Origin of the sequence: Peptostreptococcus faecalis, from assembly GCF_900240845.1 — a bacterium.
Lineage (GTDB): Bacteria > Bacillota > Clostridia > Peptostreptococcales > Peptostreptococcaceae > Peptostreptococcus > Peptostreptococcus faecalis.
In genome coordinates this window covers 1-230686 of record NZ_OERU01000002.1, presented here as the reverse complement: position 1 = coordinate 230686, position 230686 = coordinate 1, and the positions used below count along the sequence as shown (strand labels likewise).

Sequence of the window (230686 nt, the reverse complement as noted above, 5' to 3'; positions counted from 1 at the left end):
ACATCATGATCAAAGAACAATAAATTATGTATAAATAACTTAACTATAATCTAAAAAAGTATGAGGTATAATGAAATTATTTAGTTTAACTAAATAAAAAGTTGAAAAATAAAATTATAAAACTCTCTATAATATATATGTATATTTATGAAAATAAATAATAAATCACTGTTTAGAACGCATATGAACGGGGGCATATATACATATGTAATACAATTTTCATTTGAAAATATACTAATACAAAAAAATAAAGTTTTGCTTATCAAAATTTCGTATTAAATGAGACTATATACTTTTTAATACAAAAAATATAAGTATACACAGTCATATCATATTTTTATGACAAGGTATTAAAAAATGAAAATGTAATTTAAAATATAGGGGGTAGAAAAGTGATAAAAGAATCAAAAAAAATATCAGGTATATTAGCAATTTTTTGTATAGCGGTTTTTTTAGTTATATTTGGAAATAGTCGTTCATTTGCTAGTGAAAAATTGCCAGAAATTAAATCATTTGAATTTAATGAAAATAATGAAGGAGTTATTTTTAAACAGTGGGATGATGGAATTGAGACGGGAGCATCTTCTTCGTTACCAATAGTAGATGTGGAAAACGCTTATTTCTCAAAAGGCGTTATTTTTGATTTCTCACATTATGGAAAAATTGGTGATAGTGATGAAATATCTTATAATGGTGTGGATAAAGCATCTCCCGAGAGAACTACTGCTATAACTCAAAAGCTTAAGTACAATAATAATTTAGTATATTCTCTTTTTTATGACAAAGCAAGGTTAGATGAGTATTATACTTTTTATATGAAGTATTTAAAACACAGTGAATCATTTTATTATAATATTTTAGACAGTCAGTTAGAAAGAGATTATAAAAAAATAAGTTTATCTGATCAGGATAATAATATAATTAATAATATATTAAAATTAGGATATTCTGAAATAGATAATAGCGTTAAAAATTCTGGAACTGCAACTCACATGATGTCAAATATAGATTCATTTTTGACAACTCAGAGAGTGCTTATAAAATACTTAAATGAGAGCTTAGGAAAAGAGATAGAAATGCCCGCTATTTCTAAGATAAGAGAAGAAGATGGTCCAAGAACTTCTATTTATTTAGAATCAAGTATGAAAAACTTAGAAAATTTATATAAAGATGACTTGAAAATTAAGTTGGTATCTAGTGGAGAAGTGAATGTTATTGATGGAAATTATACAAAAGAATACAAACTTTCAGTCCCATTAGAAAAAGATATGGAAATATGGAATGTTAGAGCTAATACTGGTGGAGAGCACATGGTCTACGCAAAGGCTGATATAAAGTTGGATAAAAAAATAGACGGAGCTAAGGTTATTGTAACACCTGTGAAGTATGCAGGTGAAAAGAGAGATATATGGGAATATGAAGAACCATATGAAAAGGAAATATCCAACGAAAAATCTGTTTCTGTAAAGCAAGGCGATAAAATTAAATTAATACTTCCTAAGACATCAATAGACAATAGCAATATTGAAGAAGTAGATTTAATAGCTAATGGTGGATCAGATAAATTTAATTTTGATATCAATTACATAAAAGTGAATAAATATACTTTATCGAATGGAGATAAGGTAGACATTGATTTTATAATTAATGAGATTAATGAAAAAGGTAACTATGAAGATTTATATAAGAGAGATTTAGAAAAATTAGAAAACATAAGAGATGGAGCATATTTTCTGTATATAAATGATATTGAAACTAGTAAAGAAAGTGATGTAGATAAAATAAAATTTGTAAAAGAGGGTAACAACGGAAATGGAGGAGGAACAGTTAATCCTCCAGCTAAAAAAGCAATAGCAGTGTTAGCAAATGGATCAAAATATACTGATGTATTGACAGCAACAGTACTTGCAAATGAAAGAAACTGCCCAATTCTACTAACTGGAACAGATAGTATATCTACGGAAACACTAAACGAATTAAAAAGACGTGGAACAGGAGATATAATAATATCTGGTGGTGTGGATTCANTGACAGCAACAGTACTTGCAAATGAAAGAAACTGCCCAATTCTACTAACTGGAACAGATAGTATATCTACGGAAACACTAAACGAATTAAAAAGACGTGGAACAGGAGATATAATAATATCTGGTGGTGTGGATTCAGTGTCTAAAAAAGTAGAAGAACAATTAAAAGACTTCAATATTATTAGATATGCAGGAAATGATAGATACGAAACTGCAAAAGAAATTGGAAAAGCAATAAGATCTTTGACTGGAAAGACTGAGGGAGCATTTTTGGTGGATGGTACTAACTTCCCTGATGTAATTACAATATCATCATTAGCAGCAAACAAGAGACTTCCAATACTTCTTACTAATCCTGAAAAACTAACAGCAACTACTGAAAAGACGATAAAAGACTGGAATATAAAAAATATAACAATAGGTGGTCAAGATAATTCAGTAGGAAATAATATTGAAACAAAATTAAAAAATGAAATAAAAATATCTACTTCAAGAATAGGTGGATCAGATAGATATGAGACAGCTTCACTAATAGGAAAAGAAGTAAGAAAATCTACAGGAAATACTAAAGATATGATATTAGTAGATGGAACAAACTTCCCTGATGGAATCACAATCAACTCTCTAGCAGCGAAGTTCAAAGCTCCAATACATTTAACAAGACCAGCTAGTCTAACTGATATTACAGCAAATGATATATCAGACTGGAAAATAGAAAATATAATTGTAGGTGGAGGAGAAAACTCAGTTTCTAAATCAATCTATGATGGACTGAAAGTCGCTAACAAGGAAAGAATATCAGGTGCTGATAGATATTCTACAGCAGTTAAGATATCTCAAAAACTTGATAGTGTGAATTTTATAAAATAATATTGATTATGTTGTAAAACTTAAAATAGAACTAGTTTATAGATATTATTTGGCAAGATAAAAAAGGAGATGTTTCTACATCTCCTTTTTTAGTTCTTGTTCATGTTTTTTAATAAGTTTATCAAGTGTTGGTCTTGATATTTTATATAGTATAGCAAATTCTTTTTTTGTAATCTTTCTATTCATATATTGATTATACAAATCTACAAAATAATCATTTATCTTTATACTTTCTTTTTTAAATTTACCCTTTGCCTTGGCTATTTTTATTCCTTCTGCTTGCCTTTCCTTAATATTTACACGTTCAAATTCATTGATTGCACCAATCATTGTAAGCATAAGCTTTCCTGTAGGAGTGCTAGTGTCTATATTTTCTTTTATACTTACTAAATTTACTTTTTTTGAGTTTAGTTCATCTGTTATATCTAGCAAATCTTTTAAGCTTCTAGCAAGTCTACTAAAATCTAAGACTACTAAAATCTAAGACTACAACTGTATCGCCTTCTCTAACGAAGTTTAGCATGTCTTTTAATTCTACTCTATTTTTATCCTTAGCAGATACTTTTTCAGTATAAATTTTATCTAAATCAAATTTTTCTTTCAGAGCATCTATTTGTCTATCTAAATTTTGATCTATGCTAGATACTCTAGCATAACCTATTAACTGACCCTTCAAAGAATCTCCTCCTAGTAATATATTTATCCTTTATATATTTATAACTATATCATAAAAGTAAAATAAAGTACATATTCACTTTACTAGATGTAAATATAATTTGATTTATATAGGATATATATGTTGATTTAACAATAAAATAATAGAAAATACGATATGAAGTATATAACTTTGATTTACACATGAGAAAACGATATCTTAAAAAGTTAAATATAGTATACTTTGATTTACATATATTACCTTGCTAATGAGTGATATATGTAACACAACCATTTTTTATTTATCAATATATTATTTCTTCATATTATTTCTTCATTTCCATTTCTAATATTTTATCTTGATAAATCTGATAAAGTTCTTTTGAAGTTATTTCTGAACTTTTTTTATCTAAAACTATTTGACCACTATCGAGCATTATTATTCTATCTGAAAATTCTACTGCATCTTTCATATTATGAGTTATCATTATCGTTGTAAGATTTTTATTTTTTATTAAGTCTACAGTTTTGTTCATTACAACCTTTGATGTTTTGGGATCCAGAGCAGCTGTGTGTTCATCTAGTAAAAGTATTTTGGGGTGCTTCATTGATGCCATCAACAGAGACAAAGATTGTCTTTGTCCGCCAGAGAGCAAATTCACCCTACTATCTAGTTTATTTTCAAGTCCTAAATCTAGTGTTTTTAATTGTTCTTTATAATATTCTATTCTTTTTTTCTAATAAGTTTTCTCAGGCTGAAGTTTTCATTCTTTTTATCGGCTAGAGCCATATTTTCCAATATAGTTAATGAAGGAGATACTCCCATAGATGGATTTTGATGCACTCTACCTATATATTTTGCTCTTGTTTCTTCTTTGAATTTGCTAACATCAGTTCCTTCGATTTTTATACTGCCTTCATCTGGTATTAATGAACCGGCGATTATATTCATTAATGTAGACTTTCCACAGCCATTTGATCCAATTATAGCTGTGGAAGTATTATCTTCAAATTCTATTTCAAAGTTACGAAAAATGTTATTTTCAAAATCAGTGCCGATATTAAAGCTTTTATATAATTTTTTTATTTGTAACATTATGCTCGCTCCTTACTACGTTTCTTTATTTGCCAATTTGCATAGCTATTATTGTATGCAATAAATAAAACGACTATTATACCTGTAATCATTTTAAAATCTGACGGTTGAAGTCCTGCTTCTAAAGCAAGTGCATTAATAGCTTTATAAATAATTGCACCTATTAGAACTCTAGTAGTTCCTTTTAGATTTCTATGTCTAAATACCGTATCTCCAATAATTATTAATGCTAGAGCAATAACTATTGTACCTGGGCCCATTTGCATATCAGCATACCTTTGAGATTGTGCTAGTAAGGCTCCTGATAATGCAACTAGTCCATTTGATAACATTAGCCCAATAACACTATATTTATTTGACGATTCACCCAATGATTTTACAAGTGATTTATTATCGCCAGTTGCAACTAACATATATCCTGTTTCTGTTATTAAAAATTTATCTACTAAAAACTTTATAATTGCAACAATAATTATCATTACTATTATTCTATCTATATATTTATTCCCAACTGTGAAATAATCAAATATGACTTTTGAGCCTGATAAAGGAACATTAGCCTTACCGTTTATCCTTAGGTTTATAGAGTAAAGAATAGTCATGTTCAAAATACCAGCTAATAGAGGTTTTATTTTTAATTTAATACTTAAAAAAGCTGCTAAAAACCCTGTAAAAGTACCTATGACAAATGAAATAACGATACTCAGCATTGGATTTAATCCTAATGTTGCTAATCTAGCAAATAATAATGCGCCAAAAGGAAATGTACTATCTACAGATAAATCTGCAATATCTAAAACTTTATAAGTTAAATATACTCCTATTCCTAATATTGTATAAATTAATCCCTGTTCTATTGTTGTAAACATTAAATTCATAAAAGAAACCTCCTAAAATTTATTTTTCAGTTAATATTTCTTTTGAATTTTTAAAGACGTTATTATCCTTATCTATTCCTAAAGAATCTAATGTATTACTATTATATGTTTTGATAAAATTCTTTGATTTTTCTACAGGGATGTCTTTTGGATTCTCACCATCAATCAGAATTTTTTTTGCCATAGAAGCCGTTTGTTTTCCTAGATCATAGTAGCTAATTCCATTTGAAATTAAAATTCCTCCTTTTACATGGGCTTCTTCTGCACCAACAGTTATAATTTTATTTTCAATGGCAATATCTGAAATAATTGAAATACTTGAAGCAATCATATTATCTGTTATAGTGTAAATTCCATCTATTTCTTTAACCTTTGATTGTAGAGTTTGGGCGACATCATTTATGCTGCTTACCCCGATATCAATAATTTTTATTCCTAATTCTTTTTCTAGTGATTTTGCTTGCTTAATTTGTATTTCACTATTTCTTTCACTAGTGTTATAAATAATTCCTATGTTTTTTATCGAACTATCGATTTCCTTAAATAAACTTAATTGTTCTTTAATAGGAGCCGCATCCAAAGTTCCGGTTATATTTTCACCAGGATTTTCATTTGAATTTACAAGTTTAGCATCTACAGCATCTGTAACTGCTGAGAATAATACAGGTATTCTGTTTTCTTTTTCTAAATCTAATGTTGCCTGTTGAGCTGACTGTGCTACGGGTGTCGCGATTGTAAAGATCAAATCTACATCATCAGAAATTTGTTTTTGTACTATTTGACTTGCGACTCCAGGATCTCCTTGAGCATTATTATAATCTTCTTTAAAATTAATACCTTGCTCTTCTAACCCATCAATAAAACCTTTTCTAGCTTCATCCAAAGCAGGATGTTCTGCCAGTTGAGCAATACCGATGACAAAGTCATCGCCTTTCTTATTGCAACCTACTAAAACGAAAGTTAACAATCCTAACATCAAAAAAATCTTACTAATATTTTTCATATTTTCCCTCCCTATTTAGTAATGTAGTTAATGGGAATAGCTAAATTTAATAAAAAATTTTAACAAAAAAAGGCCCCTTGCGCAATATGAACAAGAGGTTGAAATTCTACTTATTCCTACTTTGCTACTATTCTACATAATTTTAAATATCTAAATCCTACCATTCTACCATTCTACAATTCTACTATAATGTTATCTATCTTACTCAAAAAAAATAGTATTGTCAACTACTTTTTATTTTTTCTATTTATTTTATTTTTCCTATATAATTTGTTTATATATTAATAAATTATATAGGAAATAAAGGCTTAAACTTTAGATTAATATATACAAAAATCCGTCCAAATTTGGACGGATTAAAAATTTATTTTGTAATATAATATTTATATATTAGTTTATTGGAATAACTCTGTGACCTAGCCCAATTGACAAATCGTTGAGATGAAGCAACCCAACAGAAATAAAAATACAAACTGAAATATGTTCATCTCCTCTAGCTATTCCGATTTTGCCACCGACATTAAAGCCAGAAGTCTTGTCAGTTACTTGTTCTAAAGCTTCTCTTGTTGCACCTAATATTGCACCGTCACACACGTGGTTATCTTTTATCAAATTATTTCTTTTAGCACTTACTAAAGCGGATTCTAATAGCTTTGGGATAGAATTTAAAATATTTCCACCAATATTTACTCCACAAGATTTTATTCCTAGTTTTTCCATTTCTGCTTTGAAACTTTTTTCTTCTTCAATACTTTCTGTTAGAGCAATCTTTATAGCCGCCTTTGCAACCTCTTTACTGTTTTTCATTTTATTCACCTCGAAATATAAGTAGCTTAATTAATTTTAAAACTTTTAATATAATATTACCATATAATACTTATCACTGCATGATGAAATAAAATTATTGAAATATATATTACTTTTTCCAAATATTTCATAATATTTTTATAAAAATATTATGAAACAATACAAAGTCATGATTGAAACAATTTAGCTAATGTAATATATTTTTAAAGAAAAACAAACTACTTACTTTTATTCAGGCAACTTTATTTTTTTTACATTATCATAATCAAATGTATAGGTAGCTATAGAATGTATTGGAGGATTATTTTCATCCTTTTTATCAAGGAAATTTTGTATGTAATAGCTAGCTGTTTGTAATGCACTAGTATTAATTTCAGTTTTCATTACTTTATATGTATTCTTATCAATCCAATAATACACATACATGTCATTTTTTTCTATGCTTTCAATAGCATTGTTGAAATCTTTATTCTTTTTTAAATTATCCGCATCATTTTGACTCAACATTCCATCTGATATATATCCATCTAAAAAATTTTCCATTGTAGCATTATATTTTATTTTCACGGTATCTACTCCATTTATTTTTTCATCTTTGATAACAGTAAATTTTTCTTTTTTTGGGTCAGATATTAAATACTGCTTAAAGAAATTTTTCATTGATTCATATGGAATATTTTTACTAACCTGAAGAGAATAATTGTTTTTTGCAGACGAGTCGTATCCAAAGCTATACATGTTTATTGTTTCATCTTTATTATAATTAATGTACATATCACCTTCGCTATTTTTATCCACTGAAGATCCCATTTTTAATAAAGTTCCTTTATTATTTAATATAGCGATTGAATTTTTTGATTTTGAAGTTCCGTCTTTGAATTTAGTTGTTTCTTTAATAGTTACGTACTTATCTAATTTTGCGTTTACCCCATCAAGCGTATTGTATTCCAACGCATTATCTAAGAAAGCGCTGTTGTCTAATTTTTGTTCATTTTTTGAACAACCTACTATTAAAAAAATTACAAATAAAATGCTTATCACTATTTTTTTCAATTAGAAAACCTCCTTTAATTACAAATATAAAACAAAAGAATTAATTAGTATACATTAATGTTATCATGAATTAAAATTAAAATAAAGAAAATTCTGTCAATTAAACAAAAAGCAATTAAATAATATAAATATAGGTAATTTAATAAAAAAATAAAATGAAATTGATTAACTCTAAATCTATTATTAACAAGATGTAAAATATCTTAATCATATATCATATTTTATAAAATAAAAAATAAAGCCAATCTATATAATTTAAGTTAGATTGGCTTTATTTTGATAATATTTTTTATAAGATTCAATAGATTTGACTTTTTATATGTTAAATAAACATAGTTGAATATTTATTTTTGTAATAATTTTAAGCTAGCTATTTCTTAAATGCTCTTTTTTTAGAGTAAACATTTTTTATTGTTTCAAATTCCTTTTTTTGATCTCCACTTAGTCCAGTTCTCAATTCTTCAATTGCATGTGTCAATAATTCGTTTACAGTTTCGTAATTAAGTATTACCGTCATAGCGTTTATTTTATCAGCAACGTCTTTATCACATCTTATAGTAGTTGTTTCTTTTTTTACTTTAGTTTCTTTCTTCGCTTCATCTATTGTAAATAAGCTATCTCTAGAAAATGTATTTTTTGGTTGAGGAACAGGTACTCTCTCAAGTGGATCTTTTTTATTATTCTTTTTTATAAGTCCGCTCAAATTACTCACCTACCCTATTTACTTTTTCAACGAATTCATTCGCTAAATCAGTGTATAGTTTATGAACTTTTTTGTCATGCATGTCAAAATCTTCATTGATATTAGGGTCAACTATTCCAGTTATATCATATCTTTTTAGTCTTTCCATATTTTTTACTACATTTTTAAATACGTTATCTTCACCAAATTCATCTTTTATAGATGCCAATATTCTCTTATCTACAGGAGCTGTATTTTTAAGTAATACTGGTAAAACTCCGGCAACGTCAAAATTAATGTCATATAGATCATATAGTTCTTGTAGATATCCTACAAATGCTTGTGCTCCTATAAAAGATCTTTCCTGAGTTTGTGTAACTATAACAACTGCATCGCTAGCTACGACTGCTGAATCTGTAAAAATTGATAAAGTAGGTGGTGTATCTAATATTAGGTAGTCATAATCATCTTTAATGTTATCTAGCAATGATTTCATAAAAAAGATTCTATCTTTTTGTGAATTAGGGAATTTTTTTTCTAAAAATAATGGATAGCTAGAAAAATCTGCAAAACTTGGTATTAGATATAAATTTTCCTTAATATCTGTAATGATCTCTTTTAAATTATTGTCAGTAATAGCTTTCATTAAAGTAGAATCATATGCCTTAACTTCGTCTTTTTGACTTTGTCTCGTCTGTAAAAATAAAGCTGTAGCATTAGCTTGAGGATCTAGATCAACAAGTAATGTTTTGTATCCCATATTACTTAGTGTGTAAGCTATCATGCAAGAGTTTGTTGTTTTTCCTGTTCCACCTTTAAAATTTCCTATAGTTATAACTTTCATAATCCGACTCCTTTTTCATAAATTGTTGTTAATCTACAAAAAACTTTTTCTGTATGTCTACATTATATATCTAACTAAATATCATTGCAACTCAAAAAACGTTATTGAGTCCAATATAAAAGTCGTCTACAATCTACAATCTACAATCTACAGTAGACTGGTCTACAATCTACAATCTACAATCTACAATCTACAAAAATGTGTAAGTTATAAAATGATAGAAGTATTGGAAAATAGATATTGTGATTTTTGTAGATTAATCTACAATCTACAATCTACAATCTACAATCTACAATCTACAGTAGATTAATCTACAATCTACAATCTACAATCTACAGCATTTTCAAAAGCATTGAAATAAGATGCTTTCAGAGATATACTCAACATGAATTTAATACAGAGAATAAAACTGCAAGCCGACAGCAGTATAAATAACGATAGGTTAATTAGAGCCAACGCAAAAAGTCTAATCGGTTAATGAGTGCCATACACGTAGACACAAATTAATACGTCAGTCGGGTTGATATGACCGATGAATAAATTATATCGGTGGTGCAGTAAGCAGAAATGCTGGCAAAGTGAAAAGGTGATTGATTATATTAGGGGACTGCTTAATTAGATTGCTGAACGTGTAGCGACGAGTGAACGACAGATTTACTTATTTTGACTCTATATAAGGGTCAAAATAATGCTCAAAGCTCTCAGCCAGATTAACAGGGTATAATAGTTAATTACAAGATTATTTGCTTTAATTAATAAACAAAAAACATTAAGAACGAATCATTTTAATATGAAATAAGTCATATATAAAAAATACTTGTTTAATATATTTATATGTGTTACAATTAAAGGAGTGATTTTTATGAAATTTAATAATGTGTGTGTATAAATACTCCCTTTATAAATTTTTATTAGTTACAACATATTAAAGGAGGTATTTATTATGAATACAGGTACAGTTAAGTGGTTTAATTCTGACAAAGGATTTGGGTTTATTTCTCAAGATAATGGAGATGATGTTTTTGCACATTTCTCACAAATACAGGGAGAAGGATTCAAGACACTAGAAGAAGGACAAAAGGTTTCTTTTGATACAGAACAGTCTTCTCGTGGACTACAAGCTACAAATATTCGTGCAATATAATAATTAACGATAATTCTAAAAGGGTTGGATTCTATTCTAGCCCTTTTTTTGTGCTTGAATTTATATTAGCTTGTATTTGTCTCTTTATTTTTATTATCAAAAATACTTTTTTAACTCCCTAAATATGTTAAAATGTAAGTAAAATTATATCTATATTTATAAAAAATATAATCAAAAAAAATTTAGACTTAATATTTAGAGATAAATAAAAAAATTTTGTGATATTGGAAGGGGGATTTTACAACTTTTATACATATTAAGTTTAAGGTTGTATATTATTTAGAGAAAGAGGTGGATTATGAAAACGATTGCATTTAAAAAGAAGATAATAGTATTTACGATAACTTTTTCGATGATTTCATCAAGCTTTGCGGAGATAACAATCTCAGAGGCAGGCATCACTGAAGAAAATTCTTTGAAGAATACATCAATTGAAAAAGTAGAAGTTAAAAATACTATTAAATCTATTAAAAAATCTAATACACAAAGTGTGGCTGCTACAAGCTTTTCTTCTTGGGAAGATGTTCCAAGTACATTACCTGAAGGAGAATATGATTTTTCGAATTTAGCAGAAGAAGCTGGTTCATATGATAATTTTAAAGTTTCTCCTAAGGAAATAACTATTGATGGATCTAAAGTTAAAATTACAAATGCAAATGATGCAACTACTAAATATATTCAATTTAATTTAAAAAATAGTGCAGAACTTACAATTAATAATGTTAAGATAGATAATTACCGTCCTAGTACAGTTACGGGAAGTAATAGTAGTAATAAGGTTTCAGTTATAAAAATACTTGATAATACTGATAATAAAATAATTGTAGAAGGTACTGAAAATTATTTAGCAGGAAGTGAAAGTGGAGCAGTGATTAGCGTAAATCACGGAAAAAAAGTAACAATTACTGGGAATAATGAATCAAAGTTAAATGTAGTGGCTGGAACACCAAGACCACCAAATTCCACATATGGTGGAGCTGGAATTGGTGGAGATTTTAACCTTGTAAATGGCGATATTATATTTACAGGCCAATTAACAATTGACTTAGAACAAAAGGATAACGGAGCTGGAATAGGAACAGGATATATGCACACATCTGGAATGGGATTTGATAAGACTCAAGTAACTGGAAGTATATTATTTACCGATGATGTGAAAATAAAAGTACTTTCTATGGAAGGTTCAGCGATAGGAGCGGGTCAAACGTATCATTCTAATGACGGAATTTTTTCACCAAAGATAGATATTGAAAAAAATGCTAACATTCACGCTACAACAAGAGGTGCTAACACTTCTGCAATAGGAAATGCTTATGGAATTCAATTAGGTCAAATTAATATTAGAGATAATTCAATTGTAACTGCTCTTAATAATGCAGATTATGATACTTCAAAATATCAAGAAAATATGGGGTTTGGAAATTTTGCATGGGTTAGCGCAGGTACTGGAATTGGATTTGAATTACAAAATACGAAAGATCATGATAATGATTTCGATTATATAAATATTTCTGGAAATCCAACTATTATAGCAGGAGGGAATTCAGGTGGAATTACTATACCAAATGGACGACTTAATATTTCAGGAGGAAATATTAAGATATTTACAAAAGCAGGAGCAGGAATAGGTACAAGTATACCAGTACATCCACTAGATGGTGTAAATAATTTAAAGAGTGAAATAAATATATCAGGTAAAAATACAAAAATAGAAATACTTGGTCGCCATACTGTTACTCAAGAAGATATAGATAGTGGATTCCCTAATGGAGAAGTTGGCAAAATTTCAGATAACTACCATCCTGGAATTGGATTAAATGTTTCTAATACAGTTGATAAAATTGGAAGTGTGAAACTGAATATAAAAGACGCTACTGTAGATGTTTATGCAGGGAATGGAGCTGGAATTGGTGGAGCTGGAACTAATACACGTAAAACTGATGCTACTAAGTCTTATTCTAAGATAACAATTGATAACGCAATAGTAAATTCGAAATCTTATAGAGGTGCAGGAATTGGTAGTGGATTTAGATCTAATGATAAATGGGATGTTGAAATAAAAAACAATGCAAAGGTTGAAGCAAAATCTCTATATGGTGGTGCAGGAATTGGAGCCGGTATGGGTCAAAAGTATTATAGCGGAACAACTCTTGTAGATCAGACTGCATTTGCCGGAAATATTGTAATAGATAACAGTGAAGTATTGGCAGGAAGTCTATATGGAGCAGGAATCGGTGGAGGTATGCTAAACGAATATAATATTGCAGGTCAAGCTTCTGGAAATCAAACTCCTCGAAGTATAGATACAGAAGGAACTTTAAAAATTCTTAACGATGCAAATGTAAAGGCTTATTCAAGTGCATTTTTTAAAGATTTAGGAGTAAAATCATACTCTTATAGAGATGCAATTACCGCAAAATTATTACCAGATTCTATGAAAGTAATGGCAAGCCATACTTTTGCACCAGAAGCTGATATAAATGATGAAATAACTATTAAAGCTTATGATAAAGATAGTAACAAATTAGTATCTGAAATGAAGTTAGAAAAGAATATGAAAAGTTATGCTTATTCTATTCCTGGAGCAAATGGGGATACATATATTGAAAATGCAGTAGATAAAAATGGAAATAGCTTTAGAATTGGACAATATGAAAATAAAGACCTAGGTATTTATTATAGAGAAGAAGGAAGACATCCTTCATTGGATAGCTTTAGCTCCGTAACGCAGTACAAGGGAGCTTCAGAAGACGTTTTAAATGATAATACTTACGTGTTAATGACTGTAGTTTATAAAGTTACTTACGATGGAAATGGAAATACATCAGGAACAGTACCAGAAGATAAAAATGAATATAAAAAGGGAGAAAAAGTAACTCTAAAAGGTAATGAAGGAAAATTAGAGAAAAATGGAAGTAAATTTTTAGGATGGTCACTTGATAAAAATAATGACAAATCCAAAATAATCACAGAAATAGAAAATATAGAGTCTAATACAACATTATATGCTGTATGGGAAAAAGAAGATACTCCAGGTGGCGGAGGTGGAGGAGGAACAGTTACACCTCCAACAAAGAAGACTACAGCAGTACTTGCAAACGGAACAAAATATACTGATGTTCTAACAGCTACAGTACTTGCTAATGAGAGAAATTGTCCAATACTTCTAACTGGAACAGACCGCATCTCTACTGAAACATTAAACGAGCTAAAAAGACGTGGAACAGGAGATGTAATAATATCTGGTGGATTGGATTCAGTATCTAAGAAAGTTGAAGAACAATTAAAAGACTTTAATATAGTTAGATACGCGGGAACTGACAGATACGAAACTGCAAAAGAAATTGGAAAACAAGTTAGAGCTTTGACAGGTAAAACTGATGGTGCGATGTTAGTCGATGGAACTAACTTCCCTGACGTAATTACAATATCAGCTCTTGCAACTCAAAAGAGAGTACCAATTTTAATTACAAATCCTAACAAGCTTACAACTACAACTGAAAATGTAATAAAGGACTGGAATNCAGCTCTTGCAACTCAAAAGAGAGTACCAATTTTAATTACAAATCCTAACAAGCTTACAACTACAACTGAAAATGTAATAAAGGACTGGAATCTAAATAATATAGTAATCGGTGGAAGTACAAATTCAGTTGCAAAGAGCATACAAGATAGATTAGACGCTGATTTAAAGATATCTTCAGTATCTAGAATAGGTGGAGCAGACAGATATGAAACAGCTTCACTAATAGGAAAAGAAGTAAGAACGCTTACTGGAAACAAAACAGACATGATACTAGTGGATGGAACTGACTTCCCAGATGGAATCACAATCAACTCACTAGCAGCTAAATTTAAGGCTCCAATACACTTAACAAGACCAAATAACCTAGTAGATATAACAGCAAAAGATATAGCTGATTGGAAGGTAGATAGCATACTTGTAGGTGGAGGAGAAAATTCAGTGTCTAAGTCAATCTATGACGGACTAAAAGTTACTAATAAAGAAAGAATATCAGGAGCTGATAGATACTCTACAGCAGTAAAGATATCTCAAAGATTGGATGATTCTTCTCAAATAGGTAGGAAATAATAGACTGTTAAATTAATTATTTCTTAACTTATAAAATTCTTGTATTTTAATATAACATAACCAATATTTTGATTATATTGGTTATGTTATAAGATACATCATTAAAAAACTACAAATATAAATATGAATTTAAACATTAAAATAGTATTATTATTTTTATTTAAGTTTTTATGATTATTAAAATTGATTTATAAATTTAGTATTTGCATTGAATAAGAAAATATTTTAAAATGCTTGTTTATCTAAAAAACAAATTGTATTTTTTTAGATAAACAAGCAAATAACATTTAATATAATATTATTAAAAAAAGAACTAGGTAATGTATTTAAAACCATATTACCTAGTTCTTTTTTTGTGTTTTTTTTTTATCTAGTTTAGTTAAAATTCGTGTAATAAACACTACTCTGAAAGCATTCCATGTTTTTCATAATCACTTATTTTTATTATATGATTTTCATCATTAACAAAAACAACTTTAGGTTTATGATCCTCAGCTTCATCATTATCAATATCACAATAACACATTATTATAATTTTATCTCCGACTTGTACACATCTAGCAGCAGCTCCATTTAAGCATATAATTCCAGTTCCCCTTTCACCTGCAATCGTATAAGTTTCAAATCTTTCTCCATTGTTAATATCAACTATACTGACTTTTTCATACTCTCTTATCCCCGATGCATCTAAAATATCTTCATCAACAGTTATACTTCCTACGTAATTTAATTCGGCCTGCATTACTGTTGCTCTATGAATCTTTGCTTTTAACATACTTATTCTCATACTAAACTCCTATTATAACTACGTTTATACTTTTACCTAAAATCATATAAAAAATATAACACAGTTTTTATGTGTGTTCAAATAAATCTCTTATACAATAAAATCACACTATCCATTTATTTTTGATTATATATATTTATTTTCTAAATTTTAAAAGCAATTATATGTATTTAATGCATTATAAATTATCTATAATTTCACACTTATCTAATTAAATAAATAACTAATCTAAATAATTATCTAACAACTTTATTTTTAATATAAATATTTAGCAACTAAATTGCAATATCAAATTGAACACTTTTATAAAACTGAATACACTTTGTTCATGGATGTTCCTTTTGGTAGAAACTTTCTTAAAAGCCCGTTATGTCTTTCATTTGTACCACGTTCATATGATGAAAAAGGGTAAGCAAAGTAAATATCTGATAGATACTCAAAAGTATGCATCTCCGAAAATTCGGAGCCATTATCGCATGTAATACTTTTAAACACCTCAGATACATTGCTCTTAAAACTGTAAACTAGTGATTGGAATGCCTCCTTTATAGACTTGCTATCTTTTGATTCTACTTTAATAGGCAGATAATACCTTGTTTTTCTTTCAACAAGTGAAAAAACGCAGTTTTGATCTTTGGTTTTACCACCTAAAACGGTGTCAATTTCCCAGTGACCAAATTCTAGTCTGGATTCTATTTCAGAGGGTCTTTCACTGATTGATTTGCCAAGTTTACGCTTATGCTCTTTAGAAAATTTCTTATTTTCAGCACGGCGAAGTTTAAATGGTAAATCATAGTTTTTGATTACTATGATTTCTTTATCAACGTAGTTGTAAAGAGTTTTCATACAAACTGTTTCAGTAAACATAGAATTAGCTATGGCGTATCCAATGCATGCATCTAGAGACCATTTAAGGTTAACATATTTATCTATAACAAAATCTATAAAGTCTCTGCATTTTTCTAGATTAAGTGGCTTACAGCAACTTAATCTGTTGCTTTCATATATCGCCTGACCTGNGTATCCAATGCATGCATCTAGAGACCATTTAAGGTTAACATATTTATCTATAACAAAATCTATAAAGTCTCTGCATTTTTCTAGATTAAGTGGCTTACAGCAACTTAATCTGTTGCTTTCATATATCGCCTGACCTGTTTCAGAAATATATTTATCAGAAGCTTTGCCTTGAACTATTTGAGTCACAGTTCCACGTTTAATTTCATTATATATAGTGGTACGAGATCGATGCAGCATTTTTGAAATATAGGTAATACTTTTTCCTGAGTTTAATAGAGCTGCAATAGCTCCTCTTTCACTAGCGGATAAGTGTTTAAAAGTTCTGTTTTTTGTGTTAGAATTAAGTTGATTCATCATGGGTCTCCTTTAGATTATTTGTTTAGGCACTTATATTCTAGCACAGGATTCATGGTGAATCTTTTTTTATTGAGTTGTTCAATTTCATTTTACAATTATCCATTTACTTATTTTTTAAAATATATGATATATTAAAAAAACTTAGAATATATGTAAATCCATATATAAGAGCATACATACCTATCAGTATAGACGATAAAGCAGGATCTCCTATTAACATAAATCCTAAACTAATACCTATTAATCCTGATATTATTCCTAGCCACCAACCTTTAAACTCATTTTTCTTTAAATCAAAAGAGTTTGCTATTTCTGAAGTTCCAGAGAATATTTCCCAAAATCCTAGAAACATTGCTAAGGTAATAACTGTAATTCCTTGTGTATAAAGCATTAATATACCAAGTATTATTTCTAATATACCTTGAACTAGAAATGCCCCTGTTCTAAAAGTAGTATGAGTAAAATATCTAACTATTCTGACTGCACCAACTACAATAAAGATACACGCTATCATATATGCCATAGAAACTAATGACGTAATTGGATACATATAAAATATAATGCCTGAGCAAATTAATAAAATACCCATTAATAACGACATCCACCTTGCGTAATTTAAATTATCTTTCATAAATCGTACCTCCTTATGAGTTTATTTAACCATTTACATTATAATTTTATTTTAACAGAATTAAAAGTCTTTTTTTTTAAACTTTTACAAATAAACTATACACTAATACCTTTATATGTCATTAGTAGATAACAAACCTCAGATTTTTAGTCTCATTCATAGAATTAATCACCATCTGAATTTAACAATTCTTTTAAATTACTATTTACTATATCCTGAAAGTTTTCGACTAGTAAGTGAAAATTCTCTTCATCTGTTTTATTATAAGGATTTGTTTTAGTTATATATAACAACCTTTCTTTTTTTAGCCTAATTAAAATATCAGCTGTGATATGCTTTCTATCGTCATAATCTAAAAAAGAAATAGAACTTTGTATAATGGTTATAATTGCTGAAGAAATTGACACATAAAATAGAATGCTTGTGTTTTCTTCTGCTCTAGTAATCATTATTGGTATACTGGCAGACAGTACTATTTTAATTATATTTCCAATTTTAACTATAGTACCATATCTTTTATTTTTATTTTCAATTTCAGTAATATAATAATCCATTGTTTTTAATAATTCTGCTTCATTCAAACTATCATCCTCCTATTTACAGTTTTATTTAATTCTATAATAATATTTTTTTCAATCAATTATTCTGAAATTATTGTGTTACAAAGTTTATTTTCCTATGGAAATTAATATTTTATCAAGTCTTTGAGATATCTTCACTGCTGTAGAATATCTATCCTCTCCTGATATTCTTTCTTTATTAGTTACCTTTAGTCCATCATAGATTGACTTAGATACTGAATTTTCTCCACCACCTACAAGTATGCTATCTATATTCCAGTCAGCTATATCTTTAGCTGTAATATCTGTTAGATAATTTGGCTTAGTAAGGTGAATTGGGCATTTAAACTTAGCTGCTAGTGAGTTGATTGTGATTCCATCTGGGAAGTCAGTTCCATCAACAAGTATCATATCTGTCTTTTTTCCAGTAAGTGCTCTCACTTCTTTACCTATTAGTGAAGCTGTTTCGTATCTGTCAACTCCACCTATCCTAGATACTGAAGATATTTTTAAATCAGTGTTTAATCTATCTTGTATAGTTTTTGCAACTGAATTTGTACTTCCACCTATTACTATATTGTTTAGCTTCCAGTCTTTTATTACATTTTCAGTAGTAGAATTAAGCTTGTTAGGATTTGTAATTAAAATTGGTACTCTTTTCTGAGTCGCAAGAGCCGATATTGTAATTACGTCAGGGAAGTTAGTTCCATCAACTAACATTGCTCCATCAGTTTTTCCAGTAAGTGCTCTTACTTCTTTACCTATTTCTCTTGCAGTTCCATATCTATCTGATCCAGCATATCTTATCACGTTGAAGTCTTTTAGCTGATCTACAACTTTTTGAGATACAGAATCAGGACCTCCTGATATAATTACATCACCTATTCCACGTCTTTTTAGTTCGTTAAAAGTCTCTGTAGTGATGTCGTTTTTATCTGTTAGAAGTATTGGACAATCTCTTTCGTTTGCTAATACTGTGGCTGTTAACACATCTGTATACTTCTTGCCGTTTGCAAGTACTGCAGTTGCTCTCTTTGTTGGAGGAGTTGTTCCACCTCCGCCTCCACCGCCTGGAGTAGAATCTTTTTCCCACATAGCATAAAGAATAGTATTTTCAACTATATTGAATTTGCTATTTACATCATATTTTATACCACTTCCATCAAATTTTAAATTCCAACCAATGAATTTATATCCATCTTTTTTCAATGTATTCTTACCTAAAATTGTAACTTCATTACCTTTTATATATTTGTTAGAATCTACTGGTACTACCCCGGAGGTTTCTCCATTACCCTTATAGGTTACAGATATATTATCTGATATTATATTTTCTTTATTATAAATAAATTTAACTTCTTTTTCATCAATTAATTTAAATGTAATTTGTTTTTTCTGTGGCGTGTATCCTTCAATATGTATATAATTTTCTGTATCAATTGCTTTTGTTGTTTTTTTGTTGACTTCTGGCAATAAATCTTTTCCATTAACATCTAAATACTTTACTTTATATTCACTTGTTGTTAAAGGAACATAATAGAAAATTATTTCATTTTTTCCTTTTTTAATTCTAATATTTTTCGTAGGCTTATCCGGGAAATATGAGTCAATCACCTTTGCATCTAATAACTGGACAATGCCTTCTTTCAAATCTTTTATTTCTAAATCTTCAGATAATTTTTCATTATTGTTTCTATTCAGATATCTAATCAAAAGAGTATTCTCCTGAATTGGTTCCCATACGGCTTCTAAAGTAATTGAATCTATTATTGGCATTATATTAAAATTAAAATTATATTTTTTATCAACTTGTCTCCATCCCTTAAAAATATAATTTTCACGTTTTGGAATAGTAGGTTCAACAATTTTTTCTAAGTATTTTGCTTCTATAGAAAAGTTTTTTTCTCCATTATTTGGCTTAAATCTCACAATACAATTAGGTGCTTCCCACTTGGCATATAGTTTTAATATTTTATCATCCATTTTTTCTTCATTTCCCGGTTCAACTTTAGTTTCAGGCAGTAATTCTTTACTTGAGTACCAACCTTTAAATTGATAGTTCTTTTTTCCTATTGGTGTGGTATTCGGAATGAAATTTAAATAATTATCTAAACTTTCTTCATACCAAAGATTTTCTTTTTTAACATCATCATTGTCTGATCTAAAGATTAATTCATTTTTATTTCGATTATACCAAAAGTTCACTATTTGATCTTTGTTAGTCACCCTTACACCATTTCCATCATCTTTACTTATATCAACTGTAAAACCTTTTATATCTTTTGGCTTTAACAGGTTATTAGTAATTACCATAGCTTTTGATTGTTTAGAAATATATTCTTTTCCTCCAATATTTTGCATATGATTTATTACAGTTGGTTCAATAACTCTATCATCAAAAAATATTTCCATATTAATATCTTTGCTTGATTTATATCCTAACTGAAAGGCTGAAATAATTTGACCATTCATATTTAATGGAGAGATAACAGCAGATTTTCCTCCTGTTTTATTTCTATATCCTACTATAACAGAGGAACTTCCTTCTCCTTCATACCTAATTTCAGGCCATGAATCAGTCATATCTTGAAACAATTTCACATCATAAATAATATAATCTCCAATTATTTTTTCGCCATTTTTATAATAATAATACCCTTTATCATTTAAATTTTTAAAATGCAAATTATATTTTTTAAAATCCCAATAAACTTTTAAAGAAGTAGAACCATCTGATTTAATAACTTCTTTTTCATTTTCAGTTTTTTCTTTATTTAATTCGACATAATCCTGTAGTAAATAATATAGATTATTCATATTTCCCAAACTCTCCCATGGATACGATTTTGGAATATAAGGCATTTCTCCTACAATACCTCTTTGAGTAGTGATACGCTTCAGCTGATACCCTTCTCTATTAGAATTTTCCAATCTATATTCAACAGAATAGTTAGATTTATTATTTTCTTCCCACATTGCTTTAAATACAGTGTTTTCTGCAGGCATAGTACTTGGTATTACTTTATCCCACTTTTTAAATTCATATCCTTTTTTTTCTGGAATATCGCTAGGTGGAATTAAATTTTGTTCATAAAAACCAGTTATTGGCTCAATATAAGAGCCTCCTTCAGTATCAAAATATAATGTATATAAATTACGGCTATAGTACACATCTATTTCAGTGCTTCCATCAACATTAATGACAGTTGTTGGAATTTCTTTTGGTGGAGAAAAACCTTTAAATTCTTTAATTGGAGCTACGATATTACTACCAACTGGGCCGGATAATTCAATGGTTTCAGTTTTATATTTGGAAGGATCTTCTAATGAAGGAAGTCTATAGTTTATTTTATATTTTCCTTCATTAGAAGGCGAATATTTAACAGTATATTCTTTATCTTTATCCACAGAAGAAATATTTAAATTAATAGTATCCTTGTCAGGAATATATCCTTCAATATAAGGAGATTTAATATTTTCTACCAGCTTATATCCTTTATGAACAGTTGCTAGATATGGTTGAGCTATTTCATCTCCATTCTTTAAAATATATTTTACTTTAATAGTATAGGTTTTTAAATCTTCTCCTTGATTAATTTTTTGACTTTGACTGTCTTCTATTGAATAAATCGCATTAATATTTACTATAGAATTTAATAACAGAGAAATTATTAACAGTAATATGTATATTTTTTTCATCTTATAACCTCCATGTAAACAAATATAAAATTTTTTTATTTTCTTTCTCCTCGAATTTTTGAAAACGTTATTAATGAGATTGTTGCTGATTTTTTTTTTAAAAAAAATAGATGTATAAAATTTGTTTTATTAAGTTAATTTCATTATATCATAGTAAAATTAATGTCGTCAATAAAAAACAGAAAATAGAAAAAAATATAAAAATTCCGAAAAAAATAAGTGATAAAACAGTATTTAAATCTCTAGAAAATACGAAAACATTTGCATAAATAATCTACATTAGATACGGGGTTATGTTGCAAAGTTTAAAACAATGACATACCTCACCAATTTCTTGAATTTCTAGCAAGCAGTTTTAAATAATCTTTCAATTTCTGTCTATAGGAAAAAGCCGAAGAGAGTAACTTCTCTTCGGCTAATTTTATGCATAGCAGATACAAATTCAATCCCTTTAATAGTAGAAGCTGCAGTGTAAGTCGACTGAAAACTGTTACTATAGGTAATCTTAGACTTAACCTTACAGTGATTCTGTTCTAAAATATTATTAAGATATTTAGAATGCCAATGATTTACTGATTTATCTAAGAAACCTTCTGATTTTAACTCATTTATATCTTTAATAGAAGGTGCTTATTTATCTGTTGCAATTGAACGAGGTTGTCCATAATCTCTAATTAAGCGTTTGATAAAAGTCTTCGTAGAGACTGTATCTCTATGGTTTCTTAAGCACATATCTAACGTTAAACCATTGGAATCAATTGCTCTGTAAAGGTAGCAATACTTTCCTTTAACTTTAATATAGGTTTCATCAATTCTCCATGATTTTGACAACAATCTATGTTTATTTCTCTTTTTCCATAAATAGTATAGAGTTTTTCCATATTGCTTGACCCAACGATAAATAGTAGTATGATCTACTCTAATACTAAATTTTCGCATTATTTTTTCACAATCAAGATAACTTAAAGAATATTCAAAGTAAAGTCCTACTACTTCAATTATTATTCTAGAATCATATTGTTTCCCCTTAAATAATTTTCTCATGATTATCCTCCTCTATTTTCATAAATTATATCTCAAAATCCGAGAATTTTAAACTTCGCAACACAACCTAAAATAGTTACGGAAAAAATACATTTTTACATTCAGATCAAGGATGGCAATATCAACATAAATACTATCAAAAGTTATTAAAAGATAGAGGTTGGAAGCAAAGTATGTCAAGAAAAGGAAATTGTCTTAATAATAGTGTTAGGGAGAATTTTTTTGGATTATTGAAGTCAAAATTAAATTATCTACAACGCTTTCAGTCTGTATATAATTTTAAAGATCAATTAATTGAATATATAGAATGATATAATAATAAAAGAATTAAGAGTAAATTAAAAGGAATGAGTCCGGTTAATTACCGAACTCACTCCAGTCAAATAGCTTAATTATTGTCCAACATTTTGGGTGCATTGCATAATTTGCTAGCCATTCTCTTTTTGCATTTTACAACATAATCAATATTATTTTATAAAATTCACACTATCAAGTTTTTGAGATATCTTAACTGCTGTAGAATATCTATCAGCACCTGATATTCTTTCCTTGTTAGCGACTTTCAGTCCATCATAGNCTTTTTTTATTTTACAACATAATCAATATTATTTTATAAAATTCACACTATCAAGTTTTTGAGATATCTTAACTGCTGTAGAATATCTATCAGCACCTGATATTCTTTCCTTGTTAGCGACTTTCAGTCCATCATAGATTGATTTAGAAACTGAGTTTTCTCCTCCACCTACAATTATATTTTCTATTTTCCAGTCTGATATATCATTTGCTGTAATATCAGTTAGACTAGCTGGTCTTGTTAAATGTATTGGAGCTTTGAACTTCGCTGCTAGAGAGTTGATTGTGATTCCATCAGGGAAGTTTGTTCCATCTACTAATATCATATCTTTAGTATTTCCTGTAGATTTTCTTACTTCTTTTCCTATTAGTGAAGCTGTCTCATATCTATCTGATCCACCTATTCTTGAAGTAGATATTTTTATTTCATTTTTTAATTTTGTTTCAATATTATTTCCTACTGAATTATCTTGACCACCTATTGTTATATTTTTTATATTCCAGTCTTTTATCGTCTTTTCAGTAGTTGCTGTTAGTTTTTCAGGATTAGTAAGAAGTATTGGAAGTCTCTTGTTTGCTGCTAATGATGATATTGTAATTACATCAGGGAAGTTAGTACCATCCACCAAAAATGCTCCCTCAGTCTTTCCAGTCAAAGATCTTATTGCTTTTCCAATTTCTTTTGCAGTTTCGTATCTATCATTTCCTGCATATCTAATAATATTGAAGTCTTTTAATTGTTCTTCTACTTTTTTAGACACTGAATCCACACCACCAGATATTATTATATCTCCTGTTCCACGTCTTTTTAATTCGTTTAGTGTTTCCGTAGATATACTATCTGTTCCAGTTAGTAGAATTGGGCAGTTTCTTTCATTTGCAAGTACTGTTGCTGTCAATACATCAGTATATTTTGATCCATTTGCTAACACTGCTGTTGCTTTTTTAGCTGGAGGATTAACTGTTCCTACTCCACCTCCGCCACCTGGAGTATCTTCTTTTTCCCACATAGCATAAAGTGTTGTGTCTTCCAGAATCTTAAATTCACTACCTACATTGTATTTTGTTCCACTTCCATCTGCTTCTGTATTCCAACCAATGAACTTATGTCCATCTTTTTCTAAAGTGTTTTTATCTAATATAGTCACATCCGATTCTTCAATATATTTATTAGGATCAACTGGTACTGTTCCTGAAGTATTTCCATTTCCATTATAAATCACTGAATATTCATCCGCATGTTCTTTTATTGGTACAACTATACTCGTATAGTCAATATTTTTTCCATTTAATGTTGTCTTTAATCCAAAGCTCAAACCTATTACTTCTTTATCAGAGTTTCCAGTAAGATAGTTATACAATTTCAGTGTAGGAGGCTCATCATTTAAATAAAATTCTATATCTAGTGCTCCATTCGTTATGTCTAATGATTTTGGTGCGAAATATTTTGCCATTTCTGATGACATTCTAATTTCTGGTTTTGTTTCACTTCCCAAAAATATTTCTCCGCTAAATTTAACATACTTTCTACCATTTTCATCAACTTTTACTACTTTTGGTTTTGAAACATATTTCAATCCAGAAGTAGCCCAAACACTTTTTTCTGCAACTGGTCTTAAATCGTTAACATAATCATCTGTAAAAATAAACGTTTTTAACTTATCTAATTTTGAAACAGATTTCAAATCATCAAAATCCGTGCTGCTAATTGTTAAATATGTTAAATTAGTTAAATTTTCTAGCCAAGAATAACTCGGGTCATAACTCTCTCCAAAGTTTCCAAGATCCAATCTATTTAATTTTTTAAAATTTCCTATTGCAGCTAAATCTATTTTTGTTCTATTAGAAAAAGAATATGATCCATTTTGCTGAGTATTTACATAGTCAAATTTAAAAGTAGTTAAATTAGTTAAATTTTTTAATGGTTCTAAACTTATATCGTTATCTATATTTATCTCTTGACGTTCTTTGTAATTTTCTCCATTTATTTTCATTTTCCATCTAACTGTAGTCGCATCATTTCCGGTAATATAACTTCCATTAATAGTAAGTGTATTTAACTCTGTTAATTCTCCTAGGTACTTAAATGACTCTTCTGGGAACATCACATATCCAATCTGAAGTGTTGTCACATTTTTTAAGTATTGAATCCCATCCAATGTTTCAAACTTTATAAAATCCTCACTTTTTCCTTGTAGATTAAAAATACCTTTTATACTAGCTAATTCTTCAGCCGTTGCATTATAATTAATTGGCTGCTTTAATTTTGTATTAATTATTTTTCTTAATTGTTCATCTTTAATTAAAAACTCCGACTTTATAGAATTGCTATTATTTTTAACTTCAATATCAGAATTTGCTAGCGTAGTATTATTTGATGCTAGCACAAAAATCAACATAGAAAAAATAATTCCAAAAAATAATTTCTTTATTTTATTATTCATAACTCTCTCCTTTTTTATAATGTTAGTTAATATTTTTTGCTTTTATATAATATCGTAATCAATATTTGAAGTCATAGTTAATTTAACAAGAGAATTAATTTGTAATAGCCCCCTTTTTGATAAACTTTTTTGTGATATCGTTTTCTATTTCAATTTACTTAATTCTTTTCTCCAGTTATATTACTTGTTATTTCAAACATAAGTATTGTACTTTATTTTTTGTAAAGTTTAATTTACGATATAATACGTCTTGTCATTAGTATTATAATATACAAATAATAATTTAATAGACTATTTTACAATAAATATTAAACTAAAATATTATTTACCGTAAACTTATATACCCAATTGTAAAAATTAAAAATATTATTTTTTATGTGTTTTTTACAATTAATGTTTATTAAATAAATATCTAAATAAAAAACAAGACTGATACAATCTTACAGCCTTGTTTTTTTATATTTTTATCATAAAATTTTATTTCAAGTATTTTAAATATGTATTATTAAATATTACTAGTCTTGCAAAAAATATTTTAAAGGCCCCTTCCAGCTCCTCCGCCTCCGAAGCTTCCGCCTCCACCAGAGAATCCACCTCCAGAGCTACCACCACCAAATCCGCCTCCAAAGAATCCGCCTCCGAAAAAGTCATCATAATTTTTTCTTCTACGATTATTAGGTGGTCTACGATTGTTTTTATTGGAAAATGAAATTATAATAATCAATATGATAACTAAAAGAATAAATATGTCTCCTACTGATCCTTCATCGTTATAGAGTTCTTCATCATATTTTGAATAGTCGCCCTCAATGGAAACACCGTATTCATTTGCAACTTGAGATACTACAGCATTAAATGTTTCATTTAGTGCTAAATTGAGAGTTTTTATATCATTTTTATCATAATTTTTCACTAAATAATCATCTATTATTCTTCCGGCTTTTGCATCATTTATAGCTCCTTCCAAGCCATAACCAACTTGAATAGCTGTACTGTATTTTTTTGTGCTCGGTTCATATCCTACGATAATTACTATTCCGTTGTTTTCGTCTTTATCTCCAACCTCCCACTTTCTACCCAAGTTTAGCCCGTACTCTTCAGCACTTTTTCCATCTAAATTTTTAATTGTAACAACAACTATTTGAGCTTTTGTTTTCTCTTCAAGCTCTTTATTTACAGAATTAATATGCTCTTTTGTATCCTCTTTTAATACATCTAGTTGATCTAAATAGAAATTTGATGTATGTTCAGGATAAGTATCCGCAAATATTGATCCTGAAAAAATTGATAAAATCATAATCAATGAAAAAGCTATTAAACTTATCTTTTTTTTCATAAAAAACACCTACTCAAAGTTTATAACAGGCACATCATTCGCGTTCTCATCTGCTTTGAAATATTCTTTTTTTTCAAATCCTGTAAATTTAGCAACTATAGATGTTGGAAAAGATCTAACCTCTGTATTATAAATTTTAACTATATCATTATAATCTTTCCTTGCAACAGCTATTCTGTTTTCAGTACCTGCAAGTTCATCTTGAAGTCCTATGAAGTTTTTATTTGCTTTTAAATCAGGATAAGCTTCAACTATGACGTTTATGCCATTAAGCGCTTTAGTAAGATCACTATCGGCCTTTGCCAGTTCTTCTGGTGTTTTTGCATTAGATACACCAGCTCTAGCATTTGTTATATTTGTAAAAGTCTGTTCTTCATGTTTTGCATAACCCTTAACTGTATTTACTAAGTTAGGAATCAAATCAGCTCTTCTTTGAATAGTTGAACTAATATTTCCATATTTATCGTTGACTTGTTCTTCTAAAGAAACAAGAGTATTATATGGCGATACAAACATCCCTATAACGATAACTGCTACAAGCAGTGCTGAGCCCACTATGGTAATAATCTTTTTATTTTTCATATTCAATTCTCTCCTTTTTTATTTAAATATAAATATTTATATGATAATTATAACATACCTCTTAACTCCTTATCTTTTTGCAGCTCTAAAACCTGCTTCAATTGCTTCTTTTTCAGTTTTAAAAGTCTGCTCTGGAATTGTTCTATCATAATTTGCACTTCCTGGAAGATGATAAATCTTTTCTCCCTTGCTATTTATGTTTCCTTTTATAAGTTTTTCGTTATTATTATCATTATTATCTGTTTTATCATTGTAGTCATTATTATCTGTTTTATTTTTATAAGATTTACTACTATTAAAATCGTTGCTAGATATGCTATCATAATTATCTTCAACTTCTATAGCTTTATTTAGTTTACTATCACCATTTTTATAATTAATTTCAATTCCCGGCTGTACATTATGAACAAATACATTAAAATCTAATCCTTTACCATTATCTTCTATAGATTTTGCCTGCATATATACTCCTCTTGCTACTAGATCATCTCCCTTATATACCGGTTTTACTCTATATCTAACATGATTATTTGTATTATCAATATAATTTCGTATTTCATTTTCAAAAGCTAACATTCCTTCTGCGTTGAAATATCTTGTACCTGTTATTAAATTTAATTCATTGGCATTTTGACCAGTTAGCTGGTATCCAATTAAGTGACTTCTGTTATACAAATACTTCCCATCTACAGAATTATACTTTACCAACTTCCATCCACTCGGTCTTACCATACCTATTCTACCTCTTTTTTCAGTAGGCATTATGCTCTTGCCAACCATTGCATTTGCTTCTCCACATCTGTTTAAAGAATCTAATTTTGAAAAATCATCCCAAGTATCATTTTTTTTATTCATTTTCAACTCATTTTTTGTAAATGTTGATTTATTAGAATTTACAACAGTATACAATTGACCTTTAAATTCGATTACGCCTTCATTTTCTTCTCTATATGATATAATTTCATCATCTGACATTGACCCAACATCACTACTTTTACTTTGCTCTATATTTGAGGGTGCTTGTTTATCTGAGTTATTGCTACAACCTGATAGTAGAGTAATCATTGGAATTATAGATATTATTACTAGAAGCGTTTTTAGTTTTTTTATAAAATCTTTGTAACTATTCATTTTCTACTCCTTTTCGATAGATTTATTTTATTTATATGAATTATTTTTCATTATTATAACACAAAAAACAAAAGACCGATATTTATATCAGCCTTTTGTTTTTTTATTGTTTTTTATTGTTTTTTTATTAATTTTTCATATCATTCTATAAATTTTTATATAATAAACATTTTATAGTTTCTTATTGTCTTTCAAGTTTATGAACTTCATCAGCTCCAGTTCTATTTTCTTTTTTAAGTTTAAATGATTTATATCCTATTAACATTAAAACAAATATTCCCAACCATCCAGTGAATGGATAAACGGTGCTTACTAGCTTATCAAATGGCAAGAATCCTCCAATTAAAGCAAGTGCTGCTATTCCAAGAGATATAATTTTAAATTTTGGATGGTCATCGTTTACAAATCTATTTGTACACTGCCATAGTAGAGGCACTGCAGTAGAGAATATACCTAAAAGCAATATTATAGAAAATAAAATTGCTAATGTTGGACTTATCTGATCGGCTAAAAATAACGTAGGTATAGTTTTTCCTTGAAGAATATTAAACTGACAAAGTATAGCAAAATACATTAATATCGCTGCAATCATTAGTGATATACCACCTAAAATACCACCTGCTTTAGATACCCTAGTGTCATCTGTTGTTGATCCTAATCCAGCTAAAAATGCAACCACCATAATTACATTATATGAAGCATATAAAATTCCTGATATAAATGCATTTGGTGCAGGTTTGCCTACATCAGCAGCATTTAATGCTTCTAATGCCACTTGTAAATTATCAATATTTCTAAGTATACTAAATATAGATAGCAGTATTGTAAATACTATTATTACAGGTCCAATATATCCTATGATATCTGCCAATCTTTTAAGACCTAATGATACCGTAAAATAAGCAAGTATAGCTAATCCAACACGTCCCACATAATTTGGCATACCATAATATTCAGTAAGCGTAGAACCAGCTCCTGATATCATTATTACAAGCACTGCAAACAAGAAAAGTGGTACAAAATAATCTAAAAAAGTACCTATTAATTTTCCAGTGTAAAATGTAAAAATCTTCATTGAATCTTTAGGCTTTGTTACTGTCCCTCTATACAAAACTTCTGCTCCTAATACTGAAAATAATACCATCGAAACAGTCCCTGCCAAAAATCCAGATAATCCATATACAGAAAAAAACTGTAAAATTTCTTGACCAGTCGCATACCCAGATCCTATTACCGTAGCTACATACGAGCCCGCAAAAATCATCATTGTCTTAAAACTAAATTTTTTACTCATAATAACATATTCCTCCATTATTTTTTTGCCTACCAGCCCTGTATTTCTTCTAACACATCATCTCCAATCTCTCCATTTTTATATTCTTGCATTACTTTATCTATAATATCCATCGCTATATCTATTTCTTTTTCTGATATAACTATAGGAGGTTGAACTCTAAGTGTAGATTTATTTAAAAATATTAATACTACTCCTTCTCTCAATGCCTTATAGCATATTTTAGCTGTAGCTATAGGATCTTTTTCTCCAGTTTCAGGATTGATTATGTCTACTCCTATACTTAGACCTAAGCCTCTTATATCTCCTATAAAATCATACTTTTTTCTCAAATTTTTGAATTTTGATTTTACATATTCCCCTTTTTCCTTAGATACTGTATTTGCATCCATTCTCTCTAAAATTTCTATATTTTTTAGTGCTGCTGCACAAACTGTTGTATTAGCTGCTAAAGTGAAAATATGCGCTGGTGGATTTAGAGAATCTAGTATTTCTCTTCTTCCTACTACCGCTCCAAGTGGTAGACCTCCACCTAAAGATTTACCCATAACATATAAATCAGCATCCACACCAAAATGCTCTATAGAAAACCATTTTCCAGTTCTGCACAAAGCCATTTGTATTTCATCACAAATCAATAGTACATTATTTTCTTCACATATATTTTTTATTGCCTGAACCCATTCAATAGGTGGTATTATTATTCCCATATCTCCAGCAATTGGCTCTATTAGTATAGCTGCTACATCTTCTATTGGAAGATAATGTTCAAAGGCATCTTTCATTTCATTTATACAAAATTCCCAATCATAAATATCATTTGGATAATGAAAATAATAAATTTCAGGAAGAAGTGGACCTATTTTTCTTTTCATATTTAAACTTAATGCTGAAACTGAAACAGCTCCATAAGTACTTCCATGGTATGATTCACTCATTGATATAATTTTGCTTCTACCAGTGTACGCTCTTGCTAGTTTTATAGCTGCATCAATACTCTCAGATCCTGTAGTGCTATATAACACCTTGTTATCTTTGCCTGGAGTCACACTACATATTTTTTCTGCAAGTTGAATTGGTGAACTAGTATTAAAATATGCATATGTGTACTGTGTCAAATTTTCTAATTGATTGCTTATAGCTTCAGCTATTTCTTTATTTCCATGACCCAAATTTGCAGAACAAGCACTAGATAAAAAATCTATATATTCTTTTCCTTCAATATCATAAAGAATTGAACCCTCACCTCTCTCAAATGTGATGGGTGCATAAGAAATCTGTTGAGTTTTTGCTATAAACTCTGAAGCTTTTTCTTCAATTTTTTTACTATCTGTACCAAACATATAAATTCACCATCCTTCCTTAAAAAAGCTATTTTCTGAATTTTGCTAATTTATAGAAATTTTAGCATAAATTAAGTTTTTTTGCAATAAAAGTTATTTTTTAAATTATTTTTTTGTTTTTTTTTACTTTGTAATGTTTTCTTTTTTTATATAATATAAAGAATAACTATTCTGCTATATATAAATAATCTAAACACTTATATTTTCTTTAAAAAAATAATATTTTTTGTTAATATAATAGCATCTCTTATGAAAGTATAAAGTTATTAAGATATTTTATTTAACAACATAAAAATAGAAGGATTTATATTAACAAATATATCTCCTTCTATTTTTTATTACTATTGTATTTTTATATTATCATTATAATTCTTCTTTAACCACTTTTGTGAACTTCAAAAAATCGTCTATTTTTTTATCAAGTTTTGCAATAGTTCTTTCATTAGTCAACTTACCTTTTTCGTCAATATTTTTCTGTATGCTTGCATACAAAAATTCATTTTCTGATATACTATACATCTTAAATGAAGGCGAATTTAAAACTTGACGTAGATGTCCTTGCATTCTTGCTGTTCCAATACTTCCCATTGAGGCTCCCATTATCATATATGGTTTTCTCATCATTACGTATTCTCCTCTTGAAAACCAGTCCAATGCATTTTTTAATACCCCTGGTATAGAATGGTTATACTCAGGAGAAACTATAATTATACCATCCTTATCTTTTATAATTGATTTAGCTCGTAGTACAGATTCTGGAACATCTTCTTCCAAATCGCTGTTAAATAGTGGAAAATCCCTTATTTCAACAATCTCAAAATTTGCTTTTTCTGGATACTTATCAACTATATACTTTGCAATTTTCATATTATACGATTCTTTTCTTAAACTACCTACTAAGATACCTATGTTTAACATACTATACCCCTCCTATGTTTTAATTTATGCAACAGTTTATCTCTTTTAATTATTGTATCATGAATTTCAAAGAATATAATTACTTTTTAGAAATGTTTGACTTTTCTTTTAATACATGATATTATGTGTAAAATCAGAAAATTAAAAATAAATAACTTTATAGGAAGAAGAGTAATTTCTTGAAGCTTTTCCAGAGAATCTTCGTTTGGTGAAAGAAGATAAAGATAATAGAAATGAACATGGCCTTTCTCTAGGATTAGTCGAGGTATGATACTAAGATTAATATGGGGGCGCCCATTACAGCGCTAGGGTATAATTACAATTTGTAACGTACTTGAAAAGGTCATTATTGTGAAATAATGGTGAATTAAGGTGGTAACACGGAAACTATAGCTTTCGTCCTTTTATAGGACGAAGGCTTTTTTTATTTTATTTAATTTAAGGGGGATTACAATGAAAAATTTATCAGTAGAAACTTTATGTGTACAAGGTGGTTATGAACCAAAAAATGGAGAACCTAGAGTAGCTCCTCTATATCAATCAACAACTTATAAATACGATACTGCAAATGAGGTTGGAGATTTATTCGATTTAGTGAAAGAGGGTCATATGTATTCTAGAATATCGAATCCTACTCTCGATATATTCGAAAAAAAGATCGCTCAAATGGAAGGTGGAATTGCTGCAGTTTCTACTTCTTCAGGACAATCTGCAAATTTATTGGCTATTTTGACTCTATGTAAAAATGGAGATCATATAATCGCTTTTAATAATTTATATGGAGGAAGCTTTGTACTTATACAATCTAGATTAAAAGATTTTGGAATTGATACGACTTTTGTAGATTTAGGTGATAGTGATGAAGAAATTGAAAATCATATAAAAAGTAATACTAAGTTAATCTTTGGTGAAACCTTAGGAAATCCTGGAGTAAAAGTATTTGATATTGAAAGATATTCAAATTTAGCACATAAAAATGGACTTCCTTTGATAATAGATAATACTTTTCCAACACCTTACCTTTGTAGACCTATTGACTTTGGTGCTGACATAGTTACACACTCATCAACTAAATATTTAGATGGTCATGCTACTTGTGTTGGAGGTGTAATAGTAGATTCTGGTAAATTTGATTGGACAAATGGAAGATTTAATTGCTTAACTGATCCAGATCCAAACTACCATGGTTTATCATATACAGATACTTTTAAGGAAGCTGCGTATATTACAAAAACAAGAGTTGTATTTTTAAGAGATCTTGGAACAACAATGAGTCCATTTAATGCTTTTTTAACTAATATTGGAACTGAAACACTTGCCCTTAGAATGGAAAAACACTCTTCAAATGCACTAACTGTAGCTAAATTTCTAGAGACAAACCCTTATGTTGATTGGGTAAACTATCCTTTATTGGAATCTAGCTCAGACTATGATTTAGCCAAAAAATATTTAGATAAGGGCGCTAGTGGAATAATCGCTTTTGGAGTAAAAGGTGGCGTTGAAGAAGGTAAAAAATTTATTGATAGCTTAAAGCTTGCATCTTTAGTTGTTCATGTTGGAGATGTAAGAACACACGTACTACATCCTGCTAGTATGACTCATAGACAGTTGTCAAAAGAGGCTCAATTAGACGCAGGAATAGAAGAAAATATGATTAGATTATCTGTTGGAATAGAAAATGTAGATGAAATAATTTCAGATTTACAACAAGCTTTGGAAAGGAGTTCTTTATAATGCCATTGATAGTAGAAGACAATTTACCAGCACATAAAGTATTACAAGAGGAAGATGTTTTTATAATGACAAAAAATAGAGCTGAAACCCAGGATATTAGACCAGTTGATATAGCAATTTTAAACTTAATGCCTAATAAAGAAGAAACAGAAATTCAAATATTAAGATCAATATCTAACACGCCGTTGCAGATTAATATTGATTTAATAAAAACAGAGTCATATACATCTAAAAATACAGAAGAAAAATATTTAAATACATTCTACAAAAATTTCAAAGATATAAAGAATAAAAAGTACGATGGTATGATAATAACTGGAGCACCTGTAGAAAAAATGGACTTTGAAGAAGTTGCTTACTGGGAAGAGCTTAAGGAGATATTTGAATATGCTAAAGAAAATGTATATTCAACAATGTTTATATGCTGGGCTTCTCAAGCGGCACTTTACTATTATTATGATGTTCCTAAGCATTTTTCTGATAAAAAAATATTTGGTATCTATGAGTACGAAGTGAAAAATAAAAATCTTCTTACAAAGGGATTTGATGATATATTTTTATCTCCTCAATCAAGACATACATACACAAAAGAAGAAGACATCAAGAAAATTAAAGATTTGAATATAATATGTTCTAGAGAAGATACCGGCGTTTGCTTATCAACTAGTAATGACAATAGATTTATATTTGTTTCTGGACATAATGAATACGATAAAAATTCGCTTTTCAAAGAATATAAAAGAGATTTAGACAGTGGATTAGAAATAGAAAAGCCAATAAATTATTTTGATGATAATGGAAATATAAAGATAACTTGGAGATCCCACGGAAATGCTCTATTCAGTAATTGGATTAATTATTGTGTATATCAGGATACACCTTACTGTATAGATAAAATAACAGGGAAAAGCATTAAATCTTAAATACACAATAGAACACTATAAAAAAATAGGGATGATAAAATATTTATCATCCCTTTAAATTCTTATATTAAAAATTTATACTAGAGTAATTCCTCCATCAACATACAAAACTTGTCCTGTAACATAGCTAGATGCGTCACTAGCAAAAAACAATAATGCTCCGTTTAGTTCTCCTCTTTTAGCAGGTCTTCCTACTGGGTTCACAAAATTGTATTTAGTTAAAAATTCATCTGATTTAAATAATGTACCTTCTGTCATTTCAGACTCAAATAATCCTGGTCCTACTGCATTACACGTAATTCCAAATTGACTATGGCTTGCCGCAATACCCCTCGTAAGTCCTATAACTGCTGATTTTGAAGCATTATATGCATGTCTTATAAATGGTGGATTTTTATCTGCTATCAATGCATTTACTGAAGCAGTATTTATTATCTTTCCATAATTCTGTTTTTTCATATGAGGAACTGCATACTTACAAGCTAAATAGATTCCATTTACATTGACTTCCATCATTTTATTCCAGTCTTCTGTAGACATGTCATCTACTCCACCTCTAAGAGCTATACCAGCATTATTTAGAAGTATATCAACTTTCCCAAACTCTTTGATAATTGTATCAAAAGCATTTTTGACATCATCTTCATTTGAAATATCACACTTTACTGTTAAAGCTATTTTATTATACTTTTCATTTATTTCCTTCGCTACTTCGAAAAGCTTTTCCTCACGTCTAGCCAATAGTGCCACGTTTGCACCTGCTTCAGCAAAAGCTCTTGCTGCATCTGCTCCTAATCCACTTGATGCACCTGTGATTACTGCAACTTTTCCTTCTAAACTAAATAAATTCATATAACTATTCCTCCCTCATGTTAATATTTACAACATATTAAATAACCATTTTATAAAGGTAAAAATTATGTATAAATTACATATTTTATACCCTCTTAAAGGCTACTTCTAACATTTATATATCATATGCATCTTTATTTTAAAACTATATTAAGATTTTATAAATAAATTATAATATTTTATAAAAAAAATATACTAAAAATTGCTTTTCTGCTATAATTTTTGATGATTAAATTAAAAAGGAGTTATTTATATGAAAAATAATAATATTACTAGCAATAAATTTGCTGGAATCAATGCGTTCCAACTTAAAATACTAGGACTTATTCTGATGGTATTTGATCATATACATCAAATGTTTTATATGTTTGGTGTTCCGCAGTGGTTTAATATGTTAGGGAGACCTGTTGCACCTATATTTTTATTTCTATCAGCGGAAGGATTCTATCATACAAGGAATAAATTCAAGTATATGCTTAGATTGTGGGTTGCTTCAATAATCATGGGACTGCTTTCCATAGTTATTCAAGATACTTTCAAGTCAGAGATCGTACTGCTTAATAATATTTTTTCTACTATATTTTTATCTATATTTTTTATGTGGGTGATAGACAATATTATTAGCGGTGTGAAAAATAAGAAAATATCACAGTTACTTATGGGAATTGGTTTATTTGTACTACAAATATCCATATCTTTTATAACATTAATGATTCTACCTACTAATCCTGATGTTGGGAGAATATTATTTATAATATTCCCTAATATTTTATCAACTGAAGGTGGATATATGTTTATTTTACTAGCGCTATCTTTTTACTTTTTAAGAAAATATGGCAAATTTATAAGAATAGTTATTCCTATGGCTATTGTTTCAATACTTTCATTCATGTCAGGACAATTAATCCAGCCTCTTATGATATTGGCTATTATACCTCTTTTAATGTACAACGGACAGCCTGGTAGAAAAGGATTCAAATATCTATTCTATGTATTTTATCCAGCTCATATATATGCATTCTATATTATCTCTTATTTTATGCAAGCTAAATAAAGATACTATAGAAGATATTAATTTTATTAAATGAAATAATAAAAACCCTGCAAATTGTTATAACAAAACAATTTGCAGGGTTTTTATAGTAACTGTAATTTATTGATTTTTACTACATATTTCCTCTATTTTTAATTTTTTATTTATTATATTAGTGATATAAAAGTCATATATATTATCATAAAAAATACACTATGAAATGTTATAAAGAGTAAATAATTTTTTATCTTTCCTTTTATTATGAAATGATTTTTCAACTTACTAAAAAATGATTTTATATGAATAACATCCCATGAATTAAACCTTATTTCTCTTCCCATGTATATTCCTGTTGATATAAGCAGCATTAAAACCAACGCGCTTAAAAATAAATAATCTTTATGTATTGTCCTTTGATACATAATGATTAAAAAAAGACTTTGTACTGCTACTATATTTAAAATTGTATTTAATATTCCAGATAAGGAAAATGATAAAATCGATACTATATCATACCAAATAGGTACTTCCTTTTCATCCATTTCTCTATGTGTTAAATTAAGCTCTGTTATTAAATATCCTGAATTAGGTAAAAGCAACAACCAAAATAAAAGTCCTATAAAATATATATAATTTCCTACATAGTACATAAAATTCAGATTACCATAAGCGACCATAATCCTTGTTAAAAATGTAATTACAATAGTTATTAACAAAACTATTAACGGTAATACTGAAAGTTTAAAATTCCAAATCATTGGTCGAAACAGTTTAACTCCAAATATTTTTGGTCTAACTAGTATAGTAATTAAAGAATAAATATTTAATAAAAACGTTATAGTTACTAGCGAGACGAACATTTCTTTCAATATAATTTCCTCCTTTATTTTTATCTGCAATTTCTGCATTTCAAATTTCTATTTATGCCTTGTTCTATATTTTCAATACCCCAATTAACTAATTTTTCCAATATCGGAACAAGGCTTTTCCCCCTATCTGTGAGAGAATACTCTACTCTAGGTGGAATCTCGTTATATTGGATTCTGCTAACTAAAAGATCTTTTTCTAACTCTTTCAACGACTGAGATAACATTGTATTTGTTATTTTTTCCAACTTTCTTTTTAAAACTCCATATCTCTGCGACTCATTTGCTGCGAGTATACATAATATGGGAAGTTTCCATTTTCCACCAATAGCCCCAACTACATTCAATATAGGACAAAACATAGATTCTTCGTCATATAGTTTATGTGTCTCTTCTTTAGATTCCATAATAAAATCTCCCTAAAAATACTCCTTTACTCAGTTTTTTAATATCAAGTATTAAAAAACTGCTTACTTGCATTTTATCTACCTTGTATTATAATTATATCAACAGATTTATGTTTTTACAAACAATTAAAAGTATATTTTAATATGGAGGTGTTAGAATGAAAGTATTGGATTTTTTAAATAGTGCAAAAATTTATTATTTATCAACGGTAGAAGGTGATCAACCTCATGTAAGGGCACTTGGCTTTGTAATGGATTATAATGGTAAGATTTCTTTTTGTACAGACAACAGGAAAAAAATGTATGCTCAAATGCAAAAAAATCCTAAGGTAGAAGTTTGCGCAGTAGACAAAAACCTTAACACGCTAAGAATTACTGGTACTGTAGAGTTTATTACTACTGAAGATTCACAAAAAAAAGCACTAGAAGTTATGCCTGATTTAGCAAACCTTTACAGTGTTGGAGATGGTAAATTTGAAATATTCTGCATTAATAACCCTGTATTAAAATGCTATGAAATGAGTGGCAAAAAAGTAGATGTAGAATTATTATAGAGACATATAAATAACCCCACCTCATATGCGGTGGGGTTATTTATTGTATTCTTCCTATAACGTATCAAAAAAATTTTAAGGTTTAAAAAATATTTTCATAGCTCCATAAGACCCTATTGCCATAAGAGCAAAAATCAAGCTTACTAAAATTGGCGTTAGTATCTTATAAGAATACAATTTCAATTTATTATTTTCGCTGTTAATTTCTCCTACACTTTTATTTTCTAAAAGAGCTATTAACTCTTTGTATTCATCAATATTATTTAATGTTTTTAATTTTTCTACTTTTCGTGACGCGTAAAAAGCAATTGCCCATAGAAATCCCATCGGAATAAAACTCCAGTATCCTTCTAAATAATATATAGAAGGTCCAACAGAAATCATCGCTAATAACATGAAAATAATCATAATTTTTATATACTTATTAATTTCTGAATCAGAAATACTTTTTTTCATTTCTTTCAAATCTCCTTTCACTAATTCGTCTAAAGATATTCCATAAAGAATACTTAATGCTATTAAATTTTGAACATCAGGAAAACTTCTTCCATTTTCCCAATTTGATACTGTTTGACGGGAAACAAACAATTTTTCGGCCAATTCTTCTTGCGATAAATTTAATTCTTTTCTTTTAAATTTTATCTGTTCGTTAGGATTCACTTGTTAACCTCCTCAAAAATATAATAGCTAACTTTATATATCTTGCGTTAGCAAAAGTACTTATATTTTAATGTTTTTTAATGATAAATTCACTTTACATAGTATACATTAACATCTTTTTATATTAAATTGATCATATTACCTTTATTCTTTATAAATTATTAAGTACAAAATAAATTATTAAGTACAAAAAAGTGCGCCCAAAATTTTGTTTACATTTTACTTTTAGCGCGCACTTCAATTTATAGTATAATATTTTATTTACAGCTATATCCCTATATTAAAATATTTGTATATTTTAATTTTCTAAATACTTTTTTGAATATTTTTTTTGATAAATAGCAAATATAATAAATAAAAAACTTTTTATCTCGTCTAGAAAGTATACTCCAACAAAGTTGTTTATTTTTACTATAAAAATAATATTCTTTCAAGAAATTAACTTTTTCTTGTCTACAAGCTCTAATATCATATGAAGCATTTACCCATGCTATCTCATGTTTCATTTCATTTTCTACTTGCTCTTCATTTAAAAAACTAATATTTTCATTAGTCGTATAATATTTATAAACGTTATATAGAAATTCCTTATTAACAACATTGTTTAATTGCATTTCAATAGGTAGTCTACAATTTATTTCAATTAGATAATATTTATTTTCTAAAGATGAATATTTAAATTCCATCATAGATATTCCTTCATATTTTGAGTTTTTAAGAATTTTATACGCAATATCTAAGATATCTTTATTATAACAAATAATATGACAACTACCCATTCCAAACAAACTTGGATACTGTCTTTTTTTTCTTACAATATTGGCAATATGTACATTCATATTTTTATCTGTAAATGTAGTTACACAGTACTGATTTTCTATTGTTCCTTTAATATATTCTTGAATTACTAGAGTCTCTACATATTTATTATATTTTAGAAAGGCATCCTCAAGCTCTTGAAAAGTATCGCAAAGTATAACTTTTTCATTTATTTCACTCACTTGTTTCGAAGGTTTAACAAGTACAGGAAACGCTAGTTTTTCAACTACTCGAGTAAGTTCATTAATATCTGATATTGAATAAGTCTTAGGAATATCAATAGATAGCTCATTTGCTACCTTATAGAGTAGTGATTTATTCATTAGAGATTCTGTAATACTCGCATCACTTGAATATGGTATCAAACAATATTCACTCAATGTTTTTTTATTATTTAATAAATATTCTACATATTCATCACTATCTGTAAACACAATAATTTTAGAGTGATTTCTTTCGCTAATTTCTTTTAAAATTTTTGTTATTTCATTATTATTTTTTATCAATATAGAATTATTCATTTTTGTCTTTAATAGGTAGTTTCTCTTAGATACACCTGTTACATTCATATTGTGTTCTACTAAATTTCTAACAGTTGCTAAAGCCCCTAAACTTCCCATTAGGACAACACATGAATAATTTTCTTCTACTTCTCTCATATTCAATACCGCTTTCTATTCATCTAAATATACTCTCAATTTTTTCTCTATAAGATAAATTATATTCCATATTTTTTTTAAGTCTAATAGAAGATGTTGTTGTTTTCATATTTTCAAACTCTTTACATTTTTTTTCTTTTTCTATTATACTTCGCATATTTTCAAAATCCAACTTATGAAATATTTCAACAGCATAGCAATTATTTCTAAACATTTTTCTTTTTTCTCTATCATTTATGCAAATTATAGAGAAATCTATATATTTTTGACTCCTATAAATATCTAGTAATTTTCTTTTACTCATTATATCATTTATATTTAATGATGATATACAATTAATTGAACCTGCCTGTAAGCTATTATTTATTTCATAAAAATATAATTCTAAATAATCACCTTTATTAGATTTTAATACATTTAATAATGCAAAACTTGTTTCTCTATGATCACTCGTACAATCTGTTACTGACGGAGTAAAAATAATATCAAATTTATTATCTTTTAGCATAGACTCTATACTATTTTCTAATTTTTTTCTTTCGATATCTAATGTTGTATTTGTAAAATTCAATGTTGAAGTATTTGTTCCTAAAATGCTTGAGACTTCATCAGACTCTTTCTTTCTTATAGCAGATATCTTTTTAGGAAAATTTTCATAGCTAATAAGTGAACCATCCGTTAAAAACAGAACTGTTATATTATTATTTTCAGAAAGTCTAGCTAAAGTTCCACCAAGACCTATTATTTCATCATCTTGATGAGGAGACATAACTAATATATTTTTATTTTTCATATTCAAATCTAACAACTCATAGTTATGATTTATTTTATTTTTTTTATAATAAGAATTTAAATATATTTTATTGTATACATTTGCTACAGGAATAATAATTTTTTTTATTTTATTTTTGTTCATAAGTACTCTCCACTTTTATAAAGTATATTTTAAAATAACACTATATTAATAATACACTATTCTTAATATTAATCAAATATTTATACATATATTTTACTACAATATAAATGTTTTTTAATATTTATAATTACTTATGTTTTATCCATTTTATATTGAATTGCTTTCTACACCATAGTTTTCAGTAATCTTTTTCAAGCTAAATCCTCTACCACTTACTTCACTAGCATTGAGAGCTACAATGAATGCCATCTCATCTATATCCAATATAGATTCTTTTATCTTGTGGAAATCTTTATCATATATAACTGCCATTATCATTTTGCTCTTGTTATTAGCATATCCACCTTGCATTGGAATAAGAGTAGTACCTTTATTCTGATCTCTAATCAGCATTTCGTTAATGACCATATATTTTTCTGAAATTATAAGTATCGTTTTTGACCTTATAAATCCTACTTGAACCATATCTATTACACGTCCAATTATAAATAGACAAATCAGCGAATATAATACTAAGTTTGTATTAAATACCAACATTGCAGTCATAATTATTACACTGTCTAATATAAATATAGCTAGCCCTAAGGAAATATGAAAATATTTATTCAATATTTGTGCTAAAATAGCCGTTCCTCCAGTAGATGCATTTCCCCAGAATACTAGACCCAATCCCACTCCAGTAGTAACTCCTCCATAAATAGCACCCAGTAATAGGTTATTAGTCAAAATTGGCACACTTGCTGTAATACCTACAAAAAATGGATATATCATACTACCATATACCGTTTTTAAAAAAACTTCTTTTCCTAATAAGAAATAACAAATTATCAAAAGAGGAATATTTATTGAGTATAAAATAATTGCTACATTCCATTCAAATAAATTATTTAATATTATGCTGACTCCATTTGCGCCACCTGCTACAATCTTATTTTGCAACAATATTGAGTTAATGGATATTCCAAGTAACAAAGCTCCTATTGTAACATAAAGCAATTCTTTTAATCTTTGAGTATTTTTTACTTTATTCAATTTACCACATCCTTTTCTTTGTATTTAAATATATTACTTATTTAACTAATTAAAAATTAATATTAACTAAATATAAGCATTTTAGTATTATAACACAAAATAAAATAGCGATACACATATATCGCTATTTTTTACTTCAATTTTATTATATTATATTTAGTTTTATTTCACTTAATACTATTGAGTTTACTATTCTTCTGATTCATCTGATTCTTCATCTTCTTTAGGAAGTAAATGCATCTTAACCTTTTGAATTCTATGATTAGATACCCTTAACACATAAAACTCTGCATTATCAGTCTTTATAAATGGTTTTTCTCCATCTTTAGGTATATATCCTAATTCATTTATTAAAAATCCACTGATTGTTTCATGTTCTTCTTCTGATAATTCTAATTCAAACTCTTCATTTAGATCAGTTATTTCATATGATCCAGATAATATATAGTTTAAGTCATCTATTTTTTGAAAATCTATTTCTTCTTCATCAAATTCATCTTGTATATTACCCATTATTTCTTCTACCAGGTCTTCCATAGTTACAATACCGCTAAATCCGCCATATTCATCTACAAGTATAGCTATATGCTTGCGATTAGATTGTAATTCTTTGAATAAAATATCTATATTTTTACTCTCAGGTATAAAGAAGGCATCTCTTAAAACAGATCTAACGTTAACATTGTTAAATCCAACTTTATAAGCTTCTTTTATGAAGTCTTTTATATACAATATACCGATTATATTGTCTATACTATCTTCATACACTGGTATACGCGAGTGTTTCATCTCCATTATTTCTTTTAAACTCTCTTCTAATGGTTCATCAATATCAATTGCACACACATCTGTACGCGGAGTCATTATTTCATGTGCTAATATATCATTAAATTCGAATACACCTTCTAACATTTCATGTTCTGTTTCATTAAAAGTACCGCTTTTCTTTGCAGAAGCTAACATAGATCTAATTTCTTCTTCTGATACGTCTTCTTCTAAGTTCTCACTATTGATTCCAAATAATCTTAAGACTAGTGATGTAGAAAATGACAGTAATTTTACGAATGGAAACGAAATTTTTCCTATAAATCTTATAGGTCTTACTACAAATAAAGACATTGCTTCCGCTTTAACCAACGCAATACGTTTAGGAACTAACTCCCCAAATACTAAGTTAAAAAATGCTAGTATTATAGTAATCGAAACAAAAGACACTGTATCACTAAATGGAGTACCTATACTTTCAAGTATTTTTGCAAAAGGTGCAGAAAGCTCTTTAGCAGCTATGGCTGATGAGAATAATCCTGCAAGTGTTATTGCTACCTGTATTGTAGAAAGAAAATTAGTAGGTTCTGAAATTAATTTTTCAACTAATTTAGCTCTTTTATCTCCATCCTCTGAAAGTTTTTGAATTTTGTTTTTGTTTACTGATACTATTGCAATTTCACTGGCAGCGAAAAAAGCATTTATCAATGTCAACACTAATAATAATAAAATTTTAGGTAAAATTTGGGCGCTCGGATCTGAATCCATAATTTATATTTACTCCTTTCAAACTATAAGTTTTCACACTATTTTAACATTAATATTCAATTCTGTAAAGACCTCGCAATACTACAGAGTCTATCTATCAAATTTTATGTATTTATTAATATATTTATATAATAATTCAATGTAAAAAAGCAGTAAAATATTTAATTTAATCCTAATTATTCATTACTTCATTATTTCTGACATCATACATACACCCTTTGCACCGTTTAATATTGCTAATTTTGATTTTTCTTCATCTATTCCACCTATAGCATATACTGGAATTTCAATACTTTCACAAACATCATTTAAAAAACTTAATCCTCTTGGCTCTAATCCCTTTTTGCACTCTGTATTAAATATATGGCCAGCTACTACAGACGTTGCTCCTAAGCTATAAGCGATTTTTGCTTCATTTACACTATGTACAGAGACAGATATATCTTTATAATATTTAAAAAATACTTCTTTGTTATATTCATTACAACAAATACTCTTAATATCATTAAGAGGTAATTGTATTTTATTTATACCAAAATCAATTCCTTCTTTCCAGTTCCTATGCAGTATTATATCTACGCCATAATACTTACATACTTTCATAACTTCTCTTAGTAAAGATGCATATTCTTCTCTCGAAAGATCTTTTTCTCTAAGTACAACTCCTTCTATTGTAAAACTTGATAAATAATCACCTTTTTTATATAAATATAAGACTTCTTCTAACCTTTTTGGTAGATTTTTACATAATTTTCGATTTGTAATAATTCTTAGATTTGTCATTTTAACACCTTATAAATTCGTCGTGTCAGTTAAATTTATATAATCACTCATAACAGGTTGTAGTCCTGATGATTTAATTGATTCAAAAACTTCTTTTACAGTTCTTGAGTCAGATATTTCAAATTGCTCGTCTCCTGTACAATCATCATTTTCCATAGAATGAGCACCTATTCCTGTACTAACACCTGCCGAAACTTTCGTAGCCGCTATTTTAATTATATTATCTCTAAAATTTGCATTTTCTCTTGTTGAAACAGTTATATTAGAAAATGGTAGAAAAAGCCTATATGCACAAATTACTTGTAATAACTCTCTTTCATGTACATCTTTTGGATTTATTTTATCATTATTTATTATAGGTCGAAGCCTAGGACAAGAAATTGATATTTCGGCATGAGGATATTTCTTTTGTATTAGATAAGCATGATATCCTGTAGCAAAAGCATCTTTTCTAAAATCATCTAACCCCAATAAAGCAGCAAAACCAACTCCTCTCATTCCACCTCTTAAAGCTCTTTCTTGAGCATTAATTCTATATGGAAATATCCTTTTGTGCCCTGCAAGGTGTAATTTTTCATATTTATCTGAGTTGTATGTTTCTTGAAATACAGTTACAAAATCTGCACCACATGAATTTAAATATGAGTATTCGTCTGTATTCAAAGGATATATCTCCACCCCTACTACATTAAAGTATTTAGTAGCTATCTTGCATGCATTTCCTATATATTCTAAATTAGAATTTTTTCTACTTTCTCCGGTTAAAATTAAAATTTCTTCTAGCCCTGTTTCTGAAATAGCAATCATTTCTTTTTCTATACTATCTAAATCTAACTTAAGCCTCTTTATTTTGTTGTGTATATTAAAGCCACAGTATATACAATAATTCTCACAATAATTAGCGATATATAACGGTGTAAACATGCTTATTGATGTTCCAAAGTGATTTCTTGTTTCTATTTGAGCTTTGCGAGCTATATCTTCTAAATATGGAGTTGCAGCTGGAGATAGTAAGCTTTGAAAGTCTTTTATTGATATATATTCTTTTGAAAGTGCTTCTTTTACATCATCTTCTGAAAAATTATAATAGTTGTATCCGTTCATTTCATATATAACTTTGTCCATAACATCTGATTCTATCTTTTCCATACCTTTCATATATTTCATATGATCACTTCTATTTGTCATTTTTTATCACCTCCTAAATACTATCCTAATCTTTTAAAAATGATGTCAATGGAGAAGATGCTGCCCCACCTTTTTCCAATACTCTTCCTACTTTTGACTTATATGCCAATCTTCCGGAATCTATTGCTAATTTGAATGCTTTTGCCATCATAGGTATATCACCTGCCGTTGCTATTGCTGTATTTGCCATAATTGCAGATGCTCCCATTTCCATAGCTTCGCATGCTTGAGATGGTTTTCCTATTCCTGCGTCTACGATTATTGGAAGTTCTATTTCATCTATTAATATCTGTATAAATTCTTTTGTAAGCAATCCCCTATTAGATCCTATAGGTGATCCAAGAGGCATAATACTTGCTGCACCTGCATTTTTTAAATCCCTTGCTATGTTTAAATCTGGATACATATAAGGCATTACTATAAATCCTTCATTAGCTAAAATATCAACTGCCTTTATAGTTTCCACGTTATCAGGGAATAAGTATTTTGAATCTCTTATTATTTCTATCTTAACAAAATCACCGCAACCACATTCTCTTGAAAGCCTTGATATTCTAACGGCTTCTTCCGCATTTCTAGCACCAGCAGTATTAGGAAGTAGAGTTACATTTTTAGGTATATGATCCAGTATATTTTCTACATTTCCTCCCATAGCTCTTTTAAGAGAAACCGTCACCATTTCAGCACCTGCATACTCCACTGCATTATTAATCAAATCTATAGAGTATTTCCCTGTCCCCAATATAAATCTAGAATCGAATTCTTTATTTCCAATTATTAGCTTGTCCTTCATAACATCCTCCTTATTAAATTTTTTATTCATCTTTTATTAATTTTAAAACTACATTAGCTTGATGCCCTGCACATATACATACCTTTGGTGCCATCATTCCTTCTACTTTTTTAAAATCTGATTCTTCATCTCCACACACGTATAAATTTTTAAATTTTTTATGTGTTAAAATGTTATTTGCATTTTCTATTCCTGCCATTCCAGATCCTGAAATAATTATTTTATCATTGTATTTAGAAAGTATTTCTCCAACTATCATAGCTTTAGTATCTGCATCGTCTAATGCTTCACACACATATTTTTCATTTTTTATAATTTCATTAATATTATTTTTGTCGATTTTTAAGTTTTTTACTTCAACTTCAACAAATGGATTAATTTCATTTATAATATTTTTAAGTGCTTCCGTCTTTTTCATTCCTATATGTGATGTATTATAGTACTGCCTATTGATATTACTTGGCTCCACTATATCATAGTCAACTAATATCAACTTTCCTAGTCCACTTCTAGCTAAATAAACTGATATATTAGATCCTAGTCCTCCAAGTCCTAATATACATACTCTAGCACTTTTAAATTTTTTGTAATATTTTTCTCCAACTCTTTCAGTTATCATCTTTTCATCTAATTTAAATCCATTTAAGGTAGTTATCATTATCCGCCTCCTACAAAACATACAATTTCTACTCTATCTCCATCAGATAAATAAGTAAATTCATATAATTCTTTTTTTATAACATTTTCATTTAACTCTACTGCAATTCTTTTGGTATCATATTTTTTTTCTTTTAAATACTCTAGCAGATTACTATGCTCTATTTCCTCTTTTTTCCCATTGATAAATACCAATATTATCACCTCCTTATTCTTATCAAAAACAAAAAAACGCACGAAGAGAATTGACACCCTTGGTGGTGTCCCCCTTCGTGCGTTTTACTTTACACACTATACTTATATATTAACAATATGTTCGTATCTTTTCAATATATAATACTGTATTTTATTATTTATTTTTTATATTTGTTTTTTTAATATATTAATACTATCTATACTCTTTAAAAAACCAAATCTTGTAACTCTTTATTTTGTTTAAATAGCCCTGCTGCAAATGGGCAAAGAGGCATTATCTTTAAATCATTTTTTCTAGCATATTCTACGGCAGACATAACTAGAGCTTTTCCTACTCCCTGGCCTTTGAATTCATCATTAACGCCTGTATGGTCGATTATGAACTTGCTCTTTCCTACCCAAGTATAAGTCATTTCTCCCATCTCTTTCTCACCTTCTAGTGCTATAAACGCACCTTTTTGTTCGCCATTATTATGTACTATTTTCATATTCGAAGTCTCCTTTTTGAGTTTATATTTAATCTTCTCTAAAACTTAATGCCCCTGATGGACAGAGATTAATTTGATTTTTCAACTCTTCTACAGTAGCATTTTCAGGTCTTATCCAAGGTCTTTCTTTTGGAAAATAAACATTTGGCAATGTTGCTGAGCAAACACCTGCATGAGTACATTTTTCTGGTTGCCAAATAATTGTTAAATTGTCCACTTTGTATTCTTTCATTCCACTTCACCACCTGCACTTAAATTTAATCACTTAAGCCGATTATATCATATATTTCATAACATTAAAAATATATAATATAATTCAATTTATTTGTTTTTATAATCTATCTTTAGTAAATCCAATATGAAAGTGAATATTGGAATCCCAAGTATAAAGCCCCAATTTCCCATAAATAGACTACTTACAAATAAAACTATAAATATAAAAAATATTGGTAAATTAGTTTTGCTTGACATAAACTTAGGATTTAAGAAATATGCCTCTATAAAATGTACAACTATAACCGTAATAAGCACGACCAATACACCATTAATTCCATTTTGATAAAATGCAATTATACATAATGGAATAGTTGACATTACTGCTCCTGCAACTGGTATAAGGCTAAATACAAATATCATAACTACAATTGTGAGAGTTTGATGAAATCCAAATATCATTAGAGATATGGTTGTAAGTACTGTATTACAAATTGCAATAAAAATTTGTGCTTCTATTACAACTCCAAATGTATTTATAAACTTTTTAGCAAAAAATACTATATCTTCAAAAAACCATGAAATTTCACCTTCAAGAAATACTTTTGAAAAATTGCTTATTTTCTTTTTCTCAATCATAAATAGAAAACTAAGGAAAAATGCAGCTACTAAAGACATTGCTATTCTACTAAAAGAAGAAATATATTTCAATAAAAGACCTGCTCCATTTTTAAGTTCTTCAAAAATATTTGAATCATTTAAATAACCAATTAAAATTTCTATTACTTCATTATCTGAGGAAAAATTATTTTCATAAAATTCTATCATGGATGTCAGCGTATTGCTAAGTTGATTAACGGCATCTGGAACATACATTGTTATAGCAATATAAATAAATAACAGTATACCTACATATGATACTAATACGATCACAAAAGAAGGTACTTTTACATATTTAAGTGCAAATTTTTCAAACGATACAGACAAGTATATAAATATAAATGTTAGTAATATTGTTGTTATTATACTTTTAGATAGATACAATAACAAAATAATAAAAGAAAAAACGATAATTCTTCTTAATTTAATATTATTTATAAATTTTTCATATAAACTAATTAAAATCTCCTCCTTAAAATTCTTTGTAATTTGAGATTACAAATTTTTTAAACGCTAATATCTTTGAATATAAATAATATTATATCATGAAAATATAACACTAAATCATAAGTTAATATTAAGATTACTAAATTTTTATTTAAATCCACCCTTTATTATGTTTTGAAATATGTATTATATTAGAATAAAAAAAACAAGATAGATAAAATAAATTATCCATCTTGTTTTTTAGTGTATATTTCTTTAATATTTTAAGCTTAATGTACTATTAACATAAATACAAAGTGAGCTACTATTCCTGCTACTAACCCACCTATTGTGTGTGATATTATTGCTTTACTTGCAAGAGGTCTTGAATCTAAAGCATCCATCATACCTATATGTGTACTTAAATATCCAGACCAACACATACCCATAGCTGTAAATACTGCTATTTCATTCGGTCCTGCAACACCTGTTTTTATAAATTCAGGTACTAATGACATCGCTGCACCCACTGCTCCCAGTGAAGTTACAGGGAAAGCTATTGCTTCTGGAGATTTAAATCCAAATAAAGGTTCCATTATAAAGCTTATTTTTTGCCCTAGGTATGGTAGTAATTTTACACCTTCATAAGCAGCACCTGTATATGTACCATCAGAAGATGGTCCGAAAGTCAACATCATAACTAATGTACAAACTATTAGTACGCCTGGTATTATTGCCATTCCCATTTCAACACCATTTTTCCCACCTTCTAATAGTGCATCTAGTATTCTTTGGAATAAATTACCATCTCTTACAAGTCTAAATTCTCCCATATCATTATCTTCTTCATCTGAAGTTAACACTATATAAGGGTCATTTTTACTTTCACCGTAATATTTTTTAGTTTGCATAGTCATTAATCTTACACTAACTATACTACCTACTATCGCTCCCAAGTTACCTATTAGAGCTGGTGCTATAAATTGCTTACCTTGAGCTATCATGAAAGTTGTTACTATTAATCCCATTCCGAAAGCTGTACCAAGATTACATAATGCTGGTACTTGATATTTCTTAAAGTACTGTGTAAACGTGTCATCCTTTGCAAAAGATATAATTGCCGGATTATCTGATAGATATGTTGCTATTACTCCTGTTATACTTGCTCCTGGCAGACCGTAAAGCGGTTTCATAAGCGGTGCAAATATCTTGTTTATAAGAGCAATCGCTCCAAACTCTGACAACAGACCACTTATTGCTCCTGCTAATACTGCCATTGCCATTATTAAGAATACTGTTTGAAGTAGTAAATCATGTGCTGTAGCCATCATTGTTTTAAACATTAAACCAGCGCCCATTATTGAACCTACCCAAGCAAATCCTCCTATAAAAATAAATAAAAACACAAAAGTTTCGAGCGATATCGCTTTTACCTTTTTCCGTCCATTCATACGTTGTTACCTTCCTTTCAAGTTTTTTTCTAATTTTGGACTAAAGAATTATACAACTTTTCAAATATAATTATAACATTATTTAACAATCATTTCAATCAAAAAGCATATTACCTTACTGATATTAAATATAATATTAACTATATATAAAATCAATAAGATTTTCAGTTAAATTAATTTATATTAATTGTATTAATTCTTATTTATATTTAAATTATTTTCTGACAATTTTATACAATATTGTCTAATAAAAAACAATATTTTTTATAAAAACGAGTAAGCTCTATATATTATAGGGCTTACTCATTAATAAATATAAATTTTTATCCAACACTTCTATTTGTAATCACACAGAATCTATTATTTATAAAATTACTAATCTTTATTACTTTATTTGAGAGAAAACATCTTGATATATTGTATTCTCTCCTCCTACAAAATATATTGTATTAATATTTTTAACCATATCCTTAACACTACTTGGTAATTCATTTTTCTTAATTAATAACATTGGTGCATTAAGAGTCTTTGTAAGTGAAGAAGCAGCTAGTGCATCTACTGAATTTTCTCCACTAGCAACAATAAATGCTTTTGAATCAGGATTGGATATCTTCGATATTTTAGATGCGGTTTCATATCTATCTTTTCCTGCAATTCTTTCACTTTTTATGCTAATATCAGATACCTTTTGTTCTAAATTCGATGATATAGAATTTTCTCCACCAACAATTACTAATTTCTTCATATTATTTACTTTTAAATAACTTCTTACAGAGTTATGTAAAGAGTCTTTTTTAGACATAAATATAGGTAATCCATTTTTTGTAGCTAATGATGATATCGATAGTGCATCCACATTATTAATTCCATTTACAATAATTGCAGTATCTGCAGATTTATTCATTCCGTATACAGCATTTGCAATTTTTGAAGACGTCTCATATCTATCTTTTCCTGCAATTCTTTCTACTTCTAACCCATTCTTTTTTAATGATTCAACAACCGCATCCGAGACAGAATGTTCTCCTCCTACAATAGTTATATATTTTGCATTAAGTCTCTTTATTTCATTTAGAGTTTTCGAAGAAATACTATCAACATTTGTAAGGAGTATCGGTGCAGATTTTAAGCTAGCATATGAAGATGAAGTCAATGCATCAGAAGTATTGTAGGCATTTACTATTACTACGTGATCAGAAGTATTGTAGGCTTCTTTACTAATATTTATAGCTGTTTCAAATCTATCTCTACCTGATATCCTTTTCTTAGAGATTTTTAAATCTTCCACTTTACTAAATATTGAATTAGATGTAGATCCTTGTTGTGTTGATTTATTTTTTTCAGCAGAATTTGTTCCATTAGTATCTTCTTTTTTCGTATCAGTAACGTCTATTTCTGCTACTGTTACAAGTTCTATTCTTTTCTTGTATTCTTTCTCTTTTTCTTCATCATTTACAAATCTATTTACAAGTTCTTTTGCTCTATAATAAGCATTAGTCAAATCATTTTGAGTTGCACTCTTGTCAAGTTTTAAACTCTCATAATACTTAACAGCAGTATCTACTATTCTCTTTTTGAAGTCTTCTTTTTCTTTGTCGCCTTCTACAAATATAATTCCATCTATAGCTTTATCTTTTGCATTTTCTTTTTCATATTCTGATGTACTTTTATCAGAACCTATTTTTTCATATTCAGAAACAGCATTTTCTGTCTTAACATTAGGATTTATACCTATATTTATATCTACTGTATTTTTTGATTCATTTTTACTTATAGTTATTTCTATATCTCTAGAATCAATTTCTCCACTATCAATGACTCTGTATTCTATATGTAAACCATTCTTTATAAAAGGATTTGCAAGCTCTTTAATTCTATTTAAAGCAGACTCATCAGTTACTGGTCCACTCTGAAGAGACCTTGCAGATCTACCAATATTTTCGATTCCAAGAAGAGCAGTATTTACAAGATACAAATCATCTGAATTTAATATTTCATTATTTAGTTTAGTCTTAATATTTTCATCGTAGACTCTATTTACAGCTTCTATTGCTCTATCTTTAAATCTGTTAAAAGTTGTTTCATCTGGTAAATCTTCTAGCTCTATATCTGATATACCATTTAATCTATTAACCTCTGAAGTTGCAAAATCTTTATATAACGAATCATATTTTTTATCAATTGGCAATTTTCCTAGTGTCCTAATTACATAATCTCTTTCAGTCTCAGAGTATCTAGAACTATCTCTATAACGCTCTACAGCAATTTTAGCTTCATTTTCTAGAGTTTCAATATCTTTAGATTCTACATCTACATCCATTGCTTGCGATATATTTCCCCCTATAGCAGAGAATCCTATCGCTGTTGATAATACAATTGAATATGCTTTTTTGTTCATTTGTAACTGCTCCTTTTGCTAATTATTAATTGATTTTTATTGTTTTAGAATACCGATAATCTTTATTAATTGTAACACAATATAAAACAAAATGAAACTTTTTTTATTTTTATTCATCAATATCAAAAATAGTATTATTTTTATATGTTATTTCTTATATTTTTCTTTTTATAATAAAATATATAAAAGTGAAAACGATATATTTTTTATTATATAATCTTTTGTAAAAAAACAAAATAACAGTTCTTTCAATAGTACATTTATATATAAATATCATAATATAAAATATATATAAATATCGCTTTATATTTACAACAAAATTCCTATACGTGTTTATAATCCATATTTTGTGATATAAATATACTATTATAACATCTTGTTGTATGGACTATTTATATATAACATTTATTATCAAAAAATATATACTTAATTCTATAAGTTTTCACCGTATATATTCAATGCAAATACTAAATTTATAAATTGATTTTTATCGTGATAACTTAAATAGAAATAATAATAATGTTCTAATGCTTAAATACTTCATAAATATTTATTTTTAAAAATTAAAGGAGGTTAAAATATGAGTATACGAAGAATGAAAACATTTGCCTTGACATTGATGTGTACTACGCTTATATTTTCCATTAATAACAAAATTTTTGCTCAAGAAACAGATAAAAATAATAATACAGAAATAAATGAATCTATTACAAAAACAGAAGATGGTTCTATAAATGGAATTTCTTCTGAAGAAGTAGATAGAATACTGAGTGAGATTAATAAAAGTCATTACCTAAAAGCGCTATTAAACATGCTTGCTGAGACTGGTTACTCGGAGCATTTTGATATTTCCAATATTGAGTATCTTGAAGAGTCGGAAATAGATTTTTCAAAAGAAGTCACTCATGAAACTATAAAATCTATAAATGAAAAGGAATATATCAACATAGTTTTAAATGGTACTTGGTCATATGAAATTTTTTCTGATAAACCAGTAGAAAAAGAAACTAGAAAAAATTATAAAGGTGAAAATCAAGAATTAAAATCAGGCGTTACTCAAAAACAAATTGATCTATATCATGAAAAATATGATTTTATGTCAAACAATTATTGGGAGTGGGCTAAATTAATAGATACATCAAATAATAATGCAACTTTACAATTGTCTAATGTTGTAGAAAGAAACTATCTACATCTTATGAAAAAAGATAGTAATGGAAAATCATTTTATGACTATTTTGAAGAAAAATTTGACTACACATACTTCGGTGGAATGTCAAGACTTCTACCTGATCAGCTGGATGGAAGAGATTCTTATTATAACTTTGATTTATATGCCCCTATAACTTTAATAAAAAAATCAGTTAGAGATAATCCTGACCAAAATGCTTATATAAATCTTATGTCGGGTGGTAGGTATCCTATTTTCTCTGATCCTGATGATTATACTATTATAAAATCAAAAGATATCAAAGCAGTTGCTCCAACTGGAGAAGAGAAGACTATAAAAGCTTATAAAAATTTCACTGAATCTTTGCCATATATAGTATTCTTTGAAAATGAATCATCAGAGCAAAATTCCTCTAACATTGGATATTACCTTTTCTATGATCCAGATAACTCTAATACAGAAACATTAGATGCATATAACGCAGGATATTATGGACCACATAATAATATAGGAAAACCAATCGCAGTATATAAAAATGTTGGAAATGGCGAATTTAAATTAGATAGAAATATTAAATTACCTATATATGATAAAAATGGTGGGCATGAGGATAAGGCTCTTTTAGTAGATGAAAATGATGAAACACTAAATAGTACCCTAAAAGATATTTTTTCGAATAAAAAATTTGCATATGGAGGAGTAAGAAATTCTACTTATCCAGCAATAATTCAGTCCGATCTATTTGAAGGCTCTGGCTTATATGATTCAGAAAGTGGATACCACATGTATTTTATACTAGGCAATCCTCAAATAAATTTCTTATCAAATAATATAAATATAAAATATTTAGATGAAAATGGAAAAGAAATAAAAAATACTGATGTTTTAAAAGGTAATGAAGGTGATGACTTTAAAATCTCACCACCAGAAATTGATGGATATAAATTCAAGGAAGTTGCAAATGGTGGTTCATTAACTGGAAAATATCTAAAAGATAAAGAACAGACAATAACTCTCATATATATCAAAGATGATGGAAATAATGGTGGAAACAACGGGGGAGGAGGAACAGTTACACCTCCAACAAAGAAGACTACAGCAGTACTTGCAAACGGAACAAAATATACTGATGTTCTAACAGCTACAGTACTTGCTAATGAAAAAGATTGTCCAATACTTCTAACTGGAACAGACAGCATTTCTACTGAAACATTAAACGAGCTAAAAAGACGTGGAACAGGGGATGTAATAATATCTGGTGGATTGGATTCAGTATCTAAGAAAGTTGAAGAACAATTAAAAGACTTTAATATAGTTAGATACGCTGGAACTGACAGATACGAAACTGCAAAAGAAATTGGAAAACAAGTTAGAGCTTTGACAGGTAAAACTGATGGTGCGATGTTAGTCGATGGAACTAACTTCCCTGACGTAATTACAATATCAGCTCTTGCAACTCAAAAGAGAGTACCAATTTTAATTACAAATCCTAACAAGCTTACAACTACAACTGAAAATGTAATAAAGGACTGGAATCTAAATAATATAGTAATCGGTGGAAGTACAAATTCAGTTGCAAAGAGCATACAAGATAGATTAGACGCTGATTTAAAGATATCTTCAGTATCTAGAATAGGTGGAGCAGACAGATATGAAACAGCTTCACTAATAGGAAAAGAAGTAAGAGCACTTACAGGAAATATGACTGATATGATACTAGTAGATGGAACTGACTTCCCAGATGGAATCACAATCAACTCACTAGCAGCTAAGTTCAAGTGCCCAATTCACTTAACAAGACCAGATAAACTAACTGACATTACAGCAAAAGATATAGCTGATTGGAAGGTAGATAGCATACTTGTAGGTGGAGGAGAAAATTCAGTGTCTAAGTCAATATATGACGGACTAAAAGTTACTAATAAAGAAAGAATATCAGGAGCTGATAGATACTCTACAGCAGTAAAGATATCTCAAAGACTTGATAGAATATCAACACCTATAGGAAAATAAATTTAACAAACTATAAAAAACTCCTCTAATGATTATGTTTAGAGGAGTTTTTTATAGTTTGTTTACTGATTAATAAAAAATATTTAATTTCAATTAAGTATTTATAACTAGTTATTTTTTGAAAAAACTTCTTAGTTTATCCATAGAAAATATTTTTTTATTTTCATTTAAATTGCTCTTGTCAAGTTGGATATTTCTTTTTTCAACAGCTTGTTGTATGAAATAATCTTGTGAAGAAAACTTATCATTATTATCTACGACAAATTCGAACTCACCATTAGAATTCATTATTCTACCTTTTACGTTATCATGTAATTGTTTTGAAATATAATTTTGTATTACTTTTTGTATATCTTCATCCAGTACTGGACAGGCTATTTCAACCCTTTGTTCAGTGTTTCTTGTCATTAAATCTGCTGATCCAATATATAGTTTAGCATCATTTCCTTTTCCAAACTGGAATACTCTTGCATGTTCAAGAAATCTTCCTACAATAGATCGAACCTCTACATTATCAGTATATCCTTTAACATTAGGCAAAATACAACAAATTCCACGTATTATTAAATATACTTTAACACCATTTTGAGAGGCCTCAGATATTTTTTGTATAAAGTCTTTATCTGTAAAAGAATTCATTTTGAAAAATAAGAATCCATCATCTCCTTTTTTTATCTCTTCATCAATCAATTTTAAAAATTTGTCTTTTAAAGAAGATGGAGATTGAACAAGATGTTCGTATTTTCCATTTAGGTTGCCTACAGACATATGATTAAAAAAGTCTAGAGTATCTAGTCCGATTTCCCTATTTCCGGTAATTAGTGAAAAATCAGCATATATTTCTGAAGTAGATTCATTGTAATTACCTGTACCAATTTGAGTTATGTACATATATTCATCTCGCTTGTTTTTATATGTAATTTGCAGAACTTTTGAGTGAACTTTAAAGCGTTCAAATCCGTATATTATCTTACATCCAGCTTGGTATAAAATATTAGCATAGTTGATATTATTCTCTTCATCAAATCTAGCTTTTAGCTCCATAAAGACAGTTACATCTTTTCCATTTTCGGCAGCTCTACTAAGATATTTTGCTATCTGCGAGTTTTTTGCAAGCCTGTAAATTGTTATTTTTATTGATAAAACTCTGCTGTCATAAGCAGCTTCTTTTAATAAATCTATAAAAGTTTGCATATCATCATATGGATATGACAACAGAAGATCTTTTTTTTCAAATTTATCTATAAGGCTATTGCTCTTTGGAAAGTTGAGGTAGTAAGGGTAGAACTTAGGATACAATATTTTTTCTTTTTTAGCAGAAGGAATTATATCTAATAGTTCATGTACATACTTCATCTTTAAAGGTGAGTCTACAAAAAAGTAAGATTCATTACTTAATTCTAAGTTTTCAAGTAAGAAATTTTTCATATTTTTTGTAAGCTTTTGATTTGACTCAAGTCTTACAGCAGCCTGTCTTTTTCTTTTCTTTAAAACCATCTTCATCTTATCTTTATAATCTTCAAGCTCATCTTCAAATTCTGCATCTGCATCTAAATCAAAATTTCTTGTAACACAAATGATGGCTTTTGACTTTACGCTATAGCCTTCAAATAAGTTATCTACGTAATGATATATTATTTTTTCTGGTAGTATAAAGTCTATCGATTCTCCAGGAAAAAGAAGGAATTTTTTAATAGTATCTGGAATCGGAACAACTCCAAAGTATGTTTTTTCTTCTCTTTCAAATTCAATAAAAATATTTAAAGCAAGATTTTCCAGAAAAGGAAATGGATGCTGTTTATCAATTATTTGAGGAGACAAAATTGGTTTTATATTTTCAAGATAATAGTCGTGTACGTATTTTTTTTGTTTTGAGTTTAATTGTAAAAAATTGTATTCATTTATATTATATGTGCTTAATTCTCTGGTGATTTTTTTGTATAACTCATCTTTTCTGCTATACATTTTTGGTAGCATATTTAGAACTTCGTTTATCTGTTCTTGTGGCAACATGCCTGTTTTTGAGTCAGGATGTGGCTTTTTTAAAAGTGATAAGTCATGCAAACTACCAATTCTAATCATAAAGAATTCATCGAGGTTGCTGGTAAATATACTTACAAATTTGTATCGCTCATACACTTCAACATCTTCTTGGTCGGCTTCAGCTAGAACTCTGTCATTAAATCGAAGCCAGGAAACTTCTCTATTTTGCATATATTCTGGTTTTATTTTTTCAGACATATTCAACAACCTCCATTTTTAAGTAATTTACTTTATTGTAAAATTTATTTATCGCATTCATTCAACTGATTTATTACATAACCTTCTCTCAATCCGTAGCTTGAAGCATTCACTTGCTTGATATCGAATAATTCACAAATTCTTTTTAAAATTACAAGACCACAAAGTAATGTATGGGATCTATCAGGAACCACTTTCAATAAAGCGTCATATGCTTCAGAATCTTTTTCTAAAAGCATATGGTATAATTTATTCATGGATACAATATCGTAGCATCTTTTGTTATCAGCTAGATCTAATTCTTTTAGTACTTTTCCAACGGATCGTATAGTACCACCTATTCCAGAAATGGTATCTATTTCTCCTGTACTATCTCCAAATCCCCATGTTTTATCTTCAATATAAGATGTCATTTTCAAGATCTCGTCTTTTTCAGGTATTACACCATTACAAAACTTTTTATGGAGAGAAAGACAACCCTCATCAATACCAAAGACAACTCTGATTTCTTTATCTTTAAAAAGTACTATTTCTGTAGAACCACCACCAATATCAACACTCATTCCGGTTTTAAGGTGATGAAAAGACGTAGATATTCCTAAAAAACCTAGATTTGCTTCTTCTTGAGAATCCAGTAAATCTATTTTTAATTTTAACTCATTTTTCACTTTTTTTATAATTGAAGAAGAGTTTATTACATTTCTAAGTGATGCAGTTGCAAAAACAAAAGTTTGATCAACTGGATAATATGACAAAATATTTTTGTATTTTTCAAGTACAGATATTAATGTTTCGATACCTGCTTTATTTAAATATCCATCATCATTGTAGTTTGCTAGACCAGCAGTTTGCTTTTTATTAAAAAGCAGAACTGGAAGAGATTTATCTATGGCAAAAATACTTAAACGTATTGTATTCGCTCCTATATCTATTACGGCACAGTTCATAAAATCACGTGTAATTTCGATAAAAATAAAACTACACTTACCTCCTATCAATATTTAAATTTATACATAAAATTGTTTATTTTAAATAATACCTTAAGTATTTACTTATATATTTTATGGCAAAATCATATAACAATTCATCTTCTATAAATGTATATATAATAAATTATACAATAAAATATTTTAAAAGAGTATAGTATAGTCAAAAGTTTAATGGAAGTACTTTGAGATTATTTTTTAATTAAAAAAAATTATATTTATCTAAGCTGTGGATAAGAAATAAAAACTGTTGTATAATATAGTAGTGAGTATCTGTTCTAAATTAGTATTAAAGAGGTGTTTTCATGTATAAAAAAGACAAGAAATTATTGGAATTTGAAGAAGATTTAGAAAAGACTAGGGCTATAAAAGACATAGGCAAGAAAGCTATGAAGGAAGACATAGATGAAGAAGATTTCGGGTATGATTTAGATGATTCAGGAATGATTCCAAAGCTTGAAGAATTAAAGGCAGTTGGTAAGGATGAAACTGAAGAAGGTATAAGGAATTTATTAGAAGAAGATTTTTTAGAAGAAACAGATATTTATAATGAATTTGAAGATGAAAATAAAACTAAGGGATATGATTTAGACAGTGATTTTTTTGAGGAAGATTTTTTAGAAGAAAATGAATATGAAAAAGAATTAGATGATCTAGAAGACTATGAGCAAAGTGAAATACCGCTGGGTGATGATTATTTAGATGATGGCTATATGGAAGAAAATGATCAACTTTTAGATAAAAAGAAACTTTTTAAAGAGGATGATTTTCTTGATGATGGCATGGATGAATTGAGCGATTTAAAAGTTAAATTTTACGATGAAGAAGACGATGATTCAAATATAAATGATTCTTTAACTAGAATAGCAGATGCATTAGAACGAATAGCAGATAGCTTAGAAAATAAATAATAAAAAAACATCTTTATTTAGTTAGGATAAAGATGTTTTTTTTGTTTAAATTATTATAATTTAAATCGTTTTTTTAATTTATCATTATAAAAATAAATAAATTGAGTGTACACAAAATCATATACAAAAAAAGCAACTTCAAATGCTAGTATGTATAAAATATTAAAATCAATTTTTATAAACATTATCGCAACATAGTATAACACAAAAAACGCTATACTTGAATATATAAATTTTACTAACAGTTGTAAACTATTTTTGAAATTCATTTCAATAATAGCTTTTACGACTCCATATGTGCCAAAAGTTAGCAGATATGTCAAAAAGTGTAGTTTATTACTCAAAATCAGTAACGCCATTAAAACAGAAGCAATTGTATATATACATCCGTATTTTAATCCAAATTCAATTATCACAATAGCTGCGAAAAAAGAAGCTAAAGCTAGAAAAGCAATTGTATTTGTAGGTATATAATTAACTAATATAAAAACAAGTGTATTTAACGCAAGAAGCATCCCAGATATAGAAACTCTTCTTGCAACTGTATTTCTATTCATAATATTAAGCTCCTGTTAACAACAGCTGATTAAATCGCCACCCATTGATTCACATAGACAGTCACAGCACCATAGTGTACAACAAGTATCACAACAGTTACTTCCACAGCAACAGCAGCCAGGGTTATCTAGTCCATTGCTTCTTCTGTTGTTATAATATTGAGCTCTATTATTGTAGTTATTTCTATAATTTATATATTTATCATATGCATTTTGATACTCTTGATTAGAAGGTTCCATAAATTTTGCTCTTTTTATATAGTCTTCACCTTCTTCATAAAAGCCTAAATTCATTGCAGATACACCTCTAAGGTAATACCATTCAGAATCTTTATCCGTATAATTATTCAATGTATCGTAACATCTTCTAAAATCGCCTTGATTTAGTAAATTTCTAGCATAAGTATAATCATTATAAGTTGACATATTTGTACCCCCCTTTAAGATTTTAATATACTGTTAAAATCTTTATTAAACCATAATTATTTACAGCCTGCTTCAATATGTTCTACGTCAGGATTAACCTGATAAATCACATCTTTTCTTTCAATTATTATCTTAGCTGTAGAACGTAGATAAGAATCTTCTTTAATACGCCTTAGAAACTCTCTAGAAGGATTAATTGCTACTGGATGTCCAACTCTTCTTAACATTGCTAAATCGCCAGCAGTATCTCCATATGCGTAAGATTTCAACATATCTATATCATATTTTTCTACAAAAGAATCAATAGCCTTATCTTTGCTATTAGAATCCCACATTGGAATGACCTCTCCAGTAAGTAAACCATCTTTTACAATATATGAACTCCCTATATTATCAGTGACCTCATATTTTTTAGCCATTCTACTAACCAAAAAATCAGGAGATCCTGATATAAATATTACAGTATGTCCTTGGGACTTATGCCAGTTAATTCTAGATCTAGTGAATTTATATACTCTGTCTGCCTTTAGTTTTATTACTTGGTCGCTTACAAAATCCATATTAGACTTGCTAAGGCCACTAATAGCTTCTAAATACTGATCAGAAATTTCATACAAGTAGTCATCATAGTTTCCTTGTCTTTTATCCCAGTTCATGTATGTAGCCTTTAAGTGATCAGACCACTCTTTTTCGTCTATTATTTCATATTTAATTAATTTTCTAAAATGCTCAATTAGCAAAGAATCTCTATATAGAGTTCCGTCAATATCGAAAAAAGCTGCTATTTTGCTCATAATTCACCACCTTTAAAAACTCTTAACAACATTATATCAAATATATTTAAAATATTCAGCTTTTTTATTGCATATCAGCACAGATAAAAGCACTGTAGGTGTATAACAAGAAATAAATTAGTAGGAAATTCTTGAGTGCTAACTCTAGTTAACATCAAAGTAATATAATTTTTTATTGTATAATTTATATATTATCAAAAAGAAAACCTTTACATAGATAGAAATATTATATAATATTATAATTATATAAAGTTATAGGAGGAAAAACAATGAGATTTAAGAAGTCTTTTTGTACGAACACGAGGCTAATGGGTACATTGATGTTAGCTATAGAGTGGATCAATGATGTTGAAGATGAAATTTATCATGTGTTTATGCTAGATGATGAAGGTCTTGGTATTTCCGATTTCTATCCTTTAGAAAATATTTCGAGGGAAGAAAAGGAATTATTCTATAAAAAAAAATATGGAGGGCTAGGTGGAAGTAAGATTGCTTTAGATGAAGAAGAAGCAATTTTTATGGTAAATTGTTACCTAGAGAAAAATGAATATTATAATAAACCAGTTCCAGAAAATTTAAAAGAAGAAGACTTAGAAATTTATAAAAAAAACAAAAATGAAAATATAAGTATATATAATTTAATGGACAAGATTTACAAGGAAATTGACACAGAAAATGAATTTGTAAATTATATGGTTATGAGATTTATTGCAAGGGATAAAAAAGCATTACTATATTTTTCTGGAAGCGAAGAAGTGGCAAATCAGCATATTACAAAGATAAATGGAGCTCTCCTATATAATGAAATTGAAAAAAAGAGTGAAGATAGATTTATTTGTAATTGTGTTTATGAAGATATAGATGGATATTATGAAGGTAAAATAGTAGTAAATATAGAAAAGTTTGAGTTGGAAGATGATGGCCTTGCATATGATGATGCATATGACTTTAGGCTTAGATCTATATTTATAATAAGTACTAATGCAATATATGATTTTGAGGTATTTGATATAATTTCAAAAAGGGAAGTTCTAGATATATATAAATTAAATAGTGAAACAAAAATAGACGACTTAGAAAAACTCATCTTTAATACTTATCCAATGATACAAAAAGTAAAATATGAAAATGGAAACCTATATACACAGTATTTCTTTGATAATTCACACGTAGATAGAGATATATATGTTATAAATAATGACATTATGTTTAATATATATGTAAATGAAAATAATATGTTTTTAGCGACATATGATTTAGAATCTCGCAACTTTATAGAATCTACTGTTCAGTCATTTATACCAAAGTTTATTGAAAAAGAACATGTATATGAATTTGAACAAAATGTGTTGTTTGATTTTATCGAATCGGGAAATGACGATTTTTATGATTTTATTGATGAATAAGATGTGAAAATTTGATTAATATTTTTAAGTGAATTGTCTTTTCAATTAAAAAAATGACTATAAAAATTTATAGTCATTTTTTTTTATTAGTTTATTATATCTAATAGTCAGTATTTATTAAACCTAAACTATAATTGTAAAAATTATAATAAATAATAATCAGAAAATTTAAACATATTATTAAATGTTTAAAAAAATGATGAATTATACAATATGTTGACATACAAAACATAAGTGATATAATTAGGTTAATGAAGGTAAATCATTAAAATTGTAGTTAGTCTATAGAGTGAATTATTTTAAGTAATTTATATGTATCTAGGAGGTTTTAAACATGAAAAAACTTATGACAGGCGATGAAGCAATCGCTAGAGGTGTTTTTGAAGCCGGCGTTAAATTTGCCGCTGCATACCCAGGAACTCCAAGTACGGAAATACTAGAAAATCTATCAGAATACGATAGAAAAGATTTAGTAGCAGAGTGGGCACCAAATGAAAAAGTTGCATTAGAATCATCCATCGGTGCGTCTGTTGCTGGTGCCAGATCTTTTGCATCTATGAAGCACGTTGGATTAAACGTAGCTGCGGATCCATTTTTCACAGCTGCCTATTCAGGCGTAAATGGTGGGTTAGTTCTTGTAACTGCCGATGAGCCTGGACAGTTCTCTTCACAAAATGAGCAGGATAATAGAAACTTAGCTAAGGCTGCATTTGTTCCAGTATTCGAACCAGCAGATAGCCAGGAATGTAAGGCTATGGTAGTTGAAGCCTACGATTTGAGTGAAAAACATGATACTCCAATAATTATAAGAATGACTACTCGTGTCTGTCACTCTAAGGGTCTAGTTGAAATCGAAGATAGAAATGAAGTTGGTATTAAAAAATGGGAAAAACAACCACAAAAATATGTAATGGTACCAGCTAATGCAAAGGTTAGAAAGCAATTTATATTCAAGAGAATGGACGACTTATATGAATACTCAAATAATTGCAAATGGAACTTTGCTGAATATAATGACACAAAAATAGGGGTAATTACATCTGGAGATTGTTATCTTTACGCTCAAGAAGTTTTTGGTAAAGATGCATCTTACTTAAAGATAGGATTTAGTAATCCAATGCCAGATGAATTAATTAGAGAATTTGCTTCTAAGGTAGATAAAATCTACATAATAGAAGAAAACGATCCAGTTATGGAAACTCATATAAAAGCTATGGGTATCGAATGTCACGGAAAGGACGTATTCCCAAGATATGGTGAAATGATACCAGAAGTAATTAGAAACTCGGTATTTGGTACAGAAATTGCAATCGATCAAGATGCCAAAGATGTAATGATTAACAGAGCACCAACTTTCTGTGCAGGATGTCCACATAGAGGATTTTTCTACACATTAGGAAAGAAAAAGAATATAATGATTTCTGGAGATATAGGATGTTACACTCTAGGATTTGGACCTCCATACAACGCAATGGATATGACTTTATGTATGGGTGCCAGCGTGAGTATGGGACATGGTGCTGCACAAGTGTTCTCAATGGATGAAAATCAGGATACAAAGGTTGTATCTGTACTAGGAGATTCTACTTTCTTCCATTCAGGAATAAACTCATTACTTGATGTAGTATATAATAACAGTAGTACACTTACTTGCATACTAGATAACAGAATCACAGGTATGACTGGACAGCAGGAAAACCCAGGAACAGGATTAACTGCTCAGGGTGTTGAGAGTAACGAAGTTGATATTGAAACTGTTGTAAGAGCTATAGGTGTAAAAAATATTAGAAGAATAAATCCAAATGATTTGAAGGAAGTTGAAGAAGCTCTTGAATGGGGGCTATCACTTGATGAACCAGCTGTTATAATTACTTGGTGGCCATGTGCATTGAAGAAACAATCTGAAGAAGATAAGGCTAATTTCCCTAACTCTTTCCAAGATAAGTATACAGTTGATGAAAGCGTATGTATTGGATGTAGAAAGTGTACAAAAACTGGATGTCCAGCAATTTCTTTCCAAACAGAAAAGAAAAAATCTTCAATTGATATAAACAAGTGCGTTGGATGTAGTGTATGTGCACAAGTATGTCCTGTAAAGGCAATTGGAAAGGTGGTAAAGTAATATGACTAAAAATGTACTGTTGACTGGAATAGGTGGTCAGGGAACTATAACTGCTAGTAAATTATTGACAATAGGACTAATGAGTGCTGGATACGATGTTAAGATGAGCGAAGTTCACGGTATGAGTCAAAGAGAGGGCCCTGTACTAACACATTTAAGATATGGAGAAAAAGTATTTTCACCTGTTGTTCCGCTAGGTGAAGCAGATATAATAATGGGATTTGAAGAACTAGAAGTTTTAAGAAATATTGACTATTTAAAGAGTGATGGCGTAGTTGTATTAAATACTGCTAGATTTAATCCTATAGGTGTGTTGAGTGGTAAGGATAAATATCCAGAAAACACAAAAGAATTAATTGAAGCTAGAGCAGGAAAGTTATTCTCTTTTGATGCTACAGCTGAAGCTGAAAAACTAGGTAATCCAAGAGTTATGAATATAATTTTACTTGGAACAATAGTTAAGAGTATGAATCTTGAAGAAATAGACTGGGATAAGATTATTGAAGAAAACGTAAAGCCACAGTTTGTTGAACTTAACAAAAAAGCTTTAAGAGTCGGAATGGAACTATTGTAAAAAAATACAATAATCCTGATTAATTTGTTATAATAAAATTAAATATTAAATAAGATATTTAATTGAATTATATTCAAACAAAATCTTTTAAAAAGAAGAAGGTGAAGATATTGTGAGGATATCTTTACCTTCTTTTGTATTAAATTAATGGAGGCAAACATGATTAGAAGTTTTGATGAAGTTATAGAAAGAGTAAAAGCATTTCCAGATATGAAGCGTTGTGGTGTATGTATGGCAGACCACGCAGCGATTGGTGGAGCTCTAGAAGCAGAGAATATTGGACTTGCAAAACCTGTATTTATAGGGTTTGAAGATGAAATAAAAGAAGTGTTAAATGAATTAGGAGCAAAAAAAGAGTATCCTATTATAAATGTAGCTTCGCCTGAAGAAGCTGCAGAAAAGGTAGTTGAGTTAGTTAGAGAAGGTGAAGTTGACTTTATACTAAAAGGTCATATAGAAACTGCTGTTTTGATGAGAGCCGTAGTTGATAAAGAAAAGGGACTTAGAACTGACAGATTAATGTCCCATATGTCATTTGAAGAAGTACCTACATACCATAAATTGATTACAATTACAGATGGTGGTATGTGTACCTATCCAGATGTAGAAGAAAAACAAAAAATAATAGAAAACGCTGTAGAAATTTATCACAAGTTAGGATATGAAAAACCAAAAATAGCGTGTCTTTCAGCAATAGAAAAGGTAAATCCTAAAATGCAGTGTACAGTAGATGCAGGTGAGTTGAAAGCTAGAAATCAAAGAGGAGAAATAACAGGATGTATAGTTGAAGGTCCTATATCTTTTGATTTAGCTTATAGCAAAAAGGCATCCGAAGTAAAAGAATACAAGAGCGAAGTAGCTGGTGATCCAGATATATTACTTGCTCCAGATATACATGCTGGGAATATATTGGATAAGACATTCAATTTTGCAGCTGGAGGAAAAATGGCAGGATTTATAGTAGGGGCTAAGTGTTTGATTGTATTGACATCTCGTAGTGCATCTGCTGAAGAAAAATACTTGTCAATCGCTATGGCTGCACTAGCACAGCATTAATTAAATCAAGTGAATTTATGTGGAGGAACACAAAATATGAAAATACTTATTATAAACCCAGGATCGACTTCTACAAAAGTTGGAATATATGAAGATTTAGAAGAAAAAATAATAGAGAATATAACTATAGATGCGGATGTTTTAAAGCAATATAAAGGTCTATATGATCAGACTGATATGAGATTAAAACAAGTGTATGACTTTTTAGATAAAAACTCAATTTCCCCTAGTGAAATTGATGTAATTGTATCTAGAGGTGGGATGTTGCCACCAGTTCATACAGGTGCGTACGTTATTGACGATGAATTATGTGATATAGCAAGAAACCATCCAGCTCAATTGCATGCATCGAACTTAGGTGCTTTGGTAGCAAGAGAAATATCAAAGAAAAATGATATTCCAGCGTATATATACGATGCAGTATCAGTTGATGAATTGACTGATTTATCAAGATTATCAGGTGTTAAAAAATATCCAAGAAGAAGTTTTTCCCACGCTCTAAACACAAGAGCTGTAGCGATGAGATATTGTGAAGAAAATGGACTTGATTACAAAAATTCATCAATAATCGTTGCTCATTTGGGTGGTGGAATATCTTTAAATATTCAAAAAAATGGTCACCTAATTGATATTACATCTTCTGATGAAGGCCCTTTTTCAACAAATAGAGCAGGTTTTATACCAATTTACAGTTGTATAAATATTGTTAAAGAAGAAGGTGGAGATGCTCTTCAGAAATATGAAGACAGCGTAGGTGGATTAGTTTCACATCTAGGAACAAATGATGCTAGAGAAGTAGAAAAAATGATAGCAAATGGAGATGAAAATGCAAAGCATGTGTATGAAGCTATGGCATATCAAATTTCAAAGTCTATAGGAGCATTATCTGTAGTAGAAAATGGGAAGATAGATGCGATATTATTGACAGGTGGAATGTCACATTCTAAAATGTTGACAGACTGGATAATAGAAAGAGTATCTTTCATTGCTCCAGTAAAGTTGTATCCAGGAGAATTTGAAATGAAAGCATTAGCTGCTGGTGGATATAGAATTATGAAAGGTCAAGAAAAAGCTGACAAGCTTAGATTATAAAACTATATTAAACAAATTCTGCACCGAAATAAAATCATTATAACTCAAAGACGATGTAATGAAATCTAAGGGATAGGAGGAATACAACAAAGAAATTCTGTTGTATGAATGATTTATGAATATTGATAAATATGAAGGTGTAGTAGAGGACTTCGGCTCTTTTATGTCATTTATAGACACATTGGCAATGATTATATCAGAAATGTTTGGAAACAACTGTGAAGTCGTTATATCTGATCTGGATAATCCAGAAAAGTCAATATTGGCGATATATAATGGCCATGTGACTGGAAGAGAAGTTGGAGATGCACTGACAACTAGATCTGAAGAGTTGATAGAAAGAAGTAAGGGCGGACATACTATAAACTATAAAAAAGCGAGTAAAAAGGTAAAAAAAGAAATAAAGTCATCAACCATTGTTACAAAGGCATTTGGAAAAAACTTATCATTTTGTATTAATTATGATTGTGATGATTTAGTAGGTTTAGATATGAAAATCAAGAGCTTTTTGTCAATGGGATCAGAAGTATATGATGAGTTTGACACTTATGATAGCGGGGAGTTAGTTCAGAGAAAATTTTTGGCTGAAGTGGAAAAAATGAAAAAACCAATAGTGGGTATGAACAAGCAAGATAGGATATTGTTGATTAAAAATTTGAAAAATGCAGGAGTTTTTAATATACAAAAATCAGTTCCATATATAGCTGAACAGATTGGTGTATCAAGGTATACTATATATAACTACCTTAATGAAATTGAAAAAAATGAAAAAAATAAATAAAACTTTTGAAAATTATGTTTAAAAAGCATTAAAATGTGATAAATATATAGTGTAACGTAATTTAGAATACTCAATCTCCCCTAATGAGAATCTTATCCCCCTAAGATTCTCATTTTTTTTGATTCAAATTTTAATTTATATGGAAGACTATTATCTTTTTTTATTTATAAAAGAAGAACCTAAATATTTTTTTATATCTTCATATGAAGAAAAATCGTCAATTAGAATTTCTTTACCAGTATCTTCAAATACTACTAAAACTTCACAGTTACCTTGTAAGAAGAACTTTCTTACAGTTTCTTCTTTTACTTCTCTAACTTTTATAATATTTTTTTTATCTTTTTCGAAGTCTTTAGTATAATAACTTCCCATGATATTTATTATTTTTGTGTATCTATTCATAGCTATTACTCCTTAAAATTTAAATTAATTTATGTATATTATACAATGTAATATATTTAGGTTCAAGGTGATTGCTCAATAAAAGGATTCTGACTGATGATATACTTTCTTAAATATGATAAAATATAGTGTAGATTACTAAGTACAGGTGGTGTGAGATGAAATTAAATCAGATAAAAGGTAATACTTATTGGATACGAGGTGGAACTAACACCGGAGTATATATATTCGAAGATAATACTGTACTTCTAATAGATACTGGTATTGGCGGAAGTAGAATAAATAAAATGGTTGAAATTTTACAAGAAAATAAAATGGATGTTAAATATATAATGACTACACATGAACACGAAGATCACTGTGGAGGGAATTATCAGATAAGAGAAATATATCCAGATGTTATAATATATGCACCTAAGAGAGCAAAGATATACATGGAAAATCCTGATGTATATGTAGATTTTTTAATAGGTGGAAGACATTCACAAAATATAAAAAGCGAAATCGAAAAGCACTTTCAAGGATCAACAAAAGTAGATAATACTGTATATCCAGGCGAAAAAATAAATATTAAGAATCATATATTTGAAATAGTGGATTGCTCTGGGCATACAAGCGATGGAGTTGGTATAAAAACGGATGACGATGTTGTATTTTTAGCGGATTTAATGGTAACAAAAAATTCACTGGCTAAGTTTGATTTCTTATTTATGTATGACTATCCGAGTCAAATAAGATCTTTAGAAAATGTAAAAAATATTGATTTTAAATACAGCATATTGGGTCATTCTAGAGGAGTATATTCAAAATCGGAAACTATAGAAATAGCAGACTATAACTACAAGGCTTTGGTTAGATTAGTAGAATTTGTTATGGATACACTAAAAGAGCCAAAGACAATAGACGAAATAATAAAGAATTTTATAGATATAAAAAAATTACCATCATACTATATGGCATATTTAGAGTATAGAAACTCATTAAATGCTACACTGGCATTTTTACATGATCTTAAATTAATTGAAGTTGCCCTTGAAGATAACATACTAAAATATGTAGCAATTGAAAAATATGATGCGGATAAAATTAAAGATGCAATTATGAAAAAACGCGAAAAGTAAAACTATGTAATATTGGAGGTAAAATAATGAAGCTGTTTGCAATAGGTGATTTACACTTATCTGGAGCTGTAGATAAGCCGATGAATATATTTGGTGATAACTGGATAGGACACGACAAGATTATATTTGATGATTGGAAAGAAAAAGTATCAAATGAGGACGTAGTTTTAATCGTAGGAGATATTTCATGGGCTTCAAAACTTCAAGATGCTAGAGTGGACTTGGATAGAATTTCTGAGTGTCCTGGTAAAAAATATTTGATAAGAGGAAATCATGATTATTGGTGGGGTACAGCTACAGCATTAAATAAATTGTACGAAGATGATATGAATTTTATGAATACAAAATATGAAACATTAGGAGAATATGCAATATGTGGTAGCAGAGGGTGGATTTGTCCTAATGAACATTGCTTTGAAGAAAAAGATTTTGAAATATATAAAAGAGAAGCAAATAGATTAAAAATATCTCTAGAAAGTGCAAGAAAAGATGGTTTTGATAAATTTATAGTAATTATGCATTATCCTCCAACTAATGAAAAGTTTGAAAACTCCTTTTTTATGGATATTATAAACGAATACAAACCTGAGCATGTTATATATGGGCACATTCATGGAAAGGAAAACTTTAAGTATGGACTTCAAGGAGAATTAAATGGTGTAAATTTTCATTTGGTATCGTGTGATTATTTAGATTTTAAATTGAAAGAAATTTTTATTAAATAAAATTTAGTATAAATTTAAATGAAAAAATAAATACTAAATTAAAATTTAACAATTTTTGGAACTCAAAATAATTAATAGAAGATGCAGCGGAGGTAGATGGTGAGTAGAAATATATGCATTGATATAGATGGGACAATGATTGATCCATACTTTTTTGTTCCCTATTTAAATAAACTAACGGGCAAAGAAATTACAAATGATCAGTTTATATCTACTAACTGGAATGATGTCTACGGTACTGAATATGATTGGATATATGAAAATTTTGATATAAATTATTCTTATATATACGAAGAGATGAATATATTGGATAATGTCACAAATGTGATAAATCAATTAGAACGTAGTGGTGATAAAGTTTTTTTTGTGACTGCTAGGAGCAGTGAAATCGATGATATAACGAAAAAATGGATATCAAACAATGGACTTGATCCTGATTTGGTATACTCACTTAGCGGAAATGGCGGGAAAGTAAGTATGGCAAAAAAGCTAAGGTGTGATATATTTATTGAAGATGATCCAGAGAATGCAATAAATTTAGATAAAGCTGGAATAAAAGTTATTTTATTAGATTGTGCATATAATCAAAATATAGACGGTCAAAATATAATAAGGGTAAAAAACTGGAAAGAAATTCAAAAAATATTACTTAAATAAAAAATCTCCTCAGTAAGAGGAGATTTTTTATTTAAGTATGTGGATTAAAGAGAATCTTTAGATCCTAAAACAATGTCTATTTTTTCTGATACAACTGCCTGTATAGCATCTCTTCCAGCACCTAGATATTTTCTAGGGTCAAACTGTGATGGGTTTTCAGCCATGAACTTTCTCATAGAAGCAGTCATTGCTAGTCTTAAATCTGTATCCATGTTGATTTTGCAAACAGCCATTGATGATGCTTTTCTAAGCATTTCAACTGGAATACCCTTAGCTCCGGCGATATCTCCACCAAATTTATTAGCAGTAGCAACAATTTCCTGATCTACAGCAGACGCTCCGTGAAGAACGATTGGGTAGTTTGGAAGCTTTGCCTGAATTGATTCAAGTATGTCAAATCTTAACTTAGCTTCTCCCTTGAACTTGAATGCTCCGTGAGAAGTACCTATAGCTATAGCAAGTGAATCAACGCCTGTTCTGTTTACAAAGTCAACTGCCTGATCAGGATCAGTAAACTTGTGTACATCAGAAGTAACATCATCTTCTGTTCCAGCTAGAACACCTAATTCAGCTTCTACTGATACATTTTTAGAGTGTGCATATTCTACAACTTCCTTAGTAATAGCAACATTTTCTTCGTAATCAAGATGAGAACCATCAATCATAACTGATGTAAATCCAGCATCTATACACTTCTTAGCCATTTCAAAATTTGGACCATGGTCAAGGTGTAGAGCACAATCTACTCCTATTTCATCTGATGCAGCCTTTACCATAGCTACTAATGTATTTATGCCTGCATATTCAATAGCTGACTTTGAAGCCTGAATAATAACTGCAGAATTTTTTTCCTTACAAGCTCTAAGAACTCCTTGTAGTTGTTCTAAATCACTTATATTAAAAGCTCCAATTGAGTATCCACCCTTGTATGCTTTTTCGAACATTTTTTTAGTGTTTATTAACGACATAATATCCTCCTTACAAATATATAATTATATTAGACAAAAATTTAAATTTTTATTATTGTCAAGTCCTATTATATCAAAAAAAAAAAAAAATGATAGCTAAAATAATAATAATTTTTTTAAACTTGCGTAAATTTCATTGTGTAAACTATTTAATATTATATTTTAATACAGAAAATCTTAAAGAAAAATTAAGAAATATATGCACTTTTATTTTAGTTTTAGATCGTATAATGAATATAAAGAAAGATAAGAGGCTATAAGGAGGTGGCATAAAATGAAAATAGTTATTTTGACAGCAAAATATGGTATGGGGCATGTGTCAGCAGCCAATTCTATAAAACAGGATATATTAAAATTTAATAGTGAAGCAGATGTTGAAATAATTGACTATTTTGAGTATACTATGCCGACACTATCAAAATTCCTATACAAAGCATTTAATGTCACACTAAAATATGCTAAGGAATTATATAGTCTGTACTATTTAAGAAATGATAGAAAAACAAGCGGAAGAGATGTATTTACTAGAAGATTTGCAAACATGGCTGAAAAGTTGATATTAGAAAAACAAGCAGATGTAATTGTATCTACTTTCCCACTAATATCTCAAGGTATTGGGCTTTATAAAAAAGAAAGCGGATCTAAAATATCTTTAGTAACTTGTATTACAGATGTAAGCAGTCACTATGAATGGATAAATGATTATACAAATAGATATTTAGTTCCTTCTGATTCAATAATGAATGAATTAGTAGAAAAGGGAGTAAAAAAAGATATAATAATATCTTCAGGAATACCAGTTTCTATGAATTTTAGAAAGATATCTATGAATAATACTTTTGGTAAGAATAAAACTATAAAGATAAATAAAAATAAAGAACTCTTAATAATGGGAGGTGGATTTGGTATACTTCCTGAAGAAGATTCTTTTTATAAAAAATTAAACTCATTGAATAATATACATACTACAATAGTAACAGGTAATAATAAAAAGGCATATGAAATGCTACATGGTAAGTATGATAATATAACAGTAGTTGGATTTACAAATAAAGTTTATGAACTACTAGAAAAAGCAGATTGTATTATCACTAAGCCAGGTGGAATAACAGTGTTTGAGTCGATTTATTCGTTGACACCAATTATTTCACTACCTACTACTTTACCAAATGAAGTTAAAAATGTGGATTTTATATATTCTAATAATTTTGGATTCATGCTTGATGGAACATCTGAAAAAGATTTAGATATAGTCGAAAGATTATTGAATGATAATGCTAGTATGTCTAAAATTAAAAAGTCGATGTCAAGATTTGTTGATGGGTTAAATAAAAATTACTATAATGCATCTTGTATGGATGCAGAGTCAATAATATAATTTCAGAAGAATTGACAATTATAACAAAGAGATAATGTTTAATTAAATAATAAATGATTAGTAATAAGTGATAAGAATAAGGTTGTCTCGGTAAGATAAGGCAGCCTTATTTTTATTTATAAATTGATTAAAAGGCTAATTCACTTTTCAAGTGGATTAGCCTGTATTTAAAGATATAACGACAACAAAAAAATAGAAAAAAGGATATAGGCTAGTAAAAAATATTATGCTTAGTTATAATTAAAATATACATAAATATTACATACTAGGAGGTAGAGATGATATTGATAAAGATTTTACTTGTATTGGTATTAGTATTTATAGTTCATTCTATAATACCAACATACTACAATAAGATATTTAATAAAAATGCAATAAGAAAAACGGATACGGATAATAATATAATGCTGACATTTGATGATGGTCCAGATAAAAGATATATTAATCAGTTGTTAGCGGTACTAGAAAAAAATGATGTGAAAGCTATATTTTTTATGGTTGCCAAAAATGCACAAAATAATTCAGAAATAGTGAAAAAAATAGAAAATAAAGGTCATAAAATAGCTCTTCATTCTTGGGAACACAAAAATGCAATGCTTTATAGCTATTTTTATACAAAGAAGGATTTTGAAAATAGCAAGCAAATAATGAGTAGTTTAGGAGTTAAAGACTTTATATATAGACCACCATGGGGTCATACCAATATATTTTCTAATCACTTTGTTAAAAAGCACAATATGAAACTGATGTATTGGGATGTAATGGCAGAAGATTGGAGTGCAAGTAGTACACCGGAGTCTATTAGTGAAAAATTATTAAAAAGGACAACTAAAAACAGTATTATTTGCTTACATGATGCAGGAGAAAACTCTGGAGGAGCAAAAGATGCACCACTTAATACTATAGAAGGTCTTGATATAGCAATACCTAAGTTAAAAGAGAAGGGGTATAATTTTGTATTGCCACAGTAATAAATAAAATAATTTTAAAATTATATACCGAAAAGGAGTGAAAATGGAAGGATTAAAGAGTAAAAAGAGCCAGTTTCTAGGAATTGGTATAATGGTAGTGATAATGGTTGGATACATCGCATATGTATTGAAAGATGAATCTCCAACAGAAATAATAAATGCTATAAAAAATGTGAAGCCTACATTCATGCTAATTGCATTGGGACTTATGGCTTTTTATATAATCTGTGAAGGAATAAATATATGGATAATGATGAAAGCCCTTAATAAAAAAACAAATATAAAAAATTGCTTGGGGTATGGATTTGTAGGATTTTATTTTAGTTCAATAACGCCATCAGCTTCAGGAGGGCAACCTGCTCAAATTTTCTTTATGAAAAGGGATGGAATATCTATGACATCATCTTCACTTGGATTGATGGTAGTGTTTGTAGCACATCAGCTAGTTGTAATTGCTTACGGAATAGCGGCTTTTTTTTCACCAATAAGTGATAATATAACTCAAATGACTGGGGTTAAATTGCTTTTGCTGTACGGATTTTTATCAAATGCAGTGATCTTGTTAGCTATTGCACTTTTAATTTTTTCACCTAAGACTGTGTTTAAAATTTTAAATGTATCGGTTTTATTTCTTTACAAGATAAAATTGGTAAAGAACTTAGATAAAATGAAAAATAAGATATCAGTATCTATACAGGAGTATGAAGCGGGTGCGATTTATATGAAAAATAATCCTAAAGTTATATTACATGTAACACTTGTAACTATGATTCAAATTGCAGCTTTATTTATAATTCCATATTTTATATATAAGGGGTTTGGATTAAGTGGATTCTCTATGTGGGATTTGATGTTTGCTCAAGCAATATTAAATATTGCTGTATCAGCACTTCCGTTGCCAGGAGCAGTAGGTGCTAGTGAAAGCGTCTTTGTTGGATTATTTAGAATATTTTTCGGAAGTGGTCTTGTTATACCAGCAATGTTGCTTACAAGAATTGCAAATTTCTACTCAGTATTAATAATTAGTGGTATAATATCATTAGTGATGTATATAACAACAACGAAAAATATCAGTGCTAACAAAGAAATTAAAGAAAAAGAAAATGCTTAAAATATAAAGGCTGAGTCAGTATTTAAATAAGGAGGTTGGTTTATGTCCATTCAAAATAAAATAGAACAAAAACAGACCCAAAAAATAATTATTTCAAATAAATTGGTTCAGTCTTTAAATATACTGAATTTAGGTCGACAGGAGTTAGAAAATAAGTTAGAAATTGAATATGAAAGCAATCCAGCATTAGAAGTAAAGATTGAAAAAAACGAAATAGATTGGGAAGAGTATATAAAAAACGACATTAAGACACATAGAGTTGATAGAAATGAAACTGTATTTACGGATACTTCGGATTATGACTTTGAAAATATGACCGTGGATAGAGATACTATTTACGATAAATTGCATGCGCAAATAAACATAATGAAAATTTCTAATAAACATAAAGGAATATGTAACTACTTGATTGATAGCCTTGATAAGGATGGCTATTTAAGAGAGGAAAATGATATTATATCTAAAAAATTAAAGGTAAGTAAAAGCAAAGTTGAAGAATGTATAGAGATAGTTCAGAGTTTAGAGCCTACTGGTATTTGTGCTAGAAATTTAAAGGAATGTATCATTTTACAACTTCGTCAACGAGGTATATTTGATGATGTACTAGAGAAGATGATAAAAGAAAATTTAAACGCCATAGCGAATTCAAATATTAAAATACTATCATCCACATATAAAATAAAAAAAGATGATGTAATTTCATATATTGAATTAATAAAATCATTAAATCCAAAACCAGTAGAAGCCTGTAGTGACGATACAATAGTATATGCGTATCCAGATGTAGTTGTTGAGTTAGAAGAGGGGAGATATATTGCTAAGCCGTATGATGAAAAAAAGGTAAGGATAGGAATAAATGAATATTATAAAAATCTATTTATAAATACTGACGATAAAGAGGTAAAGCTTTTCTTAAAAGAAAAATTAAATTCTGCAAAAAAAATAATGGATGATGTATACGAAAGAAATTCTACGATAGTAAAAATTGCAAACGCTATTATAGAATTACAATACGGTTTTTTTGAAAGTAATGCACAGTTAAAACCAATGACTCTAAACGATATATCAGATATAGTTGGTTGCCATGTATCTACAGTGAGTAGGGGCGTGAATGATAAATATATGTTGACATCTAAAGGATTGTTAGAATTTAAACATTTTTTTTCCAATTCATATGAACTAGACAATGGAAATGTAATTTCTTCATCGGAAATAAAAAAGTGCATAAAAGAAATTATTGATAATGAAGAAAAAAGGAAGCCTTTAAGCGATAAAAAGATAGAGGATATTCTAAAAGAAAAGGGATATGACGTTGCGAGACGAACTATATCAAAGTATAGGGAAGAATTAGGCTTTTTAAATTCGTCTAAGAGAAAAATATTATAAATATATAAGAACAAAGGTACTATCTTGCTATTAGTAACATATCAAGATAGTACCTTTGTCCTTATGCGAGATTAAATTTGTAGAGAATAAAAAAATTAAAAATAAATAAATAAATTTTATAAATTAGATTGATTTTTTTAAAAGGAGGGTATATAATAATCCATGTGGGACAGAAAGTAACATCATAGGACGACAAACAGCCCACTTCTTTTAAAACAGGAGGAAAATAAAATGGACGAGTTGATAGAAGTTCAAAAAAAAATAATTCCTCATGCTATTGAACTGATGGAAAAGAGATATGCGATTTTAAGACAAATCTCAATTAGTCAGCCAATTGGCAGAAGAATGCTATCTGTTCTATTAGACATTAGTGAGAGGACAACTAGAACGGAGATAGATTTCTTGAAGGAACAAAATTTGATAGAAATTGCTGGATCTGGTATGACAATCACTGAAGAAGGCAAAGATGTTTTGAAAAAACTAGACCAAGTAATGATTGAAGTAATGGGAATTTCAGTATTACAGCAAAGTCTAAAGGAAAAGCTAGGAATAAAAAATATAGCAATATCTAAAAATATAAATGAAACAAAAGAAGGCATATCAAAGGGAGTTGCGAAATGTGCAGCTGATTATATACTTAAGGTTTTAAAACCTGAAGATATAGTAGCTATAGCTGGAGGAACTACTATGAGAGATATTGCAGAAAATATCAAGTCAGAAACTCGCTATGGTGAAGTTACAGTATTGCCAACAAGAGGAAGTGTAGGTCTAGATATTGACATTCAGGCAAATAATATAGCAGCTTTACTTGCTAAAAACTTGGGAGCAAAGGTAGAATTTTTATATGTTCCAGATCAAGTTGAAGATAGTGCAAGGGAAACAATTATGAATATACCTGATGTGAAAAATACGATAGAAGACTTAAAATTAGCTGACAAAATGATACTTAGTGTTGGAAGAGCTGATGTAATGGCTAAAAGACGAGCGATGTCTCAAGAAGATATCAAAAAACTAAAAGACGGAGGCGCAATTGCTGAAGCTTTTGGATATTATTTCGATAAAGATGGAAATATAGTTATGAAGTTAAATACTATTGGAATAGACATAGAAATGTATAAAAACTCAAAAAACCCAATAGTCGTGTTTTCAGGTCAAGACAAAGTAGATTCATTCTTGGCAATGTATAAAATAAACAAAAACTTAACTTTAATAACTGATGAAAACAGCGCAAGAGAAATATTGAATAAAATAAGTAATTAATCTATAAACTTAGTTTAAATATAGATAATATAAATTGAAAAATAAAAGAACCCTATGAAATAGGTTGGAGGTAAAAAATGGTTAAAGTAGCAATTAATGGATTTGGTAGAATAGGTAGATTAGCATTAAGACAGATGGTTGAACAGTCAGATAAGTTTGAAGTAGTAGCAATAAATGATTTAACAGATTCTCACATGTTAGCTCATCTTTTTAAATATGATACAGCACAGGGCAGATTCAATGGAGAAATAATTGAAGAAAAAGATGCTTTTATTGTAAATGGAAAAGAAATAAAGATATTATCAGAAAGAAATCCTGAAAATCTTACTTGGAAGGAAATGGATGTTGATATAGTTTTAGAATGTACTGGATTTTTCACTTCAAAGGAAAAAGCAGAAGCGCACATAAAGGCAGGAGCAAAGAAAGTTCTAATTTCTGCACCAGCTACAGGTGATGTAAAGACAATAGTATACAATGTAAACTCAGATATATTAGATGGTAGTGAAACAGTAGTTTCAGGAGCATCTTGTACAACAAACTGCCTTGCACCAATGGCTAAGGTATTACAGGATAAGTTTGGAATAGTAGAAGGATTAATGACTACTATACATGCATATACAAATGACCAAAATACTCTTGATGCACCTCATGCAAAGGGAGATTTAAGAAGAGCTAGAGCTGCTTCAGAAAATATTGTACCTAACACAACAGGTGCAGCAAAGGCTATAGGTCTTGTAATACCAGAATTAGTTGGTAAGCTTGATGGAGCTGCACAGAGAGTTCCAGTAGCAACAGGATCAATTACTGAATTAGTTTGTGTACTTGAAAAGAACACATCAGTAGAAGAAGTAAATGCTGCTATGAAGGCTGCTTCAAATGAATCTTTTGGATACACTGAAGATGAAATAGTATCAAGTGATATAATAGGAATACATTACGGATCATTATTTGATGCGACTCTAACAAAGGTAATGGATGTAAACGGACATCAGTTAGTTAAGACTGTATCTTGGTATGATAATGAAATGTCTTATGTATCACAGTTAATTAGAACACTATCTTTAGTAGGAAGCATGACAAAATAATAAAAAATAAACTGGTTTTGAAGAAAAGTCTTTAATAGGCCTCGAAGGCGCCAGAAATTTAAAGTCCGAGGGTAAGTTTCTTTAACCCTCGGACTTTTATTATGTGATTCTCAATGAATTGTATATAATAATTATTTTGTTTTAGTAAATTAAATTTAGCAAAATATCATAATATAGTATATATTATATTCAAAAAAAACTTTAATATGTGATATAATTATGGGGTAATATTGAATTATGGACGGAAAAAAATTTATAAACTAATAGAGTATACTACATTTAGTGTACTAAAATTAGTGCAAAAAAGTACAATGAGATAAAAGGAGAATTTTTATGACAATGCTTAGTAAAAAAACTATTGAAGATATCGAGGTAAAGGGAAGAAGATGTTTAGTAAGATGCGATTTCAATGTGCCTTTAAAAGATGGTGAAATTACAGATGATAACAGATTAGTTGGAGCTTTACCTACAATAAAATACTTAATAGAAAATGGTGCGAAAGTAATTTTATGCTCACACCTTGGAAAGCCAAAAGGAGAAGCAAAGCCAGAACTTTCATTAGAGCCAGTAGCAAATAAATTGTCTGAAATGTTAAATAAAAATGTGGTTTTTGCAGCTGATGATAATGTTGTCGGTGATAATGCAAAAAAAGCAGTTTCTAATATGAATGATGGAGATGTAGTACTACTTCAGAATACTAGATATAGAATAGAAGAAACAAAAAATGAAAAGAATTTTTCACAAGAACTAGCTTCACTTGCAGATGTATTTGTGAATGATGCCTTTGGAACAGCTCATAGAGCACACTGCTCAACAGTAGGGGGAGGAGAATTTCTTGAAGAAAGAGTTTGTGGATATTTAATACAAAAAGAACTTGATTTCCTTGGAAAATCAGTAGAAAATCCTGACAGACCACTTCTTGCAATATTAGGTGGTGCTAAAGTCAGCGATAAATTAGGTGTAATAAATAATCTTTTAGAAAAAGTGGATACACTTATAATAGGTGGAGGAATGGCATACACTTTTATTAAGTCTATGGGTCATGAAATAGGAACATCTCTTTTAGAAGAAGATAAAATGGATTATGCAAAAGAAATGATGGAAAAGGCAAAAGAAAATGGAGTAAAATTATTACTTCCTTTAGATTTTATATATGCAGATAGATTTGCGGAAGATGCTGAGCCTCATGTAACAGAAGGAAGGGATATACCAGCTGATTGCATGGGTCTAGATATTGGACCAAAGACAATAGCTCTATTTACAGAAGCTGTTGAAAACTCTAAAACTATTGTTTGGAATGGACCTATGGGTGTCTTTGAATTTGAAAACTTTGCTAAGGGAACAAGAGCTATAGCAAAAGCTATGTCAGAAGTTGATGCGATTACAATAATAGGTGGAGGAGACTCTGCAGCAGCTGTAAATCAAATGGGGTATGGAGATAAAATGAGCCATATTTCAACAGGTGGAGGGGCTTCACTTGAATTTTTAGAAGGTAAAGAATTACCTGGAATAGCTGCACTTGACAATAAATAATAAATTAAGGAGATATACAATGAGAAAGCCTATAATAGCAGGAAATTGGAAAATGAATAAGACTATAAAAGAAGGTCTTGAATTTGTTGAAAGTATAAAGGGAAAAACTGACGATAACGTAGAAACTTTAATTTGCGCTCCTTTCACTTTGCTAAAAGATTTAAAGGAAGCGACAAAGGGAACTAATATAAAAATTGGTGCTCAGAATATGCATTTTGAAAACTCTGGAGCATTTACAGGAGAAGTAGCACCTGCAAACCTAGTAGAAATTGAAATGGATTATGTAATAATAGGACATTCAGAAAGAAGAGAAATGTTCAATGAAACAGATGAATCTTGTAATAAAAAGGTTCTAAAAGCAATAGAAGTTGGAATCAACCCAATTCTTTGTTGTGGAGAAACTCTTGAAGAAAGAGAAGCAAATGAAACTATGAAAAAAGTTGAATCACAAGTTAGCAAAGGTCTTTTAAATGTAGATCCAAAAGATTTAGAAAAGGTAGTAATAGCTTATGAACCTATTTGGGCTATAGGAACTGGAAAGACTGCAACTGCACAGCAAGCTAATGAAGTGATATCTTATATAAGATCAGTAGTAAGAAATATGTTTGGCGATTTAGCAGATAGTGTAAGAATTCAATATGGTGGAAGTGTAAAGCCTGCCAATGTTGCAGAAATAATGGGTCAGTCTGATATAGACGGTGCATTAGTTGGAGGAGCATCATTGAAGGCAGATGATTTCTTAGGATTATTAAAATTTTAGTTCAAAAGGATGTGCTTATATGAAAAAACCAGTCGTATTGACGATAATGGATGGATTTGGTTATAACCCAAATACAAAGGGTAATGCAGTAGCAAAAGCAGGAACTCCAAATATAGATAGACTTATGAAAAATTATCCACACGAGCTAATTAACGCTAGTGGATTAGATGTAGGACTTCCTACAGGACAGATGGGAAACTCTGAAGTTGGGCATACTAATATAGGGGCCGGAAGAATTGTATATCAAGATTTAACAAGGATAACAAAGGCAATAGAAGATGGAAATTTCTTTGAAAATAAAGACCTTCTATCAGCTATGTCAAATGCAAAAGAAAAGAGTCTTCATATATTAGGGTTACTTTCTGATGGTGGAGTTCACTCACATATAGATCATTTGAAAGCTGTAATAAAAATGGCTAAAGAAAATGACGTAAAAAACGTATTTGTACATGCATTTACAGATGGAAGAGATACAGATCCACAAAGTGCTATAAATTACGTTGCAGAAATTGAAGAATATATGAAAGAAATTGGAGCTGGAAAATTTGCAACTGTTTCTGGAAGATATTATGCAATGGACAGAGATAAGAGATGGGATAGAGTTCAAAAAGCGTATGAAGCAATTGTGGATTCAAAGGGTGAATTTGCCAATTCAGCTAAAGAATGCATAGAAAATTCATATAAAGCTGATATAAATGATGAATTTGTAGTTCCAACTGTTATCACAGAAAATAATAAGCCAGTAGCTCATATTGAAAGTGGAGATTCAGTTGTATTTTTCAACTTTAGACCTGACAGAGCAAGAGAAATTACAAGAGCTATTGTAGATGAAAAATTTGATGGATTTGAAAGAGCTTATATACCTACTGAGTATATTTGCATGACAACATATGATGCAACAATCTCTAATGTAAGTGTAGCATTTGGTCCAGAAAAAATAGTAAATTCATTAGGTGAATATCTTGCTAAAAATGACAAAAATCAGTTAAGAGCAGCAGAAACTGAAAAATATGCACATGTAACATTCTTCTTTAATGGAGGAGTTGAAGAACCATTTAAGGGAGAGGATAGACTTCTTATACCTTCACCAAAGGTAGCAACTTATGACTTAAAACCTGAAATGTCTGCATATGAACTTTTAGAAAAACTTTTAAATGCTCTTGATGAAGATAAGTATGACTTTATAGCAGTAAACTTTGCAAACCCTGATATGGTAGGTCATTCTGGAAATATGGATGCAACTATAAAAGCTGTAAAAGTAGTGGACGAGTGTGTAGGAAAATTATTCGATAAAGTATTAGAGCTTGGTGGAAGCGGAATCATAACGGCTGATCACGGAAATGCTGAACTAATGCTTGATTTGGATACGAATAGACCTATCACAGCTCACTCAACAAATCCTGTTCCATTCATAGTAGTAGGAGAACAATACAGAGGAAAGACGTTATTAGATGATGGAAGACTGTCAGATATAGCTCCTACTGTATTGGATATGATGGATATGAAGCAGCCTGAGGAAATGACAGGCCATTCGCTAATAAAAAAGTAAGTAACAAAAATAACACATAATATAATTATTGATATGATCATATTTATGACTTATCGATAGTACAATATGATATAATAAATTATAAAAAAAATGTTTTTTTGAGAGGAGAAATAAAATGTCGACTATTGAATTAGTATACGCAAGAGAAGTATTGGACTCAAGAGGTAATCCTACAGTAGAGGTAGAAATAGTTCTTGAAAGTGGAGCAAATGGTAGAGCTATTGTTCCTTCTGGAGCATCTACAGGAGCTTTTGAAGCTGTAGAACTTAGAGATGGAGATAAGAGCAGATACCTAGGAAAGGGAGTTCAAAATGCAGTTGACAATGTTAACGAAATAATAGCACCTGAGATTGAAGGTCTTGATGCATTTGATCAGCCTGGTATAGATGGATTAATGATAGAATTAGATGGAACTGAAAATAAAGGGAAATTAGGAGCAAATGCAATCCTAGGAGTTTCTTTAGCGGTTGCTAGAGCAGCAGCAGATGAAATAGGTCTTCCATTATTCCAGTATATTGGTGGAGTAAATGCAAAGCAGTTACCAGTTCCAATGATGAATATTCTAAATGGTGGAGAACATGCAGATAATAACGTAGACGTTCAAGAATTTATGATTCTTCCTGTTGGTGCTGATTCATTTGCAGAAGCTTTAAGAATGGGTGCAGAAGTATTCCACTCACTTAAGAAAGTTCTTGGAGAAAGAGGACTTGCATCAGGTGTAGGTGATGAAGGTGGTTTCGCTCCAAACCTAAAATCAAATAGAGAAGCTCTAGAATTGATAATTGATGCAATTAAGTTGGCTGGATTGACTCCTGGTGAAGATATTATGCTTGGACTAGATGTTGCTGCTACAGAAATGTATGACAAAGAAACAAAGAAGTATGAATTAAAGGGCGAAGGAAAGACTCTTACTTCAGACGAAATGATAGACTTATTCGCTGAGTGGGTAGCTGAATTCCCTATCATCACAATAGAAGATGCTCTTGATGAAGAAGATTGGGATGGATGGAAAGCTCTTACTGAAAAATTAGGTGACAAGGTTCAGTTAGTAGGAGATGATTTATTCGTTACTAACACAACTAGATTAGCAAGAGGAATCGAAAATGGAGTAGCAAACTCAATACTAATAAAGGTAAATCAGATAGGAACACTTACAGAAACTCTAGACGCTATTGAAATGGCAAAGAGAGTAGGATACACTGCTGTAATATCTCATAGATCAGGTGAAACTGAAGATACTACAATAGCTGATATAGCAGTTGCAGTAAATGCTGGTCAAATAAAGACTGGTGCTCCTTCAAGAACTGATAGAGTTGCTAAGTATAACCAGTTATTGAGAATAGAAGAAATAGTTGGTGACTACGCTAGATATGAAAAATTAAATTCTTTCTACAATATTAAAAAGTAGAAATTGAAAGAAATTACTTTTTAAATTGAATATTAAAATTTTAGACTAAATAAGAGATTATTTGTGGTAAAATTAATACCATAGATAATCTCTTATTTAATATTTATTAAAATAAAAAAAAGTTAAATTCTATGCAATAAAATACGATTTTCTTGTGAAATCAGTTGAAATATGGTATAATACAATTTGGATTTGTAGAGACGTCGTTTAAAAGGGAGGATACCATGATAGTTAATATATTTATGGCAATACAAGTAATATTAAGTATTCTAATGATAATAGTTGTTTTACCACAGCAGAGTAAAAAAAGCCAGCCTCAAATTTTTATAGAAGACTCGTCTTCTCAGGCATACTTTAAGCCTAAGGGGAAAGAGGCAGTATTAAATAAGATTACAAAGGTAGTTGCTATACTGTTTTTCATAAATGCGCTTGCTCTTGTAATGGTAATAAAGTAACGAATAGAAAATTTAAAGAATAAATTACTATACACCACTTAATAGTGGTGTTTTTTATTTTTGAAAATAGATATAATAAAATCATTGAATAAAATTAGCATATTTATATTATATTTTCCTAACTAATTGAAATAGACGTCAATTATAGATATAATTAAAAGTATCAGGAGGTGAGCCTATGCTACCAGAAAATATAAAAGAAAAGATATTAGGGCTGTTAGAAGAAGAATTTTACAAGCCGATACCAAAAGAAGATTTTATGAAAATCTTTGTTGAAGATAAAGATGATGAAAATGAATTTTTAAAAATAATAGAAGAACTTTCTGAAAATGGAGATATATTCTTAAATAAAAAGGATAAAGTTGGAAGTTTAAATCATTATTCAATGAAAAAAGGTAAATATTCTTCTACAAAAAGAGGATTTGGATTTATTATTTTAGAAAAAGGTGAACAGGATATATTCGTCAGAGAAAGCGATAAAAATGGAGCTTTTAATGGTGATATTGTATTGGTAAAACTGACTAAACCATCAGATGGGATAAGAAGACCAGAAGGTGTTGTCGTAAAAATAGTAAAAAGAGGAAACTCAGAAATTATAGGGACATTCCAAGAAAATAAAAGTTTTGGTTTTGTAGTATCAGATGATAAAAACTTCAACCAAGATATTTTTATACCAAAAAAATATTTTAGTGGAGCAAAAAATAATGATAAAGTAGTATGTAAAGTAACTTTGTGGCCTGATGATGATAAAAAGCCAGAAGGCAAAATAATTGAAGTTATAGGTAAAAAGGGTGATAGATACGTAGAAATAGATTCAATCGTAAGATCTCATGGGCTACCAGATTCTTTCCCAGAAAAAGTTGTACGTCAAGTAGAAACAATACCTGATCATGTAAGTGAAGACGAAATGATTGGAAGAGTTGATTTAAGAGATGAAATAATATACACAATTGATGGAGATGATTCAAAAGACTTTGATGATGCTGTAGGTGTTGAAATATTAGAAAACGGAAATTATAGACTAGGAGTGCATATAGCCGATGTTACTCATTATATAGCAGAGAACTCTGCTTTAGATAGAGAAGCGCTAAAAAGAGCGACATCAGTATATCTAGTGGATAAAGTAATTCCTATGTTACCAAAAGAACTATCAAATGGAATTTGTTCACTAAATCCTAATGTAGATAGACTTACGTTATCTTGTATTATGGAAGTTTCTCCTGAAAATGGAAAGGTTGTAAAACATGAAATTCATAAATCTGTTATAAGATCTAAGGCAAGAATGACTTATCATAAGGTGAGTGAAATATTAGAAAATGAAGATAAACAACTGATAGAGGAATATGTACCATTTTTAGAAAACTTTAGAAATGCTTGGTCACTAGCAAAAATACTTAGAGAAAAAAGAATAAAAAGAGGAGCTATCGATTTTGATTTCCCAGAAGCTAAAATAGTGCTAGATGATAAGGGTTATCCTATAGATATAACTGCATATGAAAGAAGAAGTTCAAATAAATTGATAGAAGAATTTATGCTACTAGCTAATGAAACAATAGCAGAACATTTTTATTGGCTAAAGTGTCCTTTTGTGTATAGAGTCCATGAAGAGCCAGATGATGAAAAGATTATGAGTTTGAAAAACTTTGTAAATGAGCTAGGATATAAAATGGATTACAGTAGAACAGGTATAAAACCAAGTAATCTTCAAAAACTATTAGATGGAATAGATGATAAAGAATCAAAACACGCAATAGGAACTATAATGTTGAGGTCTTTAAGACAGGCTAGATATTCGCCTGAATCATTAGGACACTTCGGATTAGCAGCAAAGTTTTACTCTCATTTCACTTCTCCTATTAGAAGATATCCAGATCTCCAAATACATAGAATAATAAAGGAAAATTTAGAAAATAAATTTACTGAAAAGAGAAAAGCTCACTATGAGAGCATTTTGGACTATGTATGTGATCAATCTTCAACACAGGAAAGAGAAGCTGATTTAGCAGAGAGAGATGTAGATGATTACTACAAGACAGTATATATGCAAGATAAGGTTGGAGAACAATACGACGGATTTATATCTGGTGTGACATCTTTTGGAATATTTGTTGAGTTGCCAAATGCTGTAGAAGGCATGATAAGATTATATTCTCTTACAGAAGCATTTAAATATAATGAAAAATCACATACACTTGTAGGAACTAGGTCAAATAAAGTATATAGACTAGGTCAAAAAGTAAGAGTGGAAGTAGAAAATGTAAATGTAGACGGTAAAGAAATTGATTTTAAATTTGTATAAAAAGATAAGGGAGAAGGCTTATGAATATTAAAAAAAATAAAAAATTTAGAGTTTATGCACTCTATACGATAGGTTTTTTTATATTGATGAGCATAATGTTATTAAACATACGCATAAACAAACTCAGTTTTGTTTATAATGCTGATGCATTGGTACAACACTATCCCACACAATTTTTTATCACAGAATACTTGAGTGATTTTATAGCAAATATAGGAGATGGAATAAAGTTATTTAATTTTAATATAGGATTGGGACAAGATATATTAGGTACATACCATTATTATGGAATAACAGATCCGTTAAATATTATTTTGTTGTTAGGGAAAGATATAAATGCTAATGCCATGTATGATTTACAGATTATATTAAGAATGTTTTTATCGGGATTAGCATTTGTATATATGTGTATTCATTTTGATAATAAAAGAGGCTTAATACCACTAGGAGCATTAATCTATGTGTTTTCAAACTATGCACTTACTCCAGGTATTATGCATCCTTATTTTATAAATGTGATGTATCTTTTTCCACTGATGATTGTAGGTGTAAATAAACTAATAACGGAAAATAATGTTATATTTTTTATTTTGGTATCCGTATTATCAATAATAACAAATTTTTACTTTGCTTACATGTTGGCTATATTTACCTTTGTATATGCTTTGGTAAAAATAATTATGCGAATCAAAAAATTTAAAATAAAGAGCAACTTGATAGTTTTATTTAGAGGAATAATTTGCTATTTGCTGGCGGTAATGCTATCTTCTATAGTGTTGATTCCAGTGATTCGTTCATATTTAGATAGTTATAGAAGTGGACCAAGAGAGATAAATCTAAATTTATTTATGTCAGTAGAAGAGGCTCTAGATTATGTTTTGAACTTATTTGTGACTCCTAATATAGAAAATTTTGCTGTTGTAGGAATATCTATTATTACTTTATTTGCATTAATAAGTCTATTTATAAATAGAGGTAATATGCAGTTAAAGATTTTGTCAATATTAACAGTTTTTTTAGTATTAATGCCAAAGCTACACAGTTTTGTAAATGGATTTTCGTATGATAATTACAGATGGTATTATGTAGTCACATTATTATTGTCTTATATATTGGTGAATCAATATGAAAATATTCTAGAAATGAGTTTTGCAAAAAAAATAATAATGGTATTAGTCGTGATTACTTATTTAGGAACGTACATATATCAAAACTTTGGACATTTACTATATGAACTTTCCATTAAAGACATACTGATAAAACCTATAAATTTACTTCCAGTGATTACTGCAATATTAATATTAATGATATTATTATTAAAGGATAGATCAACTAAAAAGTGGTCAATTCAAATGATTGTGTCAATATCATTATGCATAAATGTGTTCCTATATATTAATAATGCATGTTCAAGTGGTGTCTTAGCAAATAGAGATGATATAAGAATGATGAGCAATAATAGTTCATTATCTTATGTATCTGGAAAATCTAAACATTCATTTGAAAGAGTAAATAACTTAAAATCTATTTCTTTCAATTATTCAGATATATATAATTATCCATCAATATCTGAATATTACAGTATTGAAAATGCTTATTTATCAAAATTTAATTTGGAATATAAAAATAATGGAGCAGTACCATTGACAAGGATGCAGGGCGTTGATGAAAGGTCAGCTCTGGTAAATATTTTATCAGTAAAATATCATGTAGGTGAGCATAAAGTACCATATGGATTTAAGCAATATGCTTTTCAAGATATGTATATGAATGAAAACTATATACCTTTTGGATTTATGTATAATAATTATGTAAAAGAGTCGGACTTAGAAGATTATTCAGCTTTAGAAAAACAAGAAATACTATTAAAAGCTTGTATAATAGAAGATAATATTCTTGGAGTAGAAAAACTAGCTCAGCAAGAATTAGATGAAATAAAGCTTAGACAAAACAAGGTGGATTATATTTCTTCTGAAAACAAGGTGGTTAATAATAAAAAAGAACATATAGTAAATTTGAATTTTAACCTTAAATATAGTGGAGAGCTATATTTGAAAATAAAGGATATGGACACATTTAAAAACAATGACTACATTGTTGTTGAATCTGGAACAGGTCAAAAGGCAATTGAATTTATTAAGAGAGATTCCAACTGGTATCTAGGAGAGAAAGATGTAATTGCGAATTTAGGATACCATAATAAAGGGACTCGCAGCATAATGATAAACATACCAGAAAGCGGTAGTTTTAACATGGATGATATAGAACTAGAATGTATTCCTGCGAGTGATATATCAGAAAACTCTAGGAAATTAGCTCAAAGACATTTAGAAGGTGTTGAAATTTCAAACAATGGGTTTAAAGGAAGTATAAACAATACTGAAAATGGATTGATGTTTGTGTCAATACCATATAGCGAAGGATGGAAAGCCGTTGTAGATGGTAAAGACACAAAGATACACACAGCAAATACAGGATTTATGGCAATAAATATTAAACCTGGAAAACATAAAGTAGTGTTTGAATATAATAGACCTTGGCAAAATTACGGAATATATGTTTCTGTACTAGGGGTATTGTTATTAATTGCATATCTAGTATTGAGAAGATTTATAGGAGGGGATATATAGATGTCAGCTATAAAAATTTTAGCTACAAACAAGAAAGCTAGACATGACTATTTTATAGATGAAGTGTACGAGTGCGGAATAGAACTCAAAGGCACAGAAGTAAAATCAATTAGAATGGGAAGAATAAACCTAAAGGAAGGATATGCTTCAGTAGATAACAGTGAGGTATTTTTGAAGCAAGTAAATATCAGTTCGTATGAACAAGGTAATAGATACAATGTAGATCCACTAAGGGTTAGAAAACTTCTATTACATAAATCGGAAATACGAAAGTTGATTGGTGCGACAACAATCAAGGGATATTCATTAATTCCTTTAAAAATGTATCTAAAAAAAGGCAAGGTAAAAGTTGAAATTGGACTTGCAAAAGGTAAGAAGTTATATGATAAAAGACAAGACCTTGCAAAAAAAGATGCACAAAGAAGAATTGAAAGAGAAGTTAGGGAAAAATACTAGGAAAAATAAATAATATAAGTTAGCCTGTTGGAAATATTGATTTTATAAGATTCTTATGTTAGAATTAATGTAGGTAAATACTCTTATAAACATGGTTTCTAATAGGCTACTTTTATATGGGGGTGTACTGGTTTCGACGTGGGTTTTGAACTTGGGGCTGCATGTCGTGTTACTCTGGGTCACGTAAAAACTGGGGAAATTTTAAAACAAACGCAAACGAAGATAATTTATTAGCTGCCGCTTAATGGCGCTCGTCCCTTTTAGTCCTCCTGCCGACTAAGAGCTGACGCAATTTATGCAGGGAACTCCTTTAGGGTTGTCTTGACCTAAAGGTAGTCTAATTAAGACTAGATGAATTTGAAACCTGTCACTCGGTGTCAAAGAATTCGAAATTTAAAAAGAGCTGACTAAGCATGTAGGCGCAACAGGGAATTGGCTTGCGGACAGGGGTTCGATTCCCCTCACCTCCACCAATTAAAATGAAAAATCAGTAAAGAGATTGAAAACACTAGGCTTTATAGTTTGGTGTTTTATTTTTTGTATTGAAATAACACAACTATAACACAACTGTTCTTTAATAGAATAAAATTATTACATTTTAAAAGGAGAATTACTTATGAAAAAATATATAAAGTTATATATTGTAGTGTTGTTATTATATATTACGAATACTATCTATTTTATTATACATCTTAAATCAGATCCAGCAAATGCGCTTGGACTTATCATGTTATTTCCAGTTTATTTTATCTTTTCATTTATATTCGGGGTGCTTAGCAGCAGAATTATCAGGGACTTCGTTATAAGTACTATTATGAATGTGATATTTGCCTCTTTAATAATAATTGGTAGCTTCTCAGAAATTTATAACTATAATTCTGTATTTGAATTATTGATATCTTGGAATTCTCTTATTCGAATAACAACCATATGTGGAATGGTAGGCTATTCATTTGGTGCAATAACTAATAAAATAAAAAATCATAACTAGAAATAATGACACGTCTATAAAATATAGAATTATAATAATTCACGTTTAGATAAATTAATAAAAACTAGAAAAAATAGGATAAAAAAGTTTATACGAAAAGTATACCTTGATAAATATAAATAAGGATTATACTATAATTATTAGAGATAATAAAATACATTATCAAATATAATTATTAAAGGAGAGGTATAGTGAGTGAAATTGCAGATAAGTTTGAGAAGATAAGGAATAGAGCAGATAAACTTGGAGAAAAATTATCTAACGTGATGGATAAGGTAGTAATTATACTTGGAAAATGTATACTTGGATTTTTTGCTTTAACATCAATGTTTCTTATTTTTTCAATACCTGAAACTGTAGGAGAGTATGTATCTTATGTCGTTAATGGGAAATCAGATATAATAACGCTTACAGGAATAAATACTATTATTCCAATGATGTCATATATATTAGTAATGATACTTTTTGTGTATTTGGCAAAGAAGTTAAATATTGCAAAATTCAACTTGTCATTTATAAATAAAAAGAATGTACTTATAATTTTTATTATAGTTATAATTGATCAAGTAAGTGCTGCTTTATTTTATGGAATAATCCAAAGTAATGGCATGGGAGTTAGAACAGTTGATTATTACATAGATAATGAGAATATTAGTTGGTACTTAGATTTTATAACTGGATTTATTTATGCTCCAATTGTCGAAGAAATAATATTTAGGGGATATATAATAGGTAGGCTGTTTGTGAATAATCCTATAATAGGCATTTTTATAAGTACATTGTTATTTGGAATAGGGCATCTTCCAGAAAATCCTATTAGTTTTATGCTGTTTGCTTCTTCAGGATTACTGTTTTCAATTGCATACTACAAAACCAAAAGATTAGAAGTACCAATAATAATACACAGTATGGGAAATATACTGATAACACTAGGTACATTTTAGTAATTACCTTAGATAATTTCACATCGATTTCAATAAAAATAAATAAAAAAATTGAAAATTTGTTGAAAAATTTAATGCGAAAGGAGTTTGCATATGTATAAAAATATTAAAAAGATAAGCGTTTTATTTTGTACTTTTATTTTCATGTTTTCATTAGTAGGATGTACAAAGGAAAATAAAGATAAAAATCTTGATAAAATTGTAAGTAGTAGTGAACTATGGAAGAAAAATCCTATTGAAGTAGTATCTAGATACGTGAATAGTCTTAATACAGAAGATTGCTATAAGTATGTTTACGCTGATATGAATGAAAAAGATAAAATATATTCTATAGGAGAAGATTATTTAGGAAATGATGGATTTTATCACTTAGGTAGATTCATAGATAAGGAAACTATAAAAAAGGAAATTGAGCATAACAATAAAATTATAAAAAGCTATAAATTTATTGGAGCAAAACCAACTTTACAACAAGAAGTAATTAAAAATCCTATAAAAATCAAAGATAAGAATGGAAAAGTTAAAGAGTATAGAAATCCCATAGTTATTGAAGTTTGGTTTGAAGTCAAACATCAAGGTGGAAAGGGAATCATATACGAAGAGGGGGAAAATATGACCCACTATACATTAATACAAGATTTAAATGGTGATTTTAAAATATTATCAATTGGAATGTAAAATATTTTTGAAACCTATATTACCTCCACCAATTAAAATTAAAAATCAGTAAACAAATTTAAAACACTAGGCTTTACAACTTGGTGTTTTTTTATTTTATAAACAAATGCTTATAGGATTTAATAGAAAAATTAAAAAATATTATTATTAAATATAATAATATACACTACTTAGTATACTTTTTAATATATCGCAATATTTTCATAATAACTAAAAAAATATTTATAAAATCTTTAGAAACTTTTTTAAAAAAAGTATTGACTGTTTATAACAGCATTGTTAATATGGAAAATACATTGTAATATTTATAGTCTAATATTAAAGGAGTAAGAGATGATTGAGAGATTTAAGGATAAAAATAGAGTTATTCAATTTGTTAGAAGCTTGATTTTTGCTGCTGTATCTTTAGCTAATGTCAGTGATAATTGGATTGAAATGAGTTATACAACTAAAGATATTATTAGAGTTATTTCCATTATAGCAATGGTAGGTATATGTTGCACAGAAAAATCATTTGGAAAAATAAGTAAAGCAATACTTATTTTAATGCTTGTTCTAGCATTATTGATGCATTTTAATTTTATATAGGGGGTACTTATGAAAAAAGAAATAAAGTTGTATGTTGTGATGTTATTGTTAAATATTTTGAATGCCACCTATTTTATTTTACATCTCAAAGCAGATCCAGCAAATGGGCTTGGACTTATCATGTTACTTCCAGTTTATTTTATACTTTCATTTATATTTGGATTATTTAGTGGTAGAATTATTAGGAACTTCGTTATAAGTGTAATTCTAAATGTTATATTTACTGCCTTAATATTAATTGGTTCAGGAGATAGTTATAAATTAAGCACTGCAATTGACCTATTAATACTGTGGGGTGATTTTATTTCATCAATAATTATATATGGAATAGTGGGATATTCAATAGGTGCAGTAATTAATAAAACAAAAAATAAGACAGCAAATAGCAAAGAAAAAGCATAATACAAGTAATTTAGAAGTTGTTTTTAAATAGCTCCTTTTTTTTGAAGAAAAATATGACTACATAGAAGTTGTAAAAAAAGCAAAAAAAAGATGTAAAAGAGAGGTTATTTCCTCTCTTTAGCTTAATTATATGTTATTTTTACGGCTATTTTTTAGTTCAGTCCATAAGTTTTCAGTACTAATTCCAATAAATAGGTCTAAATATATCACGGCAATAATATAAATAAGACACACTTTAATAAATGAACCACCTTCAACCAATTTACATAATTTTTTGTTAATTGTATTTATAGAATTCATGATGTCACTTCCTTTTCAATTAGATATTACTATAAGTATAGAATATTAGAATGATTTATTCAATTAAATATTTATTTGTGTTTACACACAACGATATAAATGCTAAAGTAAAATTATAACAAAGATTCTTATTAATGTTATAGATTGGAGGTAGTTATGAAAAAAGAAAGAATGTTGTACCTAATTATATTAATTTTATACTTGTTGGGTTGTGCTTGTTTGTTTTTAATAGGACAAGACCCTTATAGAGGTTTAGGAATAGCAATATTACTAATTCCAATATTCGTGATTACAGCACTTATTTTCGGATTACTAAGCAAGCGAATTTTTTTAAATTTTTTTATAAATATACTACTTGTACTGATTTGTTCAGGTTCTCTATCTATGCTTATGGGAATAGAAAATATATCCTCAGTTGTTAAATCAATAATTAGCGGAGGATCTCTTTTAAATACAACTTTGATATATGGAATTATTGGATATTTAATAGGTGGAATATTAAATATTATAAAAAGGTTATATGATAAGTGGTATGAAAAGTAGCATTTATGTGAGATTCAAATGGTGATTATAAATTATTGTTTATTGTAAGAGATAAGATATAGTATTTAGGAAAACAAAGGAAAATATAAATTGACTTTTATGAAAAGTAATGGTATAATAGAGCTTAAGACATGATACAGAAATGTTACATGTACCAATTAAAATACGGGAATGAGATTCTTGCTATGCGTGACCGTTTAACCCTGAGAAAATTTGTAATTAGTTAGTATTTGGGTTATAAAACTATAAATAACAACCAACCTGTTGACAGGTTGGTTTTTTTAATGCTAAATTTACAATATATGTATGGATGATAAAGTAAAACTATAAGTATATAAAGCTACTATATGCATGAATTGTTGAAGATAAACTACATGAGATTATTATGAGTAAAGATAAAAAATTATATAAAATAAAAAAAGGGGGGCTTTTAGTGGAAAATCAAACCATAAGGGAATTGACGGTTGAAGAAATTGAAAAGGCAATGAACTTAGTTTCAATAGTTTTTGATGAGTATGTAGCACCAACATATAGCAAAGAAGGAGTACAATTTTTCAAAGAAATCATAAAAACAGAATCATATATAAGATATGTCGAAGATGAAGGATATGTTTTATGGGGATGCTTTTACGGGGATAAAATTGTTGGAGTAATAGGAGTTCGAGCTCCTTTTCATATCAGTCTTTTATTTGTGGATAAAGATTTTCACAAAAGAGGGATTGCAAAGAAACTATTTGTACATGTATTGAATTTTTATAAAGTGTCAGAAAACGTAAATAAAGTAACAGTAAATTCATCTCCTTATGCTATTAGTATGTATCATCGTTTAGGATTTACGGATACGGGAAGAGAACAGGTAACAAATGGAATTAGATTTACACCTATGGAGTATGTAATAGAATAATTATTAAAAAGGTGAAAAATTGAACATCATGATCAAAGAACAATAAAGTAAGTATAAATAACTTAAATATAATATAAAAAAGTATGAGGTATAATGAAATTATATAGTTTAACTAAATAAAAAGTTGAAAAATAAAATTATAAAACTCTCTATAATATATATGTATATTTATGAAAATAAATAATAAATCACTGTTTAGAACGCATATGAACGGGGGCATATATACATATGTAATACAATTTTCATTTGAAAATATACTAATACAAAAAAATAAAGTTTTGCTTATCAAAATTTCGTATTAAATGAGACTATATACTTTTTAATACAAAAAATATAAGTATACACAGTCATATCATATTTTTATGACAAGGTATTAAAAAATGAAAATGTAATTTAAAATATAGGGGGTAGAAAAGTGATAAAAGAATCAAAAAAAATATCAGGTATATTAGCAATTTTTTGTATAGCGGTTTTTTTAGTTATATTTGGAAATAGTCGTTCATTTGCTAGTGAAAAATTGCCAGAAATTAAATCATTTGAATTTAATGAAAATAATGAAGGAGTTATTTTTAAACAGTGGGATGATGGAATTGAGACGGGAGCATCTTCTTCGTTACCAATAGTAGATGTGGAAAACGCTTATTTCTCAAAAGGCGTTATTTTTGATTTCTCACATTATGGAAAAATTGGTGATAGTGATGAAATATCTTATAATGGTGTGGATAAAGCATCTCCCGAGAGAACTACTGCTATAACTCAAAAGCTTAAGTACAATAATAATTTAGTATATTCTCTTTTTTATGACAAAGCAAGGTTAGATGAGTATTATACTTTTTATATGAAGTATTTAAAACACAGTGAATCATTTTATTATAATATTTTAGACAGTCAGTTAGAAAGAGATTATAAAAAAATAAGTTTATCTGATCAGGATAATAATATAATTAATAATATATTAAAATTAGGATATTCTGAAATAGATAATAGCGTTAAAAATTCTGGAACTGCAACTCACATGATGTCAAATATAGATTCATTTTTGACAACTCAGAGAGTGCTTATAAAATACTTAAATGAGAGCTTAGGAAAAGAGATAGAAATGCCCGCTATTTCTAAGATAAGAGAAGAAGATGGTCCAAGAACTTCTATTTATTTAGAATCAAGTATGAAAAACTTAGAAAATTTATATAAAGATGACTTGAAAATTAAGTTGGTATCTAGTGGAGAAGTGAATGTTATTGATGGAAATTATACAAAAGAATACAAACTTTCAGTCCCATTAGAAAAAGATATGGAAATATGGAATGTTAGAGCTAATACTGGTGGAGAGCACATGGTCTACGCAAAGGCTGATATAAAGTTGGATAAAAAAATAGACGGAGCTAAGGTTATTGTAACACCTGTGAAGTATGCAGGTGAAAAGAGAGATATATGGGAATATGAAGAACCATATGAAAAGGAAATATCCAACGAAAAATCTGTTTCTGTAAAGCAAGGCGATAAAATTAAATTAATACTTCCTAAGACATCAATAGACAATAGCAATATTGAAGAAGTAGATTTAATAGCTAATGGTGGATCAGATAAATTTAATTTTGATATCAATTACATAAAAGTGAATAAATATACTTTATCGAATGGAGATAAGGTAGACATTGATTTTATAATTAATGAGATTAATGAAAAAGGTAACTATGAAGATTTATATAAGAGAGATTTAGAAAAATTAGAAAACATAAGAGATGGAGCATATTTTCTGTATATAAATGATATTGAAACTAGTAAAGAAAGTGATGTAGATAAAATAAAATTTGTAAAAGAGGGTAACAACGGAAATGGAGGAGGAACAGTTAATCCTCCAGCTAAAAAAGCAATAGCAGTGTTAGCAAATGGATCAAAATATACTGATGTATTGACAGCAACAGTACTTGCAAATGAAAGAAACTGCCCAATTCTACTAACTGGAACAGATAGTATATCTACGGAAACACTAAACGAATTANTATTGAATTAAAAGATGTAGGAAAATATATTTACAAAATAACAGAGGTAAAAGGAAAAGACAGTAAAATCAAATACGATAAGTCTGAATACAAATTAATAGTAGATGTGACTCTGAACTCTACAACAAATGAGCTAGAAGCCAAAGCAACATTAGAAAAAATAGTAGAAGGTGAAATAAAAGAAACAACAGATGTAGCTGACCTTCAAAATATTAAAGTTAAGTTTATCAATTATTATGGAAATGCTATAATTGATGCTGATAAAAATAAATAATAATACTAAAATTTTATAACTAATTCAAATAAGAGTATTATAGGCAAAGTGATTATTTATTATTTTGCCAAGGTACTCTTATTTTATTGAAAACAAATTGTAATGTTATTAAAGGCATTTTAACTTATAAACTTATTGGGAAACCATAAATTATATGTTAGAATATAATAGTGATAAAAAAAGAGCGAGAAATTTAAATTTTATAAAGTAATTTGACTACTGTATAAAATTATATATATAAAAGGTAATTATAAAAATAAGGCAATAGCGAATATATAGTAATTCTGAAATAGAGATAAGTGAAAAGTTTTTCGTCAGTGCAGTAGAATGAGAGGATATATTATGGGAGATTGGTTTTTAAGATTTATAAAAGGAATATTTATTGGTTCGGGCTTTATAGTCCCAGGAGTTAGTGGAGGTGCGCTGGCTGCAGTATTTGGAGTATACGAGAGAATAATTACTTTCCTAGCAAATATAACAAAAGATTTTAAAAAAAATGTAATATATCTTATTCCACTAGGATTAGGGGGATTGGTAGGAGTATTCCTATTTTCTTTTGTAGTTAGTTATTTCTTAGGAACTTATGAAACACAGATACTGTGGATGTTTGTAGGCTGCATAATAGGTACAGTTCCAGCTTTATGGCAACAAGCTGGTAAAAAAGGTCGAAAAAAAAAGCATATAGCAATAAGTTTTTTGACATTTTCCTTAACTCTATTATTAATGTTTTTTGGTTCAAGGATGTTTCAAGGAAATGTACCACAGAATTTTGGTACGTGGATGATAGCTGGAGGATTGATTGGTCTAGGTGTAATACTTCCAGGTCTTAGCCCTTCAAATTTTATAGTATATATGGGAATGTATAAAGACATGGCTGATGGTATGAAAGATATAGATTTTGCAATTATAATTCCAATTATAGTAGGAGGAATTTTAACTGTACTAATATTCTCTAAAATAGTAAATTATGTATTCAAAATAGCTTATGCTACATTTTTTCATGCAATATTAGGAACTATATTTGCCTCTACTGTAATGATTGTTCCTACAGATTTTAATTACTTAAGTACAGGTACTTTTGCTTGTATATTTACATGTATGATTGGAATTGTGTTAGGATATTGGATGTGTAACTTGGAAAAAAAATATAAGTAAGTTGAAAAAAAGCCGACCCAAAAGGTTAGACAAAAAATCTAACAATGAGAGGTCGGTATTTTTGTGGATAAATATATTTGTGAATAAAAGTCAAATAGTATAGATAGATACTGGTTTGTAGAGCATGTAAAAATTTTTTTACATATGTAAATATTAGCATGTCAAATATATTGGATAGCAAAATTATAAGTTATTAATTAGACTTTTAATCAGGAGGTACAGCTAATGAACTTAAGCAAGCAAATAAAAGAAAACAGAAAAAAAATGTCCTTATCTCAGGAGGAGCTAGCGGAAAAAGCATATGTAACCAGACAAACCATATCGAATTGGGAAAATGATAAAAGTTACCCAGATATAAATAGCTTAATAATACTGAGTTCATTATTTAATATTTCCATAGACGAATTGGTAAAAGGAGATGTTGATACAATGAGAGAATATGTAAGTAATGAGGTAATAAATAAATTTCAAAAAATGGGCGTTTTATATGCAATTGGGTTAGTAATTGCGGTAGTATCCATTGCACCATTATTTATGTTTTTTAGATGGACTGGAATGGTAATTTGGTTTGTATATTTTATACTGGTAATGATGTTGGCACTAAAAATTGAAAAATTTAAAAAGGAACATGATGTTCAAACATACAAAGAGATTGTTGCTTTTATGGATGGTAAGAAATTAGATGAAATTCAAAAGGCGACAGAAAAAGGGAAAAGACCGTATCAAAAAATATTTTATGCTATAATATCTGCACTCATAGGATTTACAGTAACATATCTATTGTTAGTGCTATTGATGGGATGATTCAGAACAAATATTAATGATATAAAAGATAAATTTGACAAATAAAATATAAAATGTTATCTTCAATGTTACGATATAAATAAATAGGAGGAAGTATAATGAGTAATTTACCAAATTGCCCAAAATGTAATTCTGAATATACATACGATGATGGTTTCATGATAGTATGTCCTGAGTGTGGAAATGAAATCCCTAGAAATGGTGGCGAAGTAGTTGAAGACGTAAAGATTTTTAGAGACACACATGGAAATGAATTAAAAGATGGTGATTCAGTAACAGTTATAAAGGATTTAAAAGTTAAGGGAAGTTCTGATGTAATAAAAAGAGGAACAATTGTTAAAAATATAAAGTTAAAAGAAGGCGATCACGATGTTGATTGTAGAATACCTGGGTTTGGGAATATCGAGCTAAAAACAGAATTTTTGAAAAAGGTATAGTATTTTAAGAAAGCATGTTTAAAGTCATAAATGAATTATGGCTCTAAACATGCTCTTTTTGTTATTCGAAATTTTATATTTTAGATGAAGTATGCGTCTGATAAACTCTATCTAAGAAGTAATTTTATCGGATATAGATTTATTATTAGAGAGCAGCTTTTTTCTATTTATTAAAAAGTATAAAATTCCCAAGGAATCAGCTAAAAACCATCCAATTGGAACGGACCACCATATTCCGACCACGCCAATTGAAGGAAAAGCAGACAAGGTATAAGCCAGTAGTACACGAGTTCCTAGAGATACTATAGTAAGAACAACAGACATTCCAGGCTTTTCAAGTGCTCGATAAAGTCCATATAGTAGAAATAGTACAGCTATACCACAATAAAAGGACCCTTCAATTCTAAGATATCGAACGCCTTCTGTGATTACTGCAATTTCACTTGCATTTACAAAAATTAGCATCAATGGCTTTGCAAATATAAATACAATTAATGACACTATTAAACTAAAAGATACGGATATAGTAGTTGCAATTTTTATTCCGGATTTAATTCTATCTTGTTTTTTAGCGCCATGATTTTGAGCAATAAAAGTTGAAAATGCATTACCAAAATCCTGTACAGGAAGGTAAGCAAATGCACTAATTTTAACTGCAGCAGCAAAAGATGCCATAATTGCAGTACCAAAGCTATTTACCAAGCCTTGCACAGCAAGTATACCTAAATTCATAATAGATTGTTGTACACATGTGAGTACTGAAAAACGAGCGACCTCTGCAATTCTGCTAAATTTGAGACAGACTTTTTTATCACTGGAATATAGATTTGGGAACTTTATTAGAGTGTAAATCAGTATTCCAAAACCAGATGCATATTGTGAAATTACGGTAGCTTCTGCTGCTCCAGCAACGCCACGATCAAGACCTATAATAAACAATAAATCAAGCACAATATTTAATACAGAAGAAATTGCCAAAAAAGCCAAAGGGATCGTTGAGTTTCCTAAAGCTCTAAGTAATGAGGCAAAAAAATTGTAAATAAATACTGCTGTCATACCTATAAATACTACTATTAGATATTCTCGCATCATTTCTCTTAGTTCAAGCGGTACATGTAGGAGTAAGATAATGTCATCAATAAAAGTAAATATTAATATATTTAAAACTACATTTACTATTCCGAGTAACACAAATGATGCCAATATAGACTCCTTTAATCCTAAATCATCTTTTTGGCCAAATTTTATAGAAAAGACTGTTCCACTCCCCATTGCTAACCCAATTATTATTGAAGTTAAAAACGTCATCAAAGTAAAAGTAGAGCCTACGGTTGCTAATGCATCTATTCCAATAAATTTACCAACAATTAAAGTATCAGCTATGTTATAGCACTGTTGTAGCATATTTCCCAAAATCATAGGAATTGCGAATTTTAGCATAGTTTTCATTACAGGTCCTCTAGTCAATCTATTTTCCATCAACAATACCTACCTTTCACTAGAAATAATTACAACTATTAGAATTATTGTATCATAAAAAAGCAAATATTTAGTTCAAATAGAAATGATAATATATTGTTCAATATTTAGATTACAGATAAGATTTTAGAAGATTCACAAAAAAAAATAAATTGTTGATTTAGATAGTTGAATAAATATTTAAAGTTACGTTAGTAAGAAATGTTAATAAAGTATCATAAAATAGATACAATAAATAAAAATGGTATGGAATGTCTGTAACATTTTTTATTTATAAAGAGAGTCTATATTAGTTAAAGAAAAAATATTTCTGAAAATTATAAAAAAAATCATAAAGTATAGGTATTTTTGAAAAATAATAGTATAATATAAAGATATGTAATAAAAATATTTTATGACTAAAAGGAGGTATATTTGTGAAAAAAATGTTTAAACGAGTGATTTCGTGCATTTTATCGCTAGTTATGTTTATAGGCGTAATACCTATAAATAATTCTTATGCAGAAAATGAAAACTTGATAAAAAATCCAAGTTTCAAAGTGCACAAAGCATCAGATGGGTATTATAAAATGGATGGTTGGACCACTGGATATTGGGGATCCAATAATATTAAAGGTGGGTGGTACAATGTCCACAGCCATACGAGGCAGCTCCTACCACTAGCTATGCTTGGGAGGAACAGTTTAAGCCTATAGAAGATGGTAGTGGATTATATATCAGGAGGGTTATGGAGGATAACAAATCTAGAAACTCTAAAAATATTTACAGCCAAAAGATTGATACATCAAAAATGAAAATTGGCCATGAATACAAGATGAACAGTGATGTTAAAAATATTACCGCTAGAAATCTTACTGGTGGGGACGCAAGAGTTTTATTGAAAGGAAATAATGGTAAAATATTACATGAGAACTTTATAGATAAGAATAACTCTGGAAATAAAAATTTAGAAACCAAATTCACCTATACAGGGGGAGATTTAACTCTTGATTTAGAACATTGGTCGGTAGGTATAGAGTATATTGTTGCTTATAGCAATCTTAAATTAGAAGAAGTAGAATACAAGGTTAAATACGATGCAAATGCAACCGATTCAATAGGTAGCGTGCCTACAGATAATGGGACTTACTTAAAAGACAGTGAAATAAAAGTAAAAGATAACGAAGGAAATCTAAAAAGAGAAGGATATGAATTTAAAGGTTGGAGCTTAAATCCAAATGATACAAGTATAGTAAAAGAATTTGAAATAAAAAATGACACTACTTTGTATGCTGTATGGAGAAAACTTGGTCCAGGCAATGCTGTTTTATCAAAATCGGTAAATACTACGAAAGTTAAACGTGGAGATGAATTAATTTACACAATAAATGTAGAAAATGATGGAGAAATGGCGCTAAAAAACCTGAAAATAGAAGATGAGGTCCCTAGTCAGCTTACAAATGTTAAAATTAGCGGAATAGACGGATTATCTGTTTCTAATAATAAAATTAGCGGAAATATCGATTTAGAACCAAAGGAAAACGCTGTTTTGATAGTAAGGGGAACAGTTAAAGATGATGCTAATTTTGAAAATTTCATAAATACGGTAAAAGCTATAGATTCAGAAGGTAAAATAACTGAAGCAAAATCAGAAGGAACGACTGTAGAACCTAGAAAAGGAAAGTTAGAAATAACAAAGACTCCTAATAAAGAACAGGCAACAATTGGAAGTGAATTAATTTATATGGTAACTATAGAAAATACTGGAGAATCAAAGCTTGAGAACGTGCGAGTAGAAGATGATGTACCAGATTTCCTAGAAGCAGTAAAAGTAGTAGGAGATAATAGAATTAGTGCCACAGATAATAGAATTGAAGGAACTTTAGATCTTGATCCGGGTGAATTTGTTGCTATTGGAATAAGTGGAAAAGTAAAAAAAGATGCTTCACTAGTAGGAAGAAAATTTTCAAATACAATTAAAGCCACTGACTCAAATGGAGAACACAGTGTAACTACAGGTGAGACTGAAATAATAGAAAAAGAAGAAAAACTTATAATCACTAAGAATGTAGATAAGGAAGAAGCTCATCCAGGTGATGAATTGACTTATATGATTACATTAGAAAATACTGGAGATAGTTCATTAACAGGTGTAGAAATAGAAGATAGTGCACCAGCTGGATTAGAAAACATTACTGTCAAGAATGCTGAAGGAAATTCAGTTGATGGTATAACAGTAAATGGAAATGAAATTAAAGGAAGTATCAATTTAGCATCAGGAGAAAGTGTAACATTATTCGTGTGTGGCTTAGTAAGCAAAGATGCTGAAATAGGAAAAATAATAAAAAATGAAGTAGTTGTGACAAATCCTGAAAATGGTGACAAAATCAAAAAAGAGTCTAAAGGAACAAAAATTCTTTTAAAAACAGATGATCTTGTAATAGCAAAAACAGTTGATAAAAGAAAAGTTACGCGTGGTGAGGAATTAAAATATGCCATTGTAATGTTAAATACTGGAGAGCAAGATTTAGTAAATCTAGATGTAAGTGATATAGTTCCAGAATATTTAACTAATATAGATATAGAAGGAACTGATAAATTAGCAGTTGACGGAAATAAGATATCTGGAAAGATTGATATACCAGCAACAGATATTTTTATAATAATAGTGACAGGTACAGTTAAAGACGATGCACAATTGAATACTCCATTTAGGAATAAAGTAGTGGTTACTAATCCTAATGATACGGATAATAGTAAAGAAGCATATTCTGAAGATACAATAGTAATCCCTAAAGATGGAAAGTTGGCTATTCATAAAAATTTAGGAGAAGAGGAAGTTGCAAGAGGGGAAAGTGTAACATATACTATAACAGTATCAAACGAGGGGGAAAGTATTCTTAAAGGTGTAAAAATAAAAGATGAAGTTCCTAGTCAGCTAGAAAATGTAACTGTGACTGGTGCTGTAGGAATAACAGCGAGTGGAAACACTATATCTGGGACTCTAGATATTCAACCAGGACAAGACATTACGCTGATTGTAAAAGCAACTGTAAAAAAAGATGCAGAACTATATTCATCTTTTAAAAACAAGGCAACCGCGATTGATCCTGAAAAGCCAGACGTAGTGGAGGAAGCAACTTCAGAAGAAGGTATAATAGTCCCAAAAGATGAATTACCTGTTGTTACAAAAGAAGTTGATAAAAAAGAAGCAATAAAAGGTGATGAGTTGTCTTACAGAATTACCGTAAAAAATGATAGCGAAGCAAAGCAAACAGGTATAGAAATATTGGATGAAGTTCCAGATGGACTGGAAGACATTACAATTACGGCTCCAGAAGGAGTTACTCTTACTGAAAATAGGGTTTCTGGTAAGGTTGACATTGAACCAGGGGAAACAATTACTATAAAAATAAAAGGTAAGATAAAATCCGATTGTGAATTGCATATTTTTGGAAATACAGTTAGAGTTTCAAATCCTAAGATACCAGATGCAGTTGCAGAAAAATCATCTGGAGAAACTAAAATATTGGAGACATATAAACTAATATATGATGGAAACAGTAACACAAGTGGAACTGTGCCAGTTGACTCAAAAGATTATATAAGAGATGAAGAAGCAACGATATCAGGAAACACTGGAAAACTAGAAAAATCTGGATATGAGTTTTTAGGTTGGTCAACAAATAAAGACAGTAAAACTGCAGAATACAAAGAAGGCGATAAGCTTAAAATCGATAAAGATACAACATTATATGCAGTGTGGACTAAAGATTCTTCTGGTGGTTCAGGAGGCGGAGGAACTGGAACAATCACTCCTCCAACAACTAAAAGAGCGATAGCTGTTCTAGCCAATGGAAAGAAGTATACAGATGTACTTACAGCTACAGTCCTTGCTAATGAAAGGGACTGCCCTATACTTCTAACAGGTAAAGATAGCGTATCTGCTGAAACATTAAATGAACTTAAGAGACGTGGAATAGGAGATATAATAATATCTGGAGGATACGATTCAGTATCTAAAAAAGTAGAAGAACAGTTAAAGGGTTACAATCTGATTAGATATTCAGGAGAGGATAGATATGAAACTGCAAGAGAAATAGGAAAGGCAGTAAGAAGCTTAACTGGAAATAACGATGGATCTATGCTAGTAGATGGAACTAATTTCCCAGATGTAATCACAATATCAGCTCTTGCTACTCAGAAAAGAGTACCTATTTTGATAACAAATCCTAATAAACTTACATCAACTACAGAAAATACACTGAAAGATTGGAAAGTAAGTGATGTAATCATAGGAGGAAGTGTAAATTCAGTGTCTAAATCTATACAAGATAGACTGTCATCTGATTTAGGAATAAAATCTGTTTCAAGAATTGGTGGAGCTGATAGATATGAAACAGCATCATTAATAGGAGTTGAAGTTAGAAAAATTACAGGTAATACTAAGGATATGATACTTGTAGATGGAACTGACTTCCCTGATGGAATTACAATTAATTCATTAGCCGCGAAGTTCAAGAGTCCAATACATCTTACAAACCCAAATAAACTTACAGATATAACAGCAAAAGACATTGCTAACTGGAAAGTTGAAAACATACTTATAGGTGGAGGAGAAAGATCAGTATCAAAGGATATCTATGATGGGCTGAACATTTCTAAAAAAGAAAGAGTTTCAGGCAACGATAGATATTTAACAGCTGTAAAGATTTCTCAGAAACTTGATTATAGCAGTTTAGTAAAATAATAAATAAAATAAAGTCGGTATGGATATTTATCTATATCGACTTTATTTTTATAGATTAATATTTTTATAAAAATATTATAGTTAGACATAAAAATAACTTAAAACAGTAAGCAATAAAATGATTTGTTATTTTAATTATTTTCATATGGAAAAAAAAACTTTTATATGATAGGATATAAGTATAATTAGATAGGTGATTATAAAGGGGCAAAAAAAAACATCAGTAAGTATTACTGATGAGTATTGTCGACACTATTTACTTTAAAATCTATCATAAACAAAAAATATAAATTTAGGAGGGAAATGATGGGGTATAAAAATAAGTTATTTAGTCTTGTGCTTGCTTTTTCTATGTTAGTATCTTCTATTGGTGTATCTAATACATATGCAGATACTCAAGAAGATGCTTCACCAGTGAGTTCAAGTGAATCAGTAGCGACAAGCGCTGACTTTACAAAAACAGAAATTACAAAAGTAGATTCTTCTGAAGGTCAAAAGATTTTTAGTGAATCTACACCAAGTGAATCTGTAGCAAACGAATCAGGAACATCTGCAAAAGTTTTAGCCACAAGTGAAGATGAAACAAATGGTGACTCTAGTAATAGTGAAGCTAATAACAGTGAAGAAAAAGATGTAAGTAGCAGCGAAGAGAAAACGGATTCTTCAAAAAAAGGTGAAGAGCTTACAAATGAAGATTCAAAAGCAGTTACAACTACAGTAAGTGAAGGTGATGGAACTGCTACTGGTAAAAAAGAAAACGCTGTTAAGAGTGATGTGAAGTCTACGGACACAATAGTAGAAAAAGAGAATGGTGAAATTGATAGAAAAATAAAAGAGGGAGACTTCTTTATAAATATCAAAGAAGCAATACTAAATAGCGCTGGAAATATAGTTGGTTGGATTGATGGTATAATAGCTGGACTAAATATTGAACCAAATGAAGATGATCTAGAACAAGAGGATTATTCACTTGACATACAAGAAAAAAATTCTGAAATAAAGCCGACAGAAGATGGGTTATCAGGTACAGTACAAGCAAACATTTCACCAAATCCAGAAGGAACAAGCTATTATAAAGTTGAAGAGTCTGAAAAGTATCAAAAGAGAGAAATAGTAGATGGCGTAGAAGGAAGTCTATTATATTATGATGAAGATGGTAATGAAACAACTGAAAAGACTGATAAACCTGTACTAGTAGACGGTCCTTTGCCAGGTGTGAAGTATGATAAAACTGTATACTACTTAAAATATGTAGATGGAGAGTTGGAGAGTATAAAAGTAGTAAAATCTGGTGAAACAAATCCACTTGAAGACTTGAAAACATATGAAACTTCTGAAATTTTAGAAAAAACTAATGTTACATCACGATGGGATGATGAAGACAGTCCAGGTCCTTTTGAAAAGCTTCAAGAATTTGCAAATAGTTTACCAGGTGTAAGTGGGAATGTATTTGACGCATTAAATGATTTTATTCATGAAGATAATAGATTGCAATTTAATAACGAGTTTGATATTCCAAAGGATGAAGTAGAAGTAAATGCAAATAAAAACCTTACAGGTAAAGATTTAACTGATGGAGAATTTGAATTTGTAGTGAAAGATAAAGATGGAAATATAATTTCTACTTCAAAAAATGATGCTTCAGGAAATGTATCATTAGATATACCAGTTAATAAAGAAGGTGAATTTGAATACTACATTAGTGAAGTTGGTGGGAATAATTCTAGCATAGAATATGACGGAAAAATTTATAAAGTAGTAGTTCAAGTAGGGTTTGATAGATTAACTAACACATTTAGAACAAAAGTAGTTTATATGGATGCTGATGGTAATACTTTGGATCCAAACAAGGTTCCAGAATTTAATAACAAATATACACCACCAGTAACACCGCCGGTAACACCACCAGTGACACCGCCAGTAACACCACCAGTAACACCACCGGATGAACCAAAAGTGCCGGATGAACCAAAAGTGCCGGATGAACCAAAAGTGCCGGATGAACCAAAAGTACCAGAAACACCAGAAACACCAGAAACACCATCTGAAAAAGTAGTTCATGCTAACGTTAAGTCTAGTACAGGGTTAGCAAAGACAGGTACTGCAAGTATGGCCTACATGACTATTTCAGGTTCGTCTTTAATAGCGGCAGGTGTATATTTACTTAGAAGAAAAAAATAATTTAAATTAATTATAAAGCAAATTTAAAAAATAAAGATAGTATTTTTTAGCGTTGATGAAATAAAAAAATCCACGAAAGTTTAGAACTAAAAGGATAATATTATCATCAACGCTATTTTTCAGTGTGCGTATTAATAAATATAAAACAGTGGATAGATATAATATAAAATTATTATATTATTTTAAAAAAGACTTTAAACGAATAAGTAAGAGGTATAATTAAAAAAATATTTAAGGAGTGGTAGTATTGAATAAAAAAAGTATAATTTCTTTAGTGCTTTGTATATCAATGTTGTTTCAAGCAATAGGTGTATCTTTTAGCGTAAGTGCTGCAGAACAAGAGAATGTATCTCAATATGTTACAAAAAATGGAGAATTCAAATTATTAAAAGAGGGATCTACAGAAAAAGTAAATATATGGGATGAAAATGGAAATCAAACGGAAAAAATAAGCGTAGGTGACTCAATATTTTTTGAATATAATTGGAGTGTTTCTCCTGAAAATATGGAAAATATAAGGAGCGGAACATATTTTAATGTAAAGCTTCCAAGTCAAGACTATATAACAATTCCGCATTTTAACGGAGAACTTAAAGATAGTCAGGGAGATATAATTGGTACATACGATGTAGTTAATAATGAAATAATAGTCACGTTTAGTGATGCAGTAAACGAGAAAAGTGAAATAGTAAATGGATTTTTTAATTTCTCAGGAATTGTTTCAAAAGGAGGAGATAATATATACATAGGTGAGAAAGATAGTGAAGAAATAGTTATAAATATAGAAGAAAAGGAAACTCCTCCAGGACCTGTAGATCCAGAAAAGGGTCCAAGTGAAGAAAAGATGAAAGACGAAGAATTACCTTTTAAAAAAGTTGGTAAGCAAGAAGGAAACAATAATATGTTAAGTTGGAATATGACTGTAAACTATAGGGAATTATATAATTTAGTTTCAAATAATCCAGTAGTAGATGTCACTCCTAAGTCGAATGTTTTATTAGAAGATATATTACCAGAGGGAGTAAATGTGAATTATCCTGTAAGTGGTAGTGAATTTCCTACATATAGCTTATTAGTTCCTGTATTTGCACCAACTCCAGAAGGTGAAATGAGTGGATATGCAGCTACATATTTGCAAAAAAAAATGGAAATAAAAACTCCTAGTGAAGGTCAAAGTTACGAAGATTTCAAAGAAATTATTAGAAAATCGCAAGTACCTACTATGGGAATTTTTGAAAATAAAGTTTTGATTGGTTTTGGAAATTTGCCAGGAAATGGTGATACATATTATGGTCTGGCGGGGAGTAAAGCAGAGTTTGAAAATACTATTGATCATAAAGTAGAAATAGGACATATTACAAAAGATCAGGCAGATCGCATGAAAGAAGTATACGGTCCAAATGGTCCAACTGGAGGTAAAGTATTAGGATACAGTGCCACTGTTTACACTGTAGTCACAGGAGATAGTGGTACTTATAGAAATGATGCAACTCTTGAATGGGATAATAATTCAGAAGAAAATGCTGGGATTGATATTAAATTTGTTAAACATGAAGCAGGAGTAGACACAAACACAAGAATAGATGTACAAGCTTTAAAAGTTTGGAATGATTCTGATAACAAATACGAAAAACGACCAACTGGAATAAATATTCAGTTGTTTGCTGATGGAGAAAAAGAAGGCGAAGTAATCAATTTAAATGAAAGTAATAACTGGCAATATAAGTGGGAAAACTTATATAAATATAGGCAAGATGGATCAAAAGAAATTATAAAATACGAAGTGAAAGAGGTTGATGTTCCACTAGGATATAATCAATAAATAACATCTTCTACTGAAGAAAAAAGTATTAATTTTACAATAACAAATACGTATATAGAGCCAGTAACAGTAAACTTAGAAGGAACGAAGTCATTAGAAGGAAGAACACTAGAAAATGGAGAATTTGAATTCATTCTAAAGGATAAAGATGGAAACGAGATCCAAAGAGTTAAAAATGATGCAACAGGAAAGTTCTCATTTGGAAACATCTCAATATCAGAAGCTGGAGTATCAAATTATACAATATCAGAAGTGACAGGAAACCAAGCAGGAATAACATATGATAAGTCAATCTACAATGTAGAGGTGACAACAACATTAGATAATGCTACAAACAAGCTAGTAACAGATGTAAAATACTTCGATGCAGCAGGAAATGATATAACGAAAGTAGAGTTTAACAATAAGTATACAAAGCCAGAAGGCGTAACAGTAAACTTAGAAGGAACGAAGTCATTAGAAGGAAGAACACTTGAAAATGAAGAATTTGAATTCGTTCTAAAGGGTAAAAACGGAAACGAGATCCAAAGAGTTAAAAATGATGCAACAGGAAAGTTCTCATTTGGAAATATCTCAATATTAGAAGCTGGAGTATCAAATTATACAATATCAGAAGTGACAGGAAACCAAGCAGGAATAACATATGATAAATCAATCTACAATGTAGAGGTGACAACAACATTAGATAATGCTACAAACAAGTTAGTTACACATGTAAAATACTTCGATGCAGCAGGAAATGATATAACGAAAGTACAATTTAACAACAAGTACATAGCTCCAAAAACAACAGAAATAAAAATAGGAGTTGAAAAAGAGTTAAAGAGTAGGGCACAAAAGGCACGTGAATTCAGATTTTTATTAGAGGGAGAAACTGATAATACAGGTAAAATTAGAGAGTTAGCTACTAATAATATATCTGGAGATGCTTTATTTAAAGATATTGAATTGAAAGATGTAGGAAAATATATTTACAAAATAACAGAGGTAAAAGGAAAAGACAGTAAAATCAAATACGATAAGTCTGAATACAAATTAATAGTAGATGTGACTCTGAACTCTACAACAAATGAGCTAGAAGCCAAAGCAACATTAGAAAAAATAGTAGAAGGTGGACTAAAAAAAACAACAGATGTATCTGACCTTCAAAATATTAAAGTTAAGTTTATCAATTATTATGGAAATGCTATAATTGATGCTGATAAAAATAAATAATAGCATTAAGCTAATATAAATTAATAATATTTTATAAGTATTATTATAAAATCATAAGTTTACACTTTATAGCAAAGTCGGTATGGATATTTATCTATATCGACTTTATTTTTATAAAAATATTACAAAAGGCTACACTATAACACCATAGTTTATTATTATAGTATTATAGTGATATGGAGGTGAGTAGATGAATGCATTTAAGACAAAAGAGGTTGCAGATATTATAGGTGTACATCCAAATACAGTAAGATTGTATGAAAAACTAGAATTAATACCAATTGCAAATAGGCAAGCTAATGGATATAGAGTATTTACTGATTTTCATATTGAACAGTTTAAATTGGCTCGTATGGCTTTTGAGATAGAGATTATTCAAAATGGATTAAGAAAGAAAATTATAAATATAGTTAAACTATCAGCGAGTAAAAATTTTGATAAAGCTATTGAACTTACAAACGAATATATAGATCAGATTAATATAGAATTAAAAAATGCAAAAGAAGCGGTTAGTATAGTTGAAAGTATATTAAGCAAGAAAAAACAAGAAAAATTAGAGCCTGAAGACAAAGTTGCTTTAGGAAGAAAACAAGTTTCTAATTACTTAAATATTTCAATGGATTCTCTGAGAAACTGGGAAATGAATGGTCTTTTGTCTATTAAGCGAAAGGAAAATGGATATAGAGTGTACACAAGAAAAGATATAGAAAAACTAAAGATAATTAGTTCACTTAGGTGTGCAAATTATTCTTTGGAGTCTATTTTAAGGTTATTGAATAAAATATCAGTTAATCCTGGTACTGATATTGAAATAACTTTGAATATACCTAAAGAAGATGAGGATATTATCACTGTATGTGATAGATTGATGATTTCTCTAAATACAGCAAAGAAAAATGCAAAAAAAAAATGCTTAAAAAACTAGAAGAAATGAAGATGAAATTTTAAACCCTACATTTTACCACCAGTCTTTTTATTGGTGGTATTATTTTAAAATAAAGGAGGGGATTGCAGATGAAAAATGTTATAAAAGTTGAAAACTTATCAAAATCATACGGAAAGCAGAAAGTATTAGATAATGTGAGTTTAAAAGTTAGTGAAGGTGAAAATTTTGGATTATTAGGAGACAATGGTGCAGGTAAGACTACTACAATAGAGTGTATTATAGGTACGGAATTATTTGATAATGGAGAAATATCTGTATTGGGTATGGATCCAAAGATTAGTCGTAAGGAGCTGTTTGAAGATGTGGGTGTACAATTTCAAGAGAGTAGCTACCAAGATAAAATAAAAGTTGAGGAATTATGTGAAATTACGATATCCCTTTATAAAAACACTTTAGACTACAAAGAACTACTCAAAAAATTTGGTATAGACAATAGGATAAATAACTATGTAAATGAGTTGTCAGGAGGTCAAAAGCAACGATTGTTTATCGTATTAGCACTGATACCAAATCCTAAAGTGGTGTTTTTAGATGAATTGACAACAGGTCTAGATGCTAGAGCAAGAAGAGAAATATGGAAGATATTTTTGGAATTTAAAAAGGATGGTATGGCAATTCTTTTGACATCACATTTTATGGATGAAGTTGATAAGCTGTGTGATGTTATATGTATTTTAAAAGACGGGAAAATAGTATTTTATGGATCAGTATACGAAGCTATAAAATCAAGTCCTTATAATAATTTAGAGGAAACATATCTATGATATACAGGAGAGGAGAATTAAGATGAGAACTTTTAAATCTATGTTAAAGACAGAGTTAAGATTATCTATTAGAGGAATGGATATGCTTATTTTTGCGATATGTATGCCTCTTGTTGTTTTGGTAATACTAGGAATTATATATGGTGACAAACCAGCATTTGATGGAGCTAAGTATTCTTTTTTTGAGCAGTCATTTGCTGCAGTTTCTACAATTGCTATTTGTGCAGGTGGGGTGATGGGACTGCCTCTAGTAGTATCGGATTACAGAGAGAAAAAAATATTAAAAAGATTTAAAGTAACTCCTATAAGCCCATTAATGATTCTATTTGTACAGATAACTATATATGCTTTGTATTCAGTTGTATCACTTATATTACTGTATTTAACAGCAAATGTTTTCTTTGGATATCAGATACAAGGATCTATTGTAGGATTTATTTTATCATTTATATTTTTGATGGTTACTTTATTTAGCATTGGAATGATGGTGGGTGGAGTTGCACCTAATAATAAGGTTGCTGGAGTTTTAGCTAGTATATTATATTTTCCAATGATTATATTTTCAGGAGCTACTCTTCCATATGAAGTAATGCCAAAAGTATTACAGAAAATGTCTGATATAATGCCGCTAACTCAAGGTATAAAATTGCTAAAAGCAACTTCATTAGGAATGGATATAGGAAATAATTTTATGGAAATTACAATTATGTGCGTAATCTCACTAACTTGTAGTATAATTTCTATTAAATATTTTAAATGGGAATAAAAGTATAATGATAAAAAAGATGTAACTGTGATTAGTTACATCTTTTTAGATACTAATAAAAATCTGCGAAATCTTTATATTGATACATTTTAACTGATTTGAAATATGAAATAACGAAAGCAGGTATGCAAGATAATGTCAATAAAGTACTAGCTATAGTAAGAATATAGTCATTTTCTACAAGAACTAATTTGGGATCAAAAAGTGAAATAACTAGTATAATTAAGTATGCAGCTACAAATAATAAAAAGAAACACAATAGTATCGAAAGCGTTAATACCCATTCTTTTTTTCGTGTACCATGCTTTATTGTCAGAGGGTAAGCAAATGAAAAGAAGTACAAAGATAAAAATAGACCATTGAAAATTTCACCTGAATAGCTAAGTATTTCTATATTGCCTATAGTTAGATAAGCAATTATTACAGTTACTAATGACATAGAAGTGGCAATTAGTAGAGTAATTAAAAATATCATATATTTAGACAAAACTATAGAACTTCTCTTCGCTGGAAGAGTGACTTCATATTTATTCCAGTCTCTACTTTCCTCATCTATAATTAAATTAGAACTAGTGTAAACAAATAACAAAAACTGTAGAAGTATTGCAATATCTATAAATGATTTTTCACCAAAGAACATTACAAATAGAATAAGTAATATTGAAGAGTATAGTGCGCTCTTTATATTGGGTAGTATAGAATACCAATTATTTAAAACTAAACCTTTCACAATTATCCCTCCCTATTAACAAGTAATAATAAGACTTCATCAATGGAGATGCTGTCAGTAACTATATCTTTATATTTTTTCTTAAAAGATGATTTATCTTTTACTAGTACATCTGTTTGATATCCTCGTTTTCTGTGAGATATGATATCTTCCTTGTATACGTTTTTGAATTGTTCAGTTTTACATCTTGCTATACCGTATTCGTAAAGTAGAGTATCTTTTTTTTCTGTTAGTATTATTTTTCCGTTTTTTATAAAAGTGATATAATCGGCAATTTTTTCTAAATCACTTGTTATATGAGAAGATATAAGAATTGAGTTAGATTCATCTTCTACAAAATCTAAAAATAAATCTAAAATTTGTTCTCTTACAACTGGGTCTAATCCAGAAGTAGCTTCATCCAACACTAGTAGCTGCGAACCATGTGACATAGCTACCGCAATAGATAACTTCATAGTCGTTCCCTTAGAAAATTCTTTTATTTTTTTGTTTTCAGGAATATTTAATTTTTTAACCAACATATCAAATTGATTTTGATCCCATTGTTTATATATATTAGACATTATACGAGATAACTTCTTTGTAGTTATATCTGGTGAAAAAATAGATTTGTCCAATACAACTCCTAATTTTTCACGAATATCAATATCCTGGTCATCCATTTCTTTTCCTAGTATTTTTATAGAGCCACCATCTATTCTAAGTAAGTTTAATATAGAGTGTATTGTAGTAGTTTTACCAGCTCCGTTTTCTCCGACGAATCCAACAATGCTACCTTTTGGAACATTGAAAGAAACATCTTTCAATTTAAAGTCCGAACCTGCATAAGATGCAGTGAGATTGTTAACTTCTAAATTGTATTCCATTTTTATTCCTCCTCATAAAAAATAGTAAGAAGTTCTACTAGTTTTTCAAATTTTATACCGCTTGTTTTGGCTGTCTCAGTAGCAAGAGATAAATATTCCTCTATTTTTTTTAGCTGTTCTTCTTGAATAAAATCTTTGTTTTGAGCTGAGATGAAACTTCCTCTCCCTACTGTTGTTTCAATAAGACCATCGCGTTGTAGTTCTTCGTAAGCCCGTTGCACAGTAATAACACTTACATGAATTGTCTTTGCTAGTGAACGCATAGACGGAATAGGATCGCCTGTCTTTAATTCACCGTTCATTATCATTGTTTTTATCTGTGAACTAATTTGTTCATAAATAGGCTTACTTGTATTAGAGCTAATAATAATTTCCACAAGTATACCTCCTAACCATACCGTACTATAATGTACTTATTGATTAAGTACATTATAGTACGGTATATATATATTGTCAATAAATTAATGGGATTTTTGATAAATAACTTATTTTTTTATCAAAAAAAGCCTAATGAGCAAAGAAATTACTGCATTAGGCCTTTAGTTAAAAATAGTTTATATTAAATTATAATTTAAATATAAAATTACGTAAAAAATTATATATTTAATATATTTCTGATGTATAGTTAAAATAATTTTTAAAGTTTTTGCTAGAACCAAAATGCAAGAAATGAACTGAATATATTTGACAGTCCAGAAAATAATTTTGGAACAGCTCCAATTAAGAACACAAGTATTCCTATAGCTAGAAAAATAGTTAGAAGAGTCATTAATTCAAATAACCCAAAATAAAATGCTGCAATTGAGGCTACAATCAACACGATATTTATTGTTCCTATTATAAATTTACAAAAAGTAGAAAGTATAGAAGCTATTATATAGGCAACGAAACTTATAATTAAAGCTGGTAAAGCGAGTATTTTAAAGGGAAGTAGCGTTATATTTGCAATAAATCTCATAATAATATTCTCCTTTTTTAGTATTAGTAGAGGATACTACAATGAGAATAAAAAAACAAGAGTTATGTGAATTTATTTCAAAAAAATATTTCATATGTTAGAATCAAATTAGGAATAATAAAAGGAGGTACAAAAATTGGATAGAAAAGATACATTTAATTCTCATATTAGGAAATATGCTTATATGAACGATTTTGATATATATAAAGAACTTGAAACCTCATCTGAAGGTTTGACAGTAGATAAAATAGAATACATGAGAGATAAATATGGTGATAATCACATCATTGAGAAGAAAAATGAAACTATTTTAAGAATAATAAAATTTTCTTTTATAACCCCATTTTCTATTTTGCTAATGATACTGGCAGCAGTATCCTTAGTAACAGATGTGGTTTTAGCTTCTAATTTTAGTCGAAATATTTCATCTCCTCTTATATTGTTATTTATAATTTTTGTTAGTGGAATTATTAGGCTTATTCAGTCAATACGAACTAAGAGGGTAATCGATAAATTAGTGAACTTTGTAAATACTAAGGTGACTGTAAAAAGAGACGGGATATTGCTTGATATAGATTCTAATGACTTGGTGGTCGGTGATGTTATATTGGTTTCTCCAGGGAAAAAGATACCAGCGGATATTAGACTTGTAAAAAGCAATAATTTATATATTTCTCAGGCTGCGATTACAGGTGAAAGCACCATTTTAAAAAAGAATAGCGATACTTATGAAATAGAGGATAAAAGATCAATTGTGCAGTATAAAAATATGGCATTTATGGGGTCATCTGTAATTAGTGGAAATGGAGAAGGGGTAGTGATTTCCACTGGTAAAAATAATATATACGGTGATTTATCTATATTAGAAAATAAATCTGATACTACATTTCAAAAAGGATCAAATTCAATTACATGGGTTTTGATAAAATTTATTGCCGTATTGATTGTAGCAGTTTTAGTAATATCTAAACTCAGTGGTGTAGATACAATTGAGTCATTTATATTTGCATTATCTGTTGCGGTTGGTCTAACTCCCGAGATGCTACCACTTATTATGTCGATATGCATGGCAAAGGGAAGTTTGCATTTAACAAAAAATAAAAAAATTATAGTTAAAAACATGAATATTATGCAGAGTCTAGGAAGTATGAATGTGCTTTGCATGGATAAGACAGGGACTCTTACAAATGAAAATTTTATTCTAGAATACTACATGGATATAATTGGTAATGAGAGTGAAGAGATCTTGGATATGGCGTATCTAAACAGTTATAATCATTCTGGTTTTCAAAATCCTGTAGACAACGCAATTTTGAGGTATAAAAATATTCCTGGAAAAGAGCAACATTACAATGAGCTAGTAAGAGAATATAAAAAATTTGATGAAATACCATTTGATCACAGTAGAAAAATTGTAAGTGAGCTTCTTCAAGATTCAGAAGGAAGCACTATAATGATTGTGAAAGGTGATTTAAAGAAAGTATTTGATCTTTGTAAATATGTAGAATATGGCGGTAAAAAAATAGAAATCGAAAGCAATGATGATATTAGTGTGTCAGAAATAGTGGATGACATGCTTGAAGATGGAATGAAGGTAATAGCTGTTGCAAAGAAAAATATGGGAGAAGATACATCGATAGACGTTTCAGATGAAAAGGAATTAACGTTAATAGGATATTTAGGATTCTTTGATGCACCTAAAAATACAGCATTGGAATCTATAAAAACTCTGACCGACTTTAATATAAGACCCAAGGTCTTGACAGGAGATCACAAAAAAATAGCAGTATCTGTGTGTAAAAGAGTTGGTATAGATACGGAAAATATACTTACTAGTGATGAAATTAATTTAATGAATGATAATGAGTTAGAAGAAGTTTTAGATAAGACGGATGTATTTGTTGAATTGACTCCAAACCAAAAAGTAAGAATAATATCGTTACTTAAAAAAAATGGAAATACAGTTGGATATTTAGGGGATGGAATGAACGATGTTTCTTCAATATATGAGGCAGATGTTGGAATATCAGTAAATACGGCTATGGATATAGTGAAAGATGTCGCAGATGTTGTATTTCTAACAAAGGATTTAAATACATTAGGAAGTGCAATTGTGGAAGCTAGAAAAACTTTGATTAATATGAATAAGTATATCAAAATAACAGCTAGTTCAAATTTTGGTAACATACTGTCGCTTGTATGTGCAAGTGCAGTTCTTCCATTTTTCCCAATGACGGCTATTCAAATTTTGTTGCTAAATATATTATATGATTTTATTTGTTTGGTAATACCATGGGACAATGTAGATGCAGAAGATATATACTATCCTCAGAAATGGTCAGGAAAAACTCTAGGAAGGTTTATGATATCCTTTGGAGCAATAAGTTCTATATTTGATATCATTACATTTGTATTCCTTTATTTTGTTATATGTCCAATTTTTAGTGGAGGAGTATTATTCTCTGAAATAGCAGATCCTTCTATACAACAACAGTATACATCAGTATTTCAAACTGGGTGGTTTTTAGCGTGTATGTGGACTCAAGTAATGATTATACACATGTTAAGAACTAAAAAGACTTCTTACATAAAGAGTAGAGCTTCAAATATTGTGCTTAGTATTACATTGCTAGGAGTTATAATTTATACGGGGCTTACTTTTACGAATATAGCAAGTCTACTAAATATGACAAGTATGCCTTTAGAATATTTTGGTTTTCTTTTTATAATAGTTGTTTCATATATGATATTAATTTCATTGGTGAAAAAATACTATATTAAAAAATATAATACATTAACTTAGGGAGGTAAAGACATTGAAAAAAAATATAAAATACATATCAATGAGCCAAAATTTCTCTAAGTGGATTTCAAAAATAATAAAGAATGAAAGTGATCGACCAGAGGGAAACGAAGAATTACTATTAGGTTTAGAGGAACTTGCAAATGGAGAAGTATCGACTTTAATGGTAGAAATGCAAAGAGATCAAGATACATATAGGGAAAGTTTAGATGATGGAATATATGTTGGTGATTTATCTATACATCAAAGAAGTAGAAAAGTTATGCTTAAAGATGAACAGGTAAATCTCACACCAAAGGAATTTGACATATTATATTTTTTAGCAGAAAATAGAGGAGAAGTTTTTACAAAAGAGCAAATATACAAGGCAGTTTGGGAAGATGACTTTTTGTTATCAGATAGCAATATAATGGCTTTTATACGTAAAATAAGGAAAAAAATTGAACCAAATCCAGATTCACCAAAGTATTTGCTTACCATTTGGGGAGTTGGATATAAGTTTACAGATAAGGACAGCATAGATTAAATATTCAGTGCAAGAATAATGCATATTGTAAAAATAATGTGTAGCGTAGAAATAATGCGCAGTGCAATAATCAGGAGCAGTGTAAGAACGGTATGCAGTGCAAGAATAATCTGATTCATAAGAATAGTATATAGTTCAATAATGATTATGCAGTAAAAGAATATTTTTTATAATAACTAAGAGGCGGATATATTTATATTCGTCTTTTTTATGTATTAAAATCTGTGATGATATAATTTGGCAATAAAATCTTGCAAAATCGCAAGAAAATAGCAAGGTTTTAACCATATGAAAAAAACTAGCAATGTATTAATATGTAAGTATAATCGAAAAGAGAGGTGAACACTATCGAAATAAATTTTAGGAGGTAAACACAATGACAATGAGAAAAAGAAACAATAATTTTAATAGAAATTTAGAGATATCTAAACGTAGAGCAAAAGTAAAAAAGAGAATTAAATTTGCAGCTAATTCACCGATAGAAGAAATACTAAATAAGTTTAACACAGATTTATTAGGACTTGATGAAAAAAGAGTGGAAGAAAGTAAAGAACATTATGGTATTAATAAGGTGACTAAAGAAAAGCAAAAGTCTCTTTTCAAAAAAATAGTAGATGCATTTGTTAATCCATTTACTATAATTTTATTTTGCTTGGCGTTAGTGTCTTCAATAACGGATATAATAATTCCTTTGATGGAAAATAATAAAAATGATTTTAACCCTATTACTGTGATTATAGTATTAACAATGGTTACTATATCGGGTGTTTTAAGATTTGTGCAAGAAATGCGATCTGGTGATGCAACAGAAAAGCTATTATCAATGATTACCACAACCTGTACTGTTACAAGAGAGAATAAATCTAGAGAGGAAATAGAATTAGATGAAGTAGTCGTAGGAGATATAATTCATCTATCAGCAGGTGACATGTTGCCGGCAGATGCTAGGTTGATTGAAACAAATGATTTATTTATCAGTCAGGCATCTCTTACAGGTGAAAGTGATGCAATTGAAAAAAGTAGTAGAATAGATATAGAAGAAAAAGATGCAATCACAGATTATTCTAACATAGTTTTTATGGGAAGCAACGTAATAAGTGGTAGTGCTACTGCTGTAATAATTTCTGTAGGCGATGACACTATATTTGGATCAATGGCGCTATCTGTTGCAGGGGAACCAGTAGAAACTAGTTTTACAAAAGGTGTAAATTCTGTATCTTGGATATTAATTAGATTTATGCTGGTGATGGTTCCAATAGTATTTTTTATAAACGGAATTACGAAAGGTGATTGGGTGCAGGCCTTTTTATTTGGTATATCAATTGCAGTAGGACTTACACCAGAGATGTTACCTATGATAGTAACAACATCTCTAGCAAAAGGTGCTGTATCGATGTCAAAAAAGAAGACTATCGTTAAAAACATAAACTCCATTCAAAATTTTGGTGCTATTGACGTTCTTTGTACAGATAAAACAGGAACACTTACCCAAGATAAAGTAATACTACAATATAATCTTGATGTAATGGGCGAAGAAGACACAAGGGTATTACGTCACGCTTACTTAAATAGCTATTTTCAAACTGGATATAAAAATCTCATGGATTTAGCAATTATAAGAAAGACTGAAGAGGAAGAACTAGAAAATCCAAATTTTGTTGATCTTTCAGATAATTATATAAAAGTTGACGAAGTTCCTTTTGATTTTACAAGGAGAAGACTATCTGTTGTTGTAAGGGATAAAAAAGGAAAAACTCAGATGGTTACTAAAGGTGCTGTTGAAGAAATGCTATCGATTTGTTCATATGTAGAATATGATGGAGAAGTAGCGATTTTAACTGATGAAATAAAAGAAATAATAATAAAAACAGCAGATGATTTAAATGAAGATGGAATGAGAGTAATTGCTGTAGCTCAAAAAAGCAATCCATCTCCAGTAGGATCTTTTGGAGTAGAGGATGAAAAAGAAATGGTGCTTATGGGATATTTAGCATTTTTAGATCCACCAAAAGAATCAGCTGAAAAAGCTATAAGAGCTTTAAAAGAACATGGAGTAGATACTAAAATACTTACAGGTGACAATGAAAAAGTAGCAAAGTTTATATGTAAGCAAGTTGGAATATCAGTAAAATCAATTTTGCTAGGATCTGAGATAGACTTGATGGGAGATAGAGAACTCTCTGAAGCTGCTGAAAAAACAGAAGTATTTGCTAAAATATCGCCTGATCAAAAAGCAAGAATAGTATCTGTATTAAGAGATTCAGGTCATGCTACAGGATTTATGGGAGATGGAATAAATGATTATGCAGCTATGAAAGTATCAGATATAGCTATTTCAGTTGATACAGCAGTGGACGTAGCAAAAGAGTCAGCAGATATTATCTTGTTGGAAAAAGATCTGATGGTTCTAGAAGAGGGAATAGTAGAGGGTAGAAAGACTTATGCAAATATGATTAAGTATATAAAGATGACTGCTTCTTCTAATTTTGGAAATATGTTTTCTGTTCTAATAGCATCAGCACTACTTCCATTTCTTCCAATGATGAGTATGCAAATAATATTATTGAATTTAATTTACGATATAACTTGTACAGTAATACCTTGGGATAATGTGGATAAAGAATTTTTATCAAAACCAAGAAAGTGGGATTCTTCATCAATAGGAAGTTTTATGATTTGGCTAGGTCCAGTTAGCTCAATATTTGATTGGATTACATTTGCATTCTTATACTTTATATTGTGCCCAATGTTTGTGTCTAAGGGGATTTTATTTAGTGATTTAGCAGCACATTTTTCAGGAGTAGAGTTGCTGGTTATGCAAGCTAAATATATAGCATTATTTCAGACAGGATGGTTTGTAGAATCAATGTGGAGTCAAACTCTGATAATTCATATGATACGTACACCAAAGATTCCCTTTATTCAAAGTCGTGCATCATTTTCAGTTACATTAGTGACATTTGCTGGAATAATAGCACTTACAATAATACCTTTCATACCATTAGGTAGTGTATTTGGATTTGTATCTTTACCTGTTGAGTACTTTATATATTTATTGCCATGTATTGGTGTATATATGCTGCTTACAACATATGTAAAAAAACTGTATATAAAACGTCATGGGGAATTGCTATAAGCGATATAGATGAAGAGCTTAGGTATAAAAATAAAAAAATAATATTACTATAAAAATAAAAAAAGCAATAAAAGCTCTAATACTATTTAATAGCATTAGGGGAGTATAGAATTATTTCTGTAAATTAGCCTTCTATGGCTTACATTGCCGATAGGCAAATTGAATATATATAATAAATAAAGATTGGAGGCGGGCTATAATTTTAGCTCGCTTTTCCTTATATTATTACTTAAATTTGAGCGTGTCAATTAAAACTGAGAATTTTCAGTTTTTTAAATTAATATTCTAGACGATCTTCAAACATAATTGAAAGTTCACCAAAAATTGAAACCTAATTTCTAACAGGATGTTGCCATTTTTTGCTTATTTTTTCAATAGAAAGAAAAAGTGCATTTTCTAAAGATATTTTCGTAGGAAATACACTCCTGTTTCTATTTAGTGTTTAAATTGTGCATTTAAGCTTTCAATAGCATTAGTAGTATAAATAACCTTTCTTGTAGTAGGTGAAAATTTAAAAATCGGAATAATACAGTCCCAATTGGAATACCATGATTTCAGTGCATTGGGATATTTTTCTAACCATTTTTCATCTACAGCATTTAAGTTTTTCATTGCTTGTTCTTCAGAGTTAGACAGATAAATACTTTTTAAATCTTGAGCAAATTCTTTTTTTTCTTTGTATGATACGTACTTAAGAGTATTTCTAACCTGATGAACTATACAACGTTGATATTCAGCCTTAGGAAAAGCTACATTAATCGACTCTTTTATCCCAGTCAAGCCATCTGCGCAAAGGATAATTATATCTTTTAAACCTCTATTTTTAAGTTCATTAAAAATAGAAAGCCAGTATTTAGAAGACTCAGAGTCTCCGACATACAAGCCTAAAACTTCTTTTAGACCATCTTTATTTAATCCTAATACAATATATGCAGCACGTTTTTTAACGACACCAGAATCTTTAACAGAAAAGTGAACTGCATCAATATATACCACTGGATAAACTGATTCTAAAGGTCTATTTTTCCATTCTTCAATTCTAGGAATCACCTTATCGGTGATATCAGAAATCATTGATTCAGAAAGTTCAAACCCATAAATATCTTCAATTTCCTCAATAATAGTTTTATTAGTCATTCCAGAAGCATACATATTTATTATTTTCTGTTCTATTTCAGAAATATCCTTCTGTCTTTTTTTGATAATTTGAGGCTCAAATTCACAGTCTCTATCTTGAGGTACTTCGATATCGAATTCTCCCATAGAGCTTCGAACTTTCTTTGTTTTGTAACCATTTCTATTGTTTTCTGAACTATTTCTATCATATTTTTCATACCCTAAATGATCATTCATTTCAGCTTCTAACATATCTTGAAGAGTTTCCCTAACAAGTCCTTTAGTGCTTCTTGAATATTTTTAGCATTTTTGATATCATAGGTATTTATTAGATCTCCTATGATATTTTTCTTTCTTGGATCCATTGGTTCTCGTTTTTTTCTTCCCATAATAAAAGTCCTCCCATAGTAATTTCATTTTACCATAGAAGGACTTATTAATTTACAGACTTTTTTGCATACACTCGAAGGTTTCTTAGATAAATCAGTCAATCACTGGTAATCTAAATACTTTAATAATATTTTCGAACAGGATCACCGTAAGATGAAATCTAAGCTATCCTATAGTAACAGCTTTCAGTCACTTACACTGCAACTTCTACCATTTAAAGTTCTTGAAGTCGTACCTTCTTTATTTCTATGGACAGAAATTGAGAAATTATTTAAAACAGCTTGTTAAAATAGAGAAAATTAGTGAAGTTTTCCTTTTTAAAAAATTTTGCAACATAACTATTATTTATTTATTGTACAGTCAAACTCAGAAACATGTGATTTTTCATTTTCATCGAATAGCATAAAACTCACTTTTATTTTGTTACTTTTATTTTTAAGAGCATATATATCAATATGCTTTTCTTTATTTGGAGTATTTGAATTTTTTTTGTAATTCTCTTTTAATGTATTTATATTATAGTTACTTCCACTTATATTTTTTTCATCGATTACATTTGTGAGTTCTGGTTGTAATTCATAATTTTCTTCACCATTTATACTTTCATAAGAATATGTTATTTTTATGAATTCATCAAATTGAGATCCTTTATATTTTTCTAAATCAACTTTATTTTTATTGAATAATTCAACTGAATCAACACGGACTTTCCATTCCCCTACATTCCAAGTATCACCCACTTTTAATTTTGATAAACTATAAATTTTATCTTTTTTGGAACTTTTATAAATTGTTTTATCCATAAACTCTAAGGTCTGATTTGACCCAGTAAAACTGCATCCTACTAATAATAAGGATGATAAAAATATAGAAATAAAGAAAACAAAAAACTTTTTGAACATATAAAAACTCTCCCTCTAAATATAATTTATATTATTGACAATGTTAATTTTATAAGGATAGACAAATAAATAACTATCAATATAATTTATATTTATTCTATCATAAAATATTTTTTTTTTCAATAAAAAACAAATATTTTGGTTGTAATATTAAGTATTTTATGATAAACTTAAAAAAGTTTTTAGATTATGAATTACATACTATTAAACTATATAGTGTTTTAGCTTAAGAATATTAAGACACTTAGGTTTATATGTTACTTAAGTCAAATTTAGTAGAGAACTTTTTATATGGAAGTTAGTACAGTTGTGTGAAAATTTTGCGTTCGGTAAAAAAATGCCAAAAATAAGATTGCCATTCCATTTTTTTATGTGAGATGAGCTTTTTATAAAAGTTTAGCAATAATTATTGCAATTAATTAATAAAATATTTATCAAGGGAGTTTTGAATAATGAAGCTATCACGTTTTAATATAGAGTATAAGGTTGATGAGGGACTTATAATATATAATAGTCTTAGCTCAGGAATACTTTTGCTAGAAGAAAAAGATATACTTGAATATAATAAATTAAAAGAAAATAAATGTTATAGTAAAGAATTGAAAAAAGAACTATTAAAAGGAAATATGTTAGTTGATAATGACATTAATGAACATGAATATATAAAATTCATAAGTACATCTAACAGATATAATGACCGCGGTCTGGGTCTAACAATAGCACCAACTCTTGCATGCAATTTTGTCTGTCACTACTGTTATGAAAAGGGTGTTGAATTTAAAACTATGAATAAAGACACAATAGAATCACTAGTTGATTTTATAGATAGAAAACTTGTTAAAGGAGAATATTTGTCAATAACATGGTATGGAGGAGAACCTTTGCTAGCTATTGATGCTATTGAGGATATATCAAGTAAAATTTTTGAAAATAAAAAAGTCGATTTGGATATGTATTCAGCGGATATGGTAACAAATGGTTATTTATTAACAGAAGAAGTGGCTAGAAAACTAAAATCATTAAAGATAATTTCACTTCAAATAACTTTAGATGGACCAAGAAAGATTCATGACTCTAGAAGAAAACTTTCATCTGGAGCAGGATCTTATGACGTAATTTTAAAGAATATAAAAAAATGCTGTGAATTTCTGAATATCACTATACGTGTAAATATTGATAAGACTAATCAATTTGGTATTGAAGAATTAGTAGAAGATTTAAAAAAGGAAGGTATATATGATAAAGTTAGTGTTTACGTTGCAAAAGTGGATGATTTTGAGAATCCAGATAATATAAATCTATTAAATCAAAGAGAATTTTCAAATAAATACAATGAATTTGTAGAAAAAAACATTTTGCATAATAATTTGGAAAAATTTAATCCAAATATTTGTGGTGCTGTTACAGCTAATGCATACATAGTAGATCCGAGTGGAGATTTATACAAATGTTGGGATGAAATAGGAAGAAATGAAGGTAAGATAGGCAATCTGAAAGAAGATCTTAATTTTAATAAATGCTTTTCATATTACAATAATTATGATCCTCTTTCATCTAAAAAATGCTTAGAGTGTGAAATTTTACCAATATGTATGGGAGGATGTCCTTTTCAGAAAAGAATAATGGGAGATTCAGTATGTAAATCAAATAAATATAGTATTTTAAAGAATATAGAAATTGAATATTTAAAATACAATGAGATTGTTAGAGCTAGTACAACTATTAATATATAAAATTCATGAAGGGAAAGACTAAAATGGAATGGATAAAAAATGTTGAAAATGAAGAAACAGAGGCATCACAAAGATTTTGCTCAGTTCTATCTGGAGCTAAAATAGGAGTGAAACTTGGAACAAAATTAGCTTGTCCAAAATTAAACTGTTTAGTATATTCAAAATGCAAAACGCAAAAAATTTGTGGTATTAGGAGTTAAAAGATAATAATATATTAAAAGGAGGAATTACTATGAAGTGGATTGAAGAAGCAAATAACAATCAAAAACTAGCAAACACAGAAAGCGAAGTTAGTTTTAGAGTACTTTGTTATGTAAAATTTGGTTGTAAAACACAACATAACTGCCTTGTAAGATTTTAATATTAATGAGTACTAGCTCTTAATATATCTATAAGGGACGATCATATATCAATGAGAAGTAAAGTTGAAATGTTTTTTTATGATATACTAATGATAAAAAAATATATTAAAAAATTAAATTTCAAAATAAAAGAAATTATAATTATGACAACATTAATAATGTTAGAATCAATATTATTAATGATAGATCCTATTATCTTAGGTAAAATAATTGATAGTATAACATCTAGAAGTACAGATTTTTATACATATATAATTTATTTATTATTTATATATGTCTTTTCAATTATTTTATATAAAATCAGATCTAATTATTTAATTAAAATTACTGCAAAAGTAGAAAAAAAAATAAAGATAGATATTTTTTCACATATATTGAAAATAAAATATAAAAGTTACCTAAAAATTGACAAAGGCAAATTATTGAATAGCATAGAAAATGACTCAATGGTTATATCAAATTTACTAAGCCAATTAATTGATTTCTTTAGATGTATTATTAGCATTGTTGTGATATTGATTTTAATGTTGCGTATAAGTAAATCACTCAGTATTATATCAATAAGTTTTATTCCCATAGAATTTATATTTTTCTTGATTTCTGGAAACTTATTAAGAAAAAAAATATTTAATTTAAGTATATCAAAAGATAAATATATAAATTTGATAAATGAAACTATAGACGGATTAAAAACACTAAAAATATTTATGGTTTTAAAAGAAAGGTTAAATATCTTTAATAATGAAACTGAATCTATTTATGATCTAGGAATAAATAAATCCAAATTTGAGGTGAATATGGGGATATTGGTGAATATGCTTACATCTATTTCAAGATTTATAATATTGTTCATAGGGGCAATATATTGTATAAAAGGAAGTATATCAGTAGGTTCTTTAGTTGCCTTTACAACTTACGCAGAGAAATTCAAGAGTGAAACTAGTAATTTGACAAATTTAAATTCTTTGATACAAAGTATAGGAGTTTCTATAGAAAGAATAGAAAAAATATACAATGATGTTGAAATATATGATTTTATAAATGATGATAAAGGATTAAAAGATATAAATGAATTAAAGGTAAATGGATTAACTTTTAGTTATGTAGATGGTAATGAAATAATAAATAATTTTTCCTACGAGTTTAAAAAAGGTAATATTTATAAAATAGAAGGTGATAGCGGGAAAGGTAAGTCGACCATTTTCGATATTTTAGCAGGCTTTTACCCTAGTAAATTAATAAAACACGTTGAAATTAATGGTGTTAATCTATACACAAAAGATATAAGTACATATGAAAATTCAGTATTATATATAGACCAGTTTTCATATATGTTCACGGAAACGATATATGAAAATATATCATTATATAGAAATATAGATTTATCTGTAATAAAGAGAATATGTAAAGAATTAAATCTTAATGATTTAATTGAATCCTTACCTGATAAGTATAATACAATTATAAATAAGGATACAAATCTATCAGGTGGTCAAATGCAGAGAATATTAATCGCAAGAGCTCTTGTAGAAAAAAAGCCTATGTATATATTTGATGAAGTTACAAGGTCTTTAGATATAGGTAATAAAGAAAAGTTTTTACGAGTACTAGAAAAATTAGGTGAGGATAGTATAGTAATATATGCATCACATGATGAATATAAACTCCAGAATTATGATATAAAATATATTGAAATTTAAATAACTAGAAGGTTGTGTTGCAAAGTTTAAAATTTTCGAATTTTGAGATATAATTTATATAAAAATGGAGGAAGTATAGAATTTTTTCTGTAAATTAAGCCTTCTATGTCTGATGTTGCCTATAGGCAAATAAATAAATATATATAATAAATAAAGCTAGAGGCGGGCTATTTTTAGCTCGCTTTTATGGCTGTATAATTTTTAGCGTTGATGGTAATAAAAAATCCATAATAGTGAAAGACTAAAATGGATAAAATTACTATCAGCGCTATATTTTTTTAAAAAAGGTTGAAAACATGTTGGATCCAGTTGTATGATTAAATCGCGAAACATAAACTACAAGGAGGATTAAACATGTTTTCAAGTATAAGTATATCAAAACTTTTAGGAATTTGTGACAAAAATTTAAAATTAATTGGAAAAATTTATTCAAAAATAATAAAAGGTGTTGAATATCAAGTTCTAGAAGCTATTATTACCTATATACCAAGCCATTGCCCTCACTGTAAAATAGAGAATAAAAATTACAGCATCGTTAAAAATGGCAATCAAATTGTAAAAATATTATTAAATAGAACTTGCGATAATCCCGTGATGATTCATGCTAAAAAGCAAAGATTCTTTTGTAAAAACTGTAAAAAAACTTTCATGGCAGAAACTAATTTAACTGATAAAGGTTGTTTTATAAGCAACAATGTAAAGAAATCAATTATAGATAATTTATCTGAAATTATACCTATGAAAGTTATAGCAAAGAATCACTATGTTTCTTCAAGTACAGTTGCTAGAGTCCTTAGGTCAACTGAATCTAAAAATAATAAATGTTGGTTGCCTGATGTTCTTGGAATAGATGAATTTAAATCTACTAAAAGTGTAGATGGCTCAATGAGTGTGAATTTAGTAGATTTAAAAACTGGAAAAATTATTGATATTGTCTCCGAAAGGAGAAAAAGATTTTTAGGTGAATACTTTAATTCATATAATAACTCAATAAGAAATAATGTTAAATATATTGTGGCAGATATGTATCCTACATATATTGAATTGGCTAAAATTCTCTTTCCTAAAGCAGAAATAGTGTTAGATAAATTTCATATAGTACAACTATTTACTAGGAATATGAACAAACTCAGAATAAATGAAATGAAAAATTTTAAAACTTATAAACATGAATATAAAATGATGAAAAGATATTGGAAGATACTATTAGCGAAGGAATGGGAATTAGAAAGTATAGAGTTTTATAAATGCATGGGATATAAAAAATTCACAAATTCAAGAGGTATTAGAGACGATATATTGTCATATTCTAATACTTTAAAAGAAGCATATATATTTTATCAAGAAGTATTAAGCGTAATTGAACGCAAGGATATAGAAGGCTTTAAAAATCTTTTAAATCAAGATATTAATAAAATTCCAAAATGTTTTGGAACTAGTATAGAAAGTCTGAATAAATACAAGAAATATGCTATAAATTCGCTTAAAACAGGCTATACAAATGCTTCTGTAGAAGGAAATAACAACTTAATAAAAGCGTATAAAAGAGTATCCTTCGGATTTAGAAGCTTTAGAAATATGAGAATAAGGATATTGCTAAGAAACAGATTCAAAATACAAAAAAACGGCAAATCTGAATCACTTCATTGTGAAACAGATTTTGCCGCTTAAAAACTTAAGATTTCTTCATCAACGTTATTTGACAAAGAGCCTAGTAGTATAAATAACCTTTCTTGTAGTAGGTGAAAATTTAAAAATCGGAATAATACAGTCCCAATTGGAATACCATGATTTCAGTGCATTGGGATATTTTTCTAACCATTTTTCATCTATAGCATTTAAATTTTGCATTGCCTGCTCTTCGTTATTTGATAAGTAAATACTTTTTAAATCTTGGGCAAATTCCTTTTTTCTTTGTAAGAGACATATTTAAGAGTGTTTCTAACTTGATGAACTATACAACGTTGATATTCAGCTTTTGGGAATGCTACATTAATCGATTCTTTTATCCCAGTTAAACCATCAGCACAAAGAATAATTATATCTTTTAAACCTCTATTTTTAAGTTCATTAAAAATAGAGAGCCAGTATTTAGAAGACTCAGAATCTCCGACATACAAGCCTAAAATTTCTTTTAGACCATCTTTATTTAATCCTAATACAATATATGCAGCACGTTTTTTAACAACACCACTATCTCTTACAGAAAAGTGTACAGCATATATATACAACAGGATAAATCGATTCTAGAGGTCTACTTTTCCACTCTTCAATTCTAGAGATCACCGTATTGGTGATATCTGAAATCATGGATTCTTAGAGTTGAAAGCCATAAATATCTTCAATTGCTTCTATAATTGTCTTATTATTTAATCCTGACGTACATGTTTATTATTTTCTGAACTATTTCTATCATATTTTTCATACCCTAAATGTTCATTCATTTCAGCTTCTAACATATCTTGAAGAGTTTCTCCTAACAAGTCCTTTAGTGCTTCTTGAATATCTTTAGCATTTTTGATTTCATAGGTATTTATTAGCTCTCCTATGATATTTTTCTTTCTTGGTTCCATTGGTTCTCGTTTTTTTCTTCCCATAATTAAAGTCCTCCCATAGTAATTTTATTTTACCATAGAAGGACTTATTAATTTACAGACTTTTTTGCATACACTCAGCATTAGAGCTTTTATTGCTTTTCATTAACAACTATATTAATAAATGTATACTGGTACATGAATTAATGATTGTAATATGTATTTTCTATAATATTATATATATACGCCAACTTCACTGAATATAGATTTAGCCTTAGCTACATCTTCATCGGTAGCATCAGGAACATCTTCAAGAGTATATTCTTTTCCAAGGTCTAGCCATTTTTGTTTACCCATAGTGTGATATGGTAAAAATTCGAATTTTTGAACATTACTAAGAGATTTTATCAATTCTGCTAGTTTTATTAAATTTTCACGATCGTCACTTATTCCAGGAATCAAAACGTGTCTTATCCAAACTGGGATGTCTAATTTATCTAAGTCCTTAGCCAGTTTAATAGCTTTTTCAGAGCTAACACCTGTAAGCCAACGTGATTTTTCTGGATTCATATGTTTAATATCCAATAAAATAAGGTCCATATATTTTAAAACACCCATTATTTTTTGTATGTCAACTATTCCATTTGTATCAAGACAGGTATGGAGATTATTTTCTTTAGCCAGTCTAAAAACATCTTCAATAAATTCGGGTTGTGAAGTAGCTTCACCACCTGAAATTGTAATACCACCACCTGAAGAATCAAAAAAAGTTTTGTACTTAAGGGCATCTTCTATTATTTCTTCTGCTGTAGTTTCTTTTCCTAAATTTGGATCCCAGGTATCTCTATTATGGCAATATCTACATCTTAATGGACAGCCTTGAGTAAAAACTATGTATCTGATACCAGGGCCATCAACTGTACCAAATGTTTCTATTGAGTGTATTCTTCCTTTAACCATTGTCAATAATTCCTCCTATCAGAATAGAAAAATATAAGGAGACTGAAAGACAGTCTCCTATACTTAATTATTATTTACTTATGCCATTTTACCATGGAAAGTTCTGTTAATAACATCCATTTGTTGTTCTCTTGTAAGCTTAATAAAGTTAACTGCATATCCAGATACTCTGATTGTAAGCTGTGGATATTCTTCTGGTCTTTCCATAGCATCTTCTAGAGTTTTTCTGTCAAATACGTTTACGTTTAAGTGCTGAGCCTTCTGCATAAAGTAACCATCCATCATTGAAGATAAGTTACCAATTCTTTCTTCTGCAGTCTTTCCAAGAGCCTTCGGTACAATAGAGAATGTATTAGAAATACCATCCTGTGATTCTTCGTATGGAAGCTTAGCTACTGATGAAAGTGATGCTAAAGCACCGCTTGAATCTCTTCCGTGCATTGGGTTAGCACCTGGAGCAAATGGTTCACCAGCTTTTCTACCATCAGGAGTATTTCCTGTTTTCTTTCCATAAACAACGTTTGAAGTTATAGTAAGTACTGACTGAGTGTGTGTGGCATTTCTATATGTCTTGTGCTTTCTTATCTTTTCCATAAAGCTTCTAACAAGTTCTACTGCAATTGAATCGACTCTGTCATCATTATTTCCGTACATTGGGAATTCACCGTTTATTTCAAAGTCAACTACCACGCCTTCTTCGTTTCTTATTGGCTTAACTTCAGCATATTTTATAGCTGAAAGTGAATCAGCGCAAACTGAAAGACCAGCTATACCACAAGCCATTGTTCTAAATACTTCTTTGTCATGAAGAGCCATTTCTAGTGCTTCATAAGAGTACTTATCATGCATGAAGTGGATAACGTTAAGAGTATTAACATATAATCCTGCTAACCAATCTGTATATTTATCAAATTTCTTAGAAACATCATCAAATTCTAGAACATCTCCTTGAACTGGTTCACCTACAGGTCCAACTTGAACTCCAGATTTTTCGTCTTTACCGCCGTTGATAGCGTAAAGTAGAGTCTTTGCAAGGTTAACTCTAGCTCCGAAGAATTGCATCTGCTTACCAATACGCATTGCTGATACACAACAAGCTATACCGTAGTCATCTCCAGTGAAATCTTGCATTAAGTCATCATTTTCATACTGAACTGAACTAGTATCTATTGAAACCTGAGAACAGAAATCCTTGAAGTGCTTAGGTAACTTAGTTGACCAAAGAACTGTAAGATTTGGTTCAGGTGATGGTCCTAATGTATAAAGAGTATTCAACATTCTAAATGAGTTCTTTGTTACATATGTTCTTCCATCTGAGTTCATTCCACCGATTGATTCAGTCACCCAAGTAGGGTCTCCAGAGAATAGTTCATTATAGTCAGGAGTTCTAAGGAACTTAACTAATCTTAGTTTTATAACGAACTGATCCATTAATTCTTGTGCTTCTTTTTCTGTTATTTTTCCTTCTCTCAAATCTCTTTCAAAATAAACATCAAGGAAAGTAGATGTTCTACCTAGTGACATTGCAGCACCATTTTGATCCTTTATTGCACCTAGGTAAGCAAAGTATAACCACTGAACAGCTTCTTGAGCGTTTGTAGCTGGCTTAGATATATCGAATCCGTAAGATTCTGCCATGTTTTTTAGTTTCTGTAATGCTACAATTTGTTCAGAAATTTCTTCTCTTAATCTGATTACATCTTCAGTCATAGCTTCTTTATCAAGAGATAATTTTTCTTCTTTCTTCTTTTCTATAAGGAAGTCAACACCATAAAGTGCAACTCTTCTGTAATCTCCTATTATTCTTCCTCTTCCATATGCGTCTGGTAGTCCAGTTATGATACCAGATTTTCTAGCAGCCTTCATTTCATCTGTATACGCATCGAAAACACCTTGGTTATGAGTTTTTCTATATTTTGTAAATATTTCTGATATTTCAGGGTTTAGTTTATATCCATAGGCTTCACAAGAATTTTCTACCATTCTTATACCACCATATGGCATAGCAGCTCTCTTAAGAGGTGCATCAGTTTGAAGTCCAAATATTTTTTCATTTTCTTTATCTATGTATCCTGGAGCGTAAGCATCAATTCCAGATATAGTATCAACGTCTACGTCAAGTGTACCACCGTTTTCTCTTTCCAATTTAAATAGGCGAGAAGCTTCTTCCCAAACCTTTTTAGTGCTTTCTGTTGCACCTTCTAGGAAACTAGAGTCACCTTCATAAGGGCTGTAGTTCAAGTTTATAAAGTTTTGAACATCGACGTTTTCCGTCCAATTTCCTTCTTTGAAACCATTCCAAAAATTCATTTTGTACCTCCATAAAATATAAAATTAAATAAATGTATAGTGTAAAATTAAATAACTAACTGATAACTACCTTCATTACCAAAGTCATTATATCATGCATGTATACAATATGCAATAGAGTTTTTTAAAAAGAAAAAAACATAATTTTAACATGATTTTTATTAAGAAAAGAGCATAATTTTAGCAAAAAATTAAGTTGATTTTCAAAAAAAACCGCGTTAAAATATAATAAAAATTTCTATTTAAAAAGATTTGATTTTTAAAACTCCGATACTGAATATTATACCCCAAAACTCGAAAATAAACTAGATGAAAAAAGAAAAAATACGAACAATAAAAATTAAAAAATGAAAAACATATGGAAAAAATGCAAATTAATTCGTTTTTATTGGGTATAATATAGATATATCGTATAAAAAATTACTTTTGGAGGTAAAATTATGAATATTTTATTGTGCTATAAATCATGTACGACTTGTAAGGGTGTAGAAAAAATAATGAAAGAAAAAAACATTCCATATGAATACAGAGAGATAAGTGTAGACAATCCTACAGAAGAAGAGCTGAGAATATGGAAAGAAAAATCTGGTTTGGAAATAAAAAAGTTTTTTAATACAAATGGTAAAATTTATAGAGACATGGGACTTTCAAAAAAGTTGCCAGAGATGAGTGATGATGAAAAATATGAATTGCTATCTTCAGATGGGATGCTTGTAAAAAGACCAATACTTTTGCTAGAGAATGGAGAAGTATATGTAGGTCCAGACGTTAAGAAATTTATAGTGGGTTAGTGAATAAATAAATCAACAATATAAAAAGAAAATAAATTTGTATATTGATATATATATGAGGAAATAAATATACACGAGGAAATAAATTTATCAAATTAAATAAAAAGGTCAGATTAATTAAAATCTGACCTTTTTGCTTATTAAACTCATGTGCATACTATCAAAATACAGTTAAATATTGCAGACTATTTCTTTTTGAAAAATTAAATTTCTGGTGTATTTATACTATCGATTTTCTTTATGAAACTAAAGAAACAGATTGAGGTTACAGTAGCTGCTGTGAAGTCTGCGAAAGGCGCAGCGTGTAGTATCCCATTCATACCCCAAATTTTTGAGAAAATGATTATTGAAGGTATTAATATAATTATTTGTCTTGAAAGAGTAAGTAACATTGCTTTTTTAGGCATACCGATTGACTGGAAGAAGTTTGCCCCAACAATCTGAAATCCGACAACAGGAAGACACATCATCCATGTTTTTAAAGCATGTGTTCCGAATTTCATTAGTTCTGGATCTCTGTTAAACATAGATACTAATACATTAGGTATTGTATTTATGATTATAGCACCTATGATGGCTATTATTGTAGCGGAGATTATAGCTAGTTGTGCTGCTTTTTTTACTCTTGCAAATTTTTTAGCTCCATAGTTAAAACTTACAATAGGTTGTAAGCCTTGGTTAATACCAATTATAGGTAATATTAGCAGTGTTTGCAAACTATTGACTATTCCCATTCCTGAGACTGCAATACTTCCACCATAACTTATTATAAGATGGTTTAAGACAAAGTTAAGGGCACTATTTGCAAGTTGTAATAAAAATCCTGGCATACCTAGAAGTGTTATTTCTCCTGATAGCTTTCTATCAAATTTCATGTTTTTAAAAGTAATCCTGTGTGTGGAGTCTTTTTTTATAAAGTTATAAATACTCCAAATCATTGAAACAAGTTGAGATACAACTGTAGCAAGTGCTGCACCGGTCATTCCCCAATTGAAACCAAAGATAAACAAGGGATTTAGTATGAAGTTTAGCCCAGCTCCTATAAACATCGCAACCATGGAAAGACGTGGCCTTCCATCTGCTCTCAAAAAGTTATTCATTCCCATACCGATAACTTGAAAAATTGTTCCAAGAAAAATTATTCTCATGTATTTTTCTGCAAAAGGAATTATTTCTGAAGTTGCACCAAATAATATTAGTAGGTCCTTCAAGAAAATTTCACCTAATAGTGTTATGATAATGCTCATAGCAATCATTAACGTAGTTGCATTTCCTAAGATTTTGTCAGCTTTTTTCATGTCTCCTTTTCCTAAACTAATAGAAAAAAGAGTTGCACCACCTTGCCCAAATAAAATACCTACAGACATCATTATTATCATAGCAGGGAAACAGATTGTTATAGCTGCCAGACCATTTGCACCTAAACTGGGATGATTTCCAATAAAAATTCTATCTACAACATTGTAAAGTGCACTGGCTGTCATTCCAACAATCGATGGAATTGAAAATTGATAAAGTAGTTTTGAAATTTTTTCGTATCCAAGAGGATTGCTTATTTTTACATCTGATATTTCTTTGTTCACTATATCACTCCTTTATATTATTTTTTTCTTTTATATATGTATCTATATTATTGACCATTCTTTCTAAATAAGAGTATGCTATTTCCTTTTCTTCTTCGCTCATATCATTCGTCAGTATCATACCCCAATCATTCAATATACTCTTGACCTCAGATTTGATTGAAAGACCTTTTTCTGAAAGGTATATTCGATTTACTCTCTTATCTTCTAAATCTTTCTTTTTTATAATAAATCCTTTTTTTAGTAAAGAATCGATTACTCTGGCGGTAGAGGCTTTGTCTATGCTCAAATACGATGATAAATATTCTTGTGAAACTCCATCTTGTGAATAGAGAGCGCTCATAAAGGGTTGCTCTGCAGCTGTTATATTAAGTTCTTTTAAATGAATGTTTTTATACATTTGACATTTTCTATGTAGAAAAGACACTAATCTTCCAGAATTTTTTTTCATAAACTTCACCTTTCTTTAAAATAGTTGTCATGTCAACAATAAATGATTATAGTATAAAAAAGTTGATAAGTCAACTAAAATAGGTCGGAAAATTATTGAAATAAATGGAAAAAGTATTTTAAAATACTTCCTGATAAAAATGGAAAAAGTATTAGAAAACTTTCTGATATAAACAAAAAATCATTAAAAAACATCTCTCATATAGAGAGATGTTACTTTAAATATTAATATATATTTATAAATTCTAAACAAAACTTTTTAGTTCAGAAAGATTTAAATGGTCTAATTTTAGCTTTTTCAAAGTCAATCCAATTTTTTTGAAATCTAACTCTGTAATTATAGAACCAAGTGTTATAACTGAATCAATTGCAGGAGTTGGAACTTCAGCAACTCTTCCCAAATCTGACCAAAGAACTAGACCGTTTTCGATGTCTTCTACTACATATCTTGATTTTATAGAAGAAGGACCATCTATATTTGAAAAAACAGGACTTTCTCTAAACATTAGGTGGATATCTTTTTTGTCGTCTGCAAAATACCCTCTGTTTATTCTGCTTTCTATAATGTCTTCTAATTTATATCCAAATGCTGAGGCTATAGCTCTTCTTTCTTTTGCGATTGCCTTTAATAGGTTAGAAGAGTTTTTACTAAATCCATCTCTGTATAATGAGAATTGATCACCATGATTTTCGATTCTAACAGCATTTAGTAGGCATGGACCTGGATGAACTTCAGGATTTGCATTTTCTAGAGTTATTCTCCATATATCTTCAACTGGTATTATTCCATCATATATTTGTGATACTAGTTCATATGCTGTATTTGTCTTTTCTTTTGGAAGGGCAGCAATTAAAGTTTCTTTAACTTTTAGAGATAAATCAACATGTCCCTTTTTTGCATCTGCTCTTGTAGCATATGTAAGAGAGTTAGATTCAGCTATAAAAAAGTCGTGATTAATATTCATTTCCTTAGCCTTGTTTTTAAATCTTATGCCAGACATTGATGCGGCATTATTAAAGTAGATTAGTTGATCTTCTGATACGGCAGGAGCTACAACTTCTGCATATTTTTCAACTAAAAGGCCAGGTATAGTGAACATGATTATATCAGCATTTCTTACGGCGTGATCTATGTCGGTACTACATTCTACACCACTTACAAATTTTTCTTCTCCATTGTATCTAAGTAGAATACCATTATTTTCAATAATAGTTTCTAGTTTGTGGGATTTTTCTGGCAAGTCATATAATATGACATCAAATCCTCGGTCTTTTAAATCTGCAGCAGCTGTGATTCCGCCATTTCCGGCTGCTATAATTGTCACGTTTTTAACTTTTTTCATAGAAATCTCCTTTCTTTGTTTGTATAATATTTTTAAATGATAACATTAGTATTATAACTGAAAATTAAGAAATAATCAATTAATAAATTTTAAGTGTAGTAAAAATTAATTTTTTTAAAAAACACTCCAAAAAAATAAGTTATATATTAAAAAATAAAGAATAATATAAAATTAGCTTGCATAACATTATTTTGATTTTTTTGTGTTTATAGAATATAATATCAAGGTAAAAATAATGATAGATTTTGAAAATCAAGAGGTTTAACAAAATCACGTAAATATTATGGAGGATAATATATGATAAAAGCAATATTTTTTGATATAGACGGTACATTAGTCAGCTTTAATTCACACACTGTTCCGCAGAGCACAAAAAACGCTCTATCTAAACTAAGAGAGAATGGAGTGAAATTATTTTTAGCTACAGGGAGATCTCCTATGTGGTTACCTGCAATTAAAGATTTAGTAGAATTTGAATTCGATGGATATGTAATGGTAAACGGACAGTATTGTATTGTAGGCGACGAAGTGATACACAAGATGCGTATAGATGAAAATGATATAGAAAAAGTAATTCCATACATGGAAGATCAAAAAATTTCATGTGAGTTTGTTGAATACGATCATATGTATATTAATTTTGTAAACAAAAGGGTAGAAGAGTTAAGGGCATTGCTTGGATCTACAGCTCCAACATCAAAGCCAGAAGATTTGAGAAGAGTTAAAGAAAATGATACATATCAGTTGTGTGCATATATAAAAGATGAAGAAGAAGAGGAATTTTTCAAGCATCTTCCGAATTGTAGAGCGGTTAGATGGAACCCACTTTTTGCTGATATAATTCCTTTTAATGGAGGTAAGTCTGTAGGAATAAAAAAGGTGTTAGAGCATATAAATATTGACCAAGAAGAATCAATGGCATTTGGTGATGGAGGAAATGATATTGAAATGCTTGAATTTGCAAAAATAGGTGTTGCGATGGGAAATGCAGGAGATGATGTAAAGGAAAGTGCAGATTTTGTTACTCTTGACGTAGACAACCATGGAATAGAACATGCACTTAAAAAATACAATATACTGTAAAAGTGTATGATTTGCTTATATGTAGAAATATGTTTTAGTTTTAGTATATGCTAATTCAAGTGTTATTTTTCTAGTTACAATCTTGACTAAGTAAAATGTATTACAATATTTTTGAACTAATACACGTCTGTTAAAAAGCTATTTACATACCTCTTTTTTATTTGACAATCAATTGATAATGTGTTAAATTGAGAAGAATAAGCATTAGGATATATGATTTATAACTTAATAGTTTATCAACTTTTGGGGGTGACTATAGTGGATAAAAAAGTTAATTTTCAAGAATATAATGAAATGGCAATGATCAATAAAGTTTCTACGGTAGGAATTTTTGGGAATATAGTTTTGACTGCATTTAAATTGTTTGCAGGAATATTTGCACACTCAGGTGCGATGATTTCAGATGCTATACATTCACTATCAGATGTATTTGCTACTTTAATAGCTTTTATCGGCGTGAAAATGTCAAAGAAAGAGCCTGACAAAGAACATCCATATGGGCATGACAGATTAGAGAGTGTAGCATCAATTATTCTAGCAATGATTTTAATTATTACGGGTATAGGTATTGGATATTCAGGAATAGAAAAAATAATAAATAGTGGAAAAATTACTACTGAAGTTCCTGGAAGATTGGCATTAATAGCCGCAATTGTATCTATAGTAAGTAAAGAGCTGATGTTTTGGTATACGAGGTATTATGCAAAAAAATTGAATTCACAAGCTTTTATGGCGGATGCTTGGCATCACAGATCAGATGCTATATCATCGGTAGGATCTTTGATAGGGATAGCTTTTGCAAGGTTAGGATATCCTATATTCGATCCAATTGCGAGTGTATTAATAGCTTTACTTATTTTAAAAGTAGGGTATGATATATTTATGCAGGGTATAAAAAAAATGATCGACCATACTAGTGGTGAAGAAGTAGAAGCAAGGTTAAAAGAGATAGTAATGAATCAAGAAGGTGTAATAGGAATAGATACACTGAAAACTAGAGAGTTTGGAATGAAAATGTATGTAGATATTGAAATAGAAGCAGATGAGACTATAACTTTAAAAAAATCTCATCAAATTGCTCAAAATGTTCATGATGCTGTAGAAAAAGAATTTCCAGAATGTAAACACTGTATGGTACATGTGAATCCTGTAAGTAACTATAATAATTAAGGAGACTTCATTATGATTACAACATTGTGTTATATGGAAAAAAATGAACAATATTTAATGTTACATAGAAATAAAAAAGAAAAAGATATAAATAAAGGTAAGTGGATAGGCGTAGGCGGTAAATTAGAAAAAGGTGAAACTCCTATGGAATGTATTTTGAGAGAAATACATGAAGAAACAGGATATAAAGCAGAAAAATGTAATTTTAAGGGGATTATAGTATTTAACTACAATGACAATCCATCTGAACATATGTATTTATATACTTGTTCCGAATTTACAGGAGAAATGAAGCCATGTGAAGAGGGCGACTTGAAATGGATAGAAAAGGAAGAAGTTTTCAAGTTAAACCTTTGGGAAGGCGATAAGATATTTTTAGACCTAATTAAAAAAGATTCCCCTTTCTTTTATTTAACGTTAGATTATAATTACGATGATTTGATGAATTATAAAATAGAGTATGAAGAAGGTGAATTTGCTAGATTTGAAGTGTTCGTACCAGAAGAATACGTAGAAAATATAGTAAAAGGTTTAGGCAAATACAACTTATTAGATCAAGGATTTTATGGATCTGCATATTCAACTTGCGAAGTAATAGGTCACTGGACAAGCCTTGAAGGTGCAAATCCATTTGATGGAGAAGTAGGACAAAAAAGTGTTTCACCTGAAATTCTAATGAAATTTAGAGTAAGAAAAGAGTTTAAAGAGTTAGCCTATTATATAGTAAAAAAAGAACACCCTTATGAAGTAGCAGTAATAAATGTGTTTTAGCAATTGAAAAAATAGTTAATAAAATAATATTTTAAGATAGATATTTGATAATTTAAAAAACAGATATCTATCTTTTTTATATGATGAATTGTATAATTAAGTGCGACACCTAAAAATATTAAAAAGTAATTACTATAAAGATCTTGCTTTAATTATAGAATAATGGATGATTATGATATAGAATAATATATATAGTTCTTTATTTTAGATGGAGGTGATATGTATGGAAGAAATATTAAACTTAAATCTTGAATGTGATTTTGAGTATAGAGTAATAAATAGAGATGATGAAAGCGTGGATATATTTGTTGACTTGGGAGATAAGACATTAAATATAATAGATGAATCTTCTAAATTATTTAGTTCTAGAATACAGTTTCCAAAAGTGAGAGCTATTTTACTTAGAATTACTTATTCAAACTACAATATGACTGTACACATACTTAGAGATATAGATTTATTTTCTGCTTTTTCAAATTTTGAAACATACTATAAAGATAGCACTATTAGAATAAGTAAGTATAAAGAATATGCGTATTTCAAAAGAATATAAAAATAGAATAGATTAAAATATATAAATAAAAAGTATATAAATTAAAATGCAGAAATAAAAAATATAAATTAAAATGTATGAATATAAAAATATACAAATTAAGTAAAATAAACAACGCCGGAGAGTTATATTCTCCGGCTTTGTTTATTTATGTTCTTAATCTCTTATAAAAATATCTGTTTTTTCTGGGTGAGATTCTGCCCAACCGTCTACATAGCTACAGCTAGTATAGGCCTTCCAATTTTTTGATTTTATTACATCAATTGCGCTTAATAAGAGTTTTTCAGCAACTCCTTGTCCTCTTAGAACTGGGGATACGTAAGTATGATTTAAGTCAACATGGTTTTCACCTACTTTAGGAAAATCTATTTCTGCAATAGTGTCTCCGTTTTCATCATTTAAATAAATTCTATTCTCTTCATAAATAAAATCCATAGCATTACCTCCTAAAAATAAAATACACTCTCTTAATTATATTATAAAAGATATTAACAGAAAATTCACTATTTATTAGGTTTTCCTAATCCTTTTTTTACACTTGAATATATTAAAAGTGAAGTGACGATTGCAAATATTGCCTGAATAGAATTTGCAGGCACTGCAGCCATAGATGATTTAATACCATACATAAAAATTTCTCCGATAAAATATCCAGAAACCATTATAGCTCCTCCTATTACAGAAGATAGAATACGTCCGACTTTAGTTGGAAACTTTTCAGAAATTAGTCCGCATATAAAACCCTCTAATCCCTTTGTTATAAAAGTAAGAGGTGCAAATGCTCCATATCCAGTCAATATATCTGCAAGTGCGGATCCAAATCCTCCTATAATTGCACTATTTTTTCTACCTAGATACATAGCAGAGAATAAGACTACTGTATCACCCATATTAACATATCCATGAGATCCTACTACAGGGATCTGAACTACAATTGTCATTACTGTAGTAAGTGCCATCAATATACCACATATCACTATGTCTTTTGTTCCGATTTTTCTTGTTTTTAAAGCTTGAGCTTTCATTTGAACCTCCAAAAGTATTAGTATAATTTCATACTATTAATATAATACACTTTGGATATAAACTCAATTTGTATCGGTCAAAAAAATAGATTGTATCGATTCATTAAATGGTAAATGAATCGTAGTTGAAGTCAAAATAGAAATTTATTTCTTGTTTTTATTAGTTCCTAGTATTCCAACAATGATTAAAATTGCACCTATTATGTGGTAAAAATATAGTCTTTCATTTAATAAAATTACCCCTGCAAACATTGTAATAAGAGTACTTAAATTGCCAAAGACACTCATTTTTGAGGCTTCAATTTTTGATAGAACAAAATTTGAAAGTACACTTGTAACTACAGATGATAAAATACCTAAATACAAGATTGACACAACAAAGGATGTACTTGTGAAAGCTGAAAAATATGTTGGTAAATTTCCTAAATAAGCTCTCTGTGAAATAGAAAGGATATTAAACAAGACCATCCCGCAAAAAATCATTACATAACTCAACTCCAAAGTACTATATTTCTCTGTCTTCTTTCTGGCCATAACGATATAGCATGCGGAAGAAAATGTAGATATAAGTATAAATATTATTCCTATCGTGCTATTTGACTTGAAAGATACACCTGTATTTATAAAAATATATATAACCCCTACTACAGACAATATCAAACTTATTTCTTGCAAAAAATTAGCTTTTTCACCTAAAAAATACTTAGCTAATAAGAAAGTAAATATTGGTATCATTGCTTGTATAATTCCAGCTTCAGATGAAGAAATCAGATTAAGACCGAACATTTGAAATCCAAAAAATAAAATTGGATTAAATATTGCTAGAGGCAAAATAGAGAAAAAATCATTTTTGCTTATTTTTATTTTTAAGCGACCAATTAAAAAAAATAGAGACATAAAAATAAAAGAAACAGTAAATCTATGTGCAAGTATATTTAAAGGATCCGTATTTCTAAGTGCTATTTTGCCAAATAAAAAAGAAAATCCTATTATTACAGAATATATTATAGCTGAAGAGTACGTATAAATATTTTCGCTTATTTTCTTTGTCATAACAGCCTCCATTTTGAAATATTTTAAAATTTAATATAAAAATTGTACTAGCAGTATTCTACAAAATCACATGTATTTCCTCTGAATGAAAAAAAATAGCCACACAATTGTGTGGCTATTTTTTCATTTATCTGCTATCTATTTATTTACTTTTTTATGATAACTCTATCATTTATATCCATTTTGTCTTTTGACTCTGCTTCACTCAATATAGAACCGAATGGCATCTGTGCTATAAGTCTCCAGCTATCAGGTACATCAAATTTCTTTTTAACAGCATCGTCGATTATTGGATTGTAGTGTTGTAAAGAAGCACCTAGTCCCAACTCTCTAAGAGCTACCCAAATATTATATTGAGCCATTCCGCTAGACTGTTCCGACCAAGACTTAAAATTAGCTGCATATAGTGGGAATTGTTCCTCTAGATTAGTTACCACATCAGTGTCTACAAAGTATAATACAGTTCCATATCCCTTCCTAAATGAATCAATTTTTTCTGGGCTAACTTTTCCTTCAAAAACTTCTTCAACTAAATTCCAAAGTTCCTTTTGTTCATTTCCAAGCGCTACGATAACTCTAGTACTCTGCATATTGAAAGCGTCTGGAGTTAATTCCACAACTTCCTTAATTGTATTAATTATCTGATCATCTGAAACTTCTATTTGATCACCTATATCATAATAACTTTTTCTCTTTTTCATTGACTCGAATCTGTTCATAATAACACTCCTTTTTATATTTATATATTTTTATTTAATTAACATTTTCAATTACAATATATATAATACCAAATATTATTGAGATTAAACTTTTATTTGAAAAAAAATATTAATATCTAAAAAATATAAATATTCTCAACAATAGAATGCTGTTAAATGAATTAAAATAAAGCAACCAACATATTTAATGAGTGATATAACTTATATAATTATAAAAACACAAAAACATCAATGCAAAATTTCAAATAAGAAATTCAAATCAGCATATATAAAGTTTAAGTTAAATATTTGAAAAAATTATGGTATAATAGTATCCATGTGAAATTTTATATAATTACTATTATTGAGGTGCAAAAATTATGAGATGGATAAGCGATAAAGTAGATTTTGCTAGTATGTCTGTAGCTACAGTTGGTATACTAGGACTTGCCATGTTGACAGAAGCAATAGTAAATATTTTTAAAAATATAACTCAAGGAGTTTTTAGTTCATGGGTGACTGATATAACGTATGGAAATATATTTACTGTAATAGCTGTAGTGATAGGGCTTTTTTTAATTTTGAAAAAAATGTATTTGGGTGATTTAGATGAAGCTGGCGAGAGAAGAAGGCAATTATTTTATAAAATAGTATTTCTATTTATGCTTGCGGCAGCTTTGTTATCTAATGGCAATGTATTTTTAAAAACGGTTATTTTTTCAATAGGAACTGTTAATTTAATACTTGTAGGATTGATGATGTTGATGGCATATCATTTTCTTAAAAAAATTTTATAAAATAAATGAAAGGTTTGTTGGTTGATGAAAAAGATTTTATTGATTGCAACAGGAGGTACAATAGCGTCTAAGGATACTGAGGTTGGTCTAGTACCGAGTATTACAAGCGAAGAAATTCTTAGATTTGTGCCGGAAATTGCAGAAATTTGTGATGTTACTGCTATACAGCTGATGAATATAGATAGTAGCAATATGAGTCCTGATGGTTGGATAAAAATGACTGAGTGTATTAAAGAAAATTATAATAAATACGATGGATTTGTGATTACACATGGTACAGATACACTTGCATATGCTGCATCTGCCTTGTCGTATTTAATACAAAATTCAAAAAAACCTATAGTTTTGACAGGATCTCAAAAGTCAATTTATTTAAAAGATACGGACGCTAGAAAAAATTTGATGGATTCATTTATATTTGTATGTGATGAAAAAGCAAATGGAGTTCATATTGTTTTTGACTCAAAAGTAATAATGGGAACTAGGGCTAGAAAAACAAGAACACATAGCTATAATGCCTTTGATAGCGTAGATTATCCTATTATAGCAACAGTATTTAATAATAAAGTTCTATACTACATAGAAGATCAAATTGAAGGTGAAGTAGAATTTTTCAATGAATTAAATACAAATGTAAATATATTGAAGCTTGTTCCAGGGATAGATCCTGAGATATTAGAATTTGTAGGAAATATTTCTGACGTATTGATAATAGAAGGTTTTGGAGTAGGTGGATTGCCTAATTATGAAGGTAAAAATTTATTGCTTAAAAAAGCTGAAAAGTTAAAAGAGCAGGGAACGATTATAGTTTTATCTACCTCTGTTCCACATGAGGGAAGCAATATAGAAGTATACCAAGTTGGAAATGAAGTAAAAGGTAACTTAAACTTAATAGAAACTTATAACATGACTACAGAATCTACTGTATGTAAGCTAATGTGGATAACAGCTCAAACTCTAGATGCTAAAAAAGTAGAGGAAATGTTTTATACTACAATAGCACATGATATAATGTATTAAATGTAGAAGTTAATTTTATTGGAATAGAACTTATATGTCGGCGCTTTAGCCGGCATTTTTTATTTGTAAAGATTGTGTATTAGTGTATATTTATTAATTCATATTTGTTATAATCTAATGTGGATAATTTTTTAGGAGGTGTTTTTATGGAAAAGAAGGTAGCTGTTATAAGTGCTATCTTAGAAGAACCTTTAGTCTGTCAAAAAGAGTTCAATGAAATTGTATCTACATACCAAGATATAGTAAGAGGTAGAATGGGAATTCCATTCAAAAATGAATCTATGTCCGTAGTAAGTATTACTGTACTGGGAGATATGGATAAAATTAATGCAATGACTGGTAAATTAGGTAAAATTGAGCATGTTACTGTAAAAACAGCAGTATCAAAGAAGAAGGTAACAGATTAGATATGGAATTAAGAGAAGAAACTAGAGACAAGGCAATATTATTAATAGACAAACTCTACAATGAAAATGATCTTAGAGATGAAGATTTACTATGGTTACTCGATAATATGAATAAAAAAGAAAAAGAGTATATGTTTTCTTTGTCGAAAAAGACGAGAGATAAGTACTACGGTAAAAACGTGTATTTAAGAAGCTTGATAGAGTTTACAAATTACTGTAAAAGAGAGTGTATCTATTGTGGAATAAATGCTTATAATAAAAAAGCAAATAGATATAGACTTACTAAGGAAGAAATAGTTGAAGCTTGTAAAAATGGAAAAAGTTTAGGATACAATACTTTTGTATTACAAGGTGGAGAAGACCCTTATTTTACTGATGAAAAGATGTGTGAAATTATAAAAGAGATAAAAAGAATAGATCCAAATTGTGCTATTACATTGTCTATGGGCGAGAGAAGTTATGAAAGCTATAAAGCTTTGAAAGATTCCGGAGCTGATAGATATTTGTTGAGACATGAAACATCTAATCCAGATTATTATAAATGGCTACATCCAAAATCTGTACTTGATACAAGGGTTGAGTGTATAAAAAATCTAAAAAAACTAGGATTTCAAACTGGAACAGGGATAATGGTGGGATTGCCAGGTTATACTAATAAAGACTACGTAAGAGATCTTAGATTTATAAAGACTATTTCACCTGAAATGGTAGGCCTAGGTCCATTTATTACACATAAAGATACAGAGATGAGAGAATACAAAAGTGGAGATATTGATACTACATTGACTATATTGTCGATGGTTAGGCTATTGCTTCCAAAAGTATTATTACCTGCGACTACAGCTCTAGCATCTATAGCAGAAAATGGTAGAAAAGCGGGATTAGATGTAGGCTCAAATGTAATAATGCCTAATTTGACACCAGTAGAGTATAGAGGAGACTACATGCTTTACAATAGTAAAAAAAGTAGCGGCAGTGAATCTGCACAAGCTTTAAATATGATAAAAAATGAGCTCGATTCATTTGGATATATTTGTAATATGTCAAGAGGCGACAGTAAAATGTGTGTTGAATAAAATTAATAATAGCTGACAAAAAAGAAAATTCTGATTTGAAAGGGAGAAAAAATGAGTACAAAGAGATTTGATGAAAATGTAAAGTTGGATAGAGAATATATATATTCTTTAATTGAAAATGCAAAAAATACTACAACAGACGAAGAAATTGACAGAATACTAGAAAAGGCAAAAAACAAAAAGGGATTAGATCATTCAGAGATTGCATCTCTACTTGAAATTGAAAACGAAGACCAAATTAAAAAATTATTCAAAGTAGCAGGAGAAATTAAAAAAAATGTATACGGTAATAGAGTAGTGCTTTTTGCACCTTTGTATATAAGTGACTATTGTGTAAATAACTGTGTATATTGTGGATATAAATGTAAGAATAAATTCCAAAGAAGAAGACTTACAATGGACGAAATCAGACAAGAGGTAGAGGTTTTGGAACAAATGGGTCATAAAAGACTTGCATTAGAAGCTGGTGAAGATCCTCTAAACTGTCCAATTGAGTACGTATTGGAATCAATAAAAACTATTTATGATACATATAATAAAAATGGTGTTATAAGAAGAATAAACGTGAATATAGCTGCAACAACTGTGGAAAACTATAAGAAATTAAAAGATGCTGAAATAGGAACATACATATTATTCCAGGAATCATATGATGAAGAAGTCTACAAAAAGATGCACCCAAACTGTGTAAAGGGTAACTACGAGTATCATACAACTTCATTTGATAGAGCTATGGAAGCTGGAATTGATGACGTAGGTGCAGGAGTATTGTTTGGATTAGCAGACCCTAAGTTTGAAGTATTAGGCCTTATGATGCACAATGAACATCTAGAAAAGAAATTCGGTGTTGGATTCCACACAATATCAGTACCTAGACTTAGAGCTGCGGAAGGTGTTTCACTTGAAACGTTCCCCAATTTAGTAAGCGACGATATGTTCAAGAAAATTGTTGCAATAATTAGACTTGCTGTACCATATACAGGAATGATTTTATCTACAAGAGAAGACGAAGATATGAGAAAAGAATTATTAGAATATGGTATCTCTCAAGTAAGTGCGGGATCATGTCCAGGTGTAGGTGGATATGTTGCAAGTGCTGGAAATGAAAAGACTGATCAGTTTGAAACTGCAGATGAAAGAACTCCTATTGAGGTGATCAGTGATTTAATGGATAATAACTACATTCCTAGCTATTGTACAGCTTGTTATAGAGCAGGGAGAACAGGTGAAAAATTCATGAATATAGCTAAATCAGAAAAAATTCACCATATGTGTAAGCCTAATGCATTGACGACTTTAATGGAATATGCAGCTGATTATGGAGATGAGGAATTTTTAAAGAAGGCTGAAAAATTTGTAAGAGAACAAGCTGAAACAATTGATAGAGAAGATATAAGAAACTTTGCTCTTGGTAATATAGAAAAGATAAAAAATGGAGAAAGAGATCTTTATATATAATTGCAAATATTATTATATAAGATAAATATTTAGGTAGGTTCAAAATGATAGATACTCCGATTGCAAATAGAAAAAATATAGTAATAATAGGTAATAGAAATAGTGGAAAATCAAGTCTGTTTAATTATATTACTGGTCAAGATATTTCGATAGTATCTGACTATGCTGGAACTACGACAGATCCTGTATGGAAGGCGATGGAATTGATTGGATATGGCCCTATAAAAATAGTGGATACTGCAGGAATTGACGATGTAGGAGAACTAGGTGAGCTAAGAGCAAAAAAAAGCTTCAATGAATTAAGCGAAGCAGATTTGGTTGTACACGTAATTAGTGTCGATGAAGTTTTAGAATATAATCAAATCGAAAAAAATATTAACGTTGTCGATAAAAGCAATGATATTGATTATATAAAAAAACAAATACAAGACATAACTAAAGAGTTTAGAGAAAAATATACAAAAATGGACAAAAAGCATTTATTTATTATAAATAAATGTGATAAATACAATAAAAAAACTTTAACAAATTTAAATAACGAATATGATGATGTTGTATTCACTTCAGTCAGTGAAGATAAAATAAATCTTGAGCTGGATAAGTCTTATATAATTAAAAAAATAATTTCACAACTCCAGGAAATAAGTAAAGAAAAAAGTCTGATAAGTGGAATGCTAAAATCAGGAGAGCATGCTTTATTAGTAGTTCCAATAGATACAGAAGCGCCTGAGGGAAGGTTAATACTACCACAAGTACAAATGATTAGAAGCTGTTTGGATCTTGGAGTACGAGTGAGTGTAGTCAGAGATACTGAGCTAGAGCAAGCTATATCTGAAATGAAGAATATAGATTTAGTAATAACGGATTCAAAGATATTTGATAAAGTAGCTGAGTTAGTACCTAGTGATGTGAAGCTTACAAGTTTTTCTATATTATTTGCTAGACAAAAAGGTGATATAGAAGAATTTTTAAAAGGAGCAAAAAAAATAGAAGAACTTAAAGATGGAGATAAAATTCTAATTGCTGAATCATGTACTCATACAAAATCGCATGAAGATATTGGAACTGTTCTAATTCCAAATTTAATCAAGAAGAAAACTGGGAAAAATTTAGAGTTTGACTTTGCATATGGTAAAAATATACCGAGTGATTTAAAACAGTATTCGATTATAATTCAATGTGGTGGTTGCATGATGACTAGAACGAATATGATGAATAGAGTGAATTTATCAAAGTCTCAAGAAGTGGCTATGACGAATTATGGTGTGATATTAGCCTATTTAAAAGGAGTTTTTAAAAGAGCTGTATATTAAATATATTTTTCAAATAAAAAACAAAATATTGAAAAAAAGACCCAATTGGGTCTTTTTTTTAGTATAATGTGTTTAGAGAAAATAAATATGATTTTTCTATAAAATATTTATAGCGGAAAATTTCTAAAATTAAAATATCATAAATTGTAAATGCTAATATAATTATTGTATTAGCTTTTATAACATATGGTAAAAATAAGAGTAAAAAATGAAGGGAGTTTTTGTAGTGAGTAGTGAAACAATAAAAAAACAATTAGAGCACAGAACTATCAGAGAGTTTAAGGATACACCTATAGACAAGGACATAGTAAGACAACTTCTAGAAGTGGCGAATCGCACATCTACAAGTGTTGGAATGCAGTCATATAGTATTATAAGAATAACAGATCCTCAAAAAAAAGGTAAAATAGCTGAAATATGTGGACAGAAATATGTAAATAGACTTCCAGAATTTTGGATATTTGTTGTTGATGCATTCAGAAATGCAAAGATAGCTGCTGAACAAAATTTTTATCCAGAAAGTAGAAATGATATGGATAGATTTTTTCAAGGGTTTACAGATGCATCTTTAGCAGCTCAAAATGTAATGGTAGCAGTAGAATCTCTAGATATGGGAGGTTGTTTTTTCGGAAGCATCTTAAATGATTCGCAGCAAATAATCGAGATTTTAAACTTACCTGAATATACTTTTCCAGTATTAGGTATTGGATTTGGATATCCTAATCAAAATCCACAGCTAAAGCCTAGAATGGGGTTAGACCTTAAAGTGTTTGAAAACGAATACAAAGTAGAAGATAGCTACCTTGAGTCTATAAAAGATTATGATTTAGAAATGCAGGAGTATTATGATCTTAGAGATTCAAATAGAAGAGTAGACTCTTTTTCAAAGCAGGTAATCTCTAGACTTACTAATACTATTGAAAACAGATTGAAAATAATAAATACAATAAGAAGACAAGGTTTTGATCTTCAGATGGAATATATTCCAGAGGGAGAAATAAGGACTATGTTTAAAATATCGCCAAAAGAAGTAAAAGAACATAGTTTTGAAGAAAGTAAGTCAGGGTTAAAATTAGACACTAACTTAGCAGACTTATTCTCTAAACACCCATATATTAAATCATATTTATTAAATATTAATCCAAAATTCAATAAAATTAAGTCAATAAACTCTAATGATGAATTAAAATCAACAACAATAGAAGACTTATCTAAATTAGGTGATATGCCAGCTGAGTCATTGATATATATGATTGAGTCAAGAATAGATGAAGAGTAAAAAGTAGTACTATAATTATGTGTACAAAATTTTAGGGGGAAGCAAGAATGGATGTATTGGAATGCATAAAAAGTAGAAGAAGTGTAAGAAAATTTTCTGATAAAAAACTAGAATATGATACTATAAAAAATATTATAGATGCAGCTGTATGTGCTCCAACAGCACAGATGAGGGAACCATGGGGATTTCTAGTCATACAGGATAAAGAAGAATTGAAAGCGATATCTGATGTTGCAAAAGAAGGTATAAAAAAGGAAATAGATACATTACCGCATTTTAAGAAATATGAAGACTGGTTTAATGATCCAGAATACAATGTGTTTTATGGATCTGAAAATCTAGTAGTTGTATATGGCGATTCAGATGCACATTGGTATAAAGAAGACTGCTGTTGTGTAGCTGATAATATAATGCTGTTGGCAAATAATGAAGGAATAGGAACTTGCTGGATTGGATTTTCTGAAATAATATTAGATACTCCAGAACTTAAGGAAAAGTACAATATTCCACAAAACTATAAGCCAGTAGCATCTCTTATAATGGGATATATGGACAGAACACCAAAGCCACCAAGAAGAAAAGAAGCTTTGATGTTTTCTAAATAATAATATAAAAAGATACATATACGCATATATAACATATATAAAAACAGGCACCCTTTTTAAAAGTAGGTGTCTGTTTTTATTATAAGTTATTTTTCTGCCTTTTTAATAAATATATATTCGATTTTTTGTTCTCCAAAAGTTGAAAGATCTTCAGAAAATTCAAATCCATCAAGATTGAAGTCTTTTAACTTATGATAATCTGAAATTTTATTTTTAACTATATAGTTGACCATTAATCCTCTAGCTTTTTTTGAAGCAGTAGATTCAACTTTTAATTTATCATTTTTTTCAATTTTAAATATACAAGTAATATATTTCGTATCAGAATCTAGGTATTTTTTCACAGATTTAGAATATTCATCAGATGCTAGATTTACAATTACGCCATCTGAGTCTGAATTCAGAGATGAGTAGATACTGTCGTCCCAAAATTCATAAAGATTTTTAAAAGGTGATATTTCAAGTTTTGTCATCATTTCTAATCTGTATGGATAAATTGAATCCATAGGTGATAAAACTCCATATAGTCCGCTTAAAATACGTATATTATTTTGAGCAAAATCAATATCATCATTATTAAATGATGAAGGATTAATAGATTTATACTGAATTCCATCATATGAAAAAATTGCAGGGGATCCTTTTTTGTCGAATTTAAAATTTTTAAATCTATCGTAATTTAAAAGTGCAATCTTATCGTTGACTTTCATTAGTGTTTTTAAATCATCAGCAGATAGAATTTGTAGTTTTTTCAATATTTTTTTTGAAAAATCTACCATAGTTGGTATTTGTAATCCTTCTTGTTGATATGATTTAAAAGTTTTGGCAGGCGATATAAAAACTATCATATTTTTAAATTTATTCCTTTCTAAAATATAATGCATGAGAATAATACCCATTTTAGTTGTCATACAAAATATTATATAAATAGTTATGATTTTGTGTATATTATATCATAAAAATAAAAAAATCGATTTCTATGAAATTGTTACATGTAATTATAAAAAAATTTATAGATAGTAATTTAAAAAATTGAAATTAAAAAAATAATCGAATTAAGAAAGTTATATCAAAAAGATTCAAAAACGAACATTAATATAAAAATAACAGGTACTAATTCGTAAAAATGATGATATTTTTCATAAAAAGACAAAGTTAGTATTGAAAAAGTTTGTATTTTAAGTTATTATTTTAATATAAAGTTAGTATTGAAATTGGATAATTATCGATATAAAATTAAAATTTTAATAATAAAATTAAGTTTTAAATAAAAAAATATATTATATAAAGTTTATTCAAATTAAACAAATACTTATAAAAACAAAAGGAGAATTTACATGAAAATAGCAGTAATTATGGGATCAAAATCAGATTTACCAAAACTAGAAAGTGGAATCGAAATGATAAAGAAATTTGGGGTAGAAGTAGTTGTTAGAATTCTTTCAGCACATAGAACTCCAGTTGAGTTATCAAACTTTTTAGAGGAAATAGAAGATGATACGGATGTAATAATAGCTGCGGCAGGAAAGGCAGCTCACCTACCAGGAGTTGTAGCAGCACAGACATTAATACCAGTAGTAGGTCTTCCTATAAAATCATCTACAATGGACGGATTAGACTCATTATTATCAATGGTACAGATGCCAAGCGGAATACCTGTAGCTACAGTGACAATTGATTCTGGGGCTAATGCAGCTCTTATGGCAATTCAGATAGCTAGTGTTAAATATCCAGAGTTGAAAGTAAAGCTAGGAGATTACAGAAAAGAAATGGCTGATAAAGTATTAGCTGATGATGCATCAATTCAATAATAAGATAGAAAAGATTATCACGTATTTTAAATTAATATATTGTTAGATTAAGGAGATTAAAGATGTTAACTTATAAGAGTTCAGGTGTAGATATAGATGAAGGAAACAGAGCGGTTGATTTAATAAAAAATAAAATTAAGGGAACTTATGATTCAAATGTTATTGGAGATCTAGGTAACTTTAGTGGATTATATTCATTAAAAGACTTCGTAGGAATGGAAGAACCAGTATTATTGGCTTCTACAGATGGAGTTGGGACTAAGCTTAAAATAGCTCAACTTATGGATAAGCATGATACAGTAGGGATAGATTTAGTAGCAATGTGCGTAAACGACTTGATTTGTCAAGGAGCTAAACCAATGTTTTTCTTAGATTACATTGCTCTTGGAAAATTAGTTCCTGAACATATTGAAAAAGTTGTTGGCGGGATAGCTGATGGATGCAAGATGAGTGAGTGTGCACTAATTGGTGGAGAAACTGCTGAAATGCCTGGAATGTATGCGGATGATGACTATGATTTAGCAGGTTTTTCAATAGGTATAGCAGATAAGAAAAACATTATAAGCGGTAAGGATGTAAAAGCGGGTGACACATTAATAGGAATTTCTTCAAGTGGAGTTCATAGTAATGGATTTTCTTTTGTAAGAAAAATATTCTTAGAAGAATATAAAATGGATCTAAAAAAGAATGTTGAAGAATTAGGAATGTCTCTTGGAGATGCACTTTTAACTCCAACAAAGGTGTATGTGAAGTTGGCATTAGATACTATTGCAAATAATAATATAAAGGCTATAGCACATATAACTGGTGGTGGTCTAATTGAAAATATCGTAAGAGTAATACCTAAGGGACTTGGTCTTGATATAGATACAAAATCTTGGGAAAAACCACCAATATTTAAAATGATAGAAGGTCTTAACGCTGTAGAAAAAAATGAACTTCACAAGAGTTTTAACATGGGTGTTGGATTAGTATTAATAGTGAACAAAGAAGATGCTCAGACAGTGGTTGATTATATAAATGCGAGAGAAAATGATAACGCTGAATTTGTAGAAGATAAATATAAAGGTCTTATGGAAGATAAAGCGTATATAATTGGTAGCGTAGTAGATTCACATGAAGGTGTAGAATTATTATAATATACTTGTAATTGGGGATTGTATTTACGGCCATAATAATTTGTATGCATAGGGAATCCTATGCTACTAATTATTTGTAAAAAAGTTTATCGAGAGAGGATTCTTATATGAAGAATATAGCTGTTTTGGTTTCAGGTGGTGGAACTAATTTACAAACTATAATAGATGCTACTGAAACAGGGGAAATAAATGGATGTATAAAAGTGGTAATATCTAACAATAAAGATGCTTTTGGTCTTAAAAGAGCTGAAAACCACAATATTAAAGCGGTATATGAAAACGATGAAGATGCTATAATAGAAGAATTAAAATCCAATGAAATAGATTTAGTAGTATTGGCAGGATTTTTAAAAATATTAGGACCTAAATTTACTACTGCTTTTGAAAATAAGATAATAAATGTTCACCCATCTCTAATACCATCTTTTTGTGGCAAGGGATATTATGGACTAAAAGTTCATCAGGCAGCGGTTGATTACGGAGTGAAAGTAAGTGGGGCTACAGTACATTTTGTAGATGAAAATGCTGATACCGGTCCTATAATATTACAAGATACAGTGGAAGTTTTAGCGGATGACACAGCTGAACAGTTGCAAAAAAAAGTACTAGAAATAGAACATAAAATATTAAAAAATGTTGTGAAATCTTATTGCGCAGATAAGATAAAAGTTGTTGGAAGAAAAGTTTATATTGAAGATTAATTTCAGGAGGGATTGTTATGAAAAGAGCTTTAATCAGTGTTACAGATAAGACAGGTGTAGTTGAGTTTGCAAAAAAACTAAATGAACATGGATACGAAATAATTTCTACTGGGAACACTTTCAAAAAATTACAGGAAAATGGTGTTAATGTAATACAAGTTGAAGATGTAACTAATTTTCCTGAAATATTAGATGGTAGAGTAAAGACTCTAAACCCATATATACATGGTGGAATATTATATAGAAGAGATGAACAAAGTCATGTAGATACAGTTAAAGAACATAATATAGGATCTATAGATATGGTAGTAGTTAGCCTATATGATTTTGAAGGTGCGGTAAGAAGTGGAAAATCACATGAAGATATTGTAGAAAATATTGATATCGGTGGACCTTCAATGATAAGATCTGCGTCTAAGAATTATAAAGATGTGACTGTAGTAGTAGATATAGCGGATTATCCTATGATAATAGAAAAGTTGGAGGGAGAAGGACTATCTCTTGAAGATAGAAAGAAACTTGCTTATAAAGCATTCTCTACTACTGCTAGATACGATGCTTTGATATCATCTTACTTTGCTGGTGTATTAGATGATAAGTACCCAGATATATTAAACCTTACTTTTGAAAAAAATACAGAATTAAGATATGGAGAAAATGGTCATCAGAGAGGCTTCTTATATTCTCAGCCTAATGCAAAAAATCCTATCCTTAATTACGAGCAATTAAATGGAAAAGAACTTTCTTTCAATAATATAAACGACTTGTCTGGATGTTTAGAATTTATGAGAGAATTTAAAGACTATGATGGAGTATGCTCTGTTGCGATCAAGCATGCAAATGCGTGTGGTGTAGGCCTAGGAAAGACTCCATTAGAAGCATATACAAAGTGTTTTGAATCAGACAAGTTATCTATATTTGGTGGTATTGTAGGTATTACATCAACTGTAGATGTAGCTACTGCTAAGATGTTAAGTGAAATATTCTTAGAAATTGTAGTTGCTTATGATTTTGAACCAGAAGCTCTTGAAATCCTTAAAGGAAAGAAAAATTTAAGAGTTCTTAAAATTGCAAAAATAGAAAAGAGCAAGCAACCATATGACCTTAAATACTTAGATGGAAAATTATTACTTCAAGATAAGGATTTAATTGAATCAGAAAAGCAAGAAGTAGTGACTAAGGTAGCTCCTACTAAAGAACAACTAGAAGATATGGATTTTGGAATGAAGATAGTTAAAAATCTTAAATCTAACGCAATTGCAATAGTAAAAGATGGTCAGACTTTAGCCATCGGTTGTGGTCAAACTTCTAGAATTTGGGCACTTAGCAATGCAATAGAAAATAATAAAGATTTAAAGAGATTTGAAGGCGCAGTGCTTGCATCTGACGCATTCTTCCCATTTGACGACTGCGTGAGATTGGCAGAAAAGTATGGTGTTAAAGCAGTTGTTCAACCAGGAGGTTCAATAAAGGACGAAGATTCAATAAAGGCTTGTGATGAGTTAGGAATGACAATGGTGTTCACAGGAGTGAGACATTTTAAACATTAATGGAGGATCTGTAATATGAAAATTTTAGTAATAGGTGGCGGCGGAAGAGAACATGCCATATGTTGGAAACTGAACAAAGAAAAAAATGTTGAAAAAGTATTTTGTGCTCCAGGTAATGCAGGAATAGAATCAGTAGCACAATGTGTAGATATTAAAGATAACGAAATAGAAAAGTTAGCAGATTTTGCTCAGGAAAATAATATAGATTTGACAATAGTAGGACCTGAAGTGCCACTTGTTATGGGTGTTACAGATGTTTTTGAAAAAAGAGGATTGAGAGTTTTTGGACCTAACAAAGAATGCTCAAGATTAGAAGGAAGCAAGTTATTTTCAAAGGAATTCATGATTAGACATGAAATACCTACTGCAAAATACAAAGAGTATACAGATTTAGATAAGGCAATATCTGAAATTGATGAGTTTGGATATCCAGTAGTAATAAAAGCAGACGGACTTGCTGCTGGTAAGGGAGTTGTAATTCCTACTACTAGAGAAGAAGCTGTAGACACTCTAAACATGATAATGAAAGATAAAAAATTTGGAGATGCTGGAAATACAGTGGTAATCGAAGAATTTTTGGAAGGAATAGAGACTTCTATCCTTGCTTTTGTTGATAAAAATACGATAGTACCAATGGTTAGTGCAAAGGATCATAAAAAAGTTTTTGAACTAGAAAAAGGACCAAATACTGGTGGTATGGGAACTTTCTCACCAAGTACTATATATGATGATGAATTAGCAAATAAAGTATACGATGACGTATTAATAAAATCTCTTGAAGGTTTCCAAAAAGATGGATTAGATTATAGAGGTATATTATTTGTAGGATTGATGATTACTGACGAAGGTGAAAAGGTACTTGAATATAACTGTAGATTTGGAGATCCAGAGACTCAGTCGGTGCTAATGAGACTAGAAACAGATTTAAGTGAAATAATGATGGCTATTACAGAAGATAAGCTATCAGATATAGACATTAAATATACTGATGATGCAGCTGCTTGTGTAATAATTGCATCTGGAGGATATCCAGAAGGCTATGAAAAAGGCAAGGTTATTACAGGTCTTGATAACTTAGATGATGATATTGTTGTATTTCACAGCGGAACAAAACGAAATGGAGAAGATATCGTAACAAACGGTGGAAGAGTTTTAGGTGTTTGTTCTAAGGGAAAAGATGTAGAATCTGCAGCAGAAAATGTTTATAAGAATATAGATAAAATAAATTTTGAAGGCATGCATTACAGAAAGGATATAGGAGTAAAGTATGAGCAAAGTAAATAGAGTTTTTGTAGAGAAAAAAGAAGGATTTGATTTAGAGTCTGTTGCTATGCAGAAGGATCTATCTGAAAGTTTGAACCTTCCAGTAGGTAAGGTAAGAATAATAAACAGATATGATGTTGAAGGTTTGAATGATAGTGCATATAAAAAAGTAGCAGAAACTATATTATCTGAGCCAAATCTAGATAATGTTTACTACGAAGAAATACCAAATCTAAAGGATGAAACAGTGTTTGCAATAGAATACTTGCCAGGGCAGTATGATCAAAGAGCTGACTGGGCTTCTATGTGTTCTGAAATAGTAAATGAAGGTATTAGACCTAAGATAAACTCTTCAAGAGTGATAATAATAGAATCAGGATTAAGCGATGCTGATGTAGACAGAATAAAGAAATATTTAATAAACGCGGTAGATAGTAGAGAAGCATCTCTAGAAAAGCCAAATACTTTAGAGGTAGAAAGCGAAATTCCACAGAGTGTAGCTATTATGGACGGCTTTATTGATTATGATAAAGAAGGTTTATTAAACTTCTTAAACAAAAATTCATTAGCTATGACAATCAATGACTTAGAGCTTATTCAGGGATATTTCAGAGATGAAGAAAAGAGAAATCCTACAATAACTGAAATTAAAGTTTTGGATACATATTGGTCAGATCACTGTAGACATACTACATTTATGACTAAGTTAGCAGATGTAAAAGTAGAGTCTGGTAGATATACTGACGCAATCAAAGAAACTTATGACCAATACATAGAAGACAGAAACTTTGTGTATGGAGACAGAGACAAAGATATTTGTCTAATGGATATAGCAACAGTTGCTATGAAAAAGCTTAAAAAAGAAGGAAAGCTTGATGACTTAGATGAAAGTGAAGAAATCAACGCTTGTAGTATAAATATAGATGTAGAAATAGATGGTAAGAATGAAAAATATCTTTTGATGTTCAAAAATGAAACTCACAACCATCCTACAGAAATAGAACCTTTCGGAGGAGCTGCAACTTGTCTTGGAGGAGCTATTAGAGATCCATTATCTGGACGTAGCTATGTATACCAGGCAATGAGAGTAACTGGTGCTGCTGACCCTAGAACAAAACTAGAAGATACGCTACCAGGTAAATTGATGCAAAAGAAGATTACTACAGAAGCTGCAAATGGATACAGCTCTTATGGAAACCAGATTGGACTTGCAACTGGTCAAGTATCTGAAGTATATGACGAAGATTTCGTTGCTAAAAGAATGGAAGTTGGTGCAGTAATAGCAGCAGTTCCTAAGGAAAATGTAGTAAGAGAAAGACCTGAACCAGGAGATATTATAATTCTTTTAGGTGGAAAAACTGGAAGAGACGGTCTAGGTGGAGCAACAGGTTCTTCAAAAGAACATGGTGAAGATAGTATAAAGACTTCTTCAGCTGAAGTTCAAAAAGGAGATGCTCCAAATGAAAGAAAGATTCAGAGATTTTTCAGAAATCCAGTAGCTGCAAAAATGATAAAAAGATGTAATGACTTCGGAGCAGGTGGCGTATCGGTTGCTATCGGTGAAATTGCAGACAGCTTAGATATAAACCTAGATTTAGTTCCTAAGAAATATGATGGACTTGATGGTACTGAACTTGCAATATCAGAATCACAAGAAAGAATGGCAGTTGCTATTGATAAAAATAATAAGGATAAATTTATTGAACTTGCTAACTTGGAAAATATTGAAGCTACTCATGTTGCAACAGTTACTGATACTGGATACATGAGAATGTTCTGGAACGGTAAAGATATAGTAAATATAAACAGAGCGTTCTTAGATACAAATGGATACAAGCAAAGTGCGGATATAAAGGTAGACTCTATTGATGAAGATTTTACATATGTAGATTTAACTTCTGTAACAGATAAGTTCAACTCTATGAACGATAAATATGAAGCGGCAATGAAGGACTTAAATATTTGTTCTCAAGCTGGCATGGTTGAAAAATTTGACAACACAATAGGTGGTAATACGGTAATACTTCCTTTAGGAGGAAAATATCAAGCTACTCCTGCCAACGGAATGGTAGCAAAAATACCAGTACTAGGTGCAGAAACAAATACATCTTCACTAATGACTTATGGATACAATCCTAAAATAGGTAAGTGGTCAACATTCCACGGAGCTTTAAATGCAGTAGTAGAATCTGTAGCAAAAATTGTTTCACTAGGTGGAGATTATAGAAGTACAAGACTTACATTCCAAGAGTACTTTGAAAGATTAGGAACAGATCCAACTCGTTGGGGTAAACCATTCTCAGCACTTTTAGGAGCATATTATGCACAGTCTAACTTCGAAATAGCTGCAATAGGTGGTAAAGATAGTATGAGTGGAACATTCAAAGATATAAACGTTCCTCCAACATTAGTATCTTTTGCAGTAGATACACAAGATGCGTCAAAAATAGTATCACAAGAATTTAAAAAATCTGGAAGCCTAGTAGTTTTAATTGATGCACCTCAAAAAGATTATGCATTCCCAGATTTTGATATAATGAAAAAGAATTTTGAAGTAATATATAATGCTACGCAGTCTGAAAAATTACTTGCTACATATGCACTTGGATATGGTGGTATAGCTGAAGCCGTTGCTAAAATGGCATTTGGTAACAAGATAGGAATGAAATTTAATGATGAAATTTCTGAAATATACACAGAAAAAGATGAACTATTCAAGCAAAATTACGGTAGTATAATTGTAGAAATTGACGAAGAAAATATATCAGCTTTAGAAGGATCTAATTTCTTAGTATTAGGACGTACTACAGATGCTCCTGAAATAGAAGTATTTGGTGAAAAGATTGACTTAGATACTCTTTATAAATCATACACAGAAACACTAGAGCCAATATTCCCAACAAAGGTTGAAACTGATAAGAATGCTCCAGTTGAAAACTTGAGTTACGCTAGAAAGGGAGATATATTAAAGTCTTCTATAAGTATAGCAAAACCAAAAGTATTTATACCTGCATTCCCAGGTACAAACTGTGAGTATGATTCTGCTAGAGCATTTGAAAGAGCAGGAGCCGAAGCTAGTATTGGAGTATTTAGAAATATGAAATATTCTGATATAGAAGCTTCTATCGACATGATGGTAAAAGAAATCAATAATAGCCAGATTGTTATGATACCAGGAGGATTCTCTGCTGGTGATGAGCCTGATGGTTCTGCAAAATTCATAGCTACAGTATTTAGAAATCCTAAAATAGAAGAAGCTATAATGAACTTAATCAACAACAGGGATGGTCTGATGATAGGAATATGTAATGGATTCCAGGCATTGATAAAGCTAGGTCTAGTGCCATATGGTGAAATAAAAACTCCATCAGCTGATATGCCAACACTTACATACAATAACATTGGTCGTCACCAAGCAAAAGTAATTCAGACTAGAGTTGCTTCTAACAAATCACCTTGGTTGGCTGCTACAGAAGTAGGAGATGTACACTCTATTGCGATATCACATGGAGAAGGTAGATTTGTTGCCAGTGATGACGTAATGAAGTCTCTGATTGAAAATGGTCAGATTGCTACTCAATATGTTGATTTTGATGGAAATGCAACTTATGATATAGAATTTAACCCTAACGGTTCTTATTATGCTGTTGAAGGTATAACTTCATTAGATGGAAGAATACTAGGAAAAATGGGACACTCTGAAAGAGTTGGAGAAAATGTAATAAAGAATATCATAGGAAAGAAAGATCAGAAGCTATTTGAATCAGGTGTAAAATACTTTAAATAAAAATAGTAAAATAATAAAAAATAAATAAAACAAATAAAAACCTTGAGATCTATTATTAGAACTCAAGGTTTTTTACATGTTTAGAAAGTTTTTTTACACTAGCTGCAGCTATAAAACAACTGAAAAGATCTTTTAGAAATGTAGCTGGAAATAAACTGGCAAGGCACATCCAATACTTAATTGGAGTACCCATTACGTAGTTTAATATAAAATAAGTATATAAAGAACCTATAATATATGTGTTGACCATAGCAATAACACAGTAAACAGACAACTTTAAAGTCGAGTCAGACCCAAACTTCTCTTTTAGATATCCGACTAAAAACGCTGCAAAAATAAAAGCAATTAAATATCCGAAAGTTGGTTTCAAGATATACATTGGACCTCCGCCCTCTGTAAATACCGGAAAACCTAAAATTCCGATTGCTACATATAAAAAGCAAGATAAAGAGCCTCTTTTAGAACCGAGTATTAGCCCTGACATCAATACAAATAGAAATTGCATAGTAAATACAGTAACAGGTAATGGTATACGAATAAAGGCTCCTACAGCAACTAAAGTAGTAAATAGGGAACAAAAAATCATTGTTCTTACACTTAAAAAATTGGTATTAGAATTTAAAATATTATTTTTCAAAATAGACCTCCAAATCTTGGTATGGGATTATTTTATCACAATTACAAAAAGATGTAAACCTTTTATAATTTAGGTTTACTATATGATATTATTTTAAATATTGAAATTCAAAATAATATACAAAATTAGCACTCGATACTTGACTCTGATAACAAAAAAGTGTTAGAATATCTTTGTTGAAAGCTATGCAGATTTCTGTTTCTAATACAATTTATAAAATTACTTCACAATTTGCATGGTGTAAGAATTTAAAAATAAATATAATAGTAATGGAGGGATTTTTATGAGTTTAGAAAGAGGAAAGGTATCTATTCATTCAGAGAATATATTTCCAATAATTAAAAAATGGCTGTATTCAGATAAGGATATATTCGTAAGAGAATTAGTAAGTAATGCCTGTGACGCTATTGCAAAATATCAGAGATTATCTAGTATGGGAGAAGCAGAGTCAAAGGATGATTTCAAAGTAGTAGTAACAGTCGACAGAGAGAATAGAACAATCTCTTTTACGGATAATGGAATAGGTATGACTGAAGAGGAAATAAAAAAATACATAAATCAAGTAGCATTTTCTGGAGCAGAGGATTTTGTAAAAAAATACCAAGATAAAATGGATGATGCAAACGATATAATCGGGCATTTTGGTCTAGGTTTTTATTCTGCATTTATGGTTGCAAATAAAGTTCAGATTGATACATTGTCATATCTTACAGATGCTAAGCCAGTTAGATGGGCATCAGAAGATGGTATGGAATTTGAAATATCTGAAGGTGAAAAAAAAGAAAGAGGAACTAAAATTACCCTTACTATATCAGAAGATAGTGACGAATTCCTGTACACATATAAAATTAGAGAAATATTAAATAAGTACTGTTACTTCTTACCTGTAGAAATATACCTTGATGACATAGCAGAAATAAATAGAAAGAAAAAAGAAGATGAAGAACGAAAAGAAAAAGGGGAAGAAGTAGAGCAGTTAGAAGTGAAACCAATAAACAATACAAAACCTCTTTGGCTAAAATCTCCTAAAGATTGTACAGATGAAGAATACAAAGAATTCTACAAAGAAGTTTTTCATGTATATGAAGAGCCACTTTTTTGGATACATTTAAATGTTGATTATCCATTTAATTTAAAAGGTATATTGTATTTCCCTAAAATTAAAAATGAATTTGAGTTAGTTGAAGGAGAAGTAAAACTATATAACAACCAAGTCTTTGTAGCAGATAATATAAAAGAAGTAATACCTGAATTTTTATTATTATTAAAAGGCGTGATAGATTGCCCAGATTTACCACTGAATGTATCTAGAAGTTTCTTACAAAATGATAAAGATGTAAGCAAGATTTCAAAACATATTGTTAAGAAAGTTGCTGATAAATTAAAATCTCTATATAAAAATGACAGAGAAAACTTTGAAGGTTTCTGGAATGACATTCATATGTTTATTAAATATGGATGCTTAAAAGATGAAAGTTTTTATGATAAAGTCAAAGAAGTAATACTTTACAAAGATATTAATTCAAAATATTTAACTTTAGACGAATATTTAAAGGAATCTGAAGACACTAATAAAAATACAGTTTATTATGTTACCGATGAACAACAGCAAGCACAGTATATTAAGCAATTTAAAGATAATGGATTAGATGCAGTAATCATGAACAATGCTCTAGATACTCCTTTTATGGGATTAATTGAGTACAAAGAAGGAAATTTAGAGAACTTAGGAGCTTCTCAAGAAGAAAAAAAAGAGCAACCTCTTAAATTTACGAGAATTGACTCAGATATGTCAAATATTGTAAATTCTGATGTAGGTGAAGAAGATAAAAATTTAGACGATAGTATAATAAGATTGTTCAAAGATGTACTTGGAGAGAAGTTAAACGATTATAAGGTTGAAAGCTTTAAAGATGAAAATGTTACGGCTATGATATCCGTAGATGAACAGAGCATCCGTATGTCAAAGATGAAAGACCAATTTAGTGCAATGGGAATGGAAGGCATGAACTTTGACGAACAACATGACCTATTGATAAACAGAAAATCTCCAATAGTAAAGAAAGTACTTGATATAAACAGCAATGATGAAAACAGGGAAAAAATAGAATTGATAGTTAATCAAATTGCAGATTTAGCTATACTTTCTAACAAAGAACTAACACCTGATCAATTAAATGAATATGTTGATAGAAGTAATAAACTGATGAGTTTACTATTAGATTCATATAAATAAATACAAATTAATATAAGTGATTTAAGTTAGTTTTAAATTCTAACTTTAATTTTAAAAAGTAAGGTTCACATTGAAAGTAGCTGAAAGTTGTAATATAACAAACTTTAGCATGAATTTCAATGTGAACCTTTTTTATAGAAGAATATTTTTTACTTTACGAGCTTTTTGTACTAAATCATAAAATTGAGTAGGAGTAATTGATTGATCTCCATCAGATAGTGCATTATCTGGATCGTTGTGAACTTCCACCATTATACCGTCACTACCAGCAGCTATAGCCGCTAGTGACATAGGAGAAACTAATTTTGCAATCCCTGTGCCATGACTAGGATCTACAATAACTGGAAGGTGAGAAATTTCTTTTAAAAGAGGTACAGCTGATAAATCTAGTGTATTTCTAGTCAATGTCTCAAAGGTTCTAATACCCCTCTCGCATAAAATGACTTTATCATTACCACTGCTCATTATATATTCAGCACTAGAGAGCAATTCCTTTATAGAATTAGAAAAACCACGCTTTAAAAGAATAGGTTTATTTGTTTTTCCAAGCTCTTTCAAAAGCTCAAAGTTCTGCATATTTCTTGCCCCAACTTGAAGTATATCAATATCTTCAAATAAATTCAAATGTCTTAATCCCACTATTTCAGAAACAATTGGAAGTCCAGTTTCTTGTTTTGCGAGTTTTAGAAGTTTTATTCCGTCTGCTTCCATTCCTTGAAAATCATATGGAGAAGTTCTTGGTTTAAAGGCTCCACCTCTCAAGATATTAGCTCCAGAATTTTTTATTGATTTTGCAATTTCAAGTATTTGTTCTTCTGACTCTACAGAGCATGGACCAGCTATAATTGTGAGATTTCCACCACCAATTTCAGTATCACATACTTTAATTACAGTATTATTTGGATGTATATTTCTACTTGTTCTATTTATATTATCTATCATGAAAACCTCCGAGTATCTTGTCGCATTTATTTTTTATAATGTATAAGCTTAATTAATATAATAACCCAATATTACAATTCAAAACTGTTTCATCAATTATTATAATAAAAAAAAACAATTACGTCCAATTTATTATTGAATTGATTTTTACTATATTAAAAGAAACATTATATAAAAAAACTATAACTTAAAAAGTGTTATACCTTGACTTTGTTTTCGTTTATAAATAATATGGTAGTTGGAAAGCATTTTTTTATAATTGGCTATAATAAATTTAGAATAAAAAATACTTTAAAAATAGGAGGTTACAAATGGAATCATATTTAAATAAGGAAGACTTAGCGAAGTTTAATGCGGGAATTATCGGAGAAGATGCAGGAGAGATGTGGGACAAGTTCATGGAGTACTATGGTACTGTATTTGCGGAGGGTGCGTTGACTACTAGAGAGAAATCACTAATAGCATTAGCTGTAGCACACACTGTTCAGTGCCCATATTGTATTGATGCATATACAAATGCTTCTCTTGGACATGGATGCGATCAGGATCAAATAATGGAAGCTATCCATGTATCTGCGGCAATCAAGGCAGGGGCAACTCTTGCTTTTGGTGTTCAGAGCAAGAATATATCAGATAGTCTAACTATGAAATAAGTTGTAAAATAAGGAGTATATAATGAATATTGAAGAACTAGAAACAACTGCAAATGTTCCTAGTTTTGCTGATAGTGTTGTGAATAAGGATTTTCTAAATACTTTAGAAAATCCTTCAACACTTCAAATAAACGTAGGAAGGCTGTGTAACCTTAAATGTAAACACTGCCATGTTGAAGCTGGACCAGACAGAAAAGAAATAATGTCCAAAGAAGTGATGCAGGCGTGTCTTGATGTGTTTAAAAACAATAATTTTAAAACAATTGACATAACAGGTGGGGCACCTGAGATGAATCCAAACTTTGAGTGGTTTGTCGAAGAATGTTCAAAAATTGCTGAAAAAGTAATAGTGAGAACAAATTTAGTCATTTTATTGACAGAAAAATACAAGCATATACCAGAATTTTATAAATCGCATAAGATAAATGTAGTCTGTTCATTGCCTTTTTACTCAAAGAAAAATACAGATAGACAAAGAGGCGATGGAGTGTTTGACAAGTCAATAGAAGCTTTAAAAGTTTTAAATAGTCTTGGATATGGAAAAGAGCAAGATCTATTATTAGATTTAGTTTATAATCCTAATGGAGCTTTTTTACCACCATCACAAGAATCTATGACTTCTCTTTACAAAGACAAATTAAGCAGTGACTTTGGAATAGTATTCAATAATTTATATGCTATTACAAATAACCCTGTAGGAAGATTTGGAGACTTTTTATACAAAAATAATATGTTGGACCCATATATGCAGACTTTGTATGCAGCATTTAACCCTGCTACGGTAGAAGGAATTATGTGTAGAGACCAAATATCAATATCTTGGGATGGATTTGTATACGATTGCGATTTCAACCAGGCAGTGGATATGAAAATTGAGGGTAAAAATAGTATTTTTGATTTACAAAAAGAAAAAATAGGTGTTAGAAAAATAGTTACTGGTAAGCACTGCTATGCTTGTACTGCAGGAGCAGGGTCTAGTTGCGGTGGAACACTTGACTAAAGACGATATTTAAGTTTAAATTTCATAATTGATGCGCAGCTTAGTATTGTTTATTATTATGAATATTTATTAATGTATAAGATTTTAAAGGTATTGTGCATACTGTAATTGCGTGTACAATACTTTTTTGATTAAAGCTTGTATCACGGAGATGCATTGGTGTGATATTATAGAGAATTGTTTATTTATATTGAAAATAATACACAGAATTATTACAAAATTATAAAAAACATAAAAAAATAAAACACAAAATGCATTGAAGTGTTATATAAAATAATATTTTAGAAAAGGGGAAATACAAAGATGATGTATGTATATTTTTGGGGATTTTTGATAGTTTACGGAATTGTGTTGCTAGCATTATCTCCAAAAGCAGTTAGTTTTGATTCTTTTTTCCATGGAAAAGATGAAAAAGGGAACAACTCTTCAACGTTGATGATAACGTCGAGTATATTTATTAGTTGGATATTTGCAAAGTCGGTTACAAATGCCGCAAACTTAGGGGCAAAATACGGAATAATAGGTGGTATAGCTTATGCAACATATTGGCTGTGTATACCGATTGCAGGGTTTGTAATATACAGACTTAGAACAAAATTTAAAGCAAAGGGATTAGTATCTTTCTTAAATGAAAACTACGGGCAGAAGGCTTCACTGTTTTTTACAGCAGCAATTTTTATACGTTTATTTAATGAAGTTTGGTCAAATACCACAGTAGTAGGCGGATACTATGGTGTTTCAGGAAGTGCATCATTTATTGGCGCCGCTATATTTTTCACAATAGTTACTTTAATTTATTCAGTTCGTGGAGGACTTAGAAGTTCAATTTTTACGGATTTAGTACAAACATTAATATTTATCGTGTTTATGATAATTATCGTGTCGATTGTATTGCCGAAAGCTCCACTAGGAAATTACGTTAATTCAAGTACATGGAGTTTGGGAACAGGTTTGGACCTTCTTTTAGTAACGGTAATTCAGATATTTAGTTATCCGTTTCATGATCCAGTACTTACTGACAGAGGTTTTATTTCAGATGAAAAAGTAATGTTGAGAGCATACATAATATCTGGGCTATTAGGATTTTTATCTATCTTGTTGTTTTCTTTTATAGGTATATATGCAAAGATGGAAGGCATGCCAATAACAGATAACATACCAGTAGCAGTAGGAATGGCATTGGGTCCAGTCACTTTATTTGTAATGACAATAGTAATGGTAGTGGCGGCAGGATCCACATTGGATTCAGCATTTTCAAGTCTTGCAAAGCTTGCGGCAGTAGATCTTCCGGAAATAGCAGGAAAAAAAATAGACCCTGACAAGGCTAGACACTGGGGTATGGCAATAATGGTAATATTTGCAATAGTAGGTAATATTCCGATGTTTACAGGGACAAATATATTGAAAGCTACTACAATATCTGGAACCATGGTAATGGGATTTGCTCCTATATTTTGCTTACATGGAATTGTAAAACCAACAAAACTAGGTTTTAATCTTAGTTTTTGGATTGGAATAGTGTTAGGTATATTGTTCACACTTAACATGATACCAGACTTCTTTGCAATAGGAACTGGAGATAGTGCACTTCTTCTTGGGGTTAATTTATATGGTACAATTCTTTGTATATTTGGATATATTCTTCCTTCATTCTTTGTTAAAAAAGAGGGAAGGATATAATGAAATCTAATACAGAAGAAAGTGTGGCAGGAAGAACTTGTCCTCTAGATTATAAGATAGAGGAGAGCAGTTTTGATACAATTGAAGGTAGATATGATACAATTTATGTAATTGGTGGACTTTATGGAAATAAATTTGCTTTGAAAAAAATTATTGAGATGGCAAATGAAGAATATAATGAAACTAATATAATGCCTAAGTTCGTATTTAATGGAGATATGCATTGGTTTGATTACAAGTACGATGATTTCATTGAAATAGAGAAATTATCAGAATCAGGAATTAAGCTACTAGGCAATGTTGAAGCAGAGATGATAAGACTAAATGATATTGGCGTTGGATGTGGATGCTCTTATCCAGATACGACATCTGATGATGCAGTAGAGAGATCAAATGAAATTCATAAAAAACTTAAAGACTTAGCTACTAAACGTAAAGATGTATATAAAGAATTGGAAGACAGAAAAAAGATAGTGAATATACAAGTTGGATCATCTAAAGTAAGTATAACGCATGGTGATGAAAAGTATTTATCCGGTTGGGATTGCTCTTTAGAAAATCTATCTAAAAAAAGTAGGCAAGAGGAACTATATGATTTTATGAAATCTAAAAAAATAGATGTCTTCGCAACAACGCATACGTGTGCACAAGTTGTACTCAAGTATGAAGACAAGGCAGTATATAATAATGGAGCTTCTGGAATGGCAAGTGTGAATACGAGCTTGGGAGGAATAATTACAAGGATTTCTACTAACCGCAGAGAAGACTTTATTGTTGAGGATAAGATAAATGATGTTTACATCCAACAGTGTATAGTTGATTATGATGTAGATGAATTTATATCTTGGTTTGATGAAATATGGAATATTGATTCACCTGCATCCATTTCTTATAGAAACAGAATAATAAATGGTGTTGAATGTAGTGCAGTAAAAATAGAATCTAATAAATAATAATAAAAATTTATTGAACAAATAACAATATAAATTATAAAAAGGAGTTTAGTTTAAATATACTAAACTCCTTTTTCATATTAATGGGATTTAATAGTGTTCATTGTTAGTGAGAATTGAGATCCTTTATTTTTGTTGTTTTTTGCTTTTATAATAGCACCGTGTCTATCGGAAATTTGTTTCGCAATTGCTAGTCCAAGTCCTGTTCCACTTTTATTTTCTTCTAAGCGCTGTTTGTAAAATCTATCGAATATATATGGTAAATCATCTACTGCAATTCCAGGACCTCCATCTATTACAGATAATTTTATTGTATCTTGGTTTGAATTGAGCAAAACTTCAATAGTTCCATCTTTTGGAGAAAATTTCACTGCATTGTCGAGAAAAATTAATAAGATTTGACGCAGCCTATTATAATCAGCAAATACAGAAAAATTATTACCGCTGTGAGAAAAAAGTATTTCAACATTTTTCTCTGATGCTATGCGACGAGTACTTCTGACAGCATCTTCTGATATTTCTTTAAAGTCTACCTCACACATATTCATAGTAAAATCTGGATTTTGAAGTCGTGATAAATCTAAAAGATCGGATACCAATCTATCCAAATGTAGGCTTTCTGAGAACATCTGATTGTGATATTCTTCGACCATTTCTGGATCTGAGACAACACCATCACAAAGAGCTTCTAAAGAGCCTCGAATTACAGTGACAGGTGTTCGTAGTTCGTGTGAAATATTTGCTACGAAATCACGTCGTATATTTTCTAGTTTATCTCTTTCTTTTGAAGCTACGTCTAGCTTCATAGCCATATTATCAAACGTTTTAGCAAGTTCACCAATTTCATCATTTTGGACAACACCTGAACGAACTTTGTAGTCACCATCACTGATTTTTACCGCTGCAGATTTCATTTTTGATAATGGCTTTGTAAATTTTCTAGCTAATATACCTGCAATTAAAACAGAAATAAAAGCACCAACTCCTATACTGATTAGTAAAATAGCAAGAGAGTTTTTAGTTACGCTATGAATATTTTCAATTTGTTCATGCATGAGAACTACCCCATAAATTTCTCCTGACTGAAGAGTTATAGGCACAGCTACAGTTATAGAGGGAGATCCTAAATATGTTCCAAAATTTTCACTGAAGGTAATATTTCCTTTCATTGCATTTTTTATGGAATCATCTGCTCCAGAAGGGAGATCACTATAGGAAAGAGTTGATTTTCCATGGCCACGAGTTATTTGATTTAAATTTTTATCAACGATCCATATATCAGATACGGTGATATCGTCTAAAAATCTAAGATAAGCGCCATAACCAGTACTTTGACCTGATTTATTATGACCTTGACCTCTTTGAGGATTTCCTTGTGAAACATTGTTTCCATTCCAAAATTCACCCATTGATTCTGCTATATGAACAGCTCTATTTTTTAGTTCACTTTTATGCGTATCCATATTGTGCTTAGAAAAAAGAATATAAAAAGTGATGCCTATAATAAGAGATAATATAATTAATGATCCTAAGAAATAAATTAAAAGTCGAGAGTATATTTTATTTTTCATTCTGTCACCTCAAATTTATAGCCAACTCCCCAAATTGTTTTGATTTCCCATCCACTGTGGGAAACCTCGTCTAGTTTTGCACGCAATCTTTTTATATGGGAATCTACTGCACGTGTATCACCATAGTAGTCAACTCCCCATAAGGTATTAAGTAGATTGTCGCGAGAAAAAACTTTATTTTTATTAGTAGCTAGAGTCCATAGAAGTTCAGTTTCTCTTTTTGTAAGATAAATTCGAGTATTTTCAATATATGTAATGTACTCATCTAAGTTGATTTTTAAGTTTTCATATGAAAAAATTCTATCATTTGTTTCATAATTTGGAGAAATGCGGCGTAGAACGGCCCTAACTCTTGCCATTACCTCTCCTGGAGAAAATGGTTTGACAATATAGTCATCCGCTCCTATATCAAGCCCCATGATTCGTTCAAAGTCTTCTCCAAGTGCCGTAATCATAATAATAGGAACATTGCTGAATTTGCGTATTTCACGGCAAACTTCAAAGCCATCCATACCAGGCATCATTACATCAAGTAAAATTATGTCAAAATCTATAGAATGAACTTTATCTAAAACAGAAGGTCCTTCAAATGCAGTTGTTACGGAATAACCTTCTTTTTTTGCATATTCTTCAAGTATAGAGACAATTTGTTTATTGTCATCGGCAATTAGAATGCGAGTCATACCAATCACTCCTTTCATTTAATACTGTACTGGTTAAATGTGTTTTTTTAGTGTTGATAATTCTATCTTATCATGAAAAAACTTAATTGAAAAACATACTTTTGCCATATTCCAGGATTATACTTTAATTACAGCAAAATAAACATAGCTGAAAAAAAGGAGGTTAAAATCATGAAAAATATTAAAAAGATAATGATTTCTAGTGTGGTCTTGTTAGCTTTATCTGTAGGTTCGTCTGCAGCCGCAACAACTAATTATGAAGATCGTGCAGGAGTAATAGCAGAACTAACAGGAAGAAAAGTACAATCTATAGTTGATGAGAGAATTAAAACAGGAAAAACATACGGTAATATAGCCAAAGATGCGGGTGTGCTGAACGAGTTTAGAAATAAGATGCTTGAATTAGACAAAGAAAAACTAGATGAACGCGTTAAATCTGGTAAAATAACACAAAAGCAAGCAGATAATACACTTGCAAAGATAAAAGCTAATAAAGATAACTGTGATGGAACTTCAAAAAAGAATTCTAAGATAGGTAATAAATATGGAAATGGAAAAGGGCAAGGTCATGGTCATGTTGGAAAAGGCATGGGAAACGGAATGCGTGATGGATCATGCATAAATAGGTAAAATTTATAAGTAGCAGTATAAAAATATCCTCTGTTGAAATTAGATGAATTTCAGCGGAGGATATTTAATTTTTCTGTAAGTATTAAAAGTATTTTCATGTTGTAAATAAGATATTATGTTATACTAACATTTGGCAATATACAGATTCTTATTTAATAATAATTGCATAATAAGTAAATATTAATAGGAGGAATGTTTAAAATATATGAAATATAAAATATTAATAATTGAAGATAATGAAGATATTAATGACATACTAGTAAAAACATTATTTAATGCTGGATATGATGTAGAGTCTGCATATACCGGATATGAAGGATTAGAAAAAATAAAAAATAATTCTTATGATTTATTATTGTTAGACATAATGCTTCCATATAAAAGTGGAGATGAAGTATTAAGAGAACTAAGAACTTTTTCAAACTGTCCAGTAATTGTAATTTCTGCAAAAAATTTAGTTAGTGTTAAAATAGAATTATTGAAATTAGGTGCTGATGATTACGTAACGAAACCATTTGACTTAGATGAAGTACTAGCTAGGGTAGAGTAAAATTTAAGAAGATTTAACTATGAAATCATTATAAAAGAAATAAAATACAAAGATTTGGTGTTAAATATAGAACAGAAAAAAATCACTTTAAATAATAATGCAGTAGAACTTACAGCTAAAGAATATATGATAATGGAACTACTTATAAATAATAAAGAGAAAGTTTTTACTAAGTCTAATCTATATGAAACTATATGGGGAGAAGATTTCTTAGGCGACGATAATGCTATAAAATCACATATTAGCAATATTCGCGCTAAATTAAAATCGATAAATTCTACTGAAGAATACATAGAAACTGTTTGGGGGCTTGGCTACAGATTATTTGCAGAATAATTACAAAAAATTCACATTTATTAGGATAAACTTGACTTTTTCTAAACCTTTTTATATTAAACTAAAGTTACATGAATAGAAGGAGTGATAAAATGAGTGAATATGTTTTGGAAACTAGACAGTTGACCAAAAAATACCGGGGTATAAAAGCATTGGATAATATTTCTATTTCATTAAAACCTGGTAAAATTTATGGTTTAATAGGTCGAAATGGAGCAGGAAAGACTACTTTTATGAGGATGATAGCTGGTCTAAGTTTTGCAACAGAAGGTAATTATAGTTTGTTTGGACAAAGTGGTGCAAAGATAAAGGATGCTAGGAAAAGAATAGGATTTATGATAGAATATCCCGCTATAAACACATCTATGACTGCTAAAGATAATATGTCTTTACATAGAATGATAAAAGGAATACCGAATAAAGAAAAGGAAGATGAATTACTAGATTTGGTAGGGCTTAGAAATAGTGATAAGAAAAAAACAAGAAATTTTTCTCTGGGAATGAAGCAAAGACTAGGAATTGCCATTGCATTAGTTGGGAGTCCAGAATTTCTGGTATTAGACGAACCTATCAATGGTTTGGATCCAATGGGAATTGTTGATATACGGAATTTATTAAAATATTTATGTGAAGAAAAAAATATAACAATATTGTTGTCTAGTCATAATTTATCGGAGCTTTATCAAGTAGCTACAGATTATATAATTCTTGATAGTGGAAGAGTAGTAAAGCAAATTACATCAAAAGAATTAGATGAAGAGTGCAGAGAATATATTTTTTTACGCACAAATAATCCAGAAAAATCAGTAAGTATAATAGAAAGTGAACTGAATATAGATAATTATATGGTAATGCCAGACAAATCTATACACTTATATAATTGTGTAGATAAACTTGAAGAAATAGCTGAAATTTTACATATAAATGACATTGTAGTTACAGAATTATCTGTAAGAGCTAATTCATTAGAAAAGTATTATATGAATTTAGTAGGGGAGGATAAACATGATTAATTTGATGAAGTGTGAAGTTTTAAAGGCGAGAAAATCTTTGCCGATAAAAATATTAACTATATTGATAATTGTTCTTTCTGTAGCTATGGCTTTTTCTCATCTAAATTATGTAGGATCACCATATGTAAAAGAATTAAATATACCACTTGAAGGATACAATACATTCTTTTCGAGTATGAATGATAGTGCAACCATTGAACTTTTAGGAATAATGATAGCAAGTATTTTAGTGTGCACGGATTTTGAAAATCGTACTATTCAATCTGAGATTTCTGCTGGATATAGTAGATTGCAAATACTACTTAGTAAGGTTATAGTATTTGGAATTACATTTTTTTTCGTATATCTTCCAATTCCACTATTGCGTGCAACCATTCAAGGCTTGTTATATAAGTTTGGAAGAGAAATGACAATGGAAACTATAACACATATGGCTTTATCCTTTGGGGTGGTCATACTAATAGGAATTGCAATAAATACAATGACAATTTTATTAGCTTTTATTATTAAAAAAAGTGTAATTACGATTGGAGCAAGTATCGTTATAATTACTTTGGTTGGGAATGCTTTTTTATCATTTGGATCTGTTAGTGATGATTTTAGAGGCTTTCTATCAAAAACACCTATTGGTCTAAGTAAATATATAGCAGAAGGACAATATAATTCAGATGTTTTATTTACTGCAACAATTATAAGTATAGCAAGTATTGTATTTATGATCATATTAACATACGTAATTTTTAGAAAATTAGATTTGAAATGAGTGTGATTATTTGAAAATAATTAATGTAGTACTGATAATAGTTTTAGTAATATCTTTTATTTATATTTTTGTTTTAGAAAAACAGATAAGAGCTATCAGAAATCAACTAGAGCAAAGATATAAAAATAATACACAGCAACCATTGTCAGTAGAATTATTAAATCGTGAGCTATCATCATTGGTATCAAATATTAATCAATCACTAGAACTAGGACAGTGTGCAATAGCTGAAAATAAACATAAAGAAAAGGAATTAAAAAATATGATAGCAAGTCTATCTCACGACTTGAGAACTCCGCTTACCGCTATAAAAGGCAATATGCAATTAATAGAGCAAGGAGAAATAAATTCCGATCAAAGGCAAAAAATCGGTATAGTCAAAAGACATATTGAAGAAATGTCGCAACTTGTTGATAGTTTTTGGGAATACTCTTATCTGTCTGTTTCAGAAATAGAGATTAAATTTGAAAAAATTAATATTACAAATATAGTTGCAGAATGTGTAGCAGACTATGTACATGAATTTGAAAAAAAAGGGATAGTTGTTTTTTATAAACAAGAAAAACCGTTATTAGTATATAGTGACAAAGGTTATATGATAAGAATTATAAATAACTTAATACAAAATTGCATAAAATATTCAGATGGAGATGTTATTATAGAATTTGAACAGCTTAGTGATAGAATTATTTTATCAGTAAAAAACATTGTGCGAGAAGGAAATGATATAGATATATATCATATTTTCGATAGATTTTATACTGAGGACAAGGCTAGAAAAAAAGCTGCTGGTTTAGGTTTATCAGTAGTTTCGTTGTTGTCTGAAAAGATGGGTGGTAGGTCCTATGCAACATTAGAAAAAAATACATTGGGTATACATGTAGAATTTATGATATTTAAAAATATCTAAAAAATTTAAATCATCAATAAATATAATAACTGTGTATAAAAAATCGCATAGAAAATACTATGCGATTTTTTATATTAAAGTTCTTTTACTATATTGATTATATCGATTACTAACTTAGGACAGACAGTGGTCATTAACTGTTTTTCCTCAATGATTTTAGCTTCTTCAGGTATAGTAAGGTTGTATCCTAATATATCTGAGCATATATTTGATTTTTGAAGTTCTTTGTATTTTTCCTTGTATTCAAAAACCTTTGATACAAGCTGACCTTTAGCTATACCATCTCCAGGTTCACAGTGTCCATATTTTAATCCAACAGCAATTAACCCACCTATATACGAACCACACATTTCACCTTCGTACATTCCACCACCAAACGCAGCAGCGGCTTTTAGAGCTTGTTTAACATCTAAATTTAAATCTTTTGCAATTTCTTCTACAATTACTTGTCCACAGTCAATTCCATCTGCAAACTTATTTAATACATCTTGATTATTCATATTATATTTTACTAAACTTACCATGTAAGTTTAATCTCCTTATATTATATTTAGGCTTAAAAAGGGAACCTATAACCCTATTTGCATGAAGTGCATACATTCAAAAAAATTAAATTAATATCTTATAATTATTGTAAAATTAAACATATGCATTACAATTATATAAAAAAAATTGAATTAAGTCCAATCTAAATAACATATTTTAGAGGTATATAGTATAGATAAAATAAAGACATAAAAATTAAGTATAGCAAAAGTTAATCATTTTAGGTTAGTATAGTAATATTAGATTATAGTAATATTTGAGTGTATATTTATATAATAATTGGAGTTAAAAATCAATATTTCCCATATGTACTATATTCTAAATATGAAAAAATGTTATATTAAAAAAATGTGAATTTATAAATAAGTATTTTAAATATATGAGGTGGATTATGTTTGGTTATGTACGAATAAATAAAATGGATTTGACTTTTAGAGAATATGAGCATTATAAAGCATATTACTGTGGTCTGTGCAAGTATTTGAAAAGGAATCATACTGAAATATCGAGGTTGAGCATAAATTATGATATTACTTTTTTGATACTGCTATTAACCTCTGTCTACAAGCCTAAAGCAGAGGTCTTTCATGAGAGATGTGTCGTAAATCCAGTCAAAAAGAAAAAGCATATGATTAATGAGATTACCGAATACGCAGCGAGTATGAATATATTATTGACATATTACAAAATAGAAGATAATGTCAACGATGATGGTGGAATTACAAATAATGCTGCAAAATTGGCATATAAATCTAGCTTTAAGAGTGCATATAAAAAATATCCTGAAAAAGCAGAATACATAAAAGAAAAGTTAGGCGAACTGTCTGAATTGGAATCAAAAAACTCAACAAATATTGACGAAGTATCAAATATTTTTGGGGATATAATGAAGGAGATATTTACATATAAAGAAGATGAGTACACGGATAGGCTAGGAAGTGTAGGATTTAACTTAGGAAAATATATTTATATATTAGATGCATATGAAGACTTGGATGCGGATATTAAAAGCGGAAGTTATAATCCTTTCAAAGAATATGAAGAGGATAGAGAAGCTCTGAAACTAAAAGTTGAAAAACTAATAGATATGATTTTATCTAGAGTAGAGGAATCGATAATAAATCTTGATATAAGTGTAAATAATGCGATTATAGATAACATAATTTATTCAGGCATATACTTGAGATACAAAGGGATTTTAGCAGGGATACAGAACAAGAAAAATCAAACATAATATGAATTAAATTACTATAATGTATTTATTAAGTCCAATACAATGTAAATAGTAATGCTATAGTATATAAAAAACATTACAATACATAAAAAATATATATAAATTAGGATAATATAGAATATCGAATGATATAAACTAAAAACAGGGAGCGATAACCAGTAGTTACCACTCCCTATTTTTAAGCAATATTTTTGCAGAATATTTATTGTTCACTTGTTATACCATCAAGCATCTTTTCTTTTGAGTACGGATATAATTTTTTGAATCTACCAAATACAAAATATCTATATCCTTCTTCATCATAATAGCAAGTCATCAATGACACCATTGCCTTGCCATCTACACGTTCTACAAAGTCATCTTTTATTAAATCAGTTCTATCATCTTTGACTTTTCTAGTTTTGACGGCTTCGTATTCATAGATATTTTTTTTATTTGTGAGTTTTATAGTATCACCTTCTTTGACTTTCATTAGAGAGCCAAAAAGTATTCCATCTTTTTTGAAATAATGTCCAGCAACAGCATAATTTCCAAGACCCATCTTTTGATCTGGTTTCATAGTACAGGCACCATACATTAAGTTATTATTTTGTAAACCATCAAAAATAGCTATATTCATGTTAATTGAAGGTATTACAAGTTGTCCAACAACTTTATCCATATCAGCTTTTTCACGGTTTAATATTACTCCGTTAACATCGATTGCCTGTATTTTAGAAGCATCAAACTCCTTTTCACCGCTATTTGCATTTTTTTCTAAATCTTTATCAGATAAAGAATCTATTTTTACTTCTTCGTTATTTTTTAAAAGAAAAAATTCTGATATTTTTGGTATAGATATAAAAATTATTCCGACTAGTATAAGAATAACAGCAAATTTTTTTTTCATAGTTAATGTTGATATATTGATATAATACCAACTCCACCTTTCTTATAATAATAATGAAAGTATAACACAGAGCAATTAAAAAATAAATATATTCTCAATTATTTGAATCATTAATTTAAGAAAAAAATATATATAACATATTTAATACATTAATTTTTTGAGGATATTTTGGTTAATATGTGCATAAATATTCTATTTTTAACTACTTTATGATATTATAATATTAAAGATAATGTTTATTATTAAAAAGTTAATTTTATAGTTTATTGATGTGTTGATGTTTAACGGTTGAGATGTTCATATTTTGCGGCTTAGACAGGAAAATATTCACATTTAAACATACATATATTTTAATCATACAAGGGGGGAATAAAAGTGAAAAATAAAAAATATTTAAATTTACTAGCAGCATTAGCCATTGCAATACCTATGACAATATCGGTGGGTGCTATTAACGGAGTGTTTGCAGATAGTAATCTTAATTTTACAAAGATAGATTCAAGCAGCGGAAATGGATTAGGTGGAGCTTCTATAGATTTTTATAAAGGTTCTTCAAAAATATTTAGCGCAAAGACAAAAGAAGATGGAAAACTAGATCCTGCTTCGTTGAGTAGAAGTGGATTTTTGGATTCTGAAGGTAACATAAAGCTTCAAGATGGCCAATATTCATATTATGAAACTAAAGCTCCAGGTGGATATATGATAAATGTTCAGGGTAAGTCGTTTTCTGTATCTGGTGGTGTGGGTGATAGCACTGAGCTTTCAAATACTAAATTCACAGGAGGAAGAGGTCAGTTAATTATTAGAGTAACTGGAAAAAACTTGAATACTCCTTTAAGTGGTTCAACAATTGATCTTTACAAGACAAACAGCAAGGGTGCATACGTAAAAGTAGCTATCTTGGATTCTGGTGAAGATGGATATTTAGTAGATGGATATGCACCAACAGCAGATATAGGTGATACACAGATTGAAGTAGTCAACGGAACTTTGTCATTAACACCAGGTAGCTACATGGTTCAAGAAGAGAATGCTCCTACTGGATATGCTAAAAACACAAAGAGATACACTGTAAAAGTTTATGAAAATCACATAGCAGATAGAGTGAATATAACTCATAAAACTAGCGACACTAATGTTAGTGGTGAAACAGGATTTAAGTTAACAGTAGTTGACTCAAAGACTCAAAAAGGACTAGAAAATCAAGAAATAGCAGTGTATTCTACAGATGCAAATGGGAAAAATGAAAAGCTTGTATTCTTAGGAAAGACTGGATCAGATGGACTTTTAGATCCATCAAAGACATTGTCAGGTGGAGGACTTTCATCTAATGGTGTATTGACTTTAGAACCTGGTAATTATTACTATAAGTTAAATAACTATGCAGATGCAAAGAATCGTACATTTACTGTAGCTGAAGGAAAAGTAACACCAAGTAAACTTTCATTGACTTCTACTTCAGCTGGAACTACGACTACAAATGGAAACAGTACAAAGACATCAACAAATTCAACTTCAAATGGAAATAACACAAAAACAGGTACTTCATCATTAGCAAAGACTGGACAGAAAAACTTAGCAATATATTCAGTAATCGGTGCTGCCATGGTAATCGGTGGAGTAATAGTCTACAAGAGAAGATAATAATATATAAATAGTAAAAAATAACAGTTGAGAACCGTTATTTGCAATATATACACAAAAATCCGCATAAAATTGCGGATTTTTTGTTTTAAGAAAAAAAAATCAAATAAATCCTAGTAAATTAGTCGAGATTAATTGATTTTTTTGGGTAATCATAGTAATATAGTCTTGTGTGAAAATAAATAAGAAATAAATATATATAATAATAGCTGAAAGGATAGAGAAACCGTGAGTGATATATTATTAGAGATAAAAGACTTGAATGTCAAAGTAGGGGATAAGCATATCCTAAAAAATATAAATTTAGTTATAAAAAAAGGAGAAACTCATGTAGTAATGGGTCCTAATGGATCAGGAAAATCTACGCTTGTAAATACAATAATGAGTAATCCAAAATATGAAATAATGTCTGGTAAAATTTTCTTTGAAGGAGAAGATGTTACAGATATGGCTGCAGATGAAAGAGCAAAAAGAGGTATATTTATGTCATTTCAATCTCCAGTAGAAGTATCTGGAATAAGTGTAGAAAACTTTATCAGAACTTCAAAATCTGCAGTAGATGATAAACCTGTTTCTGTGCTTAGATTCAATATGGATTTATCAAAGAAGATGAAAGAATTACAAATGAAGCCAGAATATGCAGCAAGATACTTAAATTATGGATTTTCAGGTGGAGAAAAGAAAAAGACTGAAATACTACAGATGCGTATATTAAATCCAAAGCTTGCTATGCTTGATGAAACAGATTCAGGTCTAGATGTAGATGCGGTAAGAATAGTATCTGAAGGGATTAAAGATTACAAAAATGATGATAATGCACTTCTTATAATTACACATCATAAGGAGATTATACATAATGTTGTGCCTGATTTTGTACATGTTTTAGTTGATGGAGCTATAGCAAAAGAAGGTGACGGATCGCTAATTCATAAGATAGAAGAAGAAGGTTATGGCTGGATTAGAGATGAGGTGAATTCATCCAATGGAAACTAAATTAGAAAAAACTAAAAAAACTCAAATTGAAGAACATGATCGTGGCATATACGATGTTAAAAATGAGTTTAAATATAAATCAAAAACTGAAAAAGGTCTTACTGAAGAAATTGTAAGACAGATAAGCGAAGAAAAAAATGAACCGGATTGGATGTTAGAAATAAGACTTCAATCTTTAAAGAAGTTCTATGAATTAGATAATCCAACTTGGGGACCTAATCTAGATGAAGTAAATATTGACGATATTACAACGTATATAAGACCAGATGCTGAGTTGGTAGAAGATTGGAATGAAGTTCCTGACGATATTAAAAATACTTTTGATCTACTTGGTATTCCAGAAGCAGAAAGAGAAAAAAATCTTTCTGGTGTTGGAGCACAGTATGATTCAGAAGTAGTATACCACAATATCCAGCAAGATCTTCTTGATAAGGGAGTAATATACACAGACTTTGAAAGCGCAGTAAAATTATATCCTGATATAGTAAAAAAATATTTTATGAAATGTATTTCAAATGCTGACCATAAATATGCAGCACTACACTATGCTGTTTGGTCTGGAGGATCATTTGTGTATGTGCCAAAGGGTGTAAATGTAGATGTACCACTTCAGTCGTATTTCAGACTAAATGCTCCAGGAGCAGGTCAGTTTGAACATACACTTATAATAGTTGAAGAAGGATCTTACTGCCACTTTATAGAAGGCTGTTCTGCACCTAGATACAATGTAGTAAACATACATGCTGGTGCTGTTGAATTATTTATAAAAGAAGGATCAACACTTAGGTACTCAACAATAGAGAACTGGTCAAGAAATATGTATAACTTAAATACAAAGAGATCTATAGTTGAAAAAGATGGTAAAATTGAGTGGGTTTCTGGATCGTTTGGATCTAAGGCATCTTGTCTATACCCTATGAGCATACTAAAGGGCGAAGGTGCAAAATCTGAATTTACAGGAATCACTTTTGCAGGAAAGGGTCAGTACTTAGATACTGGAACAAAAGTAGTTCACGCTGCTCCTAACACATCTTCAACAGTAAACTCTAAATCTATATCAAAAGATGGCGGAGTAGCTATTTATAGAGGTTTAGTAAAAATCACAAAAGAAGCTAAGGGTTCTAAATCAACAGTAAGTTGTGAATCATTAATGCTAGACCAAGAATCTAGATCAGATACAATACCAGTAATTGATATTGCTACACAGGATGTAGATTTAGGTCACGAAGCAAAAATAGGTAGAATAGATGACGAAGTAATTTTCTATCTAATGAGTAGAGGTATTAGTGAAAGTGAAGCAAAATCAATGGTTGTTAGAGGTTTTGCAGAGCCTATAGCTAAAGAATTACCTCTTGAATATGCAGTAGAAATGAATAATTTAATAAATCTTGAACTCGAAGGTACAATAGGTTAGGAGGATTACTATGATAGCAAACAGATTACCACTTATTACGTGGAGATGGCTGAAGGTAAATGAATCTCTAATCGAATTGCCTGAAGTCAAAGAAAATATAAATGAAATAGTAGCAAATGAAGGTGACGAAGTATCAGCACTTTTTGATATAAATAAAATAGAAGATCAAGAAACTGATTCAAGACGTACAATAATAAATATAAAAGCAAACAAAGGCTCAACTGTAAACATATATTATGTAGCAAGATGTAGTGAAGAACTTTCTGCACTTACTGATATAAATGCAGAAGTTATGGAAGATGCTACAGTAAATTTAATTCAAATTGAAGTAGGTGCTAAGCGCTCAGTTACAAATTATGTAGTTGATCTTATTGGAAACAAATCATCAACTAATGTAGAATCTATATATTTCGTAGATGAAGATAGAGATTTAGATATTTTCTATCATGTAAAACATCATGGAGAAGATACTAGGTCAAATATATTAGTAAATGGAGCTCTAAAAGATAACGCTAAGAAAACTTTTAAAGGAACAATAGATTTCAAGAGAGGATCTAGACTTTCAAAGGGAAGTGAAGAAGAATTCGCGACTTTATTAGATGATGGAGTTAGAAATATAGCTGTACCATTACTTCTTTGTGAAGAGGATGATGTAGAAGGCCTACACGCTGCAAGTGCAGGTCAGATTGATCAAGATATGTTATTCTACATAATGAGTAGAGGAATGGATTTGGAACAAGCTAAGAAGATGGTAGTAGAGACAAAGTTAGTTCCTACAATAGACAAACTTCCTGATAGAGAATTATCTGAAGAAGTGTGGAAGCAGATAGAGCAAAGAATATAGTATAAACACAATAAAAAGGTGAGGTGTAAGAAGTATGAAAAAAGAAGATATAATGAACATCAGAAAAGAATTTCCGTACTTGGATGAAGAAAAAGTGGGGAAAAAAATAGTATATTTTGATAATGGAGCAACCTCTCAAAAACCAAAATGTGTAATAGATGCTCTTGCAAATTACTATAGTTATCAGACTGCAAACCCTCACAGAGGAGCGCATTATTTAGGAATGCTTTCTACAGAACTATATGAAGGCGCTAGAGATACTGTAAGAGACTTTATAAATGCAAAATCTTCTAAAGAAATAATATTTGTAAGAAATACAACGGAAGCGCTAAATTTAGTTGCATATTCGTATGGACTTGATAAATTAAAAGCTGGAGATGAAATAATACTTTCAATATATGAACACCATAGTAATCTTGTAACTTGGCAGTTTGTTGCAGAAAAGACAGGTGCAGTGTTAAGATATGTATATTTAACTGACGATAATGAATTTGATATGAATCAGTATAAAGAGCTTCTTAACGAAAAAACAAAATTAGTTGCTGTAGCGGGTGCTTCAAATACTGTAGGTGGAATAATTGATGTAAAAGAAGTTACGAGATTAGCACATGAAGTAGGTGCTGTTGTATCTTGTGATTGTGCTCAATTAATACCTCATGTAAAAGTGGATGTACAAGATTGGGATGTAGATTTTCTATCTTTCTCAGGTCATAAAATGTATGCTCCTATGGGAATAGGTGTTTTATATGGTAAGAAGGAAATATTAGATTCTATGGTTCCATATATGTATGGTGGCGATATGATAGAGTACGTTTATGAACAAAGCACTACATTTGCACCTGTGCCAGCAAAATTTGAAGCTGGTACTCAAAATGTGGGAGGGGCTGTAGCTTTAGCTGAAGCAATAAGATTTATGCAAAGGGTAGGCATAGAAAATATACACAAGCATGAATTAGATTTGACTGAATACGCATATAATAAAATGAGCGAGTTAGACTTTGTAGAGATTTATTCGACTAAAAACTATAATAGATCTCCACTAGTTGATTTTAATATAAAAGACATTCACTCACACGATGTATCAACAGTTTTAGATACCTTTGATATAGCTATAAGAACAGGACACCATTGTGCAATGCCATTACATTCATATATTCACCAAAACTCAACTTGTAGAGTTAGTTTTGCAGTATATAACACATACGAAGAAGTTGATTTCTTTATTGATAAATTAAAAGAGGTCAGAAAGGTGATGGGATATGGATCTTAAAAGTTTATATACAGATATGCTTTTGCAGGAAAGCAACAATAAGGCAAACAGAAGAGAATTAGAGTCTCCTACTTTTAAGGAGTTAGGTCATAATCCTAGTTGTGGTGATGAAATAACTTTAGAAATAGAAATGGATGGAGATACAATCAAAGATGCTGCATTTGTTGGAGAAGGATGCGCAATTTCTAGAGCTTCTACATCTATGATGATAGACTTAATAAAAGGCAAGGATATACACGAAGCGAAAGAATTGACTGAAAAATTTATTGGTATGATAAAAAAAGAAGTAGATGTAGACGATGATCTAATTGATACACTTGGTGATGCAGTAATTTTAGAAAATGTGTCAAATATGCCAGCTAGAGTAAAATGTGCAGTACTTGCATGGCATACTTTAGCAAATATAATAGATAATAATTTTGAAAGCAAGTAATATAATTGTTTTTAGAAGTAAAAGATGATTGAAAAATAATAAATTTTAAATATTTAAAAACATAAAAATAAAAAGTGCCAAACTGTGTTTAAAGATGATTTTATCTTAAATATAGGAGGCACTTTTTTATTGTTAAGGCATAAATTAAAATGAATTGCAAAAAAGAATATAATCATTAAATTATTATCAAACTTATTTTATAATTATAAAGATTAAGGGAAAGATAAAGCATAATATTTATATATATGGATGTATTAAAGTGAAAGAAATTAATTGTTAATAATAAAAAGTTTATATTATAGATAATTGAGAATATTTCAAAAAAAATCCTTGATTTTTAAAAAAAAAAGATTTAGGATGTAACTATAAAGAAAAGAATAATACAAAAAAAGTAAAATTTTTATTATTAAATTCTTTAATAACTTTAGTAAATATGCAAACGATTGCAAATATATTTTTTTGATAAGATGAATATTTTTTTAATTCTATATAAATTTATTTTATAGACTAGATAAATTGAAAGTCATTAATTATTATATTAAGAAGGAGGGAAAGTATGGTTACAAGACAGCACAAATCAAAACAAATTAGCATGTTTATTTCTAGCATGATATTGTTATCGATGGTACTGCTAATATCATTGGGTGGAAATTCGTTTGCTGAATCAAAAGTGGTAAAAAATGTAACGGAATTAAAAGAATCAGTTACAAGTGCAACAGATGGAGATGTCATCACTCTGTCAGAAGATTTTTTATATGATAATGTGACAATTTCAGTACCAAATATCAATGTAACAATCAATGGAGAAAATAAGATTTGGTCAAAGGGAACTATTAGTGTAGATGGAAATGGAAGTGGAAGTTTAGAGGTTAAAAATTTAGAGTTTTTAACGGCAGAAGGTCCAAGAGCATTTAGTATAAATACATCTAGTAAAGTTGTTTTAGATAGTGTAAAGGTTACAGGACGTCATGGAACTGGGGATGGCGGAGCATTATGGTTTAATGGTAATGCAAATCTTAAAATATTAAATTCTCATTTTGAGGACAATTCAACATCTGGATCTGGATACAGTGGTGGAGCAATAGCAACAAAAGGGTTTAGTGGAAATTTAGTAATAGATAATACTAAATTTATAGGTAATAAGACCTTAGCATTAGGAACAGGAGTTCTTGGTGGCGAAGGTGGAGCAATTTATATTTATAGACCTACTGGTGGGACAATTGATATATTAAACTCTACTTTTGAAAAAAATGAAGCAGTTAAAGATGGAGCAAGTTCTGGTAATATACAGTTTGCAGATGGTGGGGCTATCGCAGTTTTTGATGTAATAAACGGAGCAAAAGTTAATATTAAAAATAATAGTTTTAATGAAAATATTGCTGGAGATGATGCAGGAGCTATTTTAATTCAAACTATTGAAAGTGTGACTTCAGGAGTTAATATAGAGGATAATAGATTTAGAGGAAATATTGCACAGTCTTTAGAAAGAGAAACTGCAGGTGTTAAGGCTCAAAGTGGAGGCGCTATACAGTTATATCAAAATTCCGGATTCTCTGGAAGATTTACATCAAAAGTAAATATAACAGATAATACTTTCGAGAAAAATAGCGTCCTAAATGGTGGAAAAGGGGGAGCTATAGCAACATCAAAACCGATACAAGCTTTATTTAGCAACGTTCAAGGTATTCTAAGTGGAAATACTTTTACTGGTAATACGCCAGATGATACAGTTGGAAGTATTATATGGCAGTAGTTTTTTAGAAGTTAGTTTATAAATAAATGGAGAGTTTTCACTCTCTATTTATTTATATGTATGGAAATTACGTCAAGAAAAATTATTAAAAAGAGGAGGAGTTATGAAAAAAAGATTTTATATTTTTTATGTAGCAATAGCGATAGCAATTATTTTTGGATTTAAAAATTCAGACTTTATTCATGCACAAGATTCATCAGGTGAAGGAAAAGTCATCGTTAAGTACTGTAATGCTACAGGCGAAAAACTATTTGATGATATAGTTATAGAAGGTAATATTGGAGATACCTATGTTACTCAGGGGATTTTGTATGCATTTCCCGACATAGTATCGAACAATCAGGAAAAATATGTGTACAATAGAGTAGATGGAGATGTAATAGGAAAAATAGATAAAGATGAAAAAGTAGTGACGTATTATTATAGCGTAGTAGGTGATACTCCGGGTGAAGTACATGTATATTATAAAGATAGGCAAGGAAGAAAGATAGATCAAACAGATGTTTTTTATGGTGATGTGGATGCTGAATATAAAATTACACCAAAAAAAATATCTGGGTGGAAACCAATTACTAGTGCTCCAATTGAAGGAAAATATAATCATTATACCGTTGCTGCAGACAAGTTTATTGAAATAAAATATGAACAAGATACCTCACAGTTAGAAGATGGAAAAAGTGGAGTATTTGTAATATATAAAATAAATGCTCTTCCTCCAGGGCTATTCAGTAGACCATCTAAATTCATACAAGGAAACCCTGGAGATGAGTGTCAAATACAAGTTGAAGAAATGATTTCTCTTGGTGTTAATCCAGTTTTTCCTAGTGGTTGGGAAAATGGAAAAGGAAAATTTCCAAGTGAGGCTAATAAAATAGAAATCGTTGAAATAAATTATGATATGCTATATGATGGTCCTAAGGCGAGTTTTGATATATACCATATGGATAAAGAGTTATTTGAAAAAAATCTACCTTCAGGAATAACTAATATGGAAGAAAATGAACTTAGAAATCATATTGCATATTTGACTCATCAAAATGCTAATGTAATTGATAGAACAACTTTAGTAGATCAGATTGGGAAATCATATGCATACTCTCCTTTTTATGAAGGAAATCTTCCAGAGTCTGAACGATTAGGATATGATTTGAAGATAAATGACAATAAATATGTATTTGCAAAGGTGTATGAGGATGGAGCTCCAGCATCAGATGTATTCCACATGGAATTACGCGATGAAGACGGTAATGCTAGGTTTAAAAATTTAATATTTTTATATGAAAAGATAAAAGATGAATATAAAGTAACTTTTGAGCCAAATGGTGGTAAATTTACAGATAGTACTACAGAACCAAAAGTTGTAAAAGTTGAAGAAGGAAAGACCGTAGATTCACAAGATGTAACTAAAGAGGGATATACATTTAAAGGTTGGTATTTAGATAAAGAAGGCAAGGAAAAATTTGATTTCACTACACCTATAAATGCAAATATAACTTTATATGCAATGTGGGAAAAAGAAGATACTCCAGGTGGTGGCGGAGGTGGAGGGGGAACAGTTGATCCTCCAACAAAGAAAGCTACAGCAGTACTAGCAAATGGAGGCAAATATACTGACGTACTAACAGCTACAGTACTAGCAAATGAAAGAAATTGTCCAATACTTCTAACTGGAACAGACAGTATTTCTACTGAAACATTAAACGAGCTAAAAAGACGTGGAACAGGGGATGTAATAATATCTGGTGGATTGGATTCAGTATCTAAGAAAGTTGAAGAACAATTAAAAGACTTTAATATAGTTAGATACGCTGGAACTGACAGATACGAAACTGCAAAAGAAATTGGAAAACAAGTTAGAGCTTTGACAGGTAAAACTGATGGTGCGATGTTAGTCGATGGAACTAACTTCCCTGACGTAATTACAATATCAGCTCTTGCAACTCAAAAGAGAGTACCAATTTTAATTACAAATCCTAACAAGCTTACAACTACAACTGAAAATGTAATAAAGGACTGGAAGNCTAAGCAATATAGTAATCGGTGGAAGTACAAATTCAGTAGCAAAGAACATACAAGATAGGTTAAATGCTGATTTAAAGATATCCTCTGTATCTAGAATAGGTGGAGCAGACAGATATGAAACAGCTTCACTAATAGGAAAAGAAGTAAGAGCACTTACAGGAAATATGACTGATATGATACTAGTAGATGGAACAGACTTCCCAGACGGAATTACAATCAACTCACTAGCAGCTAAGTTTAAGTGCCCAATTCACTTAACAAGACCAGATAAACTAACTGACATTACAGCAAAAGATATAGCTGACTGGAAGGTAGATAGTATACTTGTAGGTGGAGGAGAAAATTCAGTATCTAAATCAATATATGACGGACTGAAAGTTACTAACAAAGAAAGAATATCAGGAGCTGATAGGTACTCTACAGCAGTGAAGATATCTCAAAGACTTGATAAAATTTCAACGCCTATAGGAAAATAAATTAAATAATTTTTATAATAAAAGCTGCTATTTTATATTTTACTCTAAAAAAGCAGCTTTTATATTTATTTACTTATAAAATTATACTGAGAATAGTAATATTGTTGTAAATATACTCTAAAAAAAGAGCAGTTAAATTCAACTGCTCTTTTTTTAGAGTATATTTTTAAAAATAATTATAAACTATTTAACTCGTTTTCAACATCCTTAGATATTGAATTTTCACCACCGATAATAATGAAGTTTTTAATATTATTTTCTAGTATGTATTTTCTTGTATCTTCATTTAATTTATCAGATTTAGTAAGGAGAATAGCTGCATCATTATTTGAAGCTATTAAGCCAGAAGATAATGCATCAGCAAAATCATCACCATTCACTATCACAACAGTTTTAATATCTTTGTTTAATTCAGTTTTATAAGCATTTGCTATTTCAATTGCTGTCTTATATCTATCTTCTGAATGAATACGTTTATCACCTCTATAAGACCCATCCCAGTTTGTATCATATGTTTCAAATTCACTTGGAATAGAATCGTATCCACCAATTATATATCCGAATATTTTACCAGTGTTACCTTCAGTTCCGGTAGTTTTCAATGTGTCAAAACTATATAGACCGAAATGCTGAGACTTTGCAAGAGCTCCAGCAAAAGGAGTTGTAGTAAGTAAATCGGAAAATTTATTGTCATTTATCAATATAGCATAAGATATATCACCTCTAGGAGAATTTCCATAAAGTGATGAGTGAATTATACCGTCTACTTGTAAGTCGATGTTATCTGTATAGTATCCACCAAATAAATTATCAGTTTTTTTATTGAATATTCTTTCTGTTTTAATGCTTTTTTGCTTTAACAAGTTATCAACTTTATCTGAAAGGACATTATTATCTCCTAATAAATAAACTTTTTTTATTTTTAACCTATCCAATTCATTTACTACATTTGAAGATAAAAAATCTTTTTTGGAAATAAAATATGGAATATCAAGGCTAGAAGAAAGATAACTACCATATAGAGCCGTCTTGAAATCATTACCATTTGCTATGACGGCGGAGTCTTTATCAGAACTAAAGTTAAGAGACTTATTTACACGTACACAAGTTTCATACCTATCACCACCAGAGATTCTTGTAATATTGTTTTCACCACTAGCGAATATAGTATTAGTACTAGGAATAATGAAAGCTAAGGATAACATTAGCGCGAGTAATTTTTTCATGACTGACCTCCTATACAAAATATATCTATCAACTTAATTATAACATATATGTTTTATTAAAAATCAATTCTATTATAATTCTTGTTAATTTTTTAATATATCATTTACGACAACTTAAACAAACATTATAAAATAAAATGTTCTAATAAAAAAGTGATAAAAGATAATTAAAAATCAAAAATATTTTTTAAAATATAGACCTAGTATGTTATAATCAAATAAAAAAGTTAGGAGAGTAAGTGAATTTATGTCAGAAGAAATAAAAAAAAGTAAATCAGGTATCTCGATAGTTTTAAAGGAATTTTCATTGATACTTTTAATGATTGTTTTGTGGATGATTCCAAGTGTTTTAGAAGGTTTTTTTGGATATGATTCTAGTGAAAGTATAGAAAATATGAAACAAATACCAATTGTAGGGCAAAACGCAATCATATTGACAATAGTTACATTGTTAATAGTAGGGGTATTCATACTTATAGCTAAAAAAGTTAAAATAGGAAATTTTGATTTTTCGTTTTTTACGAAAAAGAATATAATCTTAATATTAGTTGTATTTGTACTTGGTTATGGAGTTTCTAATCTAGGATTATATGCATTAAAATTACAAGGAGTAGAAACTACTGCCAATGAAATGCTATTAAATGAATCGTTTAAAATGAATAGCAAATATTTATCATTTGTGAGTATAGTTGTCGCAGCACCTATAATTGAAGAAATAATTTTTAGAGGAGAAATAATAGGACGTGCATTTAGAGCGATTCCATTTGTGGGGATTGTTGTAAGTGCATCATTGTTTGGAATTGCACATGGTCCAACAGATATTATAAGCTTTGCAATGTACGCTGCTTTAGGATTATTTTGGGCTATAGCTTATTATAAAACGCAAAGAATAGAAGTATCTATTAGTATACACTTATTAAATAATTTAGTAGCATTTATCGGAATGTTATTTATATAGTATTATGTAATATAGTATTATAAAAAATATAATATAAAATAATAGCCGGTAATACATCAATCTACAAAATAGTATTTTTAGACTGATGTGTTACCGGCTATCTTTATTATGTAAAGATTTTTAAAATAAATATTACACTGAATTCATATATAACTTTACTAGTATGAAGTAAATTTACTAACCTACAATTTTTAAACCTACTACAGAAAGTATAATTAGGCAAATAAATGTTATTCTGAACTTGTTTTTAGGTTCATTAAATAAAAGAATTCCTAAAAGTGCACCTCCAGAAGCTCCTATTCCTGTCCAAACAGAGTATGCTATACTAGTAGGCAAAGATTTCATTGCTATGTAAAGAAATGTAAAACTAAATGTAAATGCAACGACTAATAGAAGAAAGTTTTTGATATTTCTAGTTTTATTAAAATTAGAAATTGTAAGTACTCCGAGCATTTCAAATATTCCAGCTAAAATTAATACAAACCAAATCATTTTACTCCTCCACTTCCTTTGACGTAATTTTAAGTCCAATTACAGAAATTAATAGCAAAGCTATAAAGAATATTTTTTGAGGTGAGAAAGCCTCTCCAAAAAAAAGTACACTAACTAAAGTAGTACCTATGCAGCCAATACCAACAAATAACGCATAAGCAGTACCTGTAGGTATTCTATTACTAGCGACTATTAATCCCCAGAAACTAAAAATAATACAAATAGCTGTAATTAAAAAATCAAAAACACTTCCTATTTTTCCGAGCATTATTGCCCAAGCAACTTCAAAAAGAGAAGCTATAAATAGTATAATCCAGCTTTGTGTGTTTTTATTCATATAAGTTCAACTCCCTTTCAAATTTATAAATAAAATATGTAACAAAACAATAAAATACAGCTGGCTATCTCATATTCTATCTAAGCAGTTAATTAATTGAATAGGTGAAACCTAAAAATAATTACTTAGATATAGATACAAGGTTGAGCCAGCATAAAGATCATCTGAAATCAGACTATAATAAATTTTCTTATTAAATATTATATCACAAATAAATATAGTATGGCATAAAAAATAAAATTAAGACAAAAAAATAAAATTAATATAACTAAATAAAATTAAGATAACAAAATAAAAGATCTATCTAGATGAACTAAATAGATCTTTTTATTGATATTATATCTAAATTACTCCCAAATATAACTTGTCATTGAGAGTGAACCCATTGAAAAACCTTGATTTTCAACGCTTATTTTATCGTTTTTATCTGAAGCCCCCATTGCAAATAACAGTGGAACAAAGTGTTCAAGAGTAGTAAATGGAGGATTATCAGGATTTATTACGTCATTAAATGACAAAACTTTTTCTAAATTATTCTCCAAGACACCATCTTTTATATAATTACCGAACTCTACAGCCCAGTCAAAACCTTTATCTCCTAAATCCCATTGCATCAATCTTAAATTATGGACTACATTACCGCTACAAAGTATTAGAACATTCTCATCTCTAAGAGGTCTTAATTTTTCTCCTATATTATAAAAATCCATTAAAGATGCATTGCTGTCAATACTCAATTGGACTACAGGAATATCTGCTTTTGGGAACATATGAGTAAGAACTGACCAAGTTCCATGGTCGATTCCCCAACTATTATCTATATTTGCTCCAGTGAGATTTTTAACTCTATGTGCAAGTTCATAACTTCCTGGAGAACTATACTTTACTTGATATAGTTCTTCTGGGAAACCATACATATCATATATTATTTCAGGATTTTCAGAATCATTGGTAGAAGTAGATTCGCTTACCCAATGAGCGGATATACAAAGTATATACTTTGGTTTAGCAATTAAAGTACCTAGTCTTTTCCAAGTATTTGAAAATTCGTTATCTTCTATTGTATTCATAGGTGAACCATGTCCTAAAAACATTACTGGCATTCTCATAAAATCACTCCTTTTTTATTATAGAGCTGTATATAAATAAACTATTTGATAAAATATCAAAATAAATATTTTAATATATACAGCAGTCAAATATCTATTAATTGAAAAAATACGATCTATTGAATACCCCTAAAAATTAGAGTATAATGCGAATCAATAGATACATAGGTATTTGTGGATAATTATACCCCAAATATCATAAATTATAGATTTTCAAACAATATTGATTATAAATTAGGAGTAGAATATGAAAATAGGTGGATTACAAAAATTGACGTTATTAGATTATCCGAATGAAATTGCGTGTATTGTTTTTACCCAAGGCTGCAACTTCAGGTGTCCATATTGCCATAATTCAGAATTAGTGGTAGGAGATAATACTGACGAACTTCAAGAAGATGACGTAATAGATTTTTTAAAAAAAAGAAAGAAAGTATTGGATGCAGTAGTTATTTCAGGTGGAGAACCTTTAATTCACAGCGATATTGAAGATTTTATTGATAAAATACGCAGCATTGGATACAAAATCAAATTAGATACCAACGGAAGTTTTCCAGATAAATTAAGAAAGCTTATTAAAGATGGAAAAATTGACTATGTAGCAATGGACATAAAAAATTCAAAGAAAAATTATGAAAGGGCTATTGGAATTGAACATTATAATAAAATTGAAGATATAGAAAAAAGCATAGAAATATTAAAATCAAACTCAATAGAGTTTGAACTTAGAACTACTTTAGTAAAGGGAATACACAGCAAAGAAGATATTGAATCTATGGCAAAGTGGATATCTGGAAATATGAATTACTATCTGCAAAATTATTTAGATTCTGGAGATGTTTTATTATACAGAGATGAAATTATGAATGTGCATCAGATCGAATATCTAGGCAAAAAAAATCTTGAAATTAAACTAGAAAATTTTTCAAAAGACGAACTTCAAGATATGTTGACGATTGCAAAAAGATACTGTCCAAATACGTATATTAGATAAAAAATACCTTTGAAAAAAAGCAAAAATTAATATTTTACAAAATAGCCACATACCATATATAGTATTGCATTGGATTGACAAGTGCCATATATAGTATTATCCTATAGTTAGAGATAAAAAATTGCTAGATTAAGATTTAAGTTACAAAGTGGTTTTTATTGCTAGTTATAGGAGGAGTTTGAATGCAAAATTACAAAGTATTAAAAAGGGACGGGAAAATTGACGGTTTCAATATAAAAAAAATCATGGCGGCTTTAACAAAGGCATTTGAAGCAAAACAGAAAAAATATGATGATTCTGTGATAGAGCTTTTGGCATTGAGAGTGACTGCTGATTTTAATGAAAAAATAAAAAATAATTTAATAAGTGTAGAAGATATACAGGACAGTGCAGAAAAAGTATTAAGTGAATCTGGATATCATGACGTAGCCAGAGCATATATCTTATATAGAACTAATAGAAAAAAGCTAAGGGAGATGGAATCTACACTTCTAGACTACAAGGCAGTAGTTGATGATTATGTAAAAGATTTGGATTGGAGAGTAAAGGAAAACTCAACTATTACATATTCTGTTGGAGGTTTGATTTTGTCAAATTCTGGAGCTATTACAGCAAATTATTGGCTTTCAGAAATATACGATGAAGAAATTTCAAATGCTCATAGAAATGCAGATATACATATACATGATTTATCAATGTTGACTGCGTATTGTGCAGGATGGTCACTAAGACAACTTATTGAAGAGGGGCTTGGCGGTGTTGCGGGTAAGATTACATCATCACCAGCAAAACACTTAGCTACACTATGTAATCAAATGGTAAACTTTTTAGGTATAATGCAAAATGAGTGGGCAGGGGCTCAAGCATTTTCTTCGTTTGATACTTACCTTGCTCCATTTGTAAAAAACGATAATTTGACATATGAACAAGTTAAAAAATGTATAGAATCTTTCATATATGGGGTGAATACACCTTCTCGTTGGGGAACACAGGCACCATTTTCAAATATTACACTTGATTGGGATGTTCCAAGTGACCTAGCCTATCAAAACGCAATAGTAGGCGGAAAGCAAATGCCATATAGATATATGGATTGCAAGAAAGAAATGGATATGATAAACAAGGCATTTATAGAAATAATGATAGAAGGAGATGCTGCGGGAAGAGGTTTTCAATATCCTATTCCAACATATTCAATAACAAAAGACTTTGATTGGTCAGAAACTGAAAACAACAAGTTACTATTTGAGATGACATCAAAATACGGAACACCATATTTCTCTAACTATTTAAATAGCGACATGGAACCTAGCGATGTTAGAAGTATGTGTTGTAGATTGAGATTAGATCTTAGAGAACTTAGAAAAAAGACGGGTGGATTTTTTGGAAGCGGTGAAAATACAGGCTCAATAGGAGTTGTAACAATAAATATGCCTAGAATTGCGTATCTATCAGCTAATGAAGAAGAATTTTACAACAGATTGGATAGATTGATGGATATATCTGCTAGATCTCTTGAAACAAAGAGGAAGATAGTATCAAAGCTGTTAAAAGAAGGATTTTATCCATATACTAAGAGATATCTAGAAGGTTTTGACAGCCATTTTTCTACTCTAGGGATAGTTGGAATGAATGAAGTAGGATTAAATGCAAAGTGGTTAAATGCTGATATGACAAATGAAAAAACACAAAAATTCACACAAGACGTATTAAATCACATGAGAGAACGTCTATCAGACTATCAAGAATTGTATGGTGATCTATATAACTTAGAAGCGACACCTGCAGAGTCAGCTGCATATAGACTTGCTAAATTTGACGTAGAAAAATTCCCAGGTATACATACAGCATCTGAAGAAAATGAAACACCATATTACACAAATAGTTCACATCTACCAGTAGGTTACACAGATGATGTATTCTCAGCACTAGATATACAAGATGAACTTCAGACACTATATACTTCTGGAACAGTATTTCATGCGTTTTTAGGAGAGAGATTATATGATTGGCACAATACGGCAAAATTGGTGAAGAAGATATCTGAAAACTATAAACTGCCATACTATACAATTTCACCTACATACTCAATATGTAAAAACCATGGATATATTTCAGGTGAAAAGTATGAATGTCCAGAATGTGGAGAGAGTACAGAGGTTTATAGCAGAATCACAGGGTATTACAGGCCAGTTCAAAACTGGAATAAAGGAAAAGTACAAGAATTTAAGCACAGAAAAAACTACAGCGTAAACGGATAATCAAATAAAAAACAATGCAGCTAAGCAAATTTTAAATATTAAGCAAATCTATTTTATAATAAAAATATGAATAGATTTGCTTATTTTTAAATAAAAGTAAATAAAAACATAAAAATGTTTTATTAAAATATGGTTGTTATAAAATTGCTTTTTTTATTAAACATATGCTACAATATAAAAGAAATATTAAAAATGAAACTAAAAAAACAATCGCAACTGCGTTTGTAAAATGGAGGAATTGTGAAAAGATTATATGAGAGTATACTTGAAATATACACTAAATATAAAGAAATAATAAATTATATAATTTTTGGTGGAATGACCACAGTAGTGAATTTTGTAGTGTATTTTGTCTGTATAGGCGTATTTGGATTACACTACGTTACAGGTAATGTAATAGCGTGGTTTTTGTCTGTTGTATTTGCATATGTCACAAATAGATTGTTTGTATTTGAAAAGGTAAACTCTAGCCTTTTTGGAATAATAAGAGAGATTATCTTATTTTTTGGATCAAGACTTCTTTCTGGAGCAGTAGAGACATTGTCACTGATATTAATGGTTGAAAAAATAGGAATGAGCGACAAAATATCAAAATTTATAGTAGCAATAGTAGTAGTTATACTTAACTATGTATTCAGCAAGCTATTTGTATTTAAGAAATATGATAATTAAAATTATAGATTAAAGGGGGGATTAGGCATTGTTTTTGTCTGTTGTAGTACCATGTTACAATGAAGAGGATGTAGTTGAGGAATTTTATACTGTAGTTTCTAAAATAATTGAAGAAAATGACAAATTTACAAAACATGAATTTGTATTTATAGATGATGGATCTAAAGACAAGACTTTAGAAATAATAAAAAATCTTAGGGAAAAAGATGAGTCTGTACGTTTTGTTTCTTTCTCAAGAAACTTCGGAAAAGAAGCTGGAATATACGCTGGATTGAAAGAATCTAGAGGAGAATTAGTAGTATTAATAGATGCAGACCTACAACATCCTCCTGAAATTATGGGTGAAATGGCTGAGAAAATAATAAATGAAAATTACGATAGTGTAGGAGCTGTTAGAGAAAATAGAGATGGTGAAGGAAAGATAAGAAGTTTTCTATCTAGAACGTTTTATAAATTTATAAATTCTATATCTGACACTCAAATTGTAGAAAACTCAACTGATTATAGAATGATGAGCAGACAATTTGTAAATTCAGTATTGGATTTATCTGAATACAATAGATTTACAAAAGGTATTTTCTGTTGGGTAGGATTTAATAATGCCGAGATTAAATATAAAAATATTGAGAGAAAATCGGGAAATAGCAAGTGGAGTTTTAACAAACTGTTCAAATATTCGATAGAGGGAATTGTGTCATTTTCGACATTTCCACTAGTTCTATCAAGTTTTCTAGGTATTTTATGTTTTGTAGTGTCATTTGTAATGTTGATACTATATTTTATGAAATTTATAATATTTGGAGAAGTTGTAAAGGGATTTCCGACACTTATTTGTTCAATGTTTTTTCTTGGAGGGATACAGTTATTGTGCATAGGTATACTGGGACAATATCTATCTAGGTCGTATTTAGAAGTAAAAAATAGACCTATATATATACCAAAAGAAACATCTGAAGAATTAAATAAATACAAATAAAATAAAATTTTTGAAATTTGTTTTAAATATATCAAAATAACCATCCTACTTACATGAGGGTGGTTATTTTGATATATAGAGTATTTTTATTAGATGTATAGGGAAAATTATGCAAAAATGATTTAAATATTCCAAAATTATAGAATTTTGCAAAAAAAGTTTATTTAGAGTATAATTAAAGCGAGGAGGGATGCAAAATGATAGAATTCGAAAACATTTCTAAAAAATACCCCAACGGAAAGGTAGCTGTTGAAGACATCAACCTAAAATTTGAAACTGGAGAATTTATATGTCTAATAGGTACCTCAGGAAGCGGAAAGACGACGTGCATGAGGATGATAAACAGAATGCTAGAACCAAGCACGGGCAAGATACTAATTGATGGAAAAGATATACTAGAGTACAATGAGGTGGATCTAAGAAGGCATATTGGATACGTTATTCAGCAAATTGGGCTAATGCCTCACATGACTATTTATCAAAATATTGTCATGGTGCCTAAATTGTTGAAATGGTCTGAAGAAAAGATGAGGGCTGTAGCAGAAGAATTAATCGATAGAGTAGACTTACCTAGGAGCTTTTTGGACAGGTATCCATCAGAGCTTTCAGGAGGGCAGCAACAGAGAATAGGTGTAATTAGGGCTCTTGCAGCAGATCAAAACATTATACTAATGGATGAGCCTTTTGGAGCACTAGACCCACTTACTAGAGAATCTCTACAAAAGTTGGTAAAGAAGCTGCAAGTTGAATTAGGAAAAACAGTTGTTTTTGTAACACATGATATAGACGAAGCTATTAAGCTGGGAGATAAAGTGGCTATTATGGACTCGGGTAGCGTTGTACAATTCGATACGGTAGAGAATATACTTTTAAACCCTGCAAATGATTTTGTTAAAAACTTAATTGGTGAAGATAGATTAAATGAAGCACAATTTAATATTGACGTAGTAGAAAATATAATGATGAGAAATCCATATACTATTAACGTTAATGACAAAGCCTCTAATATCTTGACTATGATGCATAAAAATAGAGTCGATACATTATTCGTTGTGGATGATGAACATAAATTACTGGGAGTAGTAGATATATTTGATTCAAGAAAGAGTATATTTAAAGGTGAACATATAAAAGACTTTATGAAACATGCAGAATCAATCAGTGTAGACACAAAAGTAAAAGATGCTGCATACTATATAAATACGCTTCAGTATAGAAACTTACCTGTTGTAAACGATGATAATGTATTAGTTGGTATTGTCACTAGAGCCGTAATTGTTGACTGTGTTTATGAAAACTTTTGGAAAGGATACATACCAGAAGACGAGCAACATGAGGAAGAATAGGAGGCGATACGTATGATTGACGTTATTATGCAAAACTATGATCAATTGATATTAAAAATAGGAGAGCATTTATTGATATCTTTCTTGGCGTTACTTTTAGGAGTAGTTGTCGCAGTACCAATTGGAGTGGTATTAGTAAAAAATAAGAAGATGTCAAGTTTTGTAATTTCTATAGCATCGATATTACAGACTATACCATCATTAGCATTACTTGCTATAATGGTACCAATTTTTGGGATTGGTAAAACACCAGGAGTATTTGCAATATTTATATATTCTCTATTACCGATTTTGAGAAATACATATTTGGGAATGGATGGTGTTGATAAAGACACATTAGATGCAGCAAAAGGCATGGGAATGACATTTTGGCAAAGAATAATAAGTATACAAGTTCCGTTAGCAGCACCGGTTATAATGTCTGGGATCAGACTATCAGCAGTGTATGTAATTTCATGGACAACACTTGCATCTTACATAGGTGCGGGTGGGCTGGGAGACTTTATATTCATAGGATTAAATACATTTAATATACCTATGATAGTAATGGGAGCTGTACCAGTTACAATACTTGCATTGCTAGTAGACTTTATACTAGGAAAAATCGAAAAATTTGTAAAACCAAAGACAAGTTCATTTAACGGCAAAAAATCATCAAATCAAGATGGTGATGAAAATTTTAATAATTTAGCTAAAGATAACATGGGAGAGGGGTGTTAATTATGAAAAATAATTTTTTAAAAAAAATACTGACTTCTCTTGCAGTTGTAATAGCGTGTACATCTCTTACAGCTTGCTCTCTACCGGGTCTTGGTGGAAGTGTAAAAGATGATATAGTAATAGCAGGTGGAAACACTACAGAAAGACAGATAACATCAGAGATAGTAGCTCAGATGATAAAACATTATAAAAAAGATGCAAATACATCTATAATAAATAACTTAGGATCTACAATGCTTGTGTTTCAGACTCTAACAGGCGGAGAAGCCAATGTATCAGGCTGTATGTATACAGGGACTTCTTTGACAGGTGAACTTGGACTTCCAGCTACTACAGATGCTAAAAAAGCAGAAGAACAAGTAGTAAAGGGATACAGTGACAAGTTTAATATTACTTGGTTCCCATCTTATGGGTTTGAAAATACATACGCTTTTATGGTTAGAAGAGACTTTGCAGAAAAAAATAATTTAAAAACGGTTAGTGATTTGCAAAAACTAGCTCCTCAAATAATGGCAGGCGTTGACAGTAGTTGGACGAAGAGAGAGGGCGATGGATACGAAGCTTTTAAGCAAAAGTATGGATTCGATTTTAAATCTGTGTATCCAATGGAAATAGGATTAGTATACAACGCTGTAAATAGAGGAGAGATGGATGTAGTATTAGGATACTCTACTGACGGAAGAATAAATGCCTATGACTTAGTTTTATTAGAAGATGATAAACAATTATTTCCACCATATAACGGAAGCCCTGCAGCTACGAATGAACTCTTAAAAAAATATCCTGAAATAGAAGAAATTCTTCTAAAACTTGAAGGTGTTATTGATAGTAAAACTATGCAGGAATTAAATCAAATGTCTGATGGAGATAAAATAGAGCCAAATATAGTGGCAAAAAAATTCTTGGAAAAGAATAACTACTTTGAAAGTAAAAAGCCAACGCCACTATCTGAAAGACCTCTATATAAAGATCTTAATAAAGATAAAAACTAAGGAAGTGATGGAGAATGAAAGAATTATTAAATTACTATATGGTAAATGGAAGTTACGTATGGATACAATTTTTTAAACATTTTCTAATGTCAGTATACGGAGTAATTTTTGCCAGCATAATCGCAATACCATTAGGAATGTATATATCTAGAAGCAGAAGATTATCTTCGGTTACACTAGGGATAGCCAATGTAATTCAGACAATACCATCGCTTGCGATGTTGTCTATTTTGATGGTAGCCTTAGGGTTAGGGGCAGACACAGTAGTTGCAACTGTATTTTTATACTCATTGTTACCTATATTAAAAAATACATGTACTGGACTTGAAAGTGTTGATAAAAATATTCTAGACGTTGCAAAGGGAATGGGAATGACAAAAATGCAGGTTCTTCTTAAAGTAAAAGTACCTCTAGCACTATCCGTAATAATGGGTGGAATTAGAAATGCACTTGTACTTGCAGTGGGTATTACTACAATAGGTACTTTTATAGGAGCAGGAGGACTGGGAGATATAATTTCAAGAGGTATAAATGTCAGTGATGGTAGCTATATAATATGGGCAGGAACTATACCAACAGCTTTTATGGCAGTATTCTTTGACCTAGTATTAGGAAAATTAGAAAAAAAATTGACAAAAAGAGCAGAATAAAATAAATAAGAAATTAAAACGAAATAAAAAACAGATAAACAATATATTAGATTGAAACGAAAAAGAAAACAGATAAACAAAACAGATAAACAAGATATTAGATTGAAATAAAAGATATAAGGAAAAAAGATTAGTAGTGAAAGGGGATTACTGAAATGGCAATAGTAGAACTAACTGTTTGCCCACTTGGGACTGCTACTACAAGTGCAAGCAAATACGTAGCAGGAGCTCAAAAAATATTGGCTGAACAAGATAAAGTCAAGTATCTATTAAATCCTATGGGAACAGTAATGGAAGGCGATATTGATGAAATATTCAAGCTGATAAGAACAATACAAGAAGATGTGTTCGATAAAGGAATAGAAAGAGTGTATTCCATTATAAAAGTTGATGATAGAAGAGATAAAATATCATCAATGGAGCAAAAGCTAGAATCAGTAAACAAAAAACTATAGAACAAAATACTAAAAATAAATAAAATATTAAAACTATAGAATAAATATTATAAAATAACATATAATATTACTAATACGATTAAAATTTTAAATACTGGAGAATAGTTCAATGTATATATGACTACAATCTCCAGTATTTTTATGCGAAAAATACTGTTAAAAAGTGTGTTATACTATTAAATGAAAATATTTATAAATTTTTTTTGGAAAACTTATGGAAAACTTAAGTTTTTTTGAGGTGTATATTTTAGAAATTTGTGTTATTATAGTTAGTCGAAAGTGATTGGAGGAATATAAATGAACTTTGAAATTTATGCGGATGAGATAATATCATCTGAACCGATTAGGATTATTTTTAGCAATAAAATAAAAAGTGAAAACGAATATATAAAAGTAAAAATAAATGTTACAAACTTGAAGGGAAAAGAAATTTATCAAGTAGAGAAATTCACAGATAAGCAAGTTTTTCATGAAAATATTGAAAAAGATGATATTAAAAGAACACTAATTGAACTTATGAGTGATTACAAACAATTATCAGCAGTATCCTCTGAATACAGTATTGATATGAGAATTTCAAAAAAAGGTAAAATATTCTTCTCTAAAAAGGAGCAAAAAAACAAAATAAAAGAGGATATCTCTCACAATAAACAGAAGAATTACATAATAAAAGAAGGAATGGATGTAGCACCACTTATTGATTTGGGTGTATTTACACCAAAAGGAAAAGTAATAAATTCTAAATACGATAAATATAAACAAATAAATAGATTTGTTGAAATAGTTGATGATGAAGTAAAAAAAATAGAAAAAGAATATCAAAATGACGAGAGTAAAGTTCTACACATACTAGATTTTGGATGTGGTAAGTCATATTTGACTTTTATACTTTATTATTACTTTACTGAAATTAAAAAAATAAATGTAAAAATTACAGGATTAGATTTAAAAAAAGACGTCATAAACAATTGTAATGAAATAGCAAAAAAATATAAATATGACAATCTACATTTTGAGTTGGGAGATATAAATGGTTATAAATACAATGATAATGTAGATATTGTATTGACACTACACGCTTGTGATACGGCTACAGACTATGCTTTATACAATGCAATAAAATGGAATGCAAAGATAATATTTTCAGTTCCGTGTTGTCAACATGAAATCAACTCCACTATTAATACTTCCAAGTTCGATATATTAACGAAGTACGGTCTGATTAAAGAGAAAGTATCATCTTTATTTACAGATGCTGTTAGAGCAAACATGATGGAAGCAATGGGGTATAAGACTCAACTACTTGAATTTATAGACGAGCAACATTCCCCAAAAAACATACTAATTAGATCAGTAAAATCCAATGTGAGCAAAGATAAGAGAAAAAAAGCTATAGAACAAATAGAGAGATTAAAAGAAGAATTCAACTTTGAACAGACACTATATAGTTTGTTGGCAGAGGACGTAAATAAACTGTTATGATTTTGTAATTGAAAATATAGCTAAATTGTATTATATTAGATTAGTGCAGATAAAATCTAACGTAAAAAAGGTTTTTTAAAAATTTTCTTATTTTTATTAACAACCTATAATGATTATGATAGCAGAGGTATATAATGAGTAAATTAAAATATATTATTCCTTCCGTTATAGTACCGATAGTAATAGGTGTGGCATTCACTTTTGGTTTTGACGGATATATAAAAAATAAAGATACGGAAATGCTAAAGACAAAAGATCTATACCCAATACTCCATGACACACAAAGTCTAGTAAAAGACAAAGGGGTATTCGCAAATGATTATTTAGCAAATGAAGGTTATATGTTGTTGATGGGTTCATCCGAGCTAAGTCACTCAACAAGACAACACCCGGATTTATACTTTAATACAGGAAGGACAAAAGTAGGAGCTATAACAATAGGTAGAGCTTATACTCAGTCACTACAACATGCGACTGTCGTAGGCAGCCTAGATCCTAATATAAAAGATAAAAAAGCTGTATTGCTATTATCCATGCAGTGGTTTATGGATAAAGAAGGTGTAACAAAAAATCACTTCCAAACAAGATTTTCGCCAGTACAGTTTTATAGTTTTATGAATAACTCAAAAATATCTCATAAAACAAAAATGAAATTCGCAAACAGAGTCAAAGAATTACTTGGCGATGATGCAGGAGAATACAAGGCAGAGGTAATGTATGCAAAAATGTACACAGATAACTCTGCTGGAAATAGTATAATGAAAACTATGTTCAAGCCATATTTTGCTGCTAGAGAATATATGGTTGGAATGAAAGATAAAGGTCTTCTTTTCAAAAAACTGGTAAAAGAATATGACAAAACGAATAAAACTCATGATATAAAAGGAAAAATAAACTGGGAAAAAGAAAAAGAAGATGCAAAAAGAGATGCTATGACAAGAGTAGGGAAAAAAATTGGTACTCTAGGTGGCAAGAAAATGTACGTTGATAAGGGATACTACAGAGAGTACATTAAAAAGAAAGATCACTATTTCAAAGACTTTTATAGCTATGTAAATTTGACGGATTCAAAAGAATACGGAGATTTAGAAATATTCATGGATGTGTGTAAAGATCTTGAAATAGAACCAGTAATAGTATTAGTACCTGGTATGGAAGAATTTTACGATTATGCTGGTATAAATAAAGAAGAAAGAAATGCATACTACAAAAAGGTAGAATCAGAGATAAAACCATACAAACACAAATTAATCGATTTGAGATCGTATGAAAATAAAAGATACTATTTGAGAGATATAATGCATATAGGTACTATGGGATGGGTAGACCTGTGTGAAAGACTCTATAATATTTATGAAAGGTAGGAAAATAAATGGATGATAAAAAAAGATACTTAATAATGGCAATCACAATTACGGTAACAATAGTTTTGTGTGTCGTGGTGTTCTCTATACTTCCATTTAAAGAACTTCCATTTATATATAACGAATTTTAAGAGGAGGTCGTAATATGATTAATATTGTAAAAGGTGTAAAAAAATACGCTAACACTGATAGAATAGCTGTTATATGCGGAGATAATCAAATAAGTTACAAAGAACTTGATCAATATTCAGATGTGATAGCTAATTACATCTTGAAAAAGTATGACTCTAAAATTCCTGTAGCAATATATGGAAATAAAGATGAACTGATTATATCATGTATGATAGGAGCACTTAAATCTGGTAGAGCATATGTACCTATGGATATTTCTTTTCCTGAAAAAAGGGTAAATGACGTAGTTCTAGCAGTTGAACCTGAAGTGATATTTGATTTTTCAGGAGAGGGACTTTTCTTTGATGAAGAAAACAATCTAAAAGAAGCATATAAAAACATAGAAATAATAGACAAGAAAAAATTGGAAGAATTAATATTTGCAAATTTATCAAGTGAACTATCAAAAGAAGTTGATGAAAAAATATGGGTAAAAGATGATGAAGATTCATATATACTATTCACTTCTGGATCAACTGGAAAGCCTAAAGGTGTACAAATCAGTCCATATAATCTAGATAGTTTTATGAGATGGATGAGTCCAATACTAGGATTAGATGGAAGTGAAAAGGTAGTAATGGATCAACCTGCCTATTCATTTGACTTGAGTGTATCTCAACTTTATCCTGGAATTGCAAACGGAGCTACACTTTACTCGCTTCACAAAAATGTAGTTGCTGATTTTAGCAAGTTATTTGCAGCATTAAAAAAATCAAATATTGATGTATGGGTTTCTACTCCTTCATTTTCAGGAATGTGTCTAGCTGACAAAGAATTTAATGAAAACTTACTTCCTAATCTTAGAAAAATGTTGTTTATAGGTGAAGTATTGCCTGTAGGAGTAGCAAAAAAACTTAGAGAGAGATTCCCAAAGGTAGATGTAATAAATGGATATGGACCTACAGAAGCAACAGTAGGCATTAGCCACGTGGTAATCACTGACGAACATATAAATTCAGGAACAACTCTTCCAGTCGGCGTACCAATGCCAAATTGTAAGATAAAAATAATAGATGATGCTGGAGTTGAGTTACCTAATGGAGAGGAAGGTGAGATTGTAATAATTGGACCTTCTGTATCAAAAGGATATTATAAAAATGAAGAAAAAACACAAGATAGTTTTTATATAGAAAGCATAGACCCAGGTCTTGAACACGATGAAGAAAAAGAAATAGACAAACTAAGATTTAGAGCTTACAAAACAGGAGATATCGGAATGATATTACCTGATGGAAATATTAAGTACAAAGGAAGAAAAGACTTCCAGATTAAATTAAATGGTTACAGAATAGAACTTGAAGATATAGAATACAATCTAAGAAAAATTGAAAACGTAAAAAATGCTGTAGTATTACCTGTTTATAAAAATGAAAAAATAATGTACTTAAAAGGAATAGTAGAGCTAGAAAAAGAAAATGACTTAGGTAACCTAAAAAATGGTATAGCAATAAAAAAATCACTTGCAAAACTGATTCCAGACTATATGGTACCTAGAAGTATAGCAGTAATTAAATCATTCCCAATGAATACAAATGGGAAAATAGATAGGAAAAAACTTTCGGAAGAATTGTAATATAGGAGGATAATATGGTATTTTCACAGTATGACAGTTATCTCTATATGTACATTCTAATATTAACCATGATTCCAGCTGTAGTATTGGGATTGATGGGAAAGAAAATTAAATACTATGGGATGCTAGCCACTGCATTTATGATATACTTAATTATAGGATTAGATGTTCAGTTTAAATTTTTGGCAATATTCATAGTATGGGAGATGCTGCTGATTTTCTTCTTTATGAAGAGCAGACAAAAGGAAAAAAATAAGTGGACATTTAGAATATTTTTATTCGCCACAATGCTTCCACTAATAATCAATAAAGTAACACCAATGACACCTGTGGGCGTGCTTGGATTTATAGGTATTTCATACCTGAGTTTTAGAACAATACAAATAATAGTAGAGATATATGACGGAGCAATAAAAGAAATAAAAATTATGGACATACTATACTTTGTACTGTTTTTCCCAACGCTAAGCTCTGGTCCAATTGACAGATCTAGAAGATTTGAAGAAGAAATAAATAAAAACATACCTAAGGAAGAGTACATAGAGAGCTATTTATTTCCAGGTATAAAAAAGATATTTCAAGGCTTATTGTATAAATTTGTAATCGCTGCATTAATATATACATATTGGACGTCAAGAATCAATCCAGACAAATCGATAATACCGATAATTCTTTATATGTATGGATATACATTGTATCTTTTCTTTGACTTTGCAGGATACAGTTTGATTGCAGTAGGTACAAGTTATATTTTCGGAGTAAAAGCTCCAGATAACTTTGACAAGCCATTTTTGAGTAAAGACATGAAAGAATTCTGGACTAGATGGCATATTAGTTTATCTAGGTGGTTTGGAGATTTCATATTCTCAAGATTTGTACTAGATTCAATGAGAAAGAAAAGATTCAAAAAAAGAGCGACTGCATCCCACGTAGCTCAAATAATAACAATGCTAACTATGGGATTTTGGCATGGTCTGACTTGGTACTACATTGCATACGGTCTTTATCAAGGTGTAGCGTTAGTATTGACAGACGAATATACAAAAAAATCTAAGATATACAAAAAATACAAAAAAGAAAAGTGGTTCCAGTATATACAAATAGTAATTACTTTTAATATAGTATGTTTTGGTATGTTGATATTCTCAGGTTTTTTAAATTATTATGTGTAGGGAGGAATGAAAATGGAATTACAAGAAAAAGTAATAGAAATTTTTGAAGAAGTATTAGGAAGTGACGAAATAGCAGAAAACTTAGATTTAGATATGTTTGAAAATGAAATGCTAGACTCACTTGCAATAATTGAAGTACTACTAGGAATAGAAGAAAAATTAGGATTGGAATTACAGCCTACAGATCTTGAAAGAAAAGATATGGCAACTGTAAACAATTTAGTAGCTTTTTTGAAAACAAAGATGTAACAATTTAAAATCTCGAAAAAAGAATAACTATTAAAATAAGGTTAGGCATACCTTTTGTATGTGCTAACCTTATTTTTTTGATTTTAAATAAATTTCCCTTAACAAACGTATATTTTGAAAGTTTCAAAAAATTTACAAAAAGTAACAAAAGCAAGGGGAAGGTACGAATTTACTATTTCTTATGTTAGACTAGTAATGTTAGTAATACTAAGAAATATAGTGAATTGTATTCGTAATCAAAAAAATTACGAAGATTGTATATATTGAAAGGATATTAAATGTCTAGAGTAGAGAGAAAGAGGCTTGAAAGGGAAAGAAAAAAGAATATGCTTAAAAACCCTTTTAAAAAAGCGGCTCCACCCACAGACTCAAATATAGAAAATGCAGAAATATTGACAGATAAAACACAGCAAAATTATGAAAGTGCATTTGAAAAAGAAATAGAGTCAAAAATAAATGTTGAAAAAGCTGCAATTAAGGGTAAAGAAAATGATAGATTAAATAAAGGGGACTATAATTCAAGTTTTGGATCAGATAACAAAGATGCATCCTTTGAAACTGGCGTAAAGTATGATTATAGTAGTCAAAGTACCATAGTTAATAAACCCCTAAAAGCGAAAACTGCTGATAAGATCATTTCTGTTGAAGATGAGAGAATGTACTATGAAAGAAAAAAAAGACAAAATTCTCAAGGCTCATTTTCAGACATAGAACAAATGACAGTAGAAGATATACTGACACTAGAGGATGAAATTAAAATTAAAAATGGCGACAGCAGTTATAAAAATGAGAAAAAATTAAACTCAGAAGATATTCAAAACGTTGAAGAAAACATTAACGTAAAAAAGAAGATTAATATTGAAGAAGCTCCTTTTGAGGATGTTGTCAGAGTTGCTGAATCTAGGTTGGCAGCAGAAAAAATGATAAAGAATAATGAAAAGAAAGGGGATATAGACAATAAAATGAGTGATGAAAAGAAAATTAATTCTAACGAAGAAGAAATAAAAAATAAAGATGCAAAGAAAGAAGAAATAAAACAAGAGGTGCAGGAAGAGGCTTCAAAGCAAGAAGAAGTAAAACAAGAGGCACCAAAAAAAGAAGTTCCTAAGAAAGAAACTTTAAAGAAAGAAGCACCAATTGAAAACGAAAAAATAAATACAAAAAAGAAAAAAGCAATTATAGATGATTATTCAAATGGAAAAACAAAAAAATCAAAAGGTGGATTCAAGAAAGTTTTAGGAGTAGTAGGTCTTTCACTAGTAGTAATATATGGTGTAGGATGCGTAGTATTTAACAATAGATTCCTTCCAAATACTACAGTAAACGGAATAGATGTATCTATGAAGACTCCAGAAGACCTTGATAAGCTAGCTGCTGCAAAAGTAGACGGATATCAAATCAATATAAAAGGAAGAAACAATGTATCTGATGTAATTTCGGGTAGCGAAGTAGATATGCAATATATCAGCGATGACAGTGCTAAGAAAGTAAAATCTGAACAAGGTTCACTGGGATGGCCAATGTCATTTTTCAAGGATTCTAAAATCGATGGAAAATTAAATATAAAAGTTGATGAAGATAAATTGAGTTCAAAAATTGAAGAGCTAAACGTATTTGACAAGAAAAATATAAAAGCTCCAGTAAGTGCATATCCTAGATATGATGAAAAAGAAAAAGGATTAGTAGTAGATAAGGGAGATTTAGGAAGTACTCCTATAGCATCTAACGTAAGTAAATTTGTAGAAGAGGCTATTAAGTCACAAGCAACAAAGACTTCTTATCCAAAGGGTGCCTACAAGGCACAGAAAAATGATGCATCTAATCCAAAAATAAAAGAAGCAATATCTAAAATGGAAAAATACACTAACATGAAAATCGAATACAACTTCGAATATGAAAAGTATGTAATGGATGGAAAAGACATCAGCAAGATGTTTGATCTTGATTCAGAAGGCGATTATGATGTAAAACTAGACAAAGACAAAGTTAGAGATGTCGTAAGAAGTCTAAGCAGAAAGTATTCAACATACGGAGATGATAGAGTAATCAAATCAGCTTCAACTGGTGGTGACCTAAAGGTAACTGGTGGTATATATGGATGGTTGATAGACAGAGAAAAAGAAACTGATGCCCTTTATGAAATAGTAAAAGAAGGAAAGAATGTTTCAAATAGAACTCCTATTTACGCACAGACTGCAGTGTCAAGACAAAAAGATGACATGGGAGATACATTTATAGAAATAGATTTATCTAAACAGTATATGTGGCTAGTAAAAGATGGGGAAGTAATGGTGTCAACTCCTGTAGTTACAGGTCAGCCTAACAGAGGAGATGCTACGCCTCCTGGAATATATCCAATCACTTATAAGACGAGAAATGCAACACTTAGAGGTCCTGGATATGCTTCTCCAGTAAGTTTCTGGATACCATTTAACGGTAACGTGGGTATACACGATTCACCATGGCAGGCAGCATATGGCGGAAGTAGATATTTATATGCTGGATCACATGGTTGTGTAAATACACCATATGGAAAAGCAGCAGTGATATATGCAAATGTTGAAAAAGGAATGCCAGTAGTAGTTCACTATTAAGATTAAATATAAGATTAAATAAAAATAGTCAATTATCGAGGTAAAACAAAATAAAAATAATTAATTAATAACTAAATTGGAAATATAGCGGCATATATGTAACTAAAAACTAGATACAACTACATATAGAAAAACAAAAAGATAAATACGCAATTTAAATCAATATATCGATTTAAATTGCGTATTTTTTTTATCCTTGGGTATAAACTAAGAGTAAAAATAATGAGAAAATGTAAGCAAAAATCGATTAACTGAAATGCACTTAGCAGCAGTGTTTGAAAGTAGAATTATTAAGGAGATAGTATAATATGGGTGGGACAAGTTACATAGAATTAAACAACGAGGTAATAGTAAGAGATCAAAAGGGTAGATACCAGCTTGAAAAGGATAAAGAAGGTTTAAATCTTTATTTATCGGATTCAATATCTGCCAGAAAACTGAACTTTGACTCAGTAAAATCAAAGATGGAGTATCTACTAGATAACAATTATTACGAAAGAGAAATAATAGAACAATATTCATATGAATTTATAGAGGAATTATACAATTATATAAAAAGCTTTGGATTTGAATTTAAATCATATATGAGTGCGAGCAAATTCTATGAAAACTATGCACTAAAAACTGACGATGGTAAAAATATACTAGAAGACTATGAAGACAAAATACTTCTATGCTCACTGGCTATTGCATCAGGAGATCAAGACGTATCAAAAAGAGTTGCCGAAGTATTGATAAAGCAGGAATTTCAACCAGCTACACCTACTTTTTTAAACCTAGGAAGAAAAAGAGCTGGGGAATTGGTGAGTTGTTTCTTATTGAGTGTTGAAGATAGCTGCGAGGGGATTAGCTATGCGGTATCATCGGCAAACCACCTTTCAAAAATAGGTGGAGGAGTAGCTCTGAACTTGACTAGACTTCGTGCTAGAGGTGAATCAATACAGGGAATAGAAGGTGCTAGTGGAGGAGTAGTAGGAGTTGCGAAAATGCTAGAACAAAGCTTTAGCTACTTCAATCAAATGGGTGCAAGACAAGGAGCAGGAGCAGTATACCTAAATGTATTCCATGCGGACTTTGAATCATTGATGGACACAAAAAAAATAAATGCAGATGAAAGAGTCAGGCTGGCAACATTATCTATAGGAGCAATAGTACCGGATAAATTTATGCAGCTTGCAGAAAAAAATGAAATTGGATACGCATTTTACCCTCATTCAGTATTCAAAAAATATGGAGTTCACATAGACGACATAGACATGAACGAGTGGTATGACAAGCTAGTATCTGATGAAGATATAATTAAAAAGGAAATAAACCCAAGACAGACTTTGACAAGAATAGCTTCCACACAAATGGAAAGTGGATACCCTTATATAGTATTTATAGATACGGCGAATAAAGATCATACTCTAAAAGATGTTGGAATAGTGAGAATGTCAAATTTATGCTGTGAGATTTTCCAATATCAAAATCCATCTGAAATAAAGGGATATGGTTCATTGGAGAGTATGTGGGGTCAGGATATTAGCTGTAATCTAGGTTCTCTAAATATAGCTAACGTAATGGATCACAAGGAAATGGAAAAATCAGTAGACACAGCTATTAGATTCTTGACAAAGGTCAGTGAAAGAACGAATATACATCAAGTTCCCACTGTTAAAAACGGTAATGACAGCAGTCACTCAATCGGACTAGGGGCTATGAATCTACATGGATATCTAATGAAGAGCAATATACAATATGAATCAAAAGAAGCTCTAGACTTTTGTAATGTATTCTTTGCTATGATGAGATACTTTGCTATTAGAACTTCAATGGAAATATCAAAAGAAAAGAATCAGAGATTTGAAGGATTTGAAAAATCGGAATACGCAAAGGGAAAAGACAGCAGTGTACTATGCAAATACTATGAAGTAGACTACCTTCCTACTACTGAAAAAGTAAAGAAACTATTTGTTGGTATGTACATTCCTACAAAAGAGGACTGGGCAAAATTACTAGATGAAGTAAAGGTAACTGGAATATACAACGCATACTTGATGGCTATTGCACCTACTCAAAGCATCAGCTACGTGCAAAACGCAACATCATCAATAATGCCTATTACAGAACAAATAGAAGTAAGAATCTATGGAGACTCTACTACTATATATCCTATGCCTTTCCTAACAAATGAAAATATGTTATTTTATAAGAGTGCTTATAACACAGATATGCTAAAAGTAATAGATGTAGTAGCAACTGTTCAACAACACGTCGACCAAGGTATATCTGCAACGCTATTTGTCACTGATGACAAGACTACTAGAGATATAGCTAGATACTATATCTACGGATATAAAAAGGGACTAAAGAGTCTATACTATACTAGAACAAAAATGCTTAGAGATTTAAACAACGAGTGTATTTCTTGTTCGGTATAACTAAGAGGGGGATAAAATAATGAGTGAAACAGAAAAAAATACAGATAGAGTACATAAAGCCGTAAATTGGGATGTGGAAGATGATGAATTTACGCAAGCATTTTGGGAGCAAAATGTAAAGCAGTTTTGGCTACCTGAAGAAGTGCCTGTATCGAAGGACATTCCAAGTTGGATGGAGCTGACAAATACAGAAAGAACACTGTACAAAAGAGTATTGGCAGGTCTGACTCTACTGGATACAAAGCAAGGCAACGAAGGTATACCATCTATGATGGATCTAACCGACAACCTTCAGAGAAAAGCAGTACTATCTTTTATGGGGACAATGGAAGAGATTCACGCAAAGAGTTATTCTAATATATTTACAACGCTATTATCTAAAGAAGACATAAACGACTTATTCATATGGATAGAAGAAGAACCCCTTCTTCAAAACAAAGCTAGAATAGTCCTAAGACAATATGAAAACACGACTGATCCAAAGAGTCTGTACTTATCTATGGTTACGAGTGTATTTCTAGAGAGCTTTCTATTTTATAGTGGATTTTTCTATCCTTTGTTCCTAGCAGGTCAAGGAAAGATGATATCAAGTGGTGAAATAATATCTCTAATACTGAGAGATGAATCACTTCACGGAAAATATATAGGTCTATTAGCACAAGAGAAATTCAATGAATTTGACTACGATGATAGAAACGAATTGAAAGACAAGGTATACGATCTATTAAAAGAATTAATGGAAAACGAAAAAAACTACACAAAGCTACTATATAAGGACGTAGGTCTTGAAGAGCAAGTACTCAACTTCCTAAAATACAATGCAAATACAGCTCTTAATAATCTTGGATTTGAAGATTTTTATAAAGTTGAGCCAGTAAACGCAATAGTGCTAAATGGACTAAGTACGGAGACTAAGACTCACGACTTCTTCTCTACAAAGGGGAACGGCTATCAAAAGGGTATATACGAACCTCTTGAAGATTCTGATTTTGAATTTGAAAACTTATAAAAAAATACTAAAATGTACTTAATAGATTTTAACTAAAGGTGGACAATTATGTTCACCTTTTTATTAATGCGCTAATATTATGGTTTCACTTTCTTATATAAAGCTATATAATAGCATTGTAGACAGGAGCTCAGTCAACACACAAAACTGAAATTTCAGTAAAGAATCAAGAAAGAAATAATCAAATACAAAACAAAAAGGAGGAAATCATGGCAGAATTAAAAAACAAAAAGGTAACACTGAGAATTAAATTGAGCAACGGTCAAGATGAAAGGGGGAACGCAAAGTATAAGAACTTGAATTTGAATGATATTAATCCAAAGTTATCAGATGAGGATTTCTACACTATTGCTGAAAAAGTAGCAGGTCTTCAAAAACTAAAAGTAGTTGGTATTTACAAAATTCAAAATGACAGAGTAGTAAACGTATAGGAGGTAAAAAATGGAAAATAATAAAAGCATAGTAATGAGATTCAAGAAGGTAGATGACAAGAAGTTTTCTTTATCAGTAAATGAACCAAAAGACGATATCACAGAAGCAACTATTAAAGATGTGATGGACTTTATAGTAGCTAAGCAAGTATTAGAGCCTAAGGGAATAGGTGTAATGGAAGCGGTAGATGCTAAGCTAATGAACGTATCTACAGAAAAATATGACTTGGTACTATAAAATAATTTAGCAATATTAGTTATAAATAGAAAAAAATTGCAGAATAGGAGATGACATGGATTGGGAGATAATTAGTTCTATAGTTCAAAATGTAGGATTCCCGATAGCTATCACAGTATACCTACTCGTAAGGATGGAGTCAAAAATGGATCAACTATCAGGATGCATAGCAGAATTATCTAGGACGCTAGAATCTAAAAACTAAAAAATTAAAAAAACATACAGTGCCACGAGGAGAAATAGCTTCTCGTGGTATTGGTGTAAAAAATGGGGGATAAAAATGGATAAAGAAAAATTTAACTTAAGAAGAAGAACTACTGGAAATATTTAATCAACAATCTAGAGAAGACGCGCTATATATACTTAATTTGGTGCTACACTCTTCATTTGAGGGAGATACAAATAAGTACAAGACAATCACAGGCAAAGATGCGGACATTATAATCAGGGATATTCTAAATGCGGAAATACTATTATCCACAAAAGCCACCAGTAAAAAGGAATACATACATCTAGCAAAAGAATACTTTGATGATGTATCTGTTCTATTAATACTCGGACTAAGGGCAACTAGTAGTTCATTAGAAGATAACATGGAAATAATGAGAAAAATATGTAACATATATAATAATGACAGAGTCTATATAGAAAAAGAACAAAGTGCAGAAAAAAGACAAAAAGCCTCTGTAAGTAAAATACTAAGAGACTGCTATGCAATGACATATGACGAAATAGGAGTAAGGCTAGATAGATGCCCCGCTCAAATCAGAAGATACATAAGTGAATGGGACGATATGCCAGATAGCATATTCAAAAAGATGCACGATGACGTGACGACAAACATGAAAAGCACTCACGAAAAAATAATAGAAGAACAAAATGGACTATTATTTCTGAGGAAGGGTAAAAACTCAAAGAAATACATCAAAATAGATCTGAAAGAAAGCAAGAAAAGTCCCTACAGAGAGGAAATCATTACAGAAAAAGAAGTAGAAGAAATACTAAAAAAATTAAAGAAAAACAGTTGTAAAAAAAGCTTTTAATCGCTTGTAAAAAGGAGCGATATCATGTATAATTAACTCTGATAAAGGTTTACTTTGTAAAAAAATTGCAAATAAATCAAAAAAAAACTTGATATTATTACAATATTGTAATAGTATTATAATGTGAGGAATATGTGATTTTATATTTAGGTATATGAAATCTTAATATTAATTTATTAGAAATGTATTAAAATACGTTGGGAGGAATTTATAACATGAAAAAACAGATAGCTGTAATAATGGCTGCTGCAACTGCTGTAACAACAGTAGCACCTGCAATAGCAAATGCAGAAATTAAGAATAACGAAAACGCATCAATAACTACTATAGTTGATGCTGCTAAGAAGGCACTAGCTGACAAGTATGATGACGCAAAGGTTGATGGAATCAACTCATCAAACGGATCAGATCTTAGAAAACCATACTTAAACTCAAAGTATGCTGTACTAGTGAAGGGTGCAGATTCATATGGTGATGGATTTGAAGCAATAGATACTGCTGAAAAAACACATGAGTATGCAACATTAGATACAGTAGAAATACTAGGAGAAAAAGGTGGATGGTATGCAGTTACAGATTCTGCAAAGCTTGAAACTCTTTTAGAAAAGAATAGTACAGAAGAAAAGGCTAAAAAAATTAAAGTTGCTATAGTTGATAAGGGAAGCAAAGATGGAAAGGCTACAATTTCAACTACAAATGAAGTTTATAACAACTCAGCTGCATTAATAACTGCGGCTGAAGAAATTATAAAAGAAGCTAAGGAAAATGATAAAGATACAAAACCTACGTTTGTAAAGGAATTAAAAGCTAATGATACTGTACTTGTATCAGATAAGTTCAAAGTTGCTGATGCAAAAATGCCAGAAACAGTAAATGAACTTAAGCTTACTCTTACTGGTGGAAAAGTAATAACTTTAAAGGTAAGTAGTGAAAAGATAGACTTAGCAAAGGCTTATAATGATAAGAATGCAATAATAAAGCTTGATGATACTAACAACACTCAGAACACTCTAGATGCTGTAGATCACTTTGCTTTAGTAGAAAATAAAGATGGTCTTACATCAGTAGTAGATATACCTAATGGTGATACTACAATGTACAGCTTCAAAGACGTATCTGAAACTAAGATTGACTTAGGAAATATATACGCCAGAGAAACTGGATACACTGAAAAAGGTAAAGATTTCGTAAACGGAATAATAGATGCTAAGAAGGATCCATTTAAGTTTAACTACAATGGTGTTAACTACAAGATAGATGCAACTGCTGGACAGGAAGGCGATGTTCTTCAGAAAGCTATAGAAGCTGGAAAAATCGATAAAGTAGGGGACAACTACGTACTTAAGTTTGATGTTCCTGTGTTAGATGCAAACGATGACGGAAGAAAGAAAACTTTACAGTTCTCTATAGATGGAAAGACTCAGAAAGATTTAGCTGATGTTCTTCGTGATTTAAAGGGAAGCACAAAGGTTGTTACTGGACACTTCACTAAGTTAGCTGGTGATGATAGATATCAGACAGCGATAGAAATATCTGCTGAACAGTTTGACAAGGGTGGTGCTTCATCTGTAGTTATAGTAGGTGGGCAGGCTCAGTTAGATGGATTATCTGCTGCTCCTCTTGCAAGCGCAAAGAATGCTCCTTTACTATTAGCTAGTCCTAAGAGTGGATTAAGCAACGCTACTCTAGATGAAATAGGTAGAGCTACTAACAATGGATTAAAGAACAAGACTGTATATATCGTTGGTGGAAAGAACTCTGTTCCAGAATCTGTTGAAAAGCAATTAGCTGACAAGTTCGGTGCAGTAGTAGTAAGAGTAAGTGGAGAAGATAGAATGGCTACTTCACTACAGGTTTCTAAGAGACTAAAGTATGACAAGCATATTAGTGCAGAAAGCAATATCTTCTTCGTAGGTAAAGACGGTGCTGCTGATGCAATGTCAGTTTCTGCTGTAGCTGCAAAAGTAAAGACTACAAGTGAAACAGTAGATGGTAAAGAAGTAGTAAAGGTTTCTGATCCTAGAGAAGTTAGTCCTATAGTAGTAGTAGGAAAAGATGGAATAAATAGAGACACTAGAGATTTCTTAGAAAAAGAATTAGAAACAAAAAAAGATTCAACAAAATCTTATGTAGTAGGTGGAGTAAGCACTGTAGGAACGCAGTCTTATAAGGATGCTGCTGAATTAACAATTGTTGAAAGAATATCTGGAGAAGATAGAATTGAAACAAATGTAAACTTAATAAATAAGTTCTACAAAAATGATAAGGCTGCTGATCAAATGAAGGCAGAAGGTGCTGTGTTTGCTTCTGGTAAGAATGCTTACCTAGTAGATGCTCAGACTGCTGGTTTCTTTGCAGCTGCAAATAAAGCTCCTATCGTATTAACTAATGATACTTTAACTAAGGATCAAGTTAAGTTAATGGAAAAGGGTGGAGCTCTTGAAGGTCTAAGATCTAATATCTTCCAGGTAGGTGGAGTAGTATCTGCTGAAGCTATGAAAGTAGTAGTTGAAAAGTTAGATTTATAAGAATAAAATAATATTGTTAAACAATATATAGTTAAAAGGATGAAGAATTTTCTTCATCCTTTTTTATTGATTTAATTATAAAATTGACACCATTTTGTAACTTTTTTTAGTGTCAGAAAGAAACAATTTTACAAAAACTATTGATATTATTACAAAGTTGTAATAATATATAAATATAGAATAATGTTACTAGATAAGTTAGACAATTATGAAGAAAATAGTAAAAATTTTAAATTCTGAATGGAGGAATTATTATATGAAGAAACAAGTAGCAATATTGATGGCTGCGGCTACTGCTGTAACGACTGTAGCTCCAGCTGTGGCAAATGCAAAGGTAATTGATCACAATGATGCATCAAAAAGTACTATTGTAGATGCAGCTAAAAAAGCTTTAGCTGACAGATTTACAAATAAGCTTGCTGATGGGTTAGGAAAGACTAGTGGGTCAGATTTACCAAAAGAATACTTAAATTCAAAATATGCAGTTCTAGTTACAACAGGAAAAGAAATCACTGCCGATGGATTTGTAGCTTTGGGGACAAGTTACTACAAGGACGCTAATTTTGATTTAGGAAAAGGTACTTCTAACTGGTATGTAGTAGAAGATGTTAACAAGCTTGATAATCTTCTTGAAAAAGAAAGTGCTAACAAGAATGTTAAAGTAGCAATAGTAGATAAGGGTCACAAAGACGGAGAATCTACTAAAGAGACTAAGAAAAAATACTTAGTTGCAAGCAATACGATAACTGACACTGAAATGCAAGTGTCTATGACGGAATTGACTAAAGATATTCTTAAAAATGTCCCAGAAGCAAAAGATATGACTGCATTAAATCAAGCAGTTACAGATGCAAAGGAAGCACAAACAACAGCAGATGCTGCATTATCAACAGCTACAACTGATCTAGATGCAGCTAATAAGGCTGTAGAAACAGCAGATGCAGATGTAAAGGCAGCTAATGAAACTGGAGATCAGGGAAAAATAGATGCAGCTAATGCTAAATTGGAAACAGCGAAGGCTGATCAGACTGCTAAGCAAACTGCATTTGATGATGCCAAAAAAGCAGCAGACGATGCTAAAACAGCAGTTGAAAAGGCAGAGCAAGCTGTTAAGGATGCAGAAGCAGCGGCAAATACGCCTACATACGTTAAGGATCTAAGTGTAAAAATCAAAGATAAGGAAGATGAACTAGTATTAGTTGATAATAAAGTTAAGAAAAATTCACTTGCTGATGCTGATGTTGTAAATGAAATCACTCTTAAGCTTACAGGTGGAGATGAAATAATATTAAAGGTAAACGATGATGCTATTGATTTGACAAGTGCACTTGATAAAAATGGCGGACCAGTATCCCTTGGACCAAATAACACACAAACAACTCTTGATACCATTGTAAAGTTTGCAACATTTAAAGATGGAGATAGAGGAGCTACTCTAGATTTAGCAAATGGGGATACTAACATATATGCATACGCAGATGTTACTGAAGAAAAGATTGAACTAGGTAATATATACACTAGAGAAACTGGTTATACTGAAAATGGTAAAGACTTTGTAAATGGATTAATCAATGCAAAGAAATCTCCATATAAGTTCAACTATAATGGAACTAGCTACACATTAAATCCAGAAAAGGCAGAAACTCTACAGAATGCACTAGATAGTGCTAAGATTGATAAGGATGGAGATAATTACGTTCTTAAGTTTACAGTTCCTGTATTTGATTCAAATGATACATCTAGAAAGAGAGAATTACAGTTTGTAATTACTGGAAAGACTCAGAAAGACTTAGCTGACGTTCTTCGTGATTTAAAGGGAGAAACAGAAGTTGTATCAGGTCACTTCATCAAGTTAGCTGGTTCTGATAGATATCAGACAGCAATTGAAGTATCTGGAGATCAGTTCAGCAAGAATGCTGCTGATTCTGTAGTAATAGTAGGAGGTAGAGCTGAACTAGATGGATTATCTGCCGCTCCTCTTGCAAGTGCAAAGAATGCACCAATATTGCTAGCTCATCCAAAGGATGGTCTTAGCAAGGCTACTCTAGATGAAATCTATAGAGCTACTAAGAATGAATTAAAGAACAAGACTGTATATATCGTTGGTGGAAAGGATTCTGTTCCAGAATCTGTTGAAACTCAGTTAAAAGATAAATTTGGAGCTGTAGTAGTAAGAGTTAGTGGTTCTGATAGAACAGCTACTTCACTACAAGTTGCTAAGAGACTTTCTTACGATGCTCAGATGAACGAAACAGTATACTATGTAGGATCTAATGGTGCAGCCGATGCTATGTCAGTAGCACCAGTAGCAGCTAACTATGAAAATGATATAGATAAGAAGGACACTGTAGCTGTTAAGGACAGAAAGGTTAGTCCAATAGTAGTAGTAAACAAGGATGGAATCAACAGAGATACAAGAGATTTCTTGAAGGACTCTAAGGTAAGTATCAAATCATCTTACGTAATAGGTGGATCAGATACAGCTAGTACTCAGGTATTCAAGGATGCTCAAGATATCAATAGCTCTGTTTCTAGAATCTCTGGAACTGACAGATATGAAACTAACTTAAATCTAATAAACGAATTCTATAAAAAAGATAAAGCAATACAAGTAGGTGGTGCAGTATTTACATCAGGTAAGAATGCATACCTAGTAGATGCTCAGACATCTGGAGCATTTGCAAGTAAGAGAAATGCCCCAATTATACTGACTTCTGATACTTTGACTAAGGATCAGATCAAGTTAATGGAAAAGGATGGAATTCTTTACAATAAGAGAACTAACATCTATCAAGTTGGTGGAGTAGTATCTGCAGATGTAATGAAGGTAGTAGTTGAAAAGCTAGACTTATAAGATAAAATATAAGACTAAACTTATTATATAAAAAAAGAGAGCAGATATATCTGTTCTCTTTTTTATTATTTAATGTATTAAAAAACTAAATATTAAATGAAAATAAATATTGATATACTAAATTGAGTATGGATAAAAATAAATCAAATATAATATTTTAGATAGTGTTTTTTTGAAAAATGCATACTTTGAAATAATTTTTGAGGTAGTGTTAATACAATTGTATTTGAAAATCGATGAATATTTGTTATAATCAGATATAGAGGCAAAAATACACTGAATTAGTGTTTTAGGAGGTGCAATATGAAAAAAAGAATATTTGCAGTAGCAATGTCATCTTTGATGATAGGTGGTATAGGTTTTTCTGATATTGTTAATGCAGAAACTAATGTGACTAAAGGGGATATACTATATATTACTAGATATAGCGGTAATGAGAGGTTTCAAACAGCTATAGACTTATCTAAAGGGAATTTTAAAGAAAATACAAAAAATCTAATAATAGTAAATGGAAATAATCCAGCAGATGCTTTGTCTGGAGGTCCTTTGGCAGTGAAGTTGGATGCACCAATATTATTGGCAACACCTACAAAGATTGAAGCAGACACTATAAAAGAGATTAAAAGGTTAAACCCTGAGAAGGTATATATATTAGGTGGTAATAATTCGATATCACAATCAGTGGAGAATACAATAAAAAGTAATATATCTAACTCTTCAAGTATAGAAAGAATCAGTGGAAATGATAGATATGAGACTTCAATGGAAGTAGCTAAAAAAATAACTGGTACTTCAACTGCTAACGGAGCTGGATTTGTAAATGGAGCGACTAATAAATTTCCAGATGCATTGAGTTCAGCAGCATTACTCGGTGCTAAGGATATGCCTTTGATTCTAACAGATGGAAAAACTCTTCCAACTGCGGCACAAACATATAAGAGTAATTCTAAAAACTACATTATAGGTGGGACAGATACTATAAATATTTCTGGGCTTTCTGGTAAGAAGATTAGTGGTGGAGATAGATATGAAACTTCTGCAAAAGTAGCTGAAGAAGGATTCAAGCACATTGAGTATGATTATAGCTTAAGCGAAAATAAAGACAAAAGAAATTCATGCGTAGTAGTAGATGGAAGAAATTTCCCAGATGCTTTGACGGCTATATCTGCTTCAAAGAAAAATAATGCACCAATATTATTGGTAAATAAGGACTTGCCTACTTCAATAAATAAGTATATCACTGATCAAAAGCGTGATAGAGCGTATATTGTAGGTGGGTTGAACTCAGTGAATAGCACTGTACAAACAAAATTAATAAATAAGCTAGAAGAAAACTATAAACTAAATAGAGATAATGAAGAAACTCTAAGACAAAGAGCATTAAGAGAAATTAAATCGACTATAGAAGATAACAATAAGTTGGTAGAATTGATAGGAGAAAATACTTCAAATAAGACTAAACTTGATGCTTACAAAGCATTAAGCAAGGAACTAAAAGAAAAATACGTAGATAATGCATCTAGTGTAAAAGAAGTAGCAGCAACTATTAATACCAAGAAAAGCGAATTAAATAAAAAGTTAGATGAAGTATTAGAAATAGCTGATAGCCAGTACTATTCAAAATTGGATACAGCTATAAAGGAAGCAGAAAAACTAATACCTTCTAAAAACCCTAGCAGTGCTCAAAAAGATCTTAGTTCGGAAATAACTTCTGCAAAAACATTACTAAATGAAACAAACTCTACAAAGAATAAAGAGAAATTACAGAAAATACTGAAATTAAAGGAACTTGGAAATAAAATACCTAAAGATACTTTGGATAAATCTATTAAAAGTGCAGATGAAGTAATGGCACAGGTTGATTCTCTAGGAGAAATTAAAAAGGATATAGACGAAGGTGGGACTTTATTAAATGCATTAACTGACTCTTCTAGAATTTTAAGACAATCAAATACTATAAATAAAAATGGCACATTGGAGCAAAGAGACAACCAAGCTAAAATATTAGATGAATCTATATCTAAATTAAAGACAGAGTTTAAAAAGTATAAAAATGCTGTTGATAAAGTAGGAATTGAAGAAGCTAAAAATGAACTAAAAGAAGAAATAAAAAAATCGGATAATTTGTTGAATAAAACTCAAATAAAAAACGATTTATTAAGTGATACTAACTTTGCGGAAAAATCAAATTACAATAATATAAGAAAATCCTTAGAAAAAGAAATAAGTAGCAAGAGAACACAAGCATATGAACTGAGCATAGATAATAGCGTTGGAACTGAAAGTATTAAAAATATCAAGAAAGAACTCGAAAAAATAAACAATCAAGGTGGAATTTTGGTTAATAACACTATTGAACTTATTAATTTAAATACTACTATAAATAATTGTGAAGAGTCTAAAAAAGGTTTGTCTGGTGAAAAAACTACATCAAGTTCTGAAGATGCAAAAAAATTGTATGAAAAAACACTAAAGGAAGCAAAAGAAATTAAAATAGTAGATGTGTTTAAAAGTAATGATGAAACTTCAAAAATAAAATCTATACAGGAAAAGTTAAATAGTTCATATAAAAATTACGAAAAAGCTCACAATGATGCGCAAAAATAATTTTTTATATTATACAAAGAATTGAAAAAAAGGATGTGATTAATTTCATATCCTTTCTTTTTTTATAAAAAACTATATTTATTAACGAATTATATATTTTGGACAAGAAGTAATTGCAATTATAAACAAGCATACCACTAAGACTATTTAATGTTAGTCAAAACAAGGTACACTTTCTAACTATAATAAAAACTATACATCTAATGACAAAAGCTATTGTCACATAATGCTAACTTTATATGGTTATAGATTCTCTCTTTCTAATTTACACTAAAGCTATAAAGAGCCTAAGTCAGGAGGATAAATGTTAAGAGGAGTAGATGTCAGCAAGTATAACGGAAGATGTGACTATCAAAAGGCAAAGAAGTCAGGAGTAAACTTTGTAATAATCAAGGCAGATTCTGGAGCAACAGGCGAAGATCCTATGTGGGTATCCCACTATTTAGGCGCTAAGGAAGTGGGACTAGGTGTAGGTACTTATTGGTATTGTTACGCGAGAGACGTAAATTCTGCTAAGCGAGAGGCATATATGTTTTTGAATAGTCTAAAGGGAATGAAGTTTGATTACCCTGTGTATTTAGATTTGGAAGACGAAAAGTATCAGGGGAATCTAGGAAATAAACTTAGGACTGATATCGCTGTAGAGTTTCTTAGTATATTGGAAAGTCATGGCTATTATGTGGGAATGTATTCTATGAAGTATTGGTTTGATCAAAAGTTTGATATGAATAGGTTGAAAAAATATGATTTATGGATAGCTAGGTGGTATTCTCAGTCGCATGGATATACAGGTGTTGGTGAAATAGGTATGTGGCAATATACGAATAGAGGAAGATTTAGGGGTATGGGCAATACTGGTGAGGGAGGAGTAGATTGCAATGTGTCTTATGTAGATTATCCTAAATTAATTGTTGGTAAAAATTTTAATGGATATTGATTAAGATATAAATATATGGATATACTCTATTAGGTAATCAAAAAGCAAAGAATAAAAATATTGACATACTTTATTATGTAATCAGAAAGCAAAGAATAAAATATATGATATTATTTTTAGGCTCTTTATATAAAAATAATATTATTTACATTAAAATTAATTTTTTTTAGAAAAGTTTTATGTGTGATTTAAGATCATTTCATATAAAAACAAATAATAATTAAAAAATATTACAGTTTTCTATAAAACAAAACATTGATATTTCAATGTTTACGATGACAAAGTATGCATTCATTAAAAAAAAGATAAAATTATTTTTAAAAAAGTGTTGACGAAGATATATATTTGCGGTATAGTATTACTTGTCCTCAACGAGAGACAAAAAACAAAAAGCTAAACGGAAAACAACTTAAAAAAATAAAAAAAGTTTTTTAAAAAAATGTTGACAAAAGAAATTAAAAATGTTATTATTATCTAGTCGTCAAAAACGACAGGTAAACAAAATGAACTTTGAAAATTAAACAGCAGGTTAATTCATATTGTTTTCAAAACAATTGATTAATCGTTTAAACCATAAAGGTTTAAACCACAAACAACAAACCAAGCCAGATATTTCGAGATAATACTAGATAGATCTGAGCGGACAAATTTTTTAAAGAGAGTTTGATCCTGGC

At 29.7% G+C, this 230686-nt stretch carries 200 protein-coding genes, 1 other RNA gene, 4 pseudogenes and 1 other annotated feature; of the genes and pseudogenes, 127 read left to right on the top strand and 78 right to left on the bottom strand.

What is annotated here, in order from left to right:
* The first annotated feature begins 815 nt into the window (after positions 1 to 815).
* Positions 816 to 2897, top strand: coding sequence for a cell wall-binding repeat-containing protein (locus C0982_RS06325; RefSeq protein ID WP_456299411.1), 2082 nt, complete (start codon positions 816 to 818; stop codon positions 2895 to 2897).
* Between the two features lie 75 nt (positions 2898 to 2972).
* Here C0982_RS06325 and C0982_RS10795 read toward each other — a convergent pair whose 3' ends face one another.
* The 10 genes from C0982_RS10795 to C0982_RS06285 form a co-directional block, all read right to left on the bottom strand.
* Positions 2973 to 3329 carry a recombinase family protein gene (locus C0982_RS10795; protein ID WP_278336038.1) on the bottom strand — a complete coding sequence of 119 codons (357 nt, stop codon included), beginning with the start codon at positions 3327 to 3329 and terminating at the stop codon, positions 2973 to 2975.
* Positions 3330 to 3354: 25 nt separating this feature from the next.
* Positions 3355 to 3573: a recombinase family protein gene (locus C0982_RS10790; protein WP_278336037.1), complete on the bottom strand. Its 219-nt coding sequence runs from the start codon at positions 3571 to 3573 to the stop codon at positions 3355 to 3357.
* Between the two features lie 304 nt (positions 3574 to 3877).
* Positions 3878 to 4213 (bottom strand): ATP-binding cassette domain-containing protein, encoded by a 336-nt coding sequence (locus C0982_RS10895; protein WP_408634000.1) that lies wholly within the window; start codon positions 4211 to 4213, stop codon positions 3878 to 3880.
* Between the two features lie 62 nt (positions 4214 to 4275).
* On the bottom strand, positions 4276 to 4647 hold the full coding sequence (locus C0982_RS10890; RefSeq protein ID WP_180946891.1) for an ATP-binding cassette domain-containing protein: 372 nt from the start codon (positions 4645 to 4647) through the stop codon (positions 4276 to 4278).
* Entirely contained in the window at positions 4647 to 5525 is an 879-nt protein-coding gene (locus tag C0982_RS06310; RefSeq protein WP_101773412.1) for an ABC transporter permease, read from the bottom strand. Before C0982_RS06310 ends, C0982_RS10890 begins: the two co-directional genes overlap by 1 nt.
* Positions 5526 to 5544: 19 nt before the next feature.
* On the bottom strand, positions 5545 to 6501 hold the full coding sequence (locus C0982_RS06305; protein WP_242961519.1) for an ABC transporter substrate-binding protein: 957 nt from the start codon (positions 6499 to 6501) through the stop codon (positions 5545 to 5547).
* A gap of 417 nt (positions 6502 to 6918) precedes the next feature.
* Positions 6919 to 7335 carry a HutP family protein gene (locus C0982_RS06300; RefSeq protein WP_101773410.1) on the bottom strand — a complete coding sequence of 139 codons (417 nt, stop codon included), beginning with the start codon at positions 7333 to 7335 and terminating at the stop codon, positions 6919 to 6921.
* A gap of 228 nt (positions 7336 to 7563) precedes the next feature.
* The gene (locus C0982_RS06295; RefSeq protein ID WP_101773409.1) at positions 7564 to 8388 is read right to left on the bottom strand and encodes a hypothetical protein; all 825 of its coding nucleotides are present in this window, start codon (positions 8386 to 8388) and stop codon (positions 7564 to 7566) included.
* Between the two features lie 370 nt (positions 8389 to 8758).
* Complete coding sequence (locus tag C0982_RS06290; RefSeq protein WP_101773408.1) at positions 8759 to 9091, bottom strand: hypothetical protein; 333 nt, start codon at positions 9089 to 9091, stop codon at positions 8759 to 8761.
* Between the two features lies 1 nt (position 9092).
* On the bottom strand, positions 9093 to 9914 hold the full coding sequence (locus tag C0982_RS06285) for a ParA family protein (RefSeq protein WP_101773407.1): 822 nt from the start codon (positions 9912 to 9914) through the stop codon (positions 9093 to 9095).
* 943 nt (positions 9915 to 10857) lie between these two features.
* On the opposite strand from C0982_RS06285, the gene C0982_RS06280 reads away from it, so the two are divergent.
* Both C0982_RS06280 and C0982_RS06275 read left to right on the top strand, forming a co-directional pair.
* On the top strand, positions 10858 to 11058 hold the full coding sequence (locus tag C0982_RS06280) for a cold-shock protein (RefSeq protein ID WP_101773406.1): 201 nt from the start codon (positions 10858 to 10860) through the stop codon (positions 11056 to 11058).
* A 298-nt stretch (positions 11059 to 11356) separates the two neighbouring features.
* Positions 11357 to 15151 carry a cell wall-binding repeat-containing protein gene (locus C0982_RS06275; protein ID WP_101773405.1) on the top strand — a complete coding sequence of 1265 codons (3795 nt, stop codon included), beginning with the start codon at positions 11357 to 11359 and terminating at the stop codon, positions 15149 to 15151.
* Positions 15152 to 15551: 400 nt separating this feature from the next.
* On the opposite strand, the gene panD is transcribed toward C0982_RS06275, so the two are convergent.
* From panD to C0982_RS06245, 6 genes and pseudogenes are all read right to left on the bottom strand, one after another.
* Positions 15552 to 15938 carry an aspartate 1-decarboxylase gene (panD, locus tag C0982_RS06270; protein ID WP_101773404.1) on the bottom strand — a complete coding sequence of 129 codons (387 nt, stop codon included), beginning with the start codon at positions 15936 to 15938 and terminating at the stop codon, positions 15552 to 15554.
* Between the two features lie 303 nt (positions 15939 to 16241).
* Positions 16242 to 17312: an IS30 family transposase gene (locus C0982_RS06265; RefSeq protein ID WP_180946890.1), complete on the bottom strand. Its 1071-nt coding sequence runs from the start codon at positions 17310 to 17312 to the stop codon at positions 16242 to 16244.
* Positions 17313 to 17418: 106 nt separating this feature from the next.
* Entirely contained in the window at positions 17419 to 17946 is a 528-nt protein-coding gene (locus tag C0982_RS06260; protein ID WP_101773402.1) for an HdeD family acid-resistance protein, read from the bottom strand.
* Positions 17947 to 18110: 164 nt separating this feature from the next.
* Positions 18111 to 18527: a DUF4231 domain-containing protein gene (locus C0982_RS06255; RefSeq protein WP_101773401.1), complete on the bottom strand. Its 417-nt coding sequence runs from the start codon at positions 18525 to 18527 to the stop codon at positions 18111 to 18113.
* A gap of 87 nt (positions 18528 to 18614) precedes the next feature.
* Positions 18615 to 22205, bottom strand: coding sequence for a cell wall-binding repeat-containing protein (locus C0982_RS06250; RefSeq protein ID WP_101773400.1), 3591 nt, complete (start codon positions 22203 to 22205; stop codon positions 18615 to 18617).
* A gap of 378 nt (positions 22206 to 22583) precedes the next feature.
* Positions 22584 to 23249: pseudogene (locus C0982_RS06245) on the bottom strand (IS6 family transposase).
* Between the two features lie 95 nt (positions 23250 to 23344).
* On the opposite strand from C0982_RS06245, the pseudogene C0982_RS10425 reads away from it, so the two are divergent.
* Positions 23345 to 23641: pseudogene (locus tag C0982_RS10425) on the top strand (IS3 family transposase); the annotation flags it as partial.
* A gap of 213 nt (positions 23642 to 23854) precedes the next feature.
* On the opposite strand, the gene C0982_RS06235 reads toward C0982_RS10425, so the two are convergent.
* The 7 genes from C0982_RS06235 to C0982_RS06205 all read right to left on the bottom strand — a co-directional run bounded on the left by C0982_RS06235 (position 23855) and on the right by C0982_RS06205 (position 32873).
* On the bottom strand, positions 23855 to 26269 hold the full coding sequence (locus C0982_RS06235) for a cell wall-binding repeat-containing protein (protein WP_101773398.1): 2415 nt from the start codon (positions 26267 to 26269) through the stop codon (positions 23855 to 23857).
* 535 nt (positions 26270 to 26804) lie between these two features.
* The gene (locus tag C0982_RS06230) at positions 26805 to 27605 is read right to left on the bottom strand and encodes a TPM domain-containing protein (protein WP_101773397.1); all 801 of its coding nucleotides are present in this window, start codon (positions 27603 to 27605) and stop codon (positions 26805 to 26807) included.
* A 9-nt stretch (positions 27606 to 27614) separates the two neighbouring features.
* Positions 27615 to 28187, bottom strand: coding sequence for a LemA family protein (locus C0982_RS06225; RefSeq protein ID WP_101773396.1), 573 nt, complete (start codon positions 28185 to 28187; stop codon positions 27615 to 27617).
* A gap of 69 nt (positions 28188 to 28256) precedes the next feature.
* Entirely contained in the window at positions 28257 to 29318 is a 1062-nt protein-coding gene (locus tag C0982_RS06220) for a DNA/RNA non-specific endonuclease (protein WP_242961518.1), read from the bottom strand.
* A 181-nt stretch (positions 29319 to 29499) separates the two neighbouring features.
* Positions 29500 to 30612, bottom strand: coding sequence for a YkvI family membrane protein (locus tag C0982_RS06215; RefSeq protein WP_101773395.1), 1113 nt, complete (start codon positions 30610 to 30612; stop codon positions 29500 to 29502).
* Positions 30613 to 30641: 29 nt separating this feature from the next.
* Positions 30642 to 31955 carry an aminotransferase class III-fold pyridoxal phosphate-dependent enzyme gene (locus C0982_RS06210; RefSeq protein WP_101773394.1) on the bottom strand — a complete coding sequence of 438 codons (1314 nt, stop codon included), beginning with the start codon at positions 31953 to 31955 and terminating at the stop codon, positions 30642 to 30644.
* A 363-nt stretch (positions 31956 to 32318) separates the two neighbouring features.
* Positions 32319 to 32873 carry an NADPH-dependent FMN reductase gene (locus C0982_RS06205; RefSeq protein ID WP_101773393.1) on the bottom strand — a complete coding sequence of 185 codons (555 nt, stop codon included), beginning with the start codon at positions 32871 to 32873 and terminating at the stop codon, positions 32319 to 32321.
* Between the two features lie 149 nt (positions 32874 to 33022).
* Positions 33023 to 33280 (top strand) — a binding site (T-box leader).
* A gap of 46 nt (positions 33281 to 33326) precedes the next feature.
* On the opposite strand from C0982_RS06205, the gene C0982_RS06200 reads away from it, so the two are divergent.
* Together C0982_RS06200 and C0982_RS06195 are read left to right on the top strand one after the other, a co-directional pair.
* Complete coding sequence (locus C0982_RS06200; RefSeq protein ID WP_101773392.1) at positions 33327 to 34607, top strand: O-acetylhomoserine aminocarboxypropyltransferase/cysteine synthase family protein; 1281 nt, start codon at positions 33327 to 33329, stop codon at positions 34605 to 34607.
* Positions 34607 to 35530, top strand: a complete 924-nt coding sequence (locus C0982_RS06195) for a homoserine O-succinyltransferase (protein WP_101773391.1) — start codon at positions 34607 to 34609, stop codon at positions 35528 to 35530. Before C0982_RS06200 ends, C0982_RS06195 begins: the two co-directional genes overlap by 1 nt.
* Before the next feature lie 75 nt (positions 35531 to 35605).
* Here C0982_RS06195 and C0982_RS06190 read toward each other — a convergent pair whose 3' ends face one another.
* A complete protein-coding gene (locus tag C0982_RS06190; protein WP_101773390.1) occupies positions 35606 to 36382 on the bottom strand; it encodes an SDR family NAD(P)-dependent oxidoreductase in 777 nt (258 codons plus the stop codon).
* Positions 36383 to 36635: 253 nt separating this feature from the next.
* Between C0982_RS06190 and C0982_RS06185 the strand changes: the two genes are divergently transcribed.
* On the top strand, positions 36636 to 37436 hold the full coding sequence (locus C0982_RS06185) for a TraX family protein (RefSeq protein ID WP_101773389.1): 801 nt from the start codon (positions 36636 to 36638) through the stop codon (positions 37434 to 37436).
* A gap of 146 nt (positions 37437 to 37582) precedes the next feature.
* Here the strand turns inward: C0982_RS06185 and C0982_RS06180 are convergent, their stop codons facing one another.
* Together C0982_RS06180 and C0982_RS06175 are read right to left on the bottom strand one after the other, a co-directional pair.
* Positions 37583 to 38275, bottom strand: a complete 693-nt coding sequence (locus C0982_RS06180; RefSeq protein ID WP_242961525.1) for a DUF1361 domain-containing protein — start codon at positions 38273 to 38275, stop codon at positions 37583 to 37585.
* 29 nt (positions 38276 to 38304) lie between these two features.
* Positions 38305 to 38688, bottom strand: coding sequence for a winged helix-turn-helix transcriptional regulator (locus tag C0982_RS06175; RefSeq protein ID WP_101773387.1), 384 nt, complete (start codon positions 38686 to 38688; stop codon positions 38305 to 38307).
* Between the two features lie 158 nt (positions 38689 to 38846).
* On the opposite strand from C0982_RS06175, the gene C0982_RS06170 reads away from it, so the two are divergent.
* Positions 38847 to 39242, top strand: a complete 396-nt coding sequence (locus C0982_RS06170; protein ID WP_101773386.1) for a pyridoxamine 5'-phosphate oxidase family protein — start codon at positions 38847 to 38849, stop codon at positions 39240 to 39242.
* 75 nt (positions 39243 to 39317) lie between these two features.
* Here C0982_RS06170 and C0982_RS06165 read toward each other — a convergent pair whose 3' ends face one another.
* The 15 genes from C0982_RS06165 to C0982_RS06095 all read right to left on the bottom strand — a co-directional run bounded on the left by C0982_RS06165 (position 39318) and on the right by C0982_RS06095 (position 54113).
* Positions 39318 to 39902 (bottom strand): helix-turn-helix domain-containing protein, encoded by a 585-nt coding sequence (locus C0982_RS06165; RefSeq protein WP_101773385.1) that lies wholly within the window; start codon positions 39900 to 39902, stop codon positions 39318 to 39320.
* Between the two features lie 275 nt (positions 39903 to 40177).
* Positions 40178 to 41380 carry an ATP-binding protein gene (locus tag C0982_RS06160; protein WP_101773384.1) on the bottom strand — a complete coding sequence of 401 codons (1203 nt, stop codon included), beginning with the start codon at positions 41378 to 41380 and terminating at the stop codon, positions 40178 to 40180.
* Between the two features lie 19 nt (positions 41381 to 41399).
* A complete protein-coding gene (locus C0982_RS06155) occupies positions 41400 to 42296 on the bottom strand; it encodes a PIG-L deacetylase family protein (RefSeq protein ID WP_101773383.1) in 897 nt (298 codons plus the stop codon).
* 147 nt (positions 42297 to 42443) lie between these two features.
* Positions 42444 to 43328: a YitT family protein gene (locus C0982_RS06150; protein ID WP_101773382.1), complete on the bottom strand. Its 885-nt coding sequence runs from the start codon at positions 43326 to 43328 to the stop codon at positions 42444 to 42446.
* 189 nt (positions 43329 to 43517) lie between these two features.
* Positions 43518 to 44861, bottom strand: coding sequence for a hemolysin family protein (locus C0982_RS06145; RefSeq protein ID WP_101773381.1), 1344 nt, complete (start codon positions 44859 to 44861; stop codon positions 43518 to 43520).
* A gap of 183 nt (positions 44862 to 45044) precedes the next feature.
* The gene (locus tag C0982_RS06140) at positions 45045 to 45644 is read right to left on the bottom strand and encodes a thiamine phosphate synthase (RefSeq protein ID WP_101773380.1); all 600 of its coding nucleotides are present in this window, start codon (positions 45642 to 45644) and stop codon (positions 45045 to 45047) included.
* A 9-nt stretch (positions 45645 to 45653) separates the two neighbouring features.
* Positions 45654 to 46832, bottom strand: coding sequence for a 2-iminoacetate synthase ThiH (thiH, locus tag C0982_RS06135; RefSeq protein WP_101773379.1), 1179 nt, complete (start codon positions 46830 to 46832; stop codon positions 45654 to 45656).
* 25 nt (positions 46833 to 46857) lie between these two features.
* On the bottom strand, positions 46858 to 47625 hold the full coding sequence (locus C0982_RS06130; protein ID WP_101773378.1) for a thiazole synthase: 768 nt from the start codon (positions 47623 to 47625) through the stop codon (positions 46858 to 46860).
* 22 nt (positions 47626 to 47647) lie between these two features.
* Positions 47648 to 48283 (bottom strand): sulfur carrier protein ThiS adenylyltransferase ThiF, encoded by a 636-nt coding sequence (thiF, locus tag C0982_RS06125; protein ID WP_180946888.1) that lies wholly within the window; start codon positions 48281 to 48283, stop codon positions 47648 to 47650.
* Entirely contained in the window at positions 48283 to 48477 is a 195-nt protein-coding gene (thiS, locus tag C0982_RS06120; protein WP_101773377.1) for a sulfur carrier protein ThiS, read from the bottom strand. The genes thiF and thiS overlap by 1 nt, the downstream gene beginning before the upstream one ends.
* A 206-nt stretch (positions 48478 to 48683) precedes the next feature.
* The gene (locus tag C0982_RS06115) at positions 48684 to 48965 is read right to left on the bottom strand and encodes a GNAT family N-acetyltransferase (RefSeq protein ID WP_101773376.1); all 282 of its coding nucleotides are present in this window, start codon (positions 48963 to 48965) and stop codon (positions 48684 to 48686) included.
* A 28-nt stretch (positions 48966 to 48993) separates the two neighbouring features.
* Complete coding sequence (locus C0982_RS06110) at positions 48994 to 49197, bottom strand: (4Fe-4S)-binding protein (RefSeq protein ID WP_101773375.1); 204 nt, start codon at positions 49195 to 49197, stop codon at positions 48994 to 48996.
* Positions 49198 to 49286: 89 nt separating this feature from the next.
* Positions 49287 to 50249: an AI-2E family transporter gene (locus C0982_RS06105; RefSeq protein ID WP_278336041.1), complete on the bottom strand. Its 963-nt coding sequence runs from the start codon at positions 50247 to 50249 to the stop codon at positions 49287 to 49289.
* A 305-nt stretch (positions 50250 to 50554) separates the two neighbouring features.
* On the bottom strand, positions 50555 to 51715 hold the full coding sequence (locus C0982_RS06100) for a CD0519/CD1768 family membrane protein (RefSeq protein WP_101773373.1): 1161 nt from the start codon (positions 51713 to 51715) through the stop codon (positions 50555 to 50557).
* A gap of 385 nt (positions 51716 to 52100) precedes the next feature.
* On the bottom strand, positions 52101 to 54113 hold the full coding sequence (locus C0982_RS06095; RefSeq protein WP_101773372.1) for a cell wall-binding repeat-containing protein: 2013 nt from the start codon (positions 54111 to 54113) through the stop codon (positions 52101 to 52103).
* A gap of 580 nt (positions 54114 to 54693) precedes the next feature.
* Here C0982_RS06095 and C0982_RS06090 point away from each other — a divergent pair.
* A complete protein-coding gene (locus C0982_RS06090; RefSeq protein ID WP_101773371.1) occupies positions 54694 to 57297 on the top strand; it encodes a cell wall-binding repeat-containing protein in 2604 nt (867 codons plus the stop codon).
* Between the two features lie 111 nt (positions 57298 to 57408).
* On the opposite strand, the gene ppk1 is transcribed toward C0982_RS06090, so the two are convergent.
* On the bottom strand, positions 57409 to 59538 hold the full coding sequence (gene ppk1, locus C0982_RS06085) for a polyphosphate kinase 1 (RefSeq protein ID WP_207653234.1): 2130 nt from the start codon (positions 59536 to 59538) through the stop codon (positions 57409 to 57411).
* A 44-nt stretch (positions 59539 to 59582) separates the two neighbouring features.
* The gene (locus tag C0982_RS06080) at positions 59583 to 60536 is read right to left on the bottom strand and encodes a Ppx/GppA phosphatase family protein (protein ID WP_145994502.1); all 954 of its coding nucleotides are present in this window, start codon (positions 60534 to 60536) and stop codon (positions 59583 to 59585) included.
* A 293-nt stretch (positions 60537 to 60829) separates the two neighbouring features.
* On the opposite strand from C0982_RS06080, the gene C0982_RS06075 reads away from it, so the two are divergent.
* Complete coding sequence (locus tag C0982_RS06075; protein ID WP_101773369.1) at positions 60830 to 61435, top strand: hypothetical protein; 606 nt, start codon at positions 60830 to 60832, stop codon at positions 61433 to 61435.
* A 53-nt stretch (positions 61436 to 61488) separates the two neighbouring features.
* Here the strand turns inward: C0982_RS06075 and C0982_RS06070 are convergent, their stop codons facing one another.
* Genes C0982_RS06070 through C0982_RS06060 form a run of 3 tightly spaced genes read right to left on the bottom strand, consistent with a single transcriptional unit; the run spans position 61489 to position 63212 of the window.
* On the bottom strand, positions 61489 to 61992 hold the full coding sequence (locus C0982_RS06070) for a hypothetical protein (RefSeq protein WP_101773368.1): 504 nt from the start codon (positions 61990 to 61992) through the stop codon (positions 61489 to 61491).
* Between the two features lie 15 nt (positions 61993 to 62007).
* On the bottom strand, positions 62008 to 62418 hold the full coding sequence (locus C0982_RS06065) for a tetratricopeptide repeat protein (RefSeq protein ID WP_101773367.1): 411 nt from the start codon (positions 62416 to 62418) through the stop codon (positions 62008 to 62010).
* 56 nt (positions 62419 to 62474) lie between these two features.
* Positions 62475 to 63212 carry an HAD family hydrolase gene (locus C0982_RS06060; RefSeq protein WP_101773366.1) on the bottom strand — a complete coding sequence of 246 codons (738 nt, stop codon included), beginning with the start codon at positions 63210 to 63212 and terminating at the stop codon, positions 62475 to 62477.
* Positions 63213 to 63481: 269 nt separating this feature from the next.
* On the opposite strand from C0982_RS06060, the gene C0982_RS06055 reads away from it, so the two are divergent.
* The 6 genes from C0982_RS06055 to C0982_RS06030 all read left to right on the top strand — a co-directional run bounded on the left by C0982_RS06055 (position 63482) and on the right by C0982_RS06030 (position 70243).
* Positions 63482 to 64618 (top strand): hypothetical protein, encoded by a 1137-nt coding sequence (locus C0982_RS06055; RefSeq protein WP_101773365.1) that lies wholly within the window; start codon positions 63482 to 63484, stop codon positions 64616 to 64618.
* A gap of 334 nt (positions 64619 to 64952) precedes the next feature.
* Entirely contained in the window at positions 64953 to 66740 is a 1788-nt protein-coding gene (gene iorA, locus C0982_RS06050; protein ID WP_101773364.1) for an indolepyruvate ferredoxin oxidoreductase subunit alpha, read from the top strand.
* A 1-nt stretch (position 66741) separates the two neighbouring features.
* Positions 66742 to 67314, top strand: coding sequence for an indolepyruvate oxidoreductase subunit beta (locus tag C0982_RS06045; protein ID WP_101773363.1), 573 nt, complete (start codon positions 66742 to 66744; stop codon positions 67312 to 67314).
* A gap of 159 nt (positions 67315 to 67473) precedes the next feature.
* A complete protein-coding gene (locus C0982_RS06040) occupies positions 67474 to 68370 on the top strand; it encodes a bifunctional enoyl-CoA hydratase/phosphate acetyltransferase (protein ID WP_101773362.1) in 897 nt (298 codons plus the stop codon).
* Between the two features lie 36 nt (positions 68371 to 68406).
* Entirely contained in the window at positions 68407 to 69462 is a 1056-nt protein-coding gene (gene buk, locus C0982_RS06035; RefSeq protein WP_101773361.1) for a butyrate kinase, read from the top strand.
* A 115-nt stretch (positions 69463 to 69577) separates the two neighbouring features.
* The gene (locus C0982_RS06030; RefSeq protein WP_101773360.1) at positions 69578 to 70243 is read left to right on the top strand and encodes a helix-turn-helix transcriptional regulator; all 666 of its coding nucleotides are present in this window, start codon (positions 69578 to 69580) and stop codon (positions 70241 to 70243) included.
* Between the two features lie 150 nt (positions 70244 to 70393).
* Here C0982_RS06030 and C0982_RS06025 read toward each other — a convergent pair whose 3' ends face one another.
* Entirely contained in the window at positions 70394 to 70645 is a 252-nt protein-coding gene (locus C0982_RS06025) for a hypothetical protein (protein WP_101773359.1), read from the bottom strand.
* 158 nt (positions 70646 to 70803) lie between these two features.
* On the opposite strand from C0982_RS06025, the gene C0982_RS06020 reads away from it, so the two are divergent.
* The 3 genes from C0982_RS06020 (at position 70804) to C0982_RS06010 (ending at position 73148) form a co-directional block, all read left to right on the top strand.
* On the top strand, positions 70804 to 71766 hold the full coding sequence (locus tag C0982_RS06020) for an MBL fold metallo-hydrolase (protein WP_101773358.1): 963 nt from the start codon (positions 70804 to 70806) through the stop codon (positions 71764 to 71766).
* Positions 71767 to 71792: 26 nt separating this feature from the next.
* Positions 71793 to 72491 carry a metallophosphoesterase gene (locus C0982_RS06015; protein WP_101773357.1) on the top strand — a complete coding sequence of 233 codons (699 nt, stop codon included), beginning with the start codon at positions 71793 to 71795 and terminating at the stop codon, positions 72489 to 72491.
* A 99-nt stretch (positions 72492 to 72590) separates the two neighbouring features.
* Entirely contained in the window at positions 72591 to 73148 is a 558-nt protein-coding gene (locus C0982_RS06010) for a 5' nucleotidase, NT5C type (RefSeq protein ID WP_242961517.1), read from the top strand.
* A 44-nt stretch (positions 73149 to 73192) separates the two neighbouring features.
* On the opposite strand, the gene fba is transcribed toward C0982_RS06010, so the two are convergent.
* Positions 73193 to 74116 (bottom strand): class II fructose-1,6-bisphosphate aldolase, encoded by a 924-nt coding sequence (fba, locus tag C0982_RS06005; protein WP_101773355.1) that lies wholly within the window; start codon positions 74114 to 74116, stop codon positions 73193 to 73195.
* A 274-nt stretch (positions 74117 to 74390) separates the two neighbouring features.
* Between fba and C0982_RS06000 the strand changes: the two genes are divergently transcribed.
* The 26 genes from C0982_RS06000 to C0982_RS05870 all read left to right on the top strand — a co-directional run bounded on the left by C0982_RS06000 (position 74391) and on the right by C0982_RS05870 (position 102420).
* Positions 74391 to 75494: an MGDG synthase family glycosyltransferase gene (locus C0982_RS06000; protein ID WP_101773354.1), complete on the top strand. Its 1104-nt coding sequence runs from the start codon at positions 74391 to 74393 to the stop codon at positions 75492 to 75494.
* Positions 75495 to 75772: 278 nt separating this feature from the next.
* Positions 75773 to 76465, top strand: coding sequence for a polysaccharide deacetylase family protein (locus tag C0982_RS05995; protein WP_101773353.1), 693 nt, complete (start codon positions 75773 to 75775; stop codon positions 76463 to 76465).
* A gap of 43 nt (positions 76466 to 76508) precedes the next feature.
* The gene (locus C0982_RS05990; RefSeq protein WP_101773352.1) at positions 76509 to 77576 is read left to right on the top strand and encodes a lysylphosphatidylglycerol synthase transmembrane domain-containing protein; all 1068 of its coding nucleotides are present in this window, start codon (positions 76509 to 76511) and stop codon (positions 77574 to 77576) included.
* 42 nt (positions 77577 to 77618) lie between these two features.
* Entirely contained in the window at positions 77619 to 78962 is a 1344-nt protein-coding gene (gene rpoN / locus C0982_RS05985) for an RNA polymerase factor sigma-54 (protein WP_101773351.1), read from the top strand.
* Positions 78963 to 79193: 231 nt separating this feature from the next.
* Positions 79194 to 80222 carry a sugar-binding transcriptional regulator gene (locus tag C0982_RS05980; RefSeq protein WP_101773350.1) on the top strand — a complete coding sequence of 343 codons (1029 nt, stop codon included), beginning with the start codon at positions 79194 to 79196 and terminating at the stop codon, positions 80220 to 80222.
* A gap of 77 nt (positions 80223 to 80299) precedes the next feature.
* Entirely contained in the window at positions 80300 to 81307 is a 1008-nt protein-coding gene (gene gap, locus C0982_RS05975) for a type I glyceraldehyde-3-phosphate dehydrogenase (RefSeq protein ID WP_101773349.1), read from the top strand.
* A gap of 333 nt (positions 81308 to 81640) precedes the next feature.
* The gene (locus C0982_RS05970; RefSeq protein WP_101773348.1) at positions 81641 to 82840 is read left to right on the top strand and encodes a phosphoglycerate kinase; all 1200 of its coding nucleotides are present in this window, start codon (positions 81641 to 81643) and stop codon (positions 82838 to 82840) included.
* Positions 82841 to 82859: 19 nt separating this feature from the next.
* Positions 82860 to 83600 carry a triose-phosphate isomerase gene (gene tpiA / locus C0982_RS05965; protein ID WP_101773347.1) on the top strand — a complete coding sequence of 247 codons (741 nt, stop codon included), beginning with the start codon at positions 82860 to 82862 and terminating at the stop codon, positions 83598 to 83600.
* A gap of 19 nt (positions 83601 to 83619) precedes the next feature.
* Positions 83620 to 85149 (top strand): 2,3-bisphosphoglycerate-independent phosphoglycerate mutase, encoded by a 1530-nt coding sequence (gene gpmI / locus C0982_RS05960; RefSeq protein ID WP_101773346.1) that lies wholly within the window; start codon positions 83620 to 83622, stop codon positions 85147 to 85149.
* A 115-nt stretch (positions 85150 to 85264) separates the two neighbouring features.
* Entirely contained in the window at positions 85265 to 86557 is a 1293-nt protein-coding gene (eno, locus tag C0982_RS05955; protein WP_101773345.1) for a phosphopyruvate hydratase, read from the top strand.
* Between the two features lie 224 nt (positions 86558 to 86781).
* Positions 86782 to 87012 carry a preprotein translocase subunit SecG gene (gene secG, locus C0982_RS05950; RefSeq protein ID WP_101773344.1) on the top strand — a complete coding sequence of 77 codons (231 nt, stop codon included), beginning with the start codon at positions 86782 to 86784 and terminating at the stop codon, positions 87010 to 87012.
* Positions 87013 to 87190: 178 nt separating this feature from the next.
* The gene (rnr, locus tag C0982_RS05945; protein WP_101773343.1) at positions 87191 to 89311 is read left to right on the top strand and encodes a ribonuclease R; all 2121 of its coding nucleotides are present in this window, start codon (positions 87191 to 87193) and stop codon (positions 89309 to 89311) included.
* A 20-nt stretch (positions 89312 to 89331) separates the two neighbouring features.
* On the top strand, positions 89332 to 91941 hold the full coding sequence (locus C0982_RS05940; protein WP_101773342.1) for a YfhO family protein: 2610 nt from the start codon (positions 89332 to 89334) through the stop codon (positions 91939 to 91941).
* A complete protein-coding gene (gene smpB / locus C0982_RS05935) occupies positions 91942 to 92397 on the top strand; it encodes an SsrA-binding protein SmpB (RefSeq protein WP_101773341.1) in 456 nt (151 codons plus the stop codon).
* 118 nt (positions 92398 to 92515) lie between these two features.
* Positions 92516 to 92870: a transfer-messenger RNA gene (ssrA, locus tag C0982_RS05930) on the top strand.
* A 143-nt stretch (positions 92871 to 93013) separates the two neighbouring features.
* Entirely contained in the window at positions 93014 to 93388 is a 375-nt protein-coding gene (locus C0982_RS05925) for a hypothetical protein (RefSeq protein WP_101773340.1), read from the top strand.
* Positions 93389 to 93579: 191 nt separating this feature from the next.
* The gene (locus C0982_RS05920; RefSeq protein ID WP_101773339.1) at positions 93580 to 94332 is read left to right on the top strand and encodes a CPBP family intramembrane glutamic endopeptidase; all 753 of its coding nucleotides are present in this window, start codon (positions 93580 to 93582) and stop codon (positions 94330 to 94332) included.
* Positions 94333 to 94425: 93 nt separating this feature from the next.
* Positions 94426 to 95010 carry a hypothetical protein gene (locus C0982_RS05915; RefSeq protein ID WP_101773338.1) on the top strand — a complete coding sequence of 195 codons (585 nt, stop codon included), beginning with the start codon at positions 94426 to 94428 and terminating at the stop codon, positions 95008 to 95010.
* 333 nt (positions 95011 to 95343) lie between these two features.
* Positions 95344 to 95598 (top strand): hypothetical protein, encoded by a 255-nt coding sequence (locus C0982_RS05910; RefSeq protein ID WP_101773337.1) that lies wholly within the window; start codon positions 95344 to 95346, stop codon positions 95596 to 95598.
* Positions 95599 to 95607: 9 nt separating this feature from the next.
* On the top strand, positions 95608 to 96000 hold the full coding sequence (locus C0982_RS05905) for a hypothetical protein (protein WP_101773336.1): 393 nt from the start codon (positions 95608 to 95610) through the stop codon (positions 95998 to 96000).
* Between the two features lie 456 nt (positions 96001 to 96456).
* Positions 96457 to 96843 carry a hypothetical protein gene (locus C0982_RS05900; protein ID WP_101773335.1) on the top strand — a complete coding sequence of 129 codons (387 nt, stop codon included), beginning with the start codon at positions 96457 to 96459 and terminating at the stop codon, positions 96841 to 96843.
* 385 nt (positions 96844 to 97228) lie between these two features.
* Complete coding sequence (locus tag C0982_RS05895; protein ID WP_101773334.1) at positions 97229 to 97747, top strand: GNAT family N-acetyltransferase; 519 nt, start codon at positions 97229 to 97231, stop codon at positions 97745 to 97747.
* Positions 97748 to 99724: 1977 nt separating this feature from the next.
* Positions 99725 to 100024, top strand: a complete 300-nt coding sequence (locus C0982_RS05885) for a Spy0128 family protein (protein ID WP_101773332.1) — start codon at positions 99725 to 99727, stop codon at positions 100022 to 100024.
* 342 nt (positions 100025 to 100366) lie between these two features.
* The gene (locus C0982_RS05880; protein ID WP_242961516.1) at positions 100367 to 101179 is read left to right on the top strand and encodes a DUF368 domain-containing protein; all 813 of its coding nucleotides are present in this window, start codon (positions 100367 to 100369) and stop codon (positions 101177 to 101179) included.
* A gap of 225 nt (positions 101180 to 101404) precedes the next feature.
* Positions 101405 to 101983, top strand: a complete 579-nt coding sequence (locus tag C0982_RS05875) for a helix-turn-helix domain-containing protein (protein ID WP_101773330.1) — start codon at positions 101405 to 101407, stop codon at positions 101981 to 101983.
* A gap of 98 nt (positions 101984 to 102081) precedes the next feature.
* Positions 102082 to 102420, top strand: coding sequence for a zinc ribbon domain-containing protein YjdM (locus C0982_RS05870; protein WP_101773329.1), 339 nt, complete (start codon positions 102082 to 102084; stop codon positions 102418 to 102420).
* A 111-nt stretch (positions 102421 to 102531) separates the two neighbouring features.
* On the opposite strand, the gene C0982_RS05865 is transcribed toward C0982_RS05870, so the two are convergent.
* The gene (locus tag C0982_RS05865; protein ID WP_101773328.1) at positions 102532 to 103899 is read right to left on the bottom strand and encodes an MATE family efflux transporter; all 1368 of its coding nucleotides are present in this window, start codon (positions 103897 to 103899) and stop codon (positions 102532 to 102534) included.
* Between the two features lie 437 nt (positions 103900 to 104336).
* On the opposite strand from C0982_RS05865, the gene C0982_RS05860 reads away from it, so the two are divergent.
* From C0982_RS05860 to C0982_RS05845, 4 genes are all read left to right on the top strand, one after another.
* Complete coding sequence (locus C0982_RS05860) at positions 104337 to 104594, top strand: hypothetical protein (RefSeq protein ID WP_145994501.1); 258 nt, start codon at positions 104337 to 104339, stop codon at positions 104592 to 104594.
* 32 nt (positions 104595 to 104626) lie between these two features.
* Positions 104627 to 108628 (top strand): cell wall-binding repeat-containing protein, encoded by a 4002-nt coding sequence (locus C0982_RS05855; protein ID WP_101773326.1) that lies wholly within the window; start codon positions 104627 to 104629, stop codon positions 108626 to 108628.
* Between the two features lie 306 nt (positions 108629 to 108934).
* Positions 108935 to 110809: a Spy0128 family protein gene (locus C0982_RS05850; protein WP_180946887.1), complete on the top strand. Its 1875-nt coding sequence runs from the start codon at positions 108935 to 108937 to the stop codon at positions 110807 to 110809.
* A gap of 247 nt (positions 110810 to 111056) precedes the next feature.
* Entirely contained in the window at positions 111057 to 112631 is a 1575-nt protein-coding gene (locus C0982_RS05845) for a Cna B-type domain-containing protein (RefSeq protein ID WP_101773324.1), read from the top strand.
* Here C0982_RS05845 and C0982_RS10520 read toward each other — a convergent pair.
* A complete protein-coding gene (locus tag C0982_RS10520) occupies positions 112625 to 112840 on the bottom strand; it encodes a hypothetical protein (protein ID WP_207653233.1) in 216 nt (71 codons plus the stop codon). The genes C0982_RS05845 and C0982_RS10520 overlap by 7 nt on opposite strands.
* Here C0982_RS10520 and C0982_RS05840 point away from each other — a divergent pair.
* From C0982_RS05840 to C0982_RS05825, 4 genes are all read left to right on the top strand, one after another.
* Positions 112764 to 113846: a Spy0128 family protein gene (locus C0982_RS05840; protein ID WP_242961521.1), complete on the top strand. Its 1083-nt coding sequence runs from the start codon at positions 112764 to 112766 to the stop codon at positions 113844 to 113846. The two genes, C0982_RS10520 and C0982_RS05840, sit on opposite strands and share 77 nt — an antisense overlap.
* A 190-nt stretch (positions 113847 to 114036) precedes the next feature.
* Complete coding sequence (locus tag C0982_RS05835) at positions 114037 to 114771, top strand: MerR family transcriptional regulator (protein ID WP_101773322.1); 735 nt, start codon at positions 114037 to 114039, stop codon at positions 114769 to 114771.
* Positions 114772 to 114860: 89 nt separating this feature from the next.
* Entirely contained in the window at positions 114861 to 115556 is a 696-nt protein-coding gene (locus C0982_RS05830; protein ID WP_101773321.1) for an ABC transporter ATP-binding protein, read from the top strand.
* A 22-nt stretch (positions 115557 to 115578) separates the two neighbouring features.
* The gene (locus tag C0982_RS05825) at positions 115579 to 116322 is read left to right on the top strand and encodes an ABC transporter permease (RefSeq protein ID WP_101773320.1); all 744 of its coding nucleotides are present in this window, start codon (positions 115579 to 115581) and stop codon (positions 116320 to 116322) included.
* A 52-nt stretch (positions 116323 to 116374) separates the two neighbouring features.
* On the opposite strand, the gene C0982_RS05820 is transcribed toward C0982_RS05825, so the two are convergent.
* The 4 genes from C0982_RS05820 to C0982_RS05805 all read right to left on the bottom strand — a co-directional run bounded on the left by C0982_RS05820 (position 116375) and on the right by C0982_RS05805 (position 118876).
* A complete protein-coding gene (locus C0982_RS05820) occupies positions 116375 to 117052 on the bottom strand; it encodes an ABC-2 transporter permease (RefSeq protein ID WP_180946885.1) in 678 nt (225 codons plus the stop codon).
* A 2-nt stretch (positions 117053 to 117054) separates the two neighbouring features.
* Positions 117055 to 117918, bottom strand: a complete 864-nt coding sequence (locus tag C0982_RS05815) for an ABC transporter ATP-binding protein (RefSeq protein WP_180946884.1) — start codon at positions 117916 to 117918, stop codon at positions 117055 to 117057.
* A 2-nt stretch (positions 117919 to 117920) separates the two neighbouring features.
* On the bottom strand, positions 117921 to 118295 hold the full coding sequence (locus tag C0982_RS05810; RefSeq protein ID WP_101773317.1) for a GntR family transcriptional regulator: 375 nt from the start codon (positions 118293 to 118295) through the stop codon (positions 117921 to 117923).
* Positions 118296 to 118567: 272 nt separating this feature from the next.
* Complete coding sequence (locus tag C0982_RS05805) at positions 118568 to 118876, bottom strand: hypothetical protein (RefSeq protein ID WP_101773316.1); 309 nt, start codon at positions 118874 to 118876, stop codon at positions 118568 to 118570.
* 136 nt (positions 118877 to 119012) lie between these two features.
* Between C0982_RS05805 and mgtA (C0982_RS05800) the strand changes: the two genes are divergently transcribed.
* From mgtA (C0982_RS05800) to mgtA (C0982_RS05790), 3 genes are all read left to right on the top strand, one after another.
* Complete coding sequence (gene mgtA / locus C0982_RS05800) at positions 119013 to 121679, top strand: magnesium-translocating P-type ATPase (RefSeq protein WP_278336036.1); 2667 nt, start codon at positions 119013 to 119015, stop codon at positions 121677 to 121679.
* 13 nt (positions 121680 to 121692) lie between these two features.
* Entirely contained in the window at positions 121693 to 122205 is a 513-nt protein-coding gene (locus tag C0982_RS05795; RefSeq protein WP_242961515.1) for a winged helix-turn-helix domain-containing protein, read from the top strand.
* A 382-nt stretch (positions 122206 to 122587) separates the two neighbouring features.
* A complete protein-coding gene (gene mgtA / locus C0982_RS05790) occupies positions 122588 to 125341 on the top strand; it encodes a magnesium-translocating P-type ATPase (protein ID WP_101773431.1) in 2754 nt (917 codons plus the stop codon).
* A gap of 331 nt (positions 125342 to 125672) precedes the next feature.
* On the opposite strand, the pseudogene C0982_RS05785 reads toward mgtA (C0982_RS05790), so the two are convergent.
* Positions 125673 to 126822 (bottom strand): annotated as a pseudogene (locus C0982_RS05785) (IS256 family transposase).
* A gap of 366 nt (positions 126823 to 127188) precedes the next feature.
* Positions 127189 to 127650 (bottom strand): hypothetical protein, encoded by a 462-nt coding sequence (locus tag C0982_RS05780; RefSeq protein ID WP_145994500.1) that lies wholly within the window; start codon positions 127648 to 127650, stop codon positions 127189 to 127191.
* 551 nt (positions 127651 to 128201) lie between these two features.
* Here C0982_RS05780 and C0982_RS05775 point away from each other — a divergent pair.
* From C0982_RS05775 to C0982_RS05765, 5 genes are all read left to right on the top strand, one after another.
* On the top strand, positions 128202 to 129482 hold the full coding sequence (locus tag C0982_RS05775; RefSeq protein WP_101773314.1) for a radical SAM/SPASM domain-containing protein: 1281 nt from the start codon (positions 128202 to 128204) through the stop codon (positions 129480 to 129482).
* Between the two features lie 23 nt (positions 129483 to 129505).
* On the top strand, positions 129506 to 129682 hold the full coding sequence (locus C0982_RS10515) for a hypothetical protein (RefSeq protein ID WP_180946882.1): 177 nt from the start codon (positions 129506 to 129508) through the stop codon (positions 129680 to 129682).
* A 32-nt stretch (positions 129683 to 129714) separates the two neighbouring features.
* On the top strand, positions 129715 to 129843 hold the full coding sequence (locus tag C0982_RS10785; RefSeq protein ID WP_278336035.1) for a hypothetical protein: 129 nt from the start codon (positions 129715 to 129717) through the stop codon (positions 129841 to 129843).
* A 90-nt stretch (positions 129844 to 129933) separates the two neighbouring features.
* Complete coding sequence (locus C0982_RS05770; RefSeq protein WP_180946881.1) at positions 129934 to 131544, top strand: ABC transporter transmembrane domain-containing protein; 1611 nt, start codon at positions 129934 to 129936, stop codon at positions 131542 to 131544.
* 354 nt (positions 131545 to 131898) lie between these two features.
* Positions 131899 to 133215 (top strand): ISL3 family transposase, encoded by a 1317-nt coding sequence (locus tag C0982_RS05765; protein ID WP_101773312.1) that lies wholly within the window; start codon positions 131899 to 131901, stop codon positions 133213 to 133215.
* 24 nt (positions 133216 to 133239) lie between these two features.
* Here C0982_RS05765 and C0982_RS10950 read toward each other — a convergent pair.
* From C0982_RS10950 to pflB, 4 genes and pseudogenes are all read right to left on the bottom strand, one after another.
* Positions 133240 to 133854 (bottom strand): annotated as a pseudogene (locus C0982_RS10950) (IS256 family transposase).
* 59 nt (positions 133855 to 133913) lie between these two features.
* Complete coding sequence (locus tag C0982_RS10670; protein ID WP_242961513.1) at positions 133914 to 134141, bottom strand: transposase; 228 nt, start codon at positions 134139 to 134141, stop codon at positions 133914 to 133916.
* A gap of 171 nt (positions 134142 to 134312) precedes the next feature.
* Entirely contained in the window at positions 134313 to 135038 is a 726-nt protein-coding gene (gene pflA / locus C0982_RS05755) for a pyruvate formate-lyase-activating protein (protein ID WP_101773311.1), read from the bottom strand.
* Positions 135039 to 135116: 78 nt separating this feature from the next.
* Positions 135117 to 137348, bottom strand: a complete 2232-nt coding sequence (pflB, locus tag C0982_RS05750) for a formate C-acetyltransferase (protein WP_101773310.1) — start codon at positions 137346 to 137348, stop codon at positions 135117 to 135119.
* A gap of 440 nt (positions 137349 to 137788) precedes the next feature.
* Between pflB and C0982_RS05745 the strand changes: the two genes are divergently transcribed.
* Entirely contained in the window at positions 137789 to 138139 is a 351-nt protein-coding gene (locus C0982_RS05745) for a Spx/MgsR family RNA polymerase-binding regulatory protein (RefSeq protein WP_101773309.1), read from the top strand.
* Between the two features lie 203 nt (positions 138140 to 138342).
* On the opposite strand, the gene C0982_RS05740 is transcribed toward C0982_RS05745, so the two are convergent.
* The 3 genes from C0982_RS05740 to C0982_RS05730 form a co-directional block, all read right to left on the bottom strand.
* On the bottom strand, positions 138343 to 139722 hold the full coding sequence (locus C0982_RS05740) for an MATE family efflux transporter (RefSeq protein ID WP_242961512.1): 1380 nt from the start codon (positions 139720 to 139722) through the stop codon (positions 138343 to 138345).
* Positions 139723 to 139726: 4 nt separating this feature from the next.
* Positions 139727 to 140173: a MarR family winged helix-turn-helix transcriptional regulator gene (locus tag C0982_RS05735; protein ID WP_101773308.1), complete on the bottom strand. Its 447-nt coding sequence runs from the start codon at positions 140171 to 140173 to the stop codon at positions 139727 to 139729.
* A 244-nt stretch (positions 140174 to 140417) separates the two neighbouring features.
* A complete protein-coding gene (locus tag C0982_RS05730) occupies positions 140418 to 141515 on the bottom strand; it encodes an NAD/NADP octopine/nopaline dehydrogenase family protein (RefSeq protein WP_101773307.1) in 1098 nt (365 codons plus the stop codon).
* A gap of 297 nt (positions 141516 to 141812) precedes the next feature.
* Between C0982_RS05730 and C0982_RS05725 the strand changes: the two genes are divergently transcribed.
* The 4 genes from C0982_RS05725 to C0982_RS05710 all read left to right on the top strand — a co-directional run bounded on the left by C0982_RS05725 (position 141813) and on the right by C0982_RS05710 (position 145092).
* Positions 141813 to 142598, top strand: a complete 786-nt coding sequence (locus C0982_RS05725; RefSeq protein WP_101773306.1) for a Cof-type HAD-IIB family hydrolase — start codon at positions 141813 to 141815, stop codon at positions 142596 to 142598.
* Between the two features lie 258 nt (positions 142599 to 142856).
* Positions 142857 to 143768, top strand: coding sequence for a cation diffusion facilitator family transporter (locus C0982_RS05720; RefSeq protein ID WP_330399797.1), 912 nt, complete (start codon positions 142857 to 142859; stop codon positions 143766 to 143768).
* Positions 143769 to 143780: 12 nt separating this feature from the next.
* Positions 143781 to 144539 (top strand): NUDIX domain-containing protein, encoded by a 759-nt coding sequence (locus C0982_RS10845; protein ID WP_101773305.1) that lies wholly within the window; start codon positions 143781 to 143783, stop codon positions 144537 to 144539.
* A 223-nt stretch (positions 144540 to 144762) separates the two neighbouring features.
* Positions 144763 to 145092: a hypothetical protein gene (locus C0982_RS05710; RefSeq protein WP_101773304.1), complete on the top strand. Its 330-nt coding sequence runs from the start codon at positions 144763 to 144765 to the stop codon at positions 145090 to 145092.
* Positions 145093 to 145248: 156 nt separating this feature from the next.
* Here C0982_RS05710 and C0982_RS05705 read toward each other — a convergent pair whose 3' ends face one another.
* From C0982_RS05705 to C0982_RS05690, 4 genes are all read right to left on the bottom strand, one after another.
* Positions 145249 to 145527 carry a GNAT family N-acetyltransferase gene (locus C0982_RS05705; protein ID WP_101773303.1) on the bottom strand — a complete coding sequence of 93 codons (279 nt, stop codon included), beginning with the start codon at positions 145525 to 145527 and terminating at the stop codon, positions 145249 to 145251.
* A 68-nt stretch (positions 145528 to 145595) separates the two neighbouring features.
* Positions 145596 to 146117 carry an ECF transporter S component gene (locus C0982_RS05700; protein ID WP_101773302.1) on the bottom strand — a complete coding sequence of 174 codons (522 nt, stop codon included), beginning with the start codon at positions 146115 to 146117 and terminating at the stop codon, positions 145596 to 145598.
* A 144-nt stretch (positions 146118 to 146261) separates the two neighbouring features.
* Positions 146262 to 147170: a DMT family transporter gene (locus C0982_RS05695; RefSeq protein WP_101773301.1), complete on the bottom strand. Its 909-nt coding sequence runs from the start codon at positions 147168 to 147170 to the stop codon at positions 146262 to 146264.
* 146 nt (positions 147171 to 147316) lie between these two features.
* Positions 147317 to 147889 (bottom strand): nitroreductase family protein, encoded by a 573-nt coding sequence (locus tag C0982_RS05690; RefSeq protein ID WP_101773300.1) that lies wholly within the window; start codon positions 147887 to 147889, stop codon positions 147317 to 147319.
* A gap of 359 nt (positions 147890 to 148248) precedes the next feature.
* On the opposite strand from C0982_RS05690, the gene C0982_RS05685 reads away from it, so the two are divergent.
* The 8 genes from C0982_RS05685 to C0982_RS05650 all read left to right on the top strand — a co-directional run bounded on the left by C0982_RS05685 (position 148249) and on the right by C0982_RS05650 (position 155823).
* Positions 148249 to 148665 carry a hypothetical protein gene (locus C0982_RS05685; RefSeq protein ID WP_101773299.1) on the top strand — a complete coding sequence of 139 codons (417 nt, stop codon included), beginning with the start codon at positions 148249 to 148251 and terminating at the stop codon, positions 148663 to 148665.
* A gap of 24 nt (positions 148666 to 148689) precedes the next feature.
* On the top strand, positions 148690 to 149685 hold the full coding sequence (locus C0982_RS05680; protein ID WP_101773298.1) for an asparaginase: 996 nt from the start codon (positions 148690 to 148692) through the stop codon (positions 149683 to 149685).
* Positions 149686 to 149831: 146 nt separating this feature from the next.
* Entirely contained in the window at positions 149832 to 150092 is a 261-nt protein-coding gene (locus C0982_RS05675) for a TM1266 family iron-only hydrogenase system putative regulator (protein WP_101773297.1), read from the top strand.
* Between the two features lie 2 nt (positions 150093 to 150094).
* Positions 150095 to 151168 carry a [FeFe] hydrogenase H-cluster radical SAM maturase HydE gene (gene hydE / locus C0982_RS05670; protein ID WP_101773296.1) on the top strand — a complete coding sequence of 358 codons (1074 nt, stop codon included), beginning with the start codon at positions 150095 to 150097 and terminating at the stop codon, positions 151166 to 151168.
* Positions 151169 to 151219: 51 nt separating this feature from the next.
* Entirely contained in the window at positions 151220 to 152626 is a 1407-nt protein-coding gene (hydG, locus tag C0982_RS05665; protein WP_101773295.1) for a [FeFe] hydrogenase H-cluster radical SAM maturase HydG, read from the top strand.
* A 44-nt stretch (positions 152627 to 152670) separates the two neighbouring features.
* Positions 152671 to 153939 carry a [FeFe] hydrogenase H-cluster maturation GTPase HydF gene (gene hydF / locus C0982_RS05660; RefSeq protein WP_242961511.1) on the top strand — a complete coding sequence of 423 codons (1269 nt, stop codon included), beginning with the start codon at positions 152671 to 152673 and terminating at the stop codon, positions 153937 to 153939.
* Between the two features lie 226 nt (positions 153940 to 154165).
* Positions 154166 to 155218 (top strand): NADPH-dependent oxidoreductase, encoded by a 1053-nt coding sequence (locus tag C0982_RS05655; RefSeq protein ID WP_242961510.1) that lies wholly within the window; start codon positions 154166 to 154168, stop codon positions 155216 to 155218.
* A 47-nt stretch (positions 155219 to 155265) separates the two neighbouring features.
* Complete coding sequence (locus C0982_RS05650; RefSeq protein ID WP_101773293.1) at positions 155266 to 155823, top strand: nitroreductase family protein; 558 nt, start codon at positions 155266 to 155268, stop codon at positions 155821 to 155823.
* Positions 155824 to 155909: 86 nt separating this feature from the next.
* Here C0982_RS05650 and yaaA read toward each other — a convergent pair whose 3' ends face one another.
* Complete coding sequence (yaaA, locus tag C0982_RS05645; RefSeq protein ID WP_101773292.1) at positions 155910 to 156671, bottom strand: peroxide stress protein YaaA; 762 nt, start codon at positions 156669 to 156671, stop codon at positions 155910 to 155912.
* 489 nt (positions 156672 to 157160) lie between these two features.
* Between yaaA and purE the strand changes: the two genes are divergently transcribed.
* From purE to C0982_RS05615, 6 genes are all read left to right on the top strand, one after another.
* Positions 157161 to 157634 carry a 5-(carboxyamino)imidazole ribonucleotide mutase gene (gene purE, locus C0982_RS05640; RefSeq protein WP_101773291.1) on the top strand — a complete coding sequence of 158 codons (474 nt, stop codon included), beginning with the start codon at positions 157161 to 157163 and terminating at the stop codon, positions 157632 to 157634.
* A 62-nt stretch (positions 157635 to 157696) separates the two neighbouring features.
* A complete protein-coding gene (gene purM / locus C0982_RS05635; RefSeq protein ID WP_101773290.1) occupies positions 157697 to 158773 on the top strand; it encodes a phosphoribosylformylglycinamidine cyclo-ligase in 1077 nt (358 codons plus the stop codon).
* A gap of 107 nt (positions 158774 to 158880) precedes the next feature.
* Positions 158881 to 159474, top strand: a complete 594-nt coding sequence (gene purN / locus C0982_RS05630) for a phosphoribosylglycinamide formyltransferase (protein ID WP_101773289.1) — start codon at positions 158881 to 158883, stop codon at positions 159472 to 159474.
* A 17-nt stretch (positions 159475 to 159491) separates the two neighbouring features.
* Positions 159492 to 161024, top strand: coding sequence for a bifunctional phosphoribosylaminoimidazolecarboxamide formyltransferase/IMP cyclohydrolase (purH, locus tag C0982_RS05625; protein WP_101773288.1), 1533 nt, complete (start codon positions 159492 to 159494; stop codon positions 161022 to 161024).
* 15 nt (positions 161025 to 161039) lie between these two features.
* Positions 161040 to 162308, top strand: coding sequence for a phosphoribosylamine--glycine ligase (gene purD / locus C0982_RS05620; protein WP_101773287.1), 1269 nt, complete (start codon positions 161040 to 161042; stop codon positions 162306 to 162308).
* A complete protein-coding gene (locus C0982_RS05615; RefSeq protein ID WP_101773286.1) occupies positions 162292 to 166074 on the top strand; it encodes a phosphoribosylformylglycinamidine synthase in 3783 nt (1260 codons plus the stop codon). The genes purD and C0982_RS05615 overlap by 17 nt, the downstream gene beginning before the upstream one ends.
* Positions 166075 to 166129: 55 nt before the next feature.
* On the opposite strand, the gene C0982_RS05610 is transcribed toward C0982_RS05615, so the two are convergent.
* Positions 166130 to 166711, bottom strand: coding sequence for a biotin transporter BioY (locus C0982_RS05610; protein ID WP_242961509.1), 582 nt, complete (start codon positions 166709 to 166711; stop codon positions 166130 to 166132).
* Between the two features lie 283 nt (positions 166712 to 166994).
* On the opposite strand from C0982_RS05610, the gene htpG reads away from it, so the two are divergent.
* Positions 166995 to 168947, top strand: coding sequence for a molecular chaperone HtpG (htpG, locus tag C0982_RS05605; protein ID WP_101773285.1), 1953 nt, complete (start codon positions 166995 to 166997; stop codon positions 168945 to 168947).
* 132 nt (positions 168948 to 169079) lie between these two features.
* On the opposite strand, the gene aroF is transcribed toward htpG, so the two are convergent.
* Positions 169080 to 169889, bottom strand: coding sequence for a 3-deoxy-7-phosphoheptulonate synthase (gene aroF / locus C0982_RS05600; protein ID WP_101773284.1), 810 nt, complete (start codon positions 169887 to 169889; stop codon positions 169080 to 169082).
* A 311-nt stretch (positions 169890 to 170200) separates the two neighbouring features.
* On the opposite strand from aroF, the gene C0982_RS05595 reads away from it, so the two are divergent.
* The 4 genes from C0982_RS05595 to C0982_RS05580 all read left to right on the top strand — a co-directional run bounded on the left by C0982_RS05595 (position 170201) and on the right by C0982_RS05580 (position 174175).
* A complete protein-coding gene (locus tag C0982_RS05595; RefSeq protein WP_101773283.1) occupies positions 170201 to 170542 on the top strand; it encodes an arsenosugar biosynthesis-associated peroxidase-like protein in 342 nt (113 codons plus the stop codon).
* A 22-nt stretch (positions 170543 to 170564) separates the two neighbouring features.
* The gene (gene arsS / locus C0982_RS05590; protein ID WP_101773282.1) at positions 170565 to 171542 is read left to right on the top strand and encodes an arsenosugar biosynthesis radical SAM (seleno)protein ArsS; all 978 of its coding nucleotides are present in this window, start codon (positions 170565 to 170567) and stop codon (positions 171540 to 171542) included.
* A 303-nt stretch (positions 171543 to 171845) separates the two neighbouring features.
* Positions 171846 to 173222 (top strand): SLC5/6 family protein, encoded by a 1377-nt coding sequence (locus C0982_RS05585; protein ID WP_101773281.1) that lies wholly within the window; start codon positions 171846 to 171848, stop codon positions 173220 to 173222.
* Positions 173222 to 174175 (top strand): calcineurin phosphoesterase, encoded by a 954-nt coding sequence (locus tag C0982_RS05580; RefSeq protein ID WP_101773280.1) that lies wholly within the window; start codon positions 173222 to 173224, stop codon positions 174173 to 174175. Before C0982_RS05585 ends, C0982_RS05580 begins: the two co-directional genes overlap by 1 nt.
* A gap of 80 nt (positions 174176 to 174255) precedes the next feature.
* Here C0982_RS05580 and C0982_RS05575 read toward each other — a convergent pair whose 3' ends face one another.
* Together C0982_RS05575 and C0982_RS05570 are read right to left on the bottom strand one after the other, a co-directional pair.
* Positions 174256 to 175638, bottom strand: coding sequence for a sensor histidine kinase (locus tag C0982_RS05575; protein ID WP_180946880.1), 1383 nt, complete (start codon positions 175636 to 175638; stop codon positions 174256 to 174258).
* Positions 175639 to 175742: 104 nt separating this feature from the next.
* A complete protein-coding gene (locus tag C0982_RS05570; RefSeq protein ID WP_101773278.1) occupies positions 175743 to 176429 on the bottom strand; it encodes a response regulator transcription factor in 687 nt (228 codons plus the stop codon).
* Positions 176430 to 176600: 171 nt separating this feature from the next.
* Between C0982_RS05570 and C0982_RS05565 the strand changes: the two genes are divergently transcribed.
* From C0982_RS05565 to C0982_RS05545, 6 genes are all read left to right on the top strand, one after another.
* On the top strand, positions 176601 to 177059 hold the full coding sequence (locus C0982_RS05565; protein WP_101773277.1) for a DUF2680 domain-containing protein: 459 nt from the start codon (positions 176601 to 176603) through the stop codon (positions 177057 to 177059).
* 205 nt (positions 177060 to 177264) lie between these two features.
* Positions 177265 to 177609, top strand: a complete 345-nt coding sequence (locus C0982_RS10885) for a response regulator transcription factor (RefSeq protein WP_330399794.1) — start codon at positions 177265 to 177267, stop codon at positions 177607 to 177609.
* A gap of 57 nt (positions 177610 to 177666) precedes the next feature.
* Positions 177667 to 177945, top strand: a complete 279-nt coding sequence (locus tag C0982_RS10880) for a winged helix-turn-helix domain-containing protein (protein ID WP_330399793.1) — start codon at positions 177667 to 177669, stop codon at positions 177943 to 177945.
* A gap of 92 nt (positions 177946 to 178037) precedes the next feature.
* Complete coding sequence (locus C0982_RS05555) at positions 178038 to 178958, top strand: ABC transporter ATP-binding protein (RefSeq protein WP_101773276.1); 921 nt, start codon at positions 178038 to 178040, stop codon at positions 178956 to 178958.
* Positions 178951 to 179721 (top strand): ABC transporter permease, encoded by a 771-nt coding sequence (locus C0982_RS05550; RefSeq protein WP_101773275.1) that lies wholly within the window; start codon positions 178951 to 178953, stop codon positions 179719 to 179721. The genes C0982_RS05555 and C0982_RS05550 overlap by 8 nt, the downstream gene beginning before the upstream one ends.
* Positions 179722 to 179731: 10 nt before the next feature.
* Positions 179732 to 180631, top strand: a complete 900-nt coding sequence (locus C0982_RS05545; RefSeq protein ID WP_101773274.1) for a sensor histidine kinase — start codon at positions 179732 to 179734, stop codon at positions 180629 to 180631.
* Positions 180632 to 180705: 74 nt separating this feature from the next.
* Here C0982_RS05545 and C0982_RS05540 read toward each other — a convergent pair whose 3' ends face one another.
* Positions 180706 to 181155: a C-GCAxxG-C-C family protein gene (locus C0982_RS05540; RefSeq protein WP_242961508.1), complete on the bottom strand. Its 450-nt coding sequence runs from the start codon at positions 181153 to 181155 to the stop codon at positions 180706 to 180708.
* A gap of 413 nt (positions 181156 to 181568) precedes the next feature.
* On the opposite strand from C0982_RS05540, the gene C0982_RS05535 reads away from it, so the two are divergent.
* Complete coding sequence (locus C0982_RS05535; protein WP_101773273.1) at positions 181569 to 182411, top strand: DUF5685 family protein; 843 nt, start codon at positions 181569 to 181571, stop codon at positions 182409 to 182411.
* 202 nt (positions 182412 to 182613) lie between these two features.
* On the opposite strand, the gene C0982_RS05530 is transcribed toward C0982_RS05535, so the two are convergent.
* Entirely contained in the window at positions 182614 to 183300 is a 687-nt protein-coding gene (locus tag C0982_RS05530) for a class A sortase (protein WP_101773272.1), read from the bottom strand.
* A gap of 375 nt (positions 183301 to 183675) precedes the next feature.
* Between C0982_RS05530 and C0982_RS05525 the strand changes: the two genes are divergently transcribed.
* From C0982_RS05525 to C0982_RS05485, 9 genes are all read left to right on the top strand, one after another.
* Positions 183676 to 184944: an MSCRAMM family protein gene (locus C0982_RS05525; protein WP_101773271.1), complete on the top strand. Its 1269-nt coding sequence runs from the start codon at positions 183676 to 183678 to the stop codon at positions 184942 to 184944.
* Positions 184945 to 185172: 228 nt separating this feature from the next.
* Complete coding sequence (gene sufC, locus C0982_RS05520) at positions 185173 to 185937, top strand: Fe-S cluster assembly ATPase SufC (RefSeq protein ID WP_101773270.1); 765 nt, start codon at positions 185173 to 185175, stop codon at positions 185935 to 185937.
* A complete protein-coding gene (gene sufB, locus C0982_RS05515; RefSeq protein WP_101773269.1) occupies positions 185927 to 187351 on the top strand; it encodes a Fe-S cluster assembly protein SufB in 1425 nt (474 codons plus the stop codon). Before sufC ends, sufB begins: the two co-directional genes overlap by 11 nt.
* 10 nt (positions 187352 to 187361) lie before the next feature.
* Positions 187362 to 188195, top strand: coding sequence for a SufB/SufD family protein (locus C0982_RS05510; RefSeq protein ID WP_101773268.1), 834 nt, complete (start codon positions 187362 to 187364; stop codon positions 188193 to 188195).
* 34 nt (positions 188196 to 188229) lie between these two features.
* On the top strand, positions 188230 to 189465 hold the full coding sequence (locus C0982_RS05505; RefSeq protein ID WP_101773267.1) for an aminotransferase class V-fold PLP-dependent enzyme: 1236 nt from the start codon (positions 188230 to 188232) through the stop codon (positions 189463 to 189465).
* A complete protein-coding gene (gene sufU / locus C0982_RS05500; protein ID WP_101773266.1) occupies positions 189455 to 189898 on the top strand; it encodes a Fe-S cluster assembly sulfur transfer protein SufU in 444 nt (147 codons plus the stop codon). The genes C0982_RS05505 and sufU overlap by 11 nt, the downstream gene beginning before the upstream one ends.
* A gap of 556 nt (positions 189899 to 190454) precedes the next feature.
* Positions 190455 to 191651, top strand: a complete 1197-nt coding sequence (locus C0982_RS05495; protein ID WP_101773265.1) for a hypothetical protein — start codon at positions 190455 to 190457, stop codon at positions 191649 to 191651.
* Positions 191652 to 191754: 103 nt separating this feature from the next.
* Entirely contained in the window at positions 191755 to 193731 is a 1977-nt protein-coding gene (locus C0982_RS05490) for a cell wall-binding repeat-containing protein (RefSeq protein WP_101773264.1), read from the top strand.
* A 106-nt stretch (positions 193732 to 193837) separates the two neighbouring features.
* Positions 193838 to 194149: a cell wall-binding repeat-containing protein gene (locus C0982_RS05485; protein WP_408633995.1), complete on the top strand. Its 312-nt coding sequence runs from the start codon at positions 193838 to 193840 to the stop codon at positions 194147 to 194149.
* A 176-nt stretch (positions 194150 to 194325) separates the two neighbouring features.
* Here the strand turns inward: C0982_RS05485 and C0982_RS05480 are convergent, their stop codons facing one another.
* Complete coding sequence (locus tag C0982_RS05480; RefSeq protein ID WP_101773262.1) at positions 194326 to 195375, bottom strand: cell wall-binding repeat-containing protein; 1050 nt, start codon at positions 195373 to 195375, stop codon at positions 194326 to 194328.
* A 247-nt stretch (positions 195376 to 195622) separates the two neighbouring features.
* On the opposite strand from C0982_RS05480, the gene C0982_RS05475 reads away from it, so the two are divergent.
* Entirely contained in the window at positions 195623 to 196333 is a 711-nt protein-coding gene (locus C0982_RS05475; protein WP_101773261.1) for a CPBP family intramembrane glutamic endopeptidase, read from the top strand.
* Between the two features lie 177 nt (positions 196334 to 196510).
* Here C0982_RS05475 and C0982_RS05470 read toward each other — a convergent pair whose 3' ends face one another.
* From C0982_RS05470 to ygiD, 3 genes are all read right to left on the bottom strand, one after another.
* Positions 196511 to 196825, bottom strand: coding sequence for a DMT family transporter (locus tag C0982_RS05470; RefSeq protein ID WP_101773260.1), 315 nt, complete (start codon positions 196823 to 196825; stop codon positions 196511 to 196513).
* Between the two features lies 1 nt (position 196826).
* A complete protein-coding gene (locus tag C0982_RS05465; protein WP_101773259.1) occupies positions 196827 to 197162 on the bottom strand; it encodes a DMT family transporter in 336 nt (111 codons plus the stop codon).
* 347 nt (positions 197163 to 197509) lie between these two features.
* Positions 197510 to 198271 (bottom strand): 4,5-DOPA-extradiol-dioxygenase, encoded by a 762-nt coding sequence (ygiD, locus tag C0982_RS05460; protein ID WP_101773258.1) that lies wholly within the window; start codon positions 198269 to 198271, stop codon positions 197510 to 197512.
* A 247-nt stretch (positions 198272 to 198518) separates the two neighbouring features.
* On the opposite strand from ygiD, the gene C0982_RS05455 reads away from it, so the two are divergent.
* From C0982_RS05455 to C0982_RS05335, 25 genes are all read left to right on the top strand, one after another.
* Entirely contained in the window at positions 198519 to 199265 is a 747-nt protein-coding gene (locus C0982_RS05455; protein ID WP_101773257.1) for an anaerobic ribonucleoside-triphosphate reductase activating protein, read from the top strand.
* A gap of 182 nt (positions 199266 to 199447) precedes the next feature.
* On the top strand, positions 199448 to 201526 hold the full coding sequence (locus tag C0982_RS05450) for a ribonucleoside triphosphate reductase (protein ID WP_101773256.1): 2079 nt from the start codon (positions 199448 to 199450) through the stop codon (positions 201524 to 201526).
* A 240-nt stretch (positions 201527 to 201766) separates the two neighbouring features.
* Positions 201767 to 202198: a GtrA family protein gene (locus tag C0982_RS05445; protein ID WP_101773255.1), complete on the top strand. Its 432-nt coding sequence runs from the start codon at positions 201767 to 201769 to the stop codon at positions 202196 to 202198.
* A gap of 28 nt (positions 202199 to 202226) precedes the next feature.
* A complete protein-coding gene (locus C0982_RS05440; RefSeq protein WP_101773254.1) occupies positions 202227 to 203174 on the top strand; it encodes a glycosyltransferase family 2 protein in 948 nt (315 codons plus the stop codon).
* 197 nt (positions 203175 to 203371) lie between these two features.
* Positions 203372 to 204520 (top strand): ABC transporter ATP-binding protein, encoded by a 1149-nt coding sequence (locus tag C0982_RS05435; RefSeq protein ID WP_101773253.1) that lies wholly within the window; start codon positions 203372 to 203374, stop codon positions 204518 to 204520.
* Between the two features lie 12 nt (positions 204521 to 204532).
* Positions 204533 to 205240: an ABC transporter permease gene (locus tag C0982_RS05430; RefSeq protein WP_101773252.1), complete on the top strand. Its 708-nt coding sequence runs from the start codon at positions 204533 to 204535 to the stop codon at positions 205238 to 205240.
* A gap of 2 nt (positions 205241 to 205242) precedes the next feature.
* On the top strand, positions 205243 to 206232 hold the full coding sequence (locus C0982_RS05425; RefSeq protein ID WP_101773251.1) for an osmoprotectant ABC transporter substrate-binding protein: 990 nt from the start codon (positions 205243 to 205245) through the stop codon (positions 206230 to 206232).
* 14 nt (positions 206233 to 206246) lie between these two features.
* Complete coding sequence (locus tag C0982_RS05420) at positions 206247 to 206882, top strand: ABC transporter permease (protein ID WP_101773250.1); 636 nt, start codon at positions 206247 to 206249, stop codon at positions 206880 to 206882.
* 155 nt (positions 206883 to 207037) lie between these two features.
* Complete coding sequence (locus C0982_RS05415; RefSeq protein ID WP_101773249.1) at positions 207038 to 207337, top strand: MTH1187 family thiamine-binding protein; 300 nt, start codon at positions 207038 to 207040, stop codon at positions 207335 to 207337.
* Between the two features lie 297 nt (positions 207338 to 207634).
* Entirely contained in the window at positions 207635 to 208819 is a 1185-nt protein-coding gene (locus tag C0982_RS05410) for a class I SAM-dependent methyltransferase (RefSeq protein ID WP_101773248.1), read from the top strand.
* A gap of 134 nt (positions 208820 to 208953) precedes the next feature.
* Positions 208954 to 210183: a D-alanyl-lipoteichoic acid biosynthesis protein DltD gene (dltD, locus tag C0982_RS05405; protein WP_101773247.1), complete on the top strand. Its 1230-nt coding sequence runs from the start codon at positions 208954 to 208956 to the stop codon at positions 210181 to 210183.
* Positions 210184 to 210328: 145 nt separating this feature from the next.
* Positions 210329 to 211927: a D-alanine--poly(phosphoribitol) ligase subunit DltA gene (dltA, locus tag C0982_RS05400; RefSeq protein ID WP_101773246.1), complete on the top strand. Its 1599-nt coding sequence runs from the start codon at positions 210329 to 210331 to the stop codon at positions 211925 to 211927.
* Between the two features lie 14 nt (positions 211928 to 211941).
* Complete coding sequence (gene dltB, locus C0982_RS05395; protein ID WP_101773245.1) at positions 211942 to 213099, top strand: D-alanyl-lipoteichoic acid biosynthesis protein DltB; 1158 nt, start codon at positions 211942 to 211944, stop codon at positions 213097 to 213099.
* A gap of 12 nt (positions 213100 to 213111) precedes the next feature.
* Positions 213112 to 213348, top strand: coding sequence for a D-alanine--poly(phosphoribitol) ligase subunit 2 (gene dltC / locus C0982_RS05390; RefSeq protein ID WP_101773244.1), 237 nt, complete (start codon positions 213112 to 213114; stop codon positions 213346 to 213348).
* A 278-nt stretch (positions 213349 to 213626) separates the two neighbouring features.
* Positions 213627 to 215942 (top strand): L,D-transpeptidase family protein, encoded by a 2316-nt coding sequence (locus C0982_RS05385; RefSeq protein WP_101773243.1) that lies wholly within the window; start codon positions 213627 to 213629, stop codon positions 215940 to 215942.
* Between the two features lie 308 nt (positions 215943 to 216250).
* Entirely contained in the window at positions 216251 to 218365 is a 2115-nt protein-coding gene (gene nrdE / locus C0982_RS05380) for a class 1b ribonucleoside-diphosphate reductase subunit alpha (protein ID WP_101773242.1), read from the top strand.
* A gap of 19 nt (positions 218366 to 218384) precedes the next feature.
* Positions 218385 to 219374: a class 1b ribonucleoside-diphosphate reductase subunit beta gene (gene nrdF, locus C0982_RS05375; protein WP_101773241.1), complete on the top strand. Its 990-nt coding sequence runs from the start codon at positions 218385 to 218387 to the stop codon at positions 219372 to 219374.
* 209 nt (positions 219375 to 219583) lie between these two features.
* The gene (locus tag C0982_RS05370) at positions 219584 to 219805 is read left to right on the top strand and encodes a DUF1659 domain-containing protein (RefSeq protein ID WP_101773240.1); all 222 of its coding nucleotides are present in this window, start codon (positions 219584 to 219586) and stop codon (positions 219803 to 219805) included.
* 10 nt (positions 219806 to 219815) lie between these two features.
* Entirely contained in the window at positions 219816 to 220043 is a 228-nt protein-coding gene (locus C0982_RS05365; protein WP_101773239.1) for a DUF2922 domain-containing protein, read from the top strand.
* A 55-nt stretch (positions 220044 to 220098) separates the two neighbouring features.
* The gene (locus C0982_RS05360; protein ID WP_101773238.1) at positions 220099 to 220248 is read left to right on the top strand and encodes a YvrJ family protein; all 150 of its coding nucleotides are present in this window, start codon (positions 220099 to 220101) and stop codon (positions 220246 to 220248) included.
* A gap of 166 nt (positions 220249 to 220414) precedes the next feature.
* Complete coding sequence (locus tag C0982_RS05355; protein WP_145994499.1) at positions 220415 to 221086, top strand: hypothetical protein; 672 nt, start codon at positions 220415 to 220417, stop codon at positions 221084 to 221086.
* 215 nt (positions 221087 to 221301) lie between these two features.
* Positions 221302 to 223614 (top strand): cell wall-binding repeat-containing protein, encoded by a 2313-nt coding sequence (locus C0982_RS05350; RefSeq protein WP_101773236.1) that lies wholly within the window; start codon positions 221302 to 221304, stop codon positions 223612 to 223614.
* 256 nt (positions 223615 to 223870) lie between these two features.
* Positions 223871 to 226468: a cell wall-binding repeat-containing protein gene (locus C0982_RS05345; RefSeq protein ID WP_180946879.1), complete on the top strand. Its 2598-nt coding sequence runs from the start codon at positions 223871 to 223873 to the stop codon at positions 226466 to 226468.
* A gap of 303 nt (positions 226469 to 226771) precedes the next feature.
* Entirely contained in the window at positions 226772 to 229075 is a 2304-nt protein-coding gene (locus C0982_RS05340; protein WP_101773234.1) for a cell wall-binding repeat-containing protein, read from the top strand.
* 304 nt (positions 229076 to 229379) lie between these two features.
* Positions 229380 to 230012: a glycoside hydrolase family 25 protein gene (locus C0982_RS05335; protein WP_101773233.1), complete on the top strand. Its 633-nt coding sequence runs from the start codon at positions 229380 to 229382 to the stop codon at positions 230010 to 230012.
* Positions 230013 to 230686: the final 674 nt, after the last annotated feature.

Bases quoted from the DNA above. Each gene is read 5' to 3' on its own strand.
- smpB (WP_101773341.1), top strand. From the start codon at position 91,942: ATGTCAGCTATAAAAATTTTAGCTACAAACAAGAAAGCTAGACATGAC.
- C0982_RS06285 (WP_101773407.1), bottom strand. From the start codon at position 9,914: ATGAAAGTTATAACTATAGGAAATTTTAAAGGTGGAACAGGAAAAACA.
- C0982_RS05770 (WP_180946881.1), top strand. From the start codon at position 129,934: ATGATAAAAAAATATATTAAAAAATTAAATTTCAAAATAAAAGAAATT.
- C0982_RS05690 (WP_101773300.1), bottom strand. From the start codon at position 147,889: ATGAACAGATTCGAGTCAATGAAAAAGAGAAAAAGTTATTATGATATA.
- gap (WP_101773349.1), top strand. From the start codon at position 80,300: ATGGTTAAAGTAGCAATTAATGGATTTGGTAGAATAGGTAGATTAGCA.
- C0982_RS05335 (WP_101773233.1), top strand. From the start codon at position 229,380: ATGTTAAGAGGAGTAGATGTCAGCAAGTATAACGGAAGATGTGACTAT.
- C0982_RS05595 (WP_101773283.1), top strand. From the start codon at position 170,201: ATGGAATCATATTTAAATAAGGAAGACTTAGCGAAGTTTAATGCGGGA.
- C0982_RS06235 (WP_101773398.1), bottom strand. From the start codon at position 26,269: ATGAATAATAAAATAAAGAAATTATTTTTTGGAATTATTTTTTCTATG.
- C0982_RS05535 (WP_101773273.1), top strand. From the start codon at position 181,569: ATGTTTGGTTATGTACGAATAAATAAAATGGATTTGACTTTTAGAGAA.
- C0982_RS05410 (WP_101773248.1), top strand. From the start codon at position 207,635: ATGAACTTTGAAATTTATGCGGATGAGATAATATCATCTGAACCGATT.
- C0982_RS05700 (WP_101773302.1), bottom strand. From the start codon at position 146,117: ATGAAAGCTCAAGCTTTAAAAACAAGAAAAATCGGAACAAAAGACATA.
- C0982_RS05550 (WP_101773275.1), top strand. From the start codon at position 178,951: ATGATTAATTTGATGAAGTGTGAAGTTTTAAAGGCGAGAAAATCTTTG.
- C0982_RS10890 (WP_180946891.1), bottom strand. From the start codon at position 4,647: ATGTTACAAATAAAAAAATTATATAAAAGCTTTAATATCGGCACTGAT.
- C0982_RS06090 (WP_101773371.1), top strand. From the start codon at position 54,694: ATGAGTATACGAAGAATGAAAACATTTGCCTTGACATTGATGTGTACT.
- C0982_RS05580 (WP_101773280.1), top strand. From the start codon at position 173,222: ATGAAATCTAATACAGAAGAAAGTGTGGCAGGAAGAACTTGTCCTCTA.
- C0982_RS06215 (WP_101773395.1), bottom strand. From the start codon at position 30,612: ATGAGTAAAAAATTTAGTTTTAAGACAATGATGATTTTTGCGGGCTCG.
- C0982_RS05650 (WP_101773293.1), top strand. From the start codon at position 155,266: ATGGATGTATTGGAATGCATAAAAAGTAGAAGAAGTGTAAGAAAATTT.
- dltA (WP_101773246.1), top strand. From the start codon at position 210,329: ATGATTAATATTGTAAAAGGTGTAAAAAAATACGCTAACACTGATAGA.
- C0982_RS06300 (WP_101773410.1), bottom strand. From the start codon at position 7,335: ATGAAAAACAGTAAAGAGGTTGCAAAGGCGGCTATAAAGATTGCTCTA.
- C0982_RS05925 (WP_101773340.1), top strand. From the start codon at position 93,014: ATGAAAAAATATATAAAGTTATATATTGTAGTGTTGTTATTATATATT.
- secG (WP_101773344.1), top strand. From the start codon at position 86,782: ATGATAGTTAATATATTTATGGCAATACAAGTAATATTAAGTATTCTA.
- C0982_RS05775 (WP_101773314.1), top strand. From the start codon at position 128,202: ATGAAGCTATCACGTTTTAATATAGAGTATAAGGTTGATGAGGGACTT.
- C0982_RS10785 (WP_278336035.1), top strand. From the start codon at position 129,715: ATGAAGTGGATTGAAGAAGCAAATAACAATCAAAAACTAGCAAACACA.
- C0982_RS05805 (WP_101773316.1), bottom strand. From the start codon at position 118,876: ATGAGATTTATTGCAAATATAACGCTACTTCCCTTTAAAATACTCGCT.
- C0982_RS05850 (WP_180946887.1), top strand. From the start codon at position 108,935: ATGGGGTATAAAAATAAGTTATTTAGTCTTGTGCTTGCTTTTTCTATG.
- C0982_RS05875 (WP_101773330.1), top strand. From the start codon at position 101,405: ATGAACTTAAGCAAGCAAATAAAAGAAAACAGAAAAAAAATGTCCTTA.
- C0982_RS06225 (WP_101773396.1), bottom strand. From the start codon at position 28,187: ATGAAAAATAAAAAGATTATTACCATAGTGGGCTCAGCACTGCTTGTA.
- C0982_RS10670 (WP_242961513.1), bottom strand. From the start codon at position 134,141: ATGGGAAGAAAAAAACGAGAACCAATGGAACCAAGAAAGAAAAATATC.
- C0982_RS05900 (WP_101773335.1), top strand. From the start codon at position 96,457: ATGAAAAAAGAAAGAATGTTGTACCTAATTATATTAATTTTATACTTG.
- C0982_RS05815 (WP_180946884.1), bottom strand. From the start codon at position 117,918: ATGGAATACAATTTAGAAGTTAACAATCTCACTGCATCTTATGCAGGT.
- C0982_RS05825 (WP_101773320.1), top strand. From the start codon at position 115,579: ATGAGAACTTTTAAATCTATGTTAAAGACAGAGTTAAGATTATCTATT.
- sufU (WP_101773266.1), top strand. From the start codon at position 189,455: ATGGATCTTAAAAGTTTATATACAGATATGCTTTTGCAGGAAAGCAAC.
- C0982_RS06065 (WP_101773367.1), bottom strand. From the start codon at position 62,418: ATGTCAACTTATAATGATTATACTTATGCTAGAAATTTACTAAATCAA.
- dltC (WP_101773244.1), top strand. From the start codon at position 213,112: ATGGAATTACAAGAAAAAGTAATAGAAATTTTTGAAGAAGTATTAGGA.
- C0982_RS05915 (WP_101773338.1), top strand. From the start codon at position 94,426: ATGTATAAAAATATTAAAAAGATAAGCGTTTTATTTTGTACTTTTATT.
- C0982_RS05675 (WP_101773297.1), top strand. From the start codon at position 149,832: ATGGAAAAGAAGGTAGCTGTTATAAGTGCTATCTTAGAAGAACCTTTA.
- C0982_RS06195 (WP_101773391.1), top strand. From the start codon at position 34,607: ATGCCATTGATAGTAGAAGACAATTTACCAGCACATAAAGTATTACAA.
- C0982_RS06040 (WP_101773362.1), top strand. From the start codon at position 67,474: ATGATTAGAAGTTTTGATGAAGTTATAGAAAGAGTAAAAGCATTTCCA.
- C0982_RS05940 (WP_101773342.1), top strand. From the start codon at position 89,332: ATGAATATTAAAAAAAATAAAAAATTTAGAGTTTATGCACTCTATACG.
- C0982_RS06190 (WP_101773390.1), bottom strand. From the start codon at position 36,382: ATGAATTTATTTAGTTTAGAAGGAAAAGTTGCAGTAATCACAGGTGCA.
- C0982_RS05345 (WP_180946879.1), top strand. From the start codon at position 223,871: ATGAAGAAACAAGTAGCAATATTGATGGCTGCGGCTACTGCTGTAACG.
- C0982_RS06180 (WP_242961525.1), bottom strand. From the start codon at position 38,275: ATGTTCGTCTCGCTAGTAACTATAACGTTTTTATTAAATATTTATTCT.
- C0982_RS06100 (WP_101773373.1), bottom strand. From the start codon at position 51,715: ATGAATGGACGGAAAAAGGTAAAAGCGATATCGCTCGAAACTTTTGTG.
- C0982_RS05565 (WP_101773277.1), top strand. From the start codon at position 176,601: ATGAAAAATATTAAAAAGATAATGATTTCTAGTGTGGTCTTGTTAGCT.
- dltB (WP_101773245.1), top strand. From the start codon at position 211,942: ATGGTATTTTCACAGTATGACAGTTATCTCTATATGTACATTCTAATA.
- dltD (WP_101773247.1), top strand. From the start codon at position 208,954: ATGAGTAAATTAAAATATATTATTCCTTCCGTTATAGTACCGATAGTA.
- ppk1 (WP_207653234.1), bottom strand. From the start codon at position 59,538: ATGTCTGAAAAAATAAAACCAGAATATATGCAAAATAGAGAAGTTTCC.
- C0982_RS05865 (WP_101773328.1), bottom strand. From the start codon at position 103,899: ATGGAAAATAGATTGACTAGAGGACCTGTAATGAAAACTATGCTAAAA.
- C0982_RS06115 (WP_101773376.1), bottom strand. From the start codon at position 48,965: ATGAAAATAGTACATAATAATGGCGAACAAAAAGGTGCGTTTATAGCA.
- aroF (WP_101773284.1), bottom strand. From the start codon at position 169,889: ATGATAGATAATATAAATAGAACAAGTAGAAATATACATCCAAATAAT.
- C0982_RS05725 (WP_101773306.1), top strand. From the start codon at position 141,813: ATGATAAAAGCAATATTTTTTGATATAGACGGTACATTAGTCAGCTTT.
- C0982_RS06075 (WP_101773369.1), top strand. From the start codon at position 60,830: ATGTATAAAAAAGACAAGAAATTATTGGAATTTGAAGAAGATTTAGAA.
- C0982_RS06015 (WP_101773357.1), top strand. From the start codon at position 71,793: ATGAAGCTGTTTGCAATAGGTGATTTACACTTATCTGGAGCTGTAGAT.
- hydF (WP_242961511.1), top strand. From the start codon at position 152,671: ATGATAGATACTCCGATTGCAAATAGAAAAAATATAGTAATAATAGGT.
- tpiA (WP_101773347.1), top strand. From the start codon at position 82,860: ATGAGAAAGCCTATAATAGCAGGAAATTGGAAAATGAATAAGACTATA.
- C0982_RS06095 (WP_101773372.1), bottom strand. From the start codon at position 54,113: ATGAACAAAAAAGCATATTCAATTGTATTATCAACAGCGATAGGATTC.
- C0982_RS06305 (WP_242961519.1), bottom strand. From the start codon at position 6,501: ATGTTAGGATTGTTAACTTTCGTTTTAGTAGGTTGCAATAAGAAAGGC.
- C0982_RS05895 (WP_101773334.1), top strand. From the start codon at position 97,229: ATGAGTAAAGATAAAAAATTATATAAAATAAAAAAAGGGGGGCTTTTA.
- C0982_RS05485 (WP_408633995.1), top strand. From the start codon at position 193,838: ATGACTGATATGATACTAGTAGATGGAACAGACTTCCCAGACGGAATT.
- C0982_RS06220 (WP_242961518.1), bottom strand. From the start codon at position 29,318: ATGAATAGTTACAAAGATTTTATAAAAAAACTAAAAACGCTTCTAGTA.
- C0982_RS05470 (WP_101773260.1), bottom strand. From the start codon at position 196,825: ATGATTTGGTTTGTATTAATTTTAGCTGGAATATTTGAAATGCTCGGA.
- C0982_RS05695 (WP_101773301.1), bottom strand. From the start codon at position 147,170: ATGACAAAGAAAATAAGCGAAAATATTTATACGTACTCTTCAGCTATA.
- C0982_RS05495 (WP_101773265.1), top strand. From the start codon at position 190,455: ATGGTTACAAGACAGCACAAATCAAAACAAATTAGCATGTTTATTTCT.
- hydE (WP_101773296.1), top strand. From the start codon at position 150,095: ATGGAATTAAGAGAAGAAACTAGAGACAAGGCAATATTATTAATAGAC.
- C0982_RS06030 (WP_101773360.1), top strand. From the start codon at position 69,578: ATGAATATTGATAAATATGAAGGTGTAGTAGAGGACTTCGGCTCTTTT.
- C0982_RS05360 (WP_101773238.1), top strand. From the start codon at position 220,099: ATGGATTGGGAGATAATTAGTTCTATAGTTCAAAATGTAGGATTCCCG.
- C0982_RS05830 (WP_101773321.1), top strand. From the start codon at position 114,861: ATGAAAAATGTTATAAAAGTTGAAAACTTATCAAAATCATACGGAAAG.
- C0982_RS06020 (WP_101773358.1), top strand. From the start codon at position 70,804: ATGAAATTAAATCAGATAAAAGGTAATACTTATTGGATACGAGGTGGA.
- C0982_RS06110 (WP_101773375.1), bottom strand. From the start codon at position 49,197: ATGAAAGAATACAAAGTGGACAATTTAACAATTATTTGGCAACCAGAA.
- C0982_RS05415 (WP_101773249.1), top strand. From the start codon at position 207,038: ATGGCAATAGTAGAACTAACTGTTTGCCCACTTGGGACTGCTACTACA.
- C0982_RS05765 (WP_101773312.1), top strand. From the start codon at position 131,899: ATGTTTTCAAGTATAAGTATATCAAAACTTTTAGGAATTTGTGACAAA.
- purE (WP_101773291.1), top strand. From the start codon at position 157,161: ATGAAAATAGCAGTAATTATGGGATCAAAATCAGATTTACCAAAACTA.
- C0982_RS05880 (WP_242961516.1), top strand. From the start codon at position 100,367: ATGGGAGATTGGTTTTTAAGATTTATAAAAGGAATATTTATTGGTTCG.
- purD (WP_101773287.1), top strand. From the start codon at position 161,040: ATGAAAATTTTAGTAATAGGTGGCGGCGGAAGAGAACATGCCATATGT.
- C0982_RS05365 (WP_101773239.1), top strand. From the start codon at position 219,816: ATGGAAAATAATAAAAGCATAGTAATGAGATTCAAGAAGGTAGATGAC.
- hydG (WP_101773295.1), top strand. From the start codon at position 151,220: ATGAGTACAAAGAGATTTGATGAAAATGTAAAGTTGGATAGAGAATAT.
- C0982_RS06140 (WP_101773380.1), bottom strand. From the start codon at position 45,644: ATGACAAATCTAAGAATTATTACAAATCGAAAATTATGTAAAAATCTA.
- C0982_RS05370 (WP_101773240.1), top strand. From the start codon at position 219,584: ATGGCAGAATTAAAAAACAAAAAGGTAACACTGAGAATTAAATTGAGC.
- C0982_RS05425 (WP_101773251.1), top strand. From the start codon at position 205,243: ATGAAAAATAATTTTTTAAAAAAAATACTGACTTCTCTTGCAGTTGTA.
- C0982_RS05555 (WP_101773276.1), top strand. From the start codon at position 178,038: ATGAGTGAATATGTTTTGGAAACTAGACAGTTGACCAAAAAATACCGG.
- C0982_RS06205 (WP_101773393.1), bottom strand. From the start codon at position 32,873: ATGTTAAACATAGGTATCTTAGTAGGTAGTTTAAGAAAAGAATCGTAT.
- mgtA (WP_101773431.1), top strand. From the start codon at position 122,588: ATGAGAAAAAGAAACAATAATTTTAATAGAAATTTAGAGATATCTAAA.
- C0982_RS05730 (WP_101773307.1), bottom strand. From the start codon at position 141,515: ATGAAAAAAGTTAAAAACGTGACAATTATAGCAGCCGGAAATGGCGGA.
- C0982_RS05615 (WP_101773286.1), top strand. From the start codon at position 162,292: ATGAGCAAAGTAAATAGAGTTTTTGTAGAGAAAAAAGAAGGATTTGAT.
- C0982_RS05475 (WP_101773261.1), top strand. From the start codon at position 195,623: ATGTCAGAAGAAATAAAAAAAAGTAAATCAGGTATCTCGATAGTTTTA.
- C0982_RS05420 (WP_101773250.1), top strand. From the start codon at position 206,247: ATGAAAGAATTATTAAATTACTATATGGTAAATGGAAGTTACGTATGG.
- C0982_RS06210 (WP_101773394.1), bottom strand. From the start codon at position 31,955: ATGTTTGGTACAGATAGTAAAAAAATTGAAGAAAAAGCTTCAGAGTTT.
- C0982_RS05870 (WP_101773329.1), top strand. From the start codon at position 102,082: ATGAGTAATTTACCAAATTGCCCAAAATGTAATTCTGAATATACATAC.
- C0982_RS05430 (WP_101773252.1), top strand. From the start codon at position 204,533: ATGATTGACGTTATTATGCAAAACTATGATCAATTGATATTAAAAATA.
- pflA (WP_101773311.1), bottom strand. From the start codon at position 135,038: ATGGTTAAAGGAAGAATACACTCAATAGAAACATTTGGTACAGTTGAT.
- C0982_RS05480 (WP_101773262.1), bottom strand. From the start codon at position 195,375: ATGAAAAAATTACTCGCGCTAATGTTATCCTTAGCTTTCATTATTCCT.
- C0982_RS06045 (WP_101773363.1), top strand. From the start codon at position 66,742: ATGACTAAAAATGTACTGTTGACTGGAATAGGTGGTCAGGGAACTATA.
- eno (WP_101773345.1), top strand. From the start codon at position 85,265: ATGTCGACTATTGAATTAGTATACGCAAGAGAAGTATTGGACTCAAGA.
- C0982_RS05995 (WP_101773353.1), top strand. From the start codon at position 75,773: ATGATATTGATAAAGATTTTACTTGTATTGGTATTAGTATTTATAGTT.
- C0982_RS06260 (WP_101773402.1), bottom strand. From the start codon at position 17,946: ATGAAAGATAATTTAAATTACGCAAGGTGGATGTCGTTATTAATGGGT.
- C0982_RS05350 (WP_101773236.1), top strand. From the start codon at position 221,302: ATGAAAAAACAGATAGCTGTAATAATGGCTGCTGCAACTGCTGTAACA.
- purN (WP_101773289.1), top strand. From the start codon at position 158,881: ATGAAGAATATAGCTGTTTTGGTTTCAGGTGGTGGAACTAATTTACAA.
- C0982_RS10515 (WP_180946882.1), top strand. From the start codon at position 129,506: ATGGAATGGATAAAAAATGTTGAAAATGAAGAAACAGAGGCATCACAA.
- C0982_RS05570 (WP_101773278.1), bottom strand. From the start codon at position 176,429: ATGACTCGCATTCTAATTGCCGATGACAATAAACAAATTGTCTCTATA.
- C0982_RS06055 (WP_101773365.1), top strand. From the start codon at position 63,482: ATGAGATTTAAGAAGTCTTTTTGTACGAACACGAGGCTAATGGGTACA.
- yaaA (WP_101773292.1), bottom strand. From the start codon at position 156,671: ATGATAGTTTTTATATCGCCTGCCAAAACTTTTAAATCATATCAACAA.
- C0982_RS06130 (WP_101773378.1), bottom strand. From the start codon at position 47,625: ATGAAGGACAAGCTAATAATTGGAAATAAAGAATTCGATTCTAGATTT.
- nrdF (WP_101773241.1), top strand. From the start codon at position 218,385: ATGAGTGAAACAGAAAAAAATACAGATAGAGTACATAAAGCCGTAAAT.
- C0982_RS10520 (WP_207653233.1), bottom strand. From the start codon at position 112,840: ATGTTTCCAAATGAGAACTTTCCTGTTGCATCATTTTTAACTCTTTGG.
- C0982_RS06310 (WP_101773412.1), bottom strand. From the start codon at position 5,525: ATGAATTTAATGTTTACAACAATAGAACAGGGATTAATTTATACAATA.
- thiF (WP_180946888.1), bottom strand. From the start codon at position 48,283: ATGATAACTACCTTAAATGGATTTAAATTAGATGAAAAGATGATAACT.
- C0982_RS05450 (WP_101773256.1), top strand. From the start codon at position 199,448: ATGCAAAATTACAAAGTATTAAAAAGGGACGGGAAAATTGACGGTTTC.
- C0982_RS10885 (WP_330399794.1), top strand. From the start codon at position 177,265: ATGAAATATAAAATATTAATAATTGAAGATAATGAAGATATTAATGAC.
- C0982_RS05980 (WP_101773350.1), top strand. From the start codon at position 79,194: ATGGACGAGTTGATAGAAGTTCAAAAAAAAATAATTCCTCATGCTATT.
- C0982_RS05540 (WP_242961508.1), bottom strand. From the start codon at position 181,155: ATGGTAAGTTTAGTAAAATATAATATGAATAATCAAGATGTATTAAAT.
- rnr (WP_101773343.1), top strand. From the start codon at position 87,191: ATGCTACCAGAAAATATAAAAGAAAAGATATTAGGGCTGTTAGAAGAA.
- purH (WP_101773288.1), top strand. From the start codon at position 159,492: ATGAAAAGAGCTTTAATCAGTGTTACAGATAAGACAGGTGTAGTTGAG.
- C0982_RS06155 (WP_101773383.1), bottom strand. From the start codon at position 42,296: ATGAACAAAAATAAAATAAAAAAAATTATTATTCCTGTAGCAAATGTA.
- C0982_RS06000 (WP_101773354.1), top strand. From the start codon at position 74,391: ATGAAAATAGTTATTTTGACAGCAAAATATGGTATGGGGCATGTGTCA.
- C0982_RS05970 (WP_101773348.1), top strand. From the start codon at position 81,641: ATGACAATGCTTAGTAAAAAAACTATTGAAGATATCGAGGTAAAGGGA.
- C0982_RS06280 (WP_101773406.1), top strand. From the start codon at position 10,858: ATGAATACAGGTACAGTTAAGTGGTTTAATTCTGACAAAGGATTTGGG.
- C0982_RS05680 (WP_101773298.1), top strand. From the start codon at position 148,690: ATGAAAAAGATTTTATTGATTGCAACAGGAGGTACAATAGCGTCTAAG.
- C0982_RS06230 (WP_101773397.1), bottom strand. From the start codon at position 27,605: ATGAAAAAAAAGATAAGTTTAATAGCTTTTTCATTGATTATGATTTTA.
- C0982_RS05710 (WP_101773304.1), top strand. From the start codon at position 144,763: ATGGAAGAAATATTAAACTTAAATCTTGAATGTGATTTTGAGTATAGA.
- C0982_RS05705 (WP_101773303.1), bottom strand. From the start codon at position 145,527: ATGGATTTTATTTATGAAGAGAATAGAATTTATTTAAATGATGAAAAC.
- C0982_RS05510 (WP_101773268.1), top strand. From the start codon at position 187,362: ATGATAGCAAACAGATTACCACTTATTACGTGGAGATGGCTGAAGGTA.
- purM (WP_101773290.1), top strand. From the start codon at position 157,697: ATGTTAACTTATAAGAGTTCAGGTGTAGATATAGATGAAGGAAACAGA.
- C0982_RS06175 (WP_101773387.1), bottom strand. From the start codon at position 38,688: ATGGAATCTAAAGAAGAGACACATAAACTATATGACGAAGAATCTATG.
- C0982_RS05385 (WP_101773243.1), top strand. From the start codon at position 213,627: ATGTCTAGAGTAGAGAGAAAGAGGCTTGAAAGGGAAAGAAAAAAGAAT.
- sufB (WP_101773269.1), top strand. From the start codon at position 185,927: ATGGAAACTAAATTAGAAAAAACTAAAAAAACTCAAATTGAAGAACAT.
- C0982_RS05855 (WP_101773326.1), top strand. From the start codon at position 104,627: ATGGAGGATAACAAATCTAGAAACTCTAAAAATATTTACAGCCAAAAG.
- htpG (WP_101773285.1), top strand. From the start codon at position 166,995: ATGAGTTTAGAAAGAGGAAAGGTATCTATTCATTCAGAGAATATATTT.
- C0982_RS05685 (WP_101773299.1), top strand. From the start codon at position 148,249: ATGAGATGGATAAGCGATAAAGTAGATTTTGCTAGTATGTCTGTAGCT.
- C0982_RS10845 (WP_101773305.1), top strand. From the start codon at position 143,781: ATGATTACAACATTGTGTTATATGGAAAAAAATGAACAATATTTAATG.
- C0982_RS05575 (WP_180946880.1), bottom strand. From the start codon at position 175,638: ATGGATACGCATAAAAGTGAACTAAAAAATAGAGCTGTTCATATAGCA.
- gpmI (WP_101773346.1), top strand. From the start codon at position 83,620: ATGAAAAAACCAGTCGTATTGACGATAATGGATGGATTTGGTTATAAC.
- C0982_RS06025 (WP_101773359.1), bottom strand. From the start codon at position 70,645: ATGAATAGATACACAAAAATAATAAATATCATGGGAAGTTATTATACT.
- C0982_RS05505 (WP_101773267.1), top strand. From the start codon at position 188,230: ATGAAAAAAGAAGATATAATGAACATCAGAAAAGAATTTCCGTACTTG.
- fba (WP_101773355.1), bottom strand. From the start codon at position 74,116: ATGTCGTTAATAAACACTAAAAAAATGTTCGAAAAAGCATACAAGGGT.
- C0982_RS05455 (WP_101773257.1), top strand. From the start codon at position 198,519: ATGAAAATAGGTGGATTACAAAAATTGACGTTATTAGATTATCCGAAT.
- C0982_RS05835 (WP_101773322.1), top strand. From the start codon at position 114,037: ATGAATGCATTTAAGACAAAAGAGGTTGCAGATATTATAGGTGTACAT.
- C0982_RS06250 (WP_101773400.1), bottom strand. From the start codon at position 22,205: ATGAAAAAAATATACATATTACTGTTAATAATTTCTCTGTTATTAAAT.
- C0982_RS05340 (WP_101773234.1), top strand. From the start codon at position 226,772: ATGAAAAAAAGAATATTTGCAGTAGCAATGTCATCTTTGATGATAGGT.
- C0982_RS05435 (WP_101773253.1), top strand. From the start codon at position 203,372: ATGATAGAATTCGAAAACATTTCTAAAAAATACCCCAACGGAAAGGTA.
- C0982_RS05745 (WP_101773309.1), top strand. From the start codon at position 137,789: ATGAATATTTTATTGTGCTATAAATCATGTACGACTTGTAAGGGTGTA.
- C0982_RS05905 (WP_101773336.1), top strand. From the start codon at position 95,608: ATGAAAAAAGAAATAAAGTTGTATGTTGTGATGTTATTGTTAAATATT.
- C0982_RS05465 (WP_101773259.1), bottom strand. From the start codon at position 197,162: ATGAATAAAAACACACAAAGCTGGATTATACTATTTATAGCTTCTCTT.
- C0982_RS05910 (WP_101773337.1), top strand. From the start codon at position 95,344: ATGATTGAGAGATTTAAGGATAAAAATAGAGTTATTCAATTTGTTAGA.
- C0982_RS05530 (WP_101773272.1), bottom strand. From the start codon at position 183,300: ATGAAAAAAAAATTTGCTGTTATTCTTATACTAGTCGGAATAATTTTT.
- panD (WP_101773404.1), bottom strand. From the start codon at position 15,938: ATGAGAATAAGTATGTTAAAAGCAAAGATTCATAGAGCAACAGTAATG.
- C0982_RS05735 (WP_101773308.1), bottom strand. From the start codon at position 140,173: ATGAAAAAAAATTCTGGAAGATTAGTGTCTTTTCTACATAGAAAATGT.
- buk (WP_101773361.1), top strand. From the start codon at position 68,407: ATGAAAATACTTATTATAAACCCAGGATCGACTTCTACAAAAGTTGGA.
- C0982_RS06060 (WP_101773366.1), bottom strand. From the start codon at position 63,212: ATGAGCAAAATAGCAGCTTTTTTCGATATTGACGGAACTCTATATAGA.
- arsS (WP_101773282.1), top strand. From the start codon at position 170,565: ATGAATATTGAAGAACTAGAAACAACTGCAAATGTTCCTAGTTTTGCT.
- C0982_RS06185 (WP_101773389.1), top strand. From the start codon at position 36,636: ATGAAAAATAATAATATTACTAGCAATAAATTTGCTGGAATCAATGCG.
- C0982_RS06070 (WP_101773368.1), bottom strand. From the start codon at position 61,992: ATGAATAGAAATACAGTTGCAAGAAGAGTTTCTATATCTGGGATGCTT.
- C0982_RS05780 (WP_145994500.1), bottom strand. From the start codon at position 127,650: ATGGATAAAACAATTTATAAAAGTTCCAAAAAAGATAAAATTTATAGT.
- pflB (WP_101773310.1), bottom strand. From the start codon at position 137,348: ATGAATTTTTGGAATGGTTTCAAAGAAGGAAATTGGACGGAAAACGTC.
- rpoN (WP_101773351.1), top strand. From the start codon at position 77,619: ATGTCCATTCAAAATAAAATAGAACAAAAACAGACCCAAAAAATAATT.
- C0982_RS06200 (WP_101773392.1), top strand. From the start codon at position 33,327: ATGAAAAATTTATCAGTAGAAACTTTATGTGTACAAGGTGGTTATGAA.
- iorA (WP_101773364.1), top strand. From the start codon at position 64,953: ATGAAAAAACTTATGACAGGCGATGAAGCAATCGCTAGAGGTGTTTTT.
- C0982_RS06170 (WP_101773386.1), top strand. From the start codon at position 38,847: ATGAAAGTATTGGATTTTTTAAATAGTGCAAAAATTTATTATTTATCA.
- C0982_RS06160 (WP_101773384.1), bottom strand. From the start codon at position 41,380: ATGAGAGAAGTAGAAGAAAATTATTCATGTGTTGTCCTAATGGGAAGT.
- C0982_RS05585 (WP_101773281.1), top strand. From the start codon at position 171,846: ATGATGTATGTATATTTTTGGGGATTTTTGATAGTTTACGGAATTGTG.
- C0982_RS05990 (WP_101773352.1), top strand. From the start codon at position 76,509: ATGGAAGGATTAAAGAGTAAAAAGAGCCAGTTTCTAGGAATTGGTATA.
- nrdE (WP_101773242.1), top strand. From the start codon at position 216,251: ATGGGTGGGACAAGTTACATAGAATTAAACAACGAGGTAATAGTAAGA.
- ygiD (WP_101773258.1), bottom strand. From the start codon at position 198,271: ATGAGAATGCCAGTAATGTTTTTAGGACATGGTTCACCTATGAATACA.
- thiH (WP_101773379.1), bottom strand. From the start codon at position 46,832: ATGACAAATAGAAGTGATCATATGAAATATATGAAAGGTATGGAAAAG.
- C0982_RS06145 (WP_101773381.1), bottom strand. From the start codon at position 44,861: ATGGATTCAGATCCGAGCGCCCAAATTTTACCTAAAATTTTATTATTA.